Raw genomic sequence first — 223710 nt, 5'->3', positions numbered from 1 at the left:
CGGCACTTCGATGGCGCAGAAGACGAACTCGCCACGCGGCTCGCCGTCGATCGTGATGTCGTAGGTATAGGTGCCCGGCGGATCACCCGGGATGATGCACCAGGAGCGTTGCAGCACGCCGTCCTGCACGGTCTCGAACATCCGTGTGGTGGCCTTCGTCTTGTCGGCGCTCACTTCGGTTTCCGGCCCTGCGATCACCTGCTCGGCAGGCTGCGAGGTCGTCAGCACTTCCTTCAGGGAAACGACGCGGTTGGGACCGCCGAGATACATGCGCCAGCCGAAGCAGGCGCGGTTGAACAGCAGCGGTATGGCGTTGGTCTCGTAGTGCCGCTGTTTGCCGTCGTCGCCGGTGATCGAGACGTAGGGGATCGACCGCACCGGCTTGGCGCCCGGCTTCTGGACCGGCGTCGATTGAGCCATCGCAGAGGTCGCCGCGGCGGCCACGAGCAAAGAGGCGGAGGCGGCCAAAAGCCACCGGGAGAAAGGGTGCATGGGATTCAATGTAGCCCCGGTTTTTCGTCAGAACAGAGGCAAAATCGACGCCCTTCCATGCCTGTTCAGGCGCGATGGTAGGGGTGTCCGGCCAATAGTTGCTGTGCCCGGTAGATCTGCTCCGCCAGCATGCCGCGCGCCAACATGTGGGGCCAAGTCATGGCACCAAATGACAGAACGAGAGCGGATTTTTGCAGGAGCTGTTCGGTATGGCCGTCGGCGCCGCCGATCAGGAAAGCGAGGTCCGACACCGAACTGTCACGCCAGGTGCCCAGCCGGGTCGCGAAGGCCTCGCTGTCGAGCACCTTGCCGCGGCGGTCCAGCGCCACGAGGGTTGCGCCGGTAGGTACCGCCTGCAGTAGCAGTTCACCCTCGCGCTGCATGAGCTGCGGCGGCGGCAGCTTGCGCTTTTCCTCGAGCTCACGAAGCGCCAGCGGCCAGCGGATGCGGCCGGCATAGTGTTCGTAGAGATCGCGCTCCGGTCCGCGCCCGGCACGGCCGATTGCGGCGATCGTCAGCTTCAAGGGAGCTGCCCGTTCACGAGGCTCGCTTACGCCGGGCAGGCGGCTTGGCCGTGGTGGCCCGCTTGGTCGCCACCTTCTTCACGGGCTTGGCCTTGACGGGTTTGGCCGCCGCCTCGTTCTCCAGCGCCCACATCTTCTCCAGTGCGTAGAAGGCGCGGGGCTCCGGGCGGAAGATATGGACGACCACATCGCCGGCATCGACGAGGACCCAGTCGCCGCCCTGCTTGCCTTCGACCGGCGTATAGCCGTAGCCGTTCTGCTTCAGTTTCTCGGCGAGATGGTCGGCAATGGCCACGACCTGGCGGTTCGAGCGGCCCGAGGCGATCACCATATAGTCGGCGAAGGCGGACTTGCCCTTGAGATCGATGACGACGACGTCCTCGGCCTTGTCGTCCTCCAGCGAACGACGCACCAGCGTCAGCAGGGCATCGGTGGCCTTGCGGCGGTCGGGGAGCTGACGGGTCCCCAGAGAGGAATTCTGGTCGGAAATGGTCTTTCCTTTCGTTCTCGTTCGTCGCGGCCGGACGGCACGGATGGCCGTGGCCGAATGGCTGTCCAGACGGCTCGGGATAAAGCACCAGGCCGGCGGCTCGCAAGAGGCGAGCTGCCGGGCATTCTCCCAATCCACACGATAGCGGGCAAAGGTCCTGGGCGCCCTTGCCGCCAGCGCCGCATATCCCCAGCCCGGCCGGGCGAAGGCGGCAAGGGGAATCGTAGCGAAAAGATCGCGCCAGCCAGCCCAATCGACGAGCTGGGGCAGGATGTCGGCGCCCATCAGCCAGACGAAGCGGGCCTTCGGGTAGATCCGGCGCAGCGCCCGTACCGTATCGAGCGTGTAGCGCGTCCCAAGCAGCAGTTCAGGGGCGTCGACGCGGATGCGCGGATGGGCGGCGACCTGCCGGGCGCGGGCGACGCGTGTCGGCAGCGGCTCCATGCCGTCGCCGCTCTTCAGCGGGTTCTGCGGCGAGACCAGCCACCAGATCTCGTCGAGGCCCAGTCGCTTCATCGCCTCGAGGCTGATGTGTCGGTGGCCCGGATGCGCGGGATTGAACGAACCGCCCAGGAGACCGATGCGCCGCGTCGTGTCGCGCGACACACCCGGCATCGGGTGCAGGCTCATGCCAGCACTCTCACGGGCGCAGACTCATGGACGCAGAGTGCCCTTGCCGCGCACGATGTTCTTGTAGGTCGTCAGCTCGACCAGACCGACCGGCCCGCGGGCGTGCATGCGGTTGGTCGAAATGCCGATTTCCGCGCCCAGCCCGAACTCGCCGCCGTCGGCGAACTGCGTGCTGGCATTGTGCATGACGATGGCACTGTCGACTTCGCCCAGGAAGCGCCGCGCCGTCGTTTCGTTGGCCGTGACGATCGACTCGGTGTGCTGGCTGCCGTAGCGCGCAATGTGGTCGATCGCGCCGGCCACGCCATCGACCGTGGCGACGGAGATGATCGGTTCGAGATACTCCGTGCGCCAGTCCTTGTCGGTGGCGGGGACGGCCTTGGGATCGCGCTTCTGCACCTCGGCGTCGCCACGGACTTCGCAGCCGAGCTCGTGCAGGCGCGCCAGCACCGGCATCAGGTGCGTGTTGAGCGCGGCCTTGTCGATCAGCAGCGTCTCAGCGGCGCCGCAGACGCTGACCCGGCGCATCTTGGCGTTGGCCACGAGATCGCGCGCCATGGCGACGTCGGCATCGCGGTCGACATAGACGTGGCAGATGCCGTCATAGTGGCGCAGCACCGGCACGCGGCTTTCCTGCGTCACGCGATCGATCAGCGAACGCCCGCCGCGCGGTACGATCAGGTCGAGCCAGTCCATGGCCCGCAGCATCTCGCCGACGGCGGCGCGGTCCGTGGTCGGCACGAGCTGGACGCAATCCTCGGGCAGACCGGCACCCTTCAGCGCCCGGCGCAGCAGTTCGACGATGGCGCGCGAGGAATGGAAGCTGTCGGAACCGCCGCGCAGCACCACGACGTTGCCCGACTTGATGCAGAGCGCGCCGGCATCCGCCGTCACGTTGGGCCGCGCTTCGTAGATCACGCCGATGATGCCGATGGGCACGCGCACGCGGCTGATGACGAGGCCGTTCGGCCGCTGCCATTCCTCGATCGTGGCGCCGACGGGATCGGGCAGGGCGACGATATCGTCGAGCCCCTTGGCCATGCCCTCGATGCGCGCGTCGTTCAGGAGCAGGCGATCCTGCAAGGCGTTCGACATGCCGGCCGCCTTGGCCGCGTCGATGTCGCGGGCATTGGCGGCCAGAATGGCGGCCTTCTCGCCGCGGATCATGCGGGCAGCATCGGCCAGCGCCTTGTTCTTGGCGTCGGTCGGCGCAGTGCGCAGCGCTGCCGCGGCCGTCTTCGCGCGACGACCCAGTTCGGCGACGATGCTTGCGGCATCTTCTGCGGGTTTGGTCTGAACGTTCATCGGCCGCTCCAGTATAGCTCCTGCTGCGCCTACTCGACCACGAGGTCGTCGCGATGGACCATCTCGTCGCGGCCGCGGAAACCCAGCAGCTTCTCGATCTCAACGCTCTTGCGACCGGCGATGCGGCGCGCATCCTCGGCGGCATAGGCGACCAGTCCACGCGCCAGCACGCGGCCGACGCGATCCTTCACATCGACCACGTCACCACGCTTGAATTCGCCATCGATGGCCGTGACGCCGGCGGGCAGCAGGCTCTTGCCGGCCGAGAGAGCGCGCACCGCGCCATCGTCGACGACCAGGCTGCCCGTGGTCTTGAGGGAGCCCTTGATCCACTTCTTGCGCGCCGACAGGGGCGAGCCTTCGGGCAGGAACCAGCTGCAGCGCGCAGTGCCGTCGATCAACGCGCCCAAGGCGCCGACCTTGCGGCCGTCGGCGATTGCCATACGGCAGCCTGCGGCCATCGCGATGCGGCCCGCCATCAGCTTGGTCACCATGCCGCCGTTGGACAGAACCGAAGCGGCAGCGCCTGCCATCGATTCGATCTCCGGTGTGATCTCGCGAATCTCGGGGATGAACTTCGCGGAAGCGTTGCTGCGCGGGTCGCCGGTGTAGAGACCGTCGATGTCGGAGAGCAGCACCAGCGTGTCTGCCGAGATCATTTCGGCGACACGCGCGCCCAGGCGATCGTTGTCGCCAAAGCGGATCTCATCGGTGGCGACCGTATCGTTCTCGTTGATCACGGGAATGGCGCCGAGGCCGAGCAGGGTCGCCATGGTCTGGCGCGCATTGAGGTAGCGGCGGCGCTCCTCGGAATCGTGCAGGGTAAGCAGGAGCTGGGCCACGGTGATGCCATGCCGCGCCAGCGCTTCCTGATAGGCTTGGGCGAGGCGGATCTGGCCCGTCGCGGCGGCAGCCTGACTTTCTTCGAGCCTGAGCACGCCGGCCGGCAGCTTGAGGTGGGTGCGTCCCAGCCGAATGGCGCCCGACGACACCAGCACGACTTCGCAGCCGCCTTTATGCAGGCGCGCCACGTCGTTGGTCAGGGCTTCAAGCCAGTCGCGCCGGACTTCGCCCTTCGCCTCGTCCACCAGGATGGAGGAACCGATCTTGACGACCAGCCGCCTCGCACTTTGAAGGGGGGCGCTGGCACGGGAGCTCATGCGGCGTCCCTGGTCTTGGCGGTCTGCTTCTCGACGAGCTTCATCAGTTCGTGCAGCAGAGGTTGAACGCCCTGACCCGAGACGGCCGAGATGACGTGCACGGCCTTGCGGCAGGCCTTGGCGAGCGCGGCACGCTTGGCCTCGATATCCTCCGGCGTCATGGCGTCGGTCTTGTTGAGCGCCACCAGCTCCTTCTTGCGCGCGAGATTGCCGCCATAGGCGCGCAACTCGGCGCGCACCGTCTTGTAGGCACCCGCGACATCGTCCTGCGTGCCGTCGACGAGATGGAGCAATGCGCGACAGCGTTCGACGTGGCCAAGAAAGCGCGTGCCGAGACCGGCGCCTTCATGCGCGCCCTCGATCAGGCCTGGAATGTCGGCCATGACGAACTCGCGCTCGCCCACCCGCACCACGCCGAGGCCGGGATGCAGGGTCGTGAACGGATAGTCGGCGATCTTGGGCCGCGCGTTCGTGTTGGACGACAGGAACGTCGACTTGCCGGCATTGGGCAGGCCGACGAGGCCGATGTCGGCGATCAGCTTCAGCCGCAGCCACAGGGCCTTCTCTTCGCCCGGCCAGCCCTTGTCGGCACGCCGCGGCGCGCGGTTGGTCGAGCTCTTGTAGTGCAGGTTGCCGTAGCCGCCGTCGCCGCCCTTGGCGAGCACGACCCTCTGGCCGATCTCGGTGAAGTCGACGAGCAGGGTCTCGTTGTCTTCGGCGAAGACCTGCGTGCCGCGCGGCAGGCGCAGCACGACATCCTTGCCTTTGCCGCCGGTGCGCTGGCTGCCCATGCCGTGATGGCCGGTCTCGGCCTTGAAGTGCTGGGCGTAGCGATAGTCGATCAGCGTATTGAGCCCGTCGACGCACTCGGCGATCACGTCGCCGCCGCGCCCGCCATCGCCACCGTCCGGTCCACCGAACTCGATGAACTTCTCGCGGCGAAAGCCCACGCATCCCGCGCCGCCATTGCCGGAGCGGATGTAGATCTTGGCCTGGTCGAGGAACTTCATGAGGTGGAATCCAAAAACGAAAAGGGGGAACGGCGAGCCGCTCCCCCTTCGCAATCCGATCGGACGGGAACGGCTATTCGGCGGCCAGAGCCGGCGCCGGGAGCACGTTCACTTCGACCTTGCCACCCGAACGGGTGCGGAAAGAAACGACGCCGTCGGCCATGGCGAACAGGGTATGGTCGCGGCCGACGCCGACGTTCTCGCCGGGGCTCATCTTGGTGCCACGCTGGCGAACCAGGATGTTGCCCGAGAGGACCTTCTGGCCGCCGAAGCGCTTCACGCCCAGGCGCTTGCCGTCGGAATCGCGGCCGTTACGCGAGGAGCCGCCTGCTTTTTTGTGTGCCATCGTACTACTCCGGTCGCTCTATCTGGTTAGGCGACGATCTGTTCGATCTTGACCACCGTCAGGTCCTGACGATGACCGTTCTTGCGCCGCGAGTTCTGGCGACGGCGCTTCTTGAAGATGATGACGTGCGGGCCGCGGGCCTGCTTGACGATCGAGCCCACGACCTTGGCGCCGGCCACGGTCGGCGCGCCGACCTTGTCGCCGACCATCAGCACGTCGGTGAACTCGACCTTGGCGCCGGCTTCGCCCTCGATCTTCTCGACCGTGAGCTGGTCGTCAGCGGCGACCGTGTATTGCTTTCCACCCGTGCGGATAACGGCGATCATAATGACACCCGACTTGAAGCTCCCAGTCCGGATCCGACTACCCTACCACCCCTAGGGGATGACGACGGCTCGAACCCAAAATCCTGGGAAGCACGAAAGAGCACGGCGGGCCTGCAAGACCCGCCGGAGGAGGGCGGAATATACGCACGGAACGCCCCGAGTCAACGCCGCAAAAGCCCCGAATTGCGGGCCTGTCACGGATTTCAGGGAGTCAGTAGGTCGAGCCGACGTTCCTGGCGCTGGCGCCGCTGCGGCGGGCTTCACCGACCGCCCAGACCAGGTCCTCCAGATAGTGCCCGACCATGCGCTCATGGCTGGGGTTCAGGTGCATATGGATGCCGGGTGGCTCGACCTGGCGACCGACCAGCCAGCCGCGCGTACCCATGGCATCGGAAACGGCGCCGATATCCAGGGTCGGATCGGCCGAGCGAGTGACGAAGATCGAGAGTTCGTTGGGCTCCAGCACGGCCAGGCCCGGAATCCGGGAAATGCCGTCGATCAAAGCTTTCTTGTTATCCATGATCATGCGCGCACAGCGCATATAACCCTCATCGCCGAGGTGTTGCAGCGTCGCCCAGGCCGCGGCGATGGCGCCGCCAGGCCGCGTGCCCTGCATGGTCCAGGCAACATAGGGGCCGCGCTCCCATTCATGGAAGTTGAAAGTCTGGTGCTTCTCTTTCAGCTCCTTGGAGCGCAGCAGCATCAGCGAGGCGCCCTTGGCCGCCATGCCGTGCTTGTGCAGATCGGCGGAGATGCTGGTGACGCCCGGCACCGCGAAATCCCAGTCGGGCAGGGCATGACCCAGCCGCTTGACATAGGGCGAAAGGAAACCGCCGACGCAGGCGTCGACATGCAGCCAGAGTCCACGAGCTTGCGCCAGCGCACCGAGTTCGCGGATCGGATCGAAGACGCCGAAAGGATAGCAGGGCGCGGAGCCCACGAGGCCGATCGTATTGTCGTCGATCCTGCCTGCCATGGCGCCGATATCGGCCTTGAAGTCGTTGCGGGTGGTGGGCACCCGGCGGATTTCGATGCCTAGAGCATGGCCCGCGCGGCTGAAAGCCGGATGAGATGTGCGCGGGACGACGAAGTTCGGCTTGTCGATGCCTTTTGTCGCGCGGGCCCAGTCGCGAGCGGTCTGGACGGCGAGGAAGATGCTCTCGGAGCCCCCGGAGGTGAAGGTACCGGCGGCATCGTCGGGGGCGTTCATCAGCGATAGGCCGAAATCGACGACGTCGTTCTCCAGTTTCGCCAGGGAGGGAAAGGCGCGCTTGCCGAGGCTGTTTTCGGTCCAGAAGGCCGCGTAGGCGCGCTTCTGCACGTCGGACAGTTCGTCGTCGAGATAGTAGTAGTAGACGGCCATCCGGCCGTCCCGCCACGAATAGTCGTCTTTCTTGGCGTCGTTCAGCTGGGCCTCGATTTCCGGCCAGGCCAGCCCCTTTTCGGGCAACTTCATCGTATTCCTCCCCAACCATCAGGGTGTTGCCCCGAAAGTGCCTGCCGCCTATAACCCGGCGCCCGGAGAGGTGCCAGAGTGGTCGATCGGGACGGTCTCGAAAACCGTTGTGCGTGCAAGCGTACCGTGGGTTCGAATCCCACCCTCTCCGCCATTCTTCCACTCGAGCTGTAGGGGCGCTGCGCAGGTAAACTGCGTCGCCGGCAGCAGAAGCTAGCGCTTCTCGGATAGAAATCCCTCTGCCATGAGGCGAAAGGCATCGATTGCCTTGGGTAAAGCGGACTGCGGATCGTCACTGTCCGCTACCCACAACGCCGCATTCAGTGCAGCACCACAGAGGAGGCGGGCGGCAGCCTCAATGTCTGCGTTCTTCATGATGCCGTCGGCGATCAGTTTTCCAACCGCTTGCTTCGTTGCCTGTAGACACGCGTTTTGGCTTGGCCAATGTGAGGGATCACCGAGAAACGCGGGTCCATCAAGCAGCACGATCCTTCGTACTTCGGGCTCCAGCGCCATCGCTATATAGGCCGCGCCTTCGGCCAGGAGCTGGTCCCAATCATCGCCCGCATCAGCGCTGGCCATTCGGGCACGCGCTGCCATCTCGCCATCGACCTGCGCCACAACGGCCGCGAGCAGCCCCTTCTTGTCCCCAAAATTGTGATAGAGCGCGCCGCGCGTCAGGCCGACGGAAGCAGTCAGTGCATCCATCGACGCCGCCGCGAACCCTTCGGACGCAAACGCCTGTCGTCCGGCGGCAATCAGCTTGCCGCGGTTTTCCTCCATTGTTTCCAAGCGACGCCGCGCAGCCACAAACACCTCTTCGTCGAACATGTGACGCATATCATTTGACATACGGTACGTATATGAATTTAATATACGCTGCGTATGTGAAACGAAGCGGCGCCGGTTCGCCGGCATTGCTCCCCAGCGACCCAACAGGAGAAGTCCATATGGCCCCGCGTGACGCCGTATTCCCGGCCAATCGGCACGAGCTCTACAAATCGCATGCGTATTCGGCAGCGATCAGATCAGGCGATCTCTTGTTCGTGTCCGGCCAGGTCGGCAGTCGCAGCGACGGTTCACCCGAGCCGGACTTCGAGGCTCAGGTCCGTCTGGCATTCGCCAATCTCAAGGCGACCCTGCAAGCGGGTGGATGCGGGCTAGACGATATCGTCGACGTGACGACCTTTCATACCGATCCCGAAAATCAGTTCGGCGCGGTCATGACCGTCAAAAGCGAAGTCTTCCCGGAAGCGCCTTATCCGAATTGGACGGCGATCGGCGTCAACTGGCTTGCGGGATTCGATTTCGAGATCAAGGTCATCGCCCGCATTCCCGATTGAACATCGGAAACGGTGGCGGGTGGCACGCCGTGTCATCGGGCATGGCGGGCCTCGACGCGGGCCGCCACTATCCCGGATCGAGGCCCTTGGCGCGGAAGATCTCGGTCGCTGGCGGGGACCTGAGGAAGTCGATCAGTGCTTTGGCCGGCGCGGCATGCGGGCTCGAGACTTCGACGCCGGCGACGAAGACCGTGACCATGTGCAGGTCGCCCGGCAGCATCCCCAAAATCTCAATGCCGGGGACTTGCAGCAGCTCGGGCTTCTGCTGGATCGCAAGGTCGGCCTCGCCGGTCAGCAGAAAGTCTCCGCTGAGGCCGGCAGGCGGCGGAAACTTCGTCTTGGCGTTGATCTCGTCGGCAATGCCCAGACGGTCCAGCAGCTTGGCGAAGTAGATGCCGCTCGCACCGCCGGCCGCCGGATCGGTGTAGGAGATTGCGCGTGCCGCCAGCAGTGTCTGCTTCAGCGCCTCCGGCGTCGAGATGTCGGGCCGGGCGGCGCCCGCCTTGATCGCGATGGCCGTGGCGGAACTCGCCAGCGTGACTTCGGAGCTGGATCGTATCCGTCCCTCGCGGATCATGGCGTCGATGCCGGCGCGGTTGAGGAGCAGGACGTCCGCGGTTTCGCCGGCCTGCAGACGTTTCACCAGCACAGGCGCGGTGTTCCACGTGATGCGAAGGCGGAAGCCGCTTTCTGCCTCGAACTGCGGCGCAAGCGCCTCCAGGGCGCTCTGCACGGCGATCGTGCTGAAGATCTTGAGGTCGTGGGTCACGCGCGCTCGCGACGGGGCATGCCGCTTCGATAGCCCCTCCTGCCGCGAATGCCAAACGAACCAGGTTCTGGCTGCAGGTTCCCAATCTCGGTGACGGTCGCAGAAACACCTCGGGCGCGCGTTGGCTGCCTTAATAGCTGATCGTCGAGGAACAGACCTGTGACAGACGGCGTTGCCGCCTCGTCCAAGAGAGGTTTGAGAGGAGGTGGCCCATGAAGATCGTTCCGGTTGCGATGTTGGCTCTAGGGGTGCTGGTTGCTGGTTGTTCGGTGAGGCATGAGACGGTTCAGGCCCCGCCAGCCCCGACTACGCAGCGGACCACGACTGTCTACAGCGATCCGTATTCCCCAACGCCAGTCACCACGACCACTGTCACGACGCCGGCCCGTTACTAGTCCGCACCGCCGGAAGAGGAGCCGGGCGAGGAGGGGAGGTTTTAGCCATAACCGCCCCTCCCCCTTGCCTGCTTTCGTTGTGACGAAGATGTGAAAACAAAAAAACTGCGCGACCTTAGGTGGAACCATCCTTCACAGCGCGCATTGAGAGCGTACCTTGATCGGCGCCTTCTCCCCCAGGTCGGCAAGATCGAGGATACGTCCCCAACCCTTGAGGCCCGCACCACGGGCCTCTTTTTTTGAGACGTACCCCAGTTTGGACGTGCGTGTCCTGAAGAAGGATCACGTCGATATCAAGCCTGGCCAGTAATGGCCGTCGGGCGTGGGTCGCTTGCCGAAGATTGCCTGGCCGACGCGCACGACGTCGGCGCCTTCCTCGATCGCTTCCTCGAAGTCCCCCGACATGCCCATCGAGAGTTCGGTGAGGGCGGCATTGCGCTTTACGGCCTCGTCGCGCAGGCGGCGCAAAAGAGCGAAGCAGGGACGTACCTTCTCCATGTCGGTGCTGAGCAGGGCCAAGGTCATCAAGCCTCTCGGCTTGAGGCGCGGGAACTGATCGAGTGAATCGACGAAGGGCAAGAGCGCCTCCGGCGACAGACCGTACTTACTTTCTTCACTTGATGTGTTGACCTGGACGTAGACGTCGAGAAAGCGGCCTTCACGTTCGAGGCGTTTGTTCAGGAGATCGGCAAGACGCAGGCTGTCCAGCGCATGGAACTCGCGGGCAAAGCGGGTGAGGTACTTCACCTTGTTGGTCTGCAAATGGCCGATGATGCTCCAGTCGATGGCCAGGTCGTCGAGTGCTTCCCGCTTGCCCTGCGCTTCCTGGATCTTGTTCTCACCGAAGGACCGGATGCCGGCGGCAAAGGCGAAACGCAGGACATGCGCCGGCACGGTCTTCGTGACAGGTAGCAGCCGGACTGCAGCGCGATCCCGCCCCGCCCGTTCGCAGGCCTTGGCGATGCGTTCCTCGACTCTGGCAAGGTTGACCTTGAACGCGCCGAGCGGGTCGGGACCGAAGCGTTCGATGTCTTCGACGGATAGTTCGGGGGCCGGCTTTTGAACCATGATGGGTCTCGGAAATCCTCTTAGCGTCGGTTCTAATTAGTCCGAGAGTGGATTGTGAGGAACGTCCAGTTTCGAAGATTCGACATGGTCCAGTTTGGAATGCCGGCGAAAGCCTTTGCCGGATAATGCCGTGGCCATCGCGCGGCGGTACTGGCAGCATTCAGCGTCCTGCGCCGCGAGGTTTCCATGGCTCTCCAGTCATCGTTGTTCCGGGGCGATCCGAAGCTCGAAGCCGCTGCCGTCTCCGATGCCGCCCATATTGTGCCAGGTGCGAAAGGGGAGCACGTTCGGAAGATCCAGCTCGCCTTGAACCAGCTCGACAAAGCGGGCCTCGACTCCGACAGCATTTACGGAAACGCAACGGCAGCGGCCGTTCTTGCCTACAAGCGAAAGCGCAACATCATCAACAAGGCCTATCAGAGCCAGGCCGACAACATCGTCGGCAAGATGACGATTGCTTCCCTCGATCAGGAGCTGCTGCAGCAACGTCCTCTCGGGCCGCTCGAGTTCAAGGTTCGAGGCGGCCAACCCGTCAACCGGATTTTGCCGCTGTCACCGTTCATTGTCCGGCAGTCGCTCGTCTCCCGGCGGGAGTCGTTTGCGGTCACGGGGCCACGCGTCGCCGCACCCAATCCGCAGACCATCACGACGACCAGCCGATGGCCGCCCAACAGCGCGGGCATGATCACCTGCCTGAACACCGGCAGCACCGGAACGGCGATCTGTACGAACCATGGAGATATTACGCAGCTGGTGCCCAAGCCCCCGAGCAAGAAGGTCGTATTCCTGTCCGACTTCAGTCTGGGGCCCTCGAATCAGGCGCAGGTCCTGGCGCCTGAGGACGGCGGCAGGGTCTCCCTGACGAAGGATCCCATGGACATGCGTCTGGAAGCCTTCCGTCCCGGCAACGCGACGATCGTCGCCTCGCGCCCCGGCGTGACGAAGATCCATTCGGTCGAGGTTCGCCAGAACCGGAAGGCGGCTGTGCCCGGAGGGCCGCTGACCAAGCTCGCGGCGAATTCGAAGTTCTTTTCGGCGTCGCGGGAAGAGGGCGGTGAATTCGATCCGCATAACGTCTTTACGGGCCGTCCCGTCGGTCCGAAGCGGGGCGGACGGCTGATCAACCTGGCGGGCGATGGCGAAACACCGGAGTTCGAGGACTATCAGGTCGACCTTGATCATTCGTTCGATCCGGTCGGTGGCTTCAGGCCATGGGCCGACGATCCCGATCCCTCAACGTTCATTCCCGACAAGTCGGCCAGCCACATCACCATGCGCGGGACCCCGCTGCTCGACACCTTCATCAGGGTCATCAAGCGTATCGCCCAGCCGGGGTGCCGCTTTACCTACAATGGACAACTTGAGTTCCTAGCCGCGATCAGATCGCAGCTTCCGGGACGGGACCTCGAACCGCCGATCATCGAGAAGGGCAACGGTACCAAGCAGGACCCCGACTTCGTGCTTGTCGCCAGAGAGTTGAGCTGACGGGACGCGCGTGCACCAAGCGGGGATGCATTGCCATTGCCGCGATCGTCGTGGCACGCTGCCGTCTGGCTTCGGTAGCGGGGGAGGCTGCAATGCGCGGAACGATTGCGATGACCGTTGCTCTTCTCGGGATCGCCTCTCCCTTGGCTGCGCAAAGCATCCCGTTCACTCTGACGCCATCGCCCCGAAATCATCCGGCCTGCACATCCGGTAACAATACCTTCCACAACAAGAAATGGTCGGTTGCCGAGGCGCGGACCACGGCCACCGTCTCGGGGGCGACGGCGGTTACTCTCCGGAAGGGCGCCGACGGCGTGTTCGGCGGCACTGCCAAGGTCGGCAACAGCATGATGGTCTTCTCCTTCGTCAACAACGGCCGTGAGCGCGTCCTCAAAGTGACGAGCAACGAGCTGGGCTGCGTGTGGCAGGGCACTAATCTCGATCCACGACGCGCCTGAGCGCGGACGGTCCGGCCACAACGAAGTCACTATTGTTACAGTTTGACGAACATTAAGCTTGGGGGCGGAGGTGCCGCCTGTGGCCATGATCAATCGATGGGACCAGTGGCTGGTGCTGCTGATCAATCAGCCGGCAGGTCGCAACGAGCTGCTGGATCAGTTCGTCCTCGACGTCGCCGACTCGGCGGTCCTCAAGGGCGGCATCTTCCTCGCGGCCTACTGCTGGATATGGTTCGAGAAAGGCGATCGTCGCGAGGATTTGCGGCGCATGATCGTGGCCTCGACGTTGGCGGCCTTGGTCGTGGTCTTGACCGTGCGGTTGATGCAGACGGGTCTACCCTTCCATCCCCGGCCGCTGCATGCGCCCGACTTCGGTCTCAATACACCGCTCAGCGTACATCCGGAGTCCCTTAGGACGTGGAGCTCGTTCCCCAGCGATCATGCGGCTCTCTTCTTTGCGCTCTCAGTGCCTATCTGGACATGGTCGCGCCCGTTCGGAGCCGTGGCCTTCTGCTGGGCGCTTATCGTGATCTGCCTGCCGCGTGCGTATCTCGGCTTCCACTACCCCAGCGACGTGCTGGCAGGCGCTGTCCTCGGCATCGTCCTGATGGTCGTAGCGCGGGGTGCTCTGCTGAGGACGTCTCTGCCCGATCGGATCGTAGGATGGAGTGGCCTGCACCCAGGATCGTTCGGCGCCATCGCGCTTCTCTATGCGCTGGAACTGGCCACCCTGTTCGAGGATGCCCGACACTTTGCTCTCGATGCGCTGAGGCTCGCCGGCAAGCTCGTTGCCTGAGCCCCGGCTTACTCGAAGCGATCCGGCCTGAAGGGCGCCGGATCCAGGCCGGGGGCTTTCCCAGCGATGATATTGGCAAGCATGCGGGCACTGGGTGGTCCGCCGGTCATACCGAAATGGCCGTGTCCGACGGCCAGGAAGTGGCCGGGGCGGGATCTCGCTTCGCCCAGAAATGGTAGGCTGTCGGGCGTGGACGGACGGAAACCCATCCAGAATCGGTGGCCTTCGGCATTCACGTCGGGGCACATGGTGCGGACGCTCGCGACCAGCGCCTTGGCCCGCCGCTCATCCGGCGGTGCCTCCAGGCCCGCAATCTCCACCGCACCGGCGACCCGCAGCCCCTGTTCCATGGGAGTGACGCCAAAGGATCGCGACTTGTTCGAGATCGTCCTCGTCAGCGACAAACCCGGCGTCGGCAGCATTACGTGGTAGCCGCGTTCGGTCTCGAGAGGCACGCGGATACCCAGCGGCTCCAGCAGGCGAATGGCGCGCGCGCCGGCCGCGACGACGATTCGCGAGACGCGATGGAAGCCGACATTTGTCATCACACCGCAGGCCGCACGTCCGTCGCACGGGATGATCTTCATCGCGCAGCGTGCCTTCGGCTTCGAGAAAGAACGCCTGCAAGGTCTGGATCAATCGCCGCGGATTGGCGGTGTATCCGTTTCCCGGAACAGCACGCCTCGCTTCACGGCGGTCGAAACGCCCGGAAACATCTGGCGAAGATCATTGGGGCCGAGCACCTGGCCGGAATGCCCTGTCGTTCCCGCAGACGGCGTTCGAGCGCGGCCCCTTCGGTTTCCTTATCGGTTTCCCATGCATGCACCTGACCGACAGGCCGGATCAGATCGGCGAAATGAGCCGGGCCCAGGAGTTCTTTCCAGCAGGCGAAGGCATCGCAATGCAAGGCCTTGGGGAAGTAGGAGGGGCGTACTGCCAATGGCCCGAGTGGAGCGAAGAGCCAGCCCGGCACGGAGCTGTCGGCGCTGTTCATGCCGGCATAGCCGAGGGAAGCGCCCCCGGGGCGGCGGCAGGGGGGGGGCGAGAAGCACAACCCGCTGCCTGGACCGGACCAGATAGAGTGCAGTCGAGAGACCGCTCACACCTGCCCCGATCACAGCCACTGAAATCGTTTCCGGCGACACTGGGCTTCTCCGACAGGGCTCCCGCGGGCGCCGCAGGAGTGAAGCTCTTCTGTGACGGAAATGGCACACCTATGAAAATCGTGTGCCGCCCGGGGCAACAATGCAACCAAACCTTGGCAGTCCCCGTTCTTCCTGCGGCCTGTTCCTTCCACTGGGGGAGATCCAGATGAAAAAGTTGCTCACACTCGGGGCGCTTGCACTGGCGCCGGTCGTCGTTCCGGTCGCCGCCCAAGCGCAGATCAATGCCCAGCCGGGCTTCTACATCGGGGCCGGTGGCGGACTCGACTGGTTCATCGGTTCGAATGCGAACGCATCGACATGGACAGGTTGGGCTGTCGGCGGCAAGGCGGGTTACGACTTTGTCGGCCCGCGCGTCGAACTCGAAGTGGGCTACGGCCAGGTGCCGACCAGCGCCAACATCCCGGGTACGGCCATCAACGGCAAGGTTGGCCAGCTCAACGCCATGGTCAACCTGCTGTACGACTTCATGCCGACTTCGGTGATCACGCCATACCTCGGTGTCGGTGCCGGTATCGCCTTTGTCGACAGCAACAGCTCGCTGGGCAGCACGCAGTTCGCCTATCAGGCGATGTTGGGTCTTGCCTATAACGTCGACGAGTCGCTGCGCTTCTTTGTCGAAGGCCGCTACTTCGGCACGACGAATCCGAGCGTGAACACCCCGTTCGGCAACGTCAGCTACCAGAACCAGAACATCCTCGCGCTGGCGGGTGTCACCTACAAGTTCGGTGCGCCGGCGCCTGCGCCGATGCCGCCGCCGGCTCCGGCCGTCGCGCCGCCGTCGTACATGGTGTTCTTCGACTGGGACCGCTCGAACCTGTCGGCCCAGGCTCTGAACACGATCAAGCAGGCTGCCGATGCCTACAAGACCAAGGGCAACGCGCGCATCACGGCGACGGGCCACACGGATACGTCGGGCTCGGAGCAGTACAACATGGCGCTGTCGCTGCGCCGTGCGAACGCTGTGAAGGACGCGCTGGTGCGTGAAGGTGTGCCGGCGACGGCCATCGCAGTCATCGGTCGTGGCGAGCAGGGCCTGCTGGTTCAGACCGGCCCGAACGTCCGCGAGCCGCAGAACCGCCGCGTCGAGATCGTCGTACAGTGAGCCATCGATAGCTGACGACAATCGGGCGATACTGGAACAAGAGCGAGGCGACCCCTCCTGGGTCGCCTTTTTCTTTGAAGATCGTAGTCCGGTTATTGCCCCCAACTGAGCATCATCTCGACCACCACCGGCTTCACCTGGCGCAGGGCGGCGTCGGACGACAGGAGGTCGACGTCGCCGTTCACCTTCTCGAGAGCGTCGGGCGGCGCGTCCGCAGCGTGATCGAAACCGAGGAGCAGCGTGCAGCCGCCGATCGGGTGAGCGAGTCTGCCATCATGCCAGCCGGTGGCCCGACCGCCGAGGTCCCAGCCGAATCCGTTGATGCTGAAGGGCTTGCCGTTCATGGCCTCGATCTCTTCCAGGGTGGCGCCAAGGGCAACCGGCCTGTCCGGTAGTCCGGCAATGGCAATGCGCCAGGTCGAACCTTTGCGGAAGATCACGGTGGCAGGCCGCGTGCGTGCCGTAGGATCGCGCCAGACAATGTCTATGCGCTTGGCATCGTCGCCGGCAAAAACCACCGTACCGGGTTCCGTGTAGCCTTCGCCGATCGGGATGTCCGCACGTGTGACGTTGGCGGCGCCAAAGGTTGCGGCGACGGTACTCTCGTTCGCCTCACGGGCGAAAGGTCCTGTGCAATCAAATGCTGGCAATGCTTGCGCACCCGCTGATGTCACGGCAACGACGCAGAGGAAGCCGGCAAGAAACGACGATGATCGGGACATATCTCTTTCCAGAGGCCATATTGCGACCGCCGCAGGGAGGCACAGCATGACTGACGAAATCGTTTTCTATCATAATCCACGCTCGCGGGCGCAGATGGTGCATTGGATGCTCGAAGAAGCCGGCGCACCCTATCGCATTGTGCCCATCGACTTCGAAAAAGGTGAGCACAAGACGCCGTCCTTCCTGGCGCTGAACCCGATGGGCAAGTTGCCGACCATCGTGCATCGCGGCATCGTCGTGACCGAAACGGCTGCGATCATCGCCTACCTCGCGGATATTTTTCCGCAGGCGGCCCTCGCGCCGGCGATCGGCGATCCCTTGCGTGGTGCTTACTATCGCTGGCTGTTCTTCGGCGCCGGTTGCTTCGAGCCTGCCCTGCTCGACGAGATGATGAAGCGTCCGCCGCCGCCGCAGAAGACGGCCGTTGGCTGGGGCAGCTACGGTGAGGTCGTGGCCGCTTTCAAGACGGCCCTTGCCAAGGGACCCTATCTGCTCGGCGACAAGTTCAGTGCCGCCGACGTCTATGTCGGCTCGCAGATTCGCTGGGCGATGATGTTCGGCGCGCCGGGGCTGAAGGGCGAGAAGGTCTTCGACGACTATGTCGCGCGGCTCAACGCCCGGCCCGCCCTGCAGCGCACGAGCGGCTAGCCGGCCTGGGGCGGCGGCGTCTCCGCGGGCTTTCCGCGGGGCCGTTCGAGCATGCGGTGGGCGATCTCGGTCTCGCCCAGCACGACGAGGTTGGCGCCCAACTTGTCGAGATGTTCTACGGCGGCGTCGGTATGGGCCCGCGCCAGGATATCGATCGTCGGGTTGGCGAGGCGAGCCTGCTGGATCACCTGGCCAGCCTCGAACGGTTCGGGGATCGTGACATAGAGCCGTCGGGCGCCGGCCAGATTTGCGGCGGCAAGGACGGCCGGGTCGGCGGCATTGCCGCGGCTGATCTCGGCGCCGTCGTTACGGGCCTTGGTCGACGCCGTTTCGCCGGCCTCGATGACCAGCACCTTTGCGCCATCGCGAACGAGGCCTGCGCCGACCAGGGAGCCGACCCGGCCATAGCCGATAACGACATCATGTCCGGTGAGGCTGGTCATGACCGGCGTGTTGTCAGCCTCGGCCACTTTGGCGGCCGTCGGCGGTTCGGGGGACGTCGAGGTGCCCGCCGCTCCTTTCTTGTCGCGCTCCCACTTCTCCAGCATGGCGAAAACAAGTGGGTTCAACATGATCGAGACGATGGCACCTGCCAGCACAAGGTCGCGCGCTTCCTTGGGCACCATTTTCAAATCGACGCCGAGCCCGATCAGAATGAAGGAGAACTCGCCGATCTGTGCCAGGCTGGCGGACACGGTGAGCGCCGTTGTCTTTGGATAGCGAAAGGCGCGAACGATCAGATAGGCGGCGGCGGATTTGCCGACAATAATGATTGCAACCGTCACCAACATGGCGAACGGCGCATCGAGGAATACGGCCGGATTGAGCAACATGCCGACCGAGACGAAGAACAGGACCGCGAAGGCATCGCGAAGCGGGATTGCCTCTTCGGCGGCCTGCTGGCTGAGGTCGCTCTCTCCCAGCACCACGCCGGCGAAGAAAGCGCCCAGTGCAAAGGAGACGCCGAACAGCTTGGCGGCGCCATAGGCGACGCCGAGCGCGATGGCGTAGACGGCGAGCCGGAACAGCTCGCGCGATCCGGTATGCGCCGTATGGTGCATCAGCCACGGAATGACACGCCGCCCGACGACCAGCATCACGACCACGAAGATCGAGACCTTCGCCAGCGTGACCAGCAGCGAGAAGACGATGCGCGTGGCCGGGACGTCACCGCCTGCCGTGACCACTGCGATCGCCGGCAGCAGGACCAGCGCCAGCACCATGGCGAGGTCTTCGACCACAAGCCATCCGACCGCGATGCGGCCGCGGCTGGTGTCGAGGATGTGACGATCCTGCAGTGCCCGGATCAGGACCACGGTGCTGGCCACCGATAGGCTCAATCCGAAGACGAAGCCGGCTTGCATGCTCCATCCGAGCGCCCAGGAGAGGCCAGCGCCCATCAACGTGGCCACGGCAATCTGCCCCACGGCGCCGGGCACGGCGATGCGCGCCACCGACAGCAGATCCTTGAGCGAGAAATGAAGCCCGACGCCGAACATCAGGAGGATGACGCCGATCTCGGCCAGCTCGGCGGCAAGAGCGGGGTCGGCCGTGAAGCCCGGCGTGTAGGGGCCGACCATGACGCCGGCCAGCAGGTAGCCCACCAGGGGCTGGATGCGCAGCCGCTGGGCAATAAGACCAAGGATGAAGGCGAGCATCAGACCCGCAGCGATAGTGGCGATCAGCGGCGTCTGGTGCTCTGGCATCCCGGTTTCTCTCCTCGATAGGTGGGCCTCATTCCGATGTGGCGCGAGAAAGCGAAAATTGCAATCAGTCTGAAGGGGCGTGCGAAATGGCACGCGAAATCAGGGGAAGGGATCGAGATGATGAGGATGTCCCGGCGCGCGCTTCTCGGCGGCGCAATGGCACTGCCGAGCCTGTCGGCATGGTCCCAGAATTTTCCCAGCAAGCCGATCCGCTGGATCTCGCCGTTCGCCGCCGGCGGCAACTACGACCTCACCTCCCGGCTGGTAGGCGAGGCGATGGGGCGGCGGCTTGGGCAGACCGTAATTGTCGACAATCGTCCAGGGGCAGGCGGCATCGTCGGCGCCGAGGCGGCGGCCAATGCTCCGGCCGACGGCTACACGGTCGTAATGGGTAGCTTCAGCGTGCTCTTCGTTGCACCCTACCTCGCGGGTAAGCCCTCGATGGTGCCGCTGTTCACGCCGATTTCGCTGCTGAGCACCGTACCCATGATCATTGTGGCCAAGCCCGGTGGCCGCTTTGCGAACATTCGTGCCGCACTCGTCGAGGCCAAAGCCAAGCCAGGCACGGTCACCATCGGCCATGCCGGCAACGGCACGACCAACCATATCGCCATCCTGCGCCTGCAGGTGAACGAGGGCGTGCAGTTCAACATCATTCCGTACAAGGGATCGGGACCCGGCCTCAACGACCTGATGGCGGGCCAGATCGACCTCTACATGGACCAGCTCACGACGTCGCTGCCGCACATCAAGTCCGGCAAGCTGATCGGCATGCTGGCGATGAGTCCCGAACGCGTGCCACAGCTCCCCGACATGCCGTCGCTGAAGGACATCGGCAGCAAACCGTTCGATGGCGGCACGACGGCGGGCCTCCTGGCTCGCGCCGGGACGCCGAAGCCGATCCTCGAGACTCTGAATGGCGCGGTCGTCGGTGCGCTCAAGGAAAAGGCAGTGGCCGACAAGCTTGCCGAACTCGGCGGCGTTGCCCGTCCCACCACGATGGACGAATTTGCTGCCTACATGAAGGACCAGGAAGCGAGCGTTAGCGAACTTGTGAAGTCCGGCTTGTTGAAGCCCGAGTAGGCGAGTGCCATCGTCGATGGCATGAGCAGCGTTCGTTCCTTGTTTGTCGTCGCGATCACCTTGTTGGTGCTTGCCGTGAGCGGCTGTAAGACTCTGGATCCCAGTCAGCCCAGCGGTTGGCAGACCGGCGGTGGCTGGGAGAACTTTCGCGCCTGATTCCCTCGGCGCGGCCATGCAATCGATTGCACGTGCGCGCTAGCGAACTTGTGAAGCTGGGTGCGTTGAAACCCGGCCGAGCGGGTGCCATGTCGTCCATATGGCCACTCTCCGATCAAAGGTGTTTATCGTTGCCGCGGTGTTCGCCGCGGCATTGCTTACCGCTTGTGCCAATTCGGGCACGCCGCAGGACGGGCGGTACCAGACTCACGGTACTGGCTGGGACAACTTCCGCGCCTGACGCGGCCTGATCGCTCAGGCGGCGGGCTGCAGTTCCTTCATCACCGACCACAATTCGGCTTTACGCTCGAAGCCGATGCCCGGCGCATCGGGCATCGTCACGCGACCATCGACTACCGGACAATCGTCGGCGAAGCCGCCGAAGGGCGCAAAGACCTGCGGATAGGATTCGTTGCCGCCGCACTGCAGGCCGACTGCGATGTTGAGCGCGAACTGGTGGCCGCCATGGGGCACGCAGCGGCGCGGCGACCAGCCATTGGCCTTCAGCATCTCGATCGTGCGTAGATACTCGACCAGGCCGTAGGAAAGGGCAGGATCGAACTGCAGGATATCGCGGTCGGGCCTCAGTCCGCCGTGGCGGATCAGGTTTCGCGCATCCTGCATCGAGAAGAGGTTTTCGCCGGTCGCCAGCGGCGGCTCGTACTGGGTCGCGAGCGCGGCGTGTGCCAGATAATCGAGCGGGTCGAGGGGCTCCTCGTACCAGCGCAGGCCCATGTCCTGGATGGCGCGGCCGAACTCGATGGCCGCCGGCAGATCGAACTTGCCGTTGACGTCGACCGCCAGCCTGTCGCCGCTGCCGACGAGCTTCAGCACTGCCTCGATGCGCTTCAGGTCCTCGGCGAGCGGCACGCCGCCCACCTTCATCTTCACGCAGGAATAGCCCAGGCCGAGATAGTGCTTCATCTCGTCCCGCAGCCCGTCGAGATCCTTGCCGGGGTAGTAATAGCCACCGGCAGCATAGACCCAGGCTTTCGCGTCGGCCTGACCGCCATTGTAGCGATCGGCCAGCAGCTTCCAGAGCGGCACGCGCTTGGCCTTGGCGACGGCGTCCCACAGCGCCATGTCTAGCACGCCGACCGCGACCGAGCGTTCGCCGTGCCCGCCGGGTTTTTCGTTGGCCATCATCGCGGCCCAGCACTTGGCGGGATCGAGCAGGCCTTCGGCGTCGACCAGCGAGTCGGGCTCGGCTTGGTTCAGCCGCGGGATGAAGCGCTCGCCCAGCAGCCCATGCTGGGCGTAGCGGCCATTGGAATTGAAGCCGAAGCCTACCACCGGCTTGCCGTCGACCTTCACGTCGGTGACCACGGCCACGACCGAGGCCGTCATTTGGCTGAAGTCGATATAGGCGTTGGCGATGTTGGAACGGATCGGCGAGACGATGTCTCGGATGGCGACGATACGCATGACGGCTCCTCAGGCGTAGACGTTGCGGCGATTCTGCCGGAACAGCAGCCACCAGGCGACGACGCCGTTCAGCAGGTTCCAGGCGATCCCATTGATGAAGGCGGCGCGGTAGGAGCCGGTCATGTCGAACAGCACGCCGCCCATCCAGCCACCCAGCGCCATGCCGACCAGCGTCGACGAGACGGCGAGCCCCACTCGGAAGCCAGCCTCCTTGGGTGGGAAATACTCGCGCACGATGATGGCGTAGGAGGGCACGATGCCGCCCTGGAACAGGCCGAACAGGGCGGAGGCGACGTAGAGCGAGTTCAGCGAATCGTCGATCAGGTAGAAGACCAGCGCCACACACTGCAGGGTGGAGCCCAGCAGCAGGGTCTTGATGCCGCCCACCCGGTCGGCGATCCAGCCCGAGGCGATGCGGCTGATGATGCCGAAGCCCAGCATCAGCGACAGCATTTCCGCGCCGCGCGCAACGCCGTAGCCCAGGTCGGCGCAGTAGGCGACGATATGGACCTGCGGCATCGACATGGCGACGCAACAGCCGATGCCGGCGACGATCAATACCGCCTGCAGGGCATTTGGCGAGAGGCCGAGCGAACGCGGCGAATGGGCGGCCGCTCCAGCGCTGCCATCGGCCGCGTGTCCCAGGGGTGGCGGGCGACGCAGCACGAAGGCCAGTGGCACCATTACCAGAAGGCAGATCACCGCGGCCATCCAATAGGCGGCACGCCAGCCATGGTCTCGGATCAGGAATTCGATGATCGGCGGCCAGATCGTGCCGGCCAGATAGTTGCCCGAGGCGGCGATGGCGACGGCCATGCCGCGGCGCTTCTCGAACCAGTGCGAGACGTCGGCGACCAGCGGCGCGAAGGTTGCCGCGCCACTAAAGCCGATGAGTATCTGTGCGGCGGCGAAGAGAGGGAGCGACGTGGCTGCCGGCGCCACGGCGAAGCCCACGGAGAGGCCGATTGCGCTCAGCACGGCCGTGAGGACGATGCCGCGCTTGTCGACGAGCTTGCCCATGACGACGCCGCCGACGAAGAAGCCGAGCGTGTTCAGCGTGTAGGCGAAGGAGATGTCGGCGCGCGACACGCCGAGGTCTTGCTGTACCGAGGGAAGGGCGACGACCAGGCACCACATGCCGATGCCGCCGACCGTGCTCAACGTGACGCTGGCGACGAGACGCCACCAAGCGTAACTCGAATCTACTCCGGACATTGAATCTACCGACGCTCCCGAAAGCGATTAGCCACCCAGCGCGCCCTGGGTGTTGACGTAGAGCGCGTAGAGCGAATGGCTCGCGGCCATGAACAGGCGGTTGCGATAGCGTCCGCCGAAGCAGAGGTTGGCGCAGCGTTCCGGCAGATCGATATGGCCGATCGGCTTGCCGGAAGAATTGAAGACGCGCACGCCGTCGAGCTCGGGCGAGCCCATGCCCCAGCCACACCACAGATTGCCGTCGACATCGACGCGGAACCCGTCGGGCGAACCGCCCGGCCCGGCGTCGATCAGCACCGAGCCCTTGCCGAGCCTGGTGTCGTTGCCGTCGCCCAGCACGTCGTAGCTCAAGATTGTGCGGTGCGGCTCGGCGCGCGAGGCCACGACGTAGAGCTTCTTCTCGTCGGGGGAGAAGGCGAGCCCGTTGGGGCCGGGAACATCGTCGACCATCATGGCAAGCTTGCCGGTCGTGGGATCGAGGCGATAGACGGCCGGCTTGTTCTCGCTCTCGGCCTTGTGGCCTTCGTAGTAACCCAGGATGCCGAACGTCGGATCGGTGAACCAGATCGAGCCGTCGGACTTCACGACGACGTCGTTCGGCGAGTTCAACGGCTTGCCGTTGTAAGAATCGGCCAGCACGGTGATGGCGCCGTCATACTCGAAGCGCACGACGCGGCGGGCATCGTGCTCGCAGGCGATCAACCGGCCGCGGCGGTCGCGCGTATGGCCGTTGGCGTTGTTCGAGGGCTTGCGGAAGATCGAGACGGCGCCCGTTTCCTCGTCCCAGCGCAGCACGCGGTTGTTGGGAATGTCGCTCCACAGGAGGTAGCGCCCGTCACCGAAATAGACCGGCCCCTCGGCCCAGCGACAGCCGGTGTGGAGACGCTCTACCGACGCCAGCACCAGCCGGTACTGATTGAACGACGGATCAAGCACGCGCACCGCCGGATCGGGGTAGCGCTCGCTAGGCTGCCACATCTGGGTTTCCTTTTCCCTCTGGAAGGAAACACTACAGCGTCGGCGACGCGGCGAGGGACAAATTTTTCTGGCAGCGGCCCCTACGTCAGTCGTTTTCGATGCCGTAGGCTGTTTTCGCCTGCTCCCTGCTGACGAGGCCCAGCTTGACGTCGCGCTCGACGGCCTCGCGGTCGCGCGTCTTCGGGTCGCCGAAGCCGCCACCGCCCGGCATCTCGACGACCAGGCGTTCGCCCGCCGGAATGGTCTGGAAGCCCTTGGCCTTGAGTTCCTGACCCGACGCCAGGGAGAGCCGGCCGTTGCCGCCCGGCTGGCCACCATCGCGACCGCGCGCCGGATGCTTGACCCGCTCGAAGGTGGCGAAGATGCCGAAGGGCGCGCCCTCGCGATGCTCGACCTCCATGACCTGGCCGAGGCCACCGCGCTGCCGGCCGGCGCCGCCGGAATCCTGGCGGTACTCCTTCTTCCAGACGACCACCGGCGCGATGGTCTCGGTGATCTCGACCGGCACGTTGCGCACGCCGGACGGAAAGGGCGTTGCCGACAGCCCGTCGAGCGTGGGCCGCGCGCCGGCGCCGCCGGAATGGAAGGTCGTCACCATGAAGGGCCGGCTGTTGCCGATGGTTCCGGTCATGCCGTGGCCGGCGCCGAGCTTCAGGTTCCAGAGATTGCTGGTGCCTTCGGCCGGCACCTGGCCTGGAATCACCTGATGCAGCGCATCGAAGCAGACGTCGGGCAGCATGTGGCCGATCGTGCTGCGGGCGTTGACGGCCGCGGGAAACAGCGCATTGACGATGGTGTTCTCCGGCGCCGTGACCAGGATCGAGTCGAGCGTGCCGGCATTGTTGGGAATGGTCGGCGCCACGACGCATTTGATGCCGAAGGCCGTATAGGCCTCCGTGTAGCACATGGGCGAGTTGATGCCGTAGATCGACGAGCCCGAGGTGCCGGCATAGTCGACCGAAATATAGTCAGCGTGGATGGTGACGGCGGCGTGCAGGTCGATCGGCGCATCGTAGCCATCGATCCGCATATGGCCCTTCCAGGTGCCGCGCGGCAGCTTGGCGATGGCTGCCACCATGCCGGCCCGGCTCCTGTCGATGATGTGCGTGCCGAGTTCGTCGAGATCGGAGATGCCGTGCTCGGCCATCATGTGCGATAGCCGCTGCTCGCCGATGACGTTGCAGCCGATCAGCGCGTGGATGTCGCCCTCGACCTGCACCGGCTCGCGCACGTTGGCGCGCACGATGCGCATCACGCTTTCGTCGATCTTGCCTTCGCGCATCAGCGGCAGCAGCGGCAGGAACAGACCTTCGTGGAATACCTGCCGGCCGTCAGGTGACTGGCCGAGGCCGCCGATATCGACCACGTGCGTGGTGCAGGAGAAGAGGGCCACCAGCTTACCGTTATGGAAGGCGGGCGACGTGACGACGATGTCGTAGAGATGCCCGGTGCCCTTCCATGGATCGTTGGTCACATAGGCGTCGCCCGGCTTCATGGTCTCGACCGGGAATTCGCGAATGAAGTGGATGACGCTGCGTGCCATTGAATTCACATGGCCCGGCGTGCCGGTGACGGCCTGGGCCAGCATGCGGCCTTCCAGATCGAACACGCCGGCCGAGATATCGCCGGCCTCGCGCGCGCTGGTCGAGAAGGCGGTGCGTACCAGCGCACGCGCCTGCTCCTCGACGACAGAAAGCAGGCGGTTCCACATCACCTGCAGGCGGATATCCGATGGAGTGCTCATGCGCGATCCTCCAGTACGATCTGGCTTACAGAATTGAGGCGGGCCGCGAAGCCCCTGGGGACGACGGTGGTCGTGCCATCCTCGACAATCAGCGCCGGCCCGTCGACCACCATGCCGGGCTTCAGCGCGTTCCGCTCATGGATCGCAGCCTGCTCGCGCATACCACTGGCCGGATCCAGTACCTCGCGATGGCCGGCCGGTGCTGGTGCTGCAAGGACGGCGATTGCCTTTGCCGGCGCCGGCAGCGGCCGGTCGGTGGCGAGCGAAAGCGTCCAGGTCAAAGCCTCGACCTCGAGCTTTGGAATGGCACGGCCGAACACCGTTTCGTAGGTCGCCTCGAAGCGGCGGCGCAGGTCACGTGTGGCGTCTGCGCCGAAGGGTTCGTTGGGAAGAGGGACCGCGATCTCGTGTCCCTGTCCGCGATAGCGCATGAACGCCTGCCGGTGCTCGACAAGTTTTTCGCCCGGTGCCGCCGGCTGCACCACGGCCTCGGCTTCAAGGCGCATGGCAGCGAAGAGTTCGTTCAGCATCTTGGCGTCGAACATGTCGAGCCGGACATGGCGGGTGCGCACCACCTCGTAGGCGATTGGCGCGCGCAAGAAGCCGAAGGCTGAGCCGACACCGGCACCGACCGGCACGATCACCCGCTTCATGCCGAGCTTGCGGGCGAGCCGCGCGGCGTGCAGTGGCGCGGCGCCGCCGAAAGCGATCAGGTCACGATCGGCCGTGTCCTTGCCGTTTTCGACGGCGTGCACGCGGGCCGCACTCGCCATCGTCTCGTCGACGATCTCCGCGACGCCGGCTGCTGCACCCTGCGCATCGGTCTTGAGCGGGCCGGCCAGCGACTGCAGCGCTGCCTCGGCCTTGTCGCGATGCAAGGGGATGGCGCCACCCGCGAAGCGCTTGGGATCGAGGCGGCCGAGGGCAGTGTCGGCATCGGTAACGGTGGGTTCGGTGCCGCCGCGACCGTAGCTCGCGGGACCGGGAACGCTGCCGGCGGAGTCGGGGCCGACCTGGAGGCGACCCAGCGCATCCAGCCGCGCGATGGAGCCGCCGCCGGCACCGATCTCGACCAGCTCGATGACGGGGATGCGCACCGGCAGGCCGGAGCCTTGAATAAAGCGGTAGGCGCGCGCGACCTCGAACTGGCGCGACCGCTGCAATTCCAGATCGTCGAGCAGGGTGAGCTTGGCGGTCGTGCCGCCCATGTCGAAGGCAACGGCCCTGCGGGCATCGTTTTCTGCCGCGACGGTGCGCGCCAGGATGGCGCCGCCAGCCGGACCGGATTCGACCAGCCGCACCGGATAGCGTCGGGCCGTCTCGACAGTCGTGATGCCGCCCGACGACATCATGAGCAGCAGCGGCCCGGCGATGCCTTCGCGCTTCAGATCGGCTTCGAGCTGGCCGAGATAGCCCGCCATGCGCGGCAATACATAGGCGTTGGCGATGGTGGTAGAGGTGCGCTCGTATTCGCGGATCTCGGGGCAGACCTCGCAGGACAGCGAGATCGCCACGCCCGGCAGCTCCTCGGCCAGGATCGCGCCGGTACGGCGCTCGTGTGCTTCGTTGGTGAAGCTGTGCAGGAAGCACACGGCGACAGCCTCGACCTTCTCCTTCCGGAGGTCGGCGGCAACAGCGCGTACAGCCTTCTCGTCGAGAGCGAGCAGGACGGCGCCGTCGGCGGCGACACGCTCGGGCACGCCAAAGCGCAGGTCGCGCGAGACCAGCGGCTCGGGCCTTTCCATGTAGATGTCGTACTGCTCGAAGCGGTGTTCCCAGGCCATCTCGACAGAGTCGCGAAAGCCTGCCGTCGTCACCAGTGCCGTACGCGCGCCCTTGCGTTCGATCAGCGCATTGGTGGCGAGCGTCGTGCCGTGCACGACCAGAGTGACGTCGGCAGGCAGGCACTTCGCTTCGGCGAGGATGGTGCGCACCCCTTCCAGCACGGCGCGCTCAGGCGCGTCGGGCGTGGTCAGGATTTTCGTGGCATGGGCTGTTGTGCCGGTTTCCAGCACGACATCGGTGAAAGTGCCGCCGATATCGACGGCCAAACGTGCAGACATTATTCGTCGAGCTTGATGTTGCCCTTGCGCACCACGTCGCCCCAAGTGACGGAGTCGCGCTTCAGGAAGGCCACGTAATCGGCCGGGGAAAGTACGGCTGGGGTGAGGCCGTTCTCGTCATACTTCTTCTTCACGTCGGGCTCGGCCAGCACCTTGGCGACGGCGGCGTTGAGCCGGTCGACGATCGGCTTGGGCGTGCCGGGAGGCGCTGCAAGGCCGTACCAGTTTTCGGCCTGATAGCCCTTCACCGCCTCGGCCATGGCCGGCGTGTCGGGCAGGACGGGCCAGCGTTCGGGCGAGGTGACGGCCATGGCGCGTGCCTTGCCGCTCCTGATCAGGCCCAGGGTCGCAGGATCGCCGAAATAGGCATCGACGATGCCGGCCGCGAGATCGTTCAGCGCTGGGCCCGTGCCGCGATAGGGCACATGCACCATCTTGAGCCCGGACATCTGGGTGAAGAGTTCGCCCGCGAGATGCTGGCTGGTGCCGATGCCGCCGGAGGCCCAGCGCAGCTCCTGGCGTTTTGCGAGCTCCATGAATTCCGGAAGCGTCTTCGCCGGCAGCTCGTTGCGCACGGCTATGATGAAGGGCATTCGTACCAGACGCGTGATCTGCACCAGCGCCTGCGGATCGTAGGGCATCTTCGCCCGCAGATGCGGGCCAGCGGTGAGCGTGCCCGCTCCGGTGAGGGAGAGCGTGTAGCCATCCGGCGGGCTGTGCGACATCGCCTCGACGCCGATGATGCCGCCGGCGCCGCCCTTGTTCTCGATCACGATGGTTTGGCCGAGTTCCTTCGACAGCGGCTCCATCATGAGCCGCGCCGTGAGGTCGACGCCGCCGCCGGGCGGAAAGGGAACGATGATCTTGATCGGGCGCTCGGGATATTTGCCCTGCGCCGCGGCGCTGCGCGCCAGGAAAGGCGCAGCGAATGCCGCGGCCAGAAACTGTCGACGAGAGTTACGCATACGAGCCCCTTCCTGCTCCCGGCCGCGAGCTTGACAGGCGGACATCGCTCCTTCAACACTTTACCAATAGGTTAACTATATATTGAAAGGCGAATACCCATGATGAAAGCACATGCAGGCGGCTGTCATTGCGGTGCCGTGCGTTTCGAATGCAACCTCGATGTTGCTGCCGAGACCAGCCGTTGCAGTTGTTCCATCTGCGCCAAGGGCCGCTTCTGGAAAACAATTGCAAAGAAGGATGCCTTTCGCCTCGTGAAGGGCGCCGACATGGTGACGGAGTACGGCTTCGGCAGCGGCGCCATTCGCCACTGCTTCTGCCGGCAGTGCGGCATCAAGCCGTTCGGTCGCGGCAACATGGAAGAGCTGGGCGGCGTCTTCTATGCCATCAACGTGGCTTGCCTTGATGGCGACGCGCCGCTGCAGTTCGCGGCGCGCGAAATCGTATTCCAGGACGGCGCGAACAACGACTGGTCCAAGCCACCTGCCGAGACGCGCCACCTCTGAGCTAGAGCGCCACCTTCTTGAACACTTCAACGAAGCGGTCGACATCCTGCTCGTCGTTGTAGACGTGCGGGCTGATCCTGAGGCGGCCAAGCCGCGGCGCGGCGTAGACATTCTCGGCCGCGAGCCTCTGAGGCAGGTCCGCGGCCATGCCCTTCGGGAACTGCAGGCTGAGGACATGCGGCGCGCGAAGCTTCTTGTCGATCACGCGCACGCCCGTGTTGGCGAGCCCGTCGGCCAGCCGGTCGGTGAGCATCGAGAGACGCGCCGTAATCGGCTCGTTGCCCCAGCCCGCCATCATCTCCATGCCGAGTGCCGCCATCTCCATGGAAACGAAATGGTCGCGCTCGCCCATGTCGTAGCGCCGTGCACCGTCGGCATAGGCAAGATCGCGGAAGTAGATCGTGTCTTCGGCTGCGACCGCCTTGCGCGCCGGCGCCGTCTGTTCCAACGGCACGCCCTTCTGATGCCGCTTCGCGACGTACATGAACGCGCGGCCATAGGGGCCCAGCACCCATTTGTAGGTCGGGAAGATCAGGAAGTCGGGATCGAGTGCTTGCACATCGATGCGGCGGATGCCGACATCGTGCGTGGCGTCGACCAGCAGTGCCGAACCCTTGGCTTTCGCGGCCTTGGCGATGCGCAGCATGTCGAGGGCGCCGCCATCCGACCAGTGCACCGAGGAGATCGAAACCAGGCCGAGCGGCGCGGCTCCCTTGCGCTCGATCGCTTCCAGCACCGCCGACGTCCAGTCGCCATCGGCCGGTTGCTTGACGGTCTCGACGGTAAAGCCCGCGGCTTCGGCTCGGCTCATCCATTCCAGGACAGGCGAGGTGTGGTCGTCTTGCAGCACCAGCACGCGACTGCCGCGTGGGATCGACATCACCTTGCCGGCTGTCGAAACGCCGTAGCCGACTGAAGGGATGAGCGCGACATCGACGGGATCGGCGCCGATCAGCGCCGCTGCGGCTTTGCGCGCCCGTTCATACTGTTCGCTCTGAAAAGTGCCGGCGAGTTTCCAGGGTTGGCCTTTGCGTCCCACGGCGGCGCGTCCCGCGTCCTGCACGGCAATAGGCAGCGGACTCCAAGAGGCGGCATTGAAGAAGCAAACGTCGCGCGGGATATCGAACAAGGCGCGCTGGCAGGGAAGCATGGACCAAGTCTCCGATGGTTCGCAGAGAGCGAGACTAACGCGGCTTTCTCATTACCCGCCATGTAATTGAGAGCACGACTTGCGGCGCGCATCTTCGCCTCATGAGACCCAAGGAGGGTTCAGATGAGCGTCCAGTCCCGCAACAGTTTCGTCCATCAGCCGCACGGTTTCGCTACACCGGCTGCGCCGCGGTCGACCCTGGCCTCGCGCATGACAGCAATGCTCACATTGTGGCGCGGGCGAATCGAGGCACGGCGCTACCTGGCCGAACTCGACGCCCGCAGCTTGCGTGAAGCCGGCATCTCGCCCGCTGCGGCGGCCTACGAATGTGGCAAGCCGTTCTGGCGGAAGATGGGAACACTTCGCTAACATCTTCGCCGTCTCTGCCACAATCTCGCCACACGAACGCGGCTTTTTCGGGAACTACCCCCGTTCCGAAACGTTGAACCTCTGCGCATAAGGCGCGGCTGCTCATTCGGGACGGCCCGAACGCGGCGCGCAATGGTCAAAGGCCCTTCGCGCCCGAACAAAGACAATCCGGCGCGGAAGGCGTTTTGATGGCACCTGATTTCGACCGTACGACTGCATTGTTTCTCGATCTCGATGGCACACTTCTCGAGATCGCGGCGACGCCTGAGACGGTCGTGGTGCCGCCTTCGCTGCCGGCGCTGCTGGAGCATCTCCGCGCCTTGTTGGGCGGTGCTCTGGCGATCGTCAGCGGCCGCTCGATCGTGACGATCGATCAGCTTCTGAAGCCGTTCAAGAGCGCCGCTGCCGGAGAGCACGGCGTTGGATTGCGTTTCAACGATGGGACAACCGAAGAAATGCCGGCGGGTCTCGCCGTTCCGGACGCTTGGCGCGATTCACTCAAGGAACTGACGGAACGCTGGCCAGGCATCCTCGTCGAACCCAAGCAGCATGGATTTGCGGTCCACTACCGGCTGGCGCCGGAGCGCCATGACGATGTGTGGAAGGCGGTGCGCGCCCTGGTGCCGGACGACCATCCTTTGTTCAGGCTCATTCCGGCACGCGAGGCTGTCGAGATCGGCCCGCGTGCGACCTCGAAGGGCGTCGCAGTCGAGCGACTCATGGCCGACAGCCCCTTCCGTGGCCGCCGGCCGATCTTCGTCGGCGACGACTTCACCGACGAGGCCGGCATGAGTGCGGCCCGCCGTTTCGGCGGCGAGGGCCTGCGCGTCGCCGATGAATTCAAGGGCGACCCTGCGTTGGTGCGCGGCTGGCTCGCGGGCAATGCCGAGCGCCTGAGCGGCGGTCCGCTGCCGGAGCGCCTGCCGGCGGGAGCCTCGGCATGAGCAGTCTCGACCTGGGAGTCATCGGCAACTGCTCCATCGCGAGCCTGATCGACCGAAACGGCCGCCATGTCTGGCACGGGCTGGGGCGACTCGATGGCGATCCGGTGTTCAACGCTCTGCTGGGCGGCAACGATCCGCAAACCGGCTTCATGGACGCCGTCGTCGAAGGCGCCAAGGAGAGCCGTCAGCGTTATGTACCCAACACGGCGATCCTGGAGACGACCATCGACGGGGCCGGCGGCTCGATGCGCATCCTGGACTTCGCGCCACGCTTCCGTCGCTTCGGGCGCATGTTTCGACCGCCCATGCTCATCCGGCGCCTCGAACCGGTGGCGGGGCGGCCGCGCGTCACCCTGCGCCTGCGGCCGAGCTTCGCTTATGGCGCGCAGAAGGCGCAGGTCACGGTCGGCAGCAATCACATTCGCTACTATGGCGACACGGCGGTGCAACGCCTCACGACCGATGCGTCGCTGAACTACGTCCTCCACGAGACGGAGTTCTCGCTCGATCGGCCGATGACCCTGATCGTCGGCGCCGACGAAAGCATCACCGACAATGTCGATGCGTTGTCGCGTTCCTTCCTCAGCGAGACCGAGGTCTACTGGCAGGGCTGGGTGCGCGATCTCAATATTCCGTTCGACTGGCAGGTCGCCGTGATCCGCGCGGCGATCACCCTGAAGCTCTGCAGCTACGAGGATACTGGCGCGGTGCTGGCAGCGCTCACCACCTCGGTGCCCGAGGCGGCCGGCACGGTGCGCAACTGGGACTATCGCTTCACGTGGTTGCGCGACGCCTTCTTCACCGTGACGGCCCTCAACCGGCTTTCGGCGACGCGCACCATGGAAAGTTATGTGCGCTTCATCATCGACGTGGTCGAAGCCGGTAGCACACGCGGCGAGGTGCACAACGTAGCGCCCCTGTTCCCGATCGCGCCCGGCACGGACACTGCGGAGCGGCTGGTCAAGACGTTGCCTGGCTACCGAAACTACGGGCCGGTACGCATCGGCAATGCCGCGGTGGGCCAGAAGCAGAACGACGTCTATGGCTCGATGGTACTGACAGCAGCGCAGATGTTCTGGGACGAGCGCCTGCCCCGTCAGGGCGATGTCGAGCTTTATCGCAAGCTCTGCGCGGTCGGCAACGAGGCCCATCGCGCCGCGCTGACGCCCGATGCGGGCCTTTGGGAGTATCGCGAACGCGAGGAGGTGCACACGTTCTCGGCGGCGATGTGCTGGGCTGCCCAGCATCGCCTCGGCCTGATCGCCCGTCGCGTCGGGCTCGATGCTGAGTCGCGTGAATGGCTCGCCAAGGCGGGGGTGCTGCGCCAGGAGATTCTGCAGCGCGCCACGACACAGGAAGGCTGGTTGTCGGGCGTACTCGATCGCGACATGGCCGATGCTTCGAGCCTGGTATTTCCCGAGATCGGCCTGGTGAGTTCCGACGATCCGCGCTTCCACGCCACGCTCGACATGGTGAGCCGCAAGCTGATGCGGAACGGCTTTTTGATGCGTTACATCGAGGCCGACGATTTCGGTCAACCGTCCAATGCCTTCTTGCTTTGTACCTTCTGGTACATCGATGCGCTGGCAAGCGTTGGCCGACGCGAGGAGGCACTCGAACTGTTCAACAATCTTTTGGCTCGACGCAATCATGTCGGGCTTCTCTCCGAGGATGTCGACCCGCGGACCGGCGAGCTTTGGGGCAACTTCCCGCAGACCTACTCGCAGGTCGGGCTGATACTGTCGGCAATGCGGCTCTCGAGGAGCTGGGAGGAGGGCCTATGGCACGCCTCGTAATCGTCTCCAATCGTGTTCCCATTCCCAAGGCTCGGGGCGCCACGGCTGGCGGCCTCGCCGTCGCCCTGCGCGATCTGCTGACGCCTGGCACGATGTGGTTCGGCTGGAGCGGGCGGCTTTCGACCGATCCATCGCTGCAGCCGGCGATCGTTGAGGCGCGCGGTGTGACCTATGCCACCGTCGACCTCACGGCCGAGGCACATCGCGGCTTCTATGTCGGCTTCGCCAACGGCGCGTTGTGGCCATTACTGCATTTCCGGCTGGGCCTGATGCATTTCCGTCGCGAGGACTATGAGGGTTATCTCGCCGTCAATCGCGCCTTCGCGACGTCACTGGGGTCTGTCCTGCAGCCGGACGATACGGTGTGGGCGCACGACTATCATCTGATTCCCTTCGCCCGCCTGTTGCGCGAGCAGGGCTTCCATGGCCGGCTGGGATTCTTCCTGCATGTACCATTCGTGCCGCCGTCGATGCTGGAGGCGATGCCGGTGGCGCGCGAGCTGGTGGCGGATCTCTGCGCCTACGATCTCGTCGGCTTCCAGACCGAGGAACATGCGCGCGACTTCCGCGACTGTGCGCAGCGCATGCTGGGAGCGGCCGTCGAGGGGGAATGGATCCGGCTCAACGGCCGCCGCTTGCGCGCCTTTGCCGATCCGATCGGTATCGATGCCGCGAGCTTCGCCCAGGATGCCGAACGCGCCGCCGGCGAGAAGCTGGTGCAACGGGTTGCCGGCAGCCTGTCGGGCCGCGCCTTGGCCATCGGCGTCGATCGCATGGACTATTCCAAGGGGCTTCCGCACCGCTTCGAGGCATTCGGACGGCTACTTGAGAAGCATCCGGAGCACAAGCGCCAGATCCACTTCCTGCAAATTTGTCCGCGCTCGCGCGAGGAGGTCGACGAGTATCGCAAGCTGCGCGTCGAACTCGATAGGCTGGCAGGTCGAATCAACGGCCGGCATTCGGATTTCGACTGGACACCGCTGCGCTACTCTACCCGCGCCGCTCCACGTACCACGTTGGCGGGGCTCTATCGCATCGGCCGCATCGGCGTCGTGACGCCATTGCGCGACGGTATGAACCTTGTCGCCAAGGAGTTCGTCGCGGCTCAGTCGGACGACGATCCGGGTGTGTTGGTGCTTTCGCAGTTCGCCGGTGCGGCGCAGGAACTCAGCGAGGCGCTGATCGTCAATCCGTTCGATCCGGATGCCATTGCCGATGCGATGAACATGGCGCTCATCATGCCGCTGCAGGAGCGGAGGGAACGACATCTCGCTCTGAAGGAGAAGGTGATGCGTACGACGGCGGAGGTCTATTGCCGGCGTTTCATTGATGCTCTCGAGGCGAAGCCCATCGCCCGGACTGCCGCTGTCGCGGCGGCCTAGACGGCGACGTCGAAAGCCGGCGGGTAGACGACCCGTCCGCCTGCGCCGGAGAGCGCGCCGGGCACCAGTTCGAGTGCCATGAAGGCCTCGCCGGTGTACGGCGCGGCGAGGGGGTTGGCGAGCGCCGCGGAGAAGCCGAAGCGTGGATAGTAATCGGGATGGCCGAGTACGATCACCGCCCACCATTCGCGCTGACGGGCGAGGGCGAGGCCATGGCGAACGAGGTCGCTGCCAATGCCCTGGCGTTGCCGGCCGGGAAGGACGGCCATCGGTGCCAGCGCGAGCGTGGGCATGATTTCTTCGCCGAAGGTAACCTTGAGTGCACTGAAGAGGATATGACCCACGATCTCGCCCTCTTCGACAGCGACGAGTTCGATGACGGCCAGTCTCGCCTTGCGTAGCTCCCTGACGATCTTCGCTTCGAGCGGGCCGCCGAAGGCCGCGTCGTTCAGTCGACGGATGGCTTCGTCGTCGGCCGGTTGGCGTTCGCGAATCACCACATCGTGGCCGCAGCCCGGCCCGGCCATTCACGATCGTACTTCTCGCCACCGACCCTGTCCTCGCTGAGCGCCGCCAGGATCTGGCCGGCGCTGGGCAGCGACTTGGGGTCGATATGGCGTTCGGGATTCCAGAGCTCGGACCGCACCAGCGCGCGGGCGCATTGGAAATAGATGGCCCCAACTTCGATGACGGTCACGGAACGCGGCGCCTTTTCCTCAACCGCGAAGGATTCGAGCAGGCCGGGCTCGACGCTGAGATGGGCGCGGCCGTTCACACGCAGCGTGTTGCCGATGCCCGGGATCATGAACAGGAGCGCCACCCTGGGGTCCCGCACGATGTTGCGCAGCGAGTCGATGCGATTGTTGCCGCGCCGGTCGGGCAGCATCAGCGTCTTCTCGTCGTGCACGCGCACGAAGCCTGGTTTGTCGCCGCGCGGCGAGCAGTCGAGCCCTTCCGGTCCGGAGGTCGCCAGCGCCGCATAGGGCGCGGCCTCGATATAGGCGCGGTAGTGCGGCGTGATCCAATTCACTTCTTTGACGGTCGCCGCTTCGGCTGGTTTGCCGTAGATCGCTTCGAGTTGGGCTTCCGTCTTGAGAATGTCGGACATGAGCACTTCCACTATCTCGGCGACGCTCGGAACGTCAGAGGTTCGAGCTGCAATACAGACTCGAATGGCGGTTTCAAAGTGAAGAGTCCTGGCCGCCGGGAGAAATAGGGAAGTCGATACAATCGGAATGCGTCCGGGCGTTCCTTGGCAATTTCATTCTCGTTGCGTGTCGGATGGAACGGCACCGTGCCGACGCCCACGGCCGCGGTTAAATTCCTCGCCTGCTTTGCCGAGCGCGCGATTGAGTCGGTCGCGGAGTACGGAGCCGAAATTTCGGGGGATTCCGATTCCGCCGGCTACAGTGTCCTCCGTCGTCCCTGATCTCGGCTACGCCCATTGCGCCGGCGAGGCGCCGAGCGGCTCGGCAGGTCTTGCGAAGTAGGCGGGTGTCGTGCCGAGCCGGACGACCGGCTTCAGGTGGCGCAACCGGCCGAACGGGCCGACGCTTTCGGTGAGGAGCGGCGAGAGCTCGCCCTCGGGAAGTTCGGCGATCCCCTTCGCGGCATCGACGGTGCCGAGGGTCGCGAGCCAATGGGCGACCTGGACCAGCGATACGCGCACCAGCCAAGAGCCGCCCTGCTCGACCCGGCGCGCCAGCGCGATCATGGCGCCCAGGGCGGCGAGATAGCCGGCGATATAGTCGAGCGCCTGCACCGGCATGTTGCGCGGCTTGTCGAGCGAACCCTGCGTGGCGGCGAGGCCCGTGACGTTCTGTACGATCGAGTCGAAGCCGCGCCGCGATGCCCACGGGCCTTGGTGGCCATAGGCGCAGAGGCTGACGCAGACGATGCCGGGCCGGAGCGCGGCGACCTGCTCGGGCGAAAAGCCGCGGCTGGCCAGCGTGCCGGGCCGATAGCCCTGTGTGAAGATGTCGGCCTCGCCGAGGAGCCTCTTCATGGTCTCGACGCCGGCCGGTGTGAGGAGGTCGATCCAGGTGCAGCGCTTGCCGTGGCCGGTATCCATCAGCAGTTCGGACTGGTAGGGCAGGTGAGGCGCCGCTACATGCAGCACATCGGCGCCATTCTCCGCCAGCACGCGACCGCTGGTCGGGCCCGCCAGCACGCGCGTGAGATCGAAGGCGCGCACGCCGGAAAGAGGGCGATCGCCTTTAGGCAAGGGCCGCGCCGGCGCGTCGCCGATCTTCACGATATCGATCAACGGCAGCCTGGAAATCGCGATGCCATGCGGATGGGCGTTCCATTCCTCGCGGCTGCGCGTCAGGCCGCCGACACAGCCGCCCGCGGCTATGGCTTCTTCGATGGCCTGGCCGTCCCAAGTGGCGACGGCTTCGGCCAACGCCTCGCGCGTCTCCGCTTTGGCGCCGGCGATGCGCAGCGCGCCCGCGCGGTGATGCGGATGGTTGGTGTGGATGAACATGTGCCGCCCGTCGCGCGTCGGATAGTGGCCGGTGAGCGGGTCCCACGACACGGGCTTCTCGCCGTTGCGCAGCACATAGGTGTTGGAACGCAGCGACGCCGCAGCGGCGTGCGTGTCGATACTTACCGACTGAGGTACGCCGGTCCGCAGTCTCCAGAGATCGGAGACGGCAAGGCCGACCGCGCCGAGCGCGGCCGATCCCGCCTGGCCGATCCGCCAGGGCGTGACGAATATCGGATCGTCCCTGCCGGTGATCGAGAGCCGATCGTCGCTACGCTTCTCGCGTCCGAGCTGGCGCAGGATCGAGTAGGCGAGATCGGCGCTCATGTAACGGTCTCCTTACGCAGACGCCATGATCTTGGTCAGCAGCGCCATCAGTTCCTGGGGGCAGGTGATGTGCGGATTGTGGCTGGCGTCCATCTCGTCGCAGGTCCAGCCGGCCTCGCTGCGGGCGCGGTCGGCGAACTGGCGGAACGCGTCGCCCGGCATGTTACGCTTGGCATAGATGAAGTGGCGCGGCGGCGGTGCCTCTGTCGATTCGAGCTTGATCCTCTGCTCGAAGGTCTTGATCGGCTGCGGCCGCCGGCGCGGGCTTGCCCAGGCGACATCCTCGGGAGCGGTGTCGGGCGGCATCGGATTGACGGGAAGTTTCCAGCCGTCGCCGTCCTTCTCGGCGCCCTTGCGCATGTTGCCCTCGGCCTTGGGACCGACCAGGTCGAACAGGCTCTGGCCGTCCTTCGGTACGAACGCATCCAGATACACAACGCGTGCAATACGGCTGCGTGCCTTGTCGACGACCCCGGTCGCGACCATGCCGCCATAGGAGTGGCCGATCAGGACCACATCCTTCAGGTCCTCGAATTCGAGGACGCCGACGACGTCCTGGACGTGCGTCGACAGGTCGACCGCAGGCGCAGCGAGGTGGGCACGGGCGCCAAGGCCGGTGTAGGTCGGCGAAAAGAACTCATGCCCGGCGGCGCGGAAAAGAGGGCGCATCTTCTTCCATGCCCATGCTGCCGACCAGGCGCCATGCGCCAGAACGATGTTTGCCATTCTTCTACTACCTCACGCTAGCGAGCCAACTTCTTCGGTGCTATTACGACTTACTCGCAATGAACACCCGTCCAACCATAGCACTTGGCGCGGCCCGCGTGGGCTTTCGCGGCCGCATACATGCAATCGATACAGAACGCGGCGGCGCAGGCCTGCCGGCGGGCGAACTCGAACGTCGTCTGATCGAGCTGGGCTTCGTCGAAGGCGCCAATGTCGAGCTCCTACATCAGGGCTTGTTCGGCGGCGATCCCATCGCCGTGCGTATCGCCAACACGACCATCGGGCTGCGCCGTCGCGAGGCAATGGCGATTCTCGTGAGTACGGAGGCCTAAGCCGTGTCCGATGCTTCGCCTGCGCTTCCGTCGCCCGTCATCGCTCTGGTCGGCAATCCCAATTGCGGCAAGACGGCGCTGTTCAATGCTCTTACGGGCAGTCGCCAGAAGGTCGCCAACTATCCTGGCGTGACGGTCGAGAAGAAGGTCGGGCCGCTCGTGACGCCGGCCGGCCGGACCGTGCGCATCGTCGATCTGCCCGGCACCTATTCGCTGCGTGCCCGCTCGCCGGACGAAGAGATCACGCGCGACGTCGTGCTGGGGCACGCGCAGAAGGACGTGACGCCCGATCTGATCGTCTGCGTCGGTGATGCCTCCAACCTTCGACTGGCGCTCCGGCTGGCGCTCGAGCTGAAGCAGGTCGGCCGTCCCGTCATGCTGTCGCTCAACATGATGGACATCGCGCGCCGCCGCGGCGTCGAGATCGACGTCGACCGCCTGTCGCGCGAGATGGGCGTGCCGGTGGTGAGCTCGGTCGCGGTGCGCCGCGGCGGAACCGATGCCCTCCTGGCAGAGATCGACCGTCAGATTGCAAAGCAGCAAGTCACCGGGATATCCGAGTGGCGGGCGCCGGATGCCGGTGCTCTGCGCGGCGCCCAGCGCGAAGCCGACCGCATCCTCGCGGCGGTCGTGCGCGGACCGGGCGACCCTGACAGTCTTACCAGCCGAGTCGACAAGGTTCTCCTGCATCCGGTCGCCGGGCTGATCATCCTGCTCGCCATCCTTTTCGTGATGTTTCAGGCCGTGTTCGCCTGGGCCGAGCCCGGCATGGAGGCCATCGAGGCGGGCTTCCAGTGGCTCGGCAGCCTTGTCGAGGGACTGCCGCTGCCGGAGTTGGCGCGAAGCTTCCTGAAGGACGGTCTGATCGGCGGCGTCGGCGCGGTGATCGTGTTCCTGCCGCAGATCGTGATCCTCTTCTTCTTCATCCTCGTGCTCGAGGACCTGGGCTACATGGCGCGTGCGGCGTTCCTGATGGATCGCATCATGGGCGGCGCCGGCCTGCATGGGCGCGCCTTCATCCCTCTGCTTTCGTCCTTCGCCTGTGCCATTCCGGGCATCATGTCGACGCGCGTGATCGACGACCGTCGGGACCGGCTGACGACGATCCTGGTGGCGCCGTTGATGACCTGCTCCGCCCGCATTCCGGTCTACACGCTGATCATCGGCGCCTTCATTCCCGCCCGCGAGGTCTGGGGCTTCGTCGGCCTGCAGGGGCTGGTGATGTTCGGGCTCTACGCCATCGGCATTGCGGGCGCGCTCGCCGTGTCGTTCGTGGTCAAGCGCCTGGTCTGGCAGGGACAGCCGGGCGAGCCGTTCATGCTCGAACTGCCCGACTACAAGATGCCGCGGGCGAGGAGTCTCGCCATCGGCTTGTGGACGCGGGCCATGGCCTTTCTCAAGCGCGCCGGCACCACCATCCTCGCGATGATGATCCTGATCTGGCTGCTCGCTTCCTTTCCGCAGCCGCCGGCAGGCGCGACCGATCCCGCCATCGACTACAGCTTCGCCGCGATGATCGGCTCGGCGATTCAGCCGCTCACCGCGCCGCTCGGCTTCAACTGGCAGATCAACGTCGCTCTCATTCCCGGCATGGCGGCACGCGAGGTGGCCGTCGGCTCGCTGGGCACCATCTACGCCATCAGCGGCGGCGAGGAGGCTGCAGCGCAAATCGGCCAGGCATTGAGCAGTCAGTGGAGCCTCGCCACGGCGCTCGCCTTCCTCGCCTGGTACGTGTTCGCGCCACAATGCGCCTCGACCCTGGCCGTGATCCGCCGCGAGACCGGCGGCTGGACGTGGATGTGGGTCACGTTCTTCTACATGCTGGCGCTGGCCTACGTCGCCGCGCTGGTGACTTATCAGGTCTCGCGCGCGCTGGGGGCGGCCTAGGCGATGGCGGCCGGCCCCAAACCGCAGCGCCGTACTGTGCGCTACTGGCTGCTGCAGCTTCACCTCTGGATCGGCCTGATCCTGCTGTTGCCGCTCGTCATGATGGGCGTGACGGGCGCTGTGCTGGTTTACGCGCACGACATCGAACACCTTCTGGGGCAGGGCGAGCCCGACGCCAGGACGGTCGGCGAGTGGCGCTCGCCGGCCGAACTGATCGAAGCGGCGAGGGCCGCGACCACCGATCCCGGCCGCATCCCGATTGCCGTGCGCTGGCCGGCGGAGCTTGGCGAACCGGCGGCCGTTCGGCTGTCGCGTCCCGGCATGGCGAATGAACGTTCGCAGTTCCGTGGTCAACAAGGCGGTCGCCAGCAGCAGGATGGGCAGGCGCAGGGTCGCGTCCCGACGCAGAGCCCGTTCGCGGGCAGCCTCCAGATCCTGATCGATCCGGTGTCGCTGCAGATCGTCGAGACGCAGCAGGCGATGACCGGCTGGGTGCGCTTCTTCCACGACCTGCACGGCCATCTCTTCATTCCCGGTGGGTTGGGCCGTGAGCTGGTCGGCTGGCTGGGCGTGGCGCTGCTCGTGCTGGGCTGCTCCGGCCTCTATCTCTGGTGGCCGAGGCCGGGTCAGTGGAAGGCCGCCTTTGTGGTGCGCCGCAAGGCCAAAGGCCTGCGCCTCAACCGCGAGCTGCACGGTGCCGTCGGCATCTGGAGCCTGGCGATCTTCATGCTGGTGAACTTCACCGGCGTCTATCTCGCTTTCCCGCAGCAGATTTCGGCCGCCGTGAACAGCATCTGGCCGGGCCGCGACATGCGCGCTGCGATGTTCCAGGCGCGGGTCGAGCCGATGCGCGGCACGCCGCCGATGGGCGTCAACGAGGCGGTCGAGCTCGCCAGGACGCGCGTGCCCGATGCACGCTTCCTGAATGCGTTCCTGTCGATTCGGCCCGATCAGGCAATGCGTATCGGCTTCATCCGGCCGGGCCATGAAACAGGTGCGCCAGTCATCACGGTGATCATCGATCCCTATCGCAAGGCCGTGATCGACGTCTTTGATCCGAAGACCATGTCGACGGGCGAGACCATCGTGGCCTGGCAGCGAGGGCTGCACTACGGCATCGGCCTTGGCGGGATCTACAAGTTCCTGGTGTTCGTGTCGGGGGTAATCATCCCGGTTTTCGCCGTTACGGGCTTCCTGATGTGGTGGATCAAGCGCCGCAACCGCCGTGCCGGCGAGACGGCAAAGCAGGCGATCCTGGCGGCGGCAGCCGCGGCGAAGGCGGCCGACTAACGCGGGCGTTGCTGTTGCGGCGGCGCCAGATCGTAAAGCGTTAGCAGACGGCGTGGCTCTGGCGGCAGCGAACGCCATAGGGCCACGTCGACAGGCTTGCCGTTCCCGATCACCCACGCTTCGAAATCGGCGGGCCATCGCGCCGTGCCCAACAGAACGTACCGCACCTCGCCGCGCTGGACGCGGGCCGCGAATGCCTCGACGCTCATGATCGGGTCGTTGCCGAGATAACCGCCGAAGGGGAGTACTGGCTCGCCGGTGCGGATGATGAGAGGCGCTGCCAATAGAGCCGTCGGCGTGGCGGCAAGGAAGCGCGCAGAGCCGCGATGCTCCTTCAGGAAGGTGATCAGTTTGGGATCGTCGGTCAGCGAACGGTAGGTGCGCGACAGAATCGGGCCGCGGCCATCGTCGCTGCCGAGCCAGCGCGGCAGGCTGGCCGAGGGCAAAGCGAGATTGCCCGGCGAGAAGATCGGACTGAGCGCCCAGAAAACCGGGAGGATCGACAGGGCGATGCCGCCGATGACCGCTGGTGGCCGCTTGCCTCGGAAGAGAGTCCCGGCGGCGGCGAGCAGCGCCACGGCGGGAAAGCCCATCCACGGGCTGAGCCAGCCCAACGTTCCGCCGGTGATGTAACCCTGCCAGAGTGCGGTCGCCGCCAGACCCAGGGCGAGAAAGCGTGGTCCACGGCGCCACAGCTCGTAGCAGCCGACACCGGCAAGAGCGGCAAGGGGCGGTGCCAGGGCGATGAGATAGTAGATGTGAAAGATGCCGCCGGCGGCGCTGTAGACGATGCCGTAGGTCAGCGCCCAGACCGACCAGAGCGCAATGGCCGCGGGCCGGCGGCGCCACGCGAGGACGGCGCCCAGGATGGCAAGCGGCAGCGCCCAGGCGAACTGGCCGGCGAGCATAGGCTCCGCAAGGCGCAAGGGCCCGGTCGGGACGGCATCGTAGGCCAAGAAGCGTCGAGGCTGTGCGGCCTCGGGCTTGTCGGGGGCGGTGCGTACAAAGCGTTCGAGCCCATTATGCCGGACGATCAGCTCGAGCATCGAATTGCTCTTGCTGCTGCCGGCGACCGGCCGGTGTTCCGGCGGCGTCAGGTCGAAGATAGCGGCCCACGACAGCGCGACGACGGCGAAAGTGGCGGCGCCGGCTGCCAGCCAGCCCAGCCGCTGTCGCCAATTGAGTTCACTGTCGAGCCACCAACCGACCAGGAGCGCAGGGCCGCAGATCAGTGCCGCCAGCATCTTGACGTTGAAGGCCAGGCCAAGTGCCGCCATGGCGAAGACGAAGGAGAGGCCGCGGCCACGCAAGGCGAGCCATGCCGCCAGCAGCAAAAAGAGTACCAGCCACGAATCGGTATTGTTCGACCGGTCCGTTGCAACGGCGATGGGCGTGAGGGCGAGCAGAAGAGCGGCAAGAAAAGCGGCGGTTCGACCGAAGCGGCGCACCAGCGCATAGAGGAGGGCCACCGAGGCGATTCCAGCCAAGGCTTGCGGCAGGTGGATCGCCCAGCCGCCATAGCCCAGCAGCCGCGCCGAGATGGTCTGAATCCAGAAGGCGAGCGGCGGCTTGTCGAGGGAGACGAGGCCGGCCGGGTCGAAGGTGTTGTAGAAGAAGAGATGCAGCCCCTGCAGCATGCTGCGCACGCCGGCAGCGTAATATTCGTTGCCGCAACCGTTGGTTTCGAGCCGCCACAGCCGGAGGATCGCCGCGAGTACGAGGATGGCAGCCAGCACCGCCATCTCTGTTCGTCGCCCGATCCTCATCATCTCCGCATCATCACCATCGTTGTTGTCCGAAACGGTTTACGCAGGAGGAGGCGCGATCATCCTCTCATGTCGGCAGCGGGCCTTTGAAGACGAAGAAGGCGCCGGCGCAGATCAGCGCGAAGCCCACCATGTGGTTGAGTGTGAATCGTTCGCCGAGATAGAGCACCGAGAAGACGGCGAATACGCTGAGCGTAATCACCTCCTGCATGGTCTTCAGCTCGGCGGCCGAATAGGCCGCGTGCCCCCAGCGATTGGCCGGCACGGCGAAGCAATATTCGACGAAGGCGATGCCCCAGCTCGCCACCACCACCAGCCACAAGGGCCTGTCGGTGAACTTCAGGTGCCCGTACCAGGCAAACGTCATGAAGACGTTGGAGATCAACAACAGGACGACGGGCGCGACGGCAGGGGGGAGCCAGGTCATTGTTTTGGATTACTCCGGTTTGATGCCGAGCTTCTTGATCAGAGGCACGACGGTCTTGTCTTCGGCATCGAACATGGCCGCGGTTTCCTGCGGCGTGGTGGGGTAGGCTTCGGCCGTGAGCTCGGCGAAACGTTGTACGACGGCCGGATCCTTCAGCACCTTGACCATCGCGTTGTTGAGCTTCGCTACGACCTCGGGCGGCATCTTGGCCGGACCGAACAGGCCGGTGAAGGTGGAGAAGGTGAAGTTTTCGAGACCCTTCACGCCGCTTTCCTTCATGGTCGGCACGTCGGGAAGCTGCGGTACGCGCTTATCGGACGACACGGCGATGGCGCGCAGCTTGCCGGCCTTGATATGGCCGATGGCGGCGTTGAGCTGGTCGACCTGGGCCGTGACCTGGCCCGCGATCACGTCCAGCGAGGCCGCGCCGCTGCCCTTGTAGTGCACGATCGTGTACTTGCTGCCGGTCGCCTCGCCGATCAGCTCGATGGCGAGATGGTTGGTCGTGCCGACGCCTGAGTCGGCCACGGCGAACTTGCCGTCGCGGCCCAGGGCGACGAAATCAGCCATGGTCTTGATCGGCGAACTGGGCGTCACCACCAGGACGGCCGGCACGCGCTGGATGTGGCTGATCGGCGTGAAAGCCGTGCGCCAGTCGTAGGGCGCGTTGCCGTAGATCGCAGGCACCGCGACCAGGGAATTTGCCGAGACCAGCAGGGTCGTGCCGTCGGGCGCGGAGCGGGCAACGATGTCGCTGCCGATCATGCCGCTGGCGCCGGCCTTGTTCTCGACGAGCACCGTGACGCCCAGCACGTCGCGCAGCTTGTCGGCGATGATGCGCGCCGTGACGTCGATGTTTCCGCCCGGTGCATAGGGCGCCATGATCTTGATGGGCTTGTCGGAGCCTTGGGCGTGGGCCGGCATGGAGCCGGCGACCAGGCCAAACAGGGCTAAAGCGATTGCGGCCAGACGCATGAGTTTCCTCCCGGTTTCTTTGCGCCGAGCCTAGAAGAAGGCTCACGATGGCGCAAAGACCGATGGAGGTCGCGGCTATCCCACCAGTGACCGGAGATCAGATCGATGGCCTGTGCTGCGCCCAGGGTTGCGCGTCTTCGAGCAGCGCCCCGAGCCGCAGCACATCGGTCTCCGCACCCCACCTGCCGACGATCTGAACCGAGGTCGGCAGCCCGTCGGTGCCGAAGCCCGAAGGCAGGGCCAGCGCAGGATGGCCGGTGAGGTTGAAGGGGTACTGGTAGGAGGTCCAGCCCTGGCGGGTGATGCCGCACTTCACGCCGTCGATGACGACTTCGTCGTTGGCGGCGTCGTGCGTCACATCGAGGGCGGTGCGCGCGTTGGTCGGCGTCACCAGGAAGTCGTAGCGCGCCAGCAGCGACTGGATCTTGCGGAACAGGGCCGTGCGCGCGAACTGGGCGTTGCGGAAGTCGGCCAGGCTAAACTTGGCACCGCGATCCATGAACGCCAGCGTCACCGGGTCCATCTGGTTCTGCCACTTGGGCAGATACTGCGCACAGAACACGGCGAAGTTCGCCTGATAGAGCACGCGGCCTTCGTATTCGATCCAGTCGATCTTTTCGGTGACTTCCTCGACCATCGCGCCCATCGCTTCCCAGGCCGCGAGCGAGGCGCGCGTGTTGGCGCGCACGTCGGCGGCGATCCGCGGATTGGCCGTGAGTTCGATGTAGCCGATGCGGACACTGGAGAGATCGCGGCCGGCGAGTTTGGGCGACAGCGGCTGCTGCGACGGACCGGAGAGCGACCACGGGTCCTTGTCGCTGGGGCCGACCAGCACGGAATGCATGATCGCGGCATCGGTGATCGTGCGCGAAAGCGGCCCGGCAAAGACATTGTTGCCGAATGCATCGCGCGTCGTGTCGGCCGGCACGGCGCCCAGCGTCGGCTTCAGGCCCACGAGGCCGCTGCACGAGGCGGGGCCGCGGATCGAGCCCGCGCCATCGGTGCCGAGCGAGATCGGACCGAGGCCGGCCGCGACGGCCGCCGCGCCGCCGCCGCTGGAGCCGCCCGGCGTGCGGTCGAGGTTCCAGGGGTTGCGCGTGACGCCGAAGGAGGGACCGTCGGTCAAGCCCTTCACGCCGAACTCCGGCGTCGTGGCCTTGCCGACCACGATGGCGCCGGCGGCGCGCAGACGCTGCACCAGCACATCGTCGGCCTGGGCGACATTGTCCTCGAAGATCGCCGAGCCATGGCGGGTGTGCACGCCTTTGACGTCGACCAGGTCCTTGATGCTTACCGGAATGCCGTGCAGCGGTCCGAGCTTCTCGCCGCGCGCGACGGCTTCCTCGGCCTTCTTCGCGTCGCGTCGAGCCTCCTCGGCCATCACCACGCGAAAGCAGTTGAGCTTGGGCTGGGCGCGGTCGATCGCTTTCAGGACGACGTCGACATATTCGACGGGCGAAAGTTTGCGGTCGCGGATGAGGGCGGCGGCTTTCGCGGCCGGGGTGAACAGGAGATCGGTGTCGGACATGGCGTCGACCTTATCCGGTCCTCGACACCTTCTGCCACGTGCGCTACGCCGCACAGCGATGTTCACTCTTCCCGTCCTGGCCGCTCTGGCGGTCGTGGCCGTCGTGACCTCGTTCATTTCCGGGATCTTCGGCATGGCGGGCGGGATGCTGTTGATCGGCTTCCTATTGCTGTTCCTGCCGGTGCCGGTCGCCATGGTGTTCCACGGCGTCATCCAGATTGCGGCCAACAGCTGGCGCGCCTGGCTGTGGCGCCATCATGTGAAGTGGAGTGTCGTCCTGCAGTTCGGCGCCGGCGCCGCGGCGTCGCTGATCGTCTTTTCCTTCTTTGATTTCGTACCCGACAAGGCACTGGTGCTGATGGCCGTCGGTCTGATGCCGTTCATCGCCTTGGCTGTGCCACAGCGCATCGCTCCCAACATCGAGCGGGGCGGCCAGGCTTTCGTGGCGGGCGCCATCGGCGGCGCCATCCAGCTCGTGTCGGGCGTGACCGGTCCGCTGCTCGACATCTTCTATGTACGCACCGGCATGTCTCGGCAGGTCAATGTCGCCACCAAGGCCGCGGCGCAGGTGCTGGGCCATCTCACCAAAGTCACCTATTTTGCCATGGTGATCGAAGGGCCGGCGGGTCGGGACCCCGAGCAGTGGCTGGTGATGGGCTATGCCGCCTGCTTCGCCATCCTGGGCACGACCCTGTCGCGCAGTTTTCTCGATCGCATGTCGGACCGGCAGTTCTATCATTGGACCCGCCGCGTCATCCTGGGGCTCGGGGCGGTTTACGTGGCGCAGGGAGTCTGGCTGATGGCGACGCGATGAGCGAAGAGAAGAAAGTCGATGTGAAGGCAGAGGTGCGGGCGCTGCTCGACCGGCTGCCCGACGATTGCAGCTATGCCGACGTGCAGCGCGGCATCGCCGTGTTGATGTGGCCCAAGCAAGGGGACGGCAGCCTCGCGCCGCCCAAGAGACTCGAACCTGAGGAAGTGAAGCGCCGTCTGCGCGAATGGCTCAAATCGGAGAGTGAAAAATGAAAGACCGCGTCTCGATCGACCTGAAGGACGGTGTCGCCGACGTCCGCCTGATCCGTGCCGACAAGATGAACGCGCTGGATAACGCGATGTTTGAGGGCATCATCGAGGCCGGGGCCAAGCTTGCGACAATGGAGGGGCTACGCTGCGTGGTCTTGTCGGGCGAAGGAAAGGCCTTCTGCGCCGGTCTCGACATGGGCAGCTTCGCCGCTATGAAGCAGGACGGCGTGCCGGGCGTGCGCGACCTCGCCAAGCGCACCCACGGCATCGCCAACCGGCCGCAGCAATGCGCCTGGCTGTGGCGCGAGCTGCCGGTGCCGGTGATCGCGGCGGTGCATGGCGTGGCCTTCGGTGGCGGCTTCCAGATCGCCCTGGGACCGGACATCCGCTACGCCACCCCGGATGCGCGGTTCTCCGTGATGGAAATCAAGTGGGGCCTGGTGCCCGATCTCGCCGGCACGCAGCTCATGCGCCACCTCGCACGCGAGGATGTGGTGCGCGAACTCACCTATACCGGCCGCATCTTCAACGGAGTCGAGGCGCAGCAGATGGGCTTCGTGACGCGCGTCGTGGACGATCCGCGGGCGGCGGCACTGGAGGCCGCAAAGGAGATCGCTTCCAAGAGCCCCGACGCGATCCGGGCCAACAAGCGGCTGTTGAATGCCGCGGTCGCCGTCGATGCTGCGGCGGGTCTGATGATGGAGTCGGTTGAGCAGCAGAAGCTGATCGGCTCGCCCAACCAGGTCGAGGCCATCATGTCCAACCTGCAGAAGCGCGCCGCGAACTACAAGGACTGATGCTCGGGAGAGGAACCCATGAACCGCCAGTGGCTCTACGCCAAGCAGCCGGCCGGCAAGATCGGCAAGGACACCTTCCAGTGGACCGAGACGGCCATTCCCAGCCCGCGCTCGGGCGAAGTGCTGGTGCGCACGCGCATGCTGTCGCTCGATCCCGCCAACCGCGCCTGGATGATGGGCAAGACCTATCGCGACGCGCTGGAACCGGGGCAGGTGATGAACGGCTTCACCATCGGTGAGGTCGTTGAGTCCAATGCCGCGGAGTTCGGCAAGGGCGACATCGTCGAAGGCGACTGGGGCTGGCAGGACTACGCCGTGCGGCCGGCGCGGCGGTTGACCAAGCGCACGGTCAAGGCGCCGCTGGAGATGCTGATCGGGCCGCTCAGCGTCACCGGCCTCACGGCCTATTTCGGCCTTTTAGAAGTGGGCCGGCCCAAGCCGGGCGACACCGTGCTGGTTTCGGCCGCGGCCGGCGCCGTCGGCACGATGGTCGGCCAGATCGCCAAGCTCGTGGGCTGCCGAGTCGTCGGCACCGCGGGTGGCCAAGACAAGTGCGACTGGATCGTGCGCGACCTCGGCTTCGATGCCGCCGTCGATTACAAGGCCGGCGGCGTGCGCCGTGCATTGGCGGCAGCTTGTCCCGACGGCATCGACGTCTACTTCGACAATACCGGCGGGCCGGTGCTCGACGCGGCATTGTCGCTGATGAACCTGCGCGGCCGCATCGCCTGCTGCGGCAACGTCTCGCAGTACGACGTCGAGAAGCCGGGGCCGGGTCCCATGGCCGTGCCAGGCCTGGTCGTAACCAAGCGGCTGCGCATGGAAGGCTTCATCGTGATGGACTTCTACGACCGGCGCGCCGAAGCCGAGACGCGACTCGCCCGCTGGGTCGCCGACGGCAAGATCAAGGCCGTCGTCGATGTCGTCGACGGCCTCGAGAAGGCGCCCGAGGCGCTGATCGGTCTGTTCGAAGGCCGCAACAAGGGCAAGATGGCAGTGCGCGTCTAACGGCGCGTCACTTGCCCTTGAACACCGGCTTCCGCTTCTCCACGAACGCCTGCACCGCTTCCTTGTGATCGGCGGTGCGCGAGGCGGAGACCAGGCGCTCGGCCTCGCGATGGAGCGCGGTCGGGTAGTCGATGTGCAGAGCGTCGTCGAGATTGTCCTTCATGCTGCGCATCGCGACGCCCGGTCCTTCGGCCAGCGACTTCGCGTAGGCGAAGGCTTCGTCCTGCAGCTTGGCGTCGTCGACGACCCGGTTCACCAGGCCGATGCGCTCGCAGCGTTCGGCATCGACGCGCTCGGCGGTGAACATCAGTTCGCGTGCCCGCGAGGAGCCGATGGTCCGAGTGAGCAGCCAGGAAATGCCGTAGTCGCCGGAAAGGCCGATCTTGGCGTAGCCGGTGCTGACGAACGCCGATCGGGCGGCGATGCGGATATCGCAGGCGAGCGCGATGGCGAGGCCCGCACCGGCAGCCGCGCCCGGAAGGGCGGCGATCGTCGGCTTGCGCACGGCGACCAGTGCCCCGGTGAGATGGGCCTGGCGCCAGCGCAGGTCGGCGAGGCGTTCTTCATAGCTCATCTGTCCGCGCGGGCCGCGGCCGCCCATGCCCTTCACGTCGCCGCCGCTGCAGAAGGCCGTGCCGGCGCCGGTGATCAACAGGGCGCCGACGTTGGGATCGTCGCCGCGTTCCTTGATCTGTGTGCGCAGCGCCGGCGTCAGCTTGTCGGACATCGCATTGCGCGCTTCGGGGCGGTTGAGGGTGATCAACGCCACGCCATCGCGCACGCTGCACAGAAGTTCGGTCGTGCCGGTATCGATTTCCATGGGATCCTCTCTTTCCGCGACATTCCGGATCATCGAATACACCGTCAAGGCGGCTTGGCCATTGGCAGCCGCTGCGTGTCGATTGGCAGGCGGAATTGGTTGCCGACACTGCGGCTTCACCGCAGAGTTGCGCCATGACCTTCCCGGTGACCGAACACACTCTCAAGACCGCCCGCCACACGACGGGCTATCTCGCCTGCGGCCGCAAGGATGCACCGCTGCTGATCTTCGTCCACGGCTGGCCGGAGCTGTCGCTGTCGTGGCGGCATCAGCTTCCTGCCTTCGCCGCCCTCGGGTTCCGCTGCATCGCGCCGGACATGCGCGGGTATGGCCGCTCCGACACCTACACCCGCCACGAGGACTTTGCGCAGGAAGAGATCGTGGCCGACATGCTGGAGTTGCTGGCGTCGCTCGGCCGCGACAAGGCGGTGTGGATCGGTCACGACTGGGGCAGCCCGGTCGTGTGGAACCTGGCGGCGCACCATCCCGACAAGACCGTCGGCGTCGCCAGCCTTTGCGTGCCCTATCTCGCCGAGGGCTTCACCCTGGATGCGATGGTGCCGCTGATCGATCGCACCCTCTATCCCGCCGACAAGTTCCCGGCCGGACAGTGGGACTACCAGTTCTTCTACGAGGAGAACTTCGACAAGGCCTGCAAGGGCTTCGAGGCCAATATCGGCAACGTCGTGAAGGCCCTGTTCCGCAAGGGCGATCCCAGCCGCGTCGGCAAGCCGGCGCCGACCTCGATGGTGCGTGCGGCCGGCGGCTGGTTCGGTGGCGGCGCCTGCCCCGACGTGCCGCGCGATGCCGATGTGCTGACCGAGCAGGACATGGCAGCCTACACCGCGGCGCTCACACGCAACGGTTTCTTCGGGCCGGACTCCTGGTACATGAACCACAAAGCCAACGGCGCCTACGCCAAGAAAGCGAAGAACGGCGGCAAGCTGTCGATGCCGGTCCTCTTCCTGCACGGCGCTTACGATACGACCTGCGAGACCATGCAGTCCAAGCTTGCCGATCCGATGCGCCGGGACTGCGCCGATCTCACCGAAGTCGTGGTGCAGTCCGGCCACTGGATGGCGCAGGAGAAGCCGGTCGAGGTGAACGCGGCTCTCGCCAAATGGCTGGCAGCGAAGCTGCCGGACTACTGGAGGAGTTGACCGCCTATTCGGCGGTGATCTTCCCGGTATCGATCACATTCTTCCAGCGGGCGATCTCGTCCGTCAGGAACTTCTTGAACTGCTCGCCGTTCGTGGCGACGACCTCGAAGCCGATCGCTTCGAATTGCGGCTTGATATCCGGCGCCTGGGCCGACGCGGCCAGTTCGGCTTCGAGCTTGGCCCGCACGGCCGGGGGTAGCCCCTTCGGCGCGGCGGCCGCCTGCCACGAATAGACTTCGAGGTCCTTCACGCCGCTTTCGGCCATGGTGGGGACATTGGGCAGCGTCGGGTTGCGCTGGCCGCTGGTCACGCCCAGCGCCTTCAGCTTGCCCGACTTCACATGCGGGGCAATGGCGCCCAGGTTCTGGAACGACACATTGGCGTGGCCCGCGATCAGGTCGTTGATGGCTGGTCCGCCGCCCTTGTACGGCACGTGCGTGCCGGTGGTGCCGGTCTTCTGCAGGAACAGCGCCGCGGTGAGATGATCCGACGAGCCGGTGCCCGACGAGGCAAACGTCACCTTGTTGGGATTCTTCTTCAGGTAGTCGATCAGCTCGGCGACGGTATTGGCGGGGAAGTTCGGGCTGGCGACCAGCACGTTGGGCGTGCGGACGGCGACGCTCAGCAGGTCGAAGTCCTGCATCGGATCGTAGCGGAGATCCTTGAAGAGGGCGGGATTGATCGCAAAGACGCCGATCGAGCCGACAAGGATCGTGTAGCCGTCGGGCTTGGCCTGCTTCAGCGCCGTGGCGCCGATCGAGCCGTTGGCGCCGCCCTTGTTTTCGATGACGACGGACTGGCCCACGCGCTCCGCCATCTTCTTGGAGACGAGCCGCGCCGTCACGTCGGAAGAACCGCCGGGCGGGAAGGGAACGATGACGGTGATGGGCTTGTCGGGAAAGTCGGCAGCCTGCGCCTGCAGGCCAACAAGTGCGGCCAGGACGATGGCCACGATGCTCAGCGATCTCATGTTCATTTTACTCCCTGTATACGTCGTTACTGCTTGTCTTCTGCTAGTCGGCCGTTCGTTCAGCGGTCCTTTGCCTTGCGCCAGGCCGCGAAGTCGCTGAGGGACTTTTCGTCGGTCGCGGGATAGAGGCCGAAGATGCCCTGTCCGTCATTGACCCGCTCGGTGACGAAATCCTCGTAGGCCATCATCTCGAAAGCCTCGTCTGCGATCTCGTCGGCGAGGTGGGCGGGGATCACGATCACGCCGTCGCTGTCGCCCAGGATCACGTCGCCCGGGAAGACTGGGGCATCACCGCAGCCGATCGGCACGTTGATGTCGATGGCCTGATGCAAAGTGAGGTTGGTCGGCGCGCTGGGCCGCTGGTGGTAGGCCGGGAAGCCCAGCTTCCCGATCTCGGCGGCGTCGCGGAAACCGCCGTCCGTCACAACGCCGGCAACGCCGCGTTTCATCAGGCGCGTCACCAGGATCGACCCCGCCGACGCGGCCCGCGCATCCTTGCGGCTGTCCATGACCAGCACGGCGCCGGGCGGGCAGTCCTCGACGGCCTTGCGCTGCGGATGGCTGCGATCGCGAAACACCGAGAGCTGGTTCAGGTCCTCGCGCGCCGGCATGTAGCGCAGAGTGAAGGCTTCGCCGACCAGCACCGGCTGGTCGGGCGAGAGCGGAAACACGTTCTGGATGAACTGGGTGCGGAAGCCACGCTTGAACAAGGCGGTGGCGACCGTCGCCGTGCTGATCGTGCGAAGCTTGTCGCGGGTGGCCGCGGTCAACGCCATGGTGGGCTCCTCAGTAGATCGACGGTTCACTGACGGGCGCGCCGAAGCCAGTTTCGAGGAAGTCGAAGTCGCAGCCCTCGTTGGCCTGCTTGATGTGCCGGGTGAACATCCATCCATAGCCGCGCTCGTAACGCGGCTCGGGCTTCTTCCAGGCGGCGCGGCGCCGGGCGAGCTCCTCGTCGGAGACGTTCATGTTGATGGTGCGCTTGTCGACATCGAGCGAGATCATGTCGCCGGTCTGCACCAGCGCCAGCGGGCCGCCGATATAGGATTCGGGCGAGACGTGCAGGATGCAGGCGCCATAACTGGTGCCGCTCATGCGGGAGTCGGAGAGGCGTACCATGTCGCGCACGCCTTGCTGAACGAGCTTCTTGGGGATCGGCAGCATGCCCCATTCCGGCATGCCGGGGCCGCCCTGGGGGCCGGCGTTGCGCAGGATCAGCACGGTGTCTTCGGTGACGTCGAGATCGTCGCGATCGATCGCCGCCTTCATCGACGGGTAGTCGTCGAACACCAGGGCGGGGCCCGTATGCTTCAGGAATTTCGGGGCGCAGGCCGATGGCTTGATGACGCAACCGTCGGGCGCCAGGTTGCCCTTCAAGACAGCAAGCGCGCCCTCGGCATAGATCGGGTTCTGGACCGTGCGGATCACGTCGTCGTTGTAGATTTCCGCGCCCTGGATGTTTTCGCCCAGCGTCGCGCCGGTCACGGTAAGCGTGTCGGCGTGCAGGTGATCGCGAATCTGCTCCAGCAAGCCAGGCAGGCCGCCGGCATAGAAGAAATCCTCCATCAGATACTTGTCGCCGGAAGGCCGGATGTTGGCGATCACCGGCACCTTGCGGCTGGCGCGCTCGAAATCGTCGAGGCCGATATCCTGGCCAGCACGACGCGCCATCGCGATCAGGTGAATGATGGCATTGGTCGAGCAACCCACCGCCATCGCCACGGTGATGGCGTTGAGGAAGGCTTCGCGAGTCAGGATCTTCCTGGGCGTCAGATCCTCCCACACCATGTCGACGATGCGCCGGCCGCTCTCCGAGGCCATGCGGATATGGTTCGCGTCGGCGGCGGGGATGGAAGATGCGCCGGGCAGGGACATGCCGAGCGTCTCGGCCATCGCCATCATCGTGGCGGCCGTACCCATGGTCATGCAGGTGCCGTAGCTGCGGGCGATGCCCGCCTCGACATCGACCCAGTCTGAGTCGGAAATCTTGCCGGCGCGGCGCTCGTCCCAGTACTTCCAGGCATCGGAGCCGGAGCCCAGTACCTTGCCCTTCCAGTTGCCGCGCAGCATCGGTCCGGCCGGCATGTAGATCGCGGGCAGGTTCACGCTGATGGCGCCTAACAACAGGGCGGGCGTGGTCTTGTCGCAGCCGCCCATGAGTACGACGCCATCCACGGGATGCCCGCGGAGAAGCTCCTCGGCGTCCATCGCCAGCAGGTTACGGTAGAGCATGGTCGTGGGCTTCAGGAAGCTCTCCGACAGGGAGAGGGCGGGCAGCTCCATCGGGAAGCCGCCGGCCTGCAGGATGCCGCGCTTCACGTCGTCGACGCGGCTCTTGAAGTGCATGTGGCAGGGCTGGGCTTCCGACCAGGTGTTGAGGATGGCGATGACCGGCTTGCCCACCCATTCCTCGGGGGCGTAGCCCATCTGCATGGCGCGCGAGCGGTGGCCGAAGGCCCTCAGGTCGTCCGGCGCAAACCAGCGCGCGCTGCGCAGGGAGGCTGGATCCCGGACTTGCTTGCCTGTCTTGTGCTCGGCCATCGTATTTCCTCCTAGGCTGAGCTAATACATTAGTGCATCAATGGTCAAGAAATGCCGAGCATGACCAGTTCCCAGCGTCTCGACCGCGACCGGCAGGCCGCTCCGCAGGTCTTCGAGCGGCTACGCGAAATGATCGTTTCCCTGGTCCTTCCGCCGGGGGAGACGCTGTCGCGCACCAAGCTCGCCAAGGAGTTCGGGTTGAGCTCGACGCCGATTCGCGACGCGCTGATGCGGCTGAACGAGGAGGACCTGGTCGACGTCTTCCCGCAGCACGCCACGGTGGTCAGCAAGATCGACGTCGAGGCCGCGCAGCAGGCGCACTTCCTGCGTCAGTCGCTCGAACTCGAGATCGTGCGCACTCTGGCGCTGGCTCACGATCCGGCGTTGATCGACGAGCTCAACCGCACCATCGCCCTGCAGCAGCATTTCGCCGGATTGGGCGACTTCGCGGCCTTCATGGCCTCCGACAACGATTTCCATTGGCAACTCTATGCGGCCGCGGCCAAGCGCGAGCTCTGGAACTTGGTGCGCAGCCGCAGCGGCCATATCGACCGCCTGCGCCGCCTGCACCTGCCGACGCCCGGCAAGGCGCAGGACATCGTGCTGCATCACCAGATGATCGTGCAGGCGATCGAAACGAAGCAGCCGGAGGAGGCGCAGCAGTCGCTGCGCAAGCACCTCTCCGGCACCCTGGGCTATCTCGCGGAAATCCGCGCCAGCTATCCGGCTTATCTGCGCGACTAGCTGTTGCCAACGGCGGGATCGAAGAAGCCGACGATCAACTGGAACTTGCCGTCGGCCGCGAGCATGCAGAAATCGCCTCCGGCACGCAGGACTTTGCCGTCGGCCAGACGATTGCTCCACGGAAAGCGCAGCACCTCGTGATGGAAGTCGATCGGGCCGGTTCGCGAGATCCGTGCACCGGGATTGCGGGCAACGACGCCGTCGATATGGACGGCGAATGCTTCGAGGCCGACGGCGCGCACCGATGGATCGACGTAGAGGCCGCCATCGGTCAGCACCGACGAGAGGATCGCGCGTCGTTCGGCGCCGTCCGCTGTATTCCACGCTGCGCAATAGCGATCGACCAGCGCCTCCGGGGTTTCCCTGCTCATTCGATGCTACTCTCGTCGCGGCAAGTTTAATCTGTCGGGAGAGAATGATGGCCGGACGGCTGAAGGACAAGGTGGCGGTGGTAACGGGGGCGGCGCCGCGCGGCGAAGGTGTCGGCAACGGCATGGCGACGGCCATCCTGTTCGCGCGCGAGGGCGCCAAGGTCGTGCTGGTGAACCGCAGCGCCGAACGCGCAGAAGTGCTGGCCAAGCAGATCAAGGACGAGGGCGGCGAAGCCTCGGTGTTTGCGGGCGACGTCGCACAGCTCGACGCGGCGGAAGCGATGGCCGACTTCGCGATGAAGAAGTACGGCCGCCTCGACATCCTGCACAACAATGTAGGTATCGGCGGGCCAGGCACGCCGGAGACGGTGACGCTCGAAACCTGGAACAAGGTCCTCGAAGCCAATCTCACGACGACGATGCTTTGTTCCAAGGCCTGCCTGCCGCGCATGAAGCAAGGCGGTGGCGGTTCCATCATCATGGTGTCGTCGATCGCAGGTGCAGTCGGTCTGATGGGCAGCGCCGGCGCGGTCGCCTATGCGACGGCGAAGGCCGGTCTGCACGGCTTCACCATGTCTGTAGCTGCCGACTATGCGACCCAGAACATTCGCGCCAACTGCATTATTGTCGGCTCCGTGCACACGCCGATGGTGGCGCATCTCGGCACCGAAGCGCGCGATCGACGCAAGAAGATGGTGCCGATGCAGGTCGAAGGTACCGCATGGGATATCGCCCATGGTGCGGTGTACCTTGCCTCCGACGAATCGCGCTGGGTGACGGGCGTGATGCTGCCGATCGATGGCGGATTGGTCGCGCTTCGCGCGTGGCCTAGATGAGCCACAAAGACGAGTCACAAACGAGTTGAGTACCAAGTAAAGGAGAGTCTCCTGGTGAAGTCTTCCATTGTTTCGTTCGCCTTTGGCGCAGCCTTGCTCCTGACGAGCATGGCTGCTGCGCAGACCGCTGCTCCAGCCAGCACCGTGGCCCCGGCGGCGCAATCGACTCCTGCTGCGGCAGCGACGGCGATTCCGGACCTCAAGGGAACCTGGATCGGCAAGGGCGAGGCGATCGTCGATGGGCCGGCGGGTCATCATCCGCCGGGCGTGACCGCGAAGCCGGTAAGCACGTACCGTTTGCGTGAGGAGACTTTCACGGTTCGCATCGAAGGCCAGGACGGCAAGCGCGTATGGGGAACCGTCGCGTCGTCGCAGCGCGTGGGCGAGCGCTTGATCGGCTCGATCGCGGCAGACAACAAGACTGTCTACTTCGTGAGCGGCGAAGGCTACATCGACGGCGTCGTGGTCAACGCCAGTACGATGGACATCTGCTACCGCCACGTTCTGCCGGGGTCGGCGGTCGTGGCCTGCAATCAGTGGGTTCGCAAGAAGTAGCGAGCCCGGCTATCGCACCTGGCGCCGCCTCTCGTGGTGCCAGGTGTAGAGGCCGCTGGCCACGATCACGGCGGCGCCGGCCATCGTCCAGCCGTCGGGAATGTCGCCGAACACCACGACCCCCAGGATCGCCACGAAGACCAGCAGCGTGTAGCTGAACGGCTGGACGGCGCTGGCCTCGGCATAGTCCAGCGCCCTGATCAGGGCGTAGTGTGCCAGCGCGCCCAGCAAGGCGATGGCCATCAGCAACGCCCAGCCCTGCGCGTCGGGCCATTTCCACTGCCAGGGACCGACGATGGTCGTGACGCCGAAGGCGACGAAAGCCGACCAGACGAGCGTCGTGTCCGGCGAATCGGTGCGCGAGCAGAGACGGATGAGGATCTGATAGGCGCCCCAGAGAGCGGCGCCCAGCAGCGGCAGCAGCAACGCCCAGTCGAGGTCGCGGAAGCCTGGCCGCACGATCAACAGGACGCCGACGAAACCCGCGGCGACCGCGACCCAGCGTGCGGGGCCGGCGCGCTCGCCGAGGAAAAGCGCACCGAGCGCGATCACGATCAGCGGCGAGGTTGCGGCGACGGCGTGCGTGTCGGCCAGCGGCAGGTAGCGGAAGGCCAGCACGAATACCGCGCTTTCGACCACGGCCAGCACGGCGCGGCCGCCCTGAAGCCAGGGTCGCGTCGTGCGCCACGCCGACCTGAGGCCACGCTTGCGCACGACCAGCCAGGCGAAGACACAGAAGACGGCGTAGCGCGTCCACATCATCTGGCCGATCGGATAGTCGGCCACCATCCATTTGGTGATGGTGTCCATGCTGGCGAAGCCCAGCATGGCGAGCATGATGTAGATCGCGCCGAGCGAGCTGTTGTTGCGCGCCGCCGCCGGCGCGTTGGCGGTCATTCCGCGGCAGCGACGCGTCGCGCCGGGGGACGGAAGGCGGGGATCACGCGTTCGGCAAACAGTTTCAAACTCTTCATCGCTTTCTCGCGCCCGTAGTAGGGCGGGTAGTGCAGCAGCAGCGAGGTCATGCCGGTGCGCGCCTGCATCTCGCGCAGGCGCGCGATCACCGTCTCGGCCGAACCGTGCAGCAGGGTCGTGTTCAGGAGATCGTCGTAGGTGAGCTGGGTACCCTTCTCGGACACAGAACCGAGATAGCCGCCCGTGCCGTTGCCGCCGAAATGCGCGATGTGGCGGACGATCGCCTCTTCGGTATCGGCGCGCGCCTCGGCATCCGTGTCGGCGATGTAGACCCAGCGCGCGATGTCGATCTGGCCCGCGGCAGGATTCTTGCACCGCTCGTCGCTGGCCTTGGCGAGCTCGCGCTTATAGAGCGCCGTTTGCGCCGTCAGCGTCTCTATACCGGGCAGGGTCGAGAGCATCAGTCCGAAGCCGTTGCGGCCGCAATAGCCGATCGAACGATCCGTACCGCCCGCCATGTAGAGCGGCGGATGCGGCATCTGGACGGGTTGCGGCAGCATCTCGTACGGCTCGGCGACGGTGCCGCTGAAGTACTTGCCCTTGTGGGAATAGCGATGGCGGTGGAAGGCGTCGAACATCAGTCCTACGGCTTCCTCGACCATGTCGCGGCGGCCGTCGAAATCCTTGCCCAGCCCCTCGAACTCGTACGGCCGGTAGCCCGAGCCGATGCCCAGCATCACGCGGCCGTTGGAGAGAATGTCGACGAAGTTCGCATTCTCTACGACCCGGATCGGGTCGTAGAGCGGCAGGGTGATCACGCCCGAGGCGAGCTTGATGCGGCTGGTCTTGGCCGCGAGATAGGCTATGTACGCGAAGCAGTCCGGCATGATGCCGTAGCTTGTCGAGAAGTGATGCTCGGCGATCCATGCCGTGTCGTAGCCCAGCCGCTCCGCTTCGACGACCTCGTCAGTCGTGCGTGCATGCACGTCGCGGTGCGGATAGGGCTCTTCCTTCGGGTTGGGATGCGAGGTGAAGAGAACGCCGAATTCCATTTCGGACTCCCTGTAACGCTACTCGAGCTTGATGCCGGTATCCTTCACGACCTTCGCCCAGTTTTCGACCTCCTCGGCGCGCCATGTATCGCTTTGCGCGGGCTTGTAGAGCACCGGATTGGCGCCGAGCTCCCGCAGACGCGCCGCCACTTCGCCGATTTTGGTCGTCTTTTCGATCTCTACGTAAAGCCTCTCCAGGATTTCCGGCGGCGTGCCCTTCGCGGCGAGAAAGCCTTGCCAGGAGCCGGTAACGAAGTCCTTGAGGCCGGCGGCCTCGCTCACCGTCGGAAGGTCGGGGGCGAGAGCGCTGCGCGTCGCACTCGACACGGCGAGGCCGCGCAGCTTGCCGTTGTTGACGTGGGGCAGGGTGGCGATCATGCCGTTGAACAACGCATCGGCGTGACCGCCGGCCACCTGCTGAATGGCCTCCGCGCCGCCCTTCATCGGGATGAAGGCGATCTTGAGGCCGAGCGCGTGGGCGAACCGGGCGCCGGCGAGGTGCGGCGCGCTGCCGATCCCCGCGGTCGCGTAATTGAGCTTGTCGGGGTTGGCCTTGGCATAGGCGATCAGCTCCGCGACGGTCTTGTACGGGCGGTCGGGGTTCACGGCCAGCAGATGCGGCGAGTAGGCGAGCACCGTGACGGCGTTGAAGTCCTTGGCGACGTCGAACGGCAGCTTCATGACGGATGGCGAGATCGTGAGGTTGCCGAGATCGGTAAGGACCAGCGTGTAGCCGTCGGGTGGCGACTTGGCGACCATGTCGACGGCGATGTTGCCGTTGGCGCCGGTGCGGTTCTCGACGACGACCGACTGGCCGAGCGCCGACTGTAGATAGGGCTGCAGCAGGCGGGCCAGGATGTCGGAGGTGCCGCCCGGCGCAAAGGGAATGAGAATACGGACAGGCTTGGCTGGCCAGACTTGGGCGCGCAGCGCCGGCGCTGCGATGCTTGCCGTCAGGGCGGCCGTAGCGGCGCCCAGGAATTGGCGACGACGCATGATTTTCCTCCCGGCTCGTCGACCCGATGTCGTTGCCTGCGATCCTATGGCAGCAGCTATGCAATGGCCAGCAATTGACCGTTCGGAGCGAACGCGTAGGCTCGTTGCAACCACCGGAGGAACGCCATGGCATTCGACCTCGTCGTGAAGAACGGCATGATCGTCGACGGGTCCGGACTGCCGCGCTATCGCGGCGATGTCGGCGTCAAGGATGGCAGGATCGTCGAGGTCGGGCGGTTGAGCGGCACCGCGCACGAGACGGTCGATGCCGAAGGCCATGTCGTGGCGCCGGGCTTCATCGATGGCCACACCCATATGGACGCCCAGATCTTCTGGGATCCGATCGGCACCAGTTCCTGCTTCCAGGGCGTGACCAGCGTCGTCATGGGCAATTGCGGCTTCACCCTGGCGCCCTGCCGCGAGTCCGAGGCCGATCTCGTGTTCCGCAACCTCGAACGCGCCGAGGATATCAGCCGCGCCGCCATGCTGGCCGGCATCAATTGGCGCTGGGAAACCTTCCCGCAGTTCCTCGATGTACTGGAGGCGCTGCCCAAGGGCATCAACTATGCGGGCTATCTCGGACATTGCGCGTTGCGGACCTATGTCATGGGCGCACGCGCCTTCACCGAGGCCGCGAGCGAGGACGATCTCGCCCGGATGTCCCAGCAGGTGAAGGAAGCGATGGCCGCCGGTGCCATCGGCTTCTCGACGACCCGCAGCGTCAATCACCAGACCTCTGACGACAAGCCGGTGGCGAGTCGCCTGGCCACCTGGCAGGAATTCGAAACCCTCGTGAAGGCCATGGGCTCGGGCCTGGTCGAGATTGCTGCTGAGGCGGCTGGCGCCGCGACCCCCAAGGCGCGCAAGTTCTACGAGGAGCTGGCAAAGCTCGCCGTCGAGAGCGGACGGCCGATGACCTTCGGCCTGTTCAACACCCGCGCCATGCCCGGCGGCTGGCGCGCCACCTTCGACATCATGGACCAGGCGACCCGGCAGGGCGGGCGCATGTTCGCCCAGGTCCACAGCCGCGCGCTCAGCGTGCTGCTCTCCTTCGAGACCCAGCTTCCCTTCGACAAGTGGGACGTATGGCGCGAGATGCGCGCGCTGCCACTTGCCGAACAGAAGAAGGCGCTGCTCGATCCCGAGATGCGCCGCCGTCTGGTCGAGGTCGCGTCGCGACCCTACGAGGGGCCGGTCGTGCGCGGCACCGAGGCGCGGCCACCGGAATGGGACTGGATCTTCGTCCTCGACAAGATGCAGGGCCCGCACGTGTCGATGGCGGAGCTGGCGCGACAGCGCAACACGCATCCGGTCGACCTGATGATCGACCTCGCGCTCGAACGCGACATGAAGTTCTTCATGATTCAGCCCATCGCCAACGAGAACCAGTCCGAAGCGCTGGAGCTGATGAAGCATCCGAGGTCGGTCGTGACCTTCTCCGACTCCGGCGCCCACGTCACACAGATCATGGACTCCTCGCTGCAGACGCATCTGCTCAGCCATTGGGTGCGCGAGAAGCAGGCCTTCACCCTGGAAGAGGCGGTGAAGATGATCACCTGCGATATCGCGACCCAGTTCGGCTTCCACGATCGTGGTCTGATCCGCGAGGGCATGGCGGCCGATCTCGTGGTGTTCGATGCCGATACGGTCGGCCCGCGCATGCCCGAGGTGGTGAACGACCTGCCGGCCGGCGCCAAGCGCCTGCGCCAGAAGTGCGACGGCATGCGAGCCACCATCGTCAACGGCCAGGTGCTGCTGCGCGACAACGAACCGACCGGCGCGCTGCCGGGTAAGCTTCTGCGCAAGAAACGCCTGTAGCGGCAGGTTCGCGCGGCCAGCGTGAAAGGGCGTCACATTTTGGCCGCTTGACTTCGCTGCGCTGCAGCATCATATACGCGCCGGCTCGCTTCCTCGCGGGCTTTACAGATTTCTCGCGATCGCGCGACGCGCCCCATCGTTTGTGACGGCGCCTCATCCCGAGACAATCCCCAGGACAAGAGCCGTCCCAGCCGCGCGCGGGAACGGGCCAAAAGCCGCCACAGATGCGCGTGCCCTCAGAAGGCATGCCGGCGGCAAGTTAGGATTTTGAGTGAGTGACGTTACTTTTGCGGACCTCGGACTGGCCGAGCCGCTGCTGCGTGCGTTGAACGCGGCGAACTACACGCATCCCACGCCGATCCAGGCACGCACGATCCCTGCCCTGCTGCAGGGACGCGACGTGCTGGGCATCGCCCAGACGGGTACCGGCAAGACGGCGGCCTTCGCGCTGCCCGTGCTGCAGCATCTCTCCGCGTCGAACGAGCGTGCCCAGCCCCGGAGCCCGCGCGCCCTCGTGCTGGCGCCGACCCGCGAGCTGGCTGTCCAGATCGCGCGCAGCTTCGACACCTACGGTCGCGGCCTCGGCCTCAAGCTCGCCACCGTCGTGGGTGGCCTTGGCTACGGCCGTCAGATCGAGACGCTGGCGCGCGGCGTCGACATCCTCGTCGCCACGCCGGGCCGTCTGCTCGACCTCGTTGACCGCGGCAACGTGAAGCTCGGCCACGTGACGTTCTTCGTCCTCGACGAAGCCGACCGCATGTTCGACATGGGCTTCATTCGCGACGTGCGCCGCATCGCTGGTTCGGTCTCCAAGAACCGCCAAACGCTGCTGTTCTCGGCGACCATGCCGAGCGACATCGCCAAGCTCTCGTCGGAGATCCTGAAGGACCCGGAGAAGGTCGAGATCGCGCCGCAGGGCCGCACGGTCGACCGGATCGACCAGCGCGTCTATTTCGTGAACGCTGCCAACAAGCGTGCGCTGCTCAGCCACCTTCTGTCGGACAGCGCGCTCGAGCGCGTCATCGTCTTCACCCGCACCAAGCGGGGCGCCAACCGCGTCGCCGAGGCGCTGGAGGATCGCGGCGTGCGCTCCGAAGCGATCCACGGCAACAAGTCGCAGAACGCCCGTCAGAAGGCGCTCGAGAACTTCAGCCGCGGCAAGGCGCGCGTGCTGGTCGCCACCGATCTCGCCTCGCGCGGCATCGACGTGACCGGCGTGACCCATGTCATCAACTTCGAGCTGCCGGCGGATGCCGAGAGCTACGTCCATCGCATCGGCCGCACCGCGCGCGCCGGCGCTTCGGGCATCGCGATCTCGTTCTGCGACGGCAGCGAGCGCGGCCAGCTCAAGGGCATCGAGCGGCTGACCAACCAGCGTCTCTCTGTGGTGCCGACGCCTGCCAACGAGGACATGCCGGCGGCACCGCCGCCGCGTGCCCGCGCAGAGGGCGACGACCGCGACGATCGAGGCGACGAGCGTCCGCGCGAACATCGTGGCCCACGTGGTGCCGGCCGTCCTGGCGGCGGCCCCGGCCGGCATCGTTCGTTCGGCGATCGTGCGCACCATGACCGCACGCGCGGCGACCGTCCGCCGATGCATGCCGAGCGCCAGTTCCGCGACAGCGACTATCGCGACGCTCCGCGCGGCGAGCGTTCATACGGCGAGCGCCCGCAGGGCGATCGTCCCCATGGCGATCGCCCCTACGGTGACCGTCATTATGGCGATCGTCCGCGCGGCGACCGTCCGCACCATGGCCGCCCGCAGGGCGAGCGCTCCTTTGGCGACCGCCCGCGTGGCGACCGTCCTCACGGTGATCGCCCCAATGGGGATCGTCCTTACGGCGATCGTCCGCACGGAGATCGTCCTCAGGGTGACCGGCCGCGTTCGTTCGACGACCGTCCCCGCCACAGTGGCGGCGGCCATCATGGCGCGCACGCCCATCGTCCTCACGGGGATCGTCCCCACGGGGATCGCCCGCAGGGCGACCGTCCCTACGGCGACCGCCCCCGTGGCGATCACGCGCACGGTGACCGTCCCCACGGTGATCGCCCGCAAGGCGACCGCCCCTACGGTGACCGTCCGCAGGGCCCGCGTCCCCAGTGGAAGGGGCGTCGCTTCGGCGGTGGAGGCGGTGGTGGTCGCGGCCGGGGCCGCGCCGCCTAGATAATTCCTTCCTCGCGGAAGATCTCCAGGCACTTGGAAAGAGCGCGCTCGTATCGGGCGCGCTCTTTTGCCATCGAGGCCTCGTCCCACGGGAAGAAGCCATGCTTGGTCTTGAAGCCGATGCGGCCCTCGTCGACGTTGCGCTGCAGGACGGGCGGCGGGCCATCGGCGTTCGTGAGATCTGGCCAGATGATCTTGGCGACGGCGCAGGTCGTATCCCAGCCCGAATGTTCCTTCTGGGTGATCGGGCCGGCAGCGGCATAGCGGAAGCCGAAGGAGAGCCGCACGGTCGCGTCGATATCCTCCGGCGAGGCCACGCCCTGCTCGATCAGCCACAGCGCTTCGCGCATCAGCGCACCCTGGATGCGGTTACCCAGGAAGCCGATCACGTCTTTCTTCACCTGCACCGGCCGCTTGCCCAGAGCGCGCACGATCTCGCCGACCTGCTCGGCCAGCGCCACGTCGGTGTGGATGGATCGCACCACCTCGACCAACGGGATGAGATGCGCCGGCATGAAGAAGTGCAGGCCCATCATGCGAGTCTGCGTCTTCAGGCCCTTGCCGATCTCGCTGATCGGAAAGCTCGACGAGTTCGAGGTCAGTGGCACGCCCGGCTTGGAGAACTTCTCCATGTCGGCAAAGAGCTTCTGTTTCAGCGCCAGATCTTCCGTCACCGTTTCGACGACGAGGTCGATCTTGGCCCACGGCGCCTCTTCGAGCGTCGCCCAGGCGGCGAGGCCTGAAACGTCCTCCGGCTTCCCCATCGCTTTCAATGCACGGGCTGTTGCGACCGGCAGGCCCTCGCGGGTCGAGGCCGACCGCGACACGACGTCCACCTTCCAGCCGCCGGCCAGGAACATGGCGATGATTCCAACGCCCATAGTGCCTCCGCCCAGCACCAGAGCATGACGTTCGCTTTGCGGCATTTTGCGTCCTCCCTTATCGACGAAGACCCCGGCGGCGGGGCAATATCCCGGCTCACCTATTAGCCCCTGGGGGAATGATTATGAGCGGCACCTATAACGATATCGGCGTCAGCAGCGAAGGTCATGTCGGTGTCGTCGAGATTCAGCGGCCGCCGCACAACTTCTTCGACAATTCGCTGATCAACCAGATCGCCGATGCCTTCGAGGCGTTCGACCGCGACGTCAACATCCGCTCCTACGTGCTGTGCGCGCAGGGCAAGTCGTTCTGCGCCGGCGCCGATTTCCAGAACCGTCCGAGCACCGGCAGCGCGGCCGAGAGCGGCAAGCACCTCTACAAGGAGGCGACCCGCCTGTTCCGCTCCAAGAAGCCGAGCATCGCCGCCGTGCAGGGCCCGGCGATCGGTGGGGGGCTTGGCCTCGCGGTGATGCCGGACTTCCGCGTCACCTGCCCGGAGGCGCGTTTCTCCGCCAACTTCACGCGGCTCGGCTTCCATCCCGGCTTCTCGCTCACCTTCACCCTGCCGAAGCTGATCGGCCAGCAGCGCGCCAACCTGATGTTCTACACAGGCCGCCGTCTCAGCGGTGAGCAGGCCTACGAATGGGGCCTCGCCGACGTGCTGGTGGCACAGGCCGACGTGCGCAAGGCGGCAATGGATCTCGCCAAGGAGATCGCCGAGGGTGCGCCGCTCGCCGTGCAGTCGACGCGCGAGACCATGCGCCGCGGCTATGCCGATGCGGCCGAAATTGCTACCGAGCGCGAGCTGGTCGAGCAGGACTGGAACCGCAAGACCGAAGACTTCAAGGAAGGTGTGAAGTCCTATGCCGAGAAGCGCGTCGGCAACTTCAAGGGCCGCTGAGTCCATTATGGGACAGGTCTCGGGCAAGGTCGCCGTCGTCACCGGCGGTGCGTCGGGCATTGGCGAGGCCTGTGCCGAAACGCTGGCGCGCGAAGGCGCGTCGGTTCTCATCACCGATATCGACGACGCGCTGGGCAAGGGCGTCGTCGAGCGCATTACGAAGGCGGGTGGCAAGGCGCACTATCAGCGCCACGACGTGCGCGACGAAGCGGCGTGGCCCGGCATCATTGCCGATGCCGAGAAGCGCTTCGGCCGCCTCGACATCATGGTGGCCAATGCCGGCATCGGCGTCATGGCGCCGATCGAGACCATGACGCTTGCCGACTGGCAGCGTCAGCAGGCGATCAACCTCGACGGCGTGTTCCTGTCGATCAAGCATTCGATCCCGGCGATGCGACGCGCGGGCGGCGGTTCGATCGTGCTGATGTCCTCGATTGCCGGTTTGCGCGGCGCACCGGGGCTCGCCGCCTATTCTGCGACCAAGGGCGGCGTGCGCCTGCTCGCCAAGTCGGTGGCGCTCGAATATGCCGCCGACAACATCCGCTGCAACTCGGTGCATCCCGGCATCATCGCCACGCCGATCTGGGGCAAGATCCCGACCGGCGCCGAAGGCAACCGCCGCAATGCCCCGATCGATCCCAAGGAGCGCGCCGCGATCGCCGTGCCGCTCACGCGCGTCGGCGAGGCGCAGGACATCGCCAATGGCGTTCTCTTCCTCTGCGCTGACGCTGCAAACTACATGACCGGCCAGGAACTGGTGATTGACGGTGGCATGACCGCAGGCGGTCGCGCGCCGCCGCGTCAGCAATAGCGCAAGAGCGATCGACCTTGGGTAGTGCGGGGGCCAAAGGCTGGATCGTCGTAGCGGCGTTGAGTGCCGCCACAGCGATTGCCGTTGGCGCCTTCGCCGCCCATGGGCTCGATCTCGGAACCGAAGCCGGCCGCAAAGCGCGGGACTGGCTGCAGACCGGCAGCCAGTACGAGATGATCCATGCGCTGGCGATCCTCGCTGTTGCCTCCCTGTCGGCGAAGTTGAACGGTAAGCTGGCGATCACCGCTCAGGTGCTGTTCCTGCTGGGCAGCATCCTGTTTCCCGGCGCGCTCTACAGCCTCGCCTTCAATGGCCCGCGATGGTTCGGCGCCGTCGCGCCGATTGGCGGCCTGGCCTTCATCGCGGGCTGGGTCTGCCTTGCCCTAGCTGCTCTGACGAAATCAGGGCGCTGATTTCAGGAAAGCTGTTCGTCCATCAGCTTGAGCGCTTCGGCGGCGAAGGCGCGCATGTTGGCGACGCGGTCGCCCGAGCCGGTGCGCAAGGTCCGCGCGACGCTGCCCTTGGGGCCGACGACGGCAACGCAGGTATGGCCCGAGGGATCGCCGTAGGAATTGCCGGTCGGACCGGCCGCGCCTGTTTCGGCGAGACCCCAGGTCGTCTTCAACCGCTCGCGCACATGTTCGGCAGCCAGCAAAGCCCACGGCTCGGAGGAGGAGCGCACACCCGCGCGCTTCTCGCGCGGCACGGCGAGGAAGGCATCGCCTGCCGGTCGCGTGTAGACCACGGCGCCGCCCATGAAGTAGGCCGAAGCCCCCGGCACAGCGAGCAGCGCGGCGGAGACGAGGCCGCCAGCCGACGATTCGGAAATGCCGATCGTCTCTTTGCGCGCCTTCAGTTTCTCGCCCACTTTCTGGGCCAGCGGCAGAAGCGAATCCATGGGGTTCAGTTCCCTTTCGTGAAGATGTCGAGGACGAGCGGCTCCTGCCGGCCCATCCAGATCGCACGATCTCGATGATCCTCGAGATCGTGCCCGGTGTTGGGATGGATGAACACCGTCAGATCGCCGCGGTTGAGCGTCAACCACGAGAGCAACGGCTCGAACTGCTCGTTCTTGAAGGCGACCTGATAGCTGAAACGTGGATGCGGTCCGACCGGCTTCTCGTGGAAGCGCCCCATCTCGACGGTGAATTTCTTCTCGATCTTTTCGCGTAGCGCTCGGGCGGCTTCCGTCGATGCAGCGTCGAAATAGACGTGGGCGTGCCAGTCCTTGATTTGTAAGGTTTCCATGGTTGTTCCTATCTCGCTCTCAACCCGCATGCCGGAACCCTAAGCCGTTCCCCGATGGGAGCAAGCTTGCTAGGCTTAGGCATCATGAACTTCGATTTTTCCGACGACCAGAAGCTGCTCAAGGAGCAGGTTCGCAAGTTCCTCGCCGACAAGTGCCCCACCAAAGTGGTGCGGCGCGTGCTCGACGGCAACGAAACTCATGCCGAAGACGTGTGGAAAGGCCTCGTCGATCTCGGCGTGCCCGCCACCGGCATTCCCGAGGCGTATGGCGGCCTCGGCCTGTCGCCGCTGGAAGTCTGCGTCATCGCCGAGGAGATCGGCCGCGCAGCCGCACCGGTGCCGTTCGACTCCTCGGTCGTGCTGGCGACGGAAGCGCTGAAGCTCGCGGGCTCGGAAGCGCAGAAGAAGAAATGGCTGACGGCGCTGGCCGAGGGCAAGGCGATCGGTACGCTCGCCATCGCCGAAGGCGCGCAGCCGCCCAAGCCGCGCAGCATCCGCACGACCTTCGGCAACGGACGTCTCAACGGCAAGAAGGTGCCGGTGGCGGACGGCGAGGCCGCGACCTTCGCGATCGCGTTGGCCAACACCGGCGGCAGCGGCGACCGTGCCGTGTCGCTGGTGATCGTCGATCTCGGCCAGAAGGCCGTTGCGAAGAAGCGGGTCGAGACGATCGATCCGGCGCGCAAGCATGCCGAACTTACCTTCACGGATGCCAATGCCGAGCTGCTGGGTACCGAAGGCGAGGGCTGGAGCCTGCTCGAACGGCTCTACGACGCCGCGGCAGTCTACTTCGCCTTTGCCCAAGTGGGCGGCGCCGAGGCGGCGATGTGGATGGCACGCGACTATGCGTTGCAGCGTCAGGCCTTCGGTCGCGCCATCGCTTCCTATCAGGCGATCAAGCACAAGCTGGCGGACTGCTACGTCAAGCTCGAACTGGCGCGCTCCAACGCCTACTACGGCGCGATGATGCTGACCGAGGGCGGCGCCGACCTGCCGCTCGCCGCGGCCGCGGCGCGCATTGCCGCGACCGACGCCTACGACTTCGCCGCCAAGGAGAATATCCAGACCCATGGCGGCATCGGCTTCACCTGGGAAGCCGATACGCAGTTCCACTACCGCCGCTCGCGCGTCCTGGCGCTGTCACTCGGCGGCCCGATGGCCTGGAAAGACAAGCTGGTGAGCCGTCTCGAACAGAAGAACGCGGCCTAGGAGCGAACGATGGACTTCAACGATACCCCCGAAGAAGCCGCCTTCCGCAAGGAAGTGCGCACTTGGCTCGAAGCCAATGCCACGCGCAAGAGCGACGACACGCAGAGCTTCCGCGCGCGCAACGACGATCCCGGCCTGCTGGCCAAGGCCAAGGAGTGGCAGGATAAGAAGGCCAAAGCAGGTTATGCACGCATCACCTGGCCGAAGGAATTCGGTGGCCGCGGCGGTTCGCCGATCCTGCAGGTGATCTACCAGCAGGAAGAGGCGAACTTCCTGGTGCCGCTGGGCTTCTTCGACATCGGCCTCGGCATGTGCATTCCGACCATGATGGCCTATGCCAGCCCCGAGCAGCTCAAGCGCTACGTGAAGCCCGCGCTGCATGGCCAGGAAGTGTGGTGCCAGCTCTTCTCCGAGCCGGCCGCCGGGTCCGACGTGGCCGGCATCCGTACCAAGGCCGAGCGCGACGGCGACGACTGGGTGATCAACGGCCAGAAGGTCTGGACCTCGGGCGCGCATTACTCTGATTTCGGCATCGTCATCACCCGCACCGATCCGAACGTGCCCAAGCACTCGGGCCTCACCATGTTCTTCCTCGACATGAAGAGCCCCGGTGTGGAAGTGCGGCCGATCAAGCAGATGTCGGGCGGCGCTAACTTCAACGAGGTGTTCTTCACCAACGTGCGCGTGCCCGACAGCCAGCGGCTGGGCAAGGTGGGCGAGGGCTGGAAGGCTGCTCTCACCACGCTGATGAACGAGCGTCTGGCCGTGGGCTTGCCCTCGGGCGGCCTCGACATCGACGAGTTGATGGAACTGGCGCGCGACACCGACCTCGAGGATGGACCGGCGATCCGCAACCAGACGGTCCGCAGCAAGATCGCCGAATGGTACGTCCAGCAGCAGGGGCTGAAGCTGACGCGCTACCGCACCCTCACTGCGCTCTCCAAGGGCCAGACGCCGGGGCCGGAATCCTCGATCATCAAGATCGTGGCCGCCCCCAAGATGCAGGACATGGGCGCTTTCGCCATGGAGCTGATGGGTCCGGCCGGCATCATGAAGGAGGAGATCCCGCACGCCGGTGGCTTCCAGGCGCAGTGGATCGGCGGTGCTGGCTTCCGCATTGCCGGCGGCACCGACGAGATCCTGCGCAACATCGTGGCCGAGCGCGTGCTTGGCATGCCTGCCGACATCCGCGTCGACAAGGATATCCCCTTCAACCAGCTCGGGAAGAAGTAGGCGCCTTCATAGGTGCCGGGGCTGCTCCCCTTCGCGGAGTCCGCGAAGGGGAGGTGGTCATGAACTCAACGTTGTTTGAGCGCCCACTCGGTGTATTTCTTCGAAAGGGCTTGGGTGTCGGCGTAGTATTTTGCATACGTGGCGCCGACCATCGGCTTCAGCGCCAGGCCGACGGCATCCATCTTCTGCTTCATCTCCGGGCTCTCGATCGCCTTCAGGAAGGCGGTTTCGACGACCTTGATGATGTCGGCCGGCGTGCCCTTGGGGGCGCCGACGCCGCGGGTCGAGGAGGAGATGACCGTCGCCATGCCCAGCTCCTTGGTACAGGGCACGTCGGGCAGGAACTTCGAACGCTCGACATCGGTGACGGCGAGTCCGCGAACTTCGCCCGACAGCACGCGCTTGAAGACGCTGCCGACATTGTCGAAGGCGCAATCGACATGGCCGCCCATCACGCCGGTGAGCTGCTGGGCGCCGCCGTCGAAATGGACGATGCGGAATTCGCACTTGGCCGCCTCTTGCACCATCAGGATAGCGAGATGGTCGTCGCTCAGGATGCCGGTGGTGCAGGCGCTGATCTTGCCGGGAGCCTTCTTCGCCGCGTCGATCAGGTCGGCCAGCGTCTTGTAGGGGCTGTCGCCCTTGACCCAGATCAGCCCAGGATCGAGCACCTGGTTCACGATGGGAATGAAGCTGTCGATGTTGAAGGCAGCCTTGCGCTCGGGATCGAGGATGATGGTATTGAGGCCGGGCAGGTTGAGGAAGCCCAGGGTGTAGCCGTCGGGCCGCGCGCGGGCGATTTCCGTGAAGCCGAGCTGGCCGCCCGCGCCACCTTTGTTGACTACGGTGATCGGCTGTCCGAGGTCCTTCTCGGCGGCGGCGGCGAGAATGCGTGCACCGACGTCGGTGCTGCCTCCCGCCGGAAAGGCCACGATCAACTGCACTGCCCTGCGCGGATAGCTCTGGGCCAGGGCAGGGCTCGCGATGGTGGCTGCGGCTGACGCGGTAAGCAGGGTACGACGACGGATGAGCATGGTTTCCTCCCTTTGTCTGGATTAGCGGCTTTACTCGACATCGCTCTCCCTGAGAGGAGAGAGCGAACGGGGCTTGAAGATGAGAACGCCGATCACGATCACCGGCACCACCAGCATCGCCAACGCCAGTGGCCGGTCGAGGAAGATGGCGAAGCTGCCGCCGGAAATTTCCAGGGTCGTGCGCAGTGACTTCTCCATCATCGGGCCCAGGATCAGTGCCAGGATGGCCGGGGCGATGGGGAAGTCGAGCTTGCGCAGCAGATAGCCCAGGATGCCGAAGCCCAGCATCATCCAGACATCGAACAGGCTCTGCTTCAGCCCATAGGCGCCGATAATGCAGAAGATCAGGATGCCGGTGCACATGTAGCTGAAGGGCACCTTCAGCAGCTTGGCCCACAGTCCGACCAGCGGCAGATTGAGGATCAGCAGCAGGAGGTTGCCGACGAAGAAGCTCGCGATCACCGTCCAGACGAGTGCGGGCTGTTCGGTGAACAGGAACGGGCCCGGTGTGATGCCGTTGATGATGAAGGCGCCCATCAGTACGGCGATGGTGGGGGAGCTGGGAATGCCCAGCGCCAGCAACGGGACCATGGCGGCATTGGCATAGGCGTTGTTGGCCGTCTCGGCGGTCGCGACGCCTTCGATGGCGCCCTTGCCGAAGCGCTCCGGCGTCTTGGATATGCGCTTCTCCAGCACGTAGGCCATGAAGGTCGGCACGATGGCGCCGACGCCCGGAATCAGCCCCAGCACGAACCCGACGACGGTGCCGCGTCCGATTGCACCCGCGGACTGGCGGCATTCCTGACGAGTCGGCAGCCAGGTCTTGAGCTCGGCACTGATCATGTGGGTTTGACGTTTCTCGGCCGCGAGCAGCAACTCGGCGATGCCGAACAGGCCCATGACGACCGGCACGAAGCCGATGCCGTCGTAGAGTTCTTCCGCGCCGAACGTGAACCGGGGGGCGCCGCGCACCGGATCGATGCCGATCATCGCCAGCAGGAGGCCGATCACCGTCATCAGCAGCGCGGCCAGCATGTTGCTGCCGGCGAGGCCGACGACGAGGCAAAGGCCCGCCACCATCAGCGCGAAGAACTCGGCCGGTCCGAACTTCAGGGCAAGCGACGCGAGCGGCATGGCGACGGCAACCAGCGCCACGGTGGCAAGCGTGCCACCGACGAAGGAGCCGATGGCCGCGATCCCCAGCGCAGAGCCGGCCCGGCCTTGTCGCGCCATCTGATGGCCGTCGATACAGGTCACGACCGAGGCGGCTTCCCCCGGCACGTTGATCAGCACCGAAGTGATGGTGCCGCCATACATCGCGCCATAGTAAATCGCGCAGAGCATGATGATGGCGCCGGTGGCGTCGAGGCTGAAGGTGAGCGGAATCAGGATCGCCGTTCCCGCGGCCGGACCCAGGCCGGGCAGCACGCCGATCAAGGTGCCCAGCATGCAGCCGGCAAAGGCAAAGAGCAGATTGTTGAGGGAAAGCGCGGCGGCGAAGCCATGGAGCAGATGTGTCAGTGCCTCCATGGTCTAGAACTCCAGCCAGCCGGTGGGCAGCAGCACGTCGAGCCAGGTGGTGAAGACGTAGTAGACGCCGAAGCTCCCCAGCACGGCGAACAGCGCGATAGCCCACCAGCGGCGTTCTCCCAGTGCGATCACCAGCGCGGCGTTGAATACCAGCATCGAAATCCTGAAGCCCACGACGGCCATCGCGACGGTCGCGGCCGCCAGCAGCGCGACGATGGCGAGCCAACGCAGTGCCCCCGGACCGTGCGGCAGGATGTGGGTTTCACCCTCAGAGGGATCGCGGGGCTCGCGGGCCGTCGTGATCAGCAGCGCGACGGCAAGCACGATGCCGATCAGCGCCAGCCAGAACGGGAAGAAGCCCGGGCCGGGCCCGAGGCGATCCGTCAACGACAAGAGCAGAGATTGCCAGAGCGCGAACAGGCAGAATGCCAGCATCGCACCCGTCGCGATAAGCCGACCCTGGCGCATGCCGGTTGGCCCTCCCTGTTTTCATTCTTCGTTCTGACGTGCAGCATAGCTGCAAACAGGCTGGCGGCAAGTCGCTGTCCGGCGGGAGGAAGATTGGATGAACAGGCTTGATGGCAAGGTAGCGTTTCTGTCAGGAGCCGCACGCGGCATTGGCGGGGCGACAGCGACATTGATGGCAAGCGTCGGCGCCAAGGTCGTGATCGGCGATGTGCTGGAGGAGCGCGGCCGCCAGACCGTGCGCGAGATCGAAGCGGCCGGTGGGCAGGCGACCTTTGTGCCGCTCGATGTCACGCAGGAAGCGAGCTGGACGGCCGCGTTGGATACGACGGTGAAACAGTATGGTGGTCTCGACATTCTGGTGAACAATGCCGGCATCTTTGTCGGCAAGGGCGTCGAGGATGCCTCGATGGACGACTGGCATCGCCTGGTCGCCGTCAATTTGACGGGCGTGGTGCTGGGCACGCGCGTGGCGCTGCCGCATCTCAAGGCACGCGCCAAGGACAGCCCGCACGGTTCGGCGATCGTCAATCTCGCTTCGGTCGCGGGCCTTGTCGGCTCGCAGCTAGACCCGCTCTATTCGCTGACCAAGGGTGGCGTCACCCTGTTCACCAAGTCGACGGCGCTGGAGTTTGGCCGCAAGGGCTATCGCATCCGCGTCAACTCGATCCATCCCGGTGTCATCGATACCGACATGGGTCAGCAGACCTTCGCTATGCGTGCCCAGGCGCTCGGCACCAACGATACCGAGGCGACACGCAAGGTCTCGACCAGCATGCACCCGATTGGCCGTCTCGGCGTTGCCGACGACATCGCCAAGGGGATCGTCTTCCTCGCCTCGGACGATGCCGGCTTCATGACCGGCGCAGGACTCGTTGTCGACGGAGGCTACACGGCGCAGTAGCGACGATCAGAAAATCCCCGCAGCCAACCCGGCTGCCATGGCTGCACCGAGTTCCTCGCACTGCTCGACGAAGGCGGGTTGCCAGGGGCCCTTGCAGATCAGGGGCTCCTGCACAGCGCGCCAGCGCAGGCCCGTCACGATGGTCTCGACACCACGGCGCGTGCCGGTGCCGTCGCTGCCGGCGCGGATGTAGAGCGCGTAGGGGAGGCCCTGCGTGCGTTCCAGGCAGGGATTGTAGCTGCGGTCGAAGAAGTCTTTCAGCGCGCCGCTCATGTAGCCAAGGTTTTCCGTGGTGCCGAGGATCACGGCCTGCGCCGCCAGCACATCCTCCGGCCCGGCCTGTAGCGGCGCCACGACCCGGACGTCGAGGCCCGTTTCGCTCAGCGCGCCGCGTTCCACGGCCTGCCGTAGGGAAAGGGTGTTCTCCGACGGCGCGTGCGCCACAATGAGCAGCCTTTTCGACATGGAGGGGGTTTTACCCCGAGACGCACCGACATGCTCAAGAAACTCCTGATTGCCAATCGCGGCGAAATCGCCATCCGCATCGCCCAGGCCGCCGCCGAACTCGGCATCGCCACCGTTGGTGTCCATTCCGAGGACGACGCCACGTCCCTCCATGTGCGGCGCGTCGATGAGGTGCAGGTCCTGAAAGGACGAGGGGCGGCGGCTTATCTCGATATCGCCGGCGTCATCGCGGCCGCGAAGGCGGCAGGTTGCGATTCGGTGCATCCCGGTTACGGTTTCCTGTCGGAAAATGCGGCATTCGCGAAAGCCTGCGCCGAGGCGGGATTGGTCTTCGTCGGTCCAACGCCCGAGCAGCTCGACCTGTTCGGCGACAAGGCGCAAGCCCGTGCTTACGCGGTCAAGACATCCGTTCCCCTGTTGCCCGGCACGGACGGCGCCGCCAATCTCGCGGGCGTTCGCGCCTTCTTCGAGAGGCACGCGAAGTCCGGCGTGATGATCAAGGCTATCGCCGGCGGCGGCGGGCGTGGCATGCGGCCGGTACGCCAGGCGGCCGAGATTGCCGAGGCTTTCGAGCGCTGCGCGGCCGAAGCGAAGGCCGCCTTCGGCAATCCGGCGCTCTATGCCGAGCGGCTGATCGACCGCGCGCGCCACATCGAGGTCCAGATCGTGGGCGATGGCGAAGGCGGCATCGTGGCGCTGGGCGAACGCGACTGCACGGTGCAGCGTCGCAACCAGAAGATCGTCGAACTGGCGCCCAGCCCGCATCTCGGCGCCGCGTTACGCCTGCGGATCGTCGGCGCAGCCATCGCCATGGCGAAGGCCGTACACTATCGCAGCCTTGGCACGTTCGAATTCCTGGTCGACGATGCGGCGCAGGAATTCTTCTTCATCGAAGCCAACCCGCGCCTGCAGGTGGAACACACCGTCACCGAAGAGGTCTATGGCGTCGACCTGGTGAAGGGGCAGCTTCGTCTTGCTGCCGGGACGACGCTGGCAGAGACAGGCCTCGCGGCGGCGACGCCCCGGGGCCATGCAATCCAGCTTCGCATCAACATGGAGACCATGACGGCCGACGGCTCGGCCAAGCCGGGCGGAGGCACGCTCACCGCCTTCGAGCCGCCATCAGGGCCGGGCGTCCGTGTCGATACCTATGGCTATGCCGGCTACCGTACCAATCCCAACTTCGATTCGCTGCTGGCCAAGGTCATCGTTCATGCGCCGTCGCCCGACTTCGGGGATGCGCTGGCGCGGGCGGAACGGGCGCTGGCGGCGTTCCGGCTGGAGGGTGTGCCCTCCAACATTGCCTTCCTGCGGGCCTTGATCGACCATCCCGATTTCCGCACCGACAAGGTCTACGCGCGCTTCGTCGACGATCATGCCGCTGCGTTGATCGAAGCGGCCGCGAAACAGAAAGGCGGGCTCTATTTCGAGTCCGCAGCAACCAGTGTTGCTCCAGCGGGTCGTCAGGCCGGAGCGCGGGTCGACAGTGTCGATCCGCTGGCCGTGCTGGCGTTCGGCAAGGCCCGTGCCGACACGGCGACGCCAGGCGATGCGGGCAGCGACGCGCCGGAGGGGACGGTTGCCGTGCCGGCACCGATGCAGGGCACGATCGTCAGCATCGCGGTGAAGGAGGGCGACGCCGTGGCGGCCGGTCAGGCGCTGCTGATCATGGACGCCATGAAGATGCAGCACGAGATCAGGAGCCCCGCGCGAGGTTACGTCCGGCGCATCGCGGTCGAAGCGGGCGAGACGATCTACGAGGGCCATTCGCTGCTCTTCGTCGAGGAGGCCGACGTCGAGGTGAAGGGCGCTGCAGCCGAGGAGAAGATCGACCTCGACCATATCCGACCGGATCTCGGCGAATACTTCGAGCGCCGGGCCATGACGCTCGACGAGAAGCGCCCCGATGCCGTGGCGCGCCGGCGCAAGACCAACCAGCGCACCGCGCGGCAGAACCTCGACGATCTGGTCGACCCCAACAGCTTCGTCGAATACGGCGCCTTTGCCATCGCCAGCCAGCGCTCGCGGCGCACGATCGAGGATCTGATCGAGAAGACGCCGGCGGACGGGCTGATCACAGGCATCGGCCGGGTCAACGGCTCGCTGTTCGGGCCGGAGCGCAGCCGGGTCGCCGTGGCGCACTACGATTACACGGTGCTGGCCGGCACGCAGGGCAAGAACAACCACCACAAGAAGGACCGGCTGTTCGAGATCGTCGAAAAGCAGCGCATCCCTCTGGTCTTTTTCACCGAGGGCGGCGGCGGGCGGCCGGGCGACATCGACGTGCAATCGGTTGCAGGCCTCAACACCATGGCCTTCCACATCTTCGGACGACTGAGCGGCGCCGTGCCACTGGTCGGCATCAATTCCGGCCGCTGCTTCGCTGGCAACGCGGCGATCCTGGGCTGTTGCGACGTGGTGATCGCCACCAAGAACTCCTCGATCGGCATGGGCGGGCCGGCGATGATCGAAGGCGGCAATCTCGGCGTCTTTTCCCCCGAGGAAGTGGGGCCGATGTCGGTCCAGGTGCCCAACGGCGTGGTCGATATCGCCGTCGAGGACGAGGCGGAGGCCGTGGCCGTCGCCAAGCAGTATCTTTCCTACTTCCAGGGCGCGCTGCCGGAGTGGCGTGCGGCCGACCAGCGGCTGCTGCGTCGCGCCATCCCCGAGAACCGCCTGCGCGTCTACGACGTGCGCGACGTCATCTCGACGCTCTGCGACGAAGGTTCCGTGCTGGAGCTGCGTCGTGCCTTCGGGCCGGGCATGGTGACGGCCTTTGCCCGCATTGAGGGCAAGCCGCTCGGTATCGTCGCCAACAATCCGGTGCATCTCGCGGGCGCGATCGACAGCGACGGCTCGGACAAGGCGGCGCGTTTCCTGCAGCTCTGCGATGCCTTCGACATCCCGATCCTGTTCCTCTGCGACACGCCCGGCATGATGGTGGGGCCCGAGATCGAGAAGACCGCGCTGGTACGCCATTGCTCGCGTCTGTTCGTGACCGGCGCCAACCTCACCGTGCCCTTCGGCACCATCGTGCTGCGCAAGGCCTATGGGCTGGGTGCCCAGGCGATGGCCGGCGGCTCGTTCCATGCGCCGGCCTTCGCGCTCTCCTGGCCGACCGGCGAGTTCGGCGGCATGGGCCTCGAGGGCGCGGTGAAGCTCGGCTATCGCAAGGAACTCGAGGCGGTGACCGATCCGGGCGAACGCCGCGCCTTGTTCGACGAGATGGTTGCGGCGGCCTATGCCCGCGGCAAGGCGCTGAGCACGGCGACCTATTTCGAGATCGATGAGGTGATCGACCCCGCCGATTCGCGTCGTTGGATTTCAACTGCGCTTCTGTCGGCCGAGCGCCGGCCCGCCTCCACCCATAAGAAGCGGCCGAACATCGATACTTGGTAAGGTCGATGGGCGCGCGGAGAGACGCGCGCCCACGAATCCTTACTGCGCGATCCAGAACGTGTCGGGCTGGTAGAGGCCGATATATCCGCCCGGATCCCAGGCGTAGTAGCCTTCCTTTGGCACGTTGCGAACTTTCGGGCCGACAACGATGGGCTGGCGGATGCCGTTCACCGTGCCGATCGAGAAGACTTGGTCGGCATTGGTCTCCAGGATCTTTTCCCAGGCCTTGCGACGATCGGCCGGCGTCGCGCCGGTCTCCCATTCCTTCACGTAGTCGAGCAGTTTGCAGGCCGATTCCATGTCGCACTTCTCGCCCTGCCGGCCCTTCGATTCCACGAACATGCCCCAGCGCGACCATTGCAGGCCGCCCAGCATGGTCGGCGCGAACTCCTTGGGGCTGGTGTTGACCGTCGGCACCGCGGTCACGGCGCCGGCGAAGGCCGTCATCACGGCTTCGCCCGAGAAGGTCCGGAGCCGGAAGTTCTCGCGGGTCTGCGGCTTGGTCAGCATCTTGATGCCGATCTTCTTCCAGTTGTCGGCAATCAGGGCCAGCGCGTCGGCATCCTCGGTTTCTTCGCTGGCATGCTCGACGACGATGGTCGCCGGCCTGCCGTCGGGCAGCAGGCGGATGCCCTGGCTGTCCTTCTTGGTAAGGCCGATTTCGTCCAGGAGCTTGTTGGCGAGCTTGGGGTCGTAGTTCGCCCACTTGGTCGCGTACTCCGGCTTGAACAGCTCGGAGCGCGGCATGATCGTGTTGTTGGAGGGTTTGGCGAGGCCGATATAGACGACCTGGTTCAGCTCGTCGCGATCGATGGCGAGCGACAGGGCCCGGCGGAAGCGCACGTCGCGCATCAGCTTGCGCCACTCCTCGTCGTTGGCCGTCAGGTTGGGGTAGAGCGCGATCTGCGAACCGGAGCCCGACTCCCAGAGACGCACGTTCACGCCCGAAGTCTGCGCGCTCTTCTGCAGGAATGTGTAGTCGCGCATGTTGAGGTAACGCGGCTGCAGGTCGGCCTCGCCGAGGCCCGCTTTGGCCGGCACGAGGTTGGTCGCGGCGACCGTGAAGATCACACGGTCGATATAGGGAAGCTGCTGCCCCTTGGCGTCGATGCGGTGATAGTAGGGATTGCGCATATAGACGAAGCGCTGCGCCGGCGACGCCGTGGTGTTGACCCACGGGTTGAGCGTCGGCAGGTCGATGTTGTCGTTGGCGTACATCACGTCGAGGCGCTTGTAGACCTGCACCCAGTTCTGCTGGCCGCCTTTGGCAGCCTTCAGGATCTCCGCCTCGGGCGTGTACTTGGTGTGGAACTTCTTGAGGTAATGCGCGGGCCGGAACAGGAAGAGCGGCGCAGCACGCGCCTGGCTTTCGATGAAGTAGGGATTGGGCTTCTCCCAAGTGTACTTGATCGTCAGCGGATCGATGATCTCGACCTTGGGCGGCTTGCCGTCGACCAGCAGCTCGACGGAGGGGCCGGAACTCGAGAGCTCCTTGTTGTTGGCGACATCTTCCCAGAAGAAGCGGAAGTCTTCGGTGGTGAAGGGTTCGCCATCCGACCACTTGTGGCCGGCGCGCAGCTTGAAGGTGAACTCTCGGCCATCCTTCTCCTCGTAGCTTTCGAGGATGTCGGGCCTCAGCTTGAACTTGGGATCGTGAATGATGAGGCGCGTGTAGCTGTAGATCGTCATCAGCCGGGTATCGCGCGCGCTGGCCACCAGCATGTTGAGCTGGCCGCCCTGCTGGCCCGGCCCGTCCCCGCCGGCGAATTGCGTGACCACCCAGGGCTGCTGGGGGATGCGCTTGTCGATCGGGGGGAGAGCACCCGACTTCACCTGGTCGGCAAGCATCGGGGTTTCCTTGAGCGCGGGCAGCGGATCGGCAGCCAAAGCGGGACCTGCCATCCAGCCGAACAGGAGTGCCGTCGTCAGTGCGCGTCTTTTCATCATCAGCCTCACCTTTTGCCCATTTGTACGCGGGCTCTTCTTGTGGGTTCCGCCGGGCGGATGCCTTATGACGATCAAATCGCCTGGAACCGCTATCGTCAATGCCAGCGGCCTTTATTGACCGCTGTGCGTGACGTTTCGTTGACGCACCGCGCCGGACGCGCAAGAAAACGCCAATCGGCTTTGGATCGGGGGAAAGATGGCGAGCGGCCTTGAGAGTGAATTCGTGACGCTGCACGAGATTGTCAAAGCAGCCAAAATCCGCCTCAACCCCAATATCTGGGACTATCTGATCGGCGGGACCGAGACCGAAACCACGCTGCGGCGCAACCGGATGGCGCTGGACTCCATTGCCTTCAAGCCGCGCGTGTTGCGCGACGTTTCGACAATCGATCCTTCTTCGGAAATCTTCGGTCGCAAGATCCGACTGCCGGTCATGCTGGCGCCGGTCGGATCGCTGGAATCCTTCGAGCCTGGTGGTGGCATTACGGTGGCCAGGGGCGCCGGTGCCGGCAATGTCCCGATGCTGATCAGCTCGGTGACGACGCTCAAGCTCGAGGACATCGTGAAGGGCGGCGCAGCACCCAAGATCTACCAGCTGTACGTGCGCGGTGACGATGCCTGGGTCGCAGACTGTGTGAAGCGGGCGATGGATGCAGGATACGATGCCTTCTGCATCACCGTCGACACACAAGTCTACAGCCGCCGGGAGCGCGACATCGCCAAGCGCTTCGTGAAATCCTGGCGTACTGCGGCCACGGGTCAGGACTATCAGGCGTCCTTCTCGTGGAAGAACTTCACGGCAGTCCGCGAGAAGTTTCCCGACGTGAAGTTCATGCTGAAGGGCATCGGCACGGGCGAGGATGCCGAGCTTGCCTGCCAGCAAGGCGTCTGGTCGGTCTATTGCTCGAACCATGGTGGTCGCCAGCTCGACCATGGTCGCGGTTCGGCCGAGGTGCTGCCGGAGATCGTCGAGGCCGTTGCCGGCCGCGCCAAGATCGCCGTCGACGGTTCCTTCAGCCGCGGCAGCGACATCGTGAAGGCGATCTGCATGGGCGCCGACTGGGTCGGGCTCGGCCGTCTCTATTGCTACGGCCTCGCCGCTGCGGGCGCTGCCGGCATCGAGCGCGTGATCGAGCTGCTCGAAGAGGAGATGAAGGAGGCGATGGGCCTGCTGGGCGTCACCTCACTGTCGCAACTCGACAAGAGCTACATCAGCCGCAGCATGCCGACCAACATGCCCGGCGTGCACAGCGCCTTCCCGCTGCTGAACCTTCGCGACGAAGGCTACTGATCCCGGCCGGCGGATCGTCTCGTCCGCCAGGCGAGGAGACGGGAGAGGAGAGGCTCAGCCTCGCCCGATGAACGGCATCTTGGTCGCCATCACGGTCATGAACTGTACGTTGGCGTCGAGCGGCAGGCTGTCCATGTAGACGATGGCCTGGGCAACCGCATCGACGTCCATGCGCGGCTCGGCGATGGTCGTCCCATTGGGCTGCAGCACGCCCTTGGTCATGCGCTCGGTCATCGGCGTCACGGCATTGCCGATGTCGATTTGGCCGCAGGCGATATCGTAGGCACGGCCGTCGAGCGAGGTCGACTTGGTGAGGCCGGTGATGGCGTGCTTGGTCGAGGTGTAGGCCACCGAGAAGGGCCGCGGCGCATGCGCGGAGATCGAGCCGTTGTTGATGATGCGGCCGCCCCGCGGCTTCTGGTCCTTCATGATCTTCATCGCTTCCTGCGTGCACAGGAAGGGCCCCGTCAGGTTGGCAGCCACGACGCTCAGCCAGGTTTCGTAGGGCAGCTCCTCGAGCGGAACGGGCGGTGCGCCGCCGCCGGCATTGTTGAACACCAGGTCGAGCCGGCCCCAGGTCGCCTTGACCTTGGCGAACAGCGCCACGATATCGTCGCGCTTGGCGACGTCGGTCGGGACCGCGAGTGCATTGGATGCGTTGTCGCCGGCCATCTTGGCCGTTTCGTCCAGCGCATCCTTGCGCCGGCCGGCAAGCGCCACCTTGTAGCCGTTCTTCAGCAGGGCGAGCGCCGAGGCGCGGCCGATGCCGCTGCCTGCGCCGGTGACGATTGCAATCTTCCCGCTCATGGATTCGTTCCTCCTCGAAGGAGCGGACCCTAGCAGACCGGCGCACCACGGTTGAAGGGCGGCGTTTGCCGTCGCAGTGTTGTGCCATGCATCGCCGCTCCTTCGTCGCGGGCTTGGGCGCAACAGGACTGGGCGGCCTTTGGCTGCCGGCTACTGCACGCGCCGAGCCCCCGCTGGCCGCCGACCCGTTTGCCTTGGGCGTTGCCTCCGGGCGGCCGATGCCGGACTCCGTCGTCTTGTGGACGCGACTGATCGCGGCGGGCGAGCCCGGCGAGCGGCTCGTCTCGTCGATTCCAGTCGACTGGACGATCGCCGAGGACGAGGCGATGCGGCGCGTCGTCGGACACGGGCACGCTACCGCCGAGGCGCGCTGGGCTCATTCGGTTCATGTCGAGGTTGGCGGGCTCAGACCCAATCGGTCTTACTGGTATCGTTTCACCGCACGCGGCAAGGCCAGTCCTGTTGGCCGTACACGCACTGCGCCCGACGGTAGCGAGCGCCTGTCCGATCTCCGTTTCGCTTTCGCCTCCTGCCAGCAATACGAACAAGGCTACTACTCGGCGTTTCGCCATATGGCCGCGGAGGAGGCGGCTTTCGTCCTGCACCTGGGCGACTACATCTACGAGAAGTCGTGGGGCCGCGACCTGGTTCGTCGACACGAGGGCGGGCGCACGACGACGCTCGACGAGTATCGCGACCGCTATGCCCAGTACAAATCCGACCGCGACCTGCAGGCCGCGCACGCGGCCTTTCCGTGGATCGTCACCTGGGACGATCACGAGGTCGACGACGACTATACCGACGATATCTCTCCTCAGGAGCCCGACCGCGGGCGTTTCGTGGCGCAGCGTGCGGCCGCCTATCAGGCGTTCTGGGAGCATATGCCGTTGCCGCTGTCGTTCCGGCCGCAGGGACCGTCCCTGCGGCTCTACGACCGCTATCGTTTCGGCGACCTCGCGGAATTCCATGTGCTCGACGAGCGGCAATATCGCTCGCACCATGCCTGCCGCGCCGCGCTGCCGCGCAACAAGGTGATGCGCGCGTGTGCCGAACGTCTCGATCCGGCGCGCACCATGCTGGGGACTGCACAAGAAGCATGGCTCGCCGACGGCCTGGCCCGCGCCTCGACGACGTGGAACGTGATCGCCCAGCAGACCTTGATGGCCCAGGTCGATCGCGGCGACGGGGAACATCGTGACTTCTGGCATGATGGTTGGGACGGCTATGCGCCGGCCCGGCAACGGCTGCTCGATGCGGTCGCCGCGTCGCCCGTTCGCGATACGCTGGTGGCCAGTGGCGACGTTCATTCCTTCTGGGCCGCCGATCTCAAGCGCGACGTCGATGACGCGACGGCGCCCGCGGTCGCAACGGAGTTCGTCGGCGGCTCGATCACGTCCCAGGGGCCGGCGCCCGCGCGCGTGAAGGCGTTGTTGGCCAGGAATCCCGACCTTCGCTACGGGCTCGGTGGACGTCACGGCTACGCCCAGGTGGTGCTGGCGCCCAAAGCGGCTACCGTGGCGTTCCGCGTCGTCGATACGGTGAAAGAGCCGACGGCCGGCATTGCGACGATCCAGCGCTTCGCTGTCGAAGCCGGTCGCCCGGGTGTGGGGGCGCCTTAGCCAATATTGAGAGCACGCCGATCCCGTCGCCGGGGTGCCCCACTTGCGCATCCCGGTACCGGCGCGGCAGGCTGAATGTCGTTTGCGCGAGGAGGGGACGTGGCCAAGGACAAGCCTGATATTGCGCGCCTGGTCGACGAGGCCGCAAAAGCAATCGGCCTGCCGATCGCGCCGGAGTACCGTCCGAACGTGATCCTGAATGTCGAGCGTGCGCTGGCGATTGCCCAGCCACTGCTTGAAGTCGAGCTCGACGACGAGCTGACGCCGGCGCCGGTGTACCGGCCATGAGCGATCCCCTGTCGAAGGCCGCGACCGCGGGCGAGATCGCGCACGCCGTCGCGACCCACAAGGTCAAGGCTGCCGCCGTGGTCGACGCGGCGCTGAAGCGCATCGAAGCGGCCGAGCCCACGGTCAACGCCTTCACCGACATCCTGGCCGAGCGGGCACGGAAGCGTGCCGCGGAGATCGATGCCAGCAAGCACCCCGGGCCGTTGGCCGGCGTGCCCTTTGCCGTGAAGAACCTGTTCGACATCGAGGGTCTGCCGACCCGCGCGGGTTCCAAGATCAACAACGACGGGCCGAAGGCGGCCCGCGACGGCGCGCTGATCCGAAGGCTGGAGGCAGCCGGGGCGATCCTGGTCGGCGGCCTCAACATGGGCGAATACGCCTACGACTTCACCGGCGAGAACGCCCATTACGGCCCCTCGCGCAATCCGCACGATCCGTCGCGCATGACCGGCGGATCGTCGGGAGGGTCGGGAGCGGCCGTCGCGGCGGGCGAGGTGCCGTTGGCGCTGGGCTCGGATACCAACGGCTCGATCCGCGTGCCGTCGTCGCTCTGTGGTCTGTTCGGCCTGAAACCGACCTACGGGCGGCTGAGCCGGGTGGGGTCGTTCCCCTTCGTCGATTCCCTCGATCATCTGGGGCCGATCGCGCGGTCAAGCGAAGACCTGGCACTGTCGTTCGATGCCATGCAGGGGCCAGATCCCGACGACCCGGTCTGCACCCACATGCCACCCGATCCAACGCTGCCGCATCTCGCCGAAGGCATAGAAGGGCTGCGCATCGCCATCGCCGGCGACTACTTCGCGAAAGGCGGCGAACCCGAGGCCTTCGAGGCCGTGGCGGCCGTGGCCAGGGCGCTCGATGCCAGTAACACGGTCGTACTGCCGCAGGCTGCGGCGGCGCGGGCAGCGGCCTATGTGATCACCGCGATAGAGGGCGCACAGCTCCACCTTCCGCGGTTGAAGACCCGGCCGCAGGATTTCGACCCCGATACGCGCGAGCGCTTCATGGCCGGCGCGCTGCTGCCGGGCTCTTGGTACGTGAAGGCGCAACGCTTTCGCCGGCACTATCGAGCCAATGTGCTGAAGCTCTTCAACGAGGTCGACGTCGTGCTGGCGCCGGCGACGCCCTGCACCGCGCCCAGGCTTGGCCAGGTCATGATGAAGCTGGGCGGCGTCGAACTGCCGGTGCGCGCCAATCTCGGCGTTTTCACACAGCCGATCTCCTTCATCGGCCTGCCGGTCGTGGTGGTGCCCCTGCAGCGGCGGCGCGGCTTGCCGATCGGCGTTCAGCTCATTGTTCGCCCCTATAACGAGAAGGCCGCCTTGCGTGTCGCGGCCTTCCTGGAGAAGCAGGGCGTGGCCAGCGCGCCGCCGGCCTGAGGGCGCGCCGCTGTGTGGTCGGCCGATAGGCAACCCCACTTGGATGCGCACGGCCGACGGCTGGCGTATCGTGGCCGCGCACTTCTCGCATCTCGGCGAGACGATTCCGATGAAGGGCTAGGGACGATTTGAAGCTTCTCCTCACTCATGTGCCTCAGGCCCGACGGCAATATTACGGCGCGCGGGCGCTCAAGCGGCTTCAGGAACTGGTCGACGTCGTATTGCACGAAGGCGATGCGCCGCTCGATTCCGCGGGCGTGATCGCCATGGCGCGCGGCACCGACTTCATCATTGCCGACCGCTCGACGCCGATACCGGCCGAAGTCTTTGCCGGCCTGCCGCGCCTCAAGGTCGTGATGCGGAGCGCCATCGACATTCGGAACATCGACGTGGCTGCGGCGTCGGCGGCGGGCGTGCTGGTCACCCATGCCGAAGCGGGCTTCGTGAAATCCGTGGTCGAACTGACCCTGGGGTTCCTGGTCGATCTTTCACGCGGCATCTCGCGTGCGGCGGCAGACTATCACGCGGGCCATATGCCGGAGATCAAGGTGGGCCGGCAGCTGAGCGGTGCCACCGCCGGCATCATCGGCTATGGCCGGATCGCGCGCGATCTCGCGCCGCTGCTGGCTCAGATGGGCATGACGGTGCTGATCGCCGATCCCTATGCCCAGGTCGATGATCGGCGTTTCCAGAAGCTGCCTCAGGATGAACTGCTGGTGCGTGCCGACTACGTGATCTGTCTCGCCATCGCCAATGAGGAGACCGAGAACCTGCTCGATGCGGCGGCATTCGCGCGCATGAAGCCGGATGCCTTCTTCATCAACATGTCGCGCGGCAACTTGGTGGACGAAGCGGCGCTAGCGCAAGCGCTGGAGGAGGGCCGGATCGCCGGTGCCGCCATGGATGTCGGTCGCGCACCGGACCAGATGCCGTCACCGGCGCTGGCGCGCCTGCCCAATGTCATCGCCACGCCGCATATCGGTGGCCTGACGCCACCCGCCAGCGAAAGCCAAGCGATGGATACAGTCCGGCAGGTCGAGTCGCTGGTGAAAGGCGAGGTGCCGCCGGGGGCGGTCAATCTTGCAAGCTGGTCACGCCGGGGTTGAAATGCCCACCTTCAGCGCCATGTGCCCTCTATGCGTACGCCAAAGGACCTGATCGCCGTTCATGTGCCTGCCGAGGATCTGGGCGAGTACAATCTCACCCAGAGCGGCTGGTATGCGATGGACGACGGCGACCATGTCATCCTCGGGCCCTTCGACAGCCTCGCCCAGTGCGACCGCGCAATCCGCGATCGCCTCCAGGCCACGAAAGACCTCTAGCCGTCTCTCGGCCAGCCGGCCTCAGTTTCCGGGCCCGCGCTCCATCGAGAAGGGCTGCCAGCGCTGCAGGCTGGACTTCTCCAGCACCATGGGATTGACGCAGGCACGCGGCCACTTGCCGCCCAGCACCAGCGACAGTTCCGCACCGACGCGGCGCTTGCGGGCGAGGTCGAAACGGTTGGAGGCGGAGGCGACGTGCGCCGTCAGGATCACGTTGTCCATGCCCAGGAGAGGATTGTTGTGGCCGACCGGCTCGGTCTCGAGCACGTCGAGGCCCGCACCCGCGATCCAGCCTTCCTGCAGCGCCTTGATCATGGCGGCCTCGTCGACGGTCGAGCCGCGGCCGGTGTTCACGAACAGCGCCGTCTTCTTCATCAGGCGGAAGTTCCGCTCCTTCATCATGTGATGCGCGTCCTTGGTGCCGGGCGCGTGCATGCTGACGATGTCGGAGCGTTGCAGCAGCTCGTCGTAGCCGACCGGCTGCACGCCGTAGTCGGACATGACCAGCTCTTCGATATAGGGATCGTAGGCCAGCATCTGGAAGCCGAACGGCGCCGCGCGCTTGGCGACCGCGCGCGCGACATGGCCGAAGGAGATGAAGCCTAGAGTCATGCCCATGAGGCGCGGGAACTCGTAGAGTGCCGGTCGCGCCTTGGCCCATTCGCCCTTGCGCACCATCTGGTCCTGCACGACCAGCCGCCGCCAGCTCGCCAGGATCAGGGTCATGGCATGGTCGGCCACTTCCTCGATGAAGGTGTCGGGCACGTTGGTGACCGGGATGCCGAGCCTGGTCGCGACATCGACATCGACCGAATCGACGCCGACGCTGCCCAGCGAGACGACTTTCAGCTTCTTGCCCGCCTCGATCACCTTGGCCGTGATGCGCGGGCGGCCCTTGCCGTAGATCGCGTCGGCGTCGACCACCGCCTTGGCAAGGTCGTCCTCGCTGCCCGAAACCTCGACGATTTCCGCGCCGATCCCGGCCAGGGTTTCCATTTCCAGGGAATGGTCCGAATTACCCGGGCCGGTCGTCACGATCTTGAAACGCGCCACGTGTTGTCTCCTCCGTCGATTTGACGGCACTCTAGCGCAATCACGCGCCCTTCCAACCTCGGTGATCTCGAAATGCCTGCGCCCAAGAACGTTCTGCTTATCGTCGTCGACCAGTGGCGCGGCTTGATGCTGCCCAAGCTGGGGGCGGACTATCTCAAGCTGCCCAATATCGACCGCCTGTGCGCCGAAGGCGTCACGTTCCGCAACCATTTCACGCAGTCCGTACCTTGCGGTCCGGCACGGGCCAGCCTGCTGACCGGCCAGTATGTGATGAATCATCGCGCGGTGCAGAACACCATTCCGCTGTCGCTGCGCTTCACGAATCTCGCCCACGAACTGCGGCGCGGCGGCTACGATCCGGCGCTGGTCGGCTACACCACCACCACCCCCGATCCACATCATACCGCGCCCAGCGATCCGCGTTTCTTCGTGCTGGGCGACATCATGGACGGTTTCCATTCCGTCGGCGCCTTCGAGAATCGCGACGCCTATTTCGGCTGGGTGGCAGGGCAGGGCTTCGAGCTGCCGAAGAACCGCGACGATGTCTGGCTGCCGCAAGGTGCCGCTGGGGATGAGAGGGGAGCCGGCGCCACCGACCGGCCGGCGGTGATCCCCAAGGAGCTGTCGGACACGGCCTGGTTCACCGAGCGCGGGCTGTCCTATCTGCGCGGCCGCGCTGGCAAGCCGTGGTTCCTGCATCTCGGCTACTACCGGCCGCATCCGCCGTTCATCGCGCCGGCGCCCTACAATGCGATGTACCGGCCGGAAGACATGCCGAAGGTCGTGCGCGCCGTGTCGCCCGCCGAGGAGGCGAAGCAGAACGCGCTGCTCGCCTACTATGTGAACAACATCAACCAGTCGAGCTTCTTCCAGGACGGCAAAGCGAAAGCCTCGGCGATGAGCGAGGCAGAGGTGGCGCAGATGCGCGCCACCTATTGCGGACTGATGAGCGAGATCGACGATCACCTCGGCCGTGTCTTCGACTATCTGAAGGAAACCGGGCAGTGGGACGATACGCTGATCATCTTCACCTGCGATCACGGCGAGCAGCTCGGCGACCATCACCTTCTGGGCAAGATCGGCTATTTCGACGAGTCCTACCGAATCCCGATGGTCATTCGCGATCCGCGTGCGGCCGCGAACGGTGCGCGCGGCAGCATCGTCGAGCGCTTCACCGAAACCATCGACACCATGCCGACCATCCTCGAATGGCTAGGCCTGCCGGTACCGCGCCAGTGCGACGGCCACTCGCTGCTGCCGTTCTGCGAAGGGGTGACGCCGGCCGACTGGCGAACCGAGGTCCATTACGAGTTCGACTTCCGCGACCTGTATTACTCTCAGCCCGAGACGGCGCTCGGCCTGTCGATGGACAAGTGTGCGCTGGCGGTCGTGCAGGACGAGACCTTCAAGTACGTCCACTTTGCGGCTCTGCCGCCGCTCCTGTTCGACCTGAAGAAGGATCCCGGCCAGTTCGTGAATTGCGCCGCCGATCCCGCCTACGCCGCCATCGTCGCGGAGTATGCGCGCAAGATGCTGGACTGGCGGCTGGGCTACGCCGAGCGCACCTTGACCGGCTATCGTGCCACGCCCAAGGGCTTGGAGGTCCGCGCGGCCTAGGCGGCTCGCAGGGCGGGCTGTAGACTGGGTGGATGAACGAGGAAACCTACCGGCGGCCCATGCCGGGCCAGGATCATCCACCCAACGCTTCCCCCGACTACAAGTCGACGGCGCGCCGTGCACCGAGCCGTCCTGCGGTCGTGCTGCCGCACAGCCTGTCGGAGATCACCGGCCCGTCGCTGCGTGCGGTGCGGCTGGATGCCGGCGAGAACGACCTGACGCGCCAGCGCATGGGCGAACCGCTCGGCGAGCGCATCATCGTGAAGGGGCGTGTGCTCGATCAGGACGGCAGGCCGGTGCCCGAGGCGCTGGTCGAGATCTGGCAGTGTAACGCCGCCGGTCGCTATCACCATCCCGGCGACCAGCACGATGCGCCGCTCGATCCGAATTTCTACGGCGGTGGCCGCGTCCGCGCCGATGCGGAGGGGAACTACAGGTTCGTGACCATCAAGCCCGGCGCCTATCCCTGGAAGAACCACCACAATGCCTGGCGTCCGGCGCATATCCATTTCTCGCTGTTCGGGCCGGCCTTCGCCACGCGCCTGATCACGCAGATGTATTTTCCCGGCGATCCGCTGCTGCCCTTCGACCCCATCTACAATTCGGTGCCCGAGAGTGCACGGGCGCGCCTGCAGGCGGCCTTCGACATCGAGGCCACGCAGCCGGAATGGGCGCTGGCCTATCGCTTCGACATCGTGCTGCGCGGCCGCAACGCCACGCCGATGGAGAATGCATGAGCCGCGTCCTGACGCCGTCGCAGACGATTGGCCCGTTCTATTTCGGCACGATTACCAACGCCTATCGGCACGACCTCGCCCCTCGGGGCGTCGCCGGCGAACGGCTGGAGATCGAACTCAGCCTCCACGACGCCGATGGCGCGATCGTGCCTGACGGCCTGTTCGAGATCTGGCAGGCCAACAGCCATGGCCGCTACGACCATCCTGAGGACCGCCGCAACCTGCCGCTCGATCCCGGCTTCGACGGTTTCGGCCGCGCTTCGACCGACACCGCGGGCCGCGCGACCTTCGGCACCATCAAGCCCGGTCGCGTGCCCTGGCCGGCGGGCGGTCTGCAGGCAGCGCACATCAACATCTCGGTGTTCGCGCGCGGTGTGCTCAACCGGCTGGCGACGCGGCTCTATTTCGAGGGCGATCCCGAGCTGGCCGAGGACCCCGTGCTGAAGCTGGTCGAGCCCGCTCGTCGCGCCACATTGATCGCCAAGCGCGATGCCTCCGGAGTCTGGCGGTTGCCCATTCATTTGGGCGGAGCGCATGAAACCGTCTTCTTCGACTGCTGAGCGCATGGCCGGTCGTCTCGTCGCTGCGCTGAGCGCTTCGGCCGTCACAGCGGAAGCCTTCTCCGATCTCGCAACATTGCGGCACATGCTGCGCTTCGAAGCAGCCCTTGGCGACGCTGCGGCGAAAGCAGGGCTGATTCCCAAACGAGCCGCCGCCGTCATCGCGAAGGCCTGCGATCCGTCGCTTTACGATCCGGTGTCGCTGGCTGCCGCCGCGCGCCGCAGCGCCACGCTCACGGTGCCTTTGGTCAAGGCCCTGACGGAAGAGGTTTCCAGACGCGATGCCGCAGCGGCGGGCTACGTCCATTGGGGCGCCACCAGCCAGGACGTCATCGACACGGCGATGGTGCTGCAACTCGGCGAGGCGCTGCCACCGCTTCTCGAGGCGGCTGACGGCATCGTTGCCTCTTTCGCCAGGCTGGCGAAGAAGCATCGCGCGACACCGATGCTCGGCCGCACGCTGTTGCAGCCCGCGACGCCGCTGGCGCTGGGGCAGAAGATCGCCGGCTGGGCGTCAGATATCGACCGCGCCAAGCGTCGCCTCGCATCGAGCTTTGCCGAGACACAGGTCCTGCAGTTTGGCGGCGCCTCGGGCAGCCTCACGGCCCTGGGCTGCGATGCCGAGCCCGTCATGAAGGCGCTGGCCAAAACCTTGAAACTTGCTCTGCCGCCGGGCCCGTGGTTCACGCAGCGTGTGCGCGTGGCGGCACTTGCGCAGGATTGCGCGCTTCTGGTCGGTGCGTTGGCCAAGGCGTCGCGCGACATTTCCCTGATGATGCAGATCGAGGTAGGCGAAGCGGCGGAGCCTGCGGGGCCGGGACGCGGCGGCTCCTCGACCATGCCGCACAAGCGCAATCCCGTGGGCGCAGCGCTCGTCCTCTCGGCGGCCGCGCGGGCGCCGATGCTGGCGGCGACGATTGTTGCGGCACTCCCTCAGGAGCATGAGCGCGCGCTGGGCGGCTGGCAGGCGGAGTGGCCGACAATCGCGGCCCTCGTCGAAACTCTAGGCTCCGCGGTGGAGGCGATGGCCGAGGTCGCGGACGGCCTCACGATCGATCCCGACGCCCTGCAGGCCAACATGGACGCAGCCGAAGCCGCCGTGTTCGCCGAACGCGCGACCTTTCTGCTCGCCCGGAAGATCGGCAAGCAGAAGGCCGGCGCGCTGGTCGAGAAGGCGTTGGCCCAAGGCGGCTCGTTCATCGAAGCGCTCGGGCAGCTCGAAAAGGAACTGGCCGATAAGGCGGCCCTCCTGGGCTACTCCCCGAAATTCGTCGATCGTCTTCTGGCGGATCTGAAGCGGGAGGGATAGTGGGCGGCCGCGAGCTGGCGTGCCTCTACCTGGAACCTTTCACACGTACGAGACCTTCACGATCTCGATCTCCTCCTCGCCGCCGGGCGTGCGCATCCGCACGACATCGCCCTCGTGGGCGCGCAGGAGGGCGCGGGCGATGGGGGAGATCCAGCTGACATGGCCGCGGCCGGGATCGACTTCGTCGACGCCCACGATCTTCACCGTGCGCTCCTCGTCGCGGGCGTTGGCGTAGACGACTGTGGCCCCGAAGAAAACCTGGTCGGTCTTGGGTCGCTTGGCCGGATCGACAACCTCGGAACGCTCCAGCCTCTTGCTGAGGAAGCGGATGCGGCGGTCGATCTCGCGCAGGCGCTTCTTGCCGTAGAGATAGTCGCCGTTCTCCGAGCGGTCGCCGTTGGCCGCCGCCCAGGACACGACCTGCACGACCTCCGGCCGCTCCTTGCGCATGAGGCTCATCAACTCCTCGCGCATGCGGGCGAAGCCCTCGGGGGTCATATAGTTCTTGGCGCCGGCAGGCAGACCGCCGATATCCTCGGGCAGGTCGTCCTCGTCGTCGCCGTCGCTTTCCTTGGTGAAGGCCTTGCTCATTTCGGTCCTTAATCTATCAAGTCGGGGCGGATGAAAACCAGCTCCTCCCGCTCCCCTCTACAGCGCGCTTCAGGCGAAAGCCGCGTCGTCTTCGAGCGGCGCGACGGCCGGACGCGGTTGGCGGATCTCTATCAACGCGATCCCTGTCGGGTCTTGTTCCCGGTGCCGGAGCCGGGCGAACCGCCGCAGGCCGTGATGATCACGACCTCTGGCGGCGTCACCGACGGCGATTCGCTCACGATGGCGGTCGACATCGGCCCCGGGGCCGAGGCGGTCGCCACGACCCAGGCGGCGGAGAAGGTCTACCGCGCGGCCAAGGGCGGTGGCCATTGCGGCATAGAGGTGCGGCTGGCCGTTGCTGCAGGGGCTACGCTGGAGTGGCTACCGCAGGAAACCATCGTCTTCGAAGGCGCGCGGGTGAAGCGGCGGACCGTAGCGGACGTCGGCGAGGGCGGCGCGCTGCTCGCCTGCGAAATGGTGGTGCTGGGCCGTGCCGCGTCGGGCGAGCGCTTCACCTCGGGCCTGCTGCTGGACTCCTGGTCGGTGCGGCAGTCCGGCCGGCTGGTGTGGACGGATACTCTACGCGTCGAGGGCGAGACGCCGGACGGCGCAGGCTTCGGTGCGGCCAATGCGCTGGCGACCGTCATCGGTGTCTGGACCGAACCGCAGCAGCGTTTCGAGGAAGCCCGCGCCTTGCTGGAGGCTGCAGATGAAGTGCGCGCCGGCGTTACGCTGGTGAACGGCATCCTCGTCGCACGCCTGCTGGGGGAGGCGACTTCCGTACGCGCCGCGACCATCCGCTTTCTCAACGAGTTTCGCGCGCGCCGCCTGCCGCGGGTTTGGCATGTTTGATGCAACTCTTTGCCGAAATGGATGCCGCGCTATAGTCCGGCCCAACCACTGAAGGGCTAGCGGGCAGGGGGAAACGGTCGATGAATCTGACGCCACGCGAGAAAGACAAGCTTCTGGTGGCCATGGCGGCCATCGTGGCGCGCCGCCGTCTCGAACGCGGCGTGAAGCTCAACTATCCCGAGGCCGTGGCCCTCATCACCGATTTCGTCGTCGAAGGCGCGCGCGATGGTCGTTCGGTCGCCGACCTGATGCGCGACGGCGCCCATGTGATTAGCCGAGCTCAGGTGATGGACGGCATCGCCGACATGCTGGCGGAAATCCAGGTCGAGGCGACGTTTCCCGACGGCACCAAGCTCGTCACCGTCCACGCCCCGATCCGCTGAGGAGAGACGCCATGATCCCCGGTGAAATCCTCGCGGGCAAAGGCGAGCTGGAACTGAACAAGGGTCGCAACCCGATTACCATCGAAGTAGCCAACACCGGCGACCGGCCGATCCAGGTCGGCAGCCACTATCATTTCTTCGAGACCAACGACGCGCTGAGGTTCGACCGCAAGCGCGCCAAAGGCATGCGGCTCGACATCGCGGCCGGCACCGCCGTGCGCTTCGAGCCCGGCCAGTCGCGCACGGTGAGGCTCACGCCCTATCTCGGCAGCCGCGAAAGCCACGGTTTCCAGGGCAGGGTCGGCGGCAAGCTGGGGCCGGTCGCCAAAGTCGGCCCGTCGAACGAGGGCCCGACTCGCATCTCGCGCTCGGCCTATGTCCACATGTTCGGCCCGACCGTCGGCGACAAGGTGCGGCTCGCCGATACGGACCTCTTCATCGAGGTCGAGAAGGACCACACGATCTACGGCGAGGAAGTGAAGTTCGGCGGCGGCAAGGTGATCCGCGACGGCATGGGCCAGAGCCAGCGTACGCGCGCCCAGGGTGCCGTCGATACCGTGATCACCAATGCGCTGATCCTCGATCATTGGGGCATCGTGAAAGCCGATATCGGTTTGAAGGGCGGGCTGATCGTGGCCATCGGCAAGGCCGGCAATCCCGACGTACAGCCCGGCGTGGATATCGTGATCGGCCCTGGCACCGAAGCGATTGCCGGCGAGGGCAAGATCATTACGGCAGGCGGCATCGACTGCCACATCCACTTCATTTGCCCGCAGCAGGTCGACGATGCGCTCTATAGCGGCGTCACCACCATGATGGGCGGCGGCACCGGCCCGGCACATGGCACGCTTGCCACCACCGTGACGCCCGGCCCTTGGCACATGGGCCGCATGCTGCAGGCGGCCGAAGGCTTGCCGATGAACCTCGGTTTCTTCGGCAAGGGCAACACGTCGAAGCCGGCCGGCATCAAGGAGCAGGTCGAGGCCGGCGCCTGCGGGCTCAAGCTGCACGAGGATTGGGGCACCACGCCGGCGGCCATCGACAATTGCCTCTCGGTTGCAGACCGCATGGACGTGCAGGTGGCGATCCATACCGACACCTTGAACGAGTCGGGCTTCGTCGAGACGACGCGCGCCGCCTTCAAGGGCCGCACCATCGCGACGTTCCACACCGAAGGCGCCGGCGGCGGCCATGCGCCGGACATCATCCGTCTGGCCGGCGAGAAGAACGTGCTGCCGTCCTCGACCAACCCGACCATGCCCTACACGGTGAACACCGTGGACGAGCATCTCGACATGCTGATGGTCTGCCATCACCTCGATGCTGCCATCCCCGAGGATGTTGCTTTTGCCGAAAGCCGCATCCGCAAGGAGACCATCGCGGCCGAAGATATCCTCCACGACATGGGTGCCTTCTCGATGATGTCGTCCGACAGCCAGGCCATGGGCAGGGTCGGCGAAGTCGTGATCCGCACATGGCAGACCGCCGACAAGATGAAGAAGCAGCGTGGGCGTCTCAAGGAAGAGAGCGGCGACAACGACAATCTCCGCGCCAAGCGCTACATCGCCAAGTACACGATCAATCCGGCAATCACCCACGGCATTTCCAAGCATGTGGGGTCGATCGAGGTCGGCAAGCGCGCCGACATCGTGATCTGGTCGCCGGCCTTCTTCGGCGCCAAGCCCGACATGGTGCTGCTCGGCGGTTCGATTGTGGCGGCGCCGATGGGCGACCCCAATGCGTCGATCCCCACGCCGCAGCCCGTGCACTATCGACCCATGTTCGGCGCCTTGGGCCGCAGCCTCGTCGTCAGTCCGGCTCTGTTCGTGTCGCAGGCGGCCATCGCCAAGGGCGTGGCGAAGAAGTGGGGACTGAGCCGGCCGCTGCTGCCGGTGAAGGGCACGCGCAAGATCGGCAAGAAGCATATGATCCACAATTCGCTCTGTCCGAAGATCGAGGTCGATCCCGAGACTTATGAGGTTCGGGCCGACGGCGAACTCCTGACGTGTGAACCCGCCATCTCGCTTCCCTTGGCGCAACGCTACTTCCTCTTCTGACCATGAAACGAGCCATCGACGTCGTACGTGCCGGTCATTGGCCGGCACCGGAGCGCATCGACACCGTGACCCTGCTGTTCGACGACCGGTACCGTCGACGCCTGCGCATGCTGGGCGATGGCGGGCTCGACTTCCTGCTCGATCTGGTCGAGCCGGTCGTGTTGCATACCGGCGATGGGCTTCGGCTGGAGGAGGGTGGTTTCGTCGAGGTGAGGGCGGCGGAAGAAGACCTCGTCGAGGTGCGCGGCCGCGATGCTGCGGCCTTCGCGCGGATCGCCTGGCATCTCGGCAATCGCCACCTGCCGACGCAGATCGATCACGACCGGCTCCTGATCCGCGACGATCATGTCATCGTCGACATGCTGAAGGGGTTGGGCGCCGAGGTACGCAAGGTGCGCGTGCCCTTCGATCCCGAGGGCGGCGCCTACGGCCAGCACAATCACGATACCGGCCATCGCCATGGCGAGCTGCATCCGGAGCGTCATGACTAGTGACGTAAAGAGGGACCCGCTCTACAGGCTGCTGGCCTGGCTGTCGCCGGCCTATCCGATCGGTGCCTTCAGCTACAGCCATGGTGTCGAGACCGCCATCGAGGAAGGCTTCATCCGGGATCGCACGTCGCTCGTCGCCTGGCTGCGCAGTGTCTTGGCGGACGGCACCGGCCGGGTCGACAGCGCGCTGTTCGCGGCTGCCTGGCGTGCTGCGAGCGAGAGAGACTGGCAGGTCTTCGATGCCATCGCCGAGCGCGCGGCCGCGTGGCGCGGCACGTCGGAAATGGCGCTGGAATCGCGCCAGCAGGGCGGTTCGTTCCTGTCGATCACCCGCACGGCTTGGCCGCATGCAGACCTCGACGCGGCGGACCAGCGGCTCCAGGGGGAGATCGCGCTGCCCGTCGCAGTGGCGCTGGCCGCTGCGGTGCATGCAATTCCGCTGGAGGCGGCTCTTGGGGGGTATCTGCATGCCTTCGCGGCCAACCTGATTTCGGCCGCCGTGCGAGCGGTTCCGCTGGGGCAGAGCGATGGGCAAAGGGCGCTTGCGGCCTTGGAGAATACGGTGAATGAAACGGTCGCGGCAGCGCTGGCGGTCGAGTCGCTGGACGAGGTCGGCACGGCGACGCCTCTGCTCGATTGGTGCTCGCTGCGACATGAAACACAGTACACGAGGCTTTTCCGTTCATGACGATATTGCTGGCCTTGTTGTTGACCATTGGGGTCGGCGCCATCGCAGTCATGCATGCCATGTGGGGACTGGGCAGCCATTGGCCCGAAGAGAGCGAGGAAGCGCTGGCCCGTGCCGTTGTGGGCGACGGTCGGCGCCGCATGCCGCCGGCCTGGCAGTGCTTCGCCATCGCGCTGGTTCTGGCCGTGATGGCGCTTTGGCCCTGGTATGCGCTAGGTCGCATGACCGAGCCGCGCGTTCTGGCCGGCACCTATGTCATCGCCGGCATCTTCGTCGCCCGCTGCGTGGCCGGCTACAGCATGCGCTGGAGAACCCACTTCACAGCCGAGCCCTTTGCCACCCGGAACAGGAAGTACTATTCGCCCTACTGCCTGCTGATGGGTGTAGGCTACATCGCCCTCGCGGCCGGAGAACTCGAGCTATGAGCGTGCGCGGTCCCCTGAGAGTAGGCGTCGGCGGTCCCGTGGGATCGGGCAAGACCGCACTGGTCGAGCGCCTGTGCAAGCGGATGCGCGAGACCTACGACATCGCCGTCGTCACCAACGACATCTACACCAAGGAAGATGCCGAGTTCCTGACCCGCGCCGGGGCCTTGGCGCCGGAACGCATCGTCGGCGTCGAGACCGGCGGTTGTCCGCATACGGCGATCCGCGAGGACGCCTCGATCAATCTCGCCGCGGTCTCCGACATCGTGCGCAAATGGCCCAAGCTCGAGATCGTCTTCGTCGAGTCCGGCGGCGACAATCTTGCAGCGACCTTCTCGCCCGAGCTGGCCGACATCACCATCTATGTGATCGACGTCGCGGCCGGCGAGAAGATCCCGCGCAAGGGCGGGCCGGGCATCACGCGGTCGGATCTGCTGGTCATCAACAAGATCGACCTGGCGCCCCTCGTGGGCGCCAACCTCGACGTCATGGACCGCGATGCCCGCAAGATGCGTGGCCAGCGGCCGTTCCTTTTCTCCAATCTCAAGGAGAACAAGGGGGTCGACGATATCGCGGCCTTCGTCATACGACAGGGTGGCCTTCCGGCGCGCCCTCTTAACTGAAGCTTTCAAAGCGAAGCGGTGTACCCATGTCCAGGATCGTCTCCCTCATCATTCTCCTTTGCGCAGCCGCCAGTCCGGCCCTGGCTCATCCGGGCCACGACACGTCGGGTTTTGCCCATCCTTTCACGGGCTGGGACCATCTGCTGGCCATGGTGGGTGTCGGTCTGTGGGCCTCGCTGCTGGCGGCCAAGCGGCCGGCCGCAGCCTATCTGGTGCCCTCGGCCTTCGTCGTCATGATGCTTCTCGGGGCAGCTGCCGGATTCGCGGGCATAAAACTGCCTCTCGTTGAGGCGGCAATTGCCGTGTCGGTACTGGTTCTGGGCGCGCTCGTTGTGGGTGCAGTCCGTGTGCCGTCGGCGGCTGCCATGGCGGTAGTCGGCCTGTTCGCCATTTTCCACGGTTATGCGCATGCCATAGAGGCGCCCTCGGTCGGCACCGGCGGGTTCATCCTGGGCTTCACGGCGGCCACCATCCTGCTTAATGCGATCGGCCTGGGACTCGGATGGATCGCAAGGTCGGCGGTCGGCGACCTGGGATTGCGGGCACTCGGCGGCGCCGTCATGGCCGGCGGTGCGTTGGCCTTGATCGCCAACTGAGCCCTTCAACAGGCCTCTTTTCGGGTTTGGCACGGCTTTCGCTTCCTTGATCTTCGGCGGGGAGATTCCGTCGGGAAGATCAAGGAGAGCGGGATGAACTTGGGAACGATCATGCGCACGGGCCTCGTGGCCGCCGGCCTGCTGGCCGGCGCCGCGACCGGCGCGCTCGCGCAAGGGGCACCGCCGATCAAGGTCGGCATTCTGCATTCACTGTCCGGCACCATGGCGATCAGCGAGACGACCTTGAAGGACGTCATGCTGATGCTGATCGAAGAGCAGAACAAGAAGGGTGGCGTTCTCGGGCGCAAGCTCGAGCCGGTCGTCGTCGACCCGGCGTCGAACTGGCCGCTGTTCGCCGAAAAGGCCCGCGAACTCCTGCAGAAGGACAAGGTCGCGGCGGTGTTTGGCTGCTGGACCTCGGTCAGCCGCAAGTCGGTGCTGCCGGTGTTCGAGGAGCTGAACGGCATCCTCTTCTACCCGGTCCAGTACGAGGGCGAGGAAAGCTCGCGCAACGTGTTCTACACCGGTGCTGCTCCGAACCAGCAGGCGATCCCGGCCGTCGACTATCTGATGGCCAACGAGAAGGTGCAGCGCTGGGTTCTGGCGGGTACCGACTACGTCTATCCCCGCACGACCAACAAGATCCTCGAAGCCTATCTCAAGTCCAAGGGCGTCGCGCAGGAAGACATCCTGATCAACTACACGCCGTTCGGTCACTCCGACTGGCAGTCGATCGTAGCCGACATCAAGAAGTTCGGCTCGGCCGGCAAGAAGACCGCCGTGGTCTCGACCATCAACGGCGACGCCAACGTCCCGTTCTACAAGGAACTCGGCAACCAGGGCATCAAGGCCAAGGACATCCCGGTCGTCGCCTTCTCCGTCGGCGAGGAAGAACTGGCCGGCATCGACACCAAGCCGCTGGTTGGCCATCTCGCCGCCTGGAACTACTTCCAGTCCGTAAAGAACCCGACCAACGAGGCCTTCATCAAGACCTGGCAGACCTTCACCAAGAACCCCAAGCGGGTGACCAACGATCCGATGGAAGCCCATGTGATCGGCTTCAACATGTGGATCGAAGCGGTGAAGAAGGCCGGTACCACCGACTCCGACGCCGTCATCGATGCGATGATCGGTGTCTCGGTACCGAACCTGACGGGTGGCTACTCGGCAATGCTGCCGAACCATCACATCACCAAGCCGGTGCTGATCGGCGAGATCCAAGGCAACGGTCAGTTCGACGTCGTCTCGCAGACCAACGGTCTGGTGCTGGGCGACGAGTGGTCCGACTACCTGCCGGACTCGAAGGACCTGATCTCCGATTGGCGCAAGCCCATGAACTGCGGCAACTTCAATGTCGCCACGGGCAAGTGCGGCGGTAAGGGCAAGTAGGTCCCCGCGCCACCGTCTCTAAGTTGCAACCCACAGGGGCGGGGCGACTTCCAGGTCGCCCCGTTCTCACCTCCGGGCAAATTCCCAGACCTATGTTCCACTTGCGCTCGCTCGCGGTGCTGTTTTCTGCGCTGGCTTCGCTGACGATTGCCGTCGCCGCCCTGGCCGCAGACTTGCAGTCCCTCGTGACCAACCTCACGGCCGGCAGCTTCGGTGATCGCGAGACCGCGATCGGCGCGCTGGCCGCTTCGGGCGATGCCCGCGCCGCGCCCATTCTGGAAGCGCTGGGCGCCGGCCAGCTCTATGTCCGCACGTCCGACAAGCAGGTCGTCATCGGCAAGCCCAGCGGCAATCAGCTCGCGCTCACCGAGGCGGTGTCGGGCGCGGCCGCGGGCACGGCGACCGAATCCGAACTGGAGCGGGTCAGGGTCAACAACCGCCTGCGCGGCGTGATCGAAGCAGCCGTCGGTTCGCTCACCCTCATGAGCCCCGATGCCCGCGTCCGTCGCGGCGCGGCCGATTCCCTCTTCAAGCGGCCCGAACCCGCCGCGCTGGGGCCGCTCGACGCGGCCATTGCCGGCGAGAAGGACGCGCGCGTGAAGCAGGCCTTCGCCGAAGCGCGCGCCGCCGTCGTGCTCGCCTCCGATGCAACGGTCCCGCAGAAGATCGACGCGATCGGCATTGTCCGCGACCGCGGCGACCGCGAGGCGCTGAGCGTCCTGCAAGGTGCGGCCAACAACGCCAAGGAACCCGAGGTCAAGGCGGCAGCCGTTGCCGCCGCCGAGTCGGTGCGCCAGACGCTGGCCGCCTGGGAGGCGGCGCAGAACGTCTGGTACGGCATCTCGCTCGGTTCCGTGCTGCTGCTAGCGGCCATCGGACTTGCCATCACCTTCGGCACCATGGGCGTCATCAACATGGCGCATGGCGAGATGGTGATGCTGGGTGCCTACACGACCTTCGTGGTGCAGGAGATCATCCGCACCTCGGCGCCGCACCTCTTCGACACCTCGCTGCTGATCGCCCTGCCACTCGCCTTCCTGGTGGCAGGCGGCGTCGGCATCCTGATCGAGCGCGGCATCATCCGTTTCCTCTACGGTCGACCGCTCGACACCTTGCTCGCGACATGGGGGCTGTCGCTGGTCCTGCAACAGGCCGTGCGTTCGATCTTCGGCTCGAGCAACCGCGAGGTCGGTGCGCCGTCCTGGATGTCGGGTGCGTTCCAGGTCGGCCAGATCAACGTGACCTACGGCCGGCTCTGGATCGTGATCTTCGCCCTGGTGGTCTTCGCCTCGTTGATCCTGCTGCTGCGCAAGACGTCGCTCGGCCTCTACATGCGTGCGGTCACGCAGAACCGGCCGATGGCCTCGGCCGTCGGCATTCGCACGCCGCGGGTCGATGCGCTGACTTTCGGCCTCGGTTCGGGCATTGCCGGTCTGGCCGGCGTGGCGCTGAGCCAGATCGACAATGTCAGCCCCAACCTCGGCCAGGGCTACATCATCGACTCCTTCATGGTCGTGGTGTTCGGTGGCGTCGGCAATCTCTTCGGTACCCTGATCGGCGCGTTGACGCTCGGCGTCGTCAACAAGTTCCTCGAACCCTATGCCGGCGCGGTGCTGGGCAAGATCCTCGTGCTGGTCTTCATCATCCTGTTCATCCAGCGCCGTCCGCGCGGCCTATTCGCGTTGAAGGGTCGCTCCGTCGAATGAGTACTGGCGAATGATCACGCGCTTCCTCTGGCAGGGCATGGGGCCGGGCCTGCGCCTCTTCACCTTGCTGGTGCTGGTGGTCGGCATCCTGTTGCCGCTCGCCAACCAGCTCCTGCCGCCCAGCAGCCCGTTCCACGTGCCGGCCTGGGTGCTGCAACTCATCGGCAAGTATCTCTGCTACGCGCTGCTGGCGCTGGCGGTCGACCTGGTCTGGGGCTTCTGCGGCATCCTTTCGCTGGGCCACGGCGCCTTCTTCGCGCTGGGCGGCTACTGCATGGGCATGTACCTGATGCGCCAGATCGGCAGTCGCGGCGTCTACGGCAATCCGCTGCTGCCCGACTTCATGGTGTTCCTGAACTACAAGCAGCTCCCCTGGTTCTGGCACGGCTTCGACCAGTTCTGGTTCGCCGCCATCATGATCCTGCTGGTGCCGAGCGTGCTCGCCTTCGCGCTGGGCTGGTTCGCGTTCCGCAGCCGCGTCACCGGCGTCTATCTCTCGATCATCACCCAAGCGATGACCTTCGCGCTGATGCTGGCCTTCTTCCGCAACGATATGGGGCTGGGCGGCAACAACGGCATGACCGACTTCAAGGAGATCCTGGGCTTCCCGGTCCAGGCGGACGGCACGCGCGCCGCCCTGTGCTTTGCGTCGGCGGTGGCACTGGCGCTGGGTCTGGTGATTTCCGCGGCCATCGTCGGCTCGCGCTTCGGCAAGGCGCTGACGGCAGTGCGCGACGCCGAGAGCCGCATGCGTTTCCTCGGCTATAGGGTCGAAGGCTTCAAGCTCTTCGTCTTCGTGCTATCGGCCGCCATGTCGGGCGTCGCCGGCGCGCTCTATGTGCCGCAGGTGGGCATCATCAATCCCAGCGAGTTCGCGCCAGGCAATTCGATCGAAGCCGTGCTCTGGGTGGCGGTCGGCGGGCGTGGCACCTTGATCGGGCCGGTGATCGGCGCCTTCCTGGTCAACTTCGGCAAGACCTGGCTTACCGGCGCGTTGCCCGAATTCTGGCTGTTCGCGCTGGGTGCGCTGTTCATCGTCGTCACCCTGCTGCTGCCCAAGGGCATCATGGGTCTTTGGGGCCAGATCCGGGATCGCTCGCAGGCGCGCAAGGCGCAGGGAGCTAAGTCGGGGACGGACAAGGCCGAAGCGAGCAAGGCGGGGGCGCCGGCATGAGAAGCACCTCCGCGCTCCTTTACCTCAGCGGCGTCACCGTCTCCTTCGACGGCTTCAAGGCGCTGAACAATCTCTCGTTGCTGGTCGAGCCCGGCGAGATGCGCGCCATCATCGGCCCGAACGGCGCAGGCAAGACCACGATGATGGATGTCATCACCGGCAAGACCCGGCCCGACGAGGGCGAAGTGGTGTTCGACGGCAAGTCCGATCTCACCAAGCTCGACGAGGCCGACATCGCCACGTTGGGCATTGGCCGCAAGTTCCAGAAGCCCACCGTGTTCGAGACCCACACGGTGCGCGACAATCTCCTGCTGGCGCTGTCGGGCCTGCGGAGCTGGTACAAGCTCCTGCTCGCGGCCCCCACGAAGGCCGAGAAGGACCGACTCGACGAGATCCTGACGATCATCCGCATGACCGACCAGCAGCATATGCTGGCGGCCCGACTGAGCCACGGCCAGAAGCAGTGGCTGGAAATCGGCATGCTGCTGGCCCAGGATCCGAAGCTCCTGCTGGTCGACGAGCCGGTGGCCGGCATGACCGACGTCGAGACCGAGACCACGGCGCAGGTATTGCGCGAGATCAATCGCAGCCATTCCGTCGTCGTGGTCGAGCACGATATGAGTTTCGTGCGTGCCTTGGGCGTCAAGGTGACGGTGCTGCACGAGGGTTCGATGCTGGCCGAAGGCACGCTCGACCAGGTGAGCGCCGATCCGCGTGTCGTCGAAGTCTATCTGGGGCGCTAACGATGCTCGCGGTCGAGAACGTCAACCTCTACTACGGTGCGGCGCAGGCATTGCGCGGCGTGTCGCTGAAGGCCGCCATCGGCCGGGTGACCTGCCTGCTGGGCCGCAACGGCGTCGGCAAGACCAGCCTCCTGCGCGCCATCAGCGGTCTTCAGCCGATCGCGTCGGGCTCGATCTCGCTCGATGGACAGGATGTCTCGAAGCTGGCGCCCTACGATCGGGCACGACGCGGCGTGGCGCTGGTGCCGCAGGGGCGCGAGATCTTCCCGCTGCTGACGGTGAAGGAGAATCTGGAGACCGGCTTCGCGCCGGTCAGACGCGAGCACAAGAAGATACCGGACGAAGTGTTCGAGCTCTTTCCCGTGCTGCAATCCATGCTGAAGCGCCGCGGCGGCGATCTCTCGGGCGGCCAGCAGCAACAGCTCGCCATCGGCCGCGCGCTCACCATGCGGCCGAAGCTGCTGGTGCTCGACGAGCCGACCGAAGGCATCCAGCCGTCCGTCATCAAGGATATCGGCCGCGCCATCACCTTCCTGCGTCAGCGCGGCGACATGGCGATCCTGCTGGTCGAGCAGTATCTCGACTTCGCGCACGAACTTGCCGACGACTTCGCCGTCATGGACCGCGGCGAAGTCGTGATGTCCGGCACCCGCGAGACCTTCGACGCGGAAGCCGTGCGCCGTCACATGACAGTCTAGGCGGGCGTCTGCGCGCCTCGCACGAGGCGGCCCGGCCGCTCGCCGGTCAGCTCGTCGTTCTGCATTGTCTCGACACCCGCGTTGAACGTGTGCCGATAGCCTGACGCGCGCTGGATCAGGCGACGGCCGCCGGCCGGCAGGTCGTAGACCACTTCGGGCCGCTTCAGTGTCAGGGCGTCGAAGTCGATCAAGTTGATATCGGCCTTGTGGCCGGGCGCCAGCAGGCCGCGATCCATCAGGCCATAGGCTTCTGCCGTGCCGCGTGTTTGCTTTGCGATCAGGAATTCGAGCCCGAGCTTCGGGCCGCGCGTGCGGTCTCGTCCCCACAGGGTCAGCAGCGACGTCGGCGAGGAGGCATCGCAGATCACGCCGACATGGGCGCCGCCATCGGCCACGCCCAGCACCGTTGCCGGATCGGTGATCATCTCGTGCACCACGTCGAGGCTGCCATAGGCGTAGTTCTCGAAGGGCAGCATCAACAGGCCCTTGCCGTCGCGCGCCATCATCTCGTCCAGCGCCACGGCCTGCGGGGTGCGTCCGCTGCGCTCGGCGATTGCCGAGATAGAGTTCTTGGCGTCGGGTTCGTAGTCGGGCCGTTCGCCGATCGGGAACATCTTGTGGAACGACTCGGCCATGAAGGCGCGGGGGCCACCGCCGGCCGGCGTTTCGACCAGGCGTCGCCGCAAATCGGCATCCGCTGCGAGGCGCTGGTAGCGCTCCTGGGGTGAAAGCTGGCGCATTTCCAGCCAGGCCGGATGCGCCGCGAAAGGATGCGCCGTCGTCTCGAGGCCCATGATCACGCCGATGGGCCGCGAGCCCACCTGCGCGTTGGCCATGCGGCCAGCCTGGCGCACGCCATGGATCTGGTCGAGCGTCTCGCGCCACAGCTTCGGCTGGGCGTCGACCTGAACCAGCAGGCAGGAGAGGGGCCGACCGGCCAGCTTGGCCGCCGCTTCCAGGGCCTCGAACTCGCCCGGCCCGAAATCGGAGTTGACCTGCAGCACGCCGCGGCCTGCGCGCTTCATGCCCTGGGCGATGCCCAGCAGCTCGGCCTCGCGGGCGCTGAGCGACGGCGTGAAGCGACCATCGCGCGCCTTGTGCTTGGTGGTGCGCGAGGTGGTGAAGCCCATGGCGCCGGCGTGCAGCGCTTCCTCGGTGAGCTTCGCCATCTCCTCGATCTCGCGTTCGGTCGGCACCTCGGCATGGTCCGCACCGCGATCGCCCATCACGTAGAAGCGCAGCGCGCCATGCGGGAGCTGGGCCGCGACGTCGACGGCGCGATCCATCGAGGCCAGCGCATCGAGATAGTCGGGGAAGGACTCCCAGTTGAACTTCACGCCTTCGCTGAGAACGGTGCCGGGAATGTCCTCGACGCCTTCCATCAGGTTGATGAGATAGCCCGACGCGCCCGGGCGCACCGGCGCGAAGCCGACGCCGCAATTGCCGAATACAGTCGTGGTGACGCCATGCCAAGAGGAGGGCGTGACGAACGGGTCCCAGGTTGCCTGGCCGTCGTAATGCGTGTGGATGTCGACGAAGCCCGGCGCCACGACGAGCCCGGCGGCATCGATCTCGCGTTTGCCGGCGCCGAGCTTCGGTCCGACCGCGGCGATGCGGCCCTCTTGCACTGCAACATCGGCGATCCGGCGCTCTGCGCCCGATCCATCGATCACGATTCCGTTTCGGATGACGAGGTCAAACATGGAGGAAGGATAGGCCGGGGTGCATGCACCAGTCTATGTTTGACGCCCTTGAAGCCATCCCGTTCGGGAGATCGACCTTTGCAGAAACCGCTCCTCTTCTCGCCCCTGAAGCTGCGCGGTGTCACCGCGCCGAACCGCTGTGTGGTCTCTCCCATGGTCCAGTTCCGCGCGACGGATGGATTGGTGAACGACTTCCATCTCGTGCACCTCGGCAAGTTCGCGCTGGGCAAATTCGGCATAGTCTTCACCGAGAACTGCGCCGTCGAGCCGCGCGGACGGGTGACGCAAGGCGATCTCGGTCTATGGGACGATAGCCAGATCGCAAGCCACAAGCGGCTCACCGCCTTCATCAAGGGCGAGGGGGCGCTGGCTGCGACGCAGATCACGCATTCCGGCCGGAAGGGCTCGACGCCGCGTACCTTCGACAAGCCGGGTGAACTGGGGCCCCCGGGCGCGGGCTGGAAGAAGTGGGAAGTGGTCGGTCCGACCGATCTGCCTGCCGCCGACGGCTGGCTGAAGCCGCGCGCCTTGTCGGCGGTGGAAATCGAGGAGCTGGTGACGAAGTTCGCTGCCGCGGCGAAGCGGGCCGATGCGGCGGGCTACGACGTGCTCGAAATCCATGGCGCGCACGGCTATCTGTTGGCGCAGTTCCTGTCGTCGATCAGCAATACGCGCAACGACAAGTACGGCGGCGACCGCGCCGGCCGCATGCGCTTCCCGCTCGATGTGGTGCGCGCGGTACGCCAGGTGTGGCCCGAGAACAAGCCGCTGTTCGTGCGTGTCTCCGCGGTCGATGGCGGCGGCGGCTGGGATGTCGACGATACCGTTGCCTTCGCGCAGGAGCTGAAAGCGCTCGGTGTGGATGTCGTCGATTGCTCTTCGGGTGGCATTGCGGGCGCGGCGACGGCGGCCGGCGTGAAGCGCGGCCTGGGCTTCCAGGTGCCGTTCGCGTCGGCGGTCAAGAAGCGGGCCGGTATCCCGACCATGGCCGTTGGGTTGATCCTCGATGGCCCGCAGGCCGAGGCGATCCTGCAGGCCGGCGATGCCGACCTGATCGCGATCGGGCGGCAGGCGCTTTACGAACCCTTCTGGGCTTTGCATGCCGCGCAGGCGCTGGGTTGCGATCCCGACTTCGACCTTTGGACACCGGAGTACGGCTGGTGGCTGGAGAAGCGTGAACACACGCTCGGACGTAAATAAGCAAAACAAGACATGGAAACGCACAATGACAGGCATTCTTGCCGGCCTTCGCATCGTCGAAGGATCGGCCTTTATCGCAGCACCGCTGGGCGGCATGACGCTGGCCCAGCTCGGCGCGGACGTGATCCGCTTCGACGATATCAACGGCGGCCTCGATAGCGACCGCTGGCCGGTCACGAAGGACGGTCGGTCGATCTATTGGGCTGGCCTCAACAAGGGCAAGCGCTCCATCGCTGTCGATCTGCGCAACCCGAAGGGCCGGGAAATTCTCACAGCCCTGATCACGGCGCCGGGCGAAGGGGCCGGCATCTTCACCACCAACATGCCGGCGCGCGGCTGGCTCGCCTACGAGGAGCTGGCGAAGAAGCGTGCCGACCTGATCGCGCTCAACATCGTCGGCGCGCGCGATGGCAGTGCGCATGTCGACTACACGGTGAACGCCATCACCGGCTTTCCCATGGTCACGGGGCCTGTCGATCATGCGGAGCCGGTGAATGCCGTGGCACCGCCTTGGGATCTGGCCACGGCGTATGCGGGCGCCATGGCGATTCTCGCCGCCGAACGGCACCGCCGCCTGACCGGGCAGGGCCAGCGCATCGTCCTGCCGCTGCAGGATATGGCGCTCGCGGCAACGTCGGCGCTGGGCTACATCGGCGAAGCGGTGGTCAACAAAGTCGACCGCCCGCGCGTCGGGAACGAGATTTTCGGCACCTTCGGCCGCGACTTCCGCACCAAGGACGGCCGGTTCGTCATGATCTGCATCTTCTCCGACCGCCATGTCGATGCGCTGGCCAGTGCCGGAGGGTTCAAGCAGGCCTTCGCGACCATCGAGAAGGACACCGGCTTCGACCTCAAGAGCGATGCCGGTCGCTGGCATGCGCGCGATCGGCTGTGCGCCGTGATCGAGCCCTGGGCCGCCCGGCATACGGCGGAGGAGGTGGGTGCGGCCCTGAAGAAGGCTGGGGCGCTCTGGGCCCCCTACAAGACCTTCCGCGAACTGGCGGCGGACCGCGAGGCCGTGCTCGACAATCCGATGTTCACGATCCTCGACCAGCCGGGCATCGGCCGCTATCCCGTCGCGGCCTCGCCGTTGCAGTTCGGCGCCGTGCCGCGCCAGCCGCCGAAGACGGCGCCGGTGCTGGGCCAGCATACGGACGAGATTCTTTCCGGTATTCTCGGTCTGCCGGGCTCCGAGATCGCCCGCCTGCATGACGAGAAGGTGGTGGGTGGACCAAGATAGAATCCTGATCGCCGGTGGTGGCATCGGTGGCCTCGCTGCCGCCCTGGCGCTTGCCCAGCAGGGCATCCCCACTTTGGTGCTGGAGCGGTCCTCCCGCTTCGGCGAGATCGGCGCCGGCATTCAGCTCGGGCCCAATGCCTTTCATTGCTTCGATAGATTGGGCGTCGGCCCCGCGGCGCGCGGCATGGCCGTCTATATCGATTCGCTGCGCCTCATGGATGCGATGGCCGACGGCGAAATCTGTCATATCGACCTCGGCGAGAGGTTCCGCGCCCGCTTCGGCAATCCCTATGCCGTCGTCCATCGCGGCGACCTGCACGGGGTGCTGCTGCAGGGCTGCCGCGATCACGCGCTGATCGATCTCAAGTCGGCGGCGGAGGTCACGGGCTACGACCAGGACGACAAGGGTGTCGCCGCGAAGCTCGCCACTGGTGAAACGGTGCGCGGACGTGCGTTGATCGGCGCCGACGGGCTCTGGTCGAACGTCCGTCGCCAGGTCGTCGGCGATATCCCGCCGCGCGTCTCGGGGCACACGACCTATCGCTCGGTGATCCCGACGGAACAGATGCCGGAGGATCTGCGCTGGAACGCGGCCACCCTGTGGGCCGGTCCCAAGTGCCACATCGTCCACTATCCACTGTCAGGGTGGAAGGTGTTCAACCTCGTCGTTACCTACCACAACCATGCGCCCGAGCCGGTCGCCGGCAAGCCCGTGTCGGTCGAAGAGGTGCGCAGAGGCTTCACGCATGTCTGCAAGCGGGCGCAGAACATCATCCGCCACGGCAAGGACTGGCACATGTGGGTGCTGTGCGATCGTGACCCGGTCGAGCGGTGGATCGACGGCCGCGTGGCGCTGCTGGGAGATGCTGCGCACCCCATGATGCAATACATGGCGCAGGGCGCCTGCATGGCCATGGAAGATGCGGTGTGCCTGGCCGATTCACTGTCGAAGACGCAGTCTCTCAAGGCCGGACTCACGACCTATCGCGACCGCCGTGTGTTGCGCACGGCGCGTGTGCAGTTGATGTCGCGGGCGATGGGCGATCATGTCTATCACCCCGATGGACCGCATGCGGCGTTGCGCAATGCGATGATGAGCGCCAAGACCCAGGATCAGTGGCTCGATACGCTCGACTGGCTCTACGGCGGCAACGGGCTCGACTGAGGCGACTTTTTCCGTAGGATGCGCCGCCGGAGGGAGCCCGCACATGCGACACCTGTTCTTCGTCCTGGCCCTGCTGTGCACCGCGCTGAGCGCGGGCATCTTCTATGCCTTCTCGACCATCGTCATGCCGGGGCTCGACCTCGGCGGCGCCTTGTCGGCGATCCATACCATGCAGGGCATCAACACCGTCGTGCGCAACGCCCTGTTCGCCGCGGTGTTCTTCGGTGCGCTGGTTCTGCCTCTGCTGGCTGCTCTCGGGGCGCGCTCGGCCGGACATCGTGGCGCGGCGCGGCTCGCCTTCCTGGCGGCGGTCATCCAGGCGATTGCGGTGGTTGGCGTCACCCTGCAGGTGAACGTGCCGCTCAACGAGACGCTGGCGACCGTCGCGGCAAGCGAGGCGACGGCGGCCGGCACATGGCGTGAATTCTCCGGCCCGTGGACTTCGTGGAACCATGCGCGCGCCATCGGTGCGATCCTGGCGTTCCTCTGTCTGCAGACGGCGTGGGCGCTCGATCTGACATCGACGGGCAGCGGCCGCCGTCACGGCGGGCTGCGCTGACGCTTTCGTCTGTTCGACGAAGGCATTCTCCTCACTGTCGCGGTTGTTGGCGAACTGTCGTCAGTCCCAGGATAGACCGGCGGGACAGCCTCGTTTCTAAACGCACTCACTGCAGCCAGCCCCCGACACGATGGCGGACGAATATTCGGCCGGCTGCAGACCCATGAATTGCGAGTTGTTCGCAATTCTAATTTGTGTCGCCAGCGATCAGGTCGGCGCGGGGATGTTCGCGGCCTTGATGACCTTGCGCCACCGCACCGTCTCGTCCGCCAGCCGCTTCGTATAAGCCTCCGGCGTGCCGCCGGTCGGGATATAGCCCATCGACGCCAGGCGCTCCTGCACCGCCGGGACCTTCAGCGCGGCGTTGATGGCGGTGTTGTAGTAGGCGATGACGTCGGGGGCGGTGCCGGCAGTCGTGGCGACGCCGAAGTACACGGCGGCCTCGAGGTCGGGCATGCCGAGCTCGCTGGCGGTCGGCACGCTCGACACGTTCGCCACCCGCTTCTGCGCGCCGCAGATCAGGCCGCGCATCGTGCCGGCGTTGATCTGGGCATCGACCGGCATGGTCACGTCGACGAACACCTGGGTATGGCCGGCGACGGTATCGCGCAGCGCCTCGGCCGCGGCCTTGTATGGAATGTGCTGGAGCTTGCCGCCCGCCTTCGTGCTGATCAGTTCGCCCCAGAGATGCGGCAGGCCGCCGGAGCTCGACGTCGCATAGTGCACGGGGCCCGGCTGCGCCTTCACCCATTCGAGGAATTCGGGGAAGGTCTTCGCCGGGTGCTTGGCGTTGACGGCCAGCACGCAGGGGATATCGGCGAGCTGCGAGACCATCGCCAAGTCCTTCTGCGGATCGATCTGCAGCGGGATATCGAAGGCGGGCAGCAGGGCCGCGGTCGTCGTCAGCAGTAGCAGGCTCGTGCCGTCGGGCTTGCTCTTGGCGACGTTGGCCATGCCGATCATGGTGCCGCCGCCCGGCCGGTTCTCGACGATGATCGACTTGCCGGTATCGGCTGCCATGCGTTCCGCCAGAACGCGCGCCGACGTATCGGTCGAGCCGCCGGGGCCATAGGGAACAACGAGGCGGATCTGGCTGGCCGAGACCTGCGCAGACGCAATGGTCGGCAGGGCCGTGGCGGCGAGGGCGCCGGTCACGAGGGTACGGCGGGTAAACATGAAGATTCCTCCCTTTCTTACGACTGATTTACGAGCCCCTTAGTCAGCCACAGGGATGGCGGCAAGATGGCTTTGTGTACCTCGCATCGCCAGCCGATAATGTTGCCTTCTCCGGGTGGCCGCCCTATCTCCTGTCCATGAGGGCTCCTCTTTCCCCTTCACGGCTCGCAGATATCGTCGATCAGGCGCGCGGCAAGGTGCCGGCGGACCTTGTCGTCAAGTCGGTCGGTATTCTCGATTTGACGTCGGGCGAGGTGACGGTGGGCGATATCGCGGTCGCGGGCGATCGCATCGTGGGCATTCACGAGACCTATCGAGGCGCCACGGAAATCGACGGGCGCGGGCTGGTCGCCGTGCCGGGCTTCATCGACAGCCATGTCCATTGCGAGTCGACGCTGGTGCCGCCGCTGGAGTTCGACCGCTGCGTGACACCGCGCGGCACCACGACGGCGATCTGCGACCCCCACGAAATCTGCAACGTGCTCGGCCTCACGGGCCTGAAGTACTTTCTCGAATGTGCCGCCGTCACGGTGATGGACCTGCGGGTTCAGCTTTCGTCGTGCGTGCCGGCAACCCACCTGGAGACGTCGGGCGCACGGCTGGAGGCGGAAGACCTGCTGCCCTTCAAGCATCATCCCAAAGTGCTGGGGCTGGCCGAGTTCATGAACGTTCCCGGCGTGCTGAACAAGGACCCGGCGGTGCTCGCGAAGCTATCAGCCTTCTCGGATGTTCAGATCGACGGTCATTCGCCGCTGCTCTCGTCCTACGACCTCAATGCCTACATCGCGGCGGGCGTGCGCAACTGCCACGAGACGACCTCGGCGGCAGAGGCGCGCGAGAAGCTCGCCAAGGGCATGCAGGTGCTGGTCCGCGAGGGGACGGTCTCCAAGGATCTCGCCGCACTTTCCGAGCTGATCACGACGGAACGTGCGCCGTTCCTGGCATTCTGCACCGACGATCGCAACCCGCTCGACATCGCCGAGGAAGGCCATGTCGACTACCTGATTCGCGCGGCCATCGGCCGTGGTGTCCGGCCGCTCGATGCCTATCGGGCAGCGACCTGGTCGGCGGCACGGCACTTCGGCCTGTTCGACCGCGGGCTGGTGGCGCCGGGGCAGCGCGCAGACATCGTGCTTCTGGAAGACCTCGCGACCTGCAAGGTCCATTCCGTGATCTGCCGCGGGGCGCCGGTGACGCCGGATCGGTTCAGGACGCGGCCGGATGTTCCGCCGGTCGGGCTCGATTCGGTAAAGCTCAGGCCGGTGACGGCGGCGACCTTTCACGTTGCGGCCGGCGCGGGCGCGTCGCCGCCGGTGATCGGCATTCGGCCGGGGCAGATCCTGACGGACCGGCTGGATGTCGAGGTGGCTCGACGTGGCGACACTCTCGTGGCGGACATTTCCCGCGACGTGCTCAAGATCGCCGTGCTGGGCCGTCACAACGACAACGGCAATGTCGGTCGCGGCTTCGTCAAAGGTTTCGGATTGAAGCGCGGTGCGATCGCGTCATCGGTCGGCCATGACAGTCACAATATCTGCGTCATCGGCTGCGACGACCGCGACATGGAAACGGCTGTGAATCGGCTGATCGAGCTGCGGGGAGGATTCGCGGCTGCGGCCGACGGCAAGATCGTAGCCGAACTGGCATTGCCCATTGCCGGCCTGATGAGCGAGCGGCCATTCGAGGAGGTCGAGCAGGGGTTGCGCCGGCTGCGCGCCGCGGTTCGCGCACTGGGTACTGAACTGCATGAACCCTTCTTGCAGATGGCCTTCCTGCCGCTCCCGGTGATCCCGCATCTCAGGATCACCGACAAGGGCCTGGTCGACGTGGACCGTTTCGAACTGGTCGGCTGATCTGTTCGGGAGGCGACGACAAGCCTCGATCAATGCGGCTATCGGCAGGTCATGGTGCCGAGCGGCACCATGACAGCCACTGACCCGACCTATTTGTCGAGCCAGACTTCTTCGAAGCGCGACCCGTTGTAGAGGCTGTTCACCATCGGTGCGTAGCCCTTCACATGGGGGTGCCAGCAGGTGCCCGACGCATTCCACATGATGACCGGCCGTGCGCCGTCTTCGAGCAGTTTGCGGTCGATATCCCAGACGATCTTCTTGCGCTTCTCGAGATCGCGCTCGGCCGATTGCGCGACGAACAGCTTCTCGATCTCGGGGCTGCAGTAGCCGGTGTAGTTGCGCTCCGACTTGCAGGCATAGTTCTCGAAGTAGTTCTGGTCGGGATCGTCCACGCCGTTGCCAGTGGTGTTGAGACCGATTGCGTAATCCTTGCGTGCCACCTTGGCGTACCAGAGGGCCGTGTCGACCAGGTCGAGCTCGCCCTCGAAATACACTTCCTTGAGCTGGTCGATCAGGATGACCGCCGGATCGCGATAGAGCAGATGGTTGCGGGTCGAGACCTTGAGCTTCAGCTTGTTGTCGGGCCCGTAGCCCAGCTTCTCCATGATCTTGCGGCCCTCGGCACGGTTCTTTTCCACATCCGGCCCATAGCCCGAGATCTGGTCGTACATCTCCTTGGGCAGACCCCAGACGCCGTTGGGCGCGGGCTCCATGACACCGCCGACGTCGGACTGGCCCTGGGTGATGATGTCGATGAACGCCTTGCGATCGAGGCTGAGCAGCATGGCGCGGCGAACTTCGGGATTGTCGAACGGCGGCGCGTCGCGGTTCAGGATCAGGTTGGTGTTGTTGTTCATCGCCGCGACCTTGCAGACCGCGTCTGCCGCCTGCGCCTTGACGTCCTTGAGCAGCGGAATGGTGACGCCATAAGGCGAGGTTATGTCGTAGCGGCCCGATACGAAGCCGAGGATCGCCGTGCCACGGGCGGGCACGAGCGAGAACTCGATGCCGTCAAGACGGGGTTTGCCCTTCTTGAAATAGTCCTTGTTCCGCGTGAGCTTGATGCTCTCCTTCTGCCTGAATTCGGCGAGCTTGAAGGGGCCCGTGCCGATCGGCTTGGTGCGCATCTGCGCCGTCGGCACGTGGCAGGAATAGACAGGACTGTAGCCCGAGGCGAGCAGCACAAGGAACGAGGGCTGCGGCTGGCCGAGATGAAAGGTGACTTCACGGTCACCGTTGGTCGTGACTTTGTCGAGGTTCCAGTACCACGAGGCGCGCGGGTTCTTGCGCAGCTTCTGCGTCTCGCTCTTGCCGGTTAACATGTCCCATGTGCACTTCACGTCGGCCGCGGTGAACGGCTTGCCGTCGTGCCACTTGGCATTGTCGACCAGCTTGAAGGTGAGGTTCTTGCCATCGTCGCTCCAGCTCCAGCTTTCGGCAAGATCGGGGCGAATGGTCTCGAGGCTGTTCTGCGGAATCTGCTGATCGAACAGCACCAGATTGTTGTAGAGGCCCATGAACGGCACGACGGTCGAGGTCGTTGCTTCCTCATGAATCGACGCGCTGGGCGGATTGTCGTGAATGTACATCTTCATCACGCCACCGCTCTTCTGCGCGAGTGCCGGCGTCGCTATCAAGCCGAGTGCTGCGACGGCACCGAGCACACCACAAATACGCATGTTGTTCCTCCCTGGTTGCGTCGGCGGCGAAAGTGACGCGAGAGGGAGGAGGCGTCGAGAGCCGGCTTCCGGCTAGCGGATCATTGCGCGCAGTTTTGAGGATAGCAGATCCGCGGCGAGCACAAGGATCAGGATCACGATTACACATGCGGCAGTGTCTTCGTAGGCAAAGAGCTTCATCGAGCTGATGAGCTCGAAACCGATGCCGCCTGCGCCCACCATGCCCAGCACCGTGGAGACGCGGATGTTGGTTTCGAAGCGATAGAGCACGACGCCGATCCATGCCGGCAAGACCTGCGGCAATACGCCGAAGACGATGCGCTGCAAGGTTCCGGCGCCGGCAGCACGCAGCGCATCGAGCGGGCCTTCGTCGATTTCCTCGATGGCTTCTGCGAAGAACTTGCCCAGCATGCCGGCACCGTGAATGGCGATGGCCAGCACGCCGGCGAAGGGACCGAGGCCGACCGCGGCCACGAAGATCAGCGCCAGGATGATTTCGTTGATGCCGCGCATCACGTTCAGGACCTGGCGTAGACCATGGAACACCCAGGCATAGGGCGAGAGATTTCGCGCGGCGAAGAAACAGACCGGCAGGGCCAGTAAGACGCCGAGCAAGGTACCCCACAGGGCGATCTGAACGGTTTCGACAGCCGGCCGCACCAGCTTCTGCATGAAGGCGAAGTTGGGGGGCAGCATGCGCCCGATGAAATCGCCGATCCACGGCAAGCCGCCAATCAGGCCCGACACGCTGAGCTGCGTACCCAGCGCCGCCCACCACAGCACGGCGAGCGACAAGCCGAGAATTGGTACAAGGATCCACCAGCCGAGCGGTCCACGCGGCTTGTTGACCACGAATTGCAGGGTGCCGATCGACATGGTCAGGCCCTCCCTTCACTGGAAGGCTGACCGCTGGCAGCCTGGGCGATGACGGCTTCGGCGGCGGCGCGCCGACGTTCGGTGAGACGCTGGGCGGCATCGAGAACGTTGGGGTCGTCGAGGCCTGGATAGATGCTGCGGATCACGTCGCCGCTCACACCGGCCGGCGCGCCGTCGTACACGACTTCGCCGCCGGAAAGGCCGACGACACGCTCGGCGAACTCCAGCGCATAGTCGATCTGGTGCAGGTTGCAGAGCACGGCGATGTTGGATTCCTTGCAGCTCTTCTTGAGATAGTTGAGCACCGTGCGCGACGTCTTGGGATCGAGACTCGCGACCGGCTCGTCGGCCAGCATGAACTTGGGCTGCTGGGCCAGGGCGCGGGCAATGCCGACCCGCTGCTGCTCGCCGCCCGAGAGCGCGTCGGCGCGGTTTCGCGCCTTGTGCGCCATCGCCACCTGTTCGAGACAGTGCATGGCGATCTTCACGTCGGCCTCGGGAAAGAGCTGCAGGCTGCTTAATACGGGTGAGAGATCGGCCATCCGGCCGACCAGCACGTTCTTCAGCACGGAGAGCCGCTTCACGAGATTGTGCTGCTGGAAGATCATGGCGACGTTGCGCCGAAGCAGGCGCAAGTCGCGACGGTTTGACGAAAGCGAGGTGCCGTCGACCAGGATGTCGCCGGCCGTCGGTTCGATCAGGCGGTTGATGCATCGTAGCAAGGTCGACTTGCCAGCCCCCGATGGGCCCAGCACGACGACGAATTCGCCGGGCCGGATCGAGAGGCTGACATCGCGCAGTGCCTGATGATCACCGTAGGACTTGGCCAGTCCGCGGATCTCGATCATGTCGCGATCTCCCGCCGCTACTTCTGCTTCTTGAGGTCGATGTTGGCGAGTTTGGCTGTCTCGCGAACCACGTCGTAGGCTTGATCGTTGGTTTCCTTGAAGCCGTTCAGCTTGCCCTGGTCGGACCAGTTGAGGTCCTTGATGCCTAGGAAGGCCGCTTTGACCTTGGCCTTCATCTCGGGTGAGAGGTCCTTGCGCCACACCATGGGCGACTCGGGGATCGGCGGGGAACGCCAGACGACTTCGATCTGGTCGGCTTTGATGTGGCCCTTTGCGATGGCGGCATCGAGGATGCGGTCGGCGATGGTCGCGGCATCGACCTTGCCGTTGGCGACGGCCAGCGCATTGGCGTCATGCGCGCCGGTGAAGATCACCGTCTTGAAGTCGCGCTTGGGATCGATGCCGGCCTTGATCAATCCGGCCAGGGGGAACGCGTAACCCGAGGTCGACGCAGGATCGACGAAGGCGAAGTTCTTGCCCTTGAGATCGTCGAGCTTTTTGATGCCGCTCGATTTCAGGGCGATGATCTGGCTGTGATAGTAGGTGCGGCCCGCCTTGGCCGTCTCGGCGATGGCGAAGGCCTCGACCGGCGTCACCGTGGTGGCCAGCACATAGGAGAAGGGCCCGAGATAGGCGATGTCGAGATGCTTGGCGCGCAGTGCTTCGATGACGCCGTTATAATCGGTGGCGACGAAGCCCTGAACCTTGAGGCCGGAATTCTTCTCGACCGCGTCGAGGATGTCCTTGCTCTGCGCCAGCATGGCACGCGAATCCTCGGAAGGAATCAGCCCCACCTTCAGGACCTGTTGGGCATGGGCGCCGCCGCTGCCGGCCATGGAGCCGGCGAGGAGCGAACTGGCGGAAAGGAACCCGAAGTCTCGACGCGTGATCCTGATCATGGCTTGTTTCCTCCTTGTGTCTTTTCTTTGCTTGTTTACGCGGCCATTGCGGCCAACAGCGCCTCCCGGCGTCCGATGAAGTTGCGTCCGCGCTCGCCGGCGAGCGCGTGATCGACGAGGGCCGTCCAGTCTCTGGCGGCGATGCCGTGGTCGGTGGCGCGTGTCGACACGCCGAGCTTTTCCAATGTCGCTTCGAGGCGTGCGGCGCCGGCCTGCAGGTTGGAGCCGAAGATGTTCTTCAGGGCTGCGTCGCAGGCCAGATCGCAGCCGATGACGGCGCGCATCACCATGGGCAGGCTGAAGGAACAGGCGATGCCGTGCGGCACGCCGTGATGCAGGGTGAGATGATAGGAAAGCGAGTGGGCGAGCGAGGTCTTGGTGTTGGAGAAGGCGAGCCCGGCAAACAGGCTGGCGCGCGAGAGCCTCGATCGCAGCTCGGTGTCGCGGAGATTGTCGGCCAGGGCCGGCAGGGCTTCCAGCACCCCGCGCGCGGCCTGCTCGGCGAGCGCCGTCGAAACCGGGTTGGCGTTGACGTTCCAGATGCTTTCCAGAGCATGGCTGAGCGCATCGAGCCCGGTGCTGACGGTGATGCCGCGCGGCAGGCCGACCGTCAGCAGCGGATCGACGAGCGCGACCTCAGGATGGAGGCTGAAGCGTGCGAGCGAATATTTGTTCTTCGCCTCGGTATCCCACACCGTGGCCCAGCTCGTGACCTCGCTGCCGGTTCCAGACGTCGTCGGAATGGCGATGATCGGCGTGGTGCCCAGTGCCTCGCCGCCCTTGCCCGTTTCGAGGAAGGTGCGGACGCGCGAGAAGTCTCCCGATGCGGCGGCCAGCACCTTGGCGGCGTCGATGACCGAGCCGCCGCCCAGGGCGACAATGGCCTCGATGGGCTTGTCCGCGGCCGCGTAGAGCCGGCAGGACTCGGTGAGGCCGATAAAATCGGGGTTGGGACCGATATTGCGGACCAGGGCGGCGGGCTCGCCGGCGAGCGCCGCAAGGCGCCGCGTCAGCTCGGCGAAGACGCGGCCGCCATTGGCGTCGTCATAGGTAACGAGGCAATAGGAGCGTCCGGCCAGGACATCGCCGATGCGTTCGAACGCACCTGTGCCGAACTGCACGTCGACCGGATTGCGGTAGCGCCACATCCGCGCTTCTCCCGAAAATTCTTGTTCCTTGGTGGACAATCCTCGGGCCCGACCTCACATTTATCCAATTCAAACGAAATCACTCTGGCATTGAAAAAATCAATATGCGGCACACTCAGCTCCGGTCCTTCCATGCCGTCGCCCAGCGTATGAGCTTCACCGTTGCGGCCCGCGAGCTGGGCGTCAGCCAGCCCACCATCACCACGCAGGTGAAGTCGCTGGAGCAGGAGTTCGGTGTCGAGCTGTTCGTACGCAGAGGCCGGCGCATCGAACTCACCGAAACAGGCGACGGTCTGCTCGACATCACGCGGCGGCTGTTCGCCGACGAGAAGGAGGCTGCCGACTATCTCAACGAGACTCGCGGCCTCAAGACGGGGCATCTGAGGGTCGGCGCGGTTGGCCCATATCATGTCACCGACATGCTGGCGGCCTTCAATGCCCGTTATCCGGGAATCTACGTCTCAGTGACCGTCGGCAATTCGCGCGACACGTTGCGCGACCTGCTGGACTATCGCACTGATGTGGCGGTGCTGGCGCATGTCGATCCCGATACCCGCCTTGTCGCGATCCCGTACCGAAAGCATCGCGTCGTGGTGATGTGTCCGGCCGATCACGCGTTCGCCAGTCGGCGCGCGATCCGGGCGCGCGATATGGAAGGCGAGCGGTTGATCGTGCGCGAGGCTGGTTCGACCACGCGCCGCGCCTTCGACCAGGCGATGCGCGAAAAGGACGTGCGGCCGAAGGTGGTGATGGAGATCGGCAGCCGCGAATCGATCCGCGAGGCCGTGGCCAAGGGCATCGGCCTCGGCGTCGTCTCGGAGATGGAATTCATTCCCGATCCGCGCATCCGTGCGCTGCAGGTATCGGATGCGGAGATCTACACCTACGCCCATGTCGTGCATCTGCGCGAACGGCAGAACGCACGCTTGGTCCGGGCCTTCCTCGCGGAGCTGAGCGGCCTCCTGGCGACTACCCCCGGCGCACGCTCGCGCCGCCGTCCACCGGCAACGTCACGCCGGTGATGAAGTTGGCCTCGTCGGAGGCCAGAAACAGTGCGGCATTGGCGACGTCCCAGCCGGTGCCCATCTTCTTGCGCAGCGGCACCTTGGAGTCGCGCTCGGCCTCGACCTCGGCGCGGGTCTTCTTGAATTCGCGGGCCCGCGTGTCGACGGCCATCGGCGTGTTCATCAGGCCGGGCAGGATGACATTAGCGCGGATGCCGTACTGGGCATTCTGATAGGCAAGCTGCTCAGTGAAGGCGACCATCGCGGCCTTGGTCGCCTTGTAGGCGACATAGGGATAGGTCGTGATCACGGCCATCGAGGAGATGTTGATGATCACGCCGCTCTGCTGCTTTCGCATGATCGGCAGCACATGCTTGGCGGCAAAGATGCAGCTCTTGAGGTTGATCGCGGTGCAGCGATCGAACGCCTCTTCGGTGATGTCGCCCAGCTCGGCATCGCCGCCGGACAGCGAGACGCCGACATTGTTGTGCAGGATGTCGATGCGCCCCCAGCGCCCGTGAGCATCGGCGACCATCTTCTTGATGTCGCCTTCCTTGGTGACGTCCGCCTTGAAGGCCTCGGCGACGCCCTGGCCCTGGCGGATCAGGTCGACGGTTTCCTGGGCCGACGCGAGATTGTGATCGACGCACAGCACCTTGGCGCCTTCGCGCGCGAAAGTGAGGGCGGTGGCGCGGCCATTGCCCATGCCTTCGCCCGGGCTCTGTCCGGCGCCGACGACGATGGCGACGCGATCCTTGAGACGCATGTCACTTCACTCCGGGGATTGGATACTGCTTCAGCACTTCCTTGTAGTGGGGCTCGTTGTCGATCTGCATGGTGGCGAGCACCCGCACGACCGCACAGTAGAAGGCGATGGTGAGCACCAGGTCGGTCATGTGCTCGTTGGAGAGGTCCTTCTTGATCTCGGCGAAAGTGGCGTCGGACATGGCGAGGTCCTTCACCATCTCGCGGGCGCCCTTCAGGATCGCCTTGGCCAGCGGCTCGAGATTGCTGGGCTTGCCTTCGGTCTCGGCCATCAGAGCCTTGATGTCGTCGTCGGTGACGCCGAATTCCTTGCCGATCTTCACGTGATGGGTGAACTCGTATTCCGACTTCTCCATCCAGCCGACTTGCAGGATTGCCAACTCGCGCAGCCGCGGATCGAGCTTGCTCTTAAAGCGGATGAAGCCGCCCATGCCGTTGAAGGCGCGCGCCATGTCCGGCGAATTCACCAGCAGCTTGTGCAGGTTGGTGTTGCGCTTCAGCATGTCGCGGTATTCGGGCGCGACTTGATCGGCCTCCAGATACGGCAGGCGAGCCATCGTTGTTTCCCTCGGGTGTCAGTGGTCTTGCGAATCGCGCTCCGGACCCTGCAGGGTCACGCCGCCGTCGACGGTCAGTACCTGGCCGGTGATGTAGCGGGCGTGCGCCGACAGCAGGAAGCGCACGGCATGGCCGACGTCCCAGCCGGTGCCTTCGGTCTTCAGCACCGACGCCCTGGCGCGCTGGGACCTCGCGGCATCGCTCATGCCGCGGGCATAGACCATGGGCGTATACATCGGGCCGGGGCAGATGCAGTTGACGCGGATATTGTCCTTGCCATGGTCGACCGCCATCGCCTTGGTCAGCCCGATTACGGCGGCTTTCGATGTGGTGTAGGTCGTGAGGCCGCGCGGCCGTAAGGCCGAGATCGAGGAGATGTTGACGATCGAACCGCCTTTGGCCGTCTTGATCATCGCGGGAATCGCATGCTTGGAGACCAGGAACATCGTCTCGACGTTGACCTGCATGACGCGGCGAAACTCCTCAGGCTTCTCCTCCACGACCGAGCCGCGGCTGCCGATGCCGATATTGTTGTCGAGGAAGTCGAGGCGGCCCCAGTGATCGATTGCGGCGTCGACCAGCTGCTTGCACTCCGCCTCGTTGGTCAGGTCGCCGGCGAATGCCGCCGCATGGCCGCCTTCGGCCTTGATCATTTCGACGGTCCGTTCCGCGAGCTTCAGCTCGCGGTCGGCTACCAGCACATGCGTGCCCGCACGCGCCAGCAGGATGGCGGCGGCACGGCCATTGCCGATGCCATCGCCTGCAGCCCCACCGCCGGCGATGATCGCGACCTTGCCGGACAGGCCGGCATCGTCCTCGGGACCCTTCATTGCATTCTCCTTACGGCAATCCGGCGCCGGGTACGTCGACTCGCATGGTTTCGATCCGGCCGTCGCGCTTGTCGGCGATGGCGGGGCCGCTGCCGCTGTTGGTGACGACGAACAGGGTGCGTCGGTCCTGGCCGCCCAGCATGCAGGCATAGGCCGCGCGTGCCCCGAGATCGAGGTCGTGGGTGACCTTGCCACCTTCCAGAACGCGGATCATGTGATGGGTGAAGGCGCCAGTGACCCAGATGCCACCTTCCGCGTCGAGGCAGATGCCGTCGGGGTTGCAGTTGGGCGTTTCCGCCCAGACGCGGCGGTTCGAGAGCGTGCCGTCGGGAGCGATGTCGAACGCCGTCAGACGCTTGGCGAAGGTTTCGCCGATGATCATCGTCTTACCGTCGGGTGTGATGACGGTGCCGTTGGGGAACATCAGTCCGTCGGCTGCCCGGTGCACCGAACGGTCGGGATCGACGCGAACGAGCACGGCGGCGCGCGGCTCCTCGCCGGCATGGCGATCGAAGCCGAAGTTGCCGACATAGGCGCGGCCCTTGGCGTCGACGATCATGTCGTTGCAATGGCCGGTGGCGAGCGGCTTGAGTTCGGCTTCGACCGAAAGCTTGCCGTCGGCAAAGCGCATCAACCGACGATCGGTCATGCTGACGATCAGCATCGTGCCGTCGGGCCGCCAGCCGAGGCCGGACGGCTGGCCCGGCACCTCGACGATGGTTTCGGCCTTGCCCGCCTCGTCGACCGTCCGCACCTGGTGGACGTAGAAATCCGAGAACCACAGCTTGCCGTCGCGCCAGCGCGGCCCTTCGCCGAAGCTCAGCCCGGTGAGGAGCGGTTGGAGCTTCATCGTTGCCCACCCCCTTGCTCGTCCCATTCAATGCGGAAAGAGTTGCCTTCGGGCTTGATGTAGCCGGCGTTGGCGCCCGGGAAATGGGCGGGGCAGAGGAGCGCGTTGCTTTCGACGCAATCCTCCAGCAGCGCGCGGCGCGAGCGTGCCGACATGTCCTGGTCCCAGCAGAACTGGCTCGACCAGTCGGGGTGATAGACCTGGATCGGATGATGCATGATATCGCCCGAGAAGGTCGCGGTGCGCCCGCCATCCTTCAGGTTGATCGCGATCGAACCCGGTGTGTGGCCGGGATAGTCCTTGATGGTGAGCAGCGGGTCGGGCTGGTGATCGCTCTCGATCATCACGGCCTTGCCCGCCTCGACGATCGGCAGCACCGAATCGTCGAACGAACCGTCGTTCACCTTGCCTTCGCCCTGCGCGCCGCGCTCGGTTTCCCAGTGTGCGTATTCACGCTTGCCGAACAGATACTTGGCGTTGGGAAACGTCGGCACCCAGCGGCCGTTCTCCAGCTTGGTGTTCCAGCCGACATGGTCGACATGCAGGTGCGTGCACATCACGAAGTCGACCGACTCGGGCGGGCAGCCGCAGGCGCGCAGCCGGTTGAGGAACGGCGTGTCGAGCTTGTTCCAACCGGGATTGTGCCGCTGCTTGTCGTTGCCGAGGCAGGTGTCGATCAGGATGGTGTGGCGGCCGGTCTTCACGATCCAGGTATGGACCGACCCGACAAGACGATCCGAGCCTGCCTCGACATGCGTCGGCACCATCCAGTGCTTCTGCGCATCGAAGGCCTGCTGGTCGAACCTCGGGAACATGCGGTTGGGACGAAAGCCCGCCGCACACAGTTCCTCGACCTTCTCGATGGTGGCTCCGCCGATCCGGCGAACGGTCATGGCGTGGCTTCCTTCCCTAGAACGTGACGACGCTGCGGATCGACTCTCCCTTGTGCATCAGATCGAAGGCGTCGTTGATCTTCTCGACCGGCATCGTGTGGGTGATCAGCGAATCGATGTCGATCTTGCCGTCCATGTACCAGTCGACGATCTTCGGCACGTCGCGCCGCCCCTTGGCGCCGCCGAACGCCGTGCCGATCCAATGTCGGCCAGTCACGAGCTGGAACGGCCGCGTCGAGATCTCCTGGCCAGCGCCGGCCACGCCGATGATCACCGACTTGCCCCAGCCGCGATGGCAGCATTCCAACGCCTGGCGCATCAGTTTGGTGCTGCCGACGCATTCGAAGCTGTAGTCGGCGCCGCCATCGGTCAGTTCGACGAGATGCGCCACCAGATCCTTGTCCCCGAGGTCGTTGGGATTGACGAAGTGCGTCATGCCGAACTTGCGGCCGAGCGCTTCGCGCGCCGGATTGAGATCGACACCCACGATCATGTTGGCGCCGACCATGCGCGCACCCTGCAGCACGTTGAGGCCGATGCCGCCCAGGCCAAACACCACGACATTTGCGCCGGGCTCGACCTTGGCGGTGTTGATCACGGCGCCGATGCCGGTCGTGACACCACAGCCGATGTAGCAGACCTTGTCGAATGGTGCGTCGGGCCGGATCTTGGCCAGCGCGATCTCGGGCAGCACTGTGTAGTTCGAGAAGGTCGAGCAGCCCATATAGTGATGGATCTTCTTGCCTTTGATCGAGAACCGGCTGGACCCGTCGGGCATCACGCCCTGACCTTGGGTCGAGCGGATGGCGGTGCAGAGGTTTGTCTTGCCGGAGAGGCAGGATTTGCAGTTTCGGCATTCCGGCGTGTAGAGCGGGATCACGTGGTCGCCCTTCTTCAGCGACACGATGCCCGGCCCGACATCGACGACGACGCCTGCTCCCTCATGGCCGAAGATCACCGGGAACAGGCCCTCGGGATCGCCGCCGGACCGTGTGAATTCGTCGGTGTGGCAGACGCCGGACGCCTTGATCTCGACCAGCACCTCGCCGAACTTCGGGCCTTCGAGGTCGACCGTCTCGATCTCGAGAGTCTTGCCGGCTTCGTAGCAAACCGCTGCTTTTGTCTTCACGCTGAACTCCCCGTGCTGTGGCGCGAAGCCTAAACAGGGGAGCGGTTCTAGTCTACGCCGTGGGGCGACCGGCGAGCGCTCGCGCCATTTCAGACTTCGCCTCGCGATACTGCGAGATCAGGCGACGGCAAAGATCCGCAACAGTCGGCACGTCCTCGATGTTCCCGACGCCGTGGCCGGCCGTATAGATGTCCTTCCAGCGCTTCTTGTTCTCCCGCGAATCGACGATCTTGCCGGGAAGTGTTGTGCGCAGCACGTCGAGGTCGATGCCGGCGGCGAGCAGGCTGGGCGTCAGCCAGTTGGCCGGCGCGCCGTCGATGGAGGCGGTGAAAAAGACGTCTGTGGCGCGGGTGTTCAGGATCATCTCCTTGTGCGCCTGGGCCGCCATTGCTTCCCGCGTCGCAATGAAGCGCGTGCCGATATAGGCGAGGTCCGCGCCCATCGCTTCGGCTGCCAGTACGTCGCGTCCCGTCGTCTGGCCGCCCGCCAGCACCACGGCGAAGCTGTCACCCAGTTGCCGCACTTCATTCATCAATGCGAAGGGATTGATCGTGCCGGTGTGGCCGCCGGCACCGCCGGCGACCGCGATGACGCCATCGACTCCGGCCTCCAGTGCCTTCTCGGCGTGGCGCCGGTTGGCGATATCGTGCAAGGCGACGGCGCCCCAGCCGTGGATGCGTTTGATCGCGTCGCCCGGGGCGCCCTTCGAGGTCAGCACGACGGGTACCTTGTATTTCTCGACCAGTTCGAGATCGCGGGGATAGCGCGGGTTCGACGCATGCACGACGAGGTTCACCGCCCAGGGTGCGGGCTGCCGGCCGGCATCCTCCAGTCGCCTCATGCCCTCGACCATCTCGTCGAGCCAGTGCTGGAACTCCTCGCGGCTGCGGGTGCCGTGCGCGGGGAAGCTTCCCATGATCCCTTCGCCGCAACAGGCGAGTGCCAGGGCAGGGTTGGAAACCAGGAACATCGGAGCGGCGATGGCGGGGATCGCCATGCGCTCCATCAACCTGTGCACGTCAGCGCGTGGCATGGTCGATTCGGTGTGGTTTGGGTTTCCGCTTCGCGGCAGTGGTGGCGGCAATCAATTGGGTCATCTGGGCACATGGTGGCCTGTGCTAAGGTTGCGGTCCACGGAGGACTTCATGGCACAGACCGGCAATCATAAGGGGCTCTCATTCGGCATCTTCCTGGCGCCGTTCCACCGCGTGGGCGAGAACCCGACGCTCGCGATGGCGCGCGACATGGAGCTGATCGAGTGGATCGACGAGCTGGGCTTCGACGAGGCCTGGATCGGTGAGCACCATTCCGCCGGTTGGGAAACCATCGCCTCGCCGGAAATCTTCATCGGCGCCGCCATCGAACGCACGCGCTACATCCGCCTGGGTTCGGGCGTGACCAGCCTGCCGTATCACCATCCGCTGATGGTCGCGAACCGCTTCGTGCAGCTCGATCACATGTCGCGTGGCCGCACCATGCTGGGCTGCGGTCCGGGCGCACTGCCGTCCGACGCCTACATGATGGGCATCGAACCCTCGACGCAGCGGCCGCGCATGGAGGAGGCGCTGGCCGCCATCATGGCGCTGCTGAAGTGCGAGGAGCCGGTCACCATGAAGACCGACTGGTTCGAGTTGAAGGAAGCGCGGCTGCATCTTGCGCCGTACAGCTATCCACATTTCCCGATCGCCTGCGCCAGCACCATCACGCCCTCGGGCATGATCGCTGCCGGCAAGCACGGTCTCGGCGTGCTCTCGATCGGCGCCGGCATTCCCGGCGGGCCTGAGATGCTCGGCAAGCAGTGGGGCATCTACGAGGAGACGGCGGCCAAGCACGGCAAGACGGCGGATCGCGGCAAGTGGCGCGTCGTGGTGAATGCCCATATTGCCGAGGACGACGAGCAGGCGTTGCGCGAGGTCCATGCCGGCGAGCGTCGCGAGACTGTTACCTACTTCGAGGATACGCTCGGCCGTCCGCCGGGACGCGCCGACGACCCGCTGCGCGACGGCGTGAAGATGGGCACGACCCTGGTCGGCAGCCCCGATACGGTCGCCAAGGGCATCGAACGGCTGCTCGGTTTCTCCAACGGCGGGTTTGGCGGTGTGCTGTTCCGTGCGCACGAATGGGCGACGCGCGAGCAGACGATGCGCTCCTACGAACTCTTCGCGCGCTACGTGATGCCGCGTTTCCAGGGTTCGCTCGACACGATCGTCAATTCGAACCAGTGGGCCAAGGACAACCGCAAGGGAATCTTCGGTCCCAACGTGGCCGCCGTGAAGAAAGCCTTCACCGATGCCGGCCGCGAAGCGCCGGAGGAGTTCCGCGCCCGCACGCCCGGCGCCCGCGATGTCGCAAACGACTGATCGTTGTTGCTGACGAAGACTAGAACGTCTTCTTGTCGCCGGGGTTCATCTCCAGAACCTCGGTGGCGGTCTGGCCCAAGGCCGTCTTGTACTCCGCCGGCGTTCCGCGGAGGAACGGGTTGGTGCCGTAGTGGACCGGCAACGCCATCTTGGGCTTCAACATTTCCTTGGTGGCGTAGGCGGCGTCCTTGGGGCTCATGACGAAGTGGCCGCCGATCGGGATCAGGATCAGGTCGGGCTTGTAGTAGTCGCCGATCAGCTTCATGTCGCCGAACAGGCCGGTGTCGCCCATCTGGTAGATCTTGAAGCCGTTCTCGAGTTCGATGATGAAGCCCACGGGTTCGCCAGCCGCATAGACCGTGTCTTTTCCGGTGGCCGGATCCTTCAGCACCATCTCCGATGAATGCTCGGCATGGACCTGGGTGATCTTCACGCCGGGGAAGGGCTCGATCGTGCCCGACTTGTTCATGCGCGGCCCCAGATTGGCCGGCAAGACGCCCAGGGTCGTCAGCGTCTGGTTGAGGCCCGCCGGCGCCCACATCGGCACATTGTGCTTCTTGGCGAGTTCGACGGCATCGCCGAGATGATCGCCGTGGCCATGAGTCACCAGGATCAGGTCGACTTTGCCCAGCGCATCGAGGTTTTTGAGCTCCTGCGGCGTCTTCGGGTTCGCCATGATCCAGGGATCGATCATGATCACCTTGCCGCCCGCCGTGGTGAGCTTGAAGGCGGACTGGCCGAACCATTGCAGTTCGGGCTTGCCTTGCGCATGTGCGGCGCTGAACCACAGGCTTGCACCCAGGATGAAGGCGATGAGGCGGACCATCGTGATTATCCCTGATTTAATTCTGCAAAGCCTAACATGGTTCTTCAGGGCGGAAGTTGTCGCTTTTCCGTGAGCCGCTCCTCGGCCACGATGCAGTGCAGCAAAAAAGAGGAGAGAGCCCGCCGATGAGCATCAAGGGCAAAGCGTATATTGCCGGCATCTACGAACATCCGACGCGTCTTGCGAAGGATCTTTCGCTGGCCCAGATCCACGCCGAAGTGGCCAAGGGCGCACTGGAGGATGCCGGCCTCACCAAGGACGATGTCGACGGCTATTTCTGCGCCGGTGACGCGCCGGGTCTCGGCCCGATGTCGATGGTCGAGTACATGGGCCTCAAGGTCCGCCACGTCGATTCGACCGACACCGGCGGCTCGTCCTACGTGCTGCATGTCGGCCATGCCGCTGAGGCGATCGCCGCGGGCAAGTGCAAGGTGGCGCTGATCACCCTGGCTGGCCGGCCGCGCGCCGAGGGCATGGCGACCGGCACCGTGCCGCGCAGTCGCGGGGGCACGCCGACGCCCGACGAGCCGTTCGAGTTCCCTTATGGGCCGACCGTCGTGAACATGTACGCCATGTGCGCCATGCGCCACATGCACGAATTCGGCACGACCTCCGAACAGCTCGCCTGGATCAAGGTCGCGGCGTCGCACCATGCGCAGTACAACCCGCATGCGCTGCTAAAGGACGTGGTCACGGTCGAAGACGTCGTGAACTCGCCGATGATCTCCGATCCGCTGCACCGGCTCGACTGCTGCGTCATTACCGACGGCGGCGGCGCGATCGTGGTCGTGGCGCCGGAAATCGCGGCCAAGCTCAAGCGGCCGAAGATCAAGCTGCTGGGCGCGTCGGAGTTCATCAAGACGCAGATGGGCGGCAAGGTCGATCTCACTTACTCGGGCGCGCGCTTCACCGGCGCGGCGGCCTTTGCCGAGGCCGGCGTGAAGCCTGCCGACATCAAGTACGCCTCGATCTACGACAGCTTCACCATCACGGTGCTGATGCAGCTTGAGGATCTCGGCTTCTGCGAGAAGGGCAAGGGCGGCGCGTTCGTGGCCGACGGCAACCTGATCTCGGGCACTGGCAAGCTGCCGTTCAACACCGACGGCGGCGGGCTCTGTTCCAACCATCCGGCCAACCGCGGTGGCCTCACCAAGGTGCTCGAAGCGGTGCGTCAGCTCCGCGGCGAAGCGCACCCCAAGGTGCAGGTGAAGAACTGCGATCTCGCCATCGCGCACGGCACCGGCGGTTCACTTGGCCTGCGCCACGGCAGCGCCACCGTCATTCTGGAAAGGGAGTAAGTCATGGCCGACACCAAAGAGCGCAAGTTGCCGGCCCCGGCGATCAGCCCCGAGACGCAGGCCTATTGGGATGCGGCGGGCAAGGGCAAGCTGCTGGTGAAGAAGTGCACTTCCTGCGGCGAGGCACATCATTATCCGCGGCCGATCTGCCCGTTCTGCTTCAGCGACAAGACCGAATGGACCGAAGCCTCGGGCAAGGGCACGATCTATTCCTTCAGCGTCATGCGTCGCGCGCCGGTGCCCTACGCCATGGCCTACGTGACCCTGGCCGAAGGCCCGCGCATGGTGACCAACATCGTCGATTGCGACTTCGACAAGCTGAAGTGCGACCAGCCGGTGAAGCTGGTCTTCAAGCCGACCGACGGTGGCCCGCCGCTGCCGATGTTTACGCCGGCCTGACCGGCAGGGCCGCGACCGCGTCGACCAGCTCGGCGCGGTCCGAGGCGACTGCAAAGACATAACGATCGGGCCGCAGCACTGCGGCCCGTTTTTCGTGGGATGCCAGCCACTCCAGGCCGACGCCGGGCAACAGCACCGCATCGGTCTGCAGGCCGTCGAGCAACGCGGCCTCGCCGACCACGGCGAAGCGCTGGCCGATGGCGTCGTCCATCAAGCGACCGTCGCCGAGGCGCGGCTGCGGGAAGATGGTGCCGACGGGCGGTAGTGCATCGAGACGGCAGCCCGGCCCCAGTTGCGGCTGCGGATAGTCGAACATCTCGGCCCCCGCCGCGAAGCGCCGGTCGCGCGCACGGGCGGCATCGCGATCGGTTTCCTGCAGCACGGCTCCCAGGCGCACGGCGAGGTCTATGAAGGTGCGGACATGCGGCAGCCGCTCGCTTTCGTAGGAGTCGAGCAGCGCATCTGGGGCACTGCCTGTCACGACAGCGGCGAGTTTCCAGGCGAGGTTGGCGGCATCGCGCATGCCTGCGCACATGCCCTGGCCAAGAAAAGGCGGCGTCTGGTGACAGGCGTCTCCCGCGAGCAGCAGCCGGCCCTTGCGCCAGCCTTCCTGCACGACCGAGTGGAAGGTGTAGACGGCCGCCCTTTCCGGCCGAGCATCCTGCGGTCCCAGCCAGCGTGCGATCATCGGCCAGAAGAGATCGGGCTCGGTCACGCGAGCGGGATCGTCGCCGGGCATCAGCATGATCTCCCAGCGTCGGCGAAGGCCGCCCAGCGCGGTCCCGACATTCACGATCGTCATCGGCCGGGCCGGATCGCAGAGCTGCACCGAATGGTCGGGCAGGGCGCGCACGCGGGGCGCGTCCGGATCGCAGATGAGATCGACGACCAGCCAGGGCTGATGCAGGCCGAGATCGACCCGACGGCTGCCGATGGCGCGACGCACCAGCGAGCGCGCGCCGTCGCAGCCGACGACATAGCGCGCGTTGAGTTCGTCGACCGATCCGACGTCGTGCCCGAGTTGAACGCGCACATTGGGAAAGCGCGTCAGGCCGTCCCGTAGAATCCGTTCGAGTTCGGGCTGATGGAAGTACCAGTTGCCGGCCCAGCCATGTGGCCCCGGCCCGTCGATGCCGCGGCGGACCATGAGGGTGCGGCCTTCGGCATTGACGAAATGCATGCCTTTCGACGAGGCGCGGGCTACGGCGGCGATGTGGTCGGCAAGCCCCGCCGCCTGAAAGATACGCATGATTTCGCCGTCGAAATGCACGGCGCGCGGCAGTGGATAGATCTCGCGCTCGCGGTCGAAGATCTCGACCGCGAGTCCGGCTTGGCCCAGCAGGTTGGCCAGCAGAGCGCCGACCGGCCCGCAGCCGACGATGGCGACGTCGCTTGCGACAGTGGCGACGTCGGTCAGGAGTTGAGCGCTTCCCACACCCGCTCGGGCGTGGCCGGCATATTGATGTGACGGCCGCCCAGCGCATCGACGATGGCGTTCATCACCGAGGGCAGCGAACCCGCACAGCCTGCCTCGCCGCAGCCCTTGGCGCCCAGCACGTTGGTCTTGGCCGGCACCGAGTGATAGTCGATGTGGAAGAACGGCGTGTCTGCGGCGCGCGGCAGGGCGTAGTCGGTGAAGCTGCCGGTGAGCGGCTGGCCCTCTTCGCTGTAGACCACATGCTCGAACATCGCTTGTCCGATGCCCTGCACCACGCCGCCGTGGCTCTGGCCTTCGACCAGCAGCGGGTTAATGACGGTGCCGAAGTCGCCGACCATCGTGTACTTCACGACCTCGACGACGCCGGTATCGGGGTCGATCTCGACTTCCGCGACATGCGTGCCGTTAGGGAAGGCCGAAGGCGCCGCCTCATGGACGTGGCTGACGTCGAGCGTGTCGGGCACACCCTCCGGCAGCGCCATGCCGCCGCGCAGCTTCTCGGCCAGCTCCATGATGCCGATGCCGCGGTCGGTGCCGACGATGGTGAAGCGGCCTGTCTTGAACTCGATGTCGGCCGCCGAGGCTTCGAGGGCGACGCCGGCGATCTGCTTGCCCTTGTCGATCACCTTGTCCGAGGCTTCGACTATCGCCGCGCCCGACGCCATGATCGACTTGGAGCCGCCGGTGCCGCCGCCTGCGATCAGCAGGTCGCTGTCGCCCTGGATCAGCTTGATCCGATGGAACGGCACGCCGAGCTTCTCGGTCAGCACCTGGGCGAAAGCCGACCAATGGCCCTGGCCGTAGTCGAGGGTGCCGGTGATGATCGAGACGTCGCCGTTCGGCTCGAAGCGGATGCCGCCCATTTCCTTGGTCGGCGGCGCCGTGACTTCGAGATAGTCGCCGATGCCCAGCCCGCGCAGCCTGCCGCGCGCCTTGCTTTCGGCCTTGCGGGCGGCGAAGCCCGCGACGTCGGCCAGCTCCAGCGCCTTGTCGAGCAGGATGGTGAACTCACCGCTGTCGTAGGTGGTGCCGGAGGCCGTCTTGTAGGGCATCTCCTCGGGGCGGATATGGTTGCGGCGGCGCATCTCGACCTGGTCGATGCCCATCTCGCGGGCGGCCGTGTCGATCAGCCGTTCCATGAAGTAGTTGGCTTCCGGTCGCCCGGCGCCGCGATAGGCACCGACCGACGAGGTATGCGTGAACACCACCTTGGTCGAGACCTCGATCAACGGCGTGCGGTAGACCGCGGCGAGATTGCGCGTGACGCCCATCGACCCCATCGCCGCGCCGACATTGGCGAGATAGGCGCCGAGATTGGCATAGCCATTGAGGCGAACGGCAAGGAAGGTACCGTCCTTGTCGAGCGCCAGCTCGGCATCGAAGTCGTGGTCGCGGCCATGCTGGTCGCTGAGGAAGGCACCGCTGCGATCGTCGGTCCATTTGACCGGCCGGCCGAGCAGCTTGGAGGCATGGAACAAGCCGGCATACTCGGGATAGGGCGAGCCCTTCATGCCGAACGAGCCACCGACATTGCCGGTAAGGATGCGCATCTGCGCTGGCTTGATGTTCAGCAGCGCGGCCATCTGGTTCTTCAGGCCGAATGCGCCCTGGTTGCCGGCGTAGAGCGTGTAGCGATCGGTCTTGGCGTCGTAGTGGCCGGTCGCCGAACGAGGCTCCATGGCGCAGACGACGATGCGGTTGCTGATCAGACGCAGACGCGAGACGTGGGCCGCCTTGGCAAAGGCCTCGTCGACCTTGGCTGTGTCGCCATAGTGGAAATCGACGCCGATATTGCCCGGCACGTCGTCGAACACTAGCGGTGCTCCAGGCTGCGCAGCCGCGCGCGCGTCGGTAACGGCCGGCAGCGATTCGATATCGACCATCACGGCCTCGGCGGCATCGCGCGCCTGTGCGGCTGTCTCGGCGACCACGAAGGCCACCGGATCGCCGACGAAGCGGACCTTGTCGGTGGCGAGCGAGGGACGCGCCGGCGTCTTCATGGGCGAGCCATCGCGATTGGGCACCGGCAGTACGGTCTTGAGCGTGCCGTAGCTGGCGGCCTCGAGATCCGCGCCCGTCCAGACACCGAGCACGCCCGGCATCGTCTTGGCCTCGGAAATGTCGATGCTCTTGATCAGCCCATGCGCCACCTGGCTGCGCACCATCGCGCAATAGGCGAGGCCTTCGAGCTTGATATCGTCGCTGTAGCGGCCCTGACCCCGCAGCAGGGTCGGGTCTTCCTGGCGCGGCACGGGCTGGCCGACGCCGAATTTCATCAAATTGAGAGAGTCGGCGGCAAGAGGCGCGTTCATGGGCATCCGCTGGAAAGGAGGGAAATTTCCCACCGATCATAGCGCAGGACCCCGGGGCCTGTGCTAGTCATTGCTGCCATGTCGAACCCTGCGGCGAACCTCGATCCCGTCACCCTGACTGTCATTCAGAACGGCCTGATCCAGGTCTGCAATGAAATGGACCTCGCTTTCGTGCGCGCGGCCTTCTCGCCGGTGATCTCGGAAGGCATGGACCGCTCCGATGGCATCTACGATGCCGCCGATGGCGCGCTTATTGCTCAGGGCGAACTGGGCCTGCCGGTCTTCGTCGGCACGATGCAGTTCTCGACGCGCGCCGTGATCGAGCGCGTGAAGAGTCACTATGCCGGCAAGGTCGAGCCGGGCGACGTCTTCATCGTCAACGATCCCTATCTTGGCGGCACGCACCTGATGGATGTGCGGTTCGTGAAGCCGTTCTTCTACAAGGGCGAACTCTTCGCCTGGCTGGCCAACACGGGCCACTGGCCCGATGTCGGCGGCATGGTGCCGGGCGGTTTCTCGGCCAGCGCCACCGAGGTCGAGCAGGAGGGGCTGCGTCTCCCGCCGGTGAAGTTCTTCAAGAAGGGCGAGATGGACCAGGAGATCCTGTCGATCATCCTGTCCAACATCCGCATCGCCGATCAGCGTATCGGCGACATCAAGGCCCAGGCTGCCGCGCTTACGACGGGCGAACAGCGACTGACCGATCTCGTCGACCGCTACGGTGCTTCCGTCGTGAAAGCCGCGATCGCGGAGATGCGCCACCGCGCCGAGCGTCAGATGCGCGCCAAGATCGCGGGCATTCCCGACGGCGTCTACGAAGGCACCTCCCAGGTCGACAGCGACGGCGTGGTCGACGAGCCGCTGACGATCCGCATGAAGATCACCAAGAAGGGCGAGGACCTCACCTTCGACATGACGGGATCGAGCCCGCCGTGTCGCGGTCCGATGAACAGCGTCATCGCCACGACCAAGTCGGCGATCTATCTGGCGGTAAAGCACATCTTCCCCGACGTGCCGATCAATGCCGGCACCTTCGAGCCGCTGCACATCGTCGAGCCGGAAGGCACGTTCCTCTATGCCAAGTATCCGCGGCCGGTGTCGGGCTGTGCCGCCGAAGTGAGCCAGCGCATCGCCGAGGCGGTGTTCGCAACGCTCACCAAGGCGATCCCCGATCTGCTGTTTGCGGCGCCCGCCGGGACGTCGGGCAATCTCGGCATTGGCGGCTACGATCCCGAGCGCCGGCGCAACTACATCATGTATCTCTTTACCGGCGGCGGTTACGGCGGCTTTCAAGGGGGCGACGGCCTCAGCAATGGCTGCTCGACCATCGGCATCTCCAAGATGCCGCCCGTCGAGGTGCTGGAGCAGTTCTATCCCGTGCTGTTCGAGGAATTCTCGTTGCGCGAAGGATCGGGTGGGGCCGGCGAGTTCCGCGGCGGCTTCGGCATCAACTACGCGATCAAGCTGCGGCGCGGCGAGGCGCGGGTCTCGATGGTGATGGATCATGGCCGCACCGGCCCGCAGGGCGTCCTGGGCGGGAAGGATGGCGGCACCAACACGGTGCTGATCGAGCAGGGTGGCGCGAGCTATCGGCCGCCGCATCTCTCCAAGGATCAGGACATCGAAATCGGCGTCGGCGACGTTGTGCGCGTCTCCACGCCGGGTGGCGGCGGCTTCGGCGATCCGGCTCGTCGTGCGCCGTTCGCCATCGCGCGCGACATCGCGCGCGGCTACTACACGGAGGCCGAGGCGTACGAGAAGTTCGGTCGGGCGCGCGCTGCAGAATGACCCAGTTCAGGCGTTCGTTCCTCGCGCTGCCGGTGCTGCTGGCGGCAGGCGAAGCTGCCGCGCAGCTTGCGGCCTGGTATCCGCTCGAAGGTGCCGACAAGTCGTTCTTCGTCGAGATGCCCGGTGCGCCGGTCTACAAGATTCTCGATACGACCTCGCCCGGCGGCACGCCGTTCGCCTATCACTCCTACAGCCTCGAATATCGACGCCTTTCTTTCGTGGCGCAGACCGCGCTCTATCCCGCCGATGTCGACGTGCGTCAACCCAGGCTCAATCTCCAGTCCGCGCTCGACGATCGCGCGCAGCGGCTGGCGGGCGGCAGGTGGACCCAGGTCGACTGGAAATCCCTGCAGGGCGCTCCTGCCGTTGAATCGACCGGGCCGCTGCCGGGCGGCAATGCGCTGCGTCAGCTCGTTGTGTTGAAAGGTAGTCGCTACGTGTCGCTGGGCTATATGGCGCCGGCCGACGCCATGCGGGCGCCGGAGGCCGAACGTTTCTTCCGCTCCTTGAGATTGCTGTCATGACCTTGCCGCGTATTCACATCCTGGCGCTGGGCGGAACCATCGCCACGCGTCCCGACGCTTCCGGCGCCATGCAGATGGGACTGGGGGCCGACGATCTGGTGGCCGCCGTTCCCTTGCTTGCACAGCTCGCGGATATCCGCGCCGAGACGGTGTCGAGGGTCGGCAGCCATTCGCTGTCGTTCGATCAGCTCCATGCGTTGGCGGCGAAGATCAGGACGCTCGACGTCGACGGCGTGATCGTGACCCAGGGAACCGACACGCTCGAGGAAACGAGCTTCCTGCTCGATCTGCTGGTCGAGCGCGACATTCCCGTCATCGTGACGGCGGCGATGCGCAATCCCGCGCTGACCTCGCCCGACGGTCCCGGCAACCTTCTGGCGGCCGTGCGGGTGGCCTGCGATCCCTGGGTGCGTGCCCACGCCAAGGCGCTGGGCGTGATCGCCGTGATGCTGGACGAGGTCTATGCCGCGAGCGACGTGCTGAAGACCCATCCCACGCGGCTCAACGCCTTTGCCTCGCCGCAGACGGGGCCGTTGGCGGCGCTGGTCGAGGATCGCGTGGTGCCATTGTCGTTGCCCGTGCGCACGCCGGTCGAAGCTGCGCGCAAGCGGCTCGGCGCGTTGACCGACACTGGTCGGGAACAGCCTGTCGCCTTGCTGTGGATGGCGCTCGACGAGCCGGGCTATCTGCTGGAAGTGCTGGTCGATCACCGCGACCAGCTCGGCTATCGCGGCATCGTGCTGGGGGCGATGGGCGGTGGTCATGTGCCGGAGCGGGTCGCGCCGCTGATCACGCAGCTCGCCGAGGTCTTGCCGGTGGTCGTGTCGCCGCGCGCAGGTGGCGGGCCGCTGCTGCAGCAGACCTATGGCGGCCCGAGTTCGGAAATCGTGCTGCGCAAGGCCGGGCTCATATGGGGCGGGCGCCTCAATCCCCTGAAGGCGCGCGTGCTGCTCGAAACCTGTCTGCGCGCCGGCCTGGATCGGCCGGCGATCATCGAGGTCTTCGACGCCTGGGCCTAGGGCTGCGCGACTAGGTTCGCGCCTGCTTCGCTTCGGCGAAGCCGTGCATGCCCATGTGCCATTGCAGCGCGACGATGGTGCCCTTGATCGGCTGCAGCAGGCCAACGGACAGGCCGATCACCAGGGGCGTCCATAGGAGCGTGTGCAGCCAGTAGGACGGCATGTAGGCGATCTCCACGAACATCGCGAGTGGCACGACCACGTGGCCGACGATGAAGATGGTGAGATAGGCCGGGAAGTCGTCGGCGCGGTGATGGTGCAGGTCCTCGCCGCAGACGTTGCAGCGGTCCGCGACCTTTACGAAGGCACGGAACAGGCGGCCTTCGCCACAGGCGGGGCAGCGTCCGCGAAAGCCGCGCCACAGATAGAGACCGCCTTTGCCGGGCATTTTGTCGTCCTCCAGTTCGGTGTCTTGTATGTCCATACGGACGGGCATACATTCAAGCATATGTAGGAGAATTGTATGGATTGGAGCCCTACAATCGACGCTGCGGACGGGCCAGTCTATGAGGGTATCGTCGAGGCCTTGGATCGCGATATCGCCTCAGGCCGCCTCCGCCGGGGGCAGCGCCTGCCGACCCATCGTGCGCTGGCGCGGACGCTGGGAGTCGATCTCACTACAGTCACGCGCGCGTACAACGAAGCGCGACGGCGTGGCCTGACCGATGCGAGGGTCGGGCAGGGGACCTTCGTGGCGGAAAGCCGGTCACGGCCGGTCCGGGCCACCGCTGGCATCGCCATCGATCTTTCGATGAATCTTCCGCCGCAGCCAATCGAGGCCGATCTCGAGGGGCGTATTTCGCGCGGCCTTGCCACACTCCAGCGCGACCACGGGCTCTCCGAGTTCCTGAACTACCAGTATGCCGGTGGCAGCGATGCAGACCGGAGCACGGCGGCGCAGTGGTTGCGTCGCCGCGTGCGTACGTCCGAGGCCGACAGGCTGCTGGTGGCACCCGGAACGCAGACAACGCTTACGGCCCTGCTGCTCGCGACGACGAGTCCTGGCGATGTCGTGCTCGTCGATCGACTGACCTATCCGGGATTCAAAACGGCGGCAGCAGCGCTGGGCGTGCGCCTGGTCGGTGTCGAAGCAGACGGTGAGGGGATGATCCCGGAAGCGTTGGCGGAAGCTGCGCAGCGCCATCGTGCAAAAGCCGTCTATCTCATTCCGACGATGCACAATCCGACGATGCTTACCATCGGCACGAAGCGACGCGAAGACCTCGCCGCGACGATTCGCCGATGCGATCTTCTGCTCTTCGAAGACGATGCCTATGGTTGCCTCGATCCGAAGGCACAGCCGATCGCGGTGCTCATCCCGGAACGCAGCTATCTCGCCGTGAGCCTTTCCAAGTGCATCACGCCGGGCTTGCGTGTGTCGTTTCTGTTGACGCCCGATCGTGCTGCGGCTGCGGCGCTTGCCAATGCGATTCGCACTGTCGCGCAGATGCCGGTGCCTTTGATGGTCGCGCTCGTCGTGCGTTGGCTGATCGACGGGAGCGCCGACGCAATTGTATCGGCGATCACGGCCGAGGCTGCGGCGAGGCAGCGGCTGGCCGCAAAGGCGCTTTCGGGGTACAATTATCACGCGCATCCAAAAGGGCTTCACGTCTGGTTGGCGCTGCCCCCGGCATGGACCCGAGCGGAGTTCGCCGCGCATATTCAGCGACAGGGGCTCGCCGTGGTCACCAGCGACAGCTTCAGCGTCGACGATCATCCCGAACATGCAATTCGTATTGCGCTCGGTGCGGCACGCAGCCGCTCCGACCTCGTCGTTGCTCTCGATCTGTTGACGACGGCGTTGCGTTCACCGACTTATGCGTCGCGCATCGTCTGAGGCGATCTACTGCCAAGGAGAACATCATGTTCGAATCCTTCGATGCAGTCTTTCTCGCAAGACTGCAGTTCGCCTTCACGGTGTCGTTCCATTTCATCTTCCCGTCATTCTCGATCGGGCTGGCAAGCTATCTCGCGGTGCTCGAGGGGCTGTGGCTGTGGACGGGCCGTTCGGTCTATCTCGATCTCTTCAAATACTGGCTGAAGATCTTCGCGCTCACCTTCGGCATGGGAGTCGTGTCGGGCATCGTCATGTCCTACCAGTTCGGCACCAACTGGTCGGTCTTCTCCGACAAAGCGGGGCCGGTGATCGGGCCGCTGATGGCCTACGAGGTGCTGACGGCCTTCTTCCTCGAAGCGGGATTCCTGGGCGTCATGCTGTTCGGCATGAACAGGGTCGGCAAGTCGCTGCATTTCGTGGCGACGCTCGCCGTTGCGGTCGGCACCTTCATCTCCGCTTTCTGGATTCTCTCCGCCAATAGCTGGATGCAGACGCCGACCGGCCATGTGATCAGTGCCGCCGGCCAGTTCGTTCCGGAGGATTGGTGGGCAATCATCTTCAATCCGTCCTTCCCCTACCGCCTCGTCCACACGGTCTTCGCGGCCTATCTGACGACGGCATTGGTGGTTGGCGGCGTCGCGGCGTGGCATCTCCTGCGCGAACGCGGCAACGAAGGCGCGCGCGTCATGTTCTCGATGGCGATGGGCATGATCACGGTCGTGGCGCCCTTGCAGATCTTCGCGGGCGACCAGCACGGCTTGAACACGCTGGAGCATCAGCCGGTCAAGGTCATGGCCATGGAGGGGCACTTCAAGAACTACCCTGACGGTGCGCCGCTGGTGCTGTTCGGCTGGCCTGACCAGGCGGCGGGCGAGATGAAGTACTCGGTGGAGATTCCCAAAGCGTCGTCGCTGATCCTGAAGCACGCCTGGGACGCGCCCCTCGAGGGATTCGAGTCGGTCGATCGCAAGGATTGGCCGCCGATAGCGATCGTGTTCTGGGCTTTCCGCATCATGGTCGGGCTCGGCATGCTGATGCTGGCGTTGGCGGCCTTCAGTCTGCTCGCCCGTGTCCGCAAGCGGCTTTACGACTGGACCTTGCTGCATCGCTTCGCGCTTGCGATGGGGCCGGCCGGATTTGTGGCCGTGATCGCCGGTTGGGTGACGACCGAGGTCGGGCGCCAGCCCTTCACGGTCTACGGGCTGTTGCGGACGGTAGACTCCGCCTCGCCGCTTGCGGCACCGGCCGTCGGTGCGTCGCTGCTGGCCTTTATCGTCGTCTACTTCATCGTCTTCGGTGCGGGCGTCTACTACATCTTGAAACTGATGAGCCATTCGCCGCATCGTGGTGAAGAGGGACCGGAGCGCGGCCAGCCGGTGCGCGCGGCCGGTATCACGCCGGCATCCGCGGTTGCCGAATCAGTCGCCGGCGGCAAGGAGGCCTGATCATGATCCTCGGTCTCGACCTGCCCACCATCTGGGCTTTCATCATCGCCTTCGCGATTTTCGCCTACGTCGTGATGGATGGTTTCGATCTTGGTATCGGCATCTTGTTCCCGGCGCTGCCTGTAGGACGCGAACGCGACAGTGCCATGAACTCGATCGCCCCCGTCTGGGACGGCAACGAAACCTGGCTGGTACTGGGCGGCGGTGGCCTGCTGGCGGCCTTTCCGCTGGCCTACGGCATGATCCTGTCGGCGCTCTATGCGCCGATCATCGCCATGCTATTGGCGCTGATCTTTCGCGGTGTCGCCTTCGAGTTCCGCTGGCGCGATCCTGGCCATCGTGCGGCCTGGGATTTTGCGTTCAGCTTCGGCTCGATTGTCGCGACCTTCGCACAGGGCGTCACTCTGGGCGCGTTGCTCCAGGGGATCGCCGTCGAAGGCCGTGGCTATGTCGGCGGCTGGTTCGACTGGCTGACGCCGTTCAGCGTCCTGGTCGGCGTGAGCCTGCTGGTTGGCTATGCCCTGCTGGGCGCGACGTGGCTGATCATGAAAAGCGAGGATTCGCTGCAGGCGCGCTGCTATCGGCTGGCCTTCGGGCTCGGCATCGGCGTGATCATCGCCATGGCGGCGGTGAGTGCTGCGACACCGTTCCTGCGCGACGCCTATTGGCAACGCTGGTTCGCCTGGCCGCAGGTGTTGTTCACCGCGCAGGTGCCGTTGCTGGTCGCCATCGCCACGGTCGTCTTCTTCTGGAGCCTGAAGCGGCTTCACCACTACACGCCGTTTCTGATGGCGCTGGCGTTGTTTGCGCTCGGCCTCACCGGCCTCGGCATCAGTCTCTTCCCCTATGTGGTGCCGCCGGTCGTCACGATCTGGGAGGCAGCTGCCCCCGATCCGAGCCTGAAGTTCATGCTGCCCGGGGCACTGATCATGGTGCCGATCATCCTGGCCTACACGGGCTATTCCTATTGGGTGTTCCGCGGCAAGACCGGCCACGAGGGCTACCACTGATGCCGGCGCCCCGGCAGTGGCTGTGGTTCGTCGGTCTCTGGGTAGCCGGAGTCGGCGCCACGGCGCTCGTCGGCTACGCGATCAAGATCTGGCTGAAGTAGCGGCCTCTAGGTCGTGCGGCGTGTCGGCCGGCAATTGAAGGCAACCGGAGCGCCGGCAATGGGCTTCAATACGGCGATGTCATCGCGTCCGCTCCACTCGTAGGTCGAGTCGGCATAGCGGAAGCCCTGGCCGGTCGCCTGATATTCGAGCCGCCAGGTCTTGTCGCCCTGGGTTACGGAGGCGCGATTGCGGGCGTAGACCACAGTCACTTCCTTGCGGCCATCGCAAAGATAGGCAATGCCGGTGGGCGCCGCTTCATCCGGCGCGGGACGCGGGATGGTGGTCGTCACCGGCTGTTGCTGGCTGGTGCATCCAGCCACCAGAATCATCGCGGCAATCGACAGACGCTTCATCGTGCGCTTTCCTCCTGCGGCGGGACCATACGCAAATCGCCGAGGAGACGGAATGCCCCTGTTCAAACTGCGCGACGGCGCCGACCTCTACTACGAGCAGCTGGGTAGCGGCCCGCCGCTGTTTCTGGTCCCTGGCCTCGGCGGCGACAGCCGCTGGTGGGGCGAAAACGCCGCAGAGCTGGCGCGCCGGTTCACAGTCGTCGTGCACGATCATCGGGGCACTGGGCGCAGCAGCCTGTCGAGAATCACCTACAGCGTCGGTCAGATGGCTGACGATGCGCTGCAGCTCATCGAAGGGCTGGGCTACGACAAGGTCCATTGGTGCGGCCATTCCACCGGCGGCGCGATGGGCCAGGTCCTGGCGATCGAGCATCCGGAGCGAGTGGACCGGCTGGTGCTGAGCGCCACCTGGGCCAAGACCGACGCCTTCTTCAGGCGTCTGTTCGAGGTGCGTTCCCTGCTGCTGAGGGAACTGGGACCGGCGGCCTATCTCAAGTCCAGTGCGCTGGCGCTCAACATGCCGTCCTGGATACGCGACCACGATGCCGACCTGGTGGCGGCCGAAGCCAAGGCCCAGGAAACCATCCCGATCCCCGAGATCGTGCTGTCGCGCATCGCCGCCATCGTCGCGCACGACAGGCGCGAGCAACTGCAGAAGGTCCAGGCGCCGACGCTCGTGATCTGCGCCCGCGACGACATGGTGACGCCGCTCTATTTCACCGAGGAGTTGGTCCGGCTGATCCCGGGCGCGCGGGCCTATGTGCTGCCGGACGGCGGCCATGCATATCCGAACGTGCATGGCGGCGAATTTCGTCGTGTAATGACCTCCTTCCTGCTGGAGTCCTGAAGCCAATGAAGATCGAACCGCAGATTGCCGCCGCCGCCGCCGAGCTGACCGCCATCCGGCGCGACATCCACGCCCATCCCGAGCTCGGCTTCGAGGAGGAGCGGACCAGCACTATCGTGGCGCAGAAGCTGAAAGAGTGGGGCTGCGAGGTCACGACCGGCATCGGCAAGACCGGCGTCGTCGGCACGATCCGCGTGGGCAACAATCCGCGTGCCATCGGCCTCAGGGCCGACATGGACGCGCTGCCAATGGACGAGCACAACACCTTTGACCATCGCAGCCGCCATGCCGGCCGCATGCATGCCTGCGGTCACGATGGCCATACGGCGATGCTACTGGGCGCCGCCAGGTATCTCTCGGCCACGCGCAATTTCGACGGCACGGTGCACTTCATCTTTCAGCCCGCCGAGGAGGGCCGTGGCGGGGCCGAGGCGATGGTGAAGGATGGGCTGTTCCAGAAATTTCCCTGCGAGATCATCTTCGGCATGCACAACAGGCCGAAGCTCGACGTCGGCAAGTTCGCGATTCGCTCCGGCCCGCAGATGGCGGGCGGCGGCCTGTTCGACATCCACATCACGGGCAAGGGCGCCCATGGCGCGCGGCCCGAGAGCGGAATCGACCCGGTGATCATCGCAACCCAAATCATCTCGGCCCTGCAAAGCGTGGTCTCGCGCAACGTGTCGCCGCTCGATTCGGCCGTGATCTCGGTGACGCAGATGCATGCCGGCGACGCCTATAACGTGATCCCGCAGGAGGCCGTCCTGCGCGGCACCATCCGGGCCTTCCGCAAGGAGACGATGGCGCTGGTCAAGGAGCGCATCGAGACGATCTCGACCGGCATCGCCAAGACCATGGGCGGTACGGCCAAGGCCGATGTACGGGTCGTCTTCCCGCCGCTGGTGAACGATCCCAACGCCGTGAAGTTCATCGCCGATGTCGCTGCCGAGATCGTGGGACCGGAGAACATGAACCGCGAGGGCCCCTATGTGATGGCCTCCGAGGATTTCTCCTACATGCTCGAACAAGTGCCGGGCGCTTTCATCAACATCGGCAACGGTGGTGGCGAAGGTGGCTGCGAGGTGCACAATCCGGGATACGACTTCAACGACGAGGCGCTCACGCTGGGCTCGACCCTGTGGGCACGCGTCGTCGAGAAGCGGCTGGCGAAGGACGCACGTTGAGCGAGCAGAACAAACACTGGCTACTGCGGGAACTGCCGTATGTGGCCATGCTGGCCCTGGCCGTCGGCGGCATAGTGCTGTCGGGATTCCGGGGCCTCACGACCTATTACTACTGGATGGCGTTGGCCCCGATATACGGTCTCGCCTGCATCCTCTCCGGTTGGCGGGTGACCGAGAAGACCGCCGACCATGTCCGGCTGATCGTTACCCAGGCACTGCACTGGCTGGCCTTTCTGGTGGCGATGTCGCTGATGTTCATGCCGGAAGTGCGCGGTGTCGTGAACGACAATGCGACCAGCCTTGCGCTCCTGATCCTGCTGGCTCTGGGTACCTTCGTGGCGGGCGTCCACGCCCGGGTCTGGCGTATATGCCTTGTCGGCGTGTTCCTGGCGCTTGCGGTGCCGGCCGTGGCCTGGGTTCAGGATTCGGCAATGTTCCTGCTGGTTGCCTGCGTCATGATCGTGGTCGTCGCGGCAGCCTTCTTCTGGCTGCGGCGCCAAGAGGGGAGCAAGGGATGAGCGACCGTTCTACGGTCATCGTCTGGAGCGACTACATCAGCCCCTACGCCTTCGTCGCCAAGGCCTGGGCCTATACCCTCGAGGCGGACTACGACCTCACGCTCGACTGGCGGCCCTACACGCTGGATATCGCGTCGTTCCAGGGATCGGTCGAGCAGCGCGATCCGCATCACTGGCGGCGGGTGCGCTATGCCTACATGGATGCGCGCCGCTTCGCCAACAAGCAGGGCCTGACCCTGATGGGGCCGAAGAAGATCTTCTACGCCCGTCCGGTCAATGCCGGCATGCTCTATGCCCAGGATCACGGCGTGTTCCAAGCCTACAACGACCGTGCCTTCGAGCGGTTCTGGCGTCGCGACCTCGATCCCGAAAGTGTCGAGGCCGTCGGTGCGTTGCTGGAGCAGTGCGGCGCGCCTGCCGGTTTCGCATCCTTCTACGCGGGCGAGGGAGGCGCCAGACACGACCAGCTCCGCACCGAGGCCGAGGCCTCGGGAATCTTCGGCGTGCCGTCCTTCGTCTTCGATGGGGAGCTATTTTGGGGGGGTGATCGGATCTTCCTGCTGCGCGAACGGCTGGATGAAAAAGGCGTCACCCGCCGCCGGGTCGGCGCCTAGGACGACCTCAGCTCGGAGGCCGGTCGAGCGTTCGGTCGACCCGCTCGTGCAGGTTCTTGACCTCGCCGCGCTGCTTGCGTGACTTCTCCTTGATCAGACGCTTCGCGCGGCGGAAGGCATCGTTGACGGCGAACACGGGGTCGGAAAAACGCGAATCTTCCTGGGGCGTGTGGTCGACATTGATGTCGATATTGCCCGGCAGCACGAGGTGGATATTGATGCTGTAGAGGTTGCTGGTCCGGTGGTGGCGATCGGGCACTTGTACGACGACCTGGCACGATGTTAGCCGGCCATGCAGCCGTTCCAGCGTTTCGAGGTGCTCGGAGATCAGGTTGCTCAGCGCTTCGCTGGGCGTGCTGCCTTGAAAGCTGATCCGTACGGGTGTTTCCACTGGAATTCTCCGCTGCTTCGCCACTCCCCCATGGAGACAAACGTAGCATGGCGGCGAGTGGTTGCGGACTCCAATAACCTGCTCGGACGATACGTCTGTCAGTCGCCGGCTGCGACGGCCGTGGCGCGATCGGACTTGGCCGGCTGCACCGTGCGATGGGTCACCATGCGGTGATGGAGGGTGCGTACAGTGTCGCTGCCCCTGGTGAGACAGAGCCAGGGAAAAATGCCGTGTACGAAACAGGCCAGAGCTCCGACCAGCATCCGCCCGCCGAAGCCGAAGGCCATACCCATATGCTGCAGGTAGGTCTCGTTGACCGAGGCGGGATGATCAGTGAAACGCTTTAACATGACCAGAATTCTAGCGGTCGCAGCGGGAAACGGCTTGCTACCTTTGCGCTAAACCCGGCAGATTTGAGAAATTCATTCTCAGAGATCGCTTATGGCCGCAAAAATGTCGCTCGATTCCTTCGACCGGAAGATTCTGGATTGCCTGCAGGACAATGCCGATATGGCATTGGCCGAGATTGCCCGCCGCGTTGGCCTGTCGACTACGCCGTGCTGGCGGCGAATCAACCGATTGCAGGAAGCAGGCATCGTGCGCGCGCGCGTGGCCTTGCTGGATCGCAAGGCCGTGAATGCCGGCGTGACGGTGTTCGTTGCGGTTCGCACGTCGCAGCACAATGCCCAGTGGCTCGCCCGCTTCGCCAAGGCCGTTGCCTCGTTTCCGGAGGTGATGGACTGCTATCGCATGAGCGGTGAGATCGACTACCTCATCCGGCTCGCTCTGCCCGACATCGAAGCCTACGACGCCTTCTACAAGCGCTTGATTGCCAGGGTCGAACTGTCCGACGTCACTTCGATGTTTGCCATGGAGGAGATCAAATCCACCACGCGGCTCCCGCTCAATTACCTCCCCTAGCGCCTTGGGGCGACGGCCTTTAGGATCGCGCCCGTTCGCACGGCAAGATTGCAGGGGAAACGATGACTACGGGCAAAAATCGCAAGAAAGTGCTGATTGTCGGCCGCATGCCGCAGGCCGGGATCGACGTGCTGAAGACGCGAGACGATGTCGATTACGAAATCCTGACCGACGATACGGTGCCGAGCCTGCATCCCAAGCTGAAGGATGCCAACGCGGTGACCCTGGGCGCGACTCCCTTCCGCCAGGCCGAGCTCGATGCTGCACCGGGCATGATGGTGGTGGCTCGTCTCGGCGTAGGTTTCGACGCCGTGGAGATTCCGGCACTGAACAAGCGCAAGATCCCGTTGATGACCACCGGCATCGCCAACTCCGTCTCGGTGGCCGAGCATGCGATGTACATGCTTCTGGCCTCGGCGCGCCTGGTGAAGAAATACGACCGCTTCGTGCGCGAGAAGGGCTGGGGCCAGCGCCTCTCCGACCTGCCGGCCGATCTTTCGGGCAAGTCGATCCTGGTGGTCGGCATGGGCCGTATCGGCTCGCGCACGGTGAAGCGGTGCGTGGCCTTCGAAATGGACGTCTTCGTGCTCGATCCCAACATTTCCGAAGCCGAGATCAAGAAGGCGGGTGCCACCAAGGTGACCGACCTCAAGGCCGTCCTTCCCAAGGTCGACTTCGTCTCGGTTCATTGTCCGAAGGCGCCCGAGACGGTGAACATGTTCAACACGGAGACGCTCGGTCTCATGAAGCCCGAGGCCTTCCTGGTGAACACCGCGCGCGGCGGCATCGTGAACGAGGATGCGCTCTACGCGGCGCTTTCGACTGGCAAGCTGCGCGGCGCCGGTCTCGACGTGCTCGACAAGGAGCCGCCGGATCCTGCCAACAAGCTGTTCAGCCTGGAGAACGTGATCTTCAGCCCGCACATGGCCGGCGTCACCAAGGAAGCCAGCGACCGCATGGCCGTCACTGCCGTCGAAAATATCCTCAGCGTCTTCGATGGCCGGCCGAACACGGCCAATGTCGTGAACAAAGAGATACTGGCCTGACGCCGGAGTCAGTCCGGAAGCAGGTCTTCGATCTCGGCATCGGTCGGAAAGCGGCCGGTGCTGTGACGGGTGTACTTCAGTTCGCCATCGACAGTGATGTCGAACTGGCCGGATTTGCCGGGGCGCAGCTCGATGTCGGCGCTACCCAGCTTTTCGAGGCCCAGCTTCTCGAGGCGTTCCCTCACACGGAGGGCTTGCGGCTTGTAGCCTCAAGCGCCGCAATATTCGATCAGCACTTTCATTCGTCGAAGGTGGGAGCTTAAGCTCTCGCCGGCAAGGGGGATTCTCGATGAAGTACGGACCGCTCGGCCGCTCGGGCCTGATCGTCAGCAGGATTTGCCTCGGCGGCAATTCCTGGGGAGCCAAGGGCCGCCGCGGCTGGGGCAAGTTCGACGAGACCGAAGCGCCGGCCTACTTCAAGCGGGCGCTCGATGTCGGCATCACCTTCTTCGATACGGCGGACACCTACAATTTCGGCCGCTCCGAGGAGATCATGGGCGCGACGCTCATGAAGATGACGAAGCGCGAGGAGATCGTGCTCTCGACCAAGGTCGGCATCCGCATGAGCGGCGTCGCCAACGACGTCGGCACTGGCCGCAAGCATCTGATGGCGTCGGTCGATGCCCAACTCAAGCGCCTGCAGACCGACTATATCGATGTCTATCAGGTCCACCGGCTCGATCCGCATACGCCGATCGAGGAGACCATGTATTCGCTCGACCAGATCGTCCGTTCGGGCAAGGTCCGTTACATCGGCGGTTCGACCATGCCGGCCTACAAGTTTGCCCAGATGGTGATGATTGCCGACTGGAAGGGCTACGCACGGCCGATTGCCATGCAGAATCTCTACAATCTGATCCAGCGCGAGGAGGAACGGGAGATGAACCGGCTCTGCCACGAGCAAGGCGTCGGCCTCATTCCCTATTCGCCGCTGGCGCGCGGCTTCCTGGCCGGCAATCGCAACAAGGAGGGCGGAGGCAGCACCGAGCGCTCGAAAAACGATACGGTGGTGCAGGCTGGCACTTATCGCGACTGCGATTGGGAAGTCGTGAAGCGCTTGAAAAAGATCGCCAGGGCGAAGGACGTGACGCCTGCTCAGGTGGCGCTCGCTTGGCTGCTGCACAAGCCCTACATGGGGGCGCCGATCATCGGCGCGACCGGACTGGACCAGCTCACCTCGGCCGCGAAGTCGACCGATATCGTGCTGACGGCGGAGGAGTGCAAGGCGCTCGAGCTGCCCTATCAGTTCCGGGTGTCGCCGGAGAGCTGACTGCGCCGCGTGATCGCCGCCGAGAACCAGAAGGCCAGCAGCGGCAGGAAGACGGCAGCCGCCCAGAAGATGGGCGGTGCGCCCCAGCGATCGACAATTGGGGCGGCGATGGGCACGCCGATCGCCTGGCCGATGAAAAGGCAGAGCGCGAAGAGAGCCATGCCGGCGCCGCGTGCTTCGGGTGCCATCTGCGTGCCGTTGGTCTGTAGCGTGTTGTGCAGCATGTAGAACGACACGCCCGAGAGCACGATGGCCGCGAATTCGACCTCGGCGACCGGCGCAAGCGCCATGCCGGCAAAGGCGATGCCGAGGCCCACGCCACCCCAAGTACAAAGCCCGCGCTCGCCCAGGATGCGCACGAGATGGTGGGCTACCATGACGTAGAGGAAGCCGCCGGCGCCGAAGGCGGCGACAGCAAGCCCGATCGCGGCAAAGCCCATGTCGAAGCGCTGGTGTAGGTCGGCGCCGACGAAGGTGAAGGCTCCCCAGAAGACGCCGCCTTCCAGGGCAACGACGAGGATGACTGTGAGGGCCCACGGCCGGCGCAGAACGCTGAACATCTGCCCGATCATCGATCCCTGGCTGCGTTCGGTTCGCCGGGCAATCTCGGGTCGCGCGCGCATGACCGCGAGCAGGGCGACGCCCGCCATGACGTAGATGCCGGCCAATACCCAGAAGACCGAGCGCCAGCCCAGCCAGTCGCCGATCGCGCCGCCCAGCGCCGCGCCCGTCATCAGGCCGAGCGTCTGGCCGGTGAGGAAACGGGCAAGGGTGGCCTGGCGTTTCTCGTAGCTTACATTGTCGCCCACCCAGGCGATGGCGAGCGGGATGATGGCGGAACTCGTTACCCCTGTCAGGAAACGCGCCAGGGTGAGCATATTCAGCGAGGTCGAGATGGCCCCGAGCAGGCAGCAGGCCGCGGCGCCGACGCAGGCTATGGCGACCACCGGCATCTTGCCGTAACGGTCGCCGAAGGGGCCGTGCACCAGCACGAATACCCCATTGGCGAAAAGGAAGACCGTGGCGGCAATCGATGCTTCGCCTACAGTGACGCCGAAACTGGCGGATAGTTGCACCAGCAGAGGGTCGATGACGCGCATGTTGGCCGCCGCGGCGAAGGCCGCGACCGACAGAAGGGCTATCGCGAGCGGCGGGGCGGCCGTCGGGGCGGCAGGGGCGGACATCGGCTGCGGGCTTAGCGGGTCGGCTTCGTAAAAGAAAGGTCTCTTGGCCGCTGGCTGCAATGTCTTATGGTAGGGAGATGATGGAAGAGCTCCTCGCCCTCGCCCGCGATCCGCAAGCCTGGGCGGCCCTGGCCACGCTGGTGATCATGGAAGTCGTGCTGGGCATCGACAACCTGATCTTCATTTCCATTCTGACCAACAAACTGCCCGAGGAGAAGAGATCGAAGGCCAGACGGGTTGGCATCGGTCTGGCGGTGATCTTGCGTCTCGGCCTGCTGAGCGGCGTCGCCTTCATCGTGCAGCTCACGACACCGATATTCTCCCTGTTCGGGCATGGGTTTTCCTGGCGTGACCTGATTCTGATCGTTGGCGGCCTGTTCCTGATCTACAAGGCGACCAGCGAGATTCACGACCATGTCACCGGCGGCCAAGACCATGAAGCCGACGCCGGCACGGTTGTCGGGGCGACATTTGCCGGTGTCATTGGCCAGATCCTGATCCTCGACCTGGTCTTCTCGCTCGACAGCATCATCACGGCGGTCGGTATGACAGATGACATTCCGATTATGGTGATCGCGGTCATCGTCGCGGTTGGGACGATGCTGCTCGCTGCCGATCCGCTGGCGCGCTTCATCGGTCACAATCCTACCATCGTGATGCTGGCGCTGGGCTTCCTGCTGATGATCGGCGCCACGCTGATTGCCGACGGCATGGGCGCCCATGTGCCCAAGGGCTACATCTACGCCGCCATGGCCTTCTCCGGCCTGATCGAGGCGCTCAACATGCTGGCCCGCCGCGCGCAGCGCAGACGCCCGTTGCGCAAACGCCCGCGTTGAAGGTGCACTGACAGACCGTACGGCGGCGCGCTAAGCTCGCCGCATGAAGCTAGAGCATCGCGTTGTCATCGTGACGGGAGCCGCGTCGGGCATCGGCGCCGCTTCTGCCCGTCTGTTCGCTGCCGAAGGCGCCCGCGTGGCGCTGGTCGATCTCGACGAAGCCGGCATCCTCGACGTCGCAGCGGAAATCGAAAGCGAAGGCGGCCATGCGCTGGCCATCGCTGCCGATGTCAGCCGTGCCGAGCAGGTGCGCGGCGGCGTCGCCCATGTCATGGAACAGTGGGGACGCATCGATGTGCTGATGACGGCGGCCGGTGTTTCCTTGGGCGGCACGGTCGACACCGTCGACGAGGCGACCTGGGATCGCACCTTCGACATCAACGTCAAGGGCACCTATCTCTGGATCCATCACGCCATCCAGCCAATGATTGCTGCCGGTTCGGGCGCAATCGTCACGGTGGGATCGCAGCTCGCGCAGTCGAGCCCCGGTCGCAACGCCGCCTATGTCGCTTCCAAAGGCGCTATCGCTTCCTTCACCAAGACCATGGCGGTCGATCACGCGGCGCAGGGCATTCGTGTGAACGCCCTTATGCCCGGCGTCATCGACACGCCCATGCCGGCCCGCTCGTTGAAACGCTACGACGATCCGGAAGCGATGAAGGCCTTCTGGAAGCAGCGTCACCCGCTGGGCCGTATCGGCAAGCCCGAGGAAGTGGCGCGCGCGGCGCTCTTTCTGGCAAGCGACGACTCGTCGTTCGTTACCGGCACGCTGCTGTTCGTCGACGGTGGCTGGACGGCGCACTGATGCCCCGGAAGCTCACCGCTCAACAAATCGCTCAATACGAGCGCGAGGGCTATGTCTGCCCCGTCGATGCTTTCTCGACGGAGCGGACACGCGCCTGGCGCGCCAGGCTCGAAGCCTTCGAGCAGGCGCAGGGTCAGAAGATGACGCGCGGCCATAATTTCAAGCCGCATCTCCTCTTTCCCTGGGTCGACGAGATCGTGCATGCACCCGAGGTGCTCGACGCCGTCGAGGATCTGATCGGGCCCGACATCCGGCTGTTCCATCTCACCGTCTGGCCCAAGGATGCCGGTTCCGGCGCCTATGTGAGCTGGCACCAGGATGCGACCTACTTTGCCCTGGAGCCGGCCTGTCATGTCACGGCCTGGGTGGCGCTCACCGATGCGCCGGTCGAGGCGGGTTGCATGGAAGTGGTGCCGGGCTCTCACAGGCTCGGCCAGCTTCCGCACGCGGAGATGCAGGATCCGGAAAATCTTCTGTCGCGCGGCCAGGAGCTGGCCGTCGACGTCGATCGTACAAAGACGGCCTACATGCCGGTGAAGGCGGGACAGTTTTCGCTGCACCATACGCATCTCGTGCACAACTCGCGGCCCAACCGCTCCAACGACCGGCGCATCGGGCTCGGCATCAGCTACATCCCGACCTGGGCGCGTTGTACGTCGGCGACCCGTGTGACGGCGATGCTGGTGCGTGGCGAGGATAAGTACGGTCACTTCGACGACGAGCGCCGCCCGGTGCAGGAAGCCGGCGCGGAGGAACGCGCTTTCCATGCCAATGCCGTCGCGCGCTTCCGGGCCATGAACGCCAGTGAAACCGAGAACAAAGTCGCGGTCGTCAAGAGGTAGCCATGCACACGATTCGCCTGCCGTATCACGACCGCTATGCCTATTCCCCCATCACCGAACGCAAAGACTATTCCTGGCCCGAGGGCAAGCGGCTGGCCGTCTATCTCGGTCTCAACATCGAACATTTCGCGTTCGGAGCGGGCGAGGGACATCTGCTCACGGTCGCCAATCCGCCACCCGATCCGCGCACCTTTGCCTGGCGCGACTACGGCAACCGCGTCGGCGTGTGGCGTTGCCTTGAACTCTTCGACGAACTCAATCTGCCGGCCGCGCACCTGATCAACACCACGGTGTTCGACTACGCGCCGCAGATCGTCGATGCCTTGAAGGCGCGCGGCGACGAGTTCATCGGGCACGGCCGCACCAATGCCGAACGGCATGGCCATATGTGGGAAGCTGACGAGAAGCGCTTTCTTGAGGAAGTGCGCGACGCCATCGAGAAAGCGAGCGGCAAGCGGCCACGCGGCTGGATGGCCCCCTGGATGGCCTCGACGCGCTGGACGCCCGACCTTCTCAAGGAGGTCGGTTTCGACTTCCTGATGGATTGGCCCGCCGACGACCAGCCGCTCTGGATGAAGACGCGCTCGGGGCCGCTGATGAGCGTGCCCTATCCCATCGAGATCAACGACAGCCCGCAGGTGCTGGTACGCCATCACACGCCCGAGCAGTTCCGCGACTTCATTATTGGCCAGTTCGAGGAACTGCTGCGTCAGTCGGCCAAACAGCCGCTGGTCTGCGGCATCGCCCTGCACACGATGATCGTGGGGCAGCCCTATCGGCTGCGCATGCTGCGCGAGGCGCTGCAGCACATCGCCAACCACCCGCAGAAGGACAAGGTCTGGTTTGCGCGGCCCTCGGACATCTACGACCATTGCGCGGCGTTGCCCAAAGGCACGATGGTGCCGCCGCCGGCTTAGGCTCTAGTCGAGGCTGACGATGACGCCCAGCCGTTCGAGCAGTTCCGTTTGTTGGCTCTCGCCGATCATCAGCCCGGCGTAGCCGGACAGCACGGCGAGGTTCAGTCCGGAAATCGTCGTGCCCCGAAGATCGGCGCGGGTCAGGTTGGCCCGTTCCCATTCGACCTTGTCGAGCGAGCAGTCGCGCAGGATCGCCTCGGTGAGATTGACGTCGAAGAGGGCCGTGTCGAGGAACTTGCAGGTCTGGAACTCGCAGGTTTCGAGCGACACGCCGGAGAAGTCCGTGAAGGTGAAGTTGCAGGTCTCGAAGCGCGCCCGCGTGACGATCACCCGCTTCGAGACGGCCTTGGTGAAGGTGGAGGCGTGGAAGCGCACCCCGCGGAAGCTGCACTCCCTGGCGCGGAAGTCGTGCATGTCGCAGCGTTCGAAGGCGCCGACCGCGAAGTTGCACTTCTCCGCTTCGACGTCCCGCAGATCGCAGAAGGCGAAGGTGCAGCCTTTCTTCTGGTCGGTGTCGAAAAAGCCGGTGCCCTGGAAGCGGGCGCCGGCGAACTTGCAACTGGCGAACCGCCCGGGTGAAAAGCGGCAGTCCTTGAATTGCGCTCCCGAAAAGTCGGTGCCTCGGATATTCGGCAGATCGAAGGTGCAGTCCTCGAAGCGGCCTTCCGAGAGGTCGAGTTCGTCGAACTCTACCTCGGAAGTAAAGGCCACCGCCTGAAAAGTGCGACCCGCCTTCATCAGGCCCATGACCTCGTCCGGGCGAAGCGTTTTGCGTGCGGGATCGGTCTTCGCCATCGAAACTTCCTCGTCGAGGGGCTGTCTTTGTAGCGGCTTCGGCTATGTTCGTCCTGCTTCTGCGTGGAGTGTCCTGTCGATGAATTCCCTCCCTCTCGCCGGGTGGTTGGCCCAGGCGGGCCTGCGCAACATGCCGCTCGAGGACATGGTCGACGGGTTTGGTCGTCGCCTCAACGAAGCAGGCCTTGAGGTCGAGCGCCTGTTCGTCGGCATGAACACACTGCACCCCATGATGCGGGCGCGCAGCCTGGTCTGGGATCGCGGCCATCAGGTCACCCGGCATTTCGAGATCGCGCATGAGGAGATCGATTCGCTCCTGATCCGGCAGAGCCCGTTCGCCGCCATGCTGCGCGACGGCCTGACCGAACAACGCTACCGCTTCGACACGGGAGCCGACGTGCCCAACCTGCCGGTCTTCGAAGAGCTGCGCGCGGTGGGAACGACCGAATGGATGGGCTGGGTCCTGCCGTTGGGCGAGCTTTCGCCGCGGATCGGCGATGCGACCGACGTCGAACATGCCGAGTCGGGATTCCTAGTGGTCTCTGCCGCGACGAGACGGCCGGGCGGCTATCGCACGGAAGATGCCGAGGCGCTCAGGCAGGCAGTTCCCGGCTTCGCCGTTGCTGCGAAGGCCGCGACGGCGCGGGCCCTAAGCCATGGCCTGCTGGCAGCCTATCTCGGCAACGACCCGGCAAGTCGCGTGCTGGCCGGCACCGTGCTGCGTGGCGAAGTCCAGAGCGTCGAGGCAGTGCTGCTCTTTGCCGATCTGCAGGGCTTCACTGCGCTCGCCGATACGATGCCCGGCCGCGACCTGATCCTGCTGCTCGACGATTATTTCGGCTGCATGGTCCAACCGGTCGTCAGGCACGGCGGCGAGGTGCTGAAGTTCATGGGTGACGGGTTGCTGGCGGCATTCGGCGTCGTGCTCGATGGCCGCGCCTCCGTTTGCGCCGCCGCGCTGGAAGCGGCGATCGAAGCGCTGGCGCGCGTCGAGCGGATAAACAAGGGCCGGCACGCCGACGGCCAACTGGCCGCCGGGCTCGATGTCTCGCTGCATATCGGCAAGGTGCTCTACGGCAATGTCGGCAGCGATACGCGGCTCGACTTCACCGTGATCGGCCCCGCCGTCAACGAAGCGTCGCGCATCGAAGCGCTCTGCCAGCCGCTCGGCCGTCAACTTCTGGTGTCGCGGGCCTTCGCGGAGGCCGCGACCCTCAGTAGGGATCGCCTTGTCTCTCTCGGGCGCCACCGCCTGCGAGGCGTACGCGAGGAGACCGAGCTGTTCGGTCTTGCCTGATCCTTACTTGCCGTAGACCGCGCTTTCGAAGGCGTAGAACAGCGGCAGCGACTTCACGTCGGCGAAGGGCAGGATCTGGGTGATGTAGACGCCGCCGATGCCCTTCTTCTGGTCGATCCAGTAGTAGGTGTTGGCGAGGCCGGCCCAGGCGAGTCCGCCGGCCGAGCGGCCGGTCGGCGCTTCCTCGTTGTTGATCATGAAGGAGAGGCCCCACTGCTTGTCGAGGCCGGGAAAGAACTCGGCATCGTTGGAGAAGGGGGGCGCCGCCGTCTTCAGCAGGGTCACGCGCGACTCGCCCATGGCGTTCTTCGACATGGTGGCCACGGTCTCGGGCTTCAGCACGGGCTTGCCGTCGTCCGCCTTGCCCTCGTTCAGCATCATGCGCACGAACTTGAGATAGTCGCCGGCCGTCGAATAGAGGCCGCCGCCGCCCATCTCGAACTCCGGTTCCTGCGGGATCTCCAGCGCCGGGTCGGCCGTCAGCGCGCCGTCGGGGCCACGATGATGGATCTTGGCCATCCGCTTGCGCATGCCGTCGGTGATGCGGAAGGCGGTATCGTTCATGCCGAGCGGCCCCAGCAGATCGTCGTGCAGCACCTGGCCGAGCTTCTTGCCGGCCGCCGCTTCGACCATCTTGCCGGCCCAGTCGATATTGATGCCGTAGTACCAGCGCTCGCCCGGGTCGAAGAGCAATGGCGTGGTCAAGGCCTTGTTCTGGCAGGAAATGATTCCCGGCACGCCCTCGCTCTCCTGATACTTGGCGAGATCGGCGTTCCAGATGTCGTAGCCGAAGCCCGCCGTATGGGTGAGCAGGTGGCGCAAGGTGATGTCGCGCTTGGCCTTGCGCAGCTTGGGCTTGCCGCCAGCGTCGAAACCTTCGAGCACGCCCACGTTGCCAAGGGCAGGCAGAATCGCCTTGGCCGGCGTATCCAGGTCGAGCTTGCCGCGTTCGACCTGTTGCATGGCGGCCGCCCCGGTCACCGCCTTGGTCATCGAGGCGATCCAGGCGACGGTGTCGGGCGTCATGTCGGCAGCTTCGCCCAGCACCCGCTTGCCGAACCCGCCTTCGTAGGTCTGTCCCTTGCGGTCGGTCGCGACCGCCACCACGCCGGGCACGTCGCCTCGAGCCACGGCGTCCTTCAATATCGTGTCTGCTTGATTCTTCATGGCGTTCCCTCCTGCTGGCGGCAGGATGAACCTTCGAAGGACGGTCTGCCTAGCTGAATCGCTCGACGTTACGCCTTGTCGGGGACGAGGCCGACCGTGCGCAACGCGAAGGCATAGGCAATCGCCACCTCGTCCAGCCGGTTGAACCGTCCGGACGAACCGCCATGTCCCGCGCCCATGTTGGTGCGCAACAGCACCGGCCCGCCGCCGGTCATCGTGGCGCGCAGCCGGGCGACCCACTTGGCCGGTTCCCAGTAGGTGACGCGCGGATCGGTAAGGCCGGCCATGGCAAGGATCGCCGGATAGTCCCGGGCGGCGACATTGTCGTAGGGCGAATAGGAGAGGATGTAGCGGAACGCCGCTTCGTCGGTGATGGGGTTGCCCCACTCGGGCCATTCCGGCGGCGTCAGCGGGAGCTTGTCGTCGAGCATCGTGTTCAGCACGTCGACGAAAGGCACTTCGGCGACGATGCCGGCAAACAGCTCGCTGGCGCGATTGGCCACCGCGCCCATCAGCATGCCGCCCGCGCTGCCGCCATGTCCGATGATGCGCTTGGCCGAGGTATAGCCACCGGCGATGAGCGCGCGGCCGGCCGCGGCGAAATCGTCGAAGGTGTTGGTCTTCTTCTCCCGCTTGCCGTCGAGATACCACGACCAGCCCTTGTCCGAGCCACCACGGATATGGGCGATGGCGTAGACGAAGCCGCGATCGACCAGCGACAGCCGGTTGGCCGAGAACGACGCCGGCATGGCCATGCCGTAGGAGCCATAGCCGTAGAGGAGCAGCGGGGCGCCGCCGTCCTTCTTGAAGTCGCGGCGATGCAGGATCGATACCGGCACCTCGGCGCCGTCGTGCGACCGCGCGAGGATGCGCGTCGTCGCATAGTCGGCCGGGTTGTGACCGGAGGGGATCTGCTGGCGCTTGCGCAAGGTGCGCTCGCGGCTCGCCATGTCGTAGTCGTAGACTTCGGCCGGCGTGGTCATCGACGAATAGACGAAGCGCAGCGTGGTCGTGTCGAACTCGAAGCCGCCTGCCATGTCGAGCGAGTAGGCAGCTTCGTCGAAGGCGATGACATGCTCGCCGCCCCTGTCTAGTTCGCGGATCACGATCGACGGCAGGGCGTTCGATCGTTCCAGCCGCACGAGATGGCCGGCGAACAGCTCCATGCCGAGGATGTAGACGCCCGGCCGGTGCGGGATCAGCTCCTGCCAGTTTGCGCGGCCGGGCATTGCGAGCGGTGCGGTGGCGATGCGGAAGTCGATGGCGCCGCCCTCGTTGGTCAGGATAAACAGCTCCTCACCGCGATCGGCGACGCTGTAACGAACACCTTTCTGTCGCGGTGCGATCAGGCGAGGTGTCGCGTCCGGCACGGAGAGGTCGATCAGGTGCTGCTCGGTCGTGTCGTGATCGCCGCCCGCGATCACGCAAAAGCGTCCGCTGGGGCTTTCCTCGATATGGGTGAACCAGCCGACGTCTTTCTCTTCGTAGACGAGGACATCGTCGATCTGCGGCGTGCCTAGGCGATGGCGAAAGACCTTCAGGGGACGGTGATTGTCGTCGACCTGGACGTAGTAGAAGAACGAGGAGTCGCGCCCCCAGACGATCCGGCCGCCGGTCTGTTCCAGAATGTCGGGCAAGTCCTCGCCAGTATCCCAGCGGCGCACGCGCAGAGTGAAGAATTCGGAGCCGCGCAGGTCGGCGCTCCAGGCGACGAGCCGGTGATCCGGCGAATGGCGCGTGCCGCCGAACTTGAAATAGTCGGACGCCTGGGCCAGCGCATCGCCATCGAGGACGGTCTGCATCTCGCCGCCGTTGCGCGGCGTACGGCCGATCTGCTCGTGCTGTCCGCCTTCGCGGAACTTCCAGAGATAGGCGAAGGGACCATCCGGCGTCGGCACGCCGGAATCGTCCTCCTTGATGCGGCCGCGCATCTCCGCGACCAGGGCCTTCTGCAGGTCGTGCGTCGGGGCCAACAGCGTCTCGGTGTACTGGTTCTCGGCCTCGAGATAGGTGCGGATGTCGGGATCGAGGAGCGACGGATCGCGCAGAACCTCCTGCCACTTCTCGTCCTTCAGCCAGGCATAGTCGTCTTCGACGGTGATCCCATGGAGGAGGCGCGGCGAGGGGCGCCGCGGCGCGATCGGCGGTTTGTTCATTCGTCTCTCAGGCGTAGTTGCCGGCTTTGGCGGGGGCTTTCGCCGGGGCGGCGGCCTTGCCGTCGAGCAGGCCGCGCATTTCCGCGCCCTTGCTGTCCCACCAGTCGGCCAGGATGCGGACATCCCAGCCGATGCAGAAATGCTTCACGCCCATGTCGAGGTATTTGCCGGCCTGGCTCGGATCGCGCAGCTCGACTCGCGGATGGAGCCCCTTCTTCAGGGCCGTTTCGATGGTCTTCTTCTCCGCCGCCAGGACCTCGGCGTCGGCATATTGACCGGTCTTGCCGATGCTCATGGAGAAGTCGGAGGCGCCGAACTGGACCATGTCGATCCCCGGTACCGAGAGGACGGCATCGAGATCGTCCACGCAGGACTTCTTCTCGACCATGATGGCGATCACGACCTCGTCCAGCGCGTCGACATAGGCGGGCGTGCCGCCTTCCCGGACGGTGCCGACGTCGCGGCGCATGCCGACGCCCATTCGTCCGCGGCTCCGCACGCCCTTGGCCATCGTCGTCTCGGCGCGTACGGCGTCGACGGCGGCCTTGGCGTCCTCGACCGAGCGGATGTCGGCAAAGAGCACGCTCTGGAAGCCCGAGCCAATCGCCCTCATCGCCTGATGGGTATATTGCGTCTGCTCGATCTTGATCATGCCGGACATATTCATCAGCTCGAAGGCGCGGCCGAGATTGTCGAGATCGTGCATCGTGAACGGCGCGTATTCGGCGGTGAACTCGACGTAGTCGTACTGCTTGGAGTGACCGATCAGTTCGACCAGGGTCGGCCAGGCCGACAGGATGTGCGTGCCGACGGTCGGCTGGCCGGCATTGAGACGTTCACGAAGAATATTGCGACGCATGGCGTTTCCCCCGGGGCGGTTGTTCGGGCTAGTGTGGCACCTCGTGCAGGGGGAGTTCCATGTTTCCGTCGAAAGAAAATCTGACCATCTGTTTTGCACATGCGGCATATCGGATGATGGACCGGTTCGAGCTGCGCAAGACCGGCATCAAGTGCTTCGAAGTCCGTGCCTATGACGATCTGGTGAAGCGCATTGGCGAGGCCGACGTGGTGCTGGCGTCGGGCATGTGGAAGAACGACCTGATTCCGCACGCCGGCAAGCTGAGGTTCATCCAGTCCATCAGCTCGGGCATGGACCAGTATTCCAAGGAACTGCTGGGCGCCAAGGGCATCCGGCTGGCGAGCGCCGCCGGCGTGAATGCCCGCGCCGTGGCAGAGCATGCCATCGCCCTGATCCTGGCGATCGCACGGCGTCTGCCCGAGGCACGCGACAACCAGCACCAGAAGGTGTGGCGCGGCATGCTGGGCGACCTGACGCAGCGCGAGGATGAACTGGGCGGCAAGACCCTGCTGGTGGTCGGCATGGGCCGCATCGGCAGCCACCTCGCCAAGCTCGCCAAGGCCTTCGACATGAAGGTGGTCGGCATCCGGCGTGACCCCAAGGCCGGTACGAACGGCGCCGACGAAATCCACGGCATGGGCGATCTGGTGAAGCTGGTCCCGCAGGCCGATTTCGTGGCGCTGACCTGCGCGCTGACGCCGGAGACCACGGGCCTGATGAGCGCGGCGGCCTTTGCCGCCATGAAACCATCGTCGGTGTTCGTCAACGTCGCGCGCGGCAAGGTCGCGGACGAGGAGGCCCTAATCAAGACGATGCAGGGCAACAAGATCTGGGCGGCGGCCCTCGATGTCACGGCCGACGAACCGCTGCCGGCTGCGTCGCCGCTCTGGACGATGCCCAACGTCTTCATCACGCCGCACACGGCCGGTGAGACGCGGGCCTACGAAGACAATGTGCTCGATATCCTGATGGAGAATCTCGACCGCCTGTGGCGTGGCGAGAAGACCTTACGCAACCAGGTACTCTAGGGAGACAGGAAATGCCCGTAGCCGATCCGCATCGCGTCATCCTCACCGGCGAGAACCCGTTCCTGCGTCTGAGTGAAAAGGACGGCGATCCCAATTCCACGGATGCAAGCTACTGGCGCATCCTGTTCTGCCCGGCGGGGCCGGGGCATGTGCTCTATCTCAAGAGCGAGCTGACCGAGAACAAGTGGCGCATCTACTCCGACAACATCGCCATGGCGCGCTGGCTGCAGCAGACCGTGCAGGGCATGCTCAATGCCGAGCTGAAGGATACCTCGATCCCGGTGGTCGACGCCGACTTCAGCAAGGCCGGCGACCCGCGCTACTACTGGACCGAGTATGTCTCCGCCGCCGACGCCGAGATCTCGCTCACCTGGCACGATATCGGCGATCCGCTGCTCATCCATACCGAGCCCAACCAGGCGCCGAACCCCAGGCCCTATGGCGTCTGCACCGTGCTGGTGCCGGCGCTGTCCGGCCGGCTGACGCTGAACGGCCAGCAGGCCCGCGGCAAACCCTGGCCGCGCGATCGCGAAGGTCGGCCCTTCAGCACCTCGGCGCTGGCTTTCTCCGAGAGCTGGACCGAAACGCGCTGACTTTGCATACGCTTTCGATCGAGGAACTCAATCTATGGGCCGCCTATCCATAATTTGCGGGTTTCTGTGTGCAGGTCTGCCGACATTGGCGATCGCAAACGACGTCTGTCGAATGAAGCAATTTGGCGAAGTGGCATGCTCGACTGCGCGTGCCCTCAAGACTTCGATATCGGCAACAAATGCCGAACAACTGCGCAGCGTAGGTTGTTTGCGATTGCCCGATAAATCGACGGTGACCGTTATTGAGAAGTTCGACGATGCGGTGCAAGTCACCATCACGACGAAGACCGAAATTATACCGTTCTGGGTGAATCCCTACGCTTTAGATTGCAGTCCTGTTCCTCCACCGGCGTCGGCAGGCGCGCCTCAGTTCCGTTCCGCTTATGAACGCACTGGTGATGGTTTCGTCTGGACGAATGCAAAGCGTATCGGATGGATCGACGACGGTTCAGATACTTTCTATCGACTGGATCAGATCGAGATCGGCAAGTCCGAGAAGCCAACCATCAAGGCTAATTCTGTCGGCATCAAAATTCAGTCTAACTTGGATGCCGCGGTCCTTGCCTCCGAGCAGGCCGCCGCTGCACCACCGGGAGCCAGTCTCGAGCGCACGGGCGACGGCTTTGTTTGGCGGGCTGGAAAGCGCATTGGATGGGTCGATACCTCAGCGTCCGTCTATTATAGGTCCGACCAAATAGAACTTGGTTCAGATCAAAAAGCACGACCGAAGCAAGGCGAAGCTGGAAGTCCGATCGAAGAGGGACGACTCTTTGAAGCTGTAGTTCGCGCTGAAAAGAGGGATTAAGCCAAAACGGCGTTCCGTCGCTTCTAGTGCGTTCAGATTGGGCTTACGAGATCGTGCCCTTTGGCGCGAAACCGTAGGCCTGGGCGAGCAGGGCATAGCTCTGCCGCCGCACGTCTTCGTCGTGCGTCCATGTCACGACGGCCATCTCGTCGACGCCGACCCGTTCCTTCAGCTCGGTGATGCGGGCGGCGACTTCGGGGCCGGTGCCGACGAAGGAATCTTTGCGGAACTGTTCGAGCTTGGCCTGCTCGTAAGGCGCGAGCGTTTTCACGACCTCCGCCGCCTCGTCGGGCGACAGCAACGGCCCCATCACGCCCTTGTCGCGCTGGATGCGCGAGAGCGCGCGTGACGTGAAATGGTACTGCGCCTCGTCCATCGTCTCGGCCGCCAGTGCCCAGACGCAAAGGCCCGAGCGCGGCTCGGGGTGGCGGGCGCTGGGGCGATAGCTGCGCTTGTAGAGATCGATCGCACGTTCACCGCCGGCGCCGTCGCTGAAGAACCAGGCGTAGCAGTAGGGCAGGCCGAACAGCGCGGCGACCTGCGCGCCATAGTCGGAGCTGCCCAGGATCCACACTTCCGGCGCCGTGTCGCCTTGCGGGAACGCCTTCACCGTGGCGAAGGGGTGACGGTCGACCAACGGTTCATTGTGTACCCAGGCAATCAGGTCGCGCACGTCGGCGGGAAAATGCTCGGGCCGTTCGTTAGCGGCCGGGTTCAGCGCGAAGGCCGTGCGACCGTCGGAGCCCGGCGCGCGGCCAAGCCCAAGATCGATGCGGCCTGGGGCAAGGGCATCGAGCACGCGGAACACTTCGGCCACTTTGAGCGGCGAGTAGTGCGGCAGCATGATGCCGGCGCTGCCGATGCGGATGCGGTCGGTCGTGGCGGCGATGGCTGCCATCACGATCTCCGGCGCCGTACCGACGATGGTTGGATGGTTGTGGTGCTCGGAGACCCAGAAGCGCTCGTAACCCAGCACCTCGCAATGCTGAGCCAGGGCGACGGTGTTGCGGATCGACTGGCCGTGCGGCCGTCCGGCGACGGCAATGGACTGGTCGAGGACGGAAAGTCGGAACGGGCGGGACATCGACGGCAAAGTGGGGCGTCGATCCTATTCCGGCAAGGCCGAGATCATGTAGAGCGACTGGAGTTGCGGTGTCGGCTGGGCATTGACGCCGAAATTGTTGCTGAAGATCGTGGCGATCTCGCCGGAGCGGTAGATGCGGCTCAGAGCACGATCCACCGCAAGGCGGAAATCGCCATCGCCCAACCGCATCGCCAGCGCGAAGGGCTCGATGCTGAGATAGGTGCTGGCGAGCAGGATGCGCGACGCATCCTTGTGATCCTTGATCATGGCCGTAAGCATCGCCTTGCCGGCGAAATAGGCCGAAATCTCCCCCTTCTCGAGGGCCGTCATCGCCTGTGGGAAATCGGTGAAGGGGACGATCTGAGCCTGGACATGCACGGCGGCGAGGCTGCGCCGCAGCGCCTCCTCGGTCAGGGTGCCTGCGATGGCGCCGACCTTCTTGCCACCGAGCTGCTGGATATCGCGCGGGCCGTCGTTACGAATGGCGAAGCTGGTTCCGTCGACGAAAGTCGCGATCGAGAAATCGACCTGGGCACGCCGGTCCAGCGTCTCGGTGAGCGAGTCGCAGAGCAGGTCCGCCTTGTTCTGACGGATCGCATCGAGACGGTTTTCCGTCGTGACCGGCACGAACTCGACCTTGAGGCCGGGCTTCTTGAGCTGTTGGGCAAGCCCCTTGGCGACGGCCTCGCAGAGGTCGATCATGAAACCCTTGGGCTGGCCGTTCGCCGCTTTGTACGCGAAGGGTGCGGCATCTTCGCGATAGGCGGCGCGCAGGACGCCGTTCTTGGCGATGTCGTCGAGGGTACCAGCCCATGCAGTGCCTGCGGCCACGACGAGGCCCGACGCCAGCACAAGTCTGTTCAGCAACGCTTTCATGGATGATCCCCTCTCGATGAGGGGCAACAATCCGACATTCGGTCCGTTGTGACCACTGGAAAACCGGAGACTCGCCATGCCTCGTCCCACGTCTCGTGTCGTCGGCATCGATCACATCTCTGTCCGGGTAAGCGACTACGAGAGATCCAAGAAGTTCTATGCCGGCCTCTTCGCCTTTCTGGGCTTCGAGCTGTCGGAGGACTATGGCAGCACCATCGGCTGGACCAACGGCAAGACGCGCTTTTGGATCGCCGCTGCCGAGGGGCGCAAGACACATCGCATCGGCGATGTCGGCCTCCATCACTACGCCTTCGAACTGCGCAACCGGAAGGATGTCGATGCGCTGCAGGCCTATCTCGAAGGCCAGGGCGTGCGCATCGTCGATCCCGCCGGCGAATATTACGAGGACTACTATGCCGTGTTCTTTCTGGATCCCGATGGGCTGAAGCTCGAAGGCATGAAGTACGGCGAGCTGACGGCCAAGCGTCACCGCAAGCCGGCTTCCTCGAGGAAAAAGAAAGCCTAAAATGCCGCTTATCGCGGCCTTGTAGCCTCTCAGGCTGCGCGCCAAACTCCCGGCCGTTTTCGCAACCGGAGGACCACCATGTCGACGACAGCGACCCAGACCAAACCCCTCGCCCAGCCCTCCGGCACCTATCAACCCAAGGGCATGCTGATCGGCGGCAAGTGGGTGGGCAGCGCCTCGGGCCAGCGCATCGCCATCGAGAATCCAGGCAATCGCACGCTTGTGGCCGAGGTGCCGCGCGCGGCGGCCGCCGATGTCGACGCCGCGGTTGCCGCGGCCGACAAGGCGTTCCCGGCGTGGAAGAACGTGGTGCCGCGCGAGCGCGGCAAGCTGCTGCTCAAGATCGCCGAGGCCATGGAAGCGCGCGCCGAGGAGATGGCACGCACCATCGCGCTGGAGACCGGCAATGCGCTGCGCACCCAGGCGCGCGGCGAGGCCAAGCTCGCGGCCGATATCTTCCGCTATTTCGGTGGCCTCGCCTCCGAATTGAAGGGCGAGACGGTGCCGCTCGGCGAGCACGTGCTTTCCTACACGCGTCGCGAGCCCATCGGCATCGTCGGCGCCATCATCCCGTGGAATGCGCCGGTCATGCTGGGCGCGCTCAAGATCGCGCCCGCGCTCTGCGCCGGCAACGTGCTGGTGATGAAGGCCGCCGAGGACGCGCCGATGGGCGTGCTGCTGATGGCCGACATCTGCCAGGAGTTCCTGCCGCCCGGTGTGCTGAACGTGGTGACGGGCTATGGCGAGGAATGCGGCGGCCCGCTCGCTAATCACCCGAAGATCCGCAAGCTTTCCTTCACCGGCTCGACCGACATCGGCAAGGTGATCATGCGCGCTGCCGCCGAGCGTATCGTGCCCGTGTCGCTGGAACTGGGCGGCAAGAGCCCGTCGCTGGTCTATCCCGATGCCGACGAGGATTGGGCGGTCGACGGCATCATCAACGCCATGCGTTTCACGCGGCAGAGCCAGAGCTGTACGGCAGGCTCACGTCTCTTCCTGCACGAGGACATCTTCGACTCCTTCCTCAAGAAGCTCGAGAAGAAGACCTCGGCGCTCAAGATCGGCGATCCGCTCGACGAGGCGAGCGACATCGGCACCATCATCAACAACAAGCAGTTCACCAAGGTCTGCAAGTATGTCGACGAGGGGCTGAAGCGGTCCGACGCCAAGCTGGTGTTCGGCGGCCTGCCGCCCAAGACCGGGCCGTTGAGCGAAGGCTACTTCGCCGTGCCGACCGTGTTCGCCGACCGCTCCAACGACTGGCGGCTGGCGCGCGAGGAGATCTTCGGGCCGGTGCTGGTGGCAATCCGCTGGAGCGACGAGGCCGAAGCGATCCGCATGGCCAACGACAGCCACTACGGCCTCGCGGCCTATGTCTGGACGCACGATATCGGCCGCGGGCTGCGCGCCGCCCATGCCATCGAGTCGGGCTGGGTGCAGGTCAACCAGGGCGGCGGCCAGTCGCCCGGCATGTCCTACGGCGGCTTCAAGCAGAGCGGCCTCGGCCGCGAATTCTCGCTCGAAGGCATGCTCGACAGCTTCACCCAGCGCAAGAGCGTGACGGTGAATCTGGCGGTGTGACGGGAGCTCGTTTCCAAAGATCCCCTGCTACGCTCGGGATGACACGGTTTGTCATGTCGTCCCAAGCGTAGCGGCGGATCCTGCTCTCGGTGTTTAGAAGCTGATCTGTCGCGCTGCCAGGCTTGCGCGATCCTCTGCCGAAAAGGTCATGATCTTCCTGACCTTCTGGTCGAACTTCATGCCGACCGCTTCGGCGCAGGCCGCAAGCGTGCCGCTTTCGGCCTCGAACAGGAAATGCGTGAAGGTCAGGATCTTGTCGGTGAAATGGGCGAGGCCGCTCATCGTCACCACGAGGTCGCCGGCATGCAGGGGACGGCGGTAGTGGTTCAGCATTTCGACCACGACTGAGCCTTCCTGACGATCCTGCATCGCGGCGCGATCGAAGCCGAGATGGTTCCAGAGAACCGGCGCGCCGTCGGAGTAGCGACCGAACTGATGGCGGGGCAGGAACTCGCCCTTCTCATCGCATTCGTCGGGCGTGATCTGGGTGCGGCCGACTTCGATGAGGCCGGTTCCCGCGGCATCGACGAGCGAAAGATCGGGCAGATCGAGCTTGCCCACGCTGCGCGGCTTCGCGGCGGCAGGCAGTTCCACTCTGGCGGCTTCGGCGCGCGCTCGCACCTCGGCGGGCCAGGGGGCGGCCGACACAATGCGGCGGCGTATCGTTGCCGCGATGTGGCCGCCGGCCGGATTGCGGACCTCGTGATAGGCGACGAGGTGGCGCTCACCGACCTCGACGGGCGCCGAATGAACCTCGACCGGCTCCACGACCCGGAACTCGCGCAGATAGCGTACATGGTCGTCGACGACGCTGGCGGCGATGCCCGCAGCGCGTTGCGCGCGCGGTCCCAAGCCCAGACTCGCCAGCAGATGAGACGACGCCTCGTGGCCGAACTCGGTGTAAAACTGCACGTTCAGATGGTCGTTTTCGTCGCACTGCCAGGTGTTTACGGCGGTGCTGAAAGTCGGGATCAGGCCAGGGCTCGACACGCTACGCTCTCTCTGCAGTCTGTGGATGACTGCTTCAAATGGCCGAAAAAGCCCCAAGAATCGACATTTTTCGTGGATTCCGCCCTTGCGGGGGATCGATTCGTGGATAACCTTGGCCCGTCAACGTCGCCCTGGGGCGTCAGGAGGCTGTTGGCGAAACGAAAAATGTAAGGGACCCCTCAACATGGCTACCAAACCCTCCGTTCCCACCGTACCGCTTTCGAAGGTCGCGGCAGAACTCGCCGAGAAGACGGGCATGACGAAGAAGGACGCCACCGGCGCCCTCGACGAATTCGTCAACCTGGTCGTGCGTCACCTCAAGAAGGGCAACAAGGTCCGCATCACGGGTCTCGGCATCCTTCAGGTTCGCGCGCGTCCGGCGCGTATGGGCCGTAACCCGGCTACGGGCGAAGCGATCAAGATCAAGGCGTCGAAGAAGGTTGCCTTCCGCGTCGCGAAGGACCTGAAAGAAGCGATCTAGCTCGTTTCCGACGGGGAAAGATCGGGCGGGTTCCGGGTCATGCCGGGCCCGCCCTTCTTTTTTCATTTTGATTCCGCAGCTTCTGCTTCGTCATCGCAGAGCGACATCGTGCTCATGCTTTCGCAGGCACCTCATCGGCTGGTCTAGTATAGCCGGAGTGCATCGCAGACCGGCATGACCTCCTACATCTTCCTCAAGATCGTCGCCCTACTCGCACTGCCGCCGGCATCGCTGGCGGTGGGGGCGATCCTCTGGCTGCTGTTGACGATTGTGGGCTGGCGCCGGCTCGCGCGCATCGCGCTGGGCCTCGCCATTGCGCAAAACCTCGTCCTGTCCTTTCCGCCGGTGACCAATGCACTGGTCGGAACACTCGAAGCCAGGGCGCACCGTATCGAGACGGAATCGCCGACCTGCTGCTACGACGCGATCGTCGCGCTGGGCGGAGCTGTTGCGCCGGCGGCGCCGCCTGCGATCATGGAACCCGATCTCACCGAAGCAGCCGACCGGGTCTGGCAGGCGGCCCGCTTCTACCATGCGGGCGTCGCGCCAAGAATCATCGTGAGCGGCGGTTCCTTCAACAATCAGCAAGGTGGGCCAGCGACCACGGAGGCCGAGGCGATGCGCCGCTTCCTGCTCGACCTCGGCGTGCCCGACGGGGCGATCGTCTCGGAAGGCCAGTCGCTCAATACGATCGAGAACATCCGCAACGTACGCGCCATCGTCAAAGACGGGCGTGTCCTCATCATCACCTCGGCATTCCATGTGCCGCGGGTCGCGGAGTTGTCGAAACGCGCAAAGCTCGACGCAGCCTTCTATGCTACCGACTGGTGGCAGCCGGAGGAGTTGCGCGTCTACTGGGAGAACTGGATTCCCGACATTGGGTCGATGGCCTGGTCGGGACGTGCACTGCGCGAGCTCGTGGCGCTCGCGTTCGACTTTCGTGCAGCAAGCCTCGAGCAATGACAGTTTGGCGCCTTAACCGTCGTGCCGCGCTGGGGCTTGCCGTTGCGGGCCCTCTGCTGGTGCCTCTTGCCCGGCCGGCGCGAGCGCAGGTGCGCGACAAGCTCGTTTTTCAGACCGACTGGCGGGCTCAGGCCGAGCATGGCGGCTATTACCAGGCGATCGCCGCCGGCCTTTACGCCAAGGCCGGCATCGACTGCGACCTGCGGCAGGGCGGGCCGAGTCTCAACATCAGCCAGCTCCTGCTCAACGGCCGCGTCGACATGACCATGTCGAACAGCTTCGAGGCCTTCACCTATGTGCGCGAGGATGCGCCGTTCTTCACCGTCGCCTCGATCTTCCAGAAGGATCCGCAGGTTCTGATCGGCCATCCCGATACCGGCTTCCGCAGTTTCGAGGACCTGAAGGGGCGCACGTTGTTGATCGGCAGCGGCGGACGCGTGACGTACTGGCCTTATTTGCGCAAGAAGTATGGTCTGCAGAATGAGCAGCTCAGGCCATACAACTTCAACATGGCGCCCTATCTTGCCGACAAGAATGCCGTGCAGCAGGGCTTCCTGTCTTCGGAACCCTATTCGATCGCCCAGGCGCTCGGTCGCGAGCCGCCGGTACTGCTGATCGCCGATGCCGGCTTCAGCGCCTACCAGACGACTATCGCGATTTCGCGCAAGCTGGCGACGGAAAAGCGCGACCTCATCCAGCGCTTCGTCGATGCGACGCTCGAGGGCTGGGCGCAGTATCTCAAGGGCGGCCCGGCCATCGAGGCCGCCAATGCGCTGATCAAGAAGGCCAATCCCGAGCAGACGGACGATCGCATCCAGTACGCCATCAAGGTGCTGAACGAACGGGGCATCGTCATGTCGGGCGATGCGTTGACCGATGGCATCGGCGCCATGAGCGACGCGCGCTGGAAGAGTTTTTATGAGTCGATGGTCGAGGTCGACGTCCTGCCCAAGGGGCTGGATGTCGCCAGGGCCTACACGCTCGATTTCGTGAACAAGGGTATCGGAAAGCCGTAAGGCGAGGAGAGAGGCATGTTTCAGGTCAGTGAAGAGCATCAGATGCTGCGCGAGCTGGTGAAGAAGTTCGTTCGCAATGAACTGATGCCGCTCGAAAAGAATGTGCTGGATCGCTTCGCCACCGGCCAGCCGGCGTCGCTGTCCGACGAGGAGAACGAGAAGCTCTTCAAGCAGTGCAAGGATCTCGGCCTGTGGGCGCTCGACGTGCCGGAGGAGGTGGGGGGCGCCAACCTGCCGGCGGTAGCGCTGGTCGGCGTCAACGAAGAGCTGGGCTATACCTGCGTGCCCTTCACCTTCCCGCCGGACTCGCCCAACCTGCACATGCTGTTGGCGACGGCCAATCCGGAACAGCGCAAGAAGTATCTCGAACCGTATGCGGCGGGTCTTACAAGCTCCGCTATCGCGATATCGGAGCCCGGCGCAGGCGGCGACCCCGCCGGCATGAAGACCAAGGCGGTGAAGGACGGCAACGACTGGGTGATCAACGGCCGCAAGATCTGGATCAGCCGCATCGCCAAGGCCGACTTCACCATCGTCATGGCCGTGACCGACTCCAACCTCGGCTCGCGCGGCGGCATCACCGCCTTTCTGGTCGACAAGGGCACCAAGGGCCTGGTCGTGGCGCGCGCTATCCCGATGCTCGCGGGGCAGCGCACTTACGAGGTCGTGTTCGAGGATTGCCGTGTGCCCGAAACGCAGGTGCTGGGTCGCATCGGTGCGGGCTTCGCGCCGATGCAGCTTCGCCTCACCGTGCGTCGCCTGCAGATGGGATCCTGGTGCATCGGCATGGCCCAGCGTGCGCTCGACATGCTGGTCGAGCATGCCAACCAGCGTGTCACCTTCGGCCAGAAGCTCGCCGACCGACAGGCGATCCAGTGGTGGGTTGCCGACGCGGCCATGAAGCTGCACGCCTGCCGCCTCATGGTGATGGATGCCGCGGTCAAGCAAGACGAAGGCCGCGACGTGCGCATGGAGGCCTCGATGATCAAGGTCTATGCGACCGAGATGGCGACCGAGGTGATCGACCACGCCCAGCAGGCCTTCGGCGCCATGGGTGTCACGCAGGAACTGCCGCTGTCGATGATGGCCCAGAAGGTCCGCACCATGCGTGTCTACGAAGGGCCGTCGGAAGTGCACCGCATGGTCATCGCCCGCCGCATCTTCGGCGGCCGTTGATCGCCAGCGTTGACAGCAAAGGGGCCGCGGGCGGATCATTTCCGCCCGCATTCCGACCTGCACTTCCAGGAGCCGCCGCATGACCTATTCGCTCGATAGTTTCGTCAAGGATGCGCAGGCCGCGCTCAAGGCCAACAACAATGCTGCCGGTCGCGAGCAGGTGCGCGCGTTGCTGGAGAAGCTTCTGGCCAACAAGGCCTTCGTCGAAGAGGCTGTCGGGCCCGCTGCACCGATGGGCGCGCGCAAGCTCTACGAGGACAAGGATCTCGGCTTCGTTGTGCTGGCGCACTGCAATCCCAAGGCGCACAAGAGCCCGCCACACGATCACGGCGCCTCGTGGGCGGTCTATGGCCAGGCGGTCAACTACACCGACATGAGCGAGTTCAAGCGGCTCGATGGCGGCGAGGGTGAAGGCGAGGCGAAGCTCGAGAAGGTGAAGAGCTATCGGCTGGAGCCGGGCCATGCGGGCGTTTACGACGTCGGCGCCATCCATGCCATCGACTACCCCGAAGGCAGCCGCTTCGTCCGTGTCACCGGCCGCGATCTCGACTATGTGCGCCGGCTGAAGTTCGATATGGCCGCCGGCAAGGCGATTCCGATCGAGAGTGCCACGGCAGGAGCGGGCTGATTCTCGCACATCGGCCGCCGTTCGTTTGATCTTCTGCCGCCCGGCCGGCGCAGCAAGTCATCCTAGGCGGATACCTTGCTGCGCCGGCGTGGGCCGTTCTTCTCACCCCAGGCTTCCATCGCGTCGAGAAGCGGGCCGAGCGTCCAGCCCTTCCGCGTGAACGCGTATTCGACGTGCGGTGGGATGGTGTTGTGCACCGTACGCGCCACGATGCCGTCCTGTTCCAGCGCCCGTAGTTGCAACGTCAGCATGCGCTGCGTGATGCCCGGGACGAGGCGGCGCAGCTCGTTGAAGCGGCGCGGCTGGTCCTTCAGATGAAAGAGGATGGTCGGCTTCCAGCGGCCGCCGATCACCTCGACGGTCGCGGTCACTGGACACCAGGGTGCTTTGGTTGATGCCATTAGCGATGCCTCTCAGGCCCTTCGGCATATCCATGTCTGACACTTAGTATAAAAAATGTGCGTACTTATGGAAAGTGTACCGGCGTGATAGCAGCGGCTTCGTCACTCATGGAGGTCTGCGATGCTGGTCATGATGGGAACGACAGGGCAGGTGGGCGGTGTCGCGCTCGAGGCCTTGAAGCAGCGCGGCAGGGCGGTGAGGACGATCACGCGGGACACTGAGCGCGCCAGGCATCTGGGCGGGCCGGGAATTGAGATCGTGCAGGGTGAGGCGACCGACACGGCGAGCCTGGTCGCAGCCTTTCAAGGCGCCAAAGCCGCCTTCGTCATGCTGGTGCCGTCGATGCAGGCAGCCGATGTTCTGGCGGAGAGCCGAGCGGCCGCGCAATCGATTGCATCGGCGATTCGGGCCGCCGGCGTGCCGCATGTGGTGGCACTCTCCTCCACTGGCGCCGATCTCGCGGAGGGCAACGGGATCGTCCGCACGCTCCACGACTTCGAGCAGGCGCTGGCCGGTGCCGCGCCGTCGCTCGTCTTCCTGCGGCCCGGCGATTTCATGGAGAACTGGGCGGCGATGTTGCCCGCAGCGCGCGCGGCGGGCGTGCTGCCCTCTGCCAAGCTGCCGCTCGATGGTGCGGCCGAGACGGTATCGGCGCTCGATGTCGGCCGCGCGGCGGCGGAGCTGCTGCTCGATCCACGCCCCGGCACACGCATCGTCAATCTCACTGGACCGAAGGATTACTCTCCAGCCGATGCCGCTGCAGCGCTGTCGGAGCTTCTCGGCAAGCCGGTGATGGCTGTGCCATCTTTCCGCGATGAGACGATTGCGGCGCTCCAAGCCGCTGGCGCCAGCGCCGACTATGCCGCCAAGCTGGCTGACCTGACCGATGCCGTGAACGCCGGCCGCCTTCGGCTTGAAGCCGGCGATGGCGAGATGCGACGGGGCACGGTGACATTGAAGGAAACACTGCAGCGCCTTGTCTCGGCAGGCCAGCCGTGATCGAGCAGGCGATCCATGTCGCCGCCTTCGTCGCCGCGATCGGCTGCGGGCTGGTTGCCGGCATTTTCTTCGCCTTCTCCTCGTTCGTGATGCCGGCGCTCGGCCGCATTCCGCCCGAGCAGGGCATCAACGCCATGCAGTCGATCAACGTCGCAGTGATGAACGCCAGCTTCCTGTCGCTGTTCGTCGGCACAGGCGTGATCTGCCTGGCGCTGCTCGCGGGATCCTATGTCTGGTGGGAGAGCCCAAGCGGCAAGCTGCTCCTGCTGGCGAGCCTGCTCTATCTCGTCGGCTGTTTCGGTGTGACGCGCGCTTTCAACATTCCCCTGAACGACGCGCTGGCGGCGGCCCGGCCGGCTATGCCGGAGGCCGCCGCCCTCTGGGCTCACTATCTCGGCCGATGGACGATGTGGAACACGGTTCGTACCGTGGCGCCCGCCGCTTCGATGGCTCTGTTTGTCGCCGCCCTTCTATTGAAGGCGTGACGCCGCCGCCTGGTTCGCTTCCGAGCGCTTCTGCAGCATGGCTTGAATGCGCTCCTTCAGCCGCTTCACGCGCTCGGGGCCGGCTTTCTCGGGGCTGCCGGAATCGAAGGGCGGTTGCGGATCGTATTCGAGCGTAAGCTGGATCGACTTGGCGATCTCTTCGCCGGCCAGTTCAGCCGCCAATGTAAGGCCGAAGTCGATACCGGCCGTGACGCCGCCGCCCGAGACGCGATTGCGGTCGCGCACCACGCGCTCGGCGACGGGAGTCGCACCGAATGCCGTGAGGAACTCGCGCGACGACCAGTGACAGGCCGATTTGTAGCCCTTCAGCAGGCCGGCAGCCCCGAGGACCAGCGAGCCGGTGCAAACCGACGTAACGTAGCGTGCCCCCGCGGCCTGCTTGCGCAGGAAGGAGAGCGTCTCCTCGTCGGTCATCAGTGCCACCTGGCCGCCGCCGCCCGGCACGCAGATCACGTCGAGCTGCGGGCAGTCGGCGAAGGTCGTTGTCGGCACGATCGAGAAGCCCGAATCCGTCGGCACGGGAGCCAGCGTCTTCCAGATCATGTGAAGCTTGGCATTGGGCACGCGGCACAGGACCTGCGCGGGGCCGGTGGCGTCGAGCTGTGTGACGTCGGGAAAGAGAAGGATGCCGATATGGACCGTGTCTGTCATGTGCGTCTCCTGGTTCGGCCTGCACCATAGGCTTCGAAGAGTCTGGCAGAAATGTCAAATATCGGTTATTTTCTGCCAATGGCCCGACCACACCGGATCTCGCTTCTCGCCTACGAAGGCTGCCAGCTTCTCGACGTCACAGGACCCGCCGCCGTGTTCGGCGCCGCCAACGACGGACGCGACCGGCCTTTCTACGATGTGCGGATCGTTTCGCCCGACGGCGGGCTCGTCACGACCAACTGCGGCGTTGCGGTGATGAGCCAGCCGATCGGCGGGCGGCCCGATACGCTGCTGGTTGCCGGTGGCTCGCGCGGCCTGAAGGCTGCGCTGGCGCGCGAGGATGTGCTGGCCTGGCTGCGCAAGGCGGCGCCCAAAGCCAAGCGCTTCGGCTCGGTCTGCACCGGCGCCTTCATGCTGGCCGCGGCGGGCCTGCTCGACGGCAAGCGTGTGGCGACACACTGGGCAAGCTGCGAACGGCTTGCGGATCGCTTTCCGGCCCTGACTGTCGATGCGGACGCGCTCTATGTCGTCGACGGCAAGGTTTGGACATCGGCTGGCGTGACCACCGGCATCGACATGTCGCTGGCGCTGGTCGAAGCCGATCTCGGGGCCGCAATAGCCAACCTGATTGCGCGGCACTTCGTGCTCTATGCGCGGCGGCCGGGTTTTCAATCTCAGTTCAGTCCCTTGCTGCAGGCCCAGACGAATGCCGATGCGCCGTTTGCCGCGCTGATCGACTGGATGCAGGACAATCTCGACAAACCGCTCGACGTTCCGGCACTTGCCGCGCGTGCAGGCCTGTCGGAGCGCAGCTTCTATCGCAAGTTCACGGATGCCACGGGCAAGACTCCGGCGCATTTCGTTGAGGGCCTGCGCCTCGATGCGGCGCGCACATTGCTGGCCAAAGGGTTGCCGCTCAAGGCCATCGCCGGCCGCGTGGGCCTGCGGTCGTCGGCGCGGCTGGGCCAGGCGTTCGAGCGCCGCTTCGGCATGGCGCCCTCGCTATTTCGCGAGATCCATGCAGCGGCTTAGTGACGGAGCCTGAGGCTGCCGATCACCAGGGCGGCGGCCGCGAAACCGGCACTGAGCCAGATCGCAGCGCGGGCGGCGTCGGCGGCCGCTACGGCGCCGCTGGAGAAATCGAACAGGCCGAAGATCAGCGCGACCAGGGCCGCTCCCATCGTCTGGCCGAGCGTGCGGGCCGAAGCGATGATCCCGCCCGCGCTGCCGCTCCGGTCGCGCGGCACGGCGTTCATCATCAGCCGGTTGTTGGGTGCAGCGAAGACGCCGAAGCCCGCGCCGCACAGCACCAGCCGCCACATGATGTCGGCGGCCGACGGATCGGGCGGCAGCAGGGCGGTGAGAACAAGGCCCACCGTCATGCTGGTGAGCCCGATCGCACCCAGGAAGCCGGCGTGATGGCGGTCGGCGAGACGGCCGGCGATCGGCGCGATGCCGGCGAGCGCGAGCGGCCAGGCGGTCAACAGGATGCCGGTATCGGTCGCGTTCCGGCCCAGCACCGTGTGGAAGAAGAACGGCAGGCTGACGAAAGCCAGGCCCTGGGCCGTGAAGGTGCAGGTCGAGGCGCTGATCGACAGCGAGAAGATCGGCCGCCGAAAGACGTCGATGGGCATCATCGGATCGGAAAGCCGCGTCTGGCGCCAGACGAACAGCGTGCCGAGAACCGCGGCAGCCGCCAGTTCCGAGATGACCAGCAGATGCGAATGGCCATGCGCCATGCCGTCGATGCCGAAGATCAGCAGGCCGAAGGTCGCGCCCGACATGATCGCCGACAAAACGTCGAACGGTCGGTGCGTGTGCGTGGTGTGCGGCAGGTACCGTTCCGACAGGATGAAGGCGACGATGCCCAGCGGCACATAGACTGCGAACAGGATCGGCCACGAGGTGATCGAGAGCAGGGCGGCGCCGAGGCTGGGGCCGGCCGCAAGCGAGGTCGCAACGACGGTGGTGTTGAACCCGAGGCCGCGGCCCAGCATGGCGCGCGGGTAGATCGAGCGCACGAGCGCCGGTTGGATCGCCATGATGGCCGCGCCCCCCAGCCCCTGGAACACGCGGGCGGCGATCAGCCAGGGCAGCGACGGCGCCAGTGCGCAGCCGATGGAGGCGATGGCGAACAGCACCAATCCGAAGCGATAGACGTGGCGATAGCCCACGATGTCGGCCAGCGCCGCCACCGGCAGCAGAGTCACCATCAGGGCGATCTGGCTGGCATTGACGATCCAGATCGAGCTTTCCGCCGAGATGCCGAGATCCTGCGCAATGTAGGGCAGCGCCAGGTTGGTCATCGAGTTGCTGAGCACCGACATCATCAGCCCAATGGTAATTGTCGCCACCGCGAGAATACGCGGCAGCCCAGGGGGCATTCCGTCAGGAGCAGTCGGAGCTTTCGCCGGTTCGGCCATTCTTATTGCGGGACTGTCGGGGCGTCGCCGCCGATGGTCGTCCGCTGCATCAGGCGCTTGTGCTTGGTGGCGTCGTAGTAGGTCGCGCGGTGCAGGACGGCGCGGTTGTCCCACACGATCACGTCGCCTTCGCGCCACGCGTGCGAGAGCATGAACTCCGGCTGCTCGGCGCGCTGGGCCAGTTCCCAGAGGATCGCCTTGCCGATGGGTTCGGGCCAATCGACGATGTGGCCGGCGTGTGCGCCGATATAGAGCGCCCGACGGCCATTGATCGGGTTGTCGCGAAACAGGCGCTGCTTGACCGGCGGCAGTTCGGACAACGACTTGGCGCTCAGAATCCCCTTCTGCACACGGTCCCGCGAATGGGCGAGCGCATGCTCGGCGACCAGCGGGTGGATTGTCGCCTGCAGCGCCGGTGGCAGGGCATCCCAGGCCGCGCGCATGCAGAGGAATTCGGTATTGCCGCCTTCGGGCGGGCAGATGCGCGCCGTCAGCACCGAACAAAGCGAGGGGATGCACTTGAAGGACGAGTCGGAGTGCCAGAAGTAGTTGGCCTTCTGGTAGATCATGCGCATGTCGTCGGGCGGGATCGGCTCGCCGGTCAGGATGTCGAGGTTCGACTGGCGCGCGAACTTGGTGCCGGCGGCCGGATTGGCGCTGAGCGTCGTCTCCAACGGACCGAAGTTCTCGCTGAAGGCGATCTGCTTCTCGTCGTCCATCGGCTGGTCGCGAAAGAGGAGTACGGAATGCTCCTCGAAGGCCGCCCGGATCGGTCCAAACTCACGCGCCGAAAGCGGACGCGTGATGTCGATGCCTGAAATCTCCGCCCCGAACAGGGGATGGAGCTTGCGGACTTCGATGCTGCCGGTGTTGCGCATGGCGTCTGCTTCCTCTGCTCAGTCGACAATCGCCTGATAGGTGAGCACACGCAGCTCGCGGCGGATCGGATAGGTCGAGGAGGGCATGAGCTGCGTCAGCAGCACAACGGCCATATCCTCCGCCGGATCGATCCAGAAGGCGGTCGAGGCGGCGCCGCCCCAGGCGAACTCGCCGGGCGTGCCGGCGATATAGGCCTTAGCCGGGTCGATCATCACCGAGAAGCCCAGCCCGAAGCCGATGCCGGTATAGGTCGATTCCGAGAAGCGCGGCGTGCCCATGTCCGCCATGTCGCCGTTCAGGTGATTCATGGTCATCAGCTCGACCGTCTTGCGGCCAAGCAGACGCACGCCGTCTAGTTCGCCCTTGTTCAGCATGAACTGGCAGAAGCGCAGATAATCGGCGGCCGTCGAAACCAGACCGCCGCCGCCGGAGTTCACCTTGCGCGGCGCGAGGTAGCGGCTCTTGGCCGGATCGTCGATCAGGTCGAGCTTGCCGCGCCCATCTGGAGAGAGGGGACCGGCGGAATAGTTCGCGGCGAAGCGGTCGTGCTTTTCCTTCGGCACATGGAAGTCGGTATCGATCATGCGGAGCGGATCGATCACCTTCTCCTTGAGATACTTCTCGAAGGGCTGGCCGGAGATCACTTCAACCAGATAGCCCAACACATCGGTCGCCACCGAATAGTTCCAGGCCTTGCCGGGTTGCGCGATCAGCGGGATCGTCGCCAACTTCTCTACGACCTGCTTGAGGCTGGTGTCGGCGGTCTGGAAATCGACGCCGTCCTTGGCACGATAGGCAGCGTCGACCGGCGTGCTCTCCATGAAGCCGTAGGTGAGCCCCGACGTGTGGGTCAGCAGATCGCGGAAGTTGATCTCACGCTCGGCCGGCACCGTTTCCATCTTGCCGCGGCTGCCGCCGACATAGACCCGCGGATTGGCGAAGGCGGGAATGAACTTCGAGATCGGATCGTCGAGCTGAAAGCGGCCTTCCTCGTAGAGCATCATGATTGCAGTCGAGGTGAGCGGCTTGGTCATCGAGTAGATGCGGAAGATCGTGTCGGGCCGCATCGGCTTGTCTCGCGCAATATCCGCCTTGCCGTAGACCTCGGCAAAGGCGAGCTGGCCCTTGCGCATGACGCAGGTGACCATGCCGGCGAGCTTTCCGCTGTCGACCCATTGCTGCATCCATGTCCGCACGCGATCGAGCCGCGCTGCGGAAAGTCCGACCTGTTCGGGGGTAACGAGCGGCAGCGTGTCCATGGCGATCCTCCTATGAGCCCCGCTAGACTAGCGCAGGATGCCAGGATTCGGACACGCAAAAGACTGGAGGGAGCAATGGCGAGATTGTGCGAAGGACGGGTAGCGATCGTGACCGGCGGCGCGCGCGGTGTGGGCCGGGAGCATTGCCTGATGCTCGCCGAGCACGGCGCCAAGGTGGTCGTGAACGACCTGGGCGGTGATCGTGCAGGCAAGGGCAACGATGTCGGCCCGGCCCAGCAGGTCGTGAACGAGATCAAGGCCAAGGGCGGCGAGGCTGTGGCCAATGGCGACGATGTTTCCGACTGGAACGGCGCCAAGAACATGATCGACCAGGCCGTCTCGGCCTTCGGCAAGCTCGATGCCATTGTGCTGAACGCCGGCATCCTGCGCGACCGCATGCTGGTCAACATGAGCGAGGACGAGTGGGATGCCGTCATCAAGGTGCACCTCAAGGGCACCTTCGCGCCGGCGCGCCACGCCGCCGCCTACTGGCGGGATCAGGCCAAGCTCAAGGGCGGCCCGGTCGATGCGCGCATCATCACCACCACGTCGGTCTCGGGCATCTACGGCAATATCGGCCAGACCAACTACGGTGCGGCCAAGGCGGGCATCGCATCGTTCACGATCATCGCGGCGCGCGAACTGGCGCGTTACGGCATCACGGTGAATTCGATCTCGCCGTCGGCCTTCACGCGCATGACCGAGGATTTGCGCGAGTACACCGAAGAGGACAAGAAGCGCCGAGATCCCAAGTGGATCGCGCCGGTCGCGACGTGGCTCGTCAGCGAAGACAGCCGCGAAGTCACGGGCCGCGTCTTCCAGGCAGGCAACGGCATCTTTGCGGTGGCCGAAGGCTGGCACAAAGGCCCCGAGGTCGAGCAGATCATGGACCCGCACCAGGCGGGCAAGGTGCTGGGCGAGCTCGCCAAGAAGGCGCGCAAGAACGCCGGCATGAACGGTCTAGATCTCGACTAGAACGCGGGACGTTTCAGGCCGCGTGTTCCCGCAGGAGCGCGCTCGCCCAGTCGACGAACACTTGTAGTCGACGCGACAGATGGCGCCGGTGCGGATAGAGAATATGCACCGGCATCGGTGCCGCCCGCAGATGGGGCAGGACCTCGACGAGTTCGCCGGCGGCGAGATGGCTGCGAACGTCGTAGAGGGGAATCTGGATCAGCCCCAGTCCGGCCAGGCAGCAGGCGATATAGGCTTCGGCATTGTTGACGGTGATGCGTGACGGTATCGGCCGCGTCCTGACAGCACCGCCCTCGCGCCACTCCCATTCTTCGAGCCTGCCGCTGGTCGGCGAGGCATAGCCCACGGCGACGTGGCGCTCGAGATCGTCGATCGTCTCCGGCGTGCCATGCTCGTGCAGATAGGACGGGCTCGCGCAGTTGCATAAGGCGATGTCGCCGACCTTGCGCGCAACGAGGCTCGAGTCACCCAGCGGCCCAACTCGCACGGCGCAATCCACTCCCTCGTGCACCAGATCGATGGCGCGATCGGTGACGCCCAGCTCCAGTTCGATCTCGGGATAACGGCGGAAGAAATCCGGAAGTGCCGGCGCAAAGATCAGGCGTCCCATACGGCCCGGCACGTTGACCGACAGCCTGCCGGTGGGACGGCTGGACGATTGCCGGAACAGGCCTTCGACCTCTTCGTAGTCGCCGAGAAGGCGCTCGCAGCGTTCATAGAAGGCGATGCCCTCGTGCGTGGGCGCCACGCGGCGCGTCGTGCGCGCCAGCAACCGCGCGCCGATCCGGGCTTCGAGTTCCTGGATGGCCATCGAGACCGAGGATCGCGGCATCTGTAGCGTTGCCGCCGCCTTGGTGAAGCTGCCGCACTGAACGACCCGGGCGAAGATTCGCAGACTCTCGATACGGTCCATGGATTGGCTGATTGTTCATATGGCCGACAAGTGATGTCAGTAATGGCCACTTTATTCCAATGATATGAACGATCAAAGGTCAGCTCGTTCGTCCCGATTCTGATCAAGGAGTTTCATCGATGGTCGATCACAGCCTCAAGGGTAAGACCGTGTTGATCGCCGGTGGCGCCAAGAACCTGGGCGGACTCGTTGCCCGCGATCTCGCGGAGCATGGCGCGAAGGCCATCGCGGTTCATTTCAACAGCGCCGCCAGCAAGGCCGAGGCGGACGCGACTGTTGCCGCGGTGCAGGCGGCCGGCGCCGAGGCGGTCGCGCTGCAGGCCGATCTCACGAGCGCGGGCGCGATGCAGAAGCTTTTTGCCGACACCATTGCCGCGCTCGGACGTCCGGACATCGCCATCAACACCGTCGGCAAGGTGCTGAAGAAGCCGATCGTCGAGGTATCCGAAGCCGAGTACGACGAGATGAGCGCGGTGAACGCCAAGTCCGCCTTCTTCTTCCTCAAGGAGGCCGGCAAGCACGTGAACGACAACGGCAAGATCTGCACGCTGGTCACGTCGCTGCTCGGTGCCTTCACGCCGTTCTATGCGGCCTATGCCGGGACCAAGGCGCCAGTGGAGCACTTCACCCGGGCAGCCGCCAAGGAGTTCGGCGAGCGCGGCATCTCGGTGACGGCCATCGGCCCCGGTCCAATGGACACGCCCTTCTTCTATCCGGCCGAGGGAGCGGACGCAGTCGCCTATCACAAGACGGCGGCGGCGCTCTCGAAGTTCACCAAGACCGGCCTCACCCACATCGAGGACATCGTCCCCTATATCCGATTCATCGTTTCCGATGGCTGGTGGATGACGGGACAGACCATCCTGGTCAATGGCGGGTATACGACGAAGTAGAATGTCCACTCTTCCTGTCGATCCCGCGCCGAGATCCTATCCGCCCTTCGTCTCCCTGCTGCGCCGCTCCGCGCGGCGATGGGGAGGCGTCGGTTCGGTCGTGGGCTTCGAAGCCATCGAAGCCTGGCTGCTGGGCAATGCCGCAGCAGAGGACGATACCCTTCCGTGCTTCGAAGAACTCGTGTGGCGGCTGGTGACGGCGGGGCTGCCGCTCGACCGGGCCAGCCTGCATGTCGGGACCCTGCATCCGCAGGTCTATGGCTTCGCCTGGAACTGGAACGCCGCCGACGGCTTCTGCGACGAGGTCAAGGTCAGCGAAGAGGCGCTGCAATCCGATGCCTACCGCCGCAACCCGCTGTTCGGCGTCATCGAACGGGGGCAAGCCTACCAGGGCAGGACTACCGATCCCGAGGCCGTGGCGCGTCATCCACTGATGGCGGAACTGGCAAAACAGGGGATCGTCGAATATCTCGCACTGCCGCTCCGCGCCGGCGGCCGCTATCACAATGCCGCGACGGTCGCGACGGCACACGAAGGGGGCTTTTCGGACGCGCAACTGGCCGCGTTGCAGCAGGTCCTGAAGCTCTTTGCCCTGCATGTCGAGCGGCAGATCCAGCGGCGCATCGCGGGCAACGTGCTCGATACCTATCTCGGCGCGGCTGCCGGCGGTCGGGTGCTCGATGGCCTCATCAAGCGCGGTGCCGGTGAGCCGATTCGTTCGGTCATCTGGGTGTCGGACCTGCGTGGCTTTACCGACCTGTCGGAGCGACTGTCCGGCCCGGACATGATCACGCTGCTCAACGCCTACTTCGGATGCCTGGCCGGCGCGGTGCTCGACCAAGGTGGCGAAGTGCTGAAATTCATCGGCGACGGACTCCTGGCGGTCTTTCCCTTTACGAGCTTCGCGACGGAGCAGGCGGCGGCACAGGCCGCTCTTGCTGCCGCCGAGCAGGCTTGTGCGGACCTGGAGCGGCTGAACGCCATGCCGCCGGTGGAAATTGCCACGATCGAGGGCTGGCATCCGCTGCGGACCGGGATCGCCTTGCATGATGGCGAAGTGTTCTTCGGCAATGTCGGCGCCCCCGCGCGGCTCGACTTCACGGTGATCGGCCGTGCGGTCAATGCGGCGAGCCGGGTCGAGGCGCTCAGCAAGTCGCTCGGCCGTGCGATCCTGATCACCGAGACGGTGGCTGCCCGTCTCGATCGGCCGCTCGACGACCTTGGACGCCATCCCCTTCGTGGCGTTGTACAGCCGGTAGCGATCTTCAGCCCCAGGCCCGCTTAGCGAAAGAGAGGCTGCCTTGCTTTCGCCGCTTGAGTGGAGCGGCCGGGCCGGGCATGTGTCTTTCCGACAAGTGTGGGAGGTTAAGTGTGAATACCAAAATCAATCGTCGCAGCATTCTGGCTGGCAGTGCCGCCGCCGTTCTCGCGCCGGGCGCCGCGCTCATGCCGGGTCAGGCCGGCGCGCAGGCATGGCCCAACAAGCCGATCCGCTGGGTCGTCCCCTATACGGCCGGTGGCCTCACGGACTCGGTGACGCGCCTCACCCTGGAGAAGATGAACGTCGGCCAGACCTTCGTGGTCGACAACAAGCCGGGCGCCAACTCGCTGATCGGCGCCGAAATGGTCGCCAATGCCACGCCCGATGGCTACACGTTCCTGACCGTCATCGCCGCTCATGCCGCGAACAAGACGCTCTACGAAGGCAAGCTGAAGTTCGATCCCGTCGCGAGCTTCGCGCCGGTGTCGCTGGTCGGCATCGCGCCTATCATGATCCTCGTCAGCAACGACATGCCGGTGAAGAACGTCGGCGAACTGATCGAGTACGCCAAGAAGAACCCGGGCAAGATCTCGTTCGGCTCCTCGGGCGTGGGTGCCGCAGCCCATCTCTCGACCGAGCTGATCATGCAGGTCACGGGCACCAAGATGGTGCACGTACCCTACAAGGGCACGGCGCCGGCGCTCGCCGATCTGATGTCGGGCAACCTGCAGCTCCTGCTCGACGTGCCGATCGGCACCATGAGCCAGGTGCGCGCCGGCAAGGCCCGCGCGCTCGCCATGATGTCGAAGGAGCGGGTGCCGGGTGCCGAAGAGGTCCCCACCATCGTCGAGTCGGGCGGTCCGCTGATCGAATCCTCGAGCTGGGTGATGTTCATGGCGCCGGCGAAGACGCCGAAGGACATCGTCGACAAGCTCGGCGCCGAAGTCGCCAAGGCCGTGAAGGACGAAGCGTTGCGCAAGCGTCTGGCCGAGCAGGCTGTGATTCCGGTCGGCGCGACGCCGGCGGAGACGGCGAAGTTTCTGAACGACGAAGTCGAGAAGTGGCGGAAGGTGATCACCACCGCCGGCGTCAAGATCGACGCCTAGAGACGCTTCCTCTCACAGGAAGCCGTCGAGCGCCTTGGAAGCAGGCGGCGCCTTCTCGACGAAGAAGGCGCCGGCGCCGAGGAAATTCTCGACGTCGATGCGAGCGACCGAAAGCTTCCGGCGAAGTGCTTTGCTCAGTTCGCAGCGAAGCAATAGAGCAGGCCGGCGCCGCCAGTGGCCACCAGCGAAGCGGCGTCGCACCCCCGCGACGGATGCGAGGTGTTCCACGATTTCGACGCCTCGTCGTCGCGCAGCCCCATGCGGTCGACATGACCGACCATGGCGCTGCCTTCGCCGCTCTTGGTCCAGTTGCCACACGTCATGTCCTTGTCCGGCGCAAAAGCAGTTCCATTGGCCTGCGTGCCCGTCAGGATATCGTGCTGGTTTACGGTGTAGAGCCGGCTGGGGATCAGGCGGCCGGTTTCGGCAACGGCAGTCTCGGCGCTGATCTTGTTGTTAGGTGAATGCAGGTCGTCGACGCTGGCGGCGATCTGGACACCCCTGGGATTGACCCACGGTCCTTTGCCGATGCGGTCGCGGGCATCGACCGCCGTCGCCCCGCCCACCGCCTGCGTGCTGAGATAGGCGCGCCAGATCTTGGCGCCGGCACCGGCTTTGGCCGCCAGGGTCTGGCAGTGCCGATCGGCGCCCTCGAGGCCGCCATAGTTGGCGCCCTGCGGTCCGCCGACGCTGGTGACGAAGAAGGTCATCTCGGGAAATTGCGGCGGCGCCTGTTGGGCATGACCCGCCGCCGTCAGCATCATTGTCGCTCCGGCAATTCCGGCCATTACCTGTCTGGTAAGCGTCATCGTTCTCTCCTCCGGTTTCTTGCTTGCTGAAGGGCCATCCTCACGTCGCCGCGGACACAACCCAAAGTCACTTTCCCGTGGGCCCCGTGACAGGTCGGTCAAAGGCGCAGGGCGGCCCGGTCATCACCCTCGACCTTGCCCCCCCCCGACCTTGCGGCCGCGGCCGGCCGTTGTTCCTTCCGGCAGCGGTGGGCGGTTCCTTCGGTTCAACCAAACCGCGATGGCCCGCGTCGTTGTGCCGCCGCGCTCGACGACTCGAGCAGTTCCTGTGCAACGGCAAAGAAAGGCAGCGATGCTTCTGTCGCATCGTGCTCGCGCCGTCTCGCAGAATCGTCGTTTTCTATATTCGCTGCCGATGCCCAATCGGGACTTCACCAAGTCCGAAATTTAGAATCTCTGAACAGGCCGACAGTCCTTGTGCAACCTCAACACTTTACTCGTTCGATGCCGTGGCGTTTCCTATGCTGATGATTTCGTCTCTCAGTCTAGCGAACGGTCTTACGCTCCTGTTCGCTCTGCTCTGCCTCTGGATGTCGGCATCCCAGTCGCGCGGTGGCATGACTACTCTGGGGCGGCTGGCATTGCCGGGTGGCTTCGCGATCATCGCTGCGCTCATGCTCCTGGCGAGCGTCTTCGAAACGAGCGTCTTTCACGATGTCCTCTGGCTCGCAGCTTTCGTCGTCGGCTCGTTCCTCGGCCGCCGGCGTGGTTGGGCGTTGCCGTTGCGTGCCGACAAGGCGACCGGACTCGTCTGGCTGCCGCGCACGATTGATGGTGTCGTGGCGTCGCTGATACTGGTCGCGGCGATGTCCATTGATTTCACGTCGGCATGGGTCGGCGAGGTCTTTATCGAGCCGGCATACATCGCCGCGGTTAGCGCCCTCTGCGGCGGGTTCCTCGGCTATCGTGTCCTGGTGATCGCTTTGCGCAGCATCCGGCCAGGTGGGCCGTCGGAGCTTTCCCGCGCCTCGTGACTTCCACGCAAGGCGCGCTCGACCTGCACTTCGTGACGTCGTATTCGCCGGCCGAAACGATTGCCCATTTCGAGGCGTGCGGCGTGGAGGTTGTCGAAGGTCCGACAACCCCGCTCAGGTACGTTGGCACGGTCGTGTCCGTCTAGTGCCACGACCCGGAAGGCAACCTGGTCGAAGTCTCGTCCTACGCCCGCGCGTCGAACTAAAGTCCTTTCAGCGTCTCCACGACCTTCGCCTGCGGCCAGGTCCAGCCGCTCGCGCTTTCATAGGCACGCATCGCCTGCAGGACGACATGATCGGCGCGCGGTGCGCCGATGATCTGCAGGCCGACCGGGAGACCGGCCTTGGTGAGGCCGGCCGGCATCGACGCCGCAGGTTGCCCGGTGAGGTTGCACGGCAAGGTGTAGGGTGCGCCCTTGGTCCAGCGCGGAAACGCATCCGAATTGTAGAGCGTGTCGACCGGCGGTCCGGCCGTCGGCGCTACTGGCGCCAGCAGCAGATCGTACTGGTGGTGCCAGAGGGCGAGGTCGCGTGCCAGCTTGCTCTTGGCTTCGTAGCTCTTGGCGTAGACGGCCAGCGTGATGGCGAGCCCCTTTTCGGCGGCGGCGCGGAATCCCGGATCGAGCTTGCCATGGAGCTGCGTCGGGATCTGGCGGAAGCGCGTCGCGAAGCTGCCGATCCACAGCGGCTCGAACGACAATTGCAACGGGTCGATCAACGGACCGACATCCTCGACATGGGCACCGAGGTCCTCGAAGCGCTTCGCTGCAGCGGCGACGAGGTCGCGCACTTCGGGATCGGCCTTCACATGGCCGAAGTCGAGGCTGAGGCCGATCCTCCAGCCCCGCACGCCGCCGTCGAGACCGACCGTATAGTCGCGTGGTTCGGCCGGCAGCGATCGCCAGTCGCGTGCATCCGGACCTGCCGTGATGTTCAGCGCCATGGCCGTGTCGAGCACGGTGCGCGACAGCACGCCCTGGCTGATCACGTCGGCGAAGGGGGCATCGGCGGGATATTGCGGGATGCGTCCGAACGATGGCTTGAGGCCGACCAGGCCAGTATGGCCAGCGGGGATGCGGATCGAGCCGCCGCCGTCGTTACCGTGATTGAAAGGATTGATGCCGGCCGCCGTGAGCGACGAAGCGCCGCCCGACGACCCGCCCGGCGAATGATTGAGATTCCACGGGCTGCGGGTCGTGCCCTGCAGGGGCGAGTCAGTCAGCGCCTTCCAGCCGAACTCCGGCGTGGCGCTCTTCCCCAACAAAATCATGCCGGCCGACTGCAATCTTTCGACGACTGGCGCGCTTTCGTTCACGGGCGTTTCGTCGGTGGCGTGCGAGCCGTAGCGCGTCGGCCAGCCCTTCACGTTGGTAGTGTCCTTGATCGTCGTAGGGACGCCATCGAGAGGAGAAAGCGGTTGATTCCTTTGCCAACGCGCCTCCGAGGCGGCTGCAGCAGCTTTGGCGCCGGCCTCGTCGATCATGACGAAGGCATTGAGGTGAGGTTGCAGTTTCGATGCACGAATGAGCATTGCATCGACGACCTCGACCGGCGACGCCTCGCGCCGCTGGAAAAGTTTTGAGAGCTCCGCTGCGGAAATCCAGTCAAATGATCGTTCAGACATGCGCATTTGGTCGGTTCTCGACGGTGAGTGGATGTTTCAAATTGCGGGTGCCGACGCAATGTCGACTCTGATTTCTCGCAAGTCGAGAGCGTATTGGAGAGTGCGTGATGGAAACGATTACCGCTTTGGTCGCGGCCGGAGCTGCCCTCGGGCTTAGTTTTATGATTGGCCGTTCTCTTACGGCCTCGACGCTTCTCGTCGCCCTTGGCGGCGTCGCGAGTGGCCTGGGTTTCGCCATTCTATTCTTCGTTCTCGCCGTGACCGTCGGTCATCTTGTGCCCGGTATCTTCGAGCCGTGGTTTGTCGGCGTTCATTTCATTGGGCTTGCGGTCCTCGGTCCGATCCTCGGTGCTGCGATTGCGACCTTGGCGCACCGTCACGTCGAGCGCGTCGACGCGGCCCGGCTGCCGTTTTAAGGCGGCCGTTCCGCGCCTGCCACTTCAGGCAGGCATTCTAACAATCGAAATCCGCACCTTTCCCGCGCCTGTCCGGCAACGCTAAGCTCGCGTCAAAGGGGGAGGGACCATGACCGAGGTGAAGCTCGGCGCCGGTACGGCCGTGCGCATCGAGGAAAGCTACGAGCCGAATTTTGACGCGAAGACGTTCTTTCCCGACTGGGATCCCGCCGTTGTGCAGCGTCACCGTGACTGGCTCTTGCCGGCGCATTACGACGAAGCGTCGGGATGGTTGAAGCTCAGTGTCCATAGCTGGCTGTTGAAGGTCGGCGGCAAGACCATCTTGATCGACACCTGTGTCGGCAATCACAAGCCGCGTCCGCACCGGCCCAAGTGGCATCTCATGGAGACCAAGTATCTCGAGCGGCTGAAGGCCGTCGGCGTCGAGCCCGATCAGGTCGACATGGTGATGTGCACCCATCTCCATGTCGATCATGTCGGCTGGAACACGCGCCTCGACAACGGACGTTGGGTGCCGACGTTCAAGAACGCCAAGTATGTGTTCAGCCGTGCCGACTACGACCACTATCTGAAGCTCGATAACGATCCACAGACCGGGCCGGTCAATGCCGGCTCGTTCCGCGATTCCGTCCTGCCGGTCGTCGAGGCTGGCCTCACGCAGATGGTGGAGGGCGCGGCACACCTCGACGAGAACCTGATTGTCGAACCGGCGCCGGGCCATACGCCGGGCACCATTGCCATCAAGTTCGAGTCGCAAGGAGAGAAGGCGCTATTCTGCGGCGACATCCTGCACCACGCCCTGCAAGTCTATCATCCCGAGTGGAACAGCTTCGCGTGCGCCGACAGCGCCGGGGCGCGCAAGAGCCGGCGCGAGGCGCTGGAACATTGTGCCGGCAGCGGCGCACGCCTGATGCCGTGCCATTTCGGTGCGCCGTTCAGTTGTCACATCGACCACAAGGGCGACGGTTTCGTGCCGCGCTTCGACGCTGCTTTCTAGAAGGGGAGAGAAATGATCTACGAACTGCGTGTCTACAAGTGCGTGCCGGGCCGCCTGCCGGCGTTGCTCAACCGCTTCGCCACCATCACGCTGAAGCTGTGGGACAAGCACGGCATCAAGCAGGCCGGCTTCTGGACGACACTGGTCGGCGAATCGAACCAGGAACTCTACTATCTGCTGGCCTGGGAATCGCTCGCCGACCGCGAGAAGAAGTGGAACGCCTTCGCGGCCGATCCCGAGTGGCTGGCCAAGCGTGCCGAGACCGAGAAGGACGGCGCCATTGTCGCCAATGTCTCCAATCAGTTCCTGTCGCCGACCGCCTTCTCGTCGGTGAAATAACTATTCGGTCTTGAGGCCCGCCTCCTTCGCGAGGCGGGCCCATTTGGCGAAATCGTCCGCCACGTAAGCGGCGAACTCCGCGGGCGATCCGAACTGGGGGTCGGCCCCAAGATCGACGAACTTCCGAAGGATATCTGGCGAGCGGACCGTTGCATCGACGGCAGCGTGCAGGCGCTCGACCAGGGCTTTCGATGCGCCGGGCGGCAAGAAGATCCCGTAGGAAATCGCGGCTTCGTAGCCGGGCAGGCCGGACTCCGCGATCGTCGGAATGTCGGCCGCTGCCGCCGAGCGCGCGAGGCTGGTCTGGCCGAGGGCGCGCATCTTGCCGGACCTGGCATGGGGCAGGGCGGTCGATAGGCCGCCGAAATAGATGTCGACGAGGTTTGCCATCAGGTCCGCCATCGCCGGGCCGCCGCCCTTGTAGGGAACATGCACGATGTCGAGCTTGCCCATCGCCTTGAAGAGCTCCAGGGCCAGATGGGTGGCGCCGCCGGCACCGGCCGACGCACCGTTCAGCTTGCCCGGCTGGGCACGGGCCAGAGCCAGCAGCTCCGTGACGTTTCTGGCGGGAAGATCGGGCCGCGTCACCAGCAGCATGGGGTTGATCCCGACCGGCGCGACGGCGGCAAAGTCCGTCCGCACGTCGTAGGGCATGTTGCGGTTGAGCGCCGGCGCTACGGTTGTCGAGCCGTTCGAGGCCAGCATGAAGATGCCGCCGTCCGGCGCGCTCTTGGCGGTGAAGCTGGCGGCGATCTCGCCGTTCGCGCCGGCCTTGTTTTCTACGACAATCGACCGACCCAGCCGCTCGCCGATGCCCGGCGCGATGAGGCGGGCGAGCAGATCGTTCGGGCCACCCGGTGGGAAGCCGACGATGAAACGCAGCGGACGGTCGGGAAATTCTTGCGCCCGAGCGTGCGCCGCGACGAACGGTGCAGCGAGGAGGCCCGTGACGATGCTTCGACGGATCGGCTTGACCATGCGGCAAGTATGCTAGGCTTCCAGGATCAAGGGAGGAAATGAAATGCAAAGAAGAACTTTTGTCGGCGCGGGCGGTGCCGCGCTTGCGGCTCTGGCTGTGGGCCCGGCGTACGCTCAGAAGATCACCGGCGACGTGCGTTTCCTGTGCGGCTTCGCACCGGGTGGTACGGCCGATCTCCTGTCGCGCATCCTCGCGGAAGCAGTGGGACCGGAAGTTGGCCAGAAGGTGATCGTCGACACCAAGACCGGCGCCAGCGGCTTCATCGCCAACGAGGCGATTGCCAACGCACCGCCGGATGGCAGGACGATCGGCCTGGCGGCCATGGCGGCGCTCTGCGTCGCGCCGGTGATGCCGGGGCAGAAGCTGCCGATCAACGTCGATACCGACCTCACGCCGATCGCCAACGTCGCCGGCGTCTACAACATGCTGGTCGTCGGCAAGCACATGCAATACCGCACCGTGCCGGAGATCATCGACTTCGCGAAGAAGAACCCGGGCAAGCTCACCTATGCGTCGGCAGGCAATGGCACGTCGCAGCATCTGGCGGCCGAGCTCTTCAAGAAGATGGCCGGCATCAACATCCTGCACGTTCCCTATCGCGGCGGCGCGCCCGCGATCCAGGACATGATCGCGGGCAATTGCGACATGATGTTCGGCAACATGCCGGAGTTTCTGGGCCAGATCGGTGGCGGCGGCCTGATCCCGGTCGCGTTCGGCTCGCCGCGTCCCTCGCCGCTCTTTCCCAACCTGCCGCTGATCTCGAAGTTTCTGCCGGGCTTCGAGGTGGTGAACTGGTTCGGTGTGTTCGGCTCCAAGGGGCTGCCGGCGGATCTGACCGACCTCTGGAACAAGGCGCTGCGTGCCGCCGTTGCCAAGCCGGAAGTGCAGAAGCGCTTCGTCGAGAGCGGCATGGACACCATCATCGGCTCGCCGGCGGAGTTCAAGGCCACGATCATGGCCGACCGCAAGAAGTGGGCGGAAGTCATCAAGGCAGCCGGAATGCGTGCGGACTGAAAGAATGACCTGAATGGGCAGAGAGGGCCGCTCCTTCCTCGACTCCGGTCTGGCAGGCTGGTAGCACTAAGTTGTCAGACAACTAGGCAACTCATGAGGAAACGATGAGACGCGTTCTGGCGGGCGTTGTCGCTGCGGCGATTGCCCTCTCTGCCGTTCCGGGCTTGGCCCAGGAGAAGCTCACCGTCTGGTGGGTCAAGGGTTTCTACAAGTCCGAAGACGAGGCGCTCTACGCCGCGATCAAGAAGTTCGAGCAGAAGACCGGCGTGAAGGTCGACCTGTCGCAGTATGCGGTGCAGGACATGAACGCCAAGACGGTGGCTGCGCTCGAATCCGGGACGCCGCCGGATGTCGCCTATTCCGACACCTACGATGTGCAGACCGCCGGCAAGTGGGCGTTCGATGGCAAGCTCGAAGACATCACCGATATCATCGAACCGATGAAGGACCGCTTCGCGCCCGTCACCATCGAGACGGCCTATCTCTACAACGACAAGACCAAGAAGAAGGCCTATTACGGATTCGCCCTGAAGCAGCAGACGCTGCACATCCAGTACTGGAAGGACATGCTGGGGCTGGCCGGCTTCAAGGAGAACGACATTCCGGGCACCTGGAAGGAGTATTGGTCCTTCTGGTGCGACAAGGTTCAGCCCGCGGTGCGCAAGGCCACGGGGCAGCGGGTCTACGGCATTGGCAGTCCGATGGGCGTCGAGTCGACCGACTCCTTTCAGTCGTTCCTGAGCTGGGTCGATGCCTACAACGTCAAGCTGGTCGACGATTCGGGCAAGGTTCTGGTCGACGATCCCAAGGTGCGCCAGGGCCTGATCGACGCGCTCAGGGACTATACCGACGTCTATGTGAAGGGCTGCACGCCGCCCTCGTCGACGACCTGGAAGGACCCCGACAACAACGTCGCCTTCCACAACCGCACGACGGCGATGACGCACAACTACACGATCTCCATCGCCGCCAAATGGCTGGACGATGCCAACAACGAGGCACTGACGCCCGAACAGCGCGCCGCCGGCCGCAAGGCTTACGACGAGCTGATCGCCACCTCGGGCTTCCCCAAGAAGCCGGACGGCACGCCGATGGTCTATCGCACGGCCGTCAAGGTCGGCGTGATCTTCGAAGGATCCAAGAACAAGGCGCGGGCGCGCGAGTTCCTGAAATTCCTGTTCGAGGAGGATAACCTCCGACCCTACGTCGAAGGCGCGCTGGGCCGCTGGTTCCCCGTTACCAAGGCCAGCCAGGAGAGCCCGTTCTGGCAGGCCGACCGACACCGCAAGGCCGTCTACGACCAGTTCAAGGCGGGCACGCTGCCCTTCGAGTTCACCAAGAACTACAAGTTCACCATCCTCAACAACGAGAATGTGTGGGCGAAGGCGATGAACCGCGTGGTCAGCGAAAAGGTGCCGGTCGAGAAGGCGGTCGACGAGATGATCGCCCGCATCAAGGAAGTGACCAAGTAGGCCCCGCCGTCAGAGTGGGCGTATGACAGCCTCCGCGATCGACACGCCGGCCCGCCGGGAGAAACCCCGGCGGGCCGGCTTTGCGTTGTCGGAACGGCAGACCTGGGGCCTGCTCTTCGTTGCGCCCTATATCGCGATCTTCATGGGCTTCGTCCTGTTTCCGGTCGGGTACAGTTTCTGGCTGGCACGCAGCCCGCAGCTTTATGTCGAACTCGCCAGAGATCCGATCTTCCTGCGCACGGTCATCAACACCTTCGTCTTCCTGGTGGTGGCGATAAACGTGAAGATGGCGGTGGCGCTCTTCCTGTCGGGCTTCTTCACGCACCGGCGCTGGTGGGTGAAGGTGTTGGCGGTGCTCTTCGTGCTGCCCTGGGCTGTGCCGTCGATCCCGACCATTCTGTCGATACGCTTCATGCTCAATCCCGAGTGGGGCGTGATCAACACGTTGATCTTCCAGCTCACCGCCGAGGACGGGCCCAACTGGCTGAACGACCCGACGCTTGCGCTCACCCTGTCCATGCTGGTGCACATCTGGAAGTCGCTGCCGTTCTGGACCTTGATCCTGCTGGCAGGCCGGCTCGCCATTCCGCACGAACTCTACGAGGCCGCCGCGGTCGATGGCGCCGGCGCCTGGCATCGCTTCCGCTACATCACCTGGCCGTCGATGAGCACGCTCTATGTTACCTGCACCTTGCTCTCAATGATCTTCACGGTGGGCGACTTCAACAGCGTCTACCTGCTGACCGGCGGCGGCCCGGCCGATCTCACCCATGTGCTGGCGACGCTCGGGATTCGCTATCTGCGGCTCGACCAGGTCGGTCTCGCCATGGCCTCGATCGTCTGCGCCCTGCCGCTGGTCCTGCCGCTGGTCTATTTCATGATGAAGCGGCTGTCGCGATGAGCCCGCAGAAGTTCCTGCGCAGTATCGGCCTGGAGGCGGGGCTGCTGCTGATCGGCATTCCGGTCCTGCTATGGACCCTGATTCCGATTTACCACATGTTCCTGTTCGCGATTTCGCCCAAGGACGCGGCCTTCTCAGGCCAGCTCTGGCCGACTAATCCGACCCTGCGCAATTTCGAGATCGTCTTCGCCCAGAGGCACCACTTCCTCAATCACTTCTGGCTGCAGATGTTCAATTCGCTGGTCATCTCGATCGGTACTGCGGCCATCACGCTGTTCGTCGCGACGGCGGCGGCGTTTGCGATCAGCCGTCTGCGTATGAAAGGCGGCCGTCTGGTGATGAACCTGGCGCTGCTCACCTACTTCATCCCGGCCGCCTTCCTGGCGGTGCCGATGTACAAGACCATGGGCATGTACGGACTGCTCAACAACGACTGGTCGCTGGTGCTGGCAATGGCCACCATCGCCTCGCCCTATGCCATCTGGATCCTGCGCCAGGCGTCCGACAAATTGCCGGTCGAGCTCGACGAGGCCGCGATGATCGACGGCGCCTCGCCGTTCCAGCTCTTTCGCATGATCTATCTGCCGCTGATGGTGCCGTCGCTGATCGCCGTCGGCACCTACGCGCTGCTGCTGGCGTGGAACGAATATCTCTACGCCTTCCTGCTGCTCTCAAAGGACACAGCGATCACCCTGCCGGTGGCGCTGGGCAATTTCCTGTCGGCCGACGATTCGCCCTGGGAACTGCTGATGACGGCGGGCTTCCTCTACGCCCTGCCGCCGGCCGCGATCTACTACGCCTTCCGCAAGTACATGTCCTCCGGCCTCACGGCCGGAGCGGTGAAGGGGTAGCGGCCGGCATTGCGCCGAGCTTGGCTGCCAGCCGTTGCTTGTCGGCCTCGGGCCGGATGAAGAGCAGGCCAATCAGCCCGCCCACGACCAGCAGGCCGCCCAGGATGACGAAGCCATGCTCGTAGCCGGCCTGGCGGCTGGCGGCATCCTGAATGATCCGGCCCATCGCCCAGGGCGCCACCACGCCGGCAGCCGTGTAGATCGACGTCACGATGGCCAGCATGGCGGCACGTTGCCCGTGCGGCGTCAGCTCGCTCACGATCATCGGCGTGACGACATAGATGGTGCTGCCGATGGCGCTGCCGATGACCAGCAGCGCAACCTTGATCCCCGGCTCCGTCGTAAGGGCGATGAAGGGCAGGATGCAGCCCCCCAGAATGACCGTAGCGGCCGGGAAGACGCCGCGGCTGAGTCGGCTCGACACGCCGCTCTTCTTGAGGCGCTGGGAGTACCAGCCGCCGGTCAGGACGACCGTCATGCCGAATAGCCACGGCAGGATGAAGAGATTGCCGCCCATCGTCTGAGTGTAGCCGAGGCCGTCGACCAGATAGGCCGTGAACCAGGTGAGGCCGAGTGCGAGCCCCCAGTAGCTTGCGAAGGCGGCGCAGCAGGCCGCCACGATGCTGGGGCAGCAGAGGAGGTGGCGGTAGGACACATGCTCGCTGCCATTCGCCGCGCTGTGCACCGGCGAGTCGACCAACGTGCCTTCGCGACCGAAGATCAGCCACAACGCCGCCCACAGCAGTCCGACGATGCCCAGCGCGCCGAACGCCCAGTGCCAAGTGTAGGTCACGATGATGTAGTTGAGGGCCGGCACGGCCACGATGACGCCGAGCGCCGAGCCTTGGGCCACGATGGCGGTCGGCACGCCACGCAGCGAATCGGGAAACCATTTGTAGAGCGCATGGACGGCGACCGGACCGGCCGGACCTTCGCCAGCGCCGAGCAGGATGCGGCAGACCAGCAAGGTCTGGAACGTCGCGCTCATCATGATCGGGAATTGCACGAGCGACCAGACGATCGCCATGCCGAACAACATGTGGCGCGTCTGGACGCGGTTGGCGAGGAAGCCGCCCAGCACGCCGGCAACGGCGAACAGGAAGAAGAACGAGGAACCCAGCAAGCCAAACTGATCCGGCGTGAGCTTCAGCTCTTCCATGATCGGCTTGGCGGCCAGGCCGACGACGACCTTGTCGGCGAAGTTGATCAGCATGAAGAGGAAGACGAGGGCGGTGATGCCCCAGGCGCCCTTGAGGGGCCGGTCCTGAACTGTCACGTAGCGTTACTCCCGACACTGCCCGAGTTCATCGAGCTTGGCTCATCAGACGTGACGGCAGAACGCCCGTCAAGGAAATGACTCTTGCGTCATGCATTGCGCAAAGAAAAAGGGGCGCCCGAAGGGGCGCCCCTTTCGTCTCGTCATTCAGACGATCAGCTCTTCACGAACGGGCACTTGCCGTCCTTCATCGGGCGATAGGCTTCGCTGCCCGGCACGGTCGCGATCAGCTTGTAGATGTCGTCCTTGCTCTTGGACTCTGCCGGCGTCTTGACCTGGAACAGGTACATGTCGCGCTCCAGGCGGCCGTCCTCGCGCAGCTTGCCGTTCTTGGTCATGACGTCGTTGACCGGGATCTCCCGCATCTTCGCCATCACGGCCTTCGCATCGTCGGTGCCGGCGGCCTGCACGGCCTTGAGGTAGTGCAGCGTCGAGCTGTAGACGCCGACCGTCAGCATGCTGGGGATCTTGTCCTTCTTGGCGCGGAAGCGCTTGGTCCAGGCGCGGGTCTCGTCGTTGAGATCCCAGTAGAACGACTCGGTGAGCACCAAGCCTTGCGCGACCGGCAGGGTGAGTGCCGCGACGTCGGTCGAGAAGACGAGGAGGCCGGCCAGGCGCTGGCCACCCTTGGTGATGCCGAACTCACCGGCCTGCTTGATCGAGTTGATCGTATCCTGGCCGGCATTGGCGAGGCCGATGACCTTGGCCTTGGAAGCCTGGGCCTGCAGCAGGAATGAGGAGAAGTCCTGTGTGCTGAGTGGATGCCTGACGCCGCCGAGCACCTTGCCGCCCGCCGCCTGCACGACTGCCGTCACGTCGCGCTCCAGGGCGTGACCGAAGGCGTAGTCGGCGGTCAGGAAGTACCAGGAGTCGCCGCCGTCCTTCACGACCGCGCCGCCGGTCACCTTGGCCAGCGAGTAGGTGTCGTACACCCAGTGTGCGCCGGTCTCCGAGCAGGACGGTCCGGTGAGGTCGGCCGAGGCAGCGCCGGTGTTGATGTCGATCATGCCCTTTTCCTGGGCAATCTTGCGCACGGCCAGCGCCACCGAGGAGGTGCCGATGCCAGTGATCATCTTCACACCATCGACATCGTACCATTTGCGGGCAATCGCCGCGCCGACGTCGGGCTTGGTCTGATGATCGGCCTGCAGAATCTCGATTGGCCGGCCGAGGACCTTGCCGCCGAAATCGTCGATCGCCATCTGCATGGCTTCGACTTCACCCTGTGTGAGATCGCCATAGACGCCGGAGAAGCCTTCCATCACGCCGATCTTGAGGGGAGCAGGCGCCTGGGCCTGCGCGACGGCAACGAGGCCGGCAACGGTCGCGGCAATGGCCGCCGTTACCACGCCGGCATACCGGATGGTTTTTCCAAAACGCATTGTCTTCATTCCTCCCTGATGCGGTCTCCCCGCAGAAGGCCAAAACCTTAGCGTCGGTCCAACGAGCGCGCTAGCCTGCCGCGTCGATGTCGCAGACGATGCTCAGGGGGGAAGTATCGCAGGCACGCGACTGACCACGATCCAGCTCTGCGTCTCCCGACGAACAGGAAAATGATCCGCGAGATAGGCACCATACTTGGCGCGCGCCGCGGCAGTTCCCGGACTGTAGCTCGAGAACTTCGGGATCAACACATGATCGACGTCGGCGAACAAGGTGTCGGGCGATTGCATCGGCATGCCAGCGCCGGACCACAAGGTCTCGCCGCGCGCGGGGCGCCAGCCGAGCATGAAGGGCAGAGGATTGACCTGATCGAGGACGACGATGCCCCCCGGCTGGTAGTGAGGACCGGCCAGCAACGCAGCGGCCTCCATGATCGTTTCGATATACTCGTATTGCGAGAGTTCGTAGCGTGGCTGGACCGCCCGGGATTGATTGAGCAGCGGCTCCTTCGTGTCGCCCGCCGCAAAGGCCGCCAGCAACCCCCGGCGCTCGGCGGGCACGGCCAATCCGCGGAGGTTGGTGTCGTCGACAACGAGCAGGCATTGCTCGCAGCCTGTCTTGAGATGGTAGGCTGCCAGACTGAGGGCCGAAGTGCCGATCGATAGCAAGGGGAAGACCAGAAGTGCCGCGAGGAGCAGAGGCGCTGCCCGCAACTGGCGGAGTTGATCGACGAAGAGAAAAGCAATCACGATGGCGAGCGGCATCCCATGTGGCTGAGCGTTTTGCGACAGCAGGAAGGTACCGGCCGCCAGAAGGAAGGCCGTCGCAAGGGGAAGCTGCGGTGGCGCGCGGCCGTTCCACCACATCCAGACTGCAACGATGAAGGCCACGATGTAGGCGGCGTAGCTGTCGGCATAGGCGAAGAAGTTCGTCAGATGGTTTCCGAGACTGTCGCGGACGCCGCCTGCCTGAACGGCTCCCAGGACATCGGCCAGATAAGCATAATTGTACGGCGCGACCGCATTCAGCGCCGCCACGCCTGCGACTGTCAGCCAGATCCGCCATTGGCCGCGAATGTGCGGAGAAACCAGAAGGGCGAAGCCGACGGCGCCGATTCCGACCGCGAAATAAGTCACCTTGAGGTAGTAGATTGCGATCAGCAGCAAGCCGGCGGCGATAGCTTCGATCCAGTCGCCGCCCCCTCCCGCGCGCGGCGGCACGAAGAGGAGCAAGGTTAGAATGGCGACCGCGGACCACCCGTAACGATTGTACGACATCGCAAAGGAATAGGCGGTCGGCAGGTCGCCGATGTTCGTCGGCCTCAGGGCGAGAAAACACACGAAGACGACGAAGATTGCTGCCGGCAACAGCGGCAGGCGTCGCCATGCAACGATCACAGCGGTTGTGAAGAGGAAGTACGTGATGATGGTTACGCCGACCAAAAAGGCGTGTGGCGTCGGTCCGGCGATGGCAAATCCCAGGGTTGTCAGGAAGAAGTTCAACTCGCCGACCGGATCGTGGAAGTCGACATGCGCTACGTGGCCGTAGTGCAGATGCCAGGCCCCCGAAAGATTGAACAGGAGATCCCAGCTCATCTCGCGCGACAGCAGCCGGTCGGGCGACAGCAGCATCCAGGTCGCGACAACGACCGGAAGCGCCGCTGCGACGGAGAGTCTCGCGAGCGACGTATCCGCCGTCAGCAGTCCCACTGCAACCTCGCCTGCCGGTGTCGGCAGAGAGGCAATCTCGCGCTTGCGCGCGACAAGGTTGTCCATCGCTCTGGTTGATCCCTCACCCGTATACCTGCCTAGCACGCCGGCGGCGGGGGGCGTGGTGATCATTCTGGGGTTTGGACAACCCGGCGGCCGCTGGACAGGCCGTGCCAATTCCGTGTTATAGGCAGCTTAACGGGAGGCAGGGTGAAAGAAGAAACAATACTAGAGGCCGAAGGTCTCACTAAAGAATTCAAGGGCTTTGTTGCCGTCAAGAATGTCCGTCTGCGCGTGCGTCGCCATACGATCCACGCGCTCATCGGACCGAATGGCGCGGGCAAGACCACTTGTTTCAATCTTCTGACGCACTTCCTGTCCCCGACGGCGGGGCAGATCCACTTCAACGGACGGAACATTACCGGCAGCTCACCGGCGGCGATCGCGCGGATGGGGCTGGCAAGGTCGTTCCAGATTTCCGCGGTGTTCCCCCACCTGTCGGTGCGCGAGAACGTTCGCGTCGCCCTGCAACGCAAGCTCGGCAATTCTTTCCATTTCTGGCGTTCCGAGCGTGTTTTGAACAAGCTTGATCAGCGCGCTCTCGAACTGGTCGAAGCGGTGGGCCTCAGCGCCTTCGCCGAACTGCCGGCCGTTGAGCTGCCCTATGGTCGCAAGCGCGCGCTCGAGATCGCCACGACGTTGGCGCTCGAGCCCGAGATGATGCTGCTCGACGAGCCGATGGCCGGCCTCGGTCAGGAGGACATCAAGCGTATCGCCGCCCTGATCAGAACCGTCGCGAAAGACCGCACCGTCCTGATGGTAGAGCACAACATGTCCGTGGTTGCCGATCTTTCCGACACCATCACCGTGCTGGCGCGCGGTGAAGTGCTGGCCGAGGGACCTTATGCCTCGGTCTCGAAGGACCCGGCCGTGGTCGAGGCTTACGTTGGTACCGGTCATGGCTGAGACACTTCTCAAGGTCGCCGGCCTGCAATCCTGGTACGGCGAATCGCACATCCTGCACGGCGTCGATTTCCAGATCGGCCGTGGCGAACTCGTGACCCTGCTGGGCCGCAACGGTGCCGGCAAGACCACGACGCTGAAGTCCATCATGGGGATCGTGGAGAAGCGCACGGGCTCCATCGTCTTCGAGGGCCAGGAGACGGTGGGCCTGCCCTCCGACAAGATCGCGCGTCGCGGCATCGCCTATTGCCCCGAGGAGCGCGGCATCTTCTCGAGCCTGAACGTCGACGAGAACTTGAGCTTGCCGCCTGTCGTGAAGCCGGGCGGCCTGAGCATCGAGGAAATCTACACGCTCTTCCCGAACCTCCTGGAGCGGCGGCGCAGCCAGGGCACCAAGCTGTCGGGTGGCGAGCAGCAGATGCTGGCCATTGGCCGCATCCTCAGGACCGGTGCCGACCTCCTGCTGCTCGATGAGCCGACGGAAGGCCTGGCGCCCGTGATTGTCCAGCGCATCGGCGAGATTATCCGCCAGCTCAAGACGCGGGGATTCACGATCCTGCTGGTCGAGCAGAACTTCCACTTCGCCGCCACCATCGCCGATCGCCATTACGTGATGGAGGACGGCCGCGTCGTCGACACGGTCGTCGCCAGCGACGTCCAGCAGAGCATCGGCAAGCTGCAAGCCTATCTGGGAGTGTAGGGACTTCATGTTCGAACTTCTCGGCATTCCGCCCCAGGCACTGTTCGGCCAGCTCCTGCTCGGCCTGATCAACGGCGCCTTCTACGCCATGCTCAGTCTCGGCCTTGCCGTGATCTTCGGCATGCTGAACGTCATCAACTTCACGCACGGCGCCCAGTACATGATGGGCGCCTTCGCCGCGTGGCTGCTGCTCGGCTACCTCGATGTGCCGTTCTGGGCCTCGCTAGTGCTGGCGCCGGTGATCGTCGGCCTGATCGGCATCGTGCTCGAGAAGCTGCTGCTGAAACGGATCTACCATCTCGACCATCTCTACGGCTTCCTGCTGACCTTCGGCATGGCGCTGGTCATCGAGGGATTGTTCCAGCTTCAGTGGGGATCGTCGGGCGCGCCTTACCCCAACCCGATCCCGGGCGGCTACAATCTCGGCTTCATGTTCCTGCCGACCTATCGCGGCTTCGTCGTCCTGGCGGCGCTCGTGATCTGCCTCGCCACCTGGTACGGGATCGAGCGCACCAAGCTCGGCGCCTACCTGCGCGCTGCGACCGAGAATCCGACGCTGGTGCGCGCCTTCGGCATCAACGTGCCGCGCCTGATCACCCTGACCTACGGCCTGGGCGTTGCGCTCGCGGCCCTGGCGGGCGTGCTCGCCGCACCCATCCAGCAGGTCTCGGCGCTGATGGGCACCAACCTCGTGCTCGTGGTTTTCGCTGTCGTCGTGATCGGCGGCATGGGCTCGATCATGGGGTCGATCGTCACGGGCTTCGGGCTCGGCATGATCGAGGGCCTGACCAAGGTCTTCTATCCACCGGCCTCCAACACGGTGATCTTCGTCGTCATGGCGATCGTTCTGCTGGTCAAGCCGGCCGGCCTTTTCGGGCAGACCAAATGACCTCGCAGCGCGTCGGTTACGCCATCCTGATCATCCTGGCGCTGGTCGCGCCGGCGATCGCCTATCCCGTCTTCCTGATGAAGGCGCTGTGCTTCGCCTTGTTCGCGTGCGCCTTCAATCTGCTGCTGGGCTATGCCGGCCTCATGAGCTTCGGCCATGCCATGTTCTTCGGCATGGCGGGCTACTTCTACGGCCATGTCGTCAAGGCTTGGGACATGTCGCCAGAAGTCGGACTGCTCGCCGGCGTGCTTGGTGCGGCAGCACTCGGTCTGGTGACCGGCGCACTGGCCATCCGGCGACAGGGCATCTACTTCGCGATGATCACGCTGGCCTTTGCACAGATGGTCTACTTCTTCTGCGTGCAGGCGCCGTTCACGGGCGGTGAGGACGGGCTGCAGGGCATTCCGCGCAAGCCATTGTTCGGCTTGATCCCAACCAAGGACGACCTCGTCCTCTACTACGTCGTGCTGGCGATCTTCCTGTTTGGCTATGGCGCAATCTACCGCTTTATCCATTCGCCGTTCGGCCAGGTGCTGAAGGCGATCCGCGACAACGAACAGCGTGCCGTGTCGCTGGGCTACGAGGCCGACCGCTACAAACTGCTGGCCTTCGTCCTCTCGGCGGCGCTGGCCGGGTTGGCGGGCGCCACCAAAGCGATGGTGCAGCAGTTCGCCACGCTGACCGACGTTGCCGCTTCGACCTCGGGCGAGGTCGTGCTGATGGCGCTGGTTGGCGGCCTCGGCACCATCATCGGGCCGGTGGTCGGCGCCTTCATCATCGTCACGATGCAGAACTATCTGGCGGGCTTCGGCCAGTTCGTACTGGTCATCCAGGGCGCCATCTTCGTCGTGATCGTGCTGGCCTTCCGCAAGGGCGTGGTGGGTGAGTTCGCGGAATGGTGGAGACGGCGACGCGCGGCCAGCTCGCGCTGAGGTGATTGCCCTCCGGGCCATGAACAACGGCTCGATCCAGCTCTGATGCCCCTCTATACGTCAGGAGACGTCGGTATCGGCGCAAAGGAGAGGGAACGCGATGACAGCCACGCGACGGCGTCTACTGTGGCGGCTTGTGCCGCCGGCCGGCCTCGTGGTGGCAGTGTTCGTGTCGCTTCTGAACGTGGGGGCCGGCCTGCCGGCGAGCCTCGCCACAGTACCTCCCTTGATCGAGTTCATTGCATTGGCCGCGACGGTGTTCGCATCGGTCCACCATGCCGATGTAATCGCGCATCGTACCGGCGAGCCCTACGGCACCCTCGTGCTGACAGTGGCCGTCACCGTGATCGAGGTCGCGCTCATCCTTTCGATCATGCTGGCCGGAGACGGCAGCCCGTCTCTTGCACGTGAAACAGTCTTCTCGGTGATCATGGTGGTATGCAACGGCGTCGTCGGCATCTGCCTGATCGTCGGTGGTTTCCGTTATGGCGAGCAGGGGTTCCGGCTGCCGGGGGCGGGTGCCTACCTTGTGGTGCTGATGCCGCTCGCAACCCTGACCCTGATCCTGCCCACCTATACGACCAGCGCGCCAGGGCCGCTCTACACGCCGACGCAGCTCGGCTTCGTCGCCCTGGCGACGCTCGTCCTCTACGGCGTCTTCCTCTATGTCCAGACCATCCGTCACCGCGACTACTTCCTCTCCGATTCGGGCGACGACGAAGACGACACGAGCCATGGAACTCCCGGCACGCGACAGGTCTGGGAGAGTGTCGTCTTGCTGCTGATTGCCCTGACTGCCGTGGTCCTGCTGGCGAAGGGCATCTCGGGATCGATCGAGGGGACGGTCGCCGCCGTCGGAGCGCCGATCGAGGTGATTGGCCTTTTGGTGGCGCTGCTGGTCCTTCTGCCGGAGACATTGGCGGCGCTACGGTCGGCGCGGCGGAACGAGCTGCAGAAGAGCCTCAACCTGGCACTGGGCTCCTCGCTCGCCACCATCGGCCTCACCATCCCGGCCGTCAGCGCCCTGGCCATCGTCCTGGAGCAGCCTCTCGAACTCGGCATCGATCTGGTCGACACCGTGCTTCTGGTGCTCACGTTCGGCGTCAGCCTCGTCACCTTCGGTGGCGGCCGGACCAACATCCTGCCGGGCTTCGTCCATTTGATCCTGTTCGCAACCTTCGTGTTCATGATTTTCGTGCCATGATTGCGCAGGCGGCACAGGTCTTGCCCGCGAGCGCCATTCGGGCCAAGAACGAAGCGGCCAACAAGAGGAAGTATCCGATATGACCGAGCTTTCCGACGACCAGCTTTTCGCCGAACTGCGCAAGATCGACACGCCGACCATCACCAATGTCGTCGCGACCTATCCGAAGAATCCTCTCTGCCTCGGCCTCTACAACCCGTGGACCGAGAACTGGTACACCGACACCTCCATCCGCTGCATGTATCCCGAGATGGGTGCCATCATCGGCCATGCCGTGACCTGTGTTTATGGCCTGCCCGATCCCAACTATTCCGGTCGGCTCTCCTTCATGGACGTGGTCGATGCGCTCGACGCGATGAAGAAGCCGACGATCCTGGTCATCCAGCAGAAGTGGCCGCCCGAGCTGATGAACAAGGCAGGCCTCGCTGGCGAGATGATGGCGACCTCCATGCAGGCCGTGGGCTGCGTCGGCCTGCTTTCCAATGGCCCGTCGCGCGACGTCGACGCGATCCGTCGCATGAAGTTCCAGATGCTGCTGGGGGGCGTCACGGCCGGCCATGGCGAGATGGCCGTGCAGTCCGTCAATGCGCCGGTCTCGGTCGGCGGCATGGACGTGGCGCCGGGCGAGCTGATCCACATGGACGAGAACGGCGCCGTGAAGTTCCCGGCGCAGCATGCCCGTGCGGTACTCAAGAACGCCCAGGCGATGCTGGCCGACGAGGCCGATAAACTCGAGAAGATGCGTAAGGCCAAGACCGCTGCCGAAATTCGCGCCATCAACTCGGGTGGCACCTACGGTGCCAAGAAGGGCTAGAGATCGGTCGTGAGTGCCGCCGTCGCCGAGGCGCGTCCAGCGCGCTGGGGACTGGCGGCCAAGTTGTTCGCCGTCCTGCTGCTGCTGGGCGTCGTGGCGGTCGTGATCACCAGCGTCCTGGGCTACATCCGAGCCCGGGAAGCGCTGGAGAAGGTCATCTTCGACCAGCTCACTTCGGCGCGGGAAACCAAGGCGAATCAGGTCGAGGCATATTTCCGAACGGTGCGCAGCGAGATGCGGCTGCTCGCCGCCTCGAAGATGGTTGTGGATGCGATGAAGGGCTTCCGCGACACCGTCGACGAGCTGGATCGGCGCGAAGTGCCTGAAGAAACCCGGCAGAAGGTGCTGGGCTGGTACAATGACGAATACATGCCGATGCTGCGGCGTGTCCTGAACAAGGACGTGCCGGTCGACGATTTCCTGCCTGTCGGCGCGGCGCCATATTTCCTGCAGAAGTCGTACATCGTCGACAATCCGCATCCCGCAGCGCGGCGCAAGCTGATGGACGATGCCGGCGACGGCAGCGCCTACAGCAAAGTGCACGCAGCCTATCACCCGTTGATGCGCACGGCAGCGGAAACGCTGGGTTTCTTCGACTTCCTGATGGTCGATCCGCGCACTGGCCGGATCATCTACAGCGTCGACAAGGAGGGCGACTTCGCAACGTCTCTGCTGGCCGGCCCCTATCGCAATTCCAACATTGCGTCGGCTGCGGCCCGCTGCGCTCAATCTCCCGATCCGTCGGCCACCTGTCTGGACGATTTCGCGCCCTACCTGCCGGCGGACGGCACACCCGCGGCTTTCATCGCGGCTCCGGTCATCGACCAGGGCGCGGTCATCGGCGTGCTGGTGGCGGAACTTTCAATCAACGAGCTCGACGACATCGTCACGGGCGGGCGGCGCTGGCGCCACGAAGGATTTGGCGCCACCGGAGAAGCCTATCTGGTCGGGCCCGACTTCCTGGTTCGATCGAATGGCCGCAACTTCTTCGAAAGGCGCGACGTCTACTTCTCGGAGCTGAAGGCCGGCGGCGCTTCAGACGAGGATATCGCCAACATCCGACGGTACGGAACGCCGATCCTGCATCAGCACGCCGATACCGCGGCTACGCGCGCCGCGATCGGGGGCGTCGAGGGCGTCGGAGAGATCATCGGCTATCGCGGCATTCCAACCCTGGCCTCTTGGGGGCCGGTCAAGATCGGCGGCGTGAACTGGGCGCTGGTCGTCAAGATCGACAGCGCCGAGGCCTTCGCACCGATCTATCGGTTGGAACGCGCCCTCATGATGGTAGGCGTGGTCGCGTTCGTGGTGCTGCTGATCACGGCCGCCTGGCTGTCGCGGTCGCTGCTGGGCCCGCTGCGCGATCTGACGGCGGGTGTCCGGCGCTTCGCCGCCGGGGACTACGGCGCCCATGTGCCGGTGCGCTCGCGCGACGAGATCGGCCAGCTCTGTCTTGCCTTCAACGGCATGGTCGACGAGCTGCACGAGAAGAACCAGCTCATCGAAGCCAAGAACCGCGAGAACGAGGAACTGCTGCTGAACGTGCTGCCGGCACCCATCGCCAATCGCCTGCGCGATGGCGAACAGGGCATCGCCGACGGTTTCGCCGAAGTGTCGGTGGCCTTCGCCGACTTGGTCGGCTTCACCGCCCTGTCCTCGGAAATGCCGCCGGCGGAAGTGGTCGCCCTGCTGAACGGTCTGTTCACGCGCTTCGACATGGCGGCGGGCGAGATCGGCATCGAGAAGATCAAGACGGTGGGCGATGCCTATATGGCGGTCTGCGGCCTGCCGGTGCCGGTTGCCGACCATGCCGAACGCATGCTGCGCATGGCCATCCGCATGGTCCACATCACGCGCGAGCATGCCCTGGAGCACGGCGTGAGCATGCGGCTGCGCGTCGGCATCAACAGCGGCCCGGTCGTCGCCGGCGTCATCGGCAAGAGCAAGTACATCTACGATCTCTGGGGCGACACGGTGAATCTGGCGAGCCGCATGGAGTCCGGCGGCATACCGGACTCGATCCAGGTGACGCGCCCCGTCTACGAAGCGCTAAAGGACAAGTTCACTTTCGAGTCGCGCGGCGCCATCGAGGTCAAGGGCAAGGGCAGCGTCGAGGCGTGGGTGCTGCGGCTCTAGGCCCTGCGATGCAGGGTCGGCTGCGGTGTCGCCAGAAGCTTGTCGATGCGCGTGCCGTCGATGTCGACGACTTCGAAGCGCCACAAGCCGTAGTTGAACGATTCGCCGATTCGGGGCAGGCGTTTCATGCGGTCGAGAACGAAGCCCGCGACTGTATGGTAGCTATGATCAGCCGGCACGAGAATGCCGAGTCGCTCGCCGAACTCGTCGACCGGGCAGCTACCGTCGATCAACAGCGAACCGTCGTCGCGCGTCGTGAAATGCGGCTCCTCGCGTTCCTCGATGTCCGCGACGACCGTCTTCAGAATATCGCCTTCGGAAACGATGCCCTCGATGCTGCCGTGTTCGTCGACGACAATCACGAGGTTGAGCGGCGACTGGCGTAGTTGCTCGATGACGTCGATTGCGCCCAAACGGTCGCTGACCGCGGGAACGGGTTGCACGAGCAAGCGCACGGCGTCGACGCCGCCGTCCATCAACGCGACCAAGGCGGCGCGCACGGGGATCGCGCCTACGACCTCGTCGATATCGCCATTTGCCGCCAGGATGCGGGCATGGCGGGCCGCTCGGATTGCCTGGCGAATCGTTGCGTCGTCGTCCTGCAGGTCGAGCCATTCGATGTCCGGCCGCGGAGTCATCACGCCGCGCACCGAACGGTCGGCGAGCCGCATGACGCGCGAGATCATCGACCGTTCCTCCGGCTCGACGACGCCCGACCGCTCGGCCTCTTCGATCATCGTCTTGATTTCTTCGTCGGTGACGCCCGCATCGCGCGGACGGCTCTGGCCGAGCAGGCGCAATCCGAAGCGCGCCGATACGTCGAGCAGGATCACGACCGGCGCGGCGCCTCTTGCCAGGATTTGCATGGGGCGCGCGACGATTGCCGCAACCTGCTCGGCGTTGCGCATGCCGATCTGCTTTGGCACCAGCTCGCCCAGCACGACCGAAAGATACGTTATGGCCACGACGACCGCGACGTAGGCCACGGGTTCGGCAATGCGGGTCGGCACGTTCTGGCTTTCGAGCCAGGCGTCGCCGCGTTCGGCGATCGTGGCGCCGCTGAAGGCGCCCGCGACAATGCCGACGAGCGTGATGCCGATCTGAACCGCCGACAGCATTCGCCCCGGCTCGCGCATGAGATCGAGTGCGACGCCTGCTCCCCGCGATCCCGCGCGCATCATCTGTTCCAGCAATGGCCGTCTGGCCGAAACCAGCGCCAGCTCCGACATCGCGAGAAGGCCATTGACGACGATCAATCCAGCGACAATAGCCAGTTCGACGGCAAGCATGTACACCCCGTGTGAAGCTGCGCACTATAGATTAAGCCAAGCGTCGAATGTCGAAGGCCGTTCGACGGTCGCAGCGCTTCGAGGTGCCGTCGGCAATACATCGCAATGGCACGCTCGTGCCGGTGTGCGTTTATCTTTTTATGCGCCCGTCAGGATCTGGCCACGCTGGTTGCCGCAGTCATGCCGCCGCGACGTACTCGAAATCCAGCCAGCGATAATTGTCGGAAGCGAAACCGAAGTCGAGGATCGTCCTGAGCCGGGCGGGGGCCAGGCGCGCGCGGACCTTGTCCGCATCGTACCATTCGGCCCAGGGTGTACGATCACCGTCGGTCATCTTGGCCCATTGTTCGAAGGACGGCGATCCTGCTTTCTCCCAACGCTCCTTGGGATAGACGAGTTCGAGCCAGCGGCCGCCGAGCTTCAGCTTCTTCAGGACGTTGAGGCATTCCTGGCGGGCGACATCGAACGGCACGTGATGAACAGAGCCGCAGGCGAGGACGGCATCGAACTGGCTGTCGAGCTTGTCGAAGGAGAGATCGGGGCCGATGAGGTGCGTCGTGACCTTTAGCCCCTTCAACGCGGCGATCCGTTCGATCATCGCGAGATTGTCGGAAGCGATGTCGGCGAAGGTCCACTGCGCACCCTGACTCGCAAAGCGCAGACCGTCCAGGCCAAGACCGGACCCCAGTTCGAGCACCCGCCGGCCCTTAACGAAGTCGCGATAGAGTGGTCCAATCCAGCCGATCACGCCCGAAGCTCTATTGGCAGCCATGCCATCCCAGAACGACAGCAGCTCGGCATCGGGAAGCTTCAGGAGATCGCTGCTGTAACGCCGGCCGTCGGTGTCGTCACCGCCGGGCACTTCGCGCCACTTCTCCCGATGGGCCGCTAGTACATCCACAAATCACCTCAATCTATTCTTCATTTGGATGAAGCGGCGCCTGCCTTCAGGAACGGCGGAAGGGCGTCAGTAGTTCGGCCAGCCAGTGCTTCGACGGCGGCGGGGGAGGCTCTTCGGGCGGCGGTGGCGGCTGGTCGAACCTCACGGTTCTCATATAGGGACTGTCGCCGTCCTTGGTGTCCGACCACATGACCCACCACTGGCACTTCGCGCAGACCTTGCCGAGGTCGCTGTTGGGGTCTTCGTACATGTCGCAGAGCCGGTCGTAGGCTTCCTGCAGCGAAGTATCGGCGATATTGGGCAGCCACGACGTATCGGCTTCGTGCGACTGCACCATCATCGCACAACACGGTGTGATCTGCCCGGACGGCAGGACGTAGAGCTGGATGTGGCAGTCGTTGCGCTTCTCCGGCACGAAGAAGAGGTTCCGGAACTTCAGGACGTCGTAATATTCGGCGTGGAAGTGGACGGCGTCGACGCGGGTCGACCAGAACTCGGCGAACTCTTCCAGCCGGGCGCGCGTGTCTCCGATCAGAATGCAGTTCACTTCGACATTGATCTCGGGGATCTGCTCCTTGCGCGCCTTCAGGTAGGCAATGGTTTCCAGCACGCGCTCGAGATCGCCGCCGCGGCGGATCTTGGCGTAGGCGCGCGGCTCGATATGGTCGACGCTGAAGCGGAACTCGCGAACGCCCATGGCGAGCATCTTCTCGAGCCGTTCCGGCGGCATCGACTGGCCATGGCTCAGCACATTGACGGGATGGCCGAGTTCGACGGCCTTGTGCACATGATCGAGAGCGTGCGGGTCCTGGAAGAAGTCGCCGGTGGCGGCGAAGTGGACCTTCTGACCGGCAGGAATGTCGCGCAGGCCCTTCTCGATCAGCTCCGGCGCCAGCGTCTTCGCCTTCTTGGTCGCGTTCGGACCATTGAAATGACAGAAGACGCAGCTCAGTTCGCACGTCTCGGTCGTCGCGAAGCCCGCAAAATCCAGTTCGGCACGGCGGTCGGCTTTGGGAACGAATGGCGCCGTCGTGATCTGATCGAGCTTTTCGGCCTCGATAATCCGAGGAGACTTTGGCGCAGTCGTTGAAGAACCGTCGGGCATCTTCCTATGGCAAGGCGATTTGTTTGCGAACTCGGAGTCAGACTTACGCTGGGTACAGGAACGCTCGTTCGGTCTTTTTGTCGGACACCCGAGCGGGCTGTGTCAACAACCTCCTGGGATTGTCGCATCAACCGGCCGGGGCGTCGTATTGCGCCCCGATGGGCCAAATCTGTGACATTTTCGGGGGCTTCCCGATGGGGCAAGACGCAACTGCTTCCTCACGCAGCTTCGGACTGTCCCGAGCCGTTGAAAAGATTGCGGCCGATCGTGCGGGCGGCCTCCAGAAGAGGAACCGGATCCCGCGTTTCCGATTCGAAGAGGAACTCCGACGTTGCGACCGGGGCGCCGCAATAGTCGAAGATTCCATGATCGATTTGGGTTTTCATCGCGCCGGAATAGCCATGCCGCTCGAAGGTCCCAGCGTCGGTGCCGGCGACACCGACCAGATGAACACGGAGGCGGCGAAGCCTTTTCGCCACCTTGCCCTCCGGAGCGGCATCGTAGGCCCAGCCGTTGCTGAAGACGCGATCGATCCACCCCTTGAGGATGGCCGGCATAGACCACCAGTAGACCGGATAGACCAGCACCAGGTCAGTGGCGCGGTCGATCCGTTCTTGCTCGGCGATGACGTCGGCGGGAGGCGGCGTATCCTTATGATAGGCGGCGAAGTCGGCCGTGCTGAACCTGGGGTCGAAGGCTTCCGCCGTCAGGTCGGCGATCTCGAAGGAGTGCCCGGTCCCGGCCTCGGAGATGCCCTCGGCAACTTGGGTCGCGACGCTGCGGCTCAGGGATTTTGGGTCGGGATGAGCGACGACGACAAGTGCGTGCATGGCAGGCTCCTTCCAACTCGTTGCACAGAAAGGGTAATTTCTGTATACTTTTAGTAAGTTACCTTTGGTATATTGTAGTGTCAAGCACCGCGCCTAAAACTTCTACTCCGATGCCGCGTCGCCGCCTTTCGCGCGAAGAGAGGCATCGCCAACTGCTGGACGTTGCTTGGCGGCTGGTCCGGGAAGAGGGCACCGAAGCCCTGACGCTGGGACGACTTGCCGAACAGGCGGGCGTCACGAAGCCAGTGGTTTACGATCATTTCGTCACGCGCCCGGGGCTGCTGGCAGCGCTTTACCAGGAGTACGACACGCGTCAGACGGCGTTGATGGACGCCGCGATCCAGGCAAGCGAACCGACTCTGCGGGGCCGGGCGTCGGTCATCGCATCGTCCTGTGTCGATTGCGTGCTTCTTCAGGGCCGCGAGATCCCCGGTGTGATCGCCGCCCTCGCCAGCTCACCGGAGCTCGAGAAGATCAAGCGCGAGTGCGAAGTGGCCATCATGGAGAAATGCCGGGTCGCACTGACGGCATTCGCAAAGGACGGCGTTATCGCGCCTGCCGGTCTTTGGGCGATGTTCGGCGCGTCCGAAGCCCTGTGCCATGCCGCCGCGACCGGCGAGATAACGGCCGAAGAGGCAAAGAACGAGCTCTTTGAAACGATCGTCGCGATGGTCGAGAGGCGTGCGTGCGACACTTGACGCTCGTTGAAGGGCACCTCGGCCTTTGAAAAATTCCGGGGCGTGATGTCGACTTTCATGATGGCGGTTCGTCGTTCCGATGCCGGCGCGATGAGGCCGGCTTGAACGAGGAGTCAGTCGATGCGTGTGATGGTGCTCGTGAAGGCGACCGAGGACAGCGAAAAGGGCTTTTCCTCCACGCCGGAGTCCCTCGCGATGCTCGAGGCGATGGGCAAATTCAACGAGGAGCTGGTCAAGGCCGGCATCATGCGGGCCGGCGAAGGCCTCAGACCCTCCTCCGAAGGCAAGCGCATTGCATTCGATGGTTCCGGCCGAACCGTCATCGACGGGCCGTTCTCTCAAACCCGCGAACTGGTCGCCGGATTCTGGCTCTGGGACGTCAAGGACATGGATGAGGCGGTCGCCTGGGTGAAGCGCTGTCCCAATCCGATGCCGGGGCCCAGCGAGATCGAAATCCGGCCTCTATACGAGATGTCTGACTTTCAGTGAGAATCTTGTACCGGACGTTCAGAGTGGCCGATATGGACGCCGATCCGGTTGTTCGGAAGGGATGGTGGGCGTAGCGGCTTCGCACGTCCGGGCGGGTTCGTTCGTCACGGCCCGGCATGTTCTCCCATGCCGTGGTTCTCGAACCATGCCACCAGGAACTCGCCCGATTCGATGATGTGCTCGGCCATGGCGCGCCGCGACTGAATCGGATCTCGCTCGGAGAGCGCATCCAGGATTGCCTGGTGGTGACGGATGTTGCGCTCCATCCGGTGTAGATCCATGCCCAGTACCGAGGTCAGCATTACGTTGCGGATGTAGCCGAGGTTGAGATCTTCGATGTGACGGCGCAGCGAGAGATTGTTGGACGCTGCATGAATGGTGGAATGGAAGGCTGCGTTGGTCTCGACCCATTCCTTGGCTGGGTTCGACAGCACGTCCGACGTACCCTTGGCGGAGCGGCGGTTGCCGCCGCGTTCGACGCTCAGCCCCTTCACGGCGCGCGCGAAGCGCAAATGCGTGTCTTTCAGCGCTTGCAGCTGGTCGTCGGTAATCCACTTCGCCGCCAGTTGGGCGGCCAACCCCTCAAGTTCTGCACGGATCTGGTACTTCTCGCGGATCTCGCGTGAAGAAGGCGTGCGGACGACCGCGCTGTGCCCGCGCGCATGCGAAATAATGCCTTTGGCTTCAAGTTGCCGTAGGGCCTCGCGTATGGGCGTGCGGCTGACTTCGAATTCCTGCGCTAGCGCCTCCTGACGCAACGGCCGCCCCGGGCCGAAATCTCCGGCAACGATCTTGGAATAAATCTTCTCGGCAAGCTCATGGACGAGCTTCGCGTCAGACGCTTTGCGCATTTCAGTCCTTTGCCACAGCACCCTTCCGCCTATCGGCCCGCGCGGCCGCGGGTCAAGCGGTCAAATCCAGTTTGACATCACTTGGCGGTGGATGCAGTGTAATTATTATTGGATACACTTTTGTAGAAGTTGAATACAAACTTCGAAGAAACCAGGGAGGGGAATGTGAAGAAACTTCTCATCGCGGCACTGGTGCTCGCAGCGGCGGCATCCTCGGCTTCGGCCCAGACAGGAGCCGCAGGGCCGATCAAGATCGGCGACATCAACAGCTACAGCGGCATGGCGCTGTTCACCGAGCCGTACCGCAAAGGGGCCCAACTCGCGCTCGAGCAGGTGAATGCTGCGGGCGGCGTGCTCGGCCGCCGTCTGGAAGTCGTCTATCGCGACGACGCCGTGAAGGCGGGCGACGCGGTGCGCCACGCCGAGGAACTGGTTTCGTCGGAGAAGGTGAGCGCGCTCGCCGGCGGGTTCACCTCAAGCGTCTGCCTGGCCCTTGCCGACTTCGCCCAGCAGCGCAAGGTGCCCTTCGTCTGCGGCATCGCCGTCAGCGACGCCGTGATCTGGGAAAAGGGCAATCGCTTCACATTCCGGACGGCGCAGTCCACCACGATGCAGGCCGGCATGCTGGCCGAAGCTGCTGCCAAGCTACCGGCCAAGCGCTGGGCGACGGTCGCGCCGAACTACGAGTACGGCACCTCGTTCGTCGCTGCCTTCAAGAAGCGGCTCTCGGCACTGCGGCCGGATGTGACCTGGGTCAGCGAGCAGTGGCCGGCGCTCGGCAAGATGGATCCCGGGCCGACCATCGACGCCCTGAGCGCCGCCAAGCCCGACGCCATCTTCAACGTCACCTTCGGCACGGACCTCGTCCGCTTCGTCCGCGAAGGCAACACGCGTGGCTTCTTCAAGGGCAAGGACGTGGTTAGCGCGCTCACCGGTCAGCCTGAGTATCTCGACACGCTCAAGGACGAGACACCCGAGGGTTGGGTCGTGACGGGCTATCCGTGGCAGACTTTCGGCGAGGCCGACCATATGGCCTTCCGCAAGGCCTACGAGGCGAAGTTCAAGGACTATCCGCGTTGGGGCTCGGTGCTGGGCTACACGACCTATATGGCTCTCGCGGGCGCCATCAAGGCCGCGGGCTCGACCGACGGCGAGAAGATCGCCGATGCCTTCCGCGGACTCACCGTGCCGGGACCGCTTGGCCCGGTCACCTATCGCGCTGCCGACCATCAGGCGACCATTTCGTTCTTCGTCGGCAAGCTTGCCAAGAAGGACGGCAACGGCGTCATGACCGATTGGCGTCTGGTGCGGGGCGAGGACTACCTGCCGCCACCCGACGAGGCCGCAGCGTTGCGCCCGAAGAACTGATCCGTCGCCAACATTCCGTATCAGGGCGTTGCCATGTCCTTCCTCGATCCGTCGATCGTGTTGTCGCTGTTGCTAAACGGTCTCACCGCGGCGTCGACTTTGTTCATCGTAGCCTCGGGCCTGTCGCTGATCTTCGGCGTCACGCAGATCGTTAACTTCGCCCATGGCTCGCTCTACATGCTGGGCGCCTACATGGCGTTCACGGTGACGGGGCTGCTCCCCTCCGACCCGTTCCTGTTCTGGGTCGGCATCGCAGGCGCGGTCGCGGCGGTCGCCCTGGTCGGCGGGCTCGCGGAGATGTCGATTCTCCGCCGCCTCTACAAGGCGCCCGAGCTGCTGCAGTTGCTTGCAACCTACGGCATCGTCCTGATCATCCAGGATGCCGCCAAGTACATCTGGGGCTACGAGGACCTGATCGGTCCGCGCGTGCCGGGTCTCAGCGGTGCGGTCGACATCCTGGGCGTTCGCTTCCCGGCCTACAATCTGCTCGTCATCGCGCTGGGCCCGGCAATCCTGGGGCTGCTCTGGCTCGCCTTCCACAAGACCCGCTGGGGCGTGCTGGTACGTGCCGGCACCGAAGACCGCGAGATGCTGGGCGCGCTCGGTGTCAATCAGAAGTGGTTGTTCACCTCGGTCTTCATGCTGGGCAGCGGGCTCGCCGCCCTGGGCGGCGCTGTGCAGCTGCCGCGCGACGCAGCCAACCTCGGCATGGATTTCAGCATTCTTACCGAGGCCTTCGTGGTCGTCGTTGTGGGTGGCCTCGGCAGCGTCGTCGGCGCCTTCTTCGCCGCCCTGCTGATCGGCATCCTCCAGTCCTTCGGCACGCTGCTTCTGCCGAAGTTCACGCTGGTCCTGATCTTTCTGATCATGACGCTTGTGCTGCTGGTGCGTCCCTATGGGCTCGCCGGTCGGCTACAAGTCCAGGTTCGCGAGCAGGGGCCCTCGTCGGAGCATTTCCTGCGGCCGGGCGGCGCCAACGAGCGCTGGCTGTGGATGGTCGTGATCGCCTCGATCCTGCTGATCCCCTTCCTGCGCATCGATTACACGGTTTCCGTCGTGATCGAGATGCTGATCTTCGTCCTGTTCGCGGTGAGTCTGCATTTCCTGGTCGGTGCCGGCGGCATCCTGAGCTTCGGGCATGCCGCCTATTTCGGTCTCGGCGCTTACTTCACGGCGCTCGGCATCAAATACTTCCAGGTACCGATGGTGGTGGCGCTGGTCGGCGCGCCACTGGCGGCGGCGGCGGGCGCCGTGCTGTTCGGCTGGTTGTGCATCAGGCTGAACGGAGTCTATCGCGCCATGCTGACCCTGGCGCTGGCGCAGATCCTCTGGTCGATCGCGTGGCAATGGACGGACGTGACCGGCGGAGACAACGGCATCCTCAAGGTCTGGCCCGACGAGTGGCTGCGCGACAGGGGCGTCTATCTCTACCTGGTTCTGGCCATCGTGGTCGCGGGCGTGGTCGCCATCCGGCGGCTGACCTTCTCGCCGCTGGGCTACGCGCTGCGTGCCGGTCGTGATGCACCGCTGCGGGCGGCCGCCATCGGCATCGACGTGCGGCGTGTGCAATGGGCGGCCTTCGTTGCGGCCGGCTCGCTCGCCGGAGTCGCAGGATCGCTCTTCGCCTTCTTCAAAGGCAGCGTCTTCCCCGACAGCCTTTCGATTCCACTGTCGGTCGACGGCCTGCTGATGATCATCCTGGGCGGCATCAACACCATGGTCGGCCCGATCGTCGGCGCCGTGGGCTACCACGCGCTGCTGACGGAACTGCAGCGTGCGACCGAATACTGGCGATCGATCCTGGGGCTGGTCGTCATCCTGCTGGTGATCCTGTTCCCCAACGGCATCGGCGGCTCGTTCGAGAAGCTGCGCGGCTGGTCTCTCAAGCGTGCGCCCAAGGCGACACAGGAGGTGCTGTGATGGCGACGCCGATCCTCAGCGTGAACGGCCTGCGCAAGGCCTATGGCGGCGTCGTCGCCGTCGACGGTGTGTCGTTCGAGCTCGAGCAGGGCCACATGCTGGCCATCATCGGTCCCAACGGGGCGGGCAAGTCGACCTGCTTCAACATGCTGGGGGGCCAGATCCGTCCCGACTCGGGCAGCATCGCGATGGGCGGCCACGAGGTCAGCCGGAAGTCGCCGCAGGACATCTGGCGGCTGGGCACGGCCCGGACGTTCCAGATCACGGCGACCTTCGTGTCCATGACGGTGCGGGAGAACGTGCAGATGGTGCTGCTGGCGCGCGACCGCCGCCTGGCGCGCTTCTGGAGTCCCGCATCGTCCTATGCGCCGGAAGAAGCCGACCGGCTCCTGAACCTGGTCGGGATGCGCGGCCAGTCCGAGCGCGTTTGCGGCACGCTTGCCTACGGCGACCTCAAGCGGGTGGAGCTGGCCATGGCGCTGGCCAGCGGGCCCAAGATCCTGCTGATGGACGAGCCCACCGCCGGCATGGCGCCGCTGGAGCGGCTTGCCCTGATGGACCTCGTCCGCTCGCTGGTGAGCCGCGAGGGCCTGAGCGTGCTGTTTACCGAGCACGACATGGATGTCGTGTTCGGCCATGCCGATCACATCGTTGTCCTCAACCGGGGGCGCATCATTGCCAGCGGCGGTGCCGAGGAGATCCGGGCCAACAGCGCGGTGCAGGACGTCTATCTCGGCGGTGGCACGATGTATGGAGCCCATTGATGCTGAATGTCACAAACATCGAGAGCTACTACGGCGCGGCGAAGATCCTCTACGGCGTGTCGCTGCACGCCGCGGCGGGCGAGGTGGTCGCGCTGCTGGGCCGCAATGGAGCCGGCAAGTCGACCCTGATGAAGTCGATCATCGGCCTCGTCGTGCCGAAGGCCGGCTCCGTGTCGCTGCGCGACCAGGACATCACCGGCCTGCCGCCGTTCGCGATCGCCCGCCAGGGGATCGGCTATGTGCCGGAGGAGCGCCGTGTTTTTACGAGCCTCACCATACTCGAGAACCTGGAAGCAGGGCGGCAGGACCGTCCGGCATCGGGCCTCGCACCGTGGACACCGGAGCGCCTGTTTGCGCTGTTTCCGAATCTCGCGGGCATGCGCACGCGGCGCGGCGGCCAGATCAGCGGCGGCGAGCAACAGATGCTCACCATCGCGCGCACCCTGATGGGTAATCCGTCGGTCATCCTGCTCGACGAGCCGTCGGAGGGCCTGGCCCCCAAGATCGTCGAGCAGGTCGCCGACGCGATCCGCGAACTGAAGGCCGCCGGGCTCACCGTCCTGCTGTCCGAGCAGAACATGCACTTTGCGGCACTGATCTCCGACCGAGCCTACGTCATCGAGAAGGGCCAGATCCGCTACAGCGGATCGATGGAGGACCTCAAGGCCAACGAAGACGTGCGTAAAGCTTATCTTGCAGTGTGAGGCATTAGCGTGGATTTTCAGACGGCGAGCCAGCGCGGCAAGCTGGTGATCAGCAACATCGGCCTGCTGTTGTCGGGCGACTTGAAGCAGCCGATCCTCGACGCCGACACGATCGTCGCCGTCGACGGCCGCATCGCCGCGGTGGGCAAGGCGAAGGATGTCGACACGGAAGGCGCTACCGTCACCGTGGATGCGCGCGGCTCGGCGCTCGCGCCGGGCCTGATCGACAGCCATGTCCATCCCGTGTTCGGTGACTGGACGCCGCGCCAGAACCAGATCGGCTGGATCGAGTCGTTCATGAACGGCGGCGTCACCAGCATGATCTCGGCGGGCGAAGTGCATCTGCCGGGCCGCCCCAAGGACATCGTCGGCCTGAAGGCCCTCGCCATCACCGCGCAGCGCGCCTTCGCGAACTTTCGTCCCGGCGGGGTAAAGGTGATCGCCGGCGCGCCCGTGGTGGAGACGGGCATGACCGAGGCCGACTTCGCCGAACTGGCGCAAGCCGGCGTCGGCCTGCTGGGCGAGATCGGACTCGGCTCGGTCAAGACGGGTCCCGAGGCACGCCAGATGGTCGCCTGGGCGCGCAAGCACGGCATCCGTTCGACCATCCATACCGGCGGGCCCTCGACTCCCGGATCCAGCTACATCGACAAGGATGTGGTGCTCGAAGCCGATGCCGACATCATCGGCCACATCAACGGCGGACATACCGCGCTGCCGCTCGATCAGATCCGCTGTCTGTGCGAGCGCTGCCATCGCGGCATCGAGATCGTCCACAATGGCAACGAGCTTGCCGGGCTGACGGCATTGCGCTTCGCCAAGGAACTGGGCCAGCTCGAACGGGTGATCCTGGGCACGGATAGCCCGGCCGGTTCGGGTGTTCAGCCGACCGGCATGCTGCGGCTGATCGCGTTGCTGTCGTCGGTCGGCGACACGCCGGCCGAGCTGGCCTTCTGCTTCGCCACCGGCAACACCGCACGCCTGCATGCGCTCGACTGCGGCCTGATCGCGGTCGGCAAGGCAGCCGACTTCGTCCTGATGGATGCCGCGCAGCATTCGAGCGGCAAGGGCCTTCTCGACAGCGTGCAGAAGGGCGACTTGCCCGGTGTCGGCATGGTGATCATCGACGGCATCGTGAGGTGCGGGCGTTCGCGCAACACACCGCCTCCGACGAGGCTGCCGGAAATCGTGCATTCGTAAAACCTCGCAGAAAAGGAGAGAAGGCTATGACGGGTACAAAGGAAGCGAAGGCGGGAACTCACAACGCGCCGGAGTTCAAGCATCCCAGCGAGATGGAATGGGAGATGGGGCGCTTCAAGAACGTCACGAAGTTCCTGTTTCATCCGACACCCGAGCGCCCGACCGTGCCGAACGCGGGCTTCCTGCGCTATGAGCCGGGCGCAGGCTTCCCCTTCCACAAGCACGACTTTGCGCAGATCTGGTACATCATCGACGGCGAATTCCAGATGGGCGAGAAGAAGTACGGGCCCGGTACGCTCGTCTACATGGAAGATCCCCACTACGAGAATGATATGCGGACCGAGACCGGCGGCACGGTGCTGTTTGTTCAGTACCCCGGCCCGACGACCGGCGGCCGTCCGATCTATGATGGCCGTATGAACCTCAAGGTCGCGCCGCCGCCGGAAGAGCTCGATCTCGAGCACTGACCTGCAAGCCTGGGTGGCCTGCGCCGGCACGTTCACCCGGGAGCTGCTTGATTTCCGCTTCCGCCGCCAGCTCGAAGTAGTGTGCGGCGCGGTGGAGCAGGAGCCTCTGGCGCTTTTCGTCCGTCCATCGGGAAGGCCATCGTCGATCTCGACGATGGCCTCGAGGAACGGATCGGGCGCTGAAGCCGGAGCGCCAAAAGAGCAAGCTACCCTCGACCGAGGGGCGGCGCGGCACCGAACGGCTTTCACCCTATCCTCAGCGCACCTGCAAGCCTCCTACCGGCTCATGCGGGACTGGCACGGGCCGACGTTCAGGTGCGCAACGCCGGCTTGCGATCGGTTGGCGCCGCGATCGAGGTCGGGACGAGAGAGCCTGGGTCCATAGCGAATGACCGCATCGACCGCCCACGCGGCGGCCAAGTCCGAAACTTGCCAGAAGTTAGTGGATTTGCATGTGGTTGGCGGACCCGGCGAGATTCGAACTCACGACCTCTGCCTTCGGAGGGAAGCGAGCGCTACAAGTTAACCATTTGAATACAATTAGGAATTTGAGTTCACCTGAGCTCCGCGTGGCAACCGCGTGCTACGTGTGAATGTCTTTCAGCAGAACCGCGTTGTCGAATCGCTCAACCGACCAAGTGCTTCCAGATGCTCGTTTTCGGCGAAAACGGACATGACCCATCTTTGGCTCCCGTTGAGCCCGATTTTTAATGCCCTCTGCCTCAAGGTGCTTTTCTACGCCTCCGCCCAATTTCGGAGCTGAAGTTGACCTCGCTCGCGCGGCTGAATAGGCGTGAGTTGAATGTGCGAGTATCCGGTCTACGTCGACCCGAGTGGGCGGAGGATTCGTGCCGGAGCTAAAGGGAGTTAGTACCACCAAACAGTCTTTGGGGATGTCATGGTCCCAAAGAGGTTGATGGTGTGCGTTCGATGAACCGTGATGGGGAATCTTAAAGAGCTGAATGCCTGAACGCGTAACTTTCGACGTTGCCATGATCGTCGACCATCCAAAACTGTGCTGCTCTTCGAGATCGGCGCCCAGAAGAATCTGGCAGTCTTCGAATCCCACAAGTATTGCAATCGCAGTGTGATTGGGATCTCCACGATCGACGTTCACGGCCGCGTCATCTTGCTTTATCCTGCACAAGTCGCCCGAGATGCCGGCTAGGAACTGTGTTATTAAAGCATCGTTAGGGGAGAGCGAATGAGCAGTGGCCCCGCTTATGTTAACTAAGAGGCGATCGGGGCCAACAAACAACGGGCACTTATTGCGGTTTCTAAGAATCTGCAAAGTACGAAGGTACTCCGACGATCGCTGCAGAATTGGGTTACCTTTCCCGGGGCCGAACAATTCGGCGAACGTCATAAACTCTTTGGTCTTGAAAGAGAGAGGGCAAAAGAAATCGGCCGCCTTGGCGGCCGAAACGAGATCAGAAATCCCTCCGATATGGTCGCGATGCCAGTGGGTGGCCACAACCGCAACTAAATCCTTCTCCACGTTGACTTTAATCTGCTGAAGGTACTCAAGCGGCTTGCTTCGAGCAGTCACGGCATTGTTGCAGGAATCGACAGCGATCCACTGGGTAGGCCCAAGCTTGACGAGTATGCCCTCTCCAAAGCTCGGGCCAAAAACGGAGACCTCAATCTCGTCTACATCTGGTGGATCAGTCAGCACTCGTCGGCATCTTCTCAAGATCGTCGAACAGCTTCAGCCACTCATCCGCACGCTTCTCCGCTGCGGCGAGCCTTGATTCACCCGAGATGGGGATTCGACGAAATACAAGTGCGCTGCTGGTGCGACGACTGTTTGTCGTACTTCTGAAGACGGCGTAGGTAAAGCTCGCTCCAACTTTGAAGAGCACTTTATCATCTTTCCAAACGAGCTCGACGGGAAAGTCCGCAGTTTCACTCGGCCCCCCAAACTCGCTATCCGGTTCAAGCCGAGCCCGAAAGAAGTCACCCTCGATCACTTGAACGACGCCAAACCAGCGGTGAATAGGCACCTGGGAAACGACCGCGGATTCATCCGTTTCGGTTGCCTTAGTTTGTTGAAGCCCCATGGGCAGCGCCGTAGTTGCGGGCTGTGATGCATCGCGTTTCTGCCCTGGCGTCCGGGTAGCCCTGGCAACTGTTTCCGCGACGTGTCTTGCATGCTCTGCCGTAAGCTTAGAGGAGTCGGCGTAGACTGCTGTTTCACGTGACATTGCCTCATTGGCAGGGATCCATGTCTCCGCTCTAGGCTTTAGTGCCAGATTCGCGGTCATAACCGTCGCTCCTCTTTGCACATGACCATGATGTGTTCGATTATAGAGTGAGCCAGCCCTCGAGAACCTTCCCACTGCTCGCGCAACATAAAACAAGCAGCTTTAGCGTTCATGCTGTCTTTGATGTCGAAGTGATCGTTAATCGATAAGAATATCCCAGTAAAAGGCAGTCTGACAGACGGTTCAATACGGGCGGTCACACTTCCGCTGCTGTCGCTTCTAGTTCGACGCATCGAAAGGCTAACCATGCCACCCGTTTTCGTCGGATCGCCCGACTCATTGTCTTTCAATATCAAGTCGCCGAGCGAGCCCCACTCTTGGGGCGGCGCTAGCCTCTTGCCGACACGTGTTCGCGAATCATTGGATCCGGCATCGAAATGGACGGTCCTGTTTATCCCTAGAGCGCTAATATTTTGTCCAGGTAGGACTCTTTCAAACGTGTTCAGGATGAGGTCGAAAGCACTCTCTACAAACACGGGCGCGCTCACGCTAAATCTATTCTCCTCAACCATGACAGTTATGTCATTTGTCGTGATTCGAAACCGCGTAGCAACGCGACTTACAACATCAATCTGCGCTTGCTTCGCTTCGGCTTCACCAATGAGATCATTGGCAGAGAACCAGTGCGGTTGAAACTGGTCAGGGCCGAACGAGCCTAGAAACACTATCGTAGTGTCTTCGACTTCAGGCTGAATCGTCAGTCGGCTCACGACGCTTCTCCAGTGTATCCATTTTGAACGGTAGTCACATCGGCCGACAGGCGCAACATCAGCGGATTATTGCAATGCCACTCTTAATCGGTAGCGATCCGGACGGTCGGCGAAAGTGTCGATCACCCTGTTTTAGACTGCCTTGACGCAAGAATAGGTAGCCGATCGACGATCTGCCGCCGAACCTCCGGCACATCATGCGCGTAGCCCATGAAACTCTCCACCGTTAGCCATCCCGCCTGATCCATCGCCACTCGGACCGGTGCCTGCATGGCCATCATCGTGGTGGCGAGCAGGTGACGGAACCAGTGCTGGGTGATCTGACGCATCAGCTTCCTATCAGCCCAGGCTTGGCCAGCAACCTCCCGAGCCTCGCTGGTTCGGCCCTGCGACCGCAGCTGCCGACAGAGCGTCACGGCTTGGCGCCGCCGAACGGCGTTCGCCCGGACCTTGGCGTTGTCGAAGGCCTTCCGGTTGTGGCCGCTCAAGCCATTTGCCATGTTGTAGGGCTTGCCGGTCTTCGTCAGGAACAGCGGCCCCTCGCGATCCCAAAGGCGGCCCCGGCGTTTCAGGTAGTCGCGCACGGCCTCGGCCGCTGCCGGATGCAGCGAAGCAAAGACGGGCTCCCCGGTTTTGGTCTTCTCGAAGGCGATCTGCTCCTTGCCGGGCACCAGCATGATGTCCCGCAGGCGGGCCTTCAGGATGGCCGAGACCCTTTGGCCGGTCGACCACTCGACGTAGAGCTGCGGCCGCAGGTGCCAGCCGGCGGAGTCGACCAGCAGCTGGATCAGCTCGGGCCGCCAGTCGGCGACGTTGCGGCGTTGCCGGTGCTTGGGCTTCCGCGCGGCCGCGTCTCGCTCGAAATGCGGGATCGTCTTGTCGGTGATCCATTGCCGGGGCTTGGCGGCGCACCAGATGATGAACGACAGGAAGCCGTTCAGGTAGCGCTCGCGCGTAGAAGCGGCTCTGCCCTGCGTCTCGGCCTCGACAAACGACGTCCATTCGGCGGCCGATACGTCCCCCACGAGTCGGACCTTGAACCGCTTCCCGATGGACTGCGCCATCGAGACCTCGCGCCAGCTCGCCTTGCGGCCGTGCTTGCGAGGGCGCTTGAGCCAGCCCTCTAGCGCGATGGAAACGGGACGACTGGGCTGGCGGCCGTAAATAGCTTCCTGGCGGACCTCGAGCGCCCAGGTGTCCCGGAGCGTTTCGGCGTCGGCGAGGGTTCCCGCGATCGCCGAAATCGATCTCGCGCTCGTCTCGCTCCCACTGATCGAGGATGCGGACAACGTCGGCGTGATCGTGGCGGCGCAATGCCGACCGAAGATCGTCAAGGTCGTGATCGCCGATCAGGATGTGGCCGACTGCCATGTCAGCCCTCCGTCCGCGCGAACAGCGCCGGCGCGTCTGCCGCGACACGATCGAGCAGGTAGCAGCCTCGAATCGTGTCGATGAGGATCACGGCGGAATGACCGCCCAGCACATAGGCGTCGCTGGTCGTCTTCCCTCGCACGATCTCGTGTCGATCCTTGCTGACCATGACGGCAGTGCCGACAGGGTGAGCCTTGTTCCAGGCGTCGACGGCCTGTTGTGGGCTGGGTCGCCTGGTCATTCCGAAAACCCCTCGAGGTCTTGGCCAGCCGCGATCATGGCAATCGGATCGCCGCTGCCGATGGCCTTGCAGCCCTGCTCCAGTGCCGCGTCCATCAAGAGGATCGCGACGTCGCCGATCTCCTCGTAGTGATGGCGGAGGCCGGCGACGCGCCGAATCTCGCGCGCCAGTTTCTCGGCCACGTTCATGCCGCGTCTCCCTGCGGTTGGTCGGGCGTGGGCGTCGTCTCCGGCTGCCAGCCGGAGTCCATGCACGCCGCCGGCGCGTCGGCGGGCACGCCGCACACGACCGCGCGCAGC

224 protein-coding genes, 1 tRNA gene and 1 pseudogene (1 of these 226 running past the window's edge) are annotated in these 223710 nt (G+C 64.9%); 123 read left to right on the top strand and 103 right to left on the bottom strand.

Going from position 1 to position 223710, the window contains the following annotated elements:
• The 9 genes from BN60_RS20145 to BN60_RS20105 all read right to left on the bottom strand — a co-directional run.
• A protein-coding gene (locus tag BN60_RS20145) for a hypothetical protein (protein WP_020697946.1) crosses the window boundary here: on the bottom strand, positions 1-420 show its 5' portion. It extends 96 nt beyond the left edge of the window; the window shows 420 of its 516 coding nt (coding positions 1-420); the start codon lies at positions 418-420; the stop codon falls past the left edge of the window.
• Between the two features lie 137 nt (positions 421-557).
• Positions 558-1016: a 23S rRNA (pseudouridine(1915)-N(3))-methyltransferase RlmH gene (gene rlmH, locus BN60_RS20140; RefSeq protein WP_020697945.1), complete on the bottom strand. Its 459-nt coding sequence runs from the start codon at positions 1014-1016 to the stop codon at positions 558-560.
• 13 nt (positions 1017-1029) lie between these two features.
• Positions 1030-2136 (bottom strand): nicotinate-nucleotide adenylyltransferase, encoded by a 1107-nt coding sequence (locus BN60_RS31350; RefSeq protein ID WP_020697944.1) that lies wholly within the window; start codon positions 2134-2136, stop codon positions 1030-1032.
• 24 nt (positions 2137-2160) lie between these two features.
• Complete coding sequence (locus BN60_RS20130; protein ID WP_020697943.1) at positions 2161-3441, bottom strand: glutamate-5-semialdehyde dehydrogenase; 1281 nt, start codon at positions 3439-3441, stop codon at positions 2161-2163.
• Between the two features lie 29 nt (positions 3442-3470).
• Positions 3471-4601, bottom strand: coding sequence for a glutamate 5-kinase (proB, locus tag BN60_RS20125; RefSeq protein ID WP_020697942.1), 1131 nt, complete (start codon positions 4599-4601; stop codon positions 3471-3473).
• Positions 4598-5611, bottom strand: coding sequence for a GTPase ObgE (gene obgE / locus BN60_RS20120; RefSeq protein WP_020697941.1), 1014 nt, complete (start codon positions 5609-5611; stop codon positions 4598-4600). Before obgE ends, proB begins: the two co-directional genes overlap by 4 nt.
• Before the next feature lie 73 nt (positions 5612-5684).
• Positions 5685-5957, bottom strand: coding sequence for a 50S ribosomal protein L27 (rpmA, locus tag BN60_RS20115; protein ID WP_020697940.1), 273 nt, complete (start codon positions 5955-5957; stop codon positions 5685-5687).
• 26 nt (positions 5958-5983) lie between these two features.
• A complete protein-coding gene (rplU, locus tag BN60_RS20110; protein ID WP_020697939.1) occupies positions 5984-6283 on the bottom strand; it encodes a 50S ribosomal protein L21 in 300 nt (99 codons plus the stop codon).
• A 211-nt stretch (positions 6284-6494) separates the two neighbouring features.
• Positions 6495-7739 carry a pyridoxal phosphate-dependent decarboxylase family protein gene (locus BN60_RS20105; protein ID WP_020697938.1) on the bottom strand — a complete coding sequence of 415 codons (1245 nt, stop codon included), beginning with the start codon at positions 7737-7739 and terminating at the stop codon, positions 6495-6497.
• A 64-nt stretch (positions 7740-7803) separates the two neighbouring features.
• Here BN60_RS20105 and BN60_RS20100 point away from each other — a divergent pair.
• Positions 7804-7893 (top strand) — tRNA-Ser (locus tag BN60_RS20100).
• A 59-nt stretch (positions 7894-7952) separates the two neighbouring features.
• Here BN60_RS20100 and BN60_RS20095 read toward each other — a convergent pair.
• A complete protein-coding gene (locus BN60_RS20095) occupies positions 7953-8570 on the bottom strand; it encodes a TetR/AcrR family transcriptional regulator (RefSeq protein WP_020697937.1) in 618 nt (205 codons plus the stop codon).
• 119 nt (positions 8571-8689) lie between these two features.
• Between BN60_RS20095 and BN60_RS20090 the strand changes: the two genes are divergently transcribed.
• A complete protein-coding gene (locus BN60_RS20090; RefSeq protein ID WP_020697936.1) occupies positions 8690-9082 on the top strand; it encodes a RidA family protein in 393 nt (130 codons plus the stop codon).
• A 67-nt stretch (positions 9083-9149) separates the two neighbouring features.
• Here the strand turns inward: BN60_RS20090 and BN60_RS20085 are convergent, their stop codons facing one another.
• Both BN60_RS20085 and BN60_RS20080 read right to left on the bottom strand, forming a co-directional pair.
• A complete protein-coding gene (locus BN60_RS20085; protein ID WP_020697935.1) occupies positions 9150-9851 on the bottom strand; it encodes a molybdate ABC transporter substrate-binding protein in 702 nt (233 codons plus the stop codon).
• A gap of 677 nt (positions 9852-10528) precedes the next feature.
• Positions 10529-11314 (bottom strand): YggS family pyridoxal phosphate-dependent enzyme, encoded by a 786-nt coding sequence (locus BN60_RS20080; RefSeq protein ID WP_020697934.1) that lies wholly within the window; start codon positions 11312-11314, stop codon positions 10529-10531.
• A 186-nt stretch (positions 11315-11500) separates the two neighbouring features.
• On the opposite strand from BN60_RS20080, the gene BN60_RS29150 reads away from it, so the two are divergent.
• The 3 genes from BN60_RS29150 (at position 11501) to BN60_RS20065 (ending at position 14053) form a co-directional block, all read left to right on the top strand.
• On the top strand, positions 11501-12799 hold the full coding sequence (locus tag BN60_RS29150) for a peptidoglycan-binding domain-containing protein (RefSeq protein WP_020697933.1): 1299 nt from the start codon (positions 11501-11503) through the stop codon (positions 12797-12799).
• 92 nt (positions 12800-12891) lie between these two features.
• Entirely contained in the window at positions 12892-13257 is a 366-nt protein-coding gene (locus BN60_RS20070; RefSeq protein WP_020697932.1) for a hypothetical protein, read from the top strand.
• A gap of 85 nt (positions 13258-13342) precedes the next feature.
• Entirely contained in the window at positions 13343-14053 is a 711-nt protein-coding gene (locus BN60_RS20065) for a phosphatase PAP2 family protein (RefSeq protein WP_051150163.1), read from the top strand.
• 8 nt (positions 14054-14061) lie between these two features.
• Here the strand turns inward: BN60_RS20065 and BN60_RS20060 are convergent, their stop codons facing one another.
• Positions 14062-14640: an NAD(P)/FAD-dependent oxidoreductase gene (locus BN60_RS20060; protein WP_020697930.1), complete on the bottom strand. Its 579-nt coding sequence runs from the start codon at positions 14638-14640 to the stop codon at positions 14062-14064.
• A gap of 216 nt (positions 14641-14856) precedes the next feature.
• Positions 14857-15171 (bottom strand): FAD-dependent oxidoreductase, encoded by a 315-nt coding sequence (locus tag BN60_RS31850; RefSeq protein ID WP_425357827.1) that lies wholly within the window; start codon positions 15169-15171, stop codon positions 14857-14859.
• A gap of 193 nt (positions 15172-15364) precedes the next feature.
• On the opposite strand from BN60_RS31850, the gene BN60_RS20050 reads away from it, so the two are divergent.
• Complete coding sequence (locus BN60_RS20050; RefSeq protein ID WP_020697928.1) at positions 15365-16321, top strand: OmpA family protein; 957 nt, start codon at positions 15365-15367, stop codon at positions 16319-16321.
• A gap of 92 nt (positions 16322-16413) precedes the next feature.
• Here the strand turns inward: BN60_RS20050 and BN60_RS20045 are convergent, their stop codons facing one another.
• Positions 16414-17043 (bottom strand): hypothetical protein, encoded by a 630-nt coding sequence (locus tag BN60_RS20045; protein WP_020697927.1) that lies wholly within the window; start codon positions 17041-17043, stop codon positions 16414-16416.
• A 46-nt stretch (positions 17044-17089) separates the two neighbouring features.
• Here BN60_RS20045 and BN60_RS20040 point away from each other — a divergent pair, with 46 nt between their 5' ends.
• Positions 17090-17692: a glutathione S-transferase family protein gene (locus BN60_RS20040; RefSeq protein WP_020697926.1), complete on the top strand. Its 603-nt coding sequence runs from the start codon at positions 17090-17092 to the stop codon at positions 17690-17692.
• On the opposite strand, the gene ybaL is transcribed toward BN60_RS20040, so the two are convergent.
• A complete protein-coding gene (gene ybaL, locus BN60_RS20035; protein WP_020697925.1) occupies positions 17689-19398 on the bottom strand; it encodes a YbaL family putative K(+) efflux transporter in 1710 nt (569 codons plus the stop codon). The two genes, BN60_RS20040 and ybaL, sit on opposite strands and share 4 nt — an antisense overlap.
• Before the next feature lie 117 nt (positions 19399-19515).
• Here ybaL and BN60_RS20030 point away from each other — a divergent pair, with 117 nt between their 5' ends.
• Entirely contained in the window at positions 19516-20481 is a 966-nt protein-coding gene (locus BN60_RS20030) for a Bug family tripartite tricarboxylate transporter substrate binding protein (protein ID WP_020697924.1), read from the top strand.
• A 411-nt stretch (positions 20482-20892) separates the two neighbouring features.
• Here the strand turns inward: BN60_RS20030 and BN60_RS20025 are convergent, their stop codons facing one another.
• From BN60_RS20025 to BN60_RS20000, 6 genes are all read right to left on the bottom strand, one after another.
• Positions 20893-22062: a mandelate racemase/muconate lactonizing enzyme family protein gene (locus BN60_RS20025; protein ID WP_020697923.1), complete on the bottom strand. Its 1170-nt coding sequence runs from the start codon at positions 22060-22062 to the stop codon at positions 20893-20895.
• A 9-nt stretch (positions 22063-22071) separates the two neighbouring features.
• Complete coding sequence (locus BN60_RS20020; protein ID WP_043284144.1) at positions 22072-23277, bottom strand: MFS transporter; 1206 nt, start codon at positions 23275-23277, stop codon at positions 22072-22074.
• Positions 23278-23304: 27 nt separating this feature from the next.
• Complete coding sequence (locus tag BN60_RS20015; protein ID WP_020697921.1) at positions 23305-24255, bottom strand: SMP-30/gluconolactonase/LRE family protein; 951 nt, start codon at positions 24253-24255, stop codon at positions 23305-23307.
• A gap of 85 nt (positions 24256-24340) precedes the next feature.
• On the bottom strand, positions 24341-25999 hold the full coding sequence (locus BN60_RS20010) for a hydantoinase B/oxoprolinase family protein (protein WP_020697920.1): 1659 nt from the start codon (positions 25997-25999) through the stop codon (positions 24341-24343).
• Positions 25996-28062, bottom strand: a complete 2067-nt coding sequence (locus tag BN60_RS20005) for a hydantoinase/oxoprolinase family protein (protein ID WP_020697919.1) — start codon at positions 28060-28062, stop codon at positions 25996-25998. Before BN60_RS20005 ends, BN60_RS20010 begins: the two co-directional genes overlap by 4 nt.
• Positions 28062-29027 (bottom strand): Bug family tripartite tricarboxylate transporter substrate binding protein, encoded by a 966-nt coding sequence (locus tag BN60_RS20000; protein ID WP_020697918.1) that lies wholly within the window; start codon positions 29025-29027, stop codon positions 28062-28064. The genes BN60_RS20005 and BN60_RS20000 overlap by 1 nt, the downstream gene beginning before the upstream one ends.
• Before the next feature lie 99 nt (positions 29028-29126).
• Between BN60_RS20000 and BN60_RS19995 the strand changes: the two genes are divergently transcribed.
• Positions 29127-29531, top strand: a complete 405-nt coding sequence (locus tag BN60_RS19995) for a GFA family protein (protein WP_020697917.1) — start codon at positions 29127-29129, stop codon at positions 29529-29531.
• Position 29532: 1 nt separating this feature from the next.
• Here the strand turns inward: BN60_RS19995 and BN60_RS19990 are convergent, their stop codons facing one another.
• Positions 29533-30681, bottom strand: a complete 1149-nt coding sequence (locus tag BN60_RS19990; RefSeq protein ID WP_020697916.1) for an aminotransferase class V-fold PLP-dependent enzyme — start codon at positions 30679-30681, stop codon at positions 29533-29535.
• Positions 30682-30804: 123 nt separating this feature from the next.
• Between BN60_RS19990 and BN60_RS31520 the strand changes: the two genes are divergently transcribed.
• The 4 genes from BN60_RS31520 to BN60_RS19970 all read left to right on the top strand — a co-directional run bounded on the left by BN60_RS31520 (position 30805) and on the right by BN60_RS19970 (position 35172).
• The gene (locus BN60_RS31520) at positions 30805-31050 is read left to right on the top strand and encodes a DUF1127 domain-containing protein (protein WP_020697915.1); all 246 of its coding nucleotides are present in this window, start codon (positions 30805-30807) and stop codon (positions 31048-31050) included.
• A gap of 188 nt (positions 31051-31238) precedes the next feature.
• Complete coding sequence (gene otsB / locus BN60_RS19980; protein ID WP_020697914.1) at positions 31239-31994, top strand: trehalose-phosphatase; 756 nt, start codon at positions 31239-31241, stop codon at positions 31992-31994.
• A complete protein-coding gene (locus tag BN60_RS19975) occupies positions 31991-33790 on the top strand; it encodes a glycoside hydrolase family 15 protein (protein ID WP_020697913.1) in 1800 nt (599 codons plus the stop codon). The genes otsB and BN60_RS19975 overlap by 4 nt, the downstream gene beginning before the upstream one ends.
• Complete coding sequence (locus BN60_RS19970; RefSeq protein WP_020697912.1) at positions 33775-35172, top strand: alpha,alpha-trehalose-phosphate synthase (UDP-forming); 1398 nt, start codon at positions 33775-33777, stop codon at positions 35170-35172. The genes BN60_RS19975 and BN60_RS19970 overlap by 16 nt, the downstream gene beginning before the upstream one ends.
• On the opposite strand, the gene BN60_RS19965 is transcribed toward BN60_RS19970, so the two are convergent.
• From BN60_RS19965 to BN60_RS19950, 4 genes are all read right to left on the bottom strand, one after another.
• Complete coding sequence (locus tag BN60_RS19965) at positions 35169-35699, bottom strand: GNAT family N-acetyltransferase (protein ID WP_020697911.1); 531 nt, start codon at positions 35697-35699, stop codon at positions 35169-35171. The two genes, BN60_RS19970 and BN60_RS19965, sit on opposite strands and share 4 nt — an antisense overlap.
• Positions 35666-36280, bottom strand: coding sequence for a pyridoxamine 5'-phosphate oxidase family protein (locus tag BN60_RS19960; RefSeq protein ID WP_020697910.1), 615 nt, complete (start codon positions 36278-36280; stop codon positions 35666-35668). The genes BN60_RS19965 and BN60_RS19960 overlap by 34 nt, the downstream gene beginning before the upstream one ends.
• A gap of 327 nt (positions 36281-36607) precedes the next feature.
• Positions 36608-37984: a CoA transferase gene (locus BN60_RS19955; protein WP_020697909.1), complete on the bottom strand. Its 1377-nt coding sequence runs from the start codon at positions 37982-37984 to the stop codon at positions 36608-36610.
• Between the two features lie 12 nt (positions 37985-37996).
• A complete protein-coding gene (locus BN60_RS19950) occupies positions 37997-38710 on the bottom strand; it encodes an alpha/beta hydrolase (protein ID WP_020697908.1) in 714 nt (237 codons plus the stop codon).
• 59 nt (positions 38711-38769) lie between these two features.
• Between BN60_RS19950 and BN60_RS19945 the strand changes: the two genes are divergently transcribed.
• From BN60_RS19945 to BN60_RS19935, 3 genes are read left to right on the top strand one after another with little or no spacing between them, the layout of a single operon-like run.
• Positions 38770-39042, top strand: a complete 273-nt coding sequence (locus BN60_RS19945; RefSeq protein ID WP_043284141.1) for a FeoA family protein — start codon at positions 38770-38772, stop codon at positions 39040-39042.
• Positions 39043-39045: 3 nt separating this feature from the next.
• On the top strand, positions 39046-40929 hold the full coding sequence (gene feoB, locus BN60_RS19940; RefSeq protein WP_020697906.1) for a ferrous iron transport protein B: 1884 nt from the start codon (positions 39046-39048) through the stop codon (positions 40927-40929).
• A 3-nt stretch (positions 40930-40932) separates the two neighbouring features.
• Positions 40933-42219, top strand: a complete 1287-nt coding sequence (locus BN60_RS19935) for a PepSY-associated TM helix domain-containing protein (RefSeq protein ID WP_020697905.1) — start codon at positions 40933-40935, stop codon at positions 42217-42219.
• On the opposite strand, the gene BN60_RS19930 is transcribed toward BN60_RS19935, so the two are convergent.
• From BN60_RS19930 to BN60_RS19915, 4 genes are all read right to left on the bottom strand, one after another.
• Entirely contained in the window at positions 42216-43961 is a 1746-nt protein-coding gene (locus tag BN60_RS19930) for an ArnT family glycosyltransferase (protein ID WP_020697904.1), read from the bottom strand. The genes BN60_RS19935 and BN60_RS19930 overlap by 4 nt on opposite strands.
• A gap of 91 nt (positions 43962-44052) precedes the next feature.
• On the bottom strand, positions 44053-44412 hold the full coding sequence (locus BN60_RS19925) for a DMT family protein (protein WP_020697903.1): 360 nt from the start codon (positions 44410-44412) through the stop codon (positions 44053-44055).
• A gap of 9 nt (positions 44413-44421) precedes the next feature.
• Positions 44422-45387: a Bug family tripartite tricarboxylate transporter substrate binding protein gene (locus BN60_RS19920; protein ID WP_020697902.1), complete on the bottom strand. Its 966-nt coding sequence runs from the start codon at positions 45385-45387 to the stop codon at positions 44422-44424.
• Positions 45388-45484: 97 nt separating this feature from the next.
• Complete coding sequence (locus BN60_RS19915) at positions 45485-46915, bottom strand: amidase (RefSeq protein WP_020697901.1); 1431 nt, start codon at positions 46913-46915, stop codon at positions 45485-45487.
• A gap of 58 nt (positions 46916-46973) precedes the next feature.
• Between BN60_RS19915 and BN60_RS19910 the strand changes: the two genes are divergently transcribed.
• From BN60_RS19910 to BN60_RS19895, 4 genes are read left to right on the top strand one after another with little or no spacing between them, the layout of a single operon-like run.
• A complete protein-coding gene (locus tag BN60_RS19910; protein WP_020697900.1) occupies positions 46974-47729 on the top strand; it encodes a TSUP family transporter in 756 nt (251 codons plus the stop codon).
• Positions 47726-47941: a hypothetical protein gene (locus BN60_RS19905; RefSeq protein WP_020697899.1), complete on the top strand. Its 216-nt coding sequence runs from the start codon at positions 47726-47728 to the stop codon at positions 47939-47941. The genes BN60_RS19910 and BN60_RS19905 overlap by 4 nt, the downstream gene beginning before the upstream one ends.
• On the top strand, positions 47938-48735 hold the full coding sequence (locus tag BN60_RS19900) for a crotonase/enoyl-CoA hydratase family protein (RefSeq protein ID WP_020697898.1): 798 nt from the start codon (positions 47938-47940) through the stop codon (positions 48733-48735). The genes BN60_RS19905 and BN60_RS19900 overlap by 4 nt, the downstream gene beginning before the upstream one ends.
• A gap of 18 nt (positions 48736-48753) precedes the next feature.
• On the top strand, positions 48754-49743 hold the full coding sequence (locus BN60_RS19895; RefSeq protein WP_020697897.1) for an NADP-dependent oxidoreductase: 990 nt from the start codon (positions 48754-48756) through the stop codon (positions 49741-49743).
• Positions 49744-49750: 7 nt separating this feature from the next.
• Here the strand turns inward: BN60_RS19895 and BN60_RS19890 are convergent, their stop codons facing one another.
• Entirely contained in the window at positions 49751-50563 is an 813-nt protein-coding gene (locus tag BN60_RS19890) for an enoyl-CoA hydratase-related protein (RefSeq protein WP_020697896.1), read from the bottom strand.
• Positions 50564-50697: 134 nt separating this feature from the next.
• Between BN60_RS19890 and BN60_RS19885 the strand changes: the two genes are divergently transcribed.
• Positions 50698-51723, top strand: coding sequence for an alpha/beta hydrolase (locus BN60_RS19885; RefSeq protein ID WP_020697895.1), 1026 nt, complete (start codon positions 50698-50700; stop codon positions 51721-51723).
• Positions 51724-51727: 4 nt separating this feature from the next.
• Here the strand turns inward: BN60_RS19885 and BN60_RS19880 are convergent, their stop codons facing one another.
• The 3 genes from BN60_RS19880 to araD are packed head-to-tail and all read right to left on the bottom strand — an operon-like array spanning position 51728 to position 55234.
• Positions 51728-52693, bottom strand: coding sequence for a Bug family tripartite tricarboxylate transporter substrate binding protein (locus BN60_RS19880; protein WP_202949828.1), 966 nt, complete (start codon positions 52691-52693; stop codon positions 51728-51730).
• A gap of 59 nt (positions 52694-52752) precedes the next feature.
• Complete coding sequence (locus BN60_RS19875) at positions 52753-53469, bottom strand: ribonuclease activity regulator RraA (protein WP_020697893.1); 717 nt, start codon at positions 53467-53469, stop codon at positions 52753-52755.
• 10 nt (positions 53470-53479) lie between these two features.
• A complete protein-coding gene (araD, locus tag BN60_RS19870; RefSeq protein ID WP_020697892.1) occupies positions 53480-55234 on the bottom strand; it encodes an L-arabinonate dehydratase in 1755 nt (584 codons plus the stop codon).
• 51 nt (positions 55235-55285) lie between these two features.
• On the opposite strand from araD, the gene BN60_RS19865 reads away from it, so the two are divergent.
• Positions 55286-55978, top strand: coding sequence for a GntR family transcriptional regulator (locus BN60_RS19865; RefSeq protein WP_043284139.1), 693 nt, complete (start codon positions 55286-55288; stop codon positions 55976-55978).
• Here BN60_RS19865 and BN60_RS19860 read toward each other — a convergent pair.
• On the bottom strand, positions 55975-56349 hold the full coding sequence (locus BN60_RS19860; protein ID WP_020697890.1) for a hypothetical protein: 375 nt from the start codon (positions 56347-56349) through the stop codon (positions 55975-55977). The genes BN60_RS19865 and BN60_RS19860 overlap by 4 nt on opposite strands.
• Positions 56350-56396: 47 nt before the next feature.
• On the opposite strand from BN60_RS19860, the gene BN60_RS19855 reads away from it, so the two are divergent.
• A complete protein-coding gene (locus BN60_RS19855; RefSeq protein ID WP_020697889.1) occupies positions 56397-57185 on the top strand; it encodes an SDR family NAD(P)-dependent oxidoreductase in 789 nt (262 codons plus the stop codon).
• A gap of 54 nt (positions 57186-57239) precedes the next feature.
• Positions 57240-57740 (top strand): hypothetical protein, encoded by a 501-nt coding sequence (locus tag BN60_RS19850; protein ID WP_020697888.1) that lies wholly within the window; start codon positions 57240-57242, stop codon positions 57738-57740.
• 9 nt (positions 57741-57749) lie between these two features.
• Here the strand turns inward: BN60_RS19850 and BN60_RS19845 are convergent, their stop codons facing one another.
• From BN60_RS19845 to BN60_RS19835, 3 genes are read right to left on the bottom strand one after another with little or no spacing between them, the layout of a single operon-like run.
• Positions 57750-58637, bottom strand: a complete 888-nt coding sequence (locus BN60_RS19845; RefSeq protein WP_020697887.1) for a DMT family transporter — start codon at positions 58635-58637, stop codon at positions 57750-57752.
• Entirely contained in the window at positions 58634-59707 is a 1074-nt protein-coding gene (locus BN60_RS19840; RefSeq protein WP_020697886.1) for an LLM class flavin-dependent oxidoreductase, read from the bottom strand. Before BN60_RS19840 ends, BN60_RS19845 begins: the two co-directional genes overlap by 4 nt.
• A gap of 18 nt (positions 59708-59725) precedes the next feature.
• The gene (locus tag BN60_RS19835) at positions 59726-60703 is read right to left on the bottom strand and encodes a Bug family tripartite tricarboxylate transporter substrate binding protein (RefSeq protein WP_020697885.1); all 978 of its coding nucleotides are present in this window, start codon (positions 60701-60703) and stop codon (positions 59726-59728) included.
• 126 nt (positions 60704-60829) lie between these two features.
• Here BN60_RS19835 and BN60_RS19830 point away from each other — a divergent pair, with 126 nt between their 5' ends.
• Together BN60_RS19830 and BN60_RS19825 are read left to right on the top strand one after the other, a co-directional pair.
• Positions 60830-62521, top strand: a complete 1692-nt coding sequence (locus tag BN60_RS19830; protein ID WP_020697884.1) for an N-acyl-D-amino-acid deacylase family protein — start codon at positions 60830-60832, stop codon at positions 62519-62521.
• A gap of 271 nt (positions 62522-62792) precedes the next feature.
• Entirely contained in the window at positions 62793-64685 is a 1893-nt protein-coding gene (locus tag BN60_RS19825; protein ID WP_020697883.1) for a DEAD/DEAH box helicase, read from the top strand.
• Here BN60_RS19825 and BN60_RS19820 read toward each other — a convergent pair.
• On the bottom strand, positions 64682-65611 hold the full coding sequence (locus tag BN60_RS19820) for a 3-hydroxyacyl-CoA dehydrogenase family protein (RefSeq protein ID WP_043284135.1): 930 nt from the start codon (positions 65609-65611) through the stop codon (positions 64682-64684). The genes BN60_RS19825 and BN60_RS19820 overlap by 4 nt on opposite strands.
• Positions 65612-65691: 80 nt before the next feature.
• Between BN60_RS19820 and BN60_RS19815 the strand changes: the two genes are divergently transcribed.
• The 3 genes from BN60_RS19815 to BN60_RS19805 are packed head-to-tail and all read left to right on the top strand — an operon-like array spanning position 65692 to position 67692.
• Positions 65692-66468 carry an enoyl-CoA hydratase/isomerase family protein gene (locus BN60_RS19815; protein ID WP_020697881.1) on the top strand — a complete coding sequence of 259 codons (777 nt, stop codon included), beginning with the start codon at positions 65692-65694 and terminating at the stop codon, positions 66466-66468.
• 4 nt (positions 66469-66472) lie between these two features.
• On the top strand, positions 66473-67279 hold the full coding sequence (locus BN60_RS19810; protein WP_043286205.1) for an SDR family NAD(P)-dependent oxidoreductase: 807 nt from the start codon (positions 66473-66475) through the stop codon (positions 67277-67279).
• A 17-nt stretch (positions 67280-67296) separates the two neighbouring features.
• Positions 67297-67692, top strand: coding sequence for a DUF423 domain-containing protein (locus BN60_RS19805; protein ID WP_043284134.1), 396 nt, complete (start codon positions 67297-67299; stop codon positions 67690-67692).
• A gap of 2 nt (positions 67693-67694) precedes the next feature.
• Here the strand turns inward: BN60_RS19805 and BN60_RS19800 are convergent, their stop codons facing one another.
• Positions 67695-68177, bottom strand: coding sequence for a CinA family protein (locus tag BN60_RS19800; RefSeq protein WP_020697878.1), 483 nt, complete (start codon positions 68175-68177; stop codon positions 67695-67697).
• 5 nt (positions 68178-68182) lie between these two features.
• The gene (locus BN60_RS19795; RefSeq protein ID WP_020697877.1) at positions 68183-68527 is read right to left on the bottom strand and encodes a DOPA 4,5-dioxygenase family protein; all 345 of its coding nucleotides are present in this window, start codon (positions 68525-68527) and stop codon (positions 68183-68185) included.
• Positions 68528-68611: 84 nt separating this feature from the next.
• Here BN60_RS19795 and BN60_RS19790 point away from each other — a divergent pair, with 84 nt between their 5' ends.
• Together BN60_RS19790 and BN60_RS19785 are read left to right on the top strand one after the other, a co-directional pair.
• Entirely contained in the window at positions 68612-69736 is a 1125-nt protein-coding gene (locus tag BN60_RS19790) for an acyl-CoA dehydrogenase family protein (protein WP_020697876.1), read from the top strand.
• A 9-nt stretch (positions 69737-69745) separates the two neighbouring features.
• Positions 69746-70969, top strand: a complete 1224-nt coding sequence (locus BN60_RS19785; protein WP_020697875.1) for an acyl-CoA dehydrogenase family protein — start codon at positions 69746-69748, stop codon at positions 70967-70969.
• A 65-nt stretch (positions 70970-71034) separates the two neighbouring features.
• On the opposite strand, the gene BN60_RS19780 is transcribed toward BN60_RS19785, so the two are convergent.
• From BN60_RS19780 to BN60_RS19770, 3 genes are read right to left on the bottom strand one after another with little or no spacing between them, the layout of a single operon-like run.
• Positions 71035-72003, bottom strand: coding sequence for a tripartite tricarboxylate transporter substrate binding protein (locus tag BN60_RS19780; RefSeq protein ID WP_020697874.1), 969 nt, complete (start codon positions 72001-72003; stop codon positions 71035-71037).
• A 30-nt stretch (positions 72004-72033) separates the two neighbouring features.
• On the bottom strand, positions 72034-73533 hold the full coding sequence (locus BN60_RS19775; RefSeq protein ID WP_020697873.1) for a tripartite tricarboxylate transporter permease: 1500 nt from the start codon (positions 73531-73533) through the stop codon (positions 72034-72036).
• A gap of 3 nt (positions 73534-73536) precedes the next feature.
• A complete protein-coding gene (locus BN60_RS19770; protein WP_020697872.1) occupies positions 73537-74001 on the bottom strand; it encodes a tripartite tricarboxylate transporter TctB family protein in 465 nt (154 codons plus the stop codon).
• A 97-nt stretch (positions 74002-74098) separates the two neighbouring features.
• On the opposite strand from BN60_RS19770, the gene BN60_RS19765 reads away from it, so the two are divergent.
• On the top strand, positions 74099-74902 hold the full coding sequence (locus BN60_RS19765) for an SDR family NAD(P)-dependent oxidoreductase (RefSeq protein WP_043284133.1): 804 nt from the start codon (positions 74099-74101) through the stop codon (positions 74900-74902).
• A 6-nt stretch (positions 74903-74908) separates the two neighbouring features.
• Here BN60_RS19765 and BN60_RS19760 read toward each other — a convergent pair whose 3' ends face one another.
• Positions 74909-75367 (bottom strand): flavodoxin family protein, encoded by a 459-nt coding sequence (locus tag BN60_RS19760; protein WP_043284132.1) that lies wholly within the window; start codon positions 75365-75367, stop codon positions 74909-74911.
• A 30-nt stretch (positions 75368-75397) separates the two neighbouring features.
• Between BN60_RS19760 and BN60_RS19755 the strand changes: the two genes are divergently transcribed.
• A complete protein-coding gene (locus BN60_RS19755; protein WP_020697869.1) occupies positions 75398-78766 on the top strand; it encodes a carboxyl transferase domain-containing protein in 3369 nt (1122 codons plus the stop codon).
• Between the two features lie 39 nt (positions 78767-78805).
• On the opposite strand, the gene BN60_RS19750 is transcribed toward BN60_RS19755, so the two are convergent.
• Complete coding sequence (locus BN60_RS19750; RefSeq protein WP_020697868.1) at positions 78806-80713, bottom strand: ABC transporter substrate-binding protein; 1908 nt, start codon at positions 80711-80713, stop codon at positions 78806-78808.
• Between the two features lie 196 nt (positions 80714-80909).
• On the opposite strand from BN60_RS19750, the gene BN60_RS19745 reads away from it, so the two are divergent.
• On the top strand, positions 80910-82004 hold the full coding sequence (locus BN60_RS19745) for an alpha-hydroxy acid oxidase (RefSeq protein ID WP_020697867.1): 1095 nt from the start codon (positions 80910-80912) through the stop codon (positions 82002-82004).
• 54 nt (positions 82005-82058) lie between these two features.
• On the opposite strand, the gene BN60_RS19740 is transcribed toward BN60_RS19745, so the two are convergent.
• Positions 82059-82811, bottom strand: coding sequence for an SDR family oxidoreductase (locus BN60_RS19740; RefSeq protein ID WP_020697866.1), 753 nt, complete (start codon positions 82809-82811; stop codon positions 82059-82061).
• Between the two features lie 86 nt (positions 82812-82897).
• On the opposite strand from BN60_RS19740, the gene BN60_RS19735 reads away from it, so the two are divergent.
• The 5 genes from BN60_RS19735 (at position 82898) to BN60_RS19715 (ending at position 87419) form a co-directional block, all read left to right on the top strand.
• Positions 82898-84430, top strand: coding sequence for an alkaline phosphatase D family protein (locus BN60_RS19735; protein ID WP_020697865.1), 1533 nt, complete (start codon positions 82898-82900; stop codon positions 84428-84430).
• A 99-nt stretch (positions 84431-84529) separates the two neighbouring features.
• On the top strand, positions 84530-84718 hold the full coding sequence (locus BN60_RS19730) for a DUF4089 domain-containing protein (RefSeq protein ID WP_020697864.1): 189 nt from the start codon (positions 84530-84532) through the stop codon (positions 84716-84718).
• Positions 84715-86097, top strand: coding sequence for an AtzE family amidohydrolase (locus BN60_RS19725; protein ID WP_020697863.1), 1383 nt, complete (start codon positions 84715-84717; stop codon positions 86095-86097). The genes BN60_RS19730 and BN60_RS19725 overlap by 4 nt, the downstream gene beginning before the upstream one ends.
• A 128-nt stretch (positions 86098-86225) precedes the next feature.
• Positions 86226-87203 carry a hydroxyacid dehydrogenase gene (locus BN60_RS19720; RefSeq protein ID WP_020697862.1) on the top strand — a complete coding sequence of 326 codons (978 nt, stop codon included), beginning with the start codon at positions 86226-86228 and terminating at the stop codon, positions 87201-87203.
• Between the two features lie 30 nt (positions 87204-87233).
• On the top strand, positions 87234-87419 hold the full coding sequence (locus BN60_RS19715; RefSeq protein ID WP_020697861.1) for a hypothetical protein: 186 nt from the start codon (positions 87234-87236) through the stop codon (positions 87417-87419).
• A gap of 21 nt (positions 87420-87440) precedes the next feature.
• Here the strand turns inward: BN60_RS19715 and BN60_RS19710 are convergent, their stop codons facing one another.
• Positions 87441-88472, bottom strand: coding sequence for a C-terminal binding protein (locus tag BN60_RS19710; RefSeq protein ID WP_020697860.1), 1032 nt, complete (start codon positions 88470-88472; stop codon positions 87441-87443).
• A 72-nt stretch (positions 88473-88544) separates the two neighbouring features.
• Here BN60_RS19710 and pehA point away from each other — a divergent pair, with 72 nt between their 5' ends.
• From pehA to pcaB, 4 genes are read left to right on the top strand one after another with little or no spacing between them, the layout of a single operon-like run.
• Positions 88545-90089, top strand: coding sequence for a phosphoric/sulfuric ester hydrolase PehA (gene pehA, locus BN60_RS19705; RefSeq protein ID WP_020697859.1), 1545 nt, complete (start codon positions 88545-88547; stop codon positions 90087-90089).
• A gap of 32 nt (positions 90090-90121) precedes the next feature.
• A complete protein-coding gene (pcaH, locus tag BN60_RS19700) occupies positions 90122-90826 on the top strand; it encodes a protocatechuate 3,4-dioxygenase subunit beta (RefSeq protein WP_020697858.1) in 705 nt (234 codons plus the stop codon).
• Positions 90823-91386, top strand: coding sequence for a protocatechuate 3,4-dioxygenase subunit alpha (pcaG, locus tag BN60_RS19695; RefSeq protein WP_020697857.1), 564 nt, complete (start codon positions 90823-90825; stop codon positions 91384-91386). Before pcaH ends, pcaG begins: the two co-directional genes overlap by 4 nt.
• Positions 91361-92695, top strand: a complete 1335-nt coding sequence (gene pcaB, locus BN60_RS19690; protein WP_215905925.1) for a 3-carboxy-cis,cis-muconate cycloisomerase — start codon at positions 91361-91363, stop codon at positions 92693-92695. Before pcaG ends, pcaB begins: the two co-directional genes overlap by 26 nt.
• Before the next feature lie 39 nt (positions 92696-92734).
• Here the strand turns inward: pcaB and greB are convergent, their stop codons facing one another.
• On the bottom strand, positions 92735-93286 hold the full coding sequence (gene greB, locus BN60_RS19685; RefSeq protein ID WP_020697855.1) for a transcription elongation factor GreB: 552 nt from the start codon (positions 93284-93286) through the stop codon (positions 92735-92737).
• Between the two features lie 30 nt (positions 93287-93316).
• Between greB and BN60_RS19680 the strand changes: the two genes are divergently transcribed.
• The 13 genes from BN60_RS19680 (at position 93317) to urtE (ending at position 105111) form a co-directional block, all read left to right on the top strand.
• Entirely contained in the window at positions 93317-94138 is an 822-nt protein-coding gene (locus BN60_RS19680; RefSeq protein WP_043284130.1) for an urease accessory protein UreD, read from the top strand.
• An 80-nt stretch (positions 94139-94218) separates the two neighbouring features.
• Positions 94219-94521: an urease subunit gamma gene (locus BN60_RS19675; protein WP_020697853.1), complete on the top strand. Its 303-nt coding sequence runs from the start codon at positions 94219-94221 to the stop codon at positions 94519-94521.
• An 11-nt stretch (positions 94522-94532) separates the two neighbouring features.
• Positions 94533-96578: an urease subunit alpha gene (ureC, locus tag BN60_RS19670; RefSeq protein ID WP_020697852.1), complete on the top strand. Its 2046-nt coding sequence runs from the start codon at positions 94533-94535 to the stop codon at positions 96576-96578.
• Between the two features lie 2 nt (positions 96579-96580).
• A complete protein-coding gene (locus BN60_RS19665) occupies positions 96581-97069 on the top strand; it encodes an urease accessory protein UreE (RefSeq protein ID WP_020697851.1) in 489 nt (162 codons plus the stop codon).
• Positions 97062-97757 carry an urease accessory protein UreF gene (locus BN60_RS19660; protein WP_020697850.1) on the top strand — a complete coding sequence of 232 codons (696 nt, stop codon included), beginning with the start codon at positions 97062-97064 and terminating at the stop codon, positions 97755-97757. Before BN60_RS19665 ends, BN60_RS19660 begins: the two co-directional genes overlap by 8 nt.
• Positions 97754-98182, top strand: a complete 429-nt coding sequence (locus BN60_RS19655; RefSeq protein WP_020697849.1) for a DUF3995 domain-containing protein — start codon at positions 97754-97756, stop codon at positions 98180-98182. Before BN60_RS19660 ends, BN60_RS19655 begins: the two co-directional genes overlap by 4 nt.
• Entirely contained in the window at positions 98179-98805 is a 627-nt protein-coding gene (ureG, locus tag BN60_RS19650) for an urease accessory protein UreG (protein ID WP_020697848.1), read from the top strand. The genes BN60_RS19655 and ureG overlap by 4 nt, the downstream gene beginning before the upstream one ends.
• Positions 98806-98831: 26 nt before the next feature.
• Positions 98832-99401: a HupE/UreJ family protein gene (locus tag BN60_RS19645; protein WP_020697847.1), complete on the top strand. Its 570-nt coding sequence runs from the start codon at positions 98832-98834 to the stop codon at positions 99399-99401.
• A gap of 93 nt (positions 99402-99494) precedes the next feature.
• Positions 99495-100790: an urea ABC transporter substrate-binding protein gene (gene urtA / locus BN60_RS19640; RefSeq protein WP_020697846.1), complete on the top strand. Its 1296-nt coding sequence runs from the start codon at positions 99495-99497 to the stop codon at positions 100788-100790.
• A gap of 92 nt (positions 100791-100882) precedes the next feature.
• Entirely contained in the window at positions 100883-102496 is a 1614-nt protein-coding gene (urtB, locus tag BN60_RS19635; protein ID WP_020697845.1) for an urea ABC transporter permease subunit UrtB, read from the top strand.
• Between the two features lie 10 nt (positions 102497-102506).
• Positions 102507-103670: an urea ABC transporter permease subunit UrtC gene (gene urtC, locus BN60_RS19630; RefSeq protein WP_020697844.1), complete on the top strand. Its 1164-nt coding sequence runs from the start codon at positions 102507-102509 to the stop codon at positions 103668-103670.
• Entirely contained in the window at positions 103667-104413 is a 747-nt protein-coding gene (urtD, locus tag BN60_RS19625; protein ID WP_020697843.1) for an urea ABC transporter ATP-binding protein UrtD, read from the top strand. Before urtC ends, urtD begins: the two co-directional genes overlap by 4 nt.
• A gap of 2 nt (positions 104414-104415) precedes the next feature.
• Positions 104416-105111, top strand: coding sequence for an urea ABC transporter ATP-binding subunit UrtE (urtE, locus tag BN60_RS19620; protein WP_020697842.1), 696 nt, complete (start codon positions 104416-104418; stop codon positions 105109-105111).
• Here urtE and BN60_RS19615 read toward each other — a convergent pair.
• On the bottom strand, positions 105108-106784 hold the full coding sequence (locus BN60_RS19615; protein ID WP_245539835.1) for an N-acyl-D-amino-acid deacylase family protein: 1677 nt from the start codon (positions 106782-106784) through the stop codon (positions 105108-105110). The genes urtE and BN60_RS19615 overlap by 4 nt on opposite strands.
• Before the next feature lie 108 nt (positions 106785-106892).
• Between BN60_RS19615 and BN60_RS19610 the strand changes: the two genes are divergently transcribed.
• The 4 genes from BN60_RS19610 to BN60_RS19595 are packed head-to-tail and all read left to right on the top strand — an operon-like array spanning position 106893 to position 110978.
• On the top strand, positions 106893-108014 hold the full coding sequence (locus BN60_RS19610) for an NADH:flavin oxidoreductase/NADH oxidase (RefSeq protein WP_020697840.1): 1122 nt from the start codon (positions 106893-106895) through the stop codon (positions 108012-108014).
• A gap of 25 nt (positions 108015-108039) precedes the next feature.
• On the top strand, positions 108040-109254 hold the full coding sequence (locus tag BN60_RS19605) for a CoA transferase (RefSeq protein WP_020697839.1): 1215 nt from the start codon (positions 108040-108042) through the stop codon (positions 109252-109254).
• The gene (locus tag BN60_RS19600) at positions 109241-110419 is read left to right on the top strand and encodes a 3-hydroxybenzoate 6-monooxygenase (RefSeq protein WP_020697838.1); all 1179 of its coding nucleotides are present in this window, start codon (positions 109241-109243) and stop codon (positions 110417-110419) included. Before BN60_RS19605 ends, BN60_RS19600 begins: the two co-directional genes overlap by 14 nt.
• A gap of 43 nt (positions 110420-110462) precedes the next feature.
• Positions 110463-110978 (top strand): anthrone oxygenase family protein, encoded by a 516-nt coding sequence (locus BN60_RS19595; RefSeq protein WP_020697837.1) that lies wholly within the window; start codon positions 110463-110465, stop codon positions 110976-110978.
• Positions 110979-111185: 207 nt separating this feature from the next.
• On the opposite strand, the gene BN60_RS19590 is transcribed toward BN60_RS19595, so the two are convergent.
• A complete protein-coding gene (locus BN60_RS19590) occupies positions 111186-112154 on the bottom strand; it encodes a Bug family tripartite tricarboxylate transporter substrate binding protein (RefSeq protein WP_020697836.1) in 969 nt (322 codons plus the stop codon).
• Between the two features lie 137 nt (positions 112155-112291).
• Between BN60_RS19590 and ade the strand changes: the two genes are divergently transcribed.
• Positions 112292-114007: an adenine deaminase gene (gene ade, locus BN60_RS19585; RefSeq protein ID WP_043286196.1), complete on the top strand. Its 1716-nt coding sequence runs from the start codon at positions 112292-112294 to the stop codon at positions 114005-114007.
• 89 nt (positions 114008-114096) lie between these two features.
• Here the strand turns inward: ade and BN60_RS19580 are convergent, their stop codons facing one another.
• The 5 genes from BN60_RS19580 to psrA all read right to left on the bottom strand — a co-directional run bounded on the left by BN60_RS19580 (position 114097) and on the right by psrA (position 119457).
• The gene (locus BN60_RS19580) at positions 114097-115686 is read right to left on the bottom strand and encodes an ABC transporter substrate-binding protein (protein WP_043284128.1); all 1590 of its coding nucleotides are present in this window, start codon (positions 115684-115686) and stop codon (positions 114097-114099) included.
• Positions 115687-115758: 72 nt separating this feature from the next.
• Complete coding sequence (phnE, locus tag BN60_RS19575) at positions 115759-116562, bottom strand: phosphonate ABC transporter, permease protein PhnE (RefSeq protein ID WP_020697833.1); 804 nt, start codon at positions 116560-116562, stop codon at positions 115759-115761.
• A 2-nt stretch (positions 116563-116564) separates the two neighbouring features.
• On the bottom strand, positions 116565-117410 hold the full coding sequence (gene phnC / locus BN60_RS19570; RefSeq protein WP_020697832.1) for a phosphonate ABC transporter ATP-binding protein: 846 nt from the start codon (positions 117408-117410) through the stop codon (positions 116565-116567).
• A 17-nt stretch (positions 117411-117427) separates the two neighbouring features.
• On the bottom strand, positions 117428-118309 hold the full coding sequence (phnD, locus tag BN60_RS19565; protein WP_020697831.1) for a phosphonate ABC transporter substrate-binding protein: 882 nt from the start codon (positions 118307-118309) through the stop codon (positions 117428-117430).
• A 35-nt stretch (positions 118310-118344) separates the two neighbouring features.
• Positions 118345-119457: an iron-containing alcohol dehydrogenase PsrA gene (psrA, locus tag BN60_RS19560; protein ID WP_020697830.1), complete on the bottom strand. Its 1113-nt coding sequence runs from the start codon at positions 119455-119457 to the stop codon at positions 118345-118347.
• A 104-nt stretch (positions 119458-119561) separates the two neighbouring features.
• Between psrA and BN60_RS19555 the strand changes: the two genes are divergently transcribed.
• Positions 119562-120479, top strand: coding sequence for a LysR substrate-binding domain-containing protein (locus BN60_RS19555; RefSeq protein ID WP_020697829.1), 918 nt, complete (start codon positions 119562-119564; stop codon positions 120477-120479).
• On the opposite strand, the gene BN60_RS19550 is transcribed toward BN60_RS19555, so the two are convergent.
• The 7 genes from BN60_RS19550 to BN60_RS19520 are packed head-to-tail and all read right to left on the bottom strand — an operon-like array spanning position 120427 to position 126519.
• The gene (locus BN60_RS19550) at positions 120427-121227 is read right to left on the bottom strand and encodes an SDR family NAD(P)-dependent oxidoreductase (protein WP_020697828.1); all 801 of its coding nucleotides are present in this window, start codon (positions 121225-121227) and stop codon (positions 120427-120429) included. The two genes, BN60_RS19555 and BN60_RS19550, sit on opposite strands and share 53 nt — an antisense overlap.
• A gap of 1 nt (position 121228) precedes the next feature.
• A complete protein-coding gene (locus tag BN60_RS19545) occupies positions 121229-121783 on the bottom strand; it encodes a carboxymuconolactone decarboxylase family protein (RefSeq protein ID WP_020697827.1) in 555 nt (184 codons plus the stop codon).
• Between the two features lie 18 nt (positions 121784-121801).
• Positions 121802-122614: an SDR family NAD(P)-dependent oxidoreductase gene (locus tag BN60_RS19540; RefSeq protein ID WP_020697826.1), complete on the bottom strand. Its 813-nt coding sequence runs from the start codon at positions 122612-122614 to the stop codon at positions 121802-121804.
• A gap of 10 nt (positions 122615-122624) precedes the next feature.
• Positions 122625-123464, bottom strand: coding sequence for an SMP-30/gluconolactonase/LRE family protein (locus BN60_RS19535; protein WP_020697825.1), 840 nt, complete (start codon positions 123462-123464; stop codon positions 122625-122627).
• Positions 123461-124357, bottom strand: a complete 897-nt coding sequence (locus tag BN60_RS19530; RefSeq protein WP_020697824.1) for an MBL fold metallo-hydrolase — start codon at positions 124355-124357, stop codon at positions 123461-123463. The genes BN60_RS19535 and BN60_RS19530 overlap by 4 nt, the downstream gene beginning before the upstream one ends.
• A gap of 16 nt (positions 124358-124373) precedes the next feature.
• Complete coding sequence (locus BN60_RS19525) at positions 124374-125486, bottom strand: S-(hydroxymethyl)glutathione dehydrogenase/class III alcohol dehydrogenase (RefSeq protein WP_020697823.1); 1113 nt, start codon at positions 125484-125486, stop codon at positions 124374-124376.
• Between the two features lie 52 nt (positions 125487-125538).
• The gene (locus BN60_RS19520; protein WP_043284127.1) at positions 125539-126519 is read right to left on the bottom strand and encodes an NAD(P)H-dependent flavin oxidoreductase; all 981 of its coding nucleotides are present in this window, start codon (positions 126517-126519) and stop codon (positions 125539-125541) included.
• A gap of 112 nt (positions 126520-126631) precedes the next feature.
• On the opposite strand from BN60_RS19520, the gene BN60_RS19515 reads away from it, so the two are divergent.
• On the top strand, positions 126632-127846 hold the full coding sequence (locus BN60_RS19515) for an LLM class flavin-dependent oxidoreductase (RefSeq protein ID WP_020697821.1): 1215 nt from the start codon (positions 126632-126634) through the stop codon (positions 127844-127846).
• 19 nt (positions 127847-127865) lie between these two features.
• Here the strand turns inward: BN60_RS19515 and BN60_RS19510 are convergent, their stop codons facing one another.
• Positions 127866-128672 (bottom strand): metal-dependent hydrolase, encoded by an 807-nt coding sequence (locus BN60_RS19510; RefSeq protein WP_020697820.1) that lies wholly within the window; start codon positions 128670-128672, stop codon positions 127866-127868.
• Positions 128673-128797: 125 nt separating this feature from the next.
• Between BN60_RS19510 and BN60_RS19505 the strand changes: the two genes are divergently transcribed.
• The gene (locus BN60_RS19505; protein WP_020697819.1) at positions 128798-129970 is read left to right on the top strand and encodes a thiolase domain-containing protein; all 1173 of its coding nucleotides are present in this window, start codon (positions 128798-128800) and stop codon (positions 129968-129970) included.
• A 3-nt stretch (positions 129971-129973) separates the two neighbouring features.
• Complete coding sequence (locus tag BN60_RS19500) at positions 129974-130369, top strand: Zn-ribbon domain-containing OB-fold protein (protein WP_020697818.1); 396 nt, start codon at positions 129974-129976, stop codon at positions 130367-130369.
• On the opposite strand, the gene mhpA is transcribed toward BN60_RS19500, so the two are convergent.
• Positions 130356-131804 carry a bifunctional 3-(3-hydroxy-phenyl)propionate/3-hydroxycinnamic acid hydroxylase MhpA gene (gene mhpA, locus BN60_RS19495; RefSeq protein ID WP_020697817.1) on the bottom strand — a complete coding sequence of 483 codons (1449 nt, stop codon included), beginning with the start codon at positions 131802-131804 and terminating at the stop codon, positions 130356-130358. The genes BN60_RS19500 and mhpA overlap by 14 nt on opposite strands.
• Positions 131783-134119 carry a xanthine dehydrogenase family protein molybdopterin-binding subunit gene (locus tag BN60_RS19490; RefSeq protein WP_215905924.1) on the bottom strand — a complete coding sequence of 779 codons (2337 nt, stop codon included), beginning with the start codon at positions 134117-134119 and terminating at the stop codon, positions 131783-131785. The genes mhpA and BN60_RS19490 overlap by 22 nt, the downstream gene beginning before the upstream one ends.
• Positions 134120-134197: 78 nt before the next feature.
• Here BN60_RS19490 and BN60_RS19485 point away from each other — a divergent pair, with 78 nt between their 5' ends.
• Genes BN60_RS19485 through BN60_RS19475 form a run of 3 tightly spaced genes read left to right on the top strand, consistent with a single transcriptional unit; the run spans position 134198 to position 137450 of the window.
• Positions 134198-135907 (top strand): hydantoinase B/oxoprolinase family protein, encoded by a 1710-nt coding sequence (locus BN60_RS19485; protein ID WP_020697815.1) that lies wholly within the window; start codon positions 134198-134200, stop codon positions 135905-135907.
• Positions 135904-136431 carry a hypothetical protein gene (locus tag BN60_RS19480; RefSeq protein ID WP_020697814.1) on the top strand — a complete coding sequence of 176 codons (528 nt, stop codon included), beginning with the start codon at positions 135904-135906 and terminating at the stop codon, positions 136429-136431. The genes BN60_RS19485 and BN60_RS19480 overlap by 4 nt, the downstream gene beginning before the upstream one ends.
• Positions 136428-137450 carry an asparaginase gene (locus BN60_RS19475; RefSeq protein ID WP_020697813.1) on the top strand — a complete coding sequence of 341 codons (1023 nt, stop codon included), beginning with the start codon at positions 136428-136430 and terminating at the stop codon, positions 137448-137450. Before BN60_RS19480 ends, BN60_RS19475 begins: the two co-directional genes overlap by 4 nt.
• Positions 137451-137460: 10 nt before the next feature.
• On the opposite strand, the gene BN60_RS19470 is transcribed toward BN60_RS19475, so the two are convergent.
• Positions 137461-137838 (bottom strand): DUF983 domain-containing protein, encoded by a 378-nt coding sequence (locus tag BN60_RS19470; RefSeq protein ID WP_148283489.1) that lies wholly within the window; start codon positions 137836-137838, stop codon positions 137461-137463.
• A 75-nt stretch (positions 137839-137913) separates the two neighbouring features.
• On the opposite strand from BN60_RS19470, the gene BN60_RS19465 reads away from it, so the two are divergent.
• The 3 genes from BN60_RS19465 to cydB are packed head-to-tail and all read left to right on the top strand — an operon-like array spanning position 137914 to position 141742.
• A complete protein-coding gene (locus BN60_RS19465; RefSeq protein ID WP_020697811.1) occupies positions 137914-139287 on the top strand; it encodes an aminotransferase-like domain-containing protein in 1374 nt (457 codons plus the stop codon).
• A gap of 26 nt (positions 139288-139313) precedes the next feature.
• Entirely contained in the window at positions 139314-140732 is a 1419-nt protein-coding gene (locus tag BN60_RS19460; RefSeq protein WP_020697810.1) for a cytochrome ubiquinol oxidase subunit I, read from the top strand.
• 2 nt (positions 140733-140734) lie between these two features.
• Positions 140735-141742: a cytochrome d ubiquinol oxidase subunit II gene (gene cydB, locus BN60_RS19455; protein WP_020697809.1), complete on the top strand. Its 1008-nt coding sequence runs from the start codon at positions 140735-140737 to the stop codon at positions 141740-141742.
• 107 nt (positions 141743-141849) lie between these two features.
• Here cydB and BN60_RS19445 read toward each other — a convergent pair whose 3' ends face one another.
• On the bottom strand, positions 141850-142197 hold the full coding sequence (locus tag BN60_RS19445) for an MliC family protein (protein WP_020697807.1): 348 nt from the start codon (positions 142195-142197) through the stop codon (positions 141850-141852).
• A gap of 52 nt (positions 142198-142249) precedes the next feature.
• Here BN60_RS19445 and BN60_RS19440 point away from each other — a divergent pair, with 52 nt between their 5' ends.
• The 4 genes from BN60_RS19440 to BN60_RS19425 are packed head-to-tail and all read left to right on the top strand — an operon-like array spanning position 142250 to position 145357.
• Positions 142250-143044 (top strand): alpha/beta fold hydrolase, encoded by a 795-nt coding sequence (locus tag BN60_RS19440; RefSeq protein WP_020697806.1) that lies wholly within the window; start codon positions 142250-142252, stop codon positions 143042-143044.
• A gap of 5 nt (positions 143045-143049) precedes the next feature.
• Positions 143050-144225, top strand: a complete 1176-nt coding sequence (locus BN60_RS19435) for a M20 aminoacylase family protein (RefSeq protein ID WP_020697805.1) — start codon at positions 143050-143052, stop codon at positions 144223-144225.
• Positions 144222-144743 carry a hypothetical protein gene (locus BN60_RS19430; RefSeq protein ID WP_020697804.1) on the top strand — a complete coding sequence of 174 codons (522 nt, stop codon included), beginning with the start codon at positions 144222-144224 and terminating at the stop codon, positions 144741-144743. The genes BN60_RS19435 and BN60_RS19430 overlap by 4 nt, the downstream gene beginning before the upstream one ends.
• Complete coding sequence (locus BN60_RS19425; protein WP_020697803.1) at positions 144740-145357, top strand: DsbA family protein; 618 nt, start codon at positions 144740-144742, stop codon at positions 145355-145357. Before BN60_RS19430 ends, BN60_RS19425 begins: the two co-directional genes overlap by 4 nt.
• Before the next feature lie 7 nt (positions 145358-145364).
• On the opposite strand, the gene BN60_RS31025 is transcribed toward BN60_RS19425, so the two are convergent.
• Together BN60_RS31025 and BN60_RS19415 are read right to left on the bottom strand one after the other, a co-directional pair.
• Positions 145365-145748 carry an HPF/RaiA family ribosome-associated protein gene (locus tag BN60_RS31025; protein WP_020697802.1) on the bottom strand — a complete coding sequence of 128 codons (384 nt, stop codon included), beginning with the start codon at positions 145746-145748 and terminating at the stop codon, positions 145365-145367.
• Positions 145749-145846: 98 nt separating this feature from the next.
• Positions 145847-146098 (bottom strand): DUF6356 family protein, encoded by a 252-nt coding sequence (locus BN60_RS19415; protein WP_020697801.1) that lies wholly within the window; start codon positions 146096-146098, stop codon positions 145847-145849.
• A gap of 91 nt (positions 146099-146189) precedes the next feature.
• Here BN60_RS19415 and BN60_RS19410 point away from each other — a divergent pair, with 91 nt between their 5' ends.
• Positions 146190-146669 carry an Lrp/AsnC family transcriptional regulator gene (locus BN60_RS19410; protein ID WP_245539834.1) on the top strand — a complete coding sequence of 160 codons (480 nt, stop codon included), beginning with the start codon at positions 146190-146192 and terminating at the stop codon, positions 146667-146669.
• 62 nt (positions 146670-146731) lie between these two features.
• Positions 146732-147715, top strand: coding sequence for a hydroxyacid dehydrogenase (locus BN60_RS19405; RefSeq protein WP_020697799.1), 984 nt, complete (start codon positions 146732-146734; stop codon positions 147713-147715).
• Between the two features lie 8 nt (positions 147716-147723).
• On the opposite strand, the pseudogene BN60_RS29950 reads toward BN60_RS19405, so the two are convergent.
• A pseudogene (locus BN60_RS29950) lies at positions 147724-147906 on the bottom strand (Rdx family protein); the annotation flags it as partial.
• Positions 147907-148004: 98 nt separating this feature from the next.
• Here BN60_RS29950 and BN60_RS19400 point away from each other — a divergent pair.
• A complete protein-coding gene (locus BN60_RS19400) occupies positions 148005-148985 on the top strand; it encodes an aldo/keto reductase (protein WP_020697797.1) in 981 nt (326 codons plus the stop codon).
• Here the strand turns inward: BN60_RS19400 and BN60_RS19395 are convergent.
• Positions 148958-150169 (bottom strand): MFS transporter, encoded by a 1212-nt coding sequence (locus BN60_RS19395; RefSeq protein WP_020697796.1) that lies wholly within the window; start codon positions 150167-150169, stop codon positions 148958-148960. The genes BN60_RS19400 and BN60_RS19395 overlap by 28 nt on opposite strands.
• Positions 150170-150249: 80 nt before the next feature.
• Between BN60_RS19395 and BN60_RS19390 the strand changes: the two genes are divergently transcribed.
• The 4 genes from BN60_RS19390 to BN60_RS19375 are packed head-to-tail and all read left to right on the top strand — an operon-like array spanning position 150250 to position 153569.
• Complete coding sequence (locus BN60_RS19390) at positions 150250-151005, top strand: TerC family protein (protein ID WP_020697795.1); 756 nt, start codon at positions 150250-150252, stop codon at positions 151003-151005.
• 43 nt (positions 151006-151048) lie between these two features.
• The gene (locus tag BN60_RS19385; RefSeq protein ID WP_020697794.1) at positions 151049-151810 is read left to right on the top strand and encodes an SDR family oxidoreductase; all 762 of its coding nucleotides are present in this window, start codon (positions 151049-151051) and stop codon (positions 151808-151810) included.
• The gene (locus tag BN60_RS19380; protein ID WP_020697793.1) at positions 151810-152652 is read left to right on the top strand and encodes a phytanoyl-CoA dioxygenase family protein; all 843 of its coding nucleotides are present in this window, start codon (positions 151810-151812) and stop codon (positions 152650-152652) included. The genes BN60_RS19385 and BN60_RS19380 overlap by 1 nt, the downstream gene beginning before the upstream one ends.
• Positions 152653-152654: 2 nt before the next feature.
• Positions 152655-153569: a polysaccharide deacetylase family protein gene (locus BN60_RS19375; RefSeq protein ID WP_020697792.1), complete on the top strand. Its 915-nt coding sequence runs from the start codon at positions 152655-152657 to the stop codon at positions 153567-153569.
• Between the two features lie 3 nt (positions 153570-153572).
• On the opposite strand, the gene BN60_RS30165 is transcribed toward BN60_RS19375, so the two are convergent.
• Entirely contained in the window at positions 153573-154364 is a 792-nt protein-coding gene (locus BN60_RS30165; protein ID WP_020697791.1) for a pentapeptide repeat-containing protein, read from the bottom strand.
• A 79-nt stretch (positions 154365-154443) separates the two neighbouring features.
• Here BN60_RS30165 and BN60_RS29145 point away from each other — a divergent pair, with 79 nt between their 5' ends.
• On the top strand, positions 154444-155661 hold the full coding sequence (locus BN60_RS29145; RefSeq protein WP_020697790.1) for an adenylate/guanylate cyclase domain-containing protein: 1218 nt from the start codon (positions 154444-154446) through the stop codon (positions 155659-155661).
• Between the two features lie 3 nt (positions 155662-155664).
• Here the strand turns inward: BN60_RS29145 and BN60_RS19360 are convergent, their stop codons facing one another.
• The 3 genes from BN60_RS19360 to BN60_RS19350 all read right to left on the bottom strand — a co-directional run bounded on the left by BN60_RS19360 (position 155665) and on the right by BN60_RS19350 (position 159843).
• The gene (locus tag BN60_RS19360; RefSeq protein WP_020697789.1) at positions 155665-156828 is read right to left on the bottom strand and encodes a serine hydrolase domain-containing protein; all 1164 of its coding nucleotides are present in this window, start codon (positions 156826-156828) and stop codon (positions 155665-155667) included.
• Positions 156829-156896: 68 nt separating this feature from the next.
• A complete protein-coding gene (locus BN60_RS19355; protein ID WP_020697788.1) occupies positions 156897-158984 on the bottom strand; it encodes a S9 family peptidase in 2088 nt (695 codons plus the stop codon).
• A gap of 7 nt (positions 158985-158991) precedes the next feature.
• On the bottom strand, positions 158992-159843 hold the full coding sequence (locus BN60_RS19350; protein WP_020697787.1) for an HpcH/HpaI aldolase family protein: 852 nt from the start codon (positions 159841-159843) through the stop codon (positions 158992-158994).
• 113 nt (positions 159844-159956) lie between these two features.
• On the opposite strand from BN60_RS19350, the gene BN60_RS19345 reads away from it, so the two are divergent.
• The 3 genes from BN60_RS19345 to BN60_RS30565 all read left to right on the top strand — a co-directional run bounded on the left by BN60_RS19345 (position 159957) and on the right by BN60_RS30565 (position 162269).
• Positions 159957-160871 carry a D-2-hydroxyacid dehydrogenase gene (locus BN60_RS19345; RefSeq protein WP_215905923.1) on the top strand — a complete coding sequence of 305 codons (915 nt, stop codon included), beginning with the start codon at positions 159957-159959 and terminating at the stop codon, positions 160869-160871.
• A gap of 11 nt (positions 160872-160882) precedes the next feature.
• Complete coding sequence (locus BN60_RS19340) at positions 160883-161464, top strand: hypothetical protein (protein WP_020697785.1); 582 nt, start codon at positions 160883-160885, stop codon at positions 161462-161464.
• Between the two features lie 112 nt (positions 161465-161576).
• Positions 161577-162269 carry a hypothetical protein gene (locus tag BN60_RS30565; RefSeq protein ID WP_148283488.1) on the top strand — a complete coding sequence of 231 codons (693 nt, stop codon included), beginning with the start codon at positions 161577-161579 and terminating at the stop codon, positions 162267-162269.
• Between the two features lie 43 nt (positions 162270-162312).
• Here BN60_RS30565 and BN60_RS19335 read toward each other — a convergent pair whose 3' ends face one another.
• Complete coding sequence (locus tag BN60_RS19335) at positions 162313-163353, bottom strand: LLM class flavin-dependent oxidoreductase (protein WP_020697784.1); 1041 nt, start codon at positions 163351-163353, stop codon at positions 162313-162315.
• 24 nt (positions 163354-163377) lie between these two features.
• Positions 163378-164229, bottom strand: a complete 852-nt coding sequence (locus BN60_RS19330) for an amino acid ABC transporter substrate-binding protein (RefSeq protein ID WP_020697783.1) — start codon at positions 164227-164229, stop codon at positions 163378-163380.
• 76 nt (positions 164230-164305) lie between these two features.
• Here BN60_RS19330 and BN60_RS19325 point away from each other — a divergent pair, with 76 nt between their 5' ends.
• Both BN60_RS19325 and BN60_RS19320 read left to right on the top strand, forming a co-directional pair.
• A complete protein-coding gene (locus tag BN60_RS19325; protein ID WP_020697782.1) occupies positions 164306-164755 on the top strand; it encodes a VOC family protein in 450 nt (149 codons plus the stop codon).
• Positions 164756-164833: 78 nt separating this feature from the next.
• Entirely contained in the window at positions 164834-166336 is a 1503-nt protein-coding gene (locus BN60_RS19320) for an aldehyde dehydrogenase family protein (RefSeq protein ID WP_020697781.1), read from the top strand.
• A gap of 93 nt (positions 166337-166429) precedes the next feature.
• Here BN60_RS19320 and BN60_RS19315 read toward each other — a convergent pair whose 3' ends face one another.
• Complete coding sequence (locus tag BN60_RS19315; RefSeq protein WP_020697780.1) at positions 166430-167326, bottom strand: acyl-CoA thioesterase; 897 nt, start codon at positions 167324-167326, stop codon at positions 166430-166432.
• 184 nt (positions 167327-167510) lie between these two features.
• On the opposite strand from BN60_RS19315, the gene BN60_RS19310 reads away from it, so the two are divergent.
• The 5 genes from BN60_RS19310 to BN60_RS19290 all read left to right on the top strand — a co-directional run bounded on the left by BN60_RS19310 (position 167511) and on the right by BN60_RS19290 (position 171590).
• Positions 167511-167807, top strand: a complete 297-nt coding sequence (locus tag BN60_RS19310) for an HU family DNA-binding protein (protein ID WP_020697779.1) — start codon at positions 167511-167513, stop codon at positions 167805-167807.
• Positions 167808-167981: 174 nt separating this feature from the next.
• Positions 167982-168770 (top strand): YdcF family protein, encoded by a 789-nt coding sequence (locus tag BN60_RS19305; RefSeq protein ID WP_020697778.1) that lies wholly within the window; start codon positions 167982-167984, stop codon positions 168768-168770.
• Positions 168767-169786 carry an ABC transporter substrate-binding protein gene (locus tag BN60_RS19300; protein ID WP_043284126.1) on the top strand — a complete coding sequence of 340 codons (1020 nt, stop codon included), beginning with the start codon at positions 168767-168769 and terminating at the stop codon, positions 169784-169786. Before BN60_RS19305 ends, BN60_RS19300 begins: the two co-directional genes overlap by 4 nt.
• Positions 169787-169801: 15 nt before the next feature.
• A complete protein-coding gene (locus BN60_RS19295; protein WP_020697776.1) occupies positions 169802-170962 on the top strand; it encodes an acyl-CoA dehydrogenase family protein in 1161 nt (386 codons plus the stop codon).
• A gap of 79 nt (positions 170963-171041) precedes the next feature.
• Complete coding sequence (locus BN60_RS19290; RefSeq protein WP_020697775.1) at positions 171042-171590, top strand: cupin domain-containing protein; 549 nt, start codon at positions 171042-171044, stop codon at positions 171588-171590.
• A gap of 62 nt (positions 171591-171652) precedes the next feature.
• On the opposite strand, the gene BN60_RS19285 is transcribed toward BN60_RS19290, so the two are convergent.
• Positions 171653-171991, bottom strand: a complete 339-nt coding sequence (locus tag BN60_RS19285; protein ID WP_043284125.1) for a winged helix-turn-helix transcriptional regulator — start codon at positions 171989-171991, stop codon at positions 171653-171655.
• 121 nt (positions 171992-172112) lie between these two features.
• Here BN60_RS19285 and BN60_RS19280 point away from each other — a divergent pair, with 121 nt between their 5' ends.
• Positions 172113-172991: an NmrA family NAD(P)-binding protein gene (locus tag BN60_RS19280; protein ID WP_020697773.1), complete on the top strand. Its 879-nt coding sequence runs from the start codon at positions 172113-172115 to the stop codon at positions 172989-172991.
• The gene (locus BN60_RS19275) at positions 172988-173476 is read left to right on the top strand and encodes an anthrone oxygenase family protein (protein ID WP_020697772.1); all 489 of its coding nucleotides are present in this window, start codon (positions 172988-172990) and stop codon (positions 173474-173476) included. Before BN60_RS19280 ends, BN60_RS19275 begins: the two co-directional genes overlap by 4 nt.
• Here BN60_RS19275 and BN60_RS19270 read toward each other — a convergent pair.
• The gene (locus tag BN60_RS19270) at positions 173462-174148 is read right to left on the bottom strand and encodes a DJ-1/PfpI family protein (RefSeq protein ID WP_020697771.1); all 687 of its coding nucleotides are present in this window, start codon (positions 174146-174148) and stop codon (positions 173462-173464) included. The genes BN60_RS19275 and BN60_RS19270 overlap by 15 nt on opposite strands.
• A gap of 78 nt (positions 174149-174226) precedes the next feature.
• Here BN60_RS19270 and BN60_RS19265 point away from each other — a divergent pair, with 78 nt between their 5' ends.
• Complete coding sequence (locus BN60_RS19265; protein ID WP_020697770.1) at positions 174227-175180, top strand: GlxA family transcriptional regulator; 954 nt, start codon at positions 174227-174229, stop codon at positions 175178-175180.
• Here BN60_RS19265 and BN60_RS19260 read toward each other — a convergent pair.
• The 3 genes from BN60_RS19260 to BN60_RS19250 form a co-directional block, all read right to left on the bottom strand.
• The gene (locus BN60_RS19260) at positions 175177-176502 is read right to left on the bottom strand and encodes an MFS transporter (protein ID WP_215905922.1); all 1326 of its coding nucleotides are present in this window, start codon (positions 176500-176502) and stop codon (positions 175177-175179) included. The genes BN60_RS19265 and BN60_RS19260 overlap by 4 nt on opposite strands.
• A 71-nt stretch (positions 176503-176573) precedes the next feature.
• On the bottom strand, positions 176574-177449 hold the full coding sequence (locus BN60_RS19255; protein ID WP_020697768.1) for a TauD/TfdA dioxygenase family protein: 876 nt from the start codon (positions 177447-177449) through the stop codon (positions 176574-176576).
• An 18-nt stretch (positions 177450-177467) separates the two neighbouring features.
• Positions 177468-178709 carry a serine hydrolase domain-containing protein gene (locus BN60_RS19250; RefSeq protein ID WP_020697767.1) on the bottom strand — a complete coding sequence of 414 codons (1242 nt, stop codon included), beginning with the start codon at positions 178707-178709 and terminating at the stop codon, positions 177468-177470.
• 75 nt (positions 178710-178784) lie between these two features.
• Between BN60_RS19250 and BN60_RS19245 the strand changes: the two genes are divergently transcribed.
• Positions 178785-179684 carry an SDR family NAD(P)-dependent oxidoreductase gene (locus BN60_RS19245; protein WP_020697766.1) on the top strand — a complete coding sequence of 300 codons (900 nt, stop codon included), beginning with the start codon at positions 178785-178787 and terminating at the stop codon, positions 179682-179684.
• Positions 179685-179697: 13 nt separating this feature from the next.
• On the opposite strand, the gene BN60_RS19240 is transcribed toward BN60_RS19245, so the two are convergent.
• The gene (locus BN60_RS19240; RefSeq protein WP_020697765.1) at positions 179698-180597 is read right to left on the bottom strand and encodes a LysR family transcriptional regulator; all 900 of its coding nucleotides are present in this window, start codon (positions 180595-180597) and stop codon (positions 179698-179700) included.
• A 119-nt stretch (positions 180598-180716) separates the two neighbouring features.
• On the opposite strand from BN60_RS19240, the gene BN60_RS19235 reads away from it, so the two are divergent.
• The 3 genes from BN60_RS19235 (at position 180717) to BN60_RS19225 (ending at position 183857) form a co-directional block, all read left to right on the top strand.
• On the top strand, positions 180717-181490 hold the full coding sequence (locus BN60_RS19235) for an SDR family oxidoreductase (protein WP_020697764.1): 774 nt from the start codon (positions 180717-180719) through the stop codon (positions 181488-181490).
• Between the two features lies 1 nt (position 181491).
• Positions 181492-182775: an adenylate/guanylate cyclase domain-containing protein gene (locus BN60_RS19230; protein WP_020697763.1), complete on the top strand. Its 1284-nt coding sequence runs from the start codon at positions 181492-181494 to the stop codon at positions 182773-182775.
• An 86-nt stretch (positions 182776-182861) separates the two neighbouring features.
• Entirely contained in the window at positions 182862-183857 is a 996-nt protein-coding gene (locus tag BN60_RS19225) for a Bug family tripartite tricarboxylate transporter substrate binding protein (protein WP_020697762.1), read from the top strand.
• Between the two features lie 134 nt (positions 183858-183991).
• Here BN60_RS19225 and BN60_RS19220 read toward each other — a convergent pair whose 3' ends face one another.
• The gene (locus BN60_RS19220; RefSeq protein ID WP_043284123.1) at positions 183992-184666 is read right to left on the bottom strand and encodes a hypothetical protein; all 675 of its coding nucleotides are present in this window, start codon (positions 184664-184666) and stop codon (positions 183992-183994) included.
• Between the two features lie 461 nt (positions 184667-185127).
• On the opposite strand from BN60_RS19220, the gene BN60_RS19215 reads away from it, so the two are divergent.
• Positions 185128-185640, top strand: a complete 513-nt coding sequence (locus tag BN60_RS19215; RefSeq protein ID WP_020697758.1) for a hypothetical protein — start codon at positions 185128-185130, stop codon at positions 185638-185640.
• Between the two features lie 202 nt (positions 185641-185842).
• On the opposite strand, the gene BN60_RS19205 is transcribed toward BN60_RS19215, so the two are convergent.
• A complete protein-coding gene (locus BN60_RS19205; RefSeq protein ID WP_043286171.1) occupies positions 185843-187264 on the bottom strand; it encodes an amidase family protein in 1422 nt (473 codons plus the stop codon).
• A 107-nt stretch (positions 187265-187371) separates the two neighbouring features.
• Here BN60_RS19205 and BN60_RS19200 point away from each other — a divergent pair, with 107 nt between their 5' ends.
• From BN60_RS19200 to BN60_RS19190, 3 genes are all read left to right on the top strand, one after another.
• Entirely contained in the window at positions 187372-187680 is a 309-nt protein-coding gene (locus BN60_RS19200) for a hypothetical protein (protein WP_020697755.1), read from the top strand.
• A 109-nt stretch (positions 187681-187789) separates the two neighbouring features.
• Positions 187790-188677 (top strand): MBL fold metallo-hydrolase, encoded by an 888-nt coding sequence (locus BN60_RS19195; RefSeq protein WP_020697754.1) that lies wholly within the window; start codon positions 187790-187792, stop codon positions 188675-188677.
• A 12-nt stretch (positions 188678-188689) separates the two neighbouring features.
• Entirely contained in the window at positions 188690-189016 is a 327-nt protein-coding gene (locus tag BN60_RS19190) for an NIPSNAP family protein (protein WP_020697753.1), read from the top strand.
• Here BN60_RS19190 and BN60_RS19185 read toward each other — a convergent pair whose 3' ends face one another.
• Positions 189017-189994 carry a Bug family tripartite tricarboxylate transporter substrate binding protein gene (locus BN60_RS19185; RefSeq protein WP_020697752.1) on the bottom strand — a complete coding sequence of 326 codons (978 nt, stop codon included), beginning with the start codon at positions 189992-189994 and terminating at the stop codon, positions 189017-189019.
• A gap of 43 nt (positions 189995-190037) precedes the next feature.
• Between BN60_RS19185 and BN60_RS19180 the strand changes: the two genes are divergently transcribed.
• The 4 genes from BN60_RS19180 (at position 190038) to BN60_RS19165 (ending at position 194233) form a co-directional block, all read left to right on the top strand.
• On the top strand, positions 190038-191009 hold the full coding sequence (locus BN60_RS19180; protein ID WP_020697751.1) for a Bug family tripartite tricarboxylate transporter substrate binding protein: 972 nt from the start codon (positions 190038-190040) through the stop codon (positions 191007-191009).
• Positions 191010-191113: 104 nt separating this feature from the next.
• Positions 191114-192481 carry an ABC transporter substrate-binding protein gene (locus BN60_RS19175; protein WP_020697750.1) on the top strand — a complete coding sequence of 456 codons (1368 nt, stop codon included), beginning with the start codon at positions 191114-191116 and terminating at the stop codon, positions 192479-192481.
• Positions 192482-192503: 22 nt separating this feature from the next.
• Positions 192504-193382, top strand: coding sequence for a carbohydrate ABC transporter permease (locus BN60_RS19170; RefSeq protein ID WP_020697749.1), 879 nt, complete (start codon positions 192504-192506; stop codon positions 193380-193382).
• The gene (locus BN60_RS19165) at positions 193379-194233 is read left to right on the top strand and encodes a carbohydrate ABC transporter permease (RefSeq protein ID WP_020697748.1); all 855 of its coding nucleotides are present in this window, start codon (positions 193379-193381) and stop codon (positions 194231-194233) included. Before BN60_RS19170 ends, BN60_RS19165 begins: the two co-directional genes overlap by 4 nt.
• On the opposite strand, the gene BN60_RS19160 is transcribed toward BN60_RS19165, so the two are convergent.
• The 3 genes from BN60_RS19160 to BN60_RS19150 form a co-directional block, all read right to left on the bottom strand.
• Entirely contained in the window at positions 194208-195509 is a 1302-nt protein-coding gene (locus BN60_RS19160) for an MFS transporter (protein WP_020697747.1), read from the bottom strand. The two genes, BN60_RS19165 and BN60_RS19160, sit on opposite strands and share 26 nt — an antisense overlap.
• A gap of 155 nt (positions 195510-195664) precedes the next feature.
• Positions 195665-196891 (bottom strand): ABC transporter substrate-binding protein, encoded by a 1227-nt coding sequence (locus BN60_RS19155; protein WP_051150287.1) that lies wholly within the window; start codon positions 196889-196891, stop codon positions 195665-195667.
• A 102-nt stretch (positions 196892-196993) separates the two neighbouring features.
• A complete protein-coding gene (locus tag BN60_RS19150; RefSeq protein WP_020697745.1) occupies positions 196994-198667 on the bottom strand; it encodes a hypothetical protein in 1674 nt (557 codons plus the stop codon).
• A gap of 144 nt (positions 198668-198811) precedes the next feature.
• Between BN60_RS19150 and BN60_RS19145 the strand changes: the two genes are divergently transcribed.
• The 7 genes from BN60_RS19145 (at position 198812) to BN60_RS19115 (ending at position 206239) form a co-directional block, all read left to right on the top strand.
• Positions 198812-199567: an ABC transporter ATP-binding protein gene (locus tag BN60_RS19145; RefSeq protein ID WP_020697744.1), complete on the top strand. Its 756-nt coding sequence runs from the start codon at positions 198812-198814 to the stop codon at positions 199565-199567.
• A complete protein-coding gene (locus tag BN60_RS19140; RefSeq protein WP_020697743.1) occupies positions 199560-200264 on the top strand; it encodes an ABC transporter ATP-binding protein in 705 nt (234 codons plus the stop codon). The genes BN60_RS19145 and BN60_RS19140 overlap by 8 nt, the downstream gene beginning before the upstream one ends.
• Positions 200265-200271: 7 nt before the next feature.
• Positions 200272-201153, top strand: coding sequence for a branched-chain amino acid ABC transporter permease (locus tag BN60_RS19135; RefSeq protein ID WP_020697742.1), 882 nt, complete (start codon positions 200272-200274; stop codon positions 201151-201153).
• On the top strand, positions 201150-202085 hold the full coding sequence (locus tag BN60_RS19130; protein WP_020697741.1) for a branched-chain amino acid ABC transporter permease: 936 nt from the start codon (positions 201150-201152) through the stop codon (positions 202083-202085). The genes BN60_RS19135 and BN60_RS19130 overlap by 4 nt, the downstream gene beginning before the upstream one ends.
• Before the next feature lie 100 nt (positions 202086-202185).
• On the top strand, positions 202186-203289 hold the full coding sequence (locus BN60_RS19125) for a calcium:cation antiporter (protein WP_020697740.1): 1104 nt from the start codon (positions 202186-202188) through the stop codon (positions 203287-203289).
• Between the two features lie 79 nt (positions 203290-203368).
• On the top strand, positions 203369-204103 hold the full coding sequence (locus BN60_RS19120) for an RraA family protein (RefSeq protein ID WP_020697739.1): 735 nt from the start codon (positions 203369-203371) through the stop codon (positions 204101-204103).
• A gap of 51 nt (positions 204104-204154) precedes the next feature.
• Positions 204155-206239: an adenylate/guanylate cyclase domain-containing protein gene (locus BN60_RS19115; RefSeq protein ID WP_043286164.1), complete on the top strand. Its 2085-nt coding sequence runs from the start codon at positions 204155-204157 to the stop codon at positions 206237-206239.
• Here BN60_RS19115 and BN60_RS19110 read toward each other — a convergent pair.
• The 4 genes from BN60_RS19110 to BN60_RS19095 form a co-directional block, all read right to left on the bottom strand.
• On the bottom strand, positions 206236-207528 hold the full coding sequence (locus tag BN60_RS19110; protein WP_020697737.1) for a hemolysin family protein: 1293 nt from the start codon (positions 207526-207528) through the stop codon (positions 206236-206238). The two genes, BN60_RS19115 and BN60_RS19110, sit on opposite strands and share 4 nt — an antisense overlap.
• A 178-nt stretch (positions 207529-207706) precedes the next feature.
• Positions 207707-208429 carry a class I SAM-dependent methyltransferase gene (locus BN60_RS19105; RefSeq protein ID WP_148283487.1) on the bottom strand — a complete coding sequence of 241 codons (723 nt, stop codon included), beginning with the start codon at positions 208427-208429 and terminating at the stop codon, positions 207707-207709.
• Positions 208430-208475: 46 nt separating this feature from the next.
• The gene (locus BN60_RS19100; protein ID WP_020697735.1) at positions 208476-209534 is read right to left on the bottom strand and encodes a radical SAM protein; all 1059 of its coding nucleotides are present in this window, start codon (positions 209532-209534) and stop codon (positions 208476-208478) included.
• Positions 209535-209752: 218 nt separating this feature from the next.
• Positions 209753-210364 (bottom strand): NAD(P)H-dependent oxidoreductase, encoded by a 612-nt coding sequence (locus BN60_RS19095; RefSeq protein ID WP_020697734.1) that lies wholly within the window; start codon positions 210362-210364, stop codon positions 209753-209755.
• 110 nt (positions 210365-210474) lie between these two features.
• Here BN60_RS19095 and BN60_RS19090 point away from each other — a divergent pair, with 110 nt between their 5' ends.
• Both BN60_RS19090 and BN60_RS19085 read left to right on the top strand, forming a co-directional pair.
• Positions 210475-211062, top strand: coding sequence for a TetR/AcrR family transcriptional regulator (locus BN60_RS19090; protein ID WP_020697733.1), 588 nt, complete (start codon positions 210475-210477; stop codon positions 211060-211062).
• A gap of 120 nt (positions 211063-211182) precedes the next feature.
• Positions 211183-211551 carry a YciI family protein gene (locus BN60_RS19085; protein ID WP_020697732.1) on the top strand — a complete coding sequence of 123 codons (369 nt, stop codon included), beginning with the start codon at positions 211183-211185 and terminating at the stop codon, positions 211549-211551.
• A 104-nt stretch (positions 211552-211655) separates the two neighbouring features.
• On the opposite strand, the gene BN60_RS19080 is transcribed toward BN60_RS19085, so the two are convergent.
• Positions 211656-212402: a GntR family transcriptional regulator gene (locus BN60_RS19080; RefSeq protein ID WP_020697731.1), complete on the bottom strand. Its 747-nt coding sequence runs from the start codon at positions 212400-212402 to the stop codon at positions 211656-211658.
• 165 nt (positions 212403-212567) lie between these two features.
• Between BN60_RS19080 and BN60_RS19075 the strand changes: the two genes are divergently transcribed.
• Genes BN60_RS19075 through BN60_RS19050 form a run of 6 tightly spaced genes read left to right on the top strand, consistent with a single transcriptional unit; the run spans position 212568 to position 218825 of the window.
• Entirely contained in the window at positions 212568-213770 is a 1203-nt protein-coding gene (locus BN60_RS19075) for an ABC transporter substrate-binding protein (protein WP_020697730.1), read from the top strand.
• A 33-nt stretch (positions 213771-213803) separates the two neighbouring features.
• On the top strand, positions 213804-215690 hold the full coding sequence (locus BN60_RS19070) for an ABC transporter permease (protein WP_020697729.1): 1887 nt from the start codon (positions 213804-213806) through the stop codon (positions 215688-215690).
• Positions 215690-216454 (top strand): ABC transporter ATP-binding protein, encoded by a 765-nt coding sequence (locus BN60_RS19065; RefSeq protein WP_020697728.1) that lies wholly within the window; start codon positions 215690-215692, stop codon positions 216452-216454. Before BN60_RS19070 ends, BN60_RS19065 begins: the two co-directional genes overlap by 1 nt.
• Positions 216451-217158: an ABC transporter ATP-binding protein gene (locus tag BN60_RS19060; protein WP_425357814.1), complete on the top strand. Its 708-nt coding sequence runs from the start codon at positions 216451-216453 to the stop codon at positions 217156-217158. The genes BN60_RS19065 and BN60_RS19060 overlap by 4 nt, the downstream gene beginning before the upstream one ends.
• Positions 217159-217167: 9 nt before the next feature.
• Positions 217168-218358 (top strand): amidohydrolase family protein, encoded by a 1191-nt coding sequence (locus tag BN60_RS19055; RefSeq protein WP_020697726.1) that lies wholly within the window; start codon positions 217168-217170, stop codon positions 218356-218358.
• A 26-nt stretch (positions 218359-218384) separates the two neighbouring features.
• The gene (locus tag BN60_RS19050) at positions 218385-218825 is read left to right on the top strand and encodes a cupin domain-containing protein (protein WP_020697725.1); all 441 of its coding nucleotides are present in this window, start codon (positions 218385-218387) and stop codon (positions 218823-218825) included.
• A gap of 583 nt (positions 218826-219408) precedes the next feature.
• Here BN60_RS19050 and BN60_RS30560 read toward each other — a convergent pair.
• The 6 genes from BN60_RS30560 to BN60_RS19025 all read right to left on the bottom strand — a co-directional run bounded on the left by BN60_RS30560 (position 219409) and on the right by BN60_RS19025 (position 223599).
• On the bottom strand, positions 219409-220500 hold the full coding sequence (locus tag BN60_RS30560) for an MBL fold metallo-hydrolase (RefSeq protein WP_177324848.1): 1092 nt from the start codon (positions 220498-220500) through the stop codon (positions 219409-219411).
• A complete protein-coding gene (locus BN60_RS19045) occupies positions 220490-221089 on the bottom strand; it encodes a hypothetical protein (RefSeq protein WP_148283485.1) in 600 nt (199 codons plus the stop codon). Before BN60_RS19045 ends, BN60_RS30560 begins: the two co-directional genes overlap by 11 nt.
• On the bottom strand, positions 221086-221799 hold the full coding sequence (locus tag BN60_RS19040; protein ID WP_020697722.1) for a hypothetical protein: 714 nt from the start codon (positions 221797-221799) through the stop codon (positions 221086-221088). The genes BN60_RS19045 and BN60_RS19040 overlap by 4 nt, the downstream gene beginning before the upstream one ends.
• Before the next feature lie 122 nt (positions 221800-221921).
• Positions 221922-223133: a tyrosine-type recombinase/integrase gene (locus tag BN60_RS19035; RefSeq protein ID WP_020697721.1), complete on the bottom strand. Its 1212-nt coding sequence runs from the start codon at positions 223131-223133 to the stop codon at positions 221922-221924.
• Positions 223134-223171: 38 nt separating this feature from the next.
• Positions 223172-223411, bottom strand: a complete 240-nt coding sequence (locus BN60_RS19030) for a hypothetical protein (RefSeq protein ID WP_051150160.1) — start codon at positions 223409-223411, stop codon at positions 223172-223174.
• Positions 223408-223599 (bottom strand): hypothetical protein, encoded by a 192-nt coding sequence (locus BN60_RS19025; protein ID WP_020697719.1) that lies wholly within the window; start codon positions 223597-223599, stop codon positions 223408-223410. Before BN60_RS19025 ends, BN60_RS19030 begins: the two co-directional genes overlap by 4 nt.
• Positions 223600-223710: the final 111 nt, after the last annotated feature.

This window comes from Reyranella massiliensis 521 (assembly GCF_000312425.1).
Classification (GTDB): Bacteria; Pseudomonadota; Alphaproteobacteria; order Reyranellales; family Reyranellaceae; genus Reyranella; species Reyranella massiliensis.
This window is presented reverse-complemented; position numbering and strand designations above follow the sequence as displayed.

Bases quoted from the DNA above. Each gene is read 5' to 3' on its own strand.
- BN60_RS19935 (WP_020697905.1), top strand. From the start codon at position 40,933: ATGGCGGCCGGCCCCAAACCGCAGCGCCGTACTGTGCGCTACTGGCTG.
- BN60_RS19200 (WP_020697755.1), top strand. From the start codon at position 187,372: ATGGAAACGATTACCGCTTTGGTCGCGGCCGGAGCTGCCCTCGGGCTT.
- BN60_RS19230 (WP_020697763.1), top strand. From the start codon at position 181,492: ATGTCCACTCTTCCTGTCGATCCCGCGCCGAGATCCTATCCGCCCTTC.
- BN60_RS19675 (WP_020697853.1), top strand. From the start codon at position 94,219: ATGAATCTGACGCCACGCGAGAAAGACAAGCTTCTGGTGGCCATGGCG.
- BN60_RS19800 (WP_020697878.1), bottom strand. From the start codon at position 68,177: ATGGATTCGCTTCTGCCGCTGGCCCAGAAAGTGGGCGAGAAACTGAAG.
- BN60_RS19545 (WP_020697827.1), bottom strand. From the start codon at position 121,783: ATGGCTCGCCTGCCGTATCTGGAGGCCGATCAAGTCGCGCCCGAATAC.
- BN60_RS19375 (WP_020697792.1), top strand. From the start codon at position 152,655: ATGCACACGATTCGCCTGCCGTATCACGACCGCTATGCCTATTCCCCC.
- BN60_RS19505 (WP_020697819.1), top strand. From the start codon at position 128,798: ATGAGCATCAAGGGCAAAGCGTATATTGCCGGCATCTACGAACATCCG.
- ade (WP_043286196.1), top strand. From the start codon at position 112,292: ATGAGGGCTCCTCTTTCCCCTTCACGGCTCGCAGATATCGTCGATCAG.
- BN60_RS19120 (WP_020697739.1), top strand. From the start codon at position 203,369: ATGACCGAGCTTTCCGACGACCAGCTTTTCGCCGAACTGCGCAAGATC.
- BN60_RS19435 (WP_020697805.1), top strand. From the start codon at position 143,050: ATGAAGATCGAACCGCAGATTGCCGCCGCCGCCGCCGAGCTGACCGCC.
- BN60_RS19920 (WP_020697902.1), bottom strand. From the start codon at position 45,387: ATGCGTCTGGCCGCAATCGCTTTAGCCCTGTTTGGCCTGGTCGCCGGC.
- BN60_RS19470 (WP_148283489.1), bottom strand. From the start codon at position 137,838: ATGCCCGGCAAAGGCGGTCTCTATCTGTGGCGCGGCTTTCGCGGACGC.
- BN60_RS19465 (WP_020697811.1), top strand. From the start codon at position 137,914: ATGGATTGGAGCCCTACAATCGACGCTGCGGACGGGCCAGTCTATGAG.
- BN60_RS19195 (WP_020697754.1), top strand. From the start codon at position 187,790: ATGACCGAGGTGAAGCTCGGCGCCGGTACGGCCGTGCGCATCGAGGAA.
- BN60_RS19400 (WP_020697797.1), top strand. From the start codon at position 148,005: ATGAAGTACGGACCGCTCGGCCGCTCGGGCCTGATCGTCAGCAGGATT.
- rpmA (WP_020697940.1), bottom strand. From the start codon at position 5,957: ATGGCACACAAAAAAGCAGGCGGCTCCTCGCGTAACGGCCGCGATTCC.
- BN60_RS19955 (WP_020697909.1), bottom strand. From the start codon at position 37,984: ATGAGCGCCGATCTCGCCTACTCGATCCTGCGCCAGCTCGGACGCGAG.
- BN60_RS19515 (WP_020697821.1), top strand. From the start codon at position 126,632: ATGGCACAGACCGGCAATCATAAGGGGCTCTCATTCGGCATCTTCCTG.
- BN60_RS19360 (WP_020697789.1), bottom strand. From the start codon at position 156,828: ATGAAGAATCAAGCAGACACGATATTGAAGGACGCCGTGGCTCGAGGC.
- BN60_RS19080 (WP_020697731.1), bottom strand. From the start codon at position 212,402: ATGCGCAAAGCGTCTGACGCGAAGCTCGTCCATGAGCTTGCCGAGAAG.
- BN60_RS19660 (WP_020697850.1), top strand. From the start codon at position 97,062: ATGACTAGTGACGTAAAGAGGGACCCGCTCTACAGGCTGCTGGCCTGG.
- BN60_RS19390 (WP_020697795.1), top strand. From the start codon at position 150,250: ATGGAAGAGCTCCTCGCCCTCGCCCGCGATCCGCAAGCCTGGGCGGCC.
- cydB (WP_020697809.1), top strand. From the start codon at position 140,735: ATGATCCTCGGTCTCGACCTGCCCACCATCTGGGCTTTCATCATCGCC.
- BN60_RS19460 (WP_020697810.1), top strand. From the start codon at position 139,314: ATGTTCGAATCCTTCGATGCAGTCTTTCTCGCAAGACTGCAGTTCGCC.
- BN60_RS19330 (WP_020697783.1), bottom strand. From the start codon at position 164,229: ATGAAAGCGTTGCTGAACAGACTTGTGCTGGCGTCGGGCCTCGTCGTG.
- BN60_RS19305 (WP_020697778.1), top strand. From the start codon at position 167,982: ATGACCTCCTACATCTTCCTCAAGATCGTCGCCCTACTCGCACTGCCG.
- BN60_RS19180 (WP_020697751.1), top strand. From the start codon at position 190,038: ATGCAAAGAAGAACTTTTGTCGGCGCGGGCGGTGCCGCGCTTGCGGCT.
- BN60_RS19845 (WP_020697887.1), bottom strand. From the start codon at position 58,637: ATGACCGCCAACGCGCCGGCGGCGGCGCGCAACAACAGCTCGCTCGGC.
- BN60_RS19995 (WP_020697917.1), top strand. From the start codon at position 29,127: ATGATGAAAGCACATGCAGGCGGCTGTCATTGCGGTGCCGTGCGTTTC.
- BN60_RS19590 (WP_020697836.1), bottom strand. From the start codon at position 112,154: ATGTTTACCCGCCGTACCCTCGTGACCGGCGCCCTCGCCGCCACGGCC.
- BN60_RS19885 (WP_020697895.1), top strand. From the start codon at position 50,698: ATGACCTTCCCGGTGACCGAACACACTCTCAAGACCGCCCGCCACACG.
- BN60_RS19190 (WP_020697753.1), top strand. From the start codon at position 188,690: ATGATCTACGAACTGCGTGTCTACAAGTGCGTGCCGGGCCGCCTGCCG.
- BN60_RS20130 (WP_020697943.1), bottom strand. From the start codon at position 3,441: ATGAACGTTCAGACCAAACCCGCAGAAGATGCCGCAAGCATCGTCGCC.
- psrA (WP_020697830.1), bottom strand. From the start codon at position 119,457: ATGTGGCGCTACCGCAATCCGGTCGACGTGCAGTTCGGCACAGGTGCG.
- BN60_RS19725 (WP_020697863.1), top strand. From the start codon at position 84,715: ATGAGCGATCCCCTGTCGAAGGCCGCGACCGCGGGCGAGATCGCGCAC.
- BN60_RS19645 (WP_020697847.1), top strand. From the start codon at position 98,832: ATGTCCAGGATCGTCTCCCTCATCATTCTCCTTTGCGCAGCCGCCAGT.
- BN60_RS19550 (WP_020697828.1), bottom strand. From the start codon at position 121,227: ATGCGTCTCAAGGATCGCGTCGCCATCGTCGTCGGCGCCGGACAGAGC.
- BN60_RS19355 (WP_020697788.1), bottom strand. From the start codon at position 158,984: ATGAACAAACCGCCGATCGCGCCGCGGCGCCCCTCGCCGCGCCTCCTC.
- BN60_RS19780 (WP_020697874.1), bottom strand. From the start codon at position 72,003: ATGCTCATCCGTCGTCGTACCCTGCTTACCGCGTCAGCCGCAGCCACC.
- BN60_RS20105 (WP_020697938.1), bottom strand. From the start codon at position 7,739: ATGAAGTTGCCCGAAAAGGGGCTGGCCTGGCCGGAAATCGAGGCCCAG.
- BN60_RS19765 (WP_043284133.1), top strand. From the start codon at position 74,099: ATGAACAGGCTTGATGGCAAGGTAGCGTTTCTGTCAGGAGCCGCACGC.
- BN60_RS19285 (WP_043284125.1), bottom strand. From the start codon at position 171,991: ATGGCATCAACCAAAGCACCCTGGTGTCCAGTGACCGCGACCGTCGAG.
- BN60_RS20020 (WP_043284144.1), bottom strand. From the start codon at position 23,277: ATGTCCGGAGTAGATTCGAGTTACGCTTGGTGGCGTCTCGTCGCCAGC.
- obgE (WP_020697941.1), bottom strand. From the start codon at position 5,611: ATGAAGTTCCTCGACCAGGCCAAGATCTACATCCGCTCCGGCAATGGC.
- BN60_RS19665 (WP_020697851.1), top strand. From the start codon at position 96,581: ATGAAACGAGCCATCGACGTCGTACGTGCCGGTCATTGGCCGGCACCG.
- BN60_RS20010 (WP_020697920.1), bottom strand. From the start codon at position 25,999: ATGAGCACTCCATCGGATATCCGCCTGCAGGTGATGTGGAACCGCCTG.
- BN60_RS19150 (WP_020697745.1), bottom strand. From the start codon at position 198,667: ATGGACAACCTTGTCGCGCGCAAGCGCGAGATTGCCTCTCTGCCGACA.
- BN60_RS19255 (WP_020697768.1), bottom strand. From the start codon at position 177,449: ATGCGCAACACCGGCAGCATCGAAGTCCGCAAGCTCCATCCCCTGTTC.
- BN60_RS19130 (WP_020697741.1), top strand. From the start codon at position 201,150: ATGACCTCGCAGCGCGTCGGTTACGCCATCCTGATCATCCTGGCGCTG.
- BN60_RS19030 (WP_051150160.1), bottom strand. From the start codon at position 223,411: ATGACCAGGCGACCCAGCCCACAACAGGCCGTCGACGCCTGGAACAAG.
- ybaL (WP_020697925.1), bottom strand. From the start codon at position 19,398: ATGCCAGAGCACCAGACGCCGCTGATCGCCACTATCGCTGCGGGTCTG.
- BN60_RS19290 (WP_020697775.1), top strand. From the start codon at position 171,042: ATGACCTATTCGCTCGATAGTTTCGTCAAGGATGCGCAGGCCGCGCTC.
- BN60_RS19090 (WP_020697733.1), top strand. From the start codon at position 210,475: ATGCCGCGTCGCCGCCTTTCGCGCGAAGAGAGGCATCGCCAACTGCTG.
- BN60_RS19235 (WP_020697764.1), top strand. From the start codon at position 180,717: ATGGTCGATCACAGCCTCAAGGGTAAGACCGTGTTGATCGCCGGTGGC.
- phnC (WP_020697832.1), bottom strand. From the start codon at position 117,410: ATGATCGAGATCCGCGGACTGGCCAAGTCCTACGGTGATCATCAGGCA.
- rplU (WP_020697939.1), bottom strand. From the start codon at position 6,283: ATGATCGCCGTTATCCGCACGGGTGGAAAGCAATACACGGTCGCCGCT.
- BN60_RS20060 (WP_020697930.1), bottom strand. From the start codon at position 14,640: ATGAAGATCATCCCGTGCGACGGACGTGCGGCCTGCGGTGTGATGACA.
- BN60_RS19855 (WP_020697889.1), top strand. From the start codon at position 56,397: ATGGCCGGACGGCTGAAGGACAAGGTGGCGGTGGTAACGGGGGCGGCG.
- BN60_RS20030 (WP_020697924.1), top strand. From the start codon at position 19,516: ATGATGAGGATGTCCCGGCGCGCGCTTCTCGGCGGCGCAATGGCACTG.
- BN60_RS19335 (WP_020697784.1), bottom strand. From the start codon at position 163,353: ATGTCCCGCCCGTTCCGACTTTCCGTCCTCGACCAGTCCATTGCCGTC.
- BN60_RS19750 (WP_020697868.1), bottom strand. From the start codon at position 80,713: ATGATGAAAAGACGCGCACTGACGACGGCACTCCTGTTCGGCTGGATG.
- BN60_RS19835 (WP_020697885.1), bottom strand. From the start codon at position 60,703: ATGCGTCGTCGCCAATTCCTGGGCGCCGCTACGGCCGCCCTGACGGCA.
- BN60_RS19175 (WP_020697750.1), top strand. From the start codon at position 191,114: ATGAGACGCGTTCTGGCGGGCGTTGTCGCTGCGGCGATTGCCCTCTCT.
- BN60_RS19135 (WP_020697742.1), top strand. From the start codon at position 200,272: ATGTTCGAACTTCTCGGCATTCCGCCCCAGGCACTGTTCGGCCAGCTC.
- BN60_RS19755 (WP_020697869.1), top strand. From the start codon at position 75,398: ATGCTCAAGAAACTCCTGATTGCCAATCGCGGCGAAATCGCCATCCGC.
- BN60_RS19905 (WP_020697899.1), top strand. From the start codon at position 47,726: ATGAGCGAAGAGAAGAAAGTCGATGTGAAGGCAGAGGTGCGGGCGCTG.
- BN60_RS19740 (WP_020697866.1), bottom strand. From the start codon at position 82,811: ATGAGCGGGAAGATTGCAATCGTCACCGGCGCAGGCAGCGGCATCGGC.
- otsB (WP_020697914.1), top strand. From the start codon at position 31,239: ATGGCACCTGATTTCGACCGTACGACTGCATTGTTTCTCGATCTCGAT.
- BN60_RS19950 (WP_020697908.1), bottom strand. From the start codon at position 38,710: ATGGCAAACATCGTTCTGGCGCATGGCGCCTGGTCGGCAGCATGGGCA.
- BN60_RS19795 (WP_020697877.1), bottom strand. From the start codon at position 68,527: ATGGAAACCTTACAAATCAAGGACTGGCACGCCCACGTCTATTTCGAC.
- BN60_RS19895 (WP_020697897.1), top strand. From the start codon at position 48,754: ATGAACCGCCAGTGGCTCTACGCCAAGCAGCCGGCCGGCAAGATCGGC.
- BN60_RS19790 (WP_020697876.1), top strand. From the start codon at position 68,612: ATGAACTTCGATTTTTCCGACGACCAGAAGCTGCTCAAGGAGCAGGTT.
- BN60_RS19875 (WP_020697893.1), bottom strand. From the start codon at position 53,469: ATGGCGTTGACCGCGGCCACCCGCGACAAGCTTCGCACGATCAGCACG.
- pcaH (WP_020697858.1), top strand. From the start codon at position 90,122: ATGAACGAGGAAACCTACCGGCGGCCCATGCCGGGCCAGGATCATCCA.
- BN60_RS19990 (WP_020697916.1), bottom strand. From the start codon at position 30,681: ATGCTTCCCTGCCAGCGCGCCTTGTTCGATATCCCGCGCGACGTTTGC.
- pcaB (WP_215905925.1), top strand. From the start codon at position 91,361: ATGAAACCGTCTTCTTCGACTGCTGAGCGCATGGCCGGTCGTCTCGTC.
- greB (WP_020697855.1), bottom strand. From the start codon at position 93,286: ATGAGCAAGGCCTTCACCAAGGAAAGCGACGGCGACGACGAGGACGAC.
- BN60_RS19265 (WP_020697770.1), top strand. From the start codon at position 174,227: ATGGCCCGACCACACCGGATCTCGCTTCTCGCCTACGAAGGCTGCCAG.
- BN60_RS20080 (WP_020697934.1), bottom strand. From the start codon at position 11,314: ATGGTTCAAAAGCCGGCCCCCGAACTATCCGTCGAAGACATCGAACGC.
- BN60_RS30165 (WP_020697791.1), bottom strand. From the start codon at position 154,364: ATGGCGAAGACCGATCCCGCACGCAAAACGCTTCGCCCGGACGAGGTC.
- BN60_RS19925 (WP_020697903.1), bottom strand. From the start codon at position 44,412: ATGACCTGGCTCCCCCCTGCCGTCGCGCCCGTCGTCCTGTTGTTGATC.
- BN60_RS19485 (WP_020697815.1), top strand. From the start codon at position 134,198: ATGTCGAACCCTGCGGCGAACCTCGATCCCGTCACCCTGACTGTCATT.
- BN60_RS19745 (WP_020697867.1), top strand. From the start codon at position 80,910: ATGGCGAGCGGCCTTGAGAGTGAATTCGTGACGCTGCACGAGATTGTC.
- BN60_RS19345 (WP_215905923.1), top strand. From the start codon at position 159,957: ATGATGGACCGGTTCGAGCTGCGCAAGACCGGCATCAAGTGCTTCGAA.
- BN60_RS19215 (WP_020697758.1), top strand. From the start codon at position 185,128: ATGCTGATGATTTCGTCTCTCAGTCTAGCGAACGGTCTTACGCTCCTG.
- BN60_RS29150 (WP_020697933.1), top strand. From the start codon at position 11,501: ATGGCTCTCCAGTCATCGTTGTTCCGGGGCGATCCGAAGCTCGAAGCC.
- BN60_RS20065 (WP_051150163.1), top strand. From the start codon at position 13,343: ATGATCAATCGATGGGACCAGTGGCTGGTGCTGCTGATCAATCAGCCG.
- BN60_RS19380 (WP_020697793.1), top strand. From the start codon at position 151,810: ATGCCCCGGAAGCTCACCGCTCAACAAATCGCTCAATACGAGCGCGAG.
- urtE (WP_020697842.1), top strand. From the start codon at position 104,416: ATGCTCGCGGTCGAGAACGTCAACCTCTACTACGGTGCGGCGCAGGCA.
- BN60_RS19580 (WP_043284128.1), bottom strand. From the start codon at position 115,686: ATGCGTATTTGTGGTGTGCTCGGTGCCGTCGCAGCACTCGGCTTGATA.
- phnE (WP_020697833.1), bottom strand. From the start codon at position 116,562: ATGTCGATCGGCACCCTGCAATTCGTGGTCAACAAGCCGCGTGGACCG.
- BN60_RS19155 (WP_051150287.1), bottom strand. From the start codon at position 196,891: ATGCGTTTTGGAAAAACCATCCGGTATGCCGGCGTGGTAACGGCGGCC.
- araD (WP_020697892.1), bottom strand. From the start codon at position 55,234: ATGGCCGAGCACAAGACAGGCAAGCAAGTCCGGGATCCAGCCTCCCTG.
- BN60_RS19975 (WP_020697913.1), top strand. From the start codon at position 31,991: ATGAGCAGTCTCGACCTGGGAGTCATCGGCAACTGCTCCATCGCGAGC.
- BN60_RS19480 (WP_020697814.1), top strand. From the start codon at position 135,904: ATGACCCAGTTCAGGCGTTCGTTCCTCGCGCTGCCGGTGCTGCTGGCG.
- BN60_RS19520 (WP_043284127.1), bottom strand. From the start codon at position 126,519: ATGCCACGCGCTGACGTGCACAGGTTGATGGAGCGCATGGCGATCCCC.
- ureG (WP_020697848.1), top strand. From the start codon at position 98,179: ATGAGCGTGCGCGGTCCCCTGAGAGTAGGCGTCGGCGGTCCCGTGGGA.
- BN60_RS19915 (WP_020697901.1), bottom strand. From the start codon at position 46,915: ATGTCCGACACCGATCTCCTGTTCACCCCGGCCGCGAAAGCCGCCGCC.
- BN60_RS19310 (WP_020697779.1), top strand. From the start codon at position 167,511: ATGGCTACCAAACCCTCCGTTCCCACCGTACCGCTTTCGAAGGTCGCG.
- BN60_RS20000 (WP_020697918.1), bottom strand. From the start codon at position 29,027: ATGCGTAACTCTCGTCGACAGTTTCTGGCCGCGGCATTCGCTGCGCCT.
- BN60_RS19185 (WP_020697752.1), bottom strand. From the start codon at position 189,994: ATGGTCAAGCCGATCCGTCGAAGCATCGTCACGGGCCTCCTCGCTGCA.
- BN60_RS19960 (WP_020697910.1), bottom strand. From the start codon at position 36,280: ATGTCCGACATTCTCAAGACGGAAGCCCAACTCGAAGCGATCTACGGC.
- BN60_RS19595 (WP_020697837.1), top strand. From the start codon at position 110,463: ATGCGACACCTGTTCTTCGTCCTGGCCCTGCTGTGCACCGCGCTGAGC.
- BN60_RS19340 (WP_020697785.1), top strand. From the start codon at position 160,883: ATGCCCGTAGCCGATCCGCATCGCGTCATCCTCACCGGCGAGAACCCG.
- BN60_RS19860 (WP_020697890.1), bottom strand. From the start codon at position 56,349: ATGAGCAGGGAAACCCCGGAGGCGCTGGTCGATCGCTATTGCGCAGCG.
- BN60_RS19715 (WP_020697861.1), top strand. From the start codon at position 87,234: ATGCGTACGCCAAAGGACCTGATCGCCGTTCATGTGCCTGCCGAGGAT.
- urtC (WP_020697844.1), top strand. From the start codon at position 102,507: ATGATCACGCGCTTCCTCTGGCAGGGCATGGGGCCGGGCCTGCGCCTC.
- BN60_RS20040 (WP_020697926.1), top strand. From the start codon at position 17,090: ATGACTGACGAAATCGTTTTCTATCATAATCCACGCTCGCGGGCGCAG.
- BN60_RS19900 (WP_020697898.1), top strand. From the start codon at position 47,938: ATGAAAGACCGCGTCTCGATCGACCTGAAGGACGGTGTCGCCGACGTC.
- BN60_RS19815 (WP_020697881.1), top strand. From the start codon at position 65,692: ATGAGCGGCACCTATAACGATATCGGCGTCAGCAGCGAAGGTCATGTC.
- proB (WP_020697942.1), bottom strand. From the start codon at position 4,601: ATGAGCTCCCGTGCCAGCGCCCCCCTTCAAAGTGCGAGGCGGCTGGTC.
- BN60_RS19325 (WP_020697782.1), top strand. From the start codon at position 164,306: ATGCCTCGTCCCACGTCTCGTGTCGTCGGCATCGATCACATCTCTGTC.
- BN60_RS19760 (WP_043284132.1), bottom strand. From the start codon at position 75,367: ATGTCGAAAAGGCTGCTCATTGTGGCGCACGCGCCGTCGGAGAACACC.
- BN60_RS19880 (WP_202949828.1), bottom strand. From the start codon at position 52,693: ATGAGATCGCTGAGCATCGTGGCCATCGTCCTGGCCGCACTTGTTGGC.
- BN60_RS19085 (WP_020697732.1), top strand. From the start codon at position 211,183: ATGCGTGTGATGGTGCTCGTGAAGGCGACCGAGGACAGCGAAAAGGGC.
- BN60_RS19245 (WP_020697766.1), top strand. From the start codon at position 178,785: ATGGCGAGATTGTGCGAAGGACGGGTAGCGATCGTGACCGGCGGCGCG.
- BN60_RS19500 (WP_020697818.1), top strand. From the start codon at position 129,974: ATGGCCGACACCAAAGAGCGCAAGTTGCCGGCCCCGGCGATCAGCCCC.
- BN60_RS19240 (WP_020697765.1), bottom strand. From the start codon at position 180,597: ATGGACCGTATCGAGAGTCTGCGAATCTTCGCCCGGGTCGTTCAGTGC.
- BN60_RS19540 (WP_020697826.1), bottom strand. From the start codon at position 122,614: ATGAAGGGTCCCGAGGACGATGCCGGCCTGTCCGGCAAGGTCGCGATC.
- BN60_RS19165 (WP_020697748.1), top strand. From the start codon at position 193,379: ATGAGCCCGCAGAAGTTCCTGCGCAGTATCGGCCTGGAGGCGGGGCTG.
- BN60_RS19050 (WP_020697725.1), top strand. From the start codon at position 218,385: ATGACGGGTACAAAGGAAGCGAAGGCGGGAACTCACAACGCGCCGGAG.
- BN60_RS30565 (WP_148283488.1), top strand. From the start codon at position 161,577: ATGAAGCAATTTGGCGAAGTGGCATGCTCGACTGCGCGTGCCCTCAAG.
- BN60_RS20045 (WP_020697927.1), bottom strand. From the start codon at position 17,043: ATGTCCCGATCATCGTCGTTTCTTGCCGGCTTCCTCTGCGTCGTTGCC.
- BN60_RS19475 (WP_020697813.1), top strand. From the start codon at position 136,428: ATGACCTTGCCGCGTATTCACATCCTGGCGCTGGGCGGAACCATCGCC.
- pcaG (WP_020697857.1), top strand. From the start codon at position 90,823: ATGAGCCGCGTCCTGACGCCGTCGCAGACGATTGGCCCGTTCTATTTC.
- BN60_RS19025 (WP_020697719.1), bottom strand. From the start codon at position 223,599: ATGAACGTGGCCGAGAAACTGGCGCGCGAGATTCGGCGCGTCGCCGGC.
- BN60_RS19280 (WP_020697773.1), top strand. From the start codon at position 172,113: ATGCTGGTCATGATGGGAACGACAGGGCAGGTGGGCGGTGTCGCGCTC.
- BN60_RS31520 (WP_020697915.1), top strand. From the start codon at position 30,805: ATGAGCGTCCAGTCCCGCAACAGTTTCGTCCATCAGCCGCACGGTTTC.
- ureC (WP_020697852.1), top strand. From the start codon at position 94,533: ATGATCCCCGGTGAAATCCTCGCGGGCAAAGGCGAGCTGGAACTGAAC.
- BN60_RS20090 (WP_020697936.1), top strand. From the start codon at position 8,690: ATGGCCCCGCGTGACGCCGTATTCCCGGCCAATCGGCACGAGCTCTAC.
- BN60_RS19100 (WP_020697735.1), bottom strand. From the start codon at position 209,534: ATGCCCGACGGTTCTTCAACGACTGCGCCAAAGTCTCCTCGGATTATC.
- BN60_RS19205 (WP_043286171.1), bottom strand. From the start codon at position 187,264: ATGTCTGAACGATCATTTGACTGGATTTCCGCAGCGGAGCTCTCAAAA.
- BN60_RS19775 (WP_020697873.1), bottom strand. From the start codon at position 73,533: ATGGAGGCACTGACACATCTGCTCCATGGCTTCGCCGCCGCGCTTTCC.
- BN60_RS19890 (WP_020697896.1), bottom strand. From the start codon at position 50,563: ATGGAAATCGATACCGGCACGACCGAACTTCTGTGCAGCGTGCGCGAT.
- BN60_RS20005 (WP_020697919.1), bottom strand. From the start codon at position 28,062: ATGTCTGCACGTTTGGCCGTCGATATCGGCGGCACTTTCACCGATGTC.
- BN60_RS19910 (WP_020697900.1), top strand. From the start codon at position 46,974: ATGTTCACTCTTCCCGTCCTGGCCGCTCTGGCGGTCGTGGCCGTCGTG.
- BN60_RS19220 (WP_043284123.1), bottom strand. From the start codon at position 184,666: ATGACGCTTACCAGACAGGTAATGGCCGGAATTGCCGGAGCGACAATG.
- urtB (WP_020697845.1), top strand. From the start codon at position 100,883: ATGTTCCACTTGCGCTCGCTCGCGGTGCTGTTTTCTGCGCTGGCTTCG.
- BN60_RS19830 (WP_020697884.1), top strand. From the start codon at position 60,830: ATGGCATTCGACCTCGTCGTGAAGAACGGCATGATCGTCGACGGGTCC.
- BN60_RS19655 (WP_020697849.1), top strand. From the start codon at position 97,754: ATGACGATATTGCTGGCCTTGTTGTTGACCATTGGGGTCGGCGCCATC.
- BN60_RS19605 (WP_020697839.1), top strand. From the start codon at position 108,040: ATGACAGGCATTCTTGCCGGCCTTCGCATCGTCGAAGGATCGGCCTTT.
- BN60_RS31350 (WP_020697944.1), bottom strand. From the start codon at position 2,136: ATGAGCCTGCACCCGATGCCGGGTGTGTCGCGCGACACGACGCGGCGC.
- BN60_RS19490 (WP_215905924.1), bottom strand. From the start codon at position 134,119: ATGAACGCGCCTCTTGCCGCCGACTCTCTCAATTTGATGAAATTCGGC.
- BN60_RS19425 (WP_020697803.1), top strand. From the start codon at position 144,740: ATGAGCGACCGTTCTACGGTCATCGTCTGGAGCGACTACATCAGCCCC.
- urtD (WP_020697843.1), top strand. From the start codon at position 103,667: ATGAGAAGCACCTCCGCGCTCCTTTACCTCAGCGGCGTCACCGTCTCC.
- BN60_RS19735 (WP_020697865.1), top strand. From the start codon at position 82,898: ATGCATCGCCGCTCCTTCGTCGCGGGCTTGGGCGCAACAGGACTGGGC.
- BN60_RS19840 (WP_020697886.1), bottom strand. From the start codon at position 59,707: ATGGAATTCGGCGTTCTCTTCACCTCGCATCCCAACCCGAAGGAAGAG.
- BN60_RS19320 (WP_020697781.1), top strand. From the start codon at position 164,834: ATGTCGACGACAGCGACCCAGACCAAACCCCTCGCCCAGCCCTCCGGC.
- BN60_RS19820 (WP_043284135.1), bottom strand. From the start codon at position 65,611: ATGCCGCAAAGCGAACGTCATGCTCTGGTGCTGGGCGGAGGCACTATG.
- BN60_RS19555 (WP_020697829.1), top strand. From the start codon at position 119,562: ATGCGGCACACTCAGCTCCGGTCCTTCCATGCCGTCGCCCAGCGTATG.
- BN60_RS19770 (WP_020697872.1), bottom strand. From the start codon at position 74,001: ATGCGCCAGGGTCGGCTTATCGCGACGGGTGCGATGCTGGCATTCTGC.
- BN60_RS19065 (WP_020697728.1), top strand. From the start codon at position 215,690: ATGGCGACGCCGATCCTCAGCGTGAACGGCCTGCGCAAGGCCTATGGC.
- BN60_RS19530 (WP_020697824.1), bottom strand. From the start codon at position 124,357: ATGACCGTTCGCCGGATCGGCGGAGCCACCATCGAGAAGGTCGAGGAA.
- BN60_RS20025 (WP_020697923.1), bottom strand. From the start codon at position 22,062: ATGCGTATCGTCGCCATCCGAGACATCGTCTCGCCGATCCGTTCCAAC.
- BN60_RS19965 (WP_020697911.1), bottom strand. From the start codon at position 35,699: ATGGCCGGGCCGGGCTGCGGCCACGATGTGGTGATTCGCGAACGCCAA.
- BN60_RS19070 (WP_020697729.1), top strand. From the start codon at position 213,804: ATGTCCTTCCTCGATCCGTCGATCGTGTTGTCGCTGTTGCTAAACGGT.
- BN60_RS20015 (WP_020697921.1), bottom strand. From the start codon at position 24,255: ATGTGGCAGCCTAGCGAGCGCTACCCCGATCCGGCGGTGCGCGTGCTT.
- BN60_RS19405 (WP_020697799.1), top strand. From the start codon at position 146,732: ATGACTACGGGCAAAAATCGCAAGAAAGTGCTGATTGTCGGCCGCATG.
- BN60_RS19970 (WP_020697912.1), top strand. From the start codon at position 33,775: ATGGCACGCCTCGTAATCGTCTCCAATCGTGTTCCCATTCCCAAGGCT.
- BN60_RS19680 (WP_043284130.1), top strand. From the start codon at position 93,317: ATGAAAACCAGCTCCTCCCGCTCCCCTCTACAGCGCGCTTCAGGCGAA.
- BN60_RS19410 (WP_245539834.1), top strand. From the start codon at position 146,190: ATGGCCGCAAAAATGTCGCTCGATTCCTTCGACCGGAAGATTCTGGAT.
- BN60_RS20070 (WP_020697932.1), top strand. From the start codon at position 12,892: ATGCGCGGAACGATTGCGATGACCGTTGCTCTTCTCGGGATCGCCTCT.
- BN60_RS19350 (WP_020697787.1), bottom strand. From the start codon at position 159,843: ATGCGTCGCAATATTCTTCGTGAACGTCTCAATGCCGGCCAGCCGACC.
- BN60_RS19300 (WP_043284126.1), top strand. From the start codon at position 168,767: ATGACAGTTTGGCGCCTTAACCGTCGTGCCGCGCTGGGGCTTGCCGTT.
- BN60_RS20050 (WP_020697928.1), top strand. From the start codon at position 15,365: ATGAAAAAGTTGCTCACACTCGGGGCGCTTGCACTGGCGCCGGTCGTC.
- BN60_RS19095 (WP_020697734.1), bottom strand. From the start codon at position 210,364: ATGCACGCACTTGTCGTCGTCGCTCATCCCGACCCAAAATCCCTGAGC.
- BN60_RS19045 (WP_148283485.1), bottom strand. From the start codon at position 221,089: ATGACCGCGAATCTGGCACTAAAGCCTAGAGCGGAGACATGGATCCCT.
- phnD (WP_020697831.1), bottom strand. From the start codon at position 118,309: ATGATCAGGATCACGCGTCGAGACTTCGGGTTCCTTTCCGCCAGTTCG.
- BN60_RS19125 (WP_020697740.1), top strand. From the start codon at position 202,186: ATGACAGCCACGCGACGGCGTCTACTGTGGCGGCTTGTGCCGCCGGCC.
- urtA (WP_020697846.1), top strand. From the start codon at position 99,495: ATGAACTTGGGAACGATCATGCGCACGGGCCTCGTGGCCGCCGGCCTG.
- BN60_RS19140 (WP_020697743.1), top strand. From the start codon at position 199,560: ATGGCTGAGACACTTCTCAAGGTCGCCGGCCTGCAATCCTGGTACGGC.
- BN60_RS19930 (WP_020697904.1), bottom strand. From the start codon at position 43,961: ATGGCGGTGCTGGCTGCCATCCTCGTACTCGCGGCGATCCTCCGGCTG.
- BN60_RS19510 (WP_020697820.1), bottom strand. From the start codon at position 128,672: ATGGTCCGCCTCATCGCCTTCATCCTGGGTGCAAGCCTGTGGTTCAGC.
- BN60_RS19865 (WP_043284139.1), top strand. From the start codon at position 55,286: ATGCCGAGCATGACCAGTTCCCAGCGTCTCGACCGCGACCGGCAGGCC.
- BN60_RS19110 (WP_020697737.1), bottom strand. From the start codon at position 207,528: ATGCTTGCCGTCGAACTGGCTATTGTCGCTGGATTGATCGTCGTCAAT.
- BN60_RS19385 (WP_020697794.1), top strand. From the start codon at position 151,049: ATGAAGCTAGAGCATCGCGTTGTCATCGTGACGGGAGCCGCGTCGGGC.
- BN60_RS19440 (WP_020697806.1), top strand. From the start codon at position 142,250: ATGCCCCTGTTCAAACTGCGCGACGGCGCCGACCTCTACTACGAGCAG.
- BN60_RS19445 (WP_020697807.1), bottom strand. From the start codon at position 142,197: ATGAAGCGTCTGTCGATTGCCGCGATGATTCTGGTGGCTGGATGCACC.
- BN60_RS19415 (WP_020697801.1), bottom strand. From the start codon at position 146,098: ATGTTAAAGCGTTTCACTGATCATCCCGCCTCGGTCAACGAGACCTAC.
- BN60_RS19270 (WP_020697771.1), bottom strand. From the start codon at position 174,148: ATGACAGACACGGTCCATATCGGCATCCTTCTCTTTCCCGACGTCACA.
- BN60_RS20095 (WP_020697937.1), bottom strand. From the start codon at position 8,570: ATGTTCGACGAAGAGGTGTTTGTGGCTGCGCGGCGTCGCTTGGAAACA.
- BN60_RS19785 (WP_020697875.1), top strand. From the start codon at position 69,746: ATGGACTTCAACGATACCCCCGAAGAAGCCGCCTTCCGCAAGGAAGTG.
- pehA (WP_020697859.1), top strand. From the start codon at position 88,545: ATGCCTGCGCCCAAGAACGTTCTGCTTATCGTCGTCGACCAGTGGCGC.
- BN60_RS29145 (WP_020697790.1), top strand. From the start codon at position 154,444: ATGAATTCCCTCCCTCTCGCCGGGTGGTTGGCCCAGGCGGGCCTGCGC.
- BN60_RS19170 (WP_020697749.1), top strand. From the start codon at position 192,504: ATGACAGCCTCCGCGATCGACACGCCGGCCCGCCGGGAGAAACCCCGG.
- BN60_RS19295 (WP_020697776.1), top strand. From the start codon at position 169,802: ATGTTTCAGGTCAGTGAAGAGCATCAGATGCTGCGCGAGCTGGTGAAG.
- BN60_RS19535 (WP_020697825.1), bottom strand. From the start codon at position 123,464: ATGAAGCTCCAACCGCTCCTCACCGGGCTGAGCTTCGGCGAAGGGCCG.
- BN60_RS19250 (WP_020697767.1), bottom strand. From the start codon at position 178,709: ATGGACACGCTGCCGCTCGTTACCCCCGAACAGGTCGGACTTTCCGCA.
- BN60_RS19945 (WP_043284141.1), top strand. From the start codon at position 38,770: ATGAACACCCGTCCAACCATAGCACTTGGCGCGGCCCGCGTGGGCTTT.
- BN60_RS19395 (WP_020697796.1), bottom strand. From the start codon at position 150,169: ATGTCCGCCCCTGCCGCCCCGACGGCCGCCCCGCCGCTCGCGATAGCC.